This window comes from Streptomyces sp. KM273126 (assembly GCF_004337435.2).
GTDB classification, from domain to species: Bacteria; Actinomycetota; Actinomycetes; order Streptomycetales; family Streptomycetaceae; genus Streptomyces; species Streptomyces acidicola.
In genome coordinates this window covers 285285-515970 of the sequence record NZ_SJXB02000002.1, presented here as the reverse complement: position 1 = coordinate 515970, position 230686 = coordinate 285285, and the positions used below count along the sequence as shown (strand labels likewise).

Genomic DNA, 230686 nt, shown 5'->3' with positions numbered 1-230686 from the left:
ATCATCTTCTCGGTGATCTCGGTCTCGGAGAGACCAGCTCGCTCGGCGGCGTCCTTGGCGGCGAGCACTGCCTTGTACGTGCTGGGGATGATCTTGCTGAAGCGTTCCACGGCCGCGTCCCAGTCCGCGAGCAGCTTCTCGGCGACCGTCGAGCCGGTCTCCTCGGCATGGCGGCGCACCACGTCGTGCAGCCGCTGCTTGTCGGTGTCGTCCAGGGCCTCGATCGCGCCCAGGTTGCCGACGTTGACGTTGTCGCGGTTCAGGTCGATCACATACGCGATGCCGCCGGACATGCCGGCCGCGAAGTTACGGCCCGTCTCGCCGAGGACCACCGCGTGGCCGCCGGTCATGTACTCGCAGCCGTGGTCGCCCACACCCTCGGACACCACCAGGGCGCCGGAGTTGCGGACGCAGAACCGCTCGCCCGTACGGCCGCGCAGGAACAGCTCGCCACCGGTCGCGCCGTACGCGATGGTGTTGCCCGCGATCGTCGAGTACTCGGCGAGGTGCTCGGCGCCCCGGTCGGGACGGACGATCACCCGGCCGCCGGAGAGGCCCTTGCCGACGTAGTCGTTGGCGTCGCCCTCCAGGCGCAGCGTCACACCGCGCGGCAGGAAGGCGCCGAACGACTGGCCCGCCGAGCCCGTGAAGGTGATGTCGATCGTGTCGTCGGGCAGACCGGCCCCGCCGAACTTCTTCGTCACCTCGTGGCCGAGCATGGTGCCGACCGTGCGGTTGATGTTGCGGACCTTGACCTGGGCGCGCACCGGCTGGGCGTCCGTCGCGTCCGAAGCGGACAGCGCGTCCGCCGCGAGCTTGATCAGCTCGTTGTCGAGCGCCTTCTCCAGACCGTGGTCCTGCGGGACGATCCGGTGGCGCACCGCACCCTCGGGCAGGGCGGGCACGTGGAACAGCGGCTCCAGGTCCAGGCCCTGCGCCTTCCAGTGGTCGACCGCGCGGGTCACGTCGAGCGCCTCGGCATGGCCGACGGCCTCCTCGATGGAGCGGAAGCCCAGCTCGGCGAGGACCTCGCGGACCTCCTCGGCGATGAACTGGAAGAAGTTCACGACGTACTCGGCCTTGCCGGTGAACCTCTCCCGCAGGGTCGGGTTCTGGGTGGCGATGCCGACCGGGCAGGTGTCCAGGTGGCAGACGCGCATCATGACGCAGCCGGAGACAACGAGCGGCGCGGTCGCGAAACCGAACTCCTCGGCGCCGAGCAGCGCGGCGATGACCACGTCACGGCCGGTCTTCAGCTGGCCGTCGGTCTGCACGACGATACGGTCGCGCAGGCCGTTGAGCAGCAGCGTCTGCTGGGTCTCGGCGAGGCCGAGCTCCCAGGGACCGCCCGCGTGCTTGAGCGAGGTCAGCGGGGAGGCACCCGTACCACCGTCGTGACCCGAGATCAGTACGACGTCCGCGTGCGCCTTGGAGACACCCGCGGCGACCGTACCGACGCCGACCTCCGAGACCAGCTTCACGTGAATCCGCGCCTGCGGGTTCGCGTTCTTCAGGTCGTGGATCAGCTGGGCCAGGTCCTCGATGGAGTAGATGTCGTGGTGCGGCGGCGGGGAGATGAGCCCCACACCCGGCGTGGAGTGCCGGGTCTTCGCCACCCACGGGTACACCTTGTGGCCGGGCAGCTGGCCGCCCTCTCCGGGCTTGGCTCCCTGGGCCATCTTGATCTGGATGTCGTCCGCGTTGACGAGGTACTCGGACGTCACGCCGAAGCGGCCGGACGCGACCTGCTTGATGCTCGACCGGCGCGCCGGGTCGTACAGGCGCTCCGGGTCCTCGCCGCCCTCACCGGTGTTGGACTTGCCGCCCAGTTGGTTCATGGCGATGGCGAGCGTCTCGTGCGCCTCGCGGGAGATCGAGCCGTACGACATGGCGCCGGTCGAGAAGCGCTTGACGATCTCGGAGACCGGCTCGACCTCATCGATGGAGATCGGCCCGCGGTCCTTCTTGAAGCCGAACAGGCCGCGCAGCGTCATCAGACGCTCGGACTGCTCGTTCACGCGCTCGGTGTACTTCTTGAAGATGTCGTAGCGGCCCGCACGCGTGGAGTGCTGGAGGCGGAAGACCGTCTCCGGGTCGAACAGGTGCGGCTCACCCTCGCGGCGCCACTGGTACTCGCCGCCGATCTCCAGCGCGCGGTGCGCCGGGGCGATGCCGGAGGCCGGGTACGCCTTGGCGTGGCGGGCGGCGACCTCCTTGGCGATGACGTCGATGCCGACGCCGCCGATCTTGGTGGCCGTGCCGTTGAAGTACTTCTCCACGAAGGCGTCGTCGAGACCGACGGCCTCGAAGACCTGGGCACCGCGGTAGGAGGCCACGGTGGAGATGCCCATCTTGGACATGACCTTCAGGACGCCCTTGCCGAGGGCGTAGATGAGGTTGCGGATCGCCTTCTCGGACTCGATGTCCGACAGGAACGTCCCCGCGCGGACGAGGTCCTCGACGGACTCCATCGCGAGGTACGGGTTCACGGCCGCGGCGCCGAAGCCGATGAGCAGCGCGACGTGGTGGACCTCGCGGACGTCACCGGCCTCGACCAGCAGACCGACGTGGGTCCGCTCCTTGGTGCGGATGAGGTGGTGGTGGACGGCCGCGGTGAGCAGCAGCGACGGGATGGGCGCGTGCTCGGCGTCCGAGTGGCGGTCGGAGAGGACGATGAGGCGGGCGCCGTTGTCGATGGCGGCGTCGGCCTCGGCACAGATCTCCTCGATGCGGGCGGCCAGCGCCTCACCGCCGCCGCTCACCCGGTACAGGCCCGAGAGGGTCGCGGCCTTCATGCCGGGCATGTCGCCGTCGGCGTTGATGTGGATGAGCTTGGCCAGCTCGTCGTTGTCGATCACCGGGAAGGGCAGGGTGACCGACCGGCAGGACGCGGCCGTGGGCTCCAGCAGGTTGCCCTGCGGGCCCAGCGAGGAGCGCAGCGAGGTGACGAGCTCCTCGCGGATGGCGTCCAGCGGCGGGTTGGTGACCTGCGCGAACAGCTGGGTGAAGTAGTCGAAGAGCAGCCGGGGGCGCTCGGACAGGGCCGCGATCGGCGAGTCCGTGCCCATGGAGCCGATCGGCTCGGCGCCGGCCTTGGCCATCGGCGCGAGGAGGACGCGCAGCTCCTCCTCGGTGTACCCGAAGGTCTGCTGACGGCGGGTGACCGAGGCGTGGGTGTGCACGATGTGCTCGCGCTCGGGCAGGTCGGACAGCTCGATCTCGCCGGCCTCGAGCCACTCCGCGTACGGGTTCTCCGCGGCGAGCTGGGCCTTGATCTCGTCGTCCTCGATGATGCGGTGCTCGGCGGTGTCGACGAGGAACATACGGCCGGGCTGCAGGCGGCCCTTGCGGACGACCTTGGACGGGTCGATGTCGAGGACGCCGACCTCGGAGCCGAGGACGACGAGCCCCTCGTCGGTGACCCAGTAACGGCCGGGGCGCAGACCGTTGCGGTCCAGCACGGCACCGACCTGGGAGCCGTCGGTGAAGGTGACGCAGGCCGGGCCGTCCCAGGGCTCCATCATCGTGGAGTGGTACTGGTAGAAGGCGCGCCGGGCGGGGTCCATGGAGTCGTGGTTCTCCCACGCCTCCGGGATCATCATCAGCACGGAGTGCGGGAGCGAGCGGCCGCCGAGGTGGAGCAGCTCCAGGACCTCGTCGAAGGAGGCGGAGTCGGACGCCTCGGGCGTACAGATCGGGAAGATCCGCTCCAGCGTCTCCTGCGGTCCGCCGCGTCCGTTGTCGGCAGAGCCGCCGCGTCCGTTGTCGGCAGAGCCGAACAGGCTGGAGACCAGCTGGGACTCGCGGGCGCGCATCCAGTTGCGGTTGCCCTTGACCGTGTTGATCTCGCCGTTGTGCGCGATGAAGCGGTACGGGTGGGCGAGCGGCCAGCTCGGGAAGGTGTTGGTCGAGAAGCGCGAGTGGACCAGCGCGATGGCCGACGCGAACCGGCGGTCGGACAGGTCCGGGAAGAAGGGCTCCAGCTGACCGGTGGTGAGCATGCCCTTGTAGACGATGGTCCGCGCGGACAGCGACGGGAAGTAGACGTCGGCCTCGCGCTCGGCGCGCTTGCGCAGCACGAACGCCTTGCGGTCGAGGTCGATGCCCTTGCTCGCGCCGTCGGTCACGAAGACCTGGCGGAAGGCGGGCATCGTGGAGCGGGCGGTGGCGCCGAGGAGCTCGGGGGCGACCGGCACCTCGCGCCAGCCGAGGACGGTCAGGCCCTCGTCGGCGGCGATCGTCTCGATCCGCGAGACGGCGTCCTCGGTCCCGTTCTCCGGGAGGAAGGCGATGCCGACCGCGTAGGCGCCGGCCTCGGGCAGCTTGAATCCGGCCACCTCGCGGAAGAAGGCGTCGGGTACCTGGGAGAGGATTCCGGCGCCGTCGCCGGAGTCGGGCTCGGAGCCGGTGGCACCCCGGTGCTCCAGGTTGCGCAGAACCGTAAGGGCCTGTTCGACCAGGGTATGGGACGCCTCGCCGGTGAGGGTCGCGACAAAGCCGACGCCGCACGCGTCATGCTCGTTGCGGGGGTCGTACATTCCCTGCGCAGCAGGGCGAGCATCCATGAAGGACCACTTCTGGCCATTCGTGGAGTGCTGGGACGGCTGGCGCGGCGTACGCATCGGCTCTCCCGTCGTCGTCAGTGGCATATAGCAGGTGCCGAGGGACGACGCTGGCCCTCTGCTCAAAATTTCGTGCAGGTTACATGATGGAACGGTTCTCGGGAACCGGGACAGTTCGTTCCAACATGCGGGACGCCGCTGGCGCGCGGCGCGGGTACCGCGCGCGGCGGCGGAATCAGGGGGAGCCGGACGAACAGATCAATGTCCGTCGGCTCGGGATGTGCAGAGGAAGGCGTCGCCCACCACAGAGTGCGGAGCGAGCGTCGTTGCCCGCGGCGCTTACGGCTCATGCCCAGCGGTTAAGCATTCGAAACCGTCTGGTAACGACTACTTATGCGGCCCGTCGCATAAGTAGAGAACCGACCCAGAGCCGCCCCATCATAGGGCCGCACCGAACAAACTGCCCAGAGCGTACGTCACACCCGCCGCGGCACCACCGAGCGCGAGCTGCCGCAGCCCGCTGAACCACCAGCTCCGTGCCGTCACCCTGGCCACGACGGCACCGCATCCGAAGAGCCCGGCGAGCGCCACCAGCACGGCGGGCCACAGGGTCGTCGCACCGAGCAGGTAGGGCAGCACGGGGAGCAGGGCGCCCAGGGCGAAGGAGCCGAAGGACGAGACGGCGGCGACGGTCGGCGAGGGCAGGTCTCCGGGGTCGATGCCCAGTTCCTCACGGGCATGGATCTCCAGAGCCTGCTCGGGATCGTGCGACAACTGCCTGGCGACCTTGCGGGCGAGCTCCGGCTCGACGCCACGGCTGACGTAGAGCGCGGCGAGCTCCTGCTCCTCGTCCTCCGGATGCTTCCTCAGCTCCCGCCGCTCGACGTCGAGTTCGGCCTCGACGAGATCGCGCTGCGAGGCGACCGAGGTGTACTCCCCGGCGGCCATGGAGAAGGCCCCCGCGGCGAGCCCCGCGAGCCCGGTGAGGATGATCGCCTGCTGACCGACGGACCCGCCGGCGACACCGGTCATGAGGGCCAGGTTGGACACGAGCCCGTCCATCGCCCCGAAGACGGCGGGACGCAACCAGCCACCGTTCACATCCCGGTGCGTGTGATTGTCCCGGTGCGCCTCGTGCAGCGTCGCCGCGGTTTCGATGATGGTCACGATTCGGGTCCCCCTCGGATGCTGTCGGCTGCCTTCAGCCCTCTTCAACACCCGAACGTACGCGCGGAAAATCGCTCCTGCCAGCAAGGAAGGCCGTACTTACCTGCCGCATCTCAGCATGCGGGCCGGTGGTTTCAAGGCATCACACGCCGTCTCCCGCTCATTCGTACAGGGTTCCGCACAGATGTCGACCGGGTGATTGGCGGGGATTACGGAAGCCGGTGGGGCGCAGCGTGTGGCAAAGATCCGAAGAGCGGATCAACTACTCGCAGCTAAGCGGTGCCGGGGACGTACGAGTGCGTTCCCGCGTCGTCCGGTGCGTGCTCTCGGCGTCGCCAGGGTGCGTGGCCGGGCGGCACGGGGGCGCACCGGGACTTCCCTGGGGCCGCTCAGTCCCTCAGAGAGGCATCGTATGGCTGCCATCGCCTGCACTCCCTCGGTCCCGGCGCCCGGGGACGCCGCCGACCTGCGCGAGCGGGCGCGCGGCGCGCTGCTCGGGCTCGCCGTCGGGGACGCGCTCGGCGCACCCGCCGAGAACATGAAGCCGTCGGAGATCCGTGCGCGCTGGGGCCGGATCACGGGGTACGTGACCGAGCGCCCCTGCGGCACGGACGACACCGAGTACGCGATCTTCTCCGGGCTCCTGCTGGCCCGGCACGGGTCGGCACTCACGGTCGCCCACGTGGAGTCGGCCTGGCACCAGTGGATCGCGGACCGCGACGAGGGCCCGTTCCGCGGTGCGGGCTTCAGCGAGCGCGGCACGCTGGAGAACCTGCGCCGGGGCCTCGCGGCACCGATCTCGGCCCAGCACCGGCACGCGTGGAGCGACGGGCTGGCCATAAGGGCCGCGCCCTTCGGTGTCTTCGCAGCCGGCCGCCCGGCGGAAGCGGCCCGACTGGTCGCCATCGACGGTTCGGTGAGCCACGACGGCGAGGGCATCTACGGCGGCCAGGCGGTCGCGGCGGGCGTGGCGGCCGCGATGGCCGGCGCCTCGACGATCGCCGTGGTCGCCTCGGCCCTGGCGGTCGTCCCGGACGACTCCTGGACCGCCCGCTCCCTGCGCCGGGCGGTGGCGGCCGCCCATCTCGGCGAGCGCGCGGTCCGCTCCGCCGTGGTGATCGGCGGCTACCCCTGGACGGACCTGGCACCGGAAGCCGTAGCCCTGGCCTTCGGCGCGTACGCGGCGGCCGACGGCGACTTCACGGAGTCGGTCCTCACGGCCGTCAACATGGGGCGCGACGCCGACACGACGGCGGCCGTGGCGGGCGCGCTGGCCGGCGCCACCCGGGGCGTCTCGGCGATCCCGGGGGCCTGGGCGGCGGCGATCGGCCCGGCGCGGGGCAGCTGCCTGCCCTCGATGGAGGGCCACCACGTCCTGGACATCGCGGAGTTGCTGACCCCGGACGAGTCCCCCAAGTGGGCGCCCGGACTGCTGCCGGGCCTCCCGCCGGACGACGGCCCGAGCGCGGAGCGGGACGCCGTGCTCACCACGGACGAGAACGAGGTACGACCGTGAAGGCACTCGCGCCCTGGACCGAGAAAACAGCCGAAGCCCCGCTCGGACCCGCAGCCGCCGACGACGAGAACACCCCACAGGGGCCACTCGCACCCGAAGACGAAAGCGGCACGGGCAGTGCGGGTGGGAAACAAAACCCGGCCGCAGGCGAAGCCGAGGCCGAGGCCGACACCACGGCGCACTCCCCGGAGGGCAGTCGCATCCAGGGCCTCCTCCTCGGGCTCGCCGCCGGCGACGCCGCCGGCTGGCCCGCCGCCCGGCACCGGGCCGCCCGGATGCCGGAGTGGACACGGCGACTCACCCGCGAACTGGACACGTTCGCCGAGCAGAACGCGACGACCACGCTGCCCGTACCCATCGCGCTCAACCAGCCGCCGGAACCGCTCAGACTCGGGCCCTCCGACGACGCGGAGTGGGCGGTGTTCGCGGCGGAGGCCGTGCTGCGGGCCGGGGACTGCGGTGCGCTCGGCGACCTCAGCCGGGCCCGGCGGATGCGCGCCGCGATCGACCTGTCCTGGAACGCCGTCGCCAGCGAGGTCGCGGCCGCCGCCGAGCGGGCACCCGAGGTCGAGTCGGCCGTCCTGCCGCTGCGCGCCCGCATCTCGGTGCGCGCCGGACTCGGCAACCTCGCCGCCGGACTGCGGCCGCCCGCCACGGGCCACGACAATCCGCACTACTTCGACGACGCCGCCTGTGTACGGGCCTGTGTGCTCGCCATCGCCCACACCGGGGACCCCGAACTCGCCGCCGAGCTCGCCGAGTTCGACGCGCGCTACACACAGGACGGCGACGGCGTGCACGGCGCCCGCGCCATGGGCGCCGCGCTCGCGCTCGCGCTCGACGGCGCGGACGTGGACGCCTGTGTGGCGGCGGCGCTCGCGGAGCTTCCGGCGGAGACGGAGATCGGCCGCAACGCCCGGCACGCGGTGCGCCTCGCCCAGGACCACGCAAGCGAAGGAACATTCGCTCTCGTGCCGCTCCTGGAACACCAGATCGTCGACCACGTCTACAGCTACGGCATCGCGGCCGCCGAGACCGTCCCCGTCGCCCTGGCCCTCGCCACCGCCGCCCGCGGCCGGATCGCCGAGGCCGTACCCGCCGCCGCCTGCCTGTCCCGTGTCGCCGACTCCGCCCCCGCCCTCGCCGGCGCCCTGACCGGCGCGCTCGGCGGCGACGCCGCCATCCCGGCCACATGGCGGGACGCCTGCCGCACCCTCTCCGGCTGCGCGCTGCCCCGCCTCACCGGTACGGATCTCGTACACCTCGCCGAACTCCTCGCAGCCACGGAACTGGCCACCCCAGGTGAATGATTCGGACATGAAGCGCCATTCAGATACGACTCGCACACACGAAACTCCGAACACTCCGAAGATTCCGAACAATCCAAACACTCCGAACGAACGGGAAGAGAGCCCGGCCTTGGACGAACGCATCACCCGCGCCCTGGTCGGCGCGGCCGTCGGGGACGCCCTCGGGGGCCCCGTCGAGGGCTACTCCCCCGAGCAGATCACCGAACGCCACGGCGGCCGCGTGCACGGCGTCGTCGGCCCCTGGAACGGCGACAACTGGCGCACGGCCCGCCCCATCGCCCCGTACCACAAGGGCGACGGACACGTCACCGACGACACCCTCATGACCCACGCGCTGGTCCGCGTGTACGCCACGGTCCGCGACCACCTCGACGCGTACGCCGTCGCCGACCACCTGGTCCCCGACCTGATGACGACCCCGCGCTGGATCCCCGAACTCCAGGCGGAGGCACTGCCGTTGCTGCGGATCTTCCTCGCGGAGAAGTGGCTGGTGGCCCGCCTCCACTACGGCCATGTCGACCCGCGCGAGGCCGGCGTCGGCAACATCGTCAACTGCGGTGCCGCGATGTACATGGCGCCGGTCGGCCTGGTCAACGCGGCCAATCCGCGGGGCGCGTACGCCGAGGCGCTCGACGTGGCGGGCGCCCACCAGTCGTCGTACGGCAGGGAGGCGGCCGGGGTGTTCGCGGCGGCCGTGGCGGCCGCGTGCGCGCCGGGCGCGACCCCGGACTCGGTGGTCGCGGCCTGTCTGTCCCTGGCCAAGGACGGAACACGGGCCGCGATCGAGACGGTCTGCGAAGTGGCGTCCCGTTACGCGGACTTCGAGTCGGCGCTCACGCCCCTGCGCAAGGCGGTGACGCCGTACGACACGGTGGGCCCCGACTACCGCTCCCCCTCCCTGGGCGCCCGCCGGCCCTCCCGACTCCACGCCATCGAGGAACTCCCCGTCGCGCTGGGCATGTTGGTGGTGGCGCGCGGCGACTACCGGCACGCCGTGCTCGGCTCGGTGAACTACGGCCGCGACTGCGACTCCATCGCCACGATGTCCGGTGCCCTCGCGGGCGCGCTCGGCTCGGAGGTCCCCGCCGACTGGGCGAAGCAGGTCGCGGAGGCCAGCCGTCTGGACCTGCACGCCCCGGCGGCGGTTCTCGCGGAGGTGGCGCGCGAGGTCTTCGAACGGGACGTACGGCGCCGGAGGGCGCACGAGGATGCCTTCGCGCCCCTGGCGGCCGGGCGGTGACCGCCCTGCGCCTGACCTGGGTACAGCCTGAGGACCTCCTCGGGCACGAACTGCGGCAGGCCGCCCAGGACGGCCGCGAGCCGTCGGCGGTCGCGGCGCGCTGGACCGCGGCCGGGGGCCCGGCGGCCCCGCCCCGCGACGGCGCGTCACCGGAGCCCGTGTCGCCGTACCTGCGGCTGCTCGCCGAGGACCTGCTGGACGAACTGGCCGATCTGCCCAGCGGGTTGCGGGACATGGAGCCGACGGAGCTCGACGGGATCCGCGCCCTGTGCCCCGAGTGGCCGACCACGGGGGACGGGCACGTCCCGGCCGGCCACCTCGCCCGCCTGGAGGCCGCGTGGCTCGGCCGGGCCGCGGGCTGCCTCCTCGGCAAACCCGTGGAGAAGCTCCCCCTGCACGCCATCCGCGGGCTCGCCCGGGCCACCGGCAACTGGCCCCTGAGTACCTGGTTCACCGCACTGGGCCTGCCCGCCGACCTCGCGGCAGCCCACCCCTGGAACCGCCGCTCGGCCGCCACCTCCCTCGCCGAGAACATCGACGGCATGCCCGAGGACGACGACCTCAACTACCCCCTCCTCAACCTGCTGTTGATGCAGCGCCACGGCCCCGGCTTCACCACCGCCGACGTGGCCCGGCTCTGGCTCGACGAACTGCCCGCGGGCCGCACCTTCACCGCCGAACGCGTCGCCTACCGCAACCTCCTCAGCGGCATCGCCCCACCGCGCACGGCCCGCCACCGCAACCCGTTCCGCGAGTGGATCGGCGCCCTCATCCGCGCCGACGTCCACGGCTGGACCCACCCGGGCGACCCCGCGGCCGCGGCCGAACAGGCCCACCGCGACGCGGTCCTCACCCACACGGCGAACGGCGTCTACGCGGCCATGTTCGCCGCCGCCACCATCGCCGAGGCCGCCGCCGGAACCCACGACGTCCACCACTGCCTGCGCACCGGACTGCGGGTCGTACCCCCCGGCTCCCGCCTCGCCCGGGCAATTCACCACGCAATCCAACTGGCCCAGGACCACAGGGACTTCGACACGGTGGTCGACCGACTCCACCTCACCCACGCCGACTACCACTGGGTCCACGCCGTCCCCAACACCGCGCTGCTCGCCGCCGCCCTCACCCACGCGGCCGGCGACTTCACCGGCTCCATCTGCCGTGCGGTGTCGGGTGGCCTGGACACCGACTCGGTCGGCGCGACGGCGGGCAGCGTCGCGGGCCTCCTCACCGGCGACCCCACCGGCCTGCCCCAGCGCTGGACCCAGCCCCTGAAGAACCGTCTGGCCACCTCCGTCGCCGACTTCAACGGCATCGGCTTCGACGCCCTCGCCCAGCTCACCCTCCGGGAGACGACCCCTCGATGCACGAAGTGAACGCGACGCCCGCACCGCTGTCCGGCCTCCGCGTCCTCGACCTCGCGACCCTCTTCGCCGGCCCGCTGGCCGCCACGATGCTCGGCGACTTCGGCGCGGAGGTCATCAAGGTCGAGCATCCGCGCCGACCGGACCCGTCCCGGGGCCACGGCCCGTCGAAGGACGGCGTGGGCCTGTGGTGGAAGCTCCTCGGCCGCAACAAGCGCACGATGGCCCTGGACCTGTCCAAGCCGGGCGGCCGGACGACACTGCTGCGGCTCGCCGCGACCGCCGACGTGATCATCGAGAACTTCCGCCCGGGCACCCTGGAGAAATGGGGCCTCGGCTGGAGCGACCTCTCGGCCGCGAACCCCCGTCTGGTGCTCGCCCGCGTCACCGGCTTCGGCCAGTACGGCCCGTACGCGCGCCGCCCGGGCTTCGGTACCCTCGCGGAGGCGATGAGCGGTTTCGCCGCGATCACCGGCGAACCGGACGCCCCGCCGACGCTCCCGCCGTTCGGCCTGGCCGACTCCATCGCGGGCCTGACGACGGCATACGCGGTGATGACGGCCCTCACCGCCCGCGAGCGCACGGGCGAGGGCCAGGTGGTCGACATGGCGATCATCGAACCGATCCTCACGGTCCTGGGCCCGCAGCCCCTCTGGTACGACCAGTTGGGCCACGTCCAGCCCCGTACGGGCAACCGCACCCAGAACAACGCGCCCCGCAACACCTACCGCACGGCGGACGACCGCTGGGTCGCGATCTCGACCTCGGCCCAGTCGGTGGCCGAGCGGGTGATGCGGCTGGTGGGCCGCCCCGAACTGACCACCGAACCGTGGTTCGCGACGGGCACGGGCCGGGCCCGCCACGCGGACGTCCTCGACGAGGCGGTGGGAACGTGGATCGCCCGCCACACCCAGGAGGAGGTCACCGAGGCCTTCGAGAAGGCGGAGGCGGCGGTGGCCCCCATCCAGGACGTACGGGACGTGATGCGGGACCCCCAGTACGAGGCGCTCGACACCATCACGACCGTCGACGACCCCGAACTGGGCCCTCTCCGCATGCAGAACATCCTCTTCCGCCTGTCCTCCACCCCCGGCGCGATCCGCTGGGCGGGCCGGCCGCACGGCGCGGACACGGAGGCTGTCCTCACTGAGCTCGGCCTGACGGACACGGACCTCGCCGACCTGCGTGCGGAAGGCGCCCTGTGACTCCGACGCCCCCTGTGACTCCTACGCCTCCCACGCCCCCCACGCCGACGGAGGCCTACCCCCTGACCTGGCTGTACGTCCCCGGCGACCGCCCGGAGGTGGTCTCCAAGGCCCTCGCCTCCGGCGCGGACGTGGTCGTCGTCGACCTGGAGGACGCGGTTGCCCCGGACCGCAAGGAGTACGCGCGCAGGGCCACCGCCGACCTGCTCGCCGACCCCCCGCCAGTTCCGGTCCACGTCCGCGTGAACGCCCTGAACACCCCGCCCGCGGCGGCCGACCTCACCGCCCTGGCCCCACTCCCCGGCCTCTCGGGCCTGCGCCTGCCCAAGGTGACGTCCCCCGCGCAGGTCGTCCACGTGGCGGAGGAGTCCGCCCCCGCCGAGGGCGGAGCGATGCCCCTGTACGCCCTCCTGGAAACGGCCCTCGGCGTGGAACAGGCCTACATCGTCGCCACCGCCCACCCGGCGCTCAAGGGCATCGCCCTCGGCGAGACCGACCTCCGGGCCGAACTGGGCGTACGGTCCGACACGGCGCTGGACTGGCCCCGTTCCCGGGTCGTGCTGGCCGCCCGGGCCGCTTCCCTCCCGCCTCCCGCCCAGTCGATCTACCCGGACACCAGGGACCTCGACGGCCTGGCCCATTCCTGCGCCCACGGCCGCGCCCTCGGCTTCCTCGGCCGCACGGCCATCCACCCCCGCCAGCTTCCCGTCATCGAACGGGCGTACCTGCCGACGCGGGAGGAAATCGAGTCGGCCGAGGAGGTCCTCGCGGCCGCCGCCGAGGAGCCCGGCGCCCAGGCTCTCCCGAACGGCTGCTTCGTCGACGCGGCGGTCGTGGCCTCCGCCCACCGCACGCTCTCCCTCGCGCAGAGAGCCACGTAGGCCCCTACCCGTCCCATCCCTTCCCTGGGGACTGCCGCCCCCAGACCCCCGCATCGGCCTGAACGGCCTCGTCCTCAAACGCCGGACGGGCTGGAAATCCAGCCCCGGCCGGCAAATCCAGCCCCTCCGGCGTTTGAGGAGCGGGGTCCGGGGGCCGGCCCCCGAAACAGGGTCCGGGGCGGAGCCCCACAGCCCCGGAGGTCCAGGGGGCACCGCTCCCTCAGTCGGGTTCGAAGGGGCGGAGCCCCTGGGGATGGGACGGGTAGGGGCGGCGGGGGCGAAAACGTGAGGGGCGCCGCATCCACCTGGATGCGGCGCCCCTCAGACGTACGTACCGTCGAGGTCAGCTCTTCTTGGCCGACTCGGTCTCGGGCTCCTTCTCGGGCTCGCTGCCCGTGGGCTCCTCGGCGGCCGCCTTGTCCGGCTTCTCATTGGATTTGGACTCGGACTCGGGCTCGGACTCGTCGGGCTTCGACTCGTCGGACTTGTCCGACGGCTCCGTGACGGCCACCTTCTTCTCGGGCTCCGCCGCCTCACCCTCAGCCCCGTCGGAGGCACCCGGTTCCACGATCTCCTCGCGCCCAGGCCGCATTCGCGCCGAGAGGACGATGTAGACCACCGCGAGCAGGAAGACGAACATCGCGGTCCAGTTGTTGAGCCGCAGACCGAGGATGTGGTGGGCGTCGTCGACGCGCATGTACTCGATCCAGAAGCGGCCTACGCAGTACGCCGCGACGTAGAGCGCGAACGCCCGCCCGTGCCCGAGCTTGAAGCGCCGGCCGGCCCAGATGACCAGGAGCGCGACGCCGATGCACCACAGGGACTCGTAGAGGAAGGTCGGGTGGTACGTGCCCGGGACCCGGCCGTCCGTCGAGGACGTGATCTTCACGGCCCAGGGGAGGTCCGTGGGGCGCCCGTACAGCTCCTGGTTGAACCAGTTGCCCCACCGCCCGATCGCCTGCGCGAAGGCGATGCCGGGCGCGACGGCGTCCGCGTACGCGGGCAGCGGGATGCCGCGGCGGCGGCAGCCGATCCACGCACCCACCGCTCCGAGCGCGATCGCGCCCCAGATGCCGAGACCGCCCTCCCACACCTTGAAGGCGTCCACCCAGTCACGGCCCTCGCTGAAGTACAGCTCGTAGTCCGTGATCACGTGGTACAGCCGTCCGCCGACGAGGCCGAACGGCACGGCCCAGACCGCGATGTCGGCCACTGTGCCGGCCCGCCCGCCGCGGGCGATCCAGCGTTTGTTACCGAGCCAGACGGCCACGAAGACGCCGATGATGATGCAGAACGCGTAGCCGCGCAGCGGCACGGGGCCCAGGTACAGCACCCCGCGCGACGGGCTCGGAATGAAGGCAAGCTCAACAAGGTCCATGGCAAGGTCGACGCTACCCTGCCGGACAGGTACCACGGCAACCCGCCCGGCTACGGCTCCATAACGCCACCCCCGTCAGACCACGGCGGGCGGGCCTCACCCGCCATTCTTCGCCTCCACCATCTGCTTCAGCTTCGCCGGGGTCAGAGACTGGTCCTGGTAGATGTTCTTGCCGTCGAGGAGCACGGTCGGGGTGCCCCCGAAATCGCCCTTCTGGAAGGCCTCGTTCGACTTCACGGCCCAGCCGTTGTGCGTGCCGTCCTCGACGCACCGGCGGAAGGCGGGCGTGTCCAGCCCGTCGACCTTCTTCGCCAGCTCGACCAGCTTGGCGTCCTTGGCGAAGGCGTCCTCCGTCTCGGGGGGCTGGTTCTTGTACAGCACGTCGTGGTACGCGGGGAACTTGCCCGCGTCCTGGGCGCACGCGGCGGCGTTGGCGGCGTTCTTCGAACCGCTGCCGCCCATGTTTCCGTCGATCAGTGTCGCCAGGCGGTACTCGACCTTGAGCTTTCCGGCGTCCGTGAGCCGGTGGATCGTGGAGCGGTAGGTGTCCTCGAAGGACTTGCACGCCGGGCAGCGGAAGTCCTCCCACACCGTGAGGGTCGCCTTGGCTCCGTCCTTGCCGACGGGGATCACCAGGCCGTTCTTGCCCTGCGCTCCCGAGGGCCCCACGACCGGGCCCGAGGCTTCGTCCGCGCCGTCCTTGCCGGCGTTCGCGGCGAGGGCGCCGATCCCCGCGGCCAGGCCCAGGACGCATACCACGGAGGCCCCCACGACCAGTACGCGGCGGCGCCTCTCCGCGGTCTTCTGCTTCTCTCGCTCCGCCGCCAGCCTCTCCCGGGCGGTGCGCTTTCCCTCACGATTCTTCTCGCTCACATCCGGCAGAACGAACCGGGGAGACGCAGAGCGCCTCCCCGGCCCCAGGTCCACTCGTTCGAGTGAGCGGATTGTCCGTCACGTGCGCGAACGGCTGTGTGTCACGGCCGCGTGCGACACCGGCCCCACGCGCTGTCCCTCGCCCTGCCCGTCACGCCGTCCCGCGCACGCCCTGGGCGAGCTCACCCGCCAGGGTCCGTACGGCTTCCAGTCCGGCGGCCTCGTCCGGGGCGTCCAGCATCCGCTTCACGAAGGCGGAGCCGACGATCACCCCGTCGGCGAAGCCGGCGACCTCGGCGGCCTGCCTGGCGTTGGATACACCGAGCCCGACGCAGACGGGCAGCTCGGTGGTGGCCCTGGTGCGCTGGACCAGGTCCTGTGCCTGGGCGCCCACCGACTCGCGGGTTCCCGTGACGCCCATCAGCGAGGCCGCGTAGACGAAGCCGGAGCCCGCCGCGGTGATCTCGGCGAGCCGGGCGTCCTTGCTGCTGGGCGCGACCACGAAGACCGTGGCGAGCCCGTGCTTCTCGGCGTGTTCCTTCCAGAGGGCGGACTCCTGGACGGGGAGGTCGGGCAGGATGCACCCGGCCCCTCCGGCCTCGGCGAGCTCGGCGGTGAAGCGCTCCACCCCGTACCGGTCGATGGGATTCCAGTACGTCATCACGAGCACCGGCTTCCCGGTCGCCTCGTAGGCCTCCCGGACCGTGCGCATCACGTCGGCGATCCTGACGCCGCCCCGCAGGGCGATGTCGTCGGCGGTCTGGATGACGGGCCCGTCGAGGACGGGGTCGCTGTGCGGCAGGCCCACCTCGACGACGTCGGCACCGCCCTCGAAGACGGCCTTGATCGCGGCGATGCCCCCGTCGACGGTCGGGAATCCGGCCGGGAGGTACGCGATGAGAGCGGACCGTCCCTCGGCCCTGGCGGCCGCCAGGGTGTCACTCAGCAGCTGGACGTTGCCGCTCACTTGGCGTCCCCCTCGATCTCGGCGGCGCCGCCGTCGGCGTCCGCGGCAACGGTGGCGTCGGTGTCGTACAGGCCGAAGTACCGGGCGGCCGTGTCCATGTCCTTGTCGCCGCGGCCGGACAGGTTGACGACGATCAGCCCGTCCTTGCCCAGCTCCCGGCCGACCTCCAGGGCACCGGCGAGCGCGTGGGCGCTCTCGATGGCCGGGATGATCCCCTCGGTGCGCGACAGCAGGCGCAGTGCCTGCATCGCGGCGTCGTCGGTGACCGCGCGGTACTCGCCGCGGCCGCTGTCCTTGAGGTAGGAGTGCTCGGGGCCGATGCCGGGGTAGTCCAGCCCGGCCGAGATCGAGTACGGCTCGGTGATCTGCCCTTCCTCGTCCTGCAGGACGTACGACCGCGACCCGTGCAGAATCCCGGGCTCACCCGCGGTCAGGGTCGCGGCGTGCTCCCCGGTCTCGACGCCGTGCCCGGCGGGCTCGCACCCGATGAGGCGTACGGAGGTGTCGGGGATGAAGTCGTGGAAGAGCCCGATGGCGTTGGAACCGCCCCCCACGCAGGCGACGGCGGCATCGGGAAGGCGCCCGGCGCGCTCCAGCAGCTGGCGCCGTGCCTCGACGCCGATGACGCGGTGGAAGTCACGCACCATGGCGGGGAAGGGGTGGGGTCCCGCGACGGTCCCGAACAGGTAGTGGGTGTGATCGACGTTGGCGACCCAGTCGCGGAAGGCCTCGTTGATGGCGTCCTTGAGCGTCCTGCTGCCGGACTTCACGGCGATGACCTCGGCGCCGAGCATGCGCATGCGCGCCACGTTGAGGGCCTGCCGCCGGGTGTCGATCTCGCCCATGTAGATGGTGCATTCGAGCCCGAACAGGGCGCACGCGGTCGCCGTCGCCACGCCGTGCTGTCCGGCACCGGTCTCGGCGATGACGCGCGTCTTGCCCATGCGCCGGGTGAGCAGCGCCTGACCGAGCACGTTGTTGATCTTGTGGGATCCGGTGTGGTTGAGGTCTTCCCTCTTCAGGAACACGCGGGCGCCGCCGGCGTGTTCGGCGAACCTCGGCACCTCGGTGAGTGCGCTCGGCCGCCCGGTGTAGTGCACGAGCAGGTCGTCGAGCTCGCGGGCGAACTCGGGATCGGCCTTCGCCTTGTCGTACTCCACGGCGACCTCGTCCACGGCGGCGACCAGTGCCTCCGGGATGAACTTGCCGCCGTACGCGCCGAAGTACCCCTCGGCGCTGGGAACCCGGCCCTCGGGGTCGGGGATGAAGAACTCGCTGGACATGCGGTTACCTCGCAGGGGCTTGAGCCCCGGTTACAGGTCGGACATGGTCACGGTATCCATGTACGCGCACTCTCCGTCGGGGTCGGTTGCGAGCCGACGACAGCGAGAAACAGCCCTCTCGGCCCACGTGGAGCCGGTCACCCGGTTCCCGATGGTGAGGACGAGCCCGGATGCCCGGGCCGACCGACGTCGGCTCAGCCCATCCGCAGAGTGAACGCGCGTACGGGCCCGGGCCATCGCATTCCGTTGACCTGACCGGGCTCGTCACCGATGACGTAGCGGACGCGGCGACCGTGGACGCGCCGCGCGGGCGCCCGGCAGCCACGCGGCCGGCAGCCGCGGGCCAGGCGGGCGTAGGGGTCGGCCGAGCGTGCGCAGGCCAGGGCGACGGCGCCGGTCGAGCGCGGGCTCGTCCGGGGTCGTCGGGCCGATGCGCGGCGAACGGCCATGGTGGGTGTCAGCCCCTGCCCTGCCGCAGCGCGGGGTGGGCGCCCGCGGCCACGAGGTCCGAGACCGCCGTCTTCGGGTCGCGTCCGGTCACCAGGGACTCGCCCACGAGCACGGCGTCGGCGCCGGCGTTGGCGTACGCGATGAGGTCGTGCGGGCCGCGGACACCGGACTCGGCGATCTTGACGATGCTGTCGGGGATCTCGGGGGCGATCCGCTCGAACGTGGAGCGGTCGACCTCCAGGGTCTTCAGGTTGCGGGCGTTGACGCCGATCACCTTCGCGCCCGCGTCCACCGCCCGCTCGATCTCCTCCTCGTCGTGCACCTCGACGAGCGGTGTGAGCCCGATGGACACGGCACGCTCGACGAGGGACTCCAGGGCGGGCTGGTCGAGGGCCGCGACGATCAGCAGGGCCAGGTCGGCGCCGTACGCCCGGGCCTCCCACAGCTGGTACGAGGTGACGATGAAGTCCTTGCGGAGGACGGGGATGTCGACGCGGGCCCGGACCGCCTCCAGGTCCGCCAGCGAGCCGCCGAAGCGGCGCTGCTCGGTGAGGACGGAGATGACCGCCGCGCCGCCCGCCTCGTAGTCGGCGGCCAGTCCCGCCGGGTCGGCGATCGCGGCCAGCGCGCCCTTGGAGGGGCTGGAGCGCTTGACCTCGCAGATCACCTTCACGCCGTCACCGCGCAGCGCGGCCACGCCGTCCTTGGCCGCCGGGGCCTTCACCACGCGCTCCCTGAGCTCGTCGAGGCTGACGCGCGCCTGCCGCTCCGCGAGGTCGGCACGGACTCCGTCGATGATCTCGTCGAGCACACTCACGCGAGCGGCCCCCTTCCTGACGGTGGGCGGTTGAAGCGGTTCGAGCAGTTCAAGCTGTTCGGGGTCACTGCGATGGTATCCGCAGGAAGGCGTAGGCCTCGCATCCGGTTGACGCCGGTCCCTCTACCTGGACGTTCACCATGTGATCAAGGATGCAGCCAGCCACCGAACGGCAGGTTCCGGACAACCGTGAAGACCAGCGTCAACGCGCCCAGCGACCACAGCGCCACCGACGGCAGTTCGATCCGCGTCGGCCGCCCGCGCACGGTGCGGACCACCCAGACGGTCCATCCCGCCGCGAACGCCAGAAAGCCCAGCACGGCCAGCGCGTTGTCGGTGAGTGCCGTTGCGATGTCCCCGTGCGCGAACGCGTGCGCTGCGCGCAGGCCGCCGCAGCCCGGGCAGTACAGGCCGGTGAGGCGCAGCAGCGGACAGACCGGGTAGTGCCCGGGCTCGTTGGGGTCCACGGCCCCGACGTACGCGAAGGCCCCGGCCACGGCCGCGAGTACCCCGGCCGGCACGGCCAGGCGTCCCAGCACGGAGCGCGCGCCCGTGGGGGTACCGCTCGACGGGGTCACTCTGCGGCTGTCGGCGTTCACACCACGCATTCTGCCCGGTGCGGGCCGCCCGGCGCGCGGGAGGGGCGGATCCGGCGCTTCTGCACGCCGGGTCCGCCCCTCCCGGAGCCGTACGGGTACGAGACCGTCCTGCGGGCTCAGCTCTCGGCGCCGGCCGGCTCGCGCGCCGCCTCGGGCTTCGCGACGTGCTGAACGGGCCGCGCCGGCTTGGACTGGCCCAGGCCCATCGAGCGCATGATGGCGCCGACGACACCGCCGAGGACCGTGATCACCATGCCGGCCCAGAAGCCCAGCGGGTTGGCCATCACCATGAAGGCGCCCGCGACGCAGAAACCGATGATTGCGATGATGACACCGGTCCAGGCGGCCGGGGTGTGACCGTGGCTGCTGCCCGCCATGCTTGCTCCTCGTTGCTGTAAGCGATGCGTGTGTGAGTCGGACGCTCGCCGTCCATTGTCCCGTACCCGCGCGAACACCCTGAGCGGGGGTCTCTCCTCGGGGCGTCAGCGAACGCCGGAGCGCCGAGGGCACCCTATGCGCCCGTCGGGTCCTCGCCCCGGTCGAGGGCCTTCCACAGGTCCTCGGGACGGTCCGGGTCCACGGGCTTCGCCCTGCGCGGCCGGGGCGTCCCGTCGCGCTCGTAACGGCCGGACATCGCGGGCCACAGTTTCCCGTACCGCAGGGCGATCAGCCCGGCGAGCAGGATCAGTACGCCGCCCACGGCCGCGGCGTAGGGCCAGGCGGTGTGGCTGAGCGCGTCGACGGTGGCGGAGGTGTCACCGGAGGCCTGTGCGGCCTTCTCGTCGAGCGCGGAGCTGTCGGAGGCGCCCAGCACGGCCGTGGCGACGGTGCCCGCGCCGGAGAGCGCGAGCAGCGCCGCGACCAGGACGCGCCCGGCCCTGCGTACGGCGAACACGGCGACGAGCGCGGCGAGGCCCACTATGGCGAGGGCCGCGGGGACGCCGGTGACCTCGCTGCCCTTGGCGGTCAGCGGGAAGTCGCCGCCCGCGACCGAGGCGGTGGCCTCCGACCAGCGCTGCCGGGAGGCGAGCAGTGCCACGGCCGCGCCGAGCGCGCCGCACAGCAGCGCGACGCCGAGACTTCGTCGCCCGGCACGGACGCGTGCGGGTTCGGAACGGGGGTGAGGTAGTGCGGTCACGTACTCCACTATCGCCTGACGCCCACGCACCACATCACCCGGGGTTCACGCCCGCCGCTGACCGAGCCGGTTCGCCGTGTGCACCGCGCGCAGCACCGCCGCCGCCTTGTTGCGGCACTCGGTGTCCTCGGCGACGGGGTCCGAGTCGGCGACGATGCCGGCGCCCGCCTGGACGTAGGCGGTGCCGTCGCGGAGGAGGGCCGTGCGGATGGCGATGGCGGTGTCGGAGTCGCCGGCGAAGTCGAGGTAGCCGACGCAGCCGCCGTACAGCCCGCGGCGGGCCGGCTCCAGCTCGTCGATGATCTGCATCGCGCGCGGCTTGGGGGCTCCGGAGAGCGTGCCGGCCGGGAAGCAGGCGGTCAGCACGTCGAAGGCCGTACGGCCTTCCGCGACACGCCCGGTGACGGTCGACACGATGTGCATGACGTGCGAGTACCGCTCGATGGACATGAAGTCGACGACCTCGACCGAGCCGGGCTCGCACACGCGGCCCAGGTCGTTGCGCCCCAGGTCGACGAGCATCAGGTGCTCGGCGCGCTCCTTGGGGTCGGCGAGCAGCTCGTCGGCGAGGGCCTGGTCCTCCTGCGGGGTGGCGCCGCGGTGCCGGGTGCCCGCGATGGGGTGCAGCATCGCCTGCCCGTCCTCGACCTTGACCAGGGCCTCGGGGGACGAGCCGACGACGTCGAAGCCGTCGAAGCGGAACAGGTACATGTACGGGGAGGGATTGGTCGCGCGCAGGACGCGGTAGACGTCCAGCGCGCTTGCCGTGCACGGCGTTTCGAAGCGCTGGGACGGGACCACCTGGAAGGCCTCGCCGGCCCGGATGCGCTCCTTGACGTCCTCGACGGCCTCCTGGAAGTCGGGGCCGCCCCAGCGGGCGGTGTACTCGGGGAGCTCGGAGGGCGGGAGCACGGCCGGGGGCTGTGAGACGGGGCGGGAGAGGTCGGCCTGCATGGTGTCGAGGCGGGCGACCGCGTCCGCGTACGCCTCGTCCACGCCCGTGTCCAGGTCGTTGTGGTTGATGGCGTTGGCGATGAGCAGCACCGTGCCGTCCCAGTGATCGAGGACGGCAAGGTCGCTGGTGAGCAGCATCGTCAGCTCGGGAAGCTGGAGGTCGTCGTGCTCACCGGGGCCGATCTTCTCCAGGCGGCGCACGATGTCGTAGCCGAGGTAGCCGACCATGCCGCCGGTGAAGGGCGGCAGGCCCGAGGCGAGGTCGTGGGGCGTGTTCAGGGCCTGGATCGTGGCGCGCAGGGCGACGAGCGGGTCGCCGTCGACGGGCACGCCGACGGGTGGGGTGCCCAGCCAGTGCGCCTGGCCGTCCCGCTCGGTGAGGGTGCCGGCGGAACGGACGCCCACGAAGGAGTACCGGGACCACGAGCGGCCGTTCTCCGCGGACTCCAGCAGGAAGGTGCCGGGGCGCTCGGCGGCGAGCTTGCGGTAGAGCGCGACCGGGGTGTCGCCGTCGGCGAGGAGCTTGCGGCTGACGGGGATGACACGGCGGTCGGTGGCCAGCTTGCGGAACGTCTCTAGGTCCATGGCGGCCGACCCTACTGATCCAGTGACGGTGCGTCGGAACCGGCGCCGCCTTCGGCGGCCTTGAGGACATCGGCCTCGAAGCAGGTGCGGGCGCCGGTGTGGCAGGCGGCGCCCACCTGGTCGACCTTGACGAGCACGGTGTCGGCGTCGCAGTCCAGGGCCACGGACTTCACCCACTGGAAGTGGCCGGAGGTGTCGCCCTTCACCCAGTACTCCTGGCGGCTGCGCGACCAGTACGTGCAGCGGCCGGTGGTGAGCGTGCGGTGCAGCGCCTCGTCGTCCATCCAGCCCAGCATGAGCACCTCCCCGGTGTCGTACTGCTGGGCGATCGCGGGGACGAGCCCGTCGGCGCTGCGCTTGAGGCGCGCGGCGATCCCGGGATCGAGGCTGCCGGGCCCGTTGGGCCCGCTGGGGGACGGCGTGCTGGTCATGGGTGCCATTGTGCCGCGCGCCGCCGACACTGCCCGTGGTTGTCCACAGGCCGGACCGGTTCGGGGGACGCCCGTCGGCGCACCGGGCCGGTCTCCACTGGGCTCAGGCGCCACCCGGTCGTAGGCTTGCCGCATGTCGACCCATGCCAAGCGTGAACGACTTCTCCTCGCCGACCTGTTGGAGGCCTCGGGTCCGGACGCCCCGACCCTCTGCGAGGGCTGGAACACCCGTGACCTCGCCGCCCACGTGGTGGTGCGCGAGCGCCGCCCCGACGCCGCCGGGGGCATCCTCGTCAAGCAGCTCGCTTCGCGTCTGGAGCGGGTGATGGCCGAGTTCACCGCGAAGCCGTACGACGAGCTGATCCGGCTCATCCGCACCGGCCCGCCGCGTCTCTCGCCCTTCTCCCTGAAGCAGATCGACGAGGCCTCGAACACGATCGAGTTCTACGTCCACACCGAGGACGTGCGCCGCGCCCAGCCCGACTGGACGCCGCGCGAGCTGGACCCGGTCTTCCAGGACGCCCTGTGGTCCCGTATGGAGCGCACCGCCCGGCTGATGGGCCGCAGTGCCCCGACCGGGCTCGTGCTGCGCCGCCCGGACGGCCAGACGGCGGTCGCCCACCGGGGCACGCCGGTGGTCACGGCGACCGGCGAACCGTCGGAGCTGCTGTTGTTCCTGTACGGGCGGCAGCAGGTGGCCGATGTCGAGCTGGACGGCGAGAAGGACGCGATCACGAAGCTGCATGAGACGAAGCAGCTGGGGATCTAGCTGAGCCAGCGGTCAGCGGGGCAGCTCCGCGCGGCGCAGCGGGCCGGAGCAGAGGCCGTACACGCCGGCCAGGCCGCACACGGCCGCGCTGACCGTGAACACCGGGCCGGTGCCCCACAGGCCGATCGCTGCGCCCGTCAGCGGGAAGGTGAGCGGCGCGAGCCCGAGGCTGAAGAAGGTCGACACGGAGGTGACGCGGCCGACGTAGGTCCGGTCGGACCCGGCCTGGAGGAGCGCCCCGCACAGCACGCCGTTCAGCCCGGAGATCAGGCCGATCGAGAGGGCCACGGCGACGGCCGCCGCGACGTGGGGCACGTAGGCCAGCGCGGCGATCGCGACGGCACTGGCGACGCCGGACACCGACAGGACGAGTCCCGCGCGCGGGACTCGTCCGCGGACGCCGATCAGCAGCGAGACCGCCCCGGCGCCGGTACCGAAGCCCGCGAGCACCCAGCCGACGCCCCCGGCTCCCCAGCCGCGTTCGTCGGCGAGGAGGGTCAGGCCGATGTTGAGCGGGCCGACGAAACCGAGGTCGCTGAGCGCGATGACGACGATCAGCGAGCGCAGGACGCGGTGGCCGCGCAGGTAGCGCAGCCCGTCGGCCAGATCGCTCCACGCGGTGCCACGCGCGCGCGTGCCCTCCGCCGGCTCCTCCCCCACGCGTAGGGCGATCAGGAGCGGCAGAGACGCCGCGAACAGCAGCCCGGCCAGGCCGAACGCCGCCGCCGAGCCGCCGAGCGCCACGCCGAGGCCGCCGAGCGGGGCCCCGACGACGCTCGCGAGGCGGACCACGAGTCCGCGCATGCCGTGGACCCGGGCGAGCTGTCCGCGTCCCGTGATCCGGGTCGGCAGGGCACCCAGCGCGGGCATCATGACCGCGTCGACCGCCCCGAAAACGAGGGCCAGCGCGGCCAGCGGCCACAGGCCCGGACGGCCCGCGAACAGCAGCCCGGCGACGGCGAGGACCACCGCGCAGCGCACGCTGTCGCTGCTGATCAGCACCCTGCGAGGGCCGAACCGGTCGGCGATCACTCCGCCGCCCAACATCAACAGGGCCCGCGGCACGGCGCTCAGCGCGGTGACCAGACCGGCCTGCGCGGGCGTCCCGGCCTGGACGGCGGCCCAGGACAGGGCGAGGTAGTAGACGTTGTCACCGGTCGCCGACGAGGCGTACGCGCCGAGCCAGCGCAGGACGTTGGGGTCGCGGTGGGCTGGGCGGTCGGTGACGGGGACGTGCGCGGCGGTCGTGGGGGCCGAGGGCACGGGCGCGGGTCCTCTCAGATCCGGAACGGGAAGGCGTACGTGTGCACCGCGACGTTCTCCCGGCCCTCGGTGTCACCGGTGGCGTCGGCGGCCCGGCCGTGCTCGTCGTACCTGCGGACGAGGGCGAGCATCTCCTGGTTCAGTTCGGCCAGTTCGGCCGCCGTCAGCCGCAATGACGCCTCGGAGGACTCCGCGGCCGCGTTCCACTGCTCGCCCCAGTGGGGGCGTTCGTCGAGGAAGCGCCGGTACATGTCGGCGCGCTGCTCGAAGAAGAGCCGGCTGGCCGCGGTGTGGGCGGCCGCCTTCTCGGGGGCGTCGCGGAAGTCCTCGTCGCGGATGCTCACCCCGTCCGAGGCGGGCTGCCACCAGCGCTCCCGGCCGTCCGTGCTCTGCGGCTCGGCCTCCTCGATGAGCCCGTGCTCGGCGAGCTTGCGCAGGTGGTAGCTGACCAGTGAGACAGCCTCGTCGACCTGCTCGGCCAGCTGGGACGCCGTCGCGACGCGTGCGACGGTCAGCCCGCGCATGAGCTTCATCCGCAGGGGATGGGCGAGCGCCTTGAGCGTGCCCAGATCGGTGATGCGGCGGTCCCGCTCCTTCTCGGTCATGCCCCCACGCTAGGTACGCAAGAAAAGTTGTGCAATATATTTTGCGCAACTTTTCTTGCGTGTCAGCCGAAGAAAAGCCCCGGCCGGACGACCGGGGCTTTCAAGCAGGGCAGGGCTCAGCTCACGGAGCGCGACATCACCTCACCGGGTGACCCGCCTCCCGCAGTGTCTGCTTCACCTCACCGATCCGCAGGTCCCCGAAGTGGAAGACCGACGCGGCCAGCACAGCGTCCGCGCCCGCGGCGATGGCGGGCGGGAAGTCCGTCAACTTGCCCGCGCCGCCCGAAGCGATGACAGGGATCGTGACGTGCTTGCGGACCGCCGAGATCATCTCCAGGTCGTAGCCGTCCTTCGTGCCGTCCGCGTCCATCGAGTTGAGCAGGATCTCGCCCGCGCCCAGCTCGGCTGCGCGGTGGGCCCACTCGACGGCGTCGATGCCGGTGCCCTTGCGGCCGCCGTGGGTGGTGACCTCGAAGGACCCGCTCTCCGTGCGGCGCGCGTCGACCGACAGGACCAGGACCTGACGGCCGAAGCGCTCGGCGATCTCGCGGATCAGCTCCGGGCGGACGATGGCGGCCGTGTTCACGCCCACCTTGTCGGCGCCCGCCCGCAGCAGCTTGTCGACGTCCTCGGCCGTTCGCACGCCGCCGCCCACGGTCAGCGGGATGAAGACCTGCTCGGCGGTGCGGCGCACCACGTCGTACGTGGTCTCGCGGTTGCCGGAGGACGCGGTGATGTCCAGGAACGTCAGCTCGTCGGCACCCTCGGCGTCGTACACCTTGGCCATCTCGACGGGGTCGCCCGCGTCGCGCAGGTTCTGGAAGTTGACACCCTTGACGACCCGGCCGTTGTCCACGTCCAGGCAGGGGATGACTCGGACCGCCAGGGTCATGAATTCACGGCTCCCTTTGCATGCCTCTGGCCTCTGAGGGCTTCTAGCCCCTGAAGGCCTCTATTTCTACTTCGACCAGGATGCGCGGATCGACGAAGCCCTCCACGACCAGCAGGGTCGCGGCCGGGCGCACGGAGTCGAAGAGCTCCTTGTGCGCCCGGCCCACCTCGTCGACATCCCGCTGATGGGACAGGTACATCCGGGTCCGGACCACCGACTCGGGGCCGAGCCCGAACTCGGCGATCGCCTCCAGCGCGCTGGTGAAGGCCGTCTTGGCCTGCTCGTACGGGTCGCCCTCCCCGTACAGCACCTGCCCCTTGAAGGACGTGGTGCCCGCCACCAGAACGCGGTCGCCCGCCGCGACGGCGCGTGCGAACCCGAAGGACTCTTCCCAGGGACTTCCGCTCTGCACGCGCCGCACGGCTCCGGACGTCATGACGACACAGCCTCCAAGGCCTCTTCCAGGGTGAACGCCTTCGCGTACAGGGCCTTCCCGACGATGGCGCCCTCGACACCGAGGGGGACGAGGCCGGAGATCGCCCGGAGGTCGTCCAGCGACGACACGCCGCCCGACGCCACCACCGGGCGGTCCGTCGCCGCACACACGTTCTTCAGGAGCTCCAGGTTGGGGCCCTGGAGGGTGCCGTCCTTGGCGATGTCGGTGACGACGTAGCGGGCGCAGCCCTCCTTGTTGAGGCGCTCCAGCGTCTCGTACAGGTCGCCGCCGTCGCGGGTCCAGCCGCGGCCGCGGAGCGTGGTGCCACGGACGTCCAGGCCCACCGCGATCTTGTCACCGTGCTCGGCGATGATCTTGGCGACCCACTCGGGGGTCTCCAGGGCCGCCGTGCCCAGGTTCACCCGGGTGCAGCCGGTGGCCAGGGCGGCCGCCAGGGAGGCGTCGTCGCGGATACCGCCGGACAGCTCCACCTTGATGTCCATCGCCCCGGTGACCTCGGCGATCAGCTCCCGGTTGTCACCCGTGCCGAACGCGGCGTCCAGGTCGACCAGGTGCAGCCATTCGGCACCCGACCGCTGCCAGGCGAGGGCGGCCTCCAGCGGGGAGCCGTACGAGGTCTCCGTGCCGGACTCGCCGTGCACGAGGCGGACGGCCTGGCCGTCGCGGACGTCGACGGCGGGGAGGAGTTCGAGCTTGGCCATGGTCTACAGGGTTCCGATCCAGTTGGTGAGCAGCTGTGCTCCGGCGTCGCCGGACTTCTCGGGGTGGAACTGCGTGGCCCACAGGGCGCCGTTCTCCACGGCGGCCACGAAGGGCTTGCCGTGCGTGGACCAGGTGACCTTGGGGGCCCGCATGGCGGGGTTGTGGATCTCCAGGTTCCAGTGGTGGACGGCGTAGGAGTGCACGAAGTAGAAGCGCGCGTCGGCGTCCAGGCCGGCGAAGAGCTCGGAGTCGGCCGGGGCCTCGACGGTGTTCCAGCCCATGTGGGGCACGATGTCGGCCTGGAGCGGCTCGACCGAGCCGGGCCACTCGTCGAGGCCGTCGGTCTCCACGCCGTGCTCGATGCCGCGGGCGAACAGGATCTGCATGCCGACGCAGATGCCCATCACCGGGCGGCCGCCGGACAGCCGACGGTCGACGATCCAGTCGCCGCGCGCCTCGGTGAGGCCCTTCATACAGGCGGCGAACGCGCCGACGCCCGGCACCAGCAGGCCGTCCGCGTTCATGGCTCTGTCGTAGTCGCGCGTGATCTCGACGTCGGCTCCCACGCGCGCGAGGGCACGCTCGGCGGAACGGACGTTGCCGAAGCCGTAGTCGAAGACGACCACTTGCTTTGCCGAACTGCTCAATTCCACACCTCCAGCCTCAGGACGCCGGCGACGAGACACATCCCGGCGCCTATCGAGAGCAGCACGATGAGCCCCTTGGGCATCTTCTGCTTGACGAAGGAGTAGACGCCACCGAGCAGGAAGAGCCCGACGACGATCAGGACGGTGGACAGACCGCTCATGGCTTACAGCGCGCCCTTCGTGGAGGGAAGAATTCCGGCGGCGCGCGGGTCGCGCTCGCTCGCGTACCTCAGGGCCCGCGCCAGCGCCTTGAACTGGCACTCGACGATGTGGTGCGCGTTGCGCCCGTACGGCACGTGCACGTGCAGCGCGATCTGGGCCTGGGCGACGAAGGACTCCAGGATGTGCCGGGTCATCGTCGTGTCGTACTCGCCGATCATCGGCGCCATGTTCTCGGGCTCGGTGTGCACGAGGTACGGGCGGCCGGAGAGGTCGACGGTCACCTGGGCGAGGGACTCGTCGAGCGGCACCGTGCAGTTGCCGAAGCGGTAGATCCCCACCTTGTCGCCGAGGGCCTGCTTGAAGGCGGCGCCCAGCGCGAGGGCGGTGTCCTCGATGGTGTGGTGCGAGTCGATGTGCAGGTCACCCTCGGTTTTCACGGTCAGGTCGAACAGACCGTGCCGGCCGAGCTGGTCGAGCATGTGGTCGTAGAAGCCGACCCCGGTGGAGATCTCCGTCCTTCCGGTGCCGTCCAGGTCGATCTCGACGAGGACGGAGGTCTCCTTCGTGGTCCGTTCGATTCTTCCGAGGCGGCCCTCGCGAGTCATGCGCTCTGCTCCTTCGGGGGTGTGGGGGTGTCCCCCACAAAGCTCAGTAGTTCACGTGCCGCGTCGAGGAACGCGTCGTTCTCGGCCGGGGTTCCCGCGGTCACCCGCAGCCATCCCGGTACGCCGTTGTCCCGCACCAGGACGCCCCGGTCGAGGATCCTCTGCCAGGCCGCGTGGGCATCGGGGAACCGCCCGAACTGCACGAAGTTGGCGTCCGACTCGGTCACCTCGTAGCCGAGTCCGCGCAGTTCCCCGACCAGCCGGTCCCGCTCGGACTTCAGCTGGTCCACGTACTTCAGCAGCGTGTCGGTGTGCTCCAGGGCGGCCAGGGCGGTGGCCTGTGTGACGGCCGACAGGTGGTACGGCAGCCGTACGAGCTGGACGGCGTCCACGACCGCGGGGTGCGCGGCGAGGTAGCCGAGGCGCAGGCCGGCCGCGCCGAACGCCTTGGACATCGTCCGGGAGATCACGAGGTGCGGGCGGCCTTCGAGCAGCGGCAGCAGCGAGTCGCCGTGGCTGAACTCGACGTACGCCTCGTCGACCACCACCATCGCCCCGGCGGTCTCCGCCTTCGCCGCCTGCGCGGCCTCGTACAGGGCGAGGACCGTTTCGGGCGGGACCGCGTTGCCCGTCGGGTTGTTGGGGGTGGTGATGAAGACGACGTCCGGCCGGAGCTCGGCGATGACCTTCTCGGCGGCGGCGAGGTCGACGGTGAAGTCGTCGCCCCGGGGGCCGGAGACCCAGCCCGTGCCCGTGCCGCGGGAGATGAGCGCGTGCATGGAGTACGAGGGCTCGAAGCCGATCGCCGTGCGGCCGGGCCCGCCGAAGGTCTGCAGCAGTTGCTGGATGACCTCGTTGGAGCCGTTGGCCGCCCAGACGTTCTCCGGGCCGAGCGGGTACTGGCCCGTCTTCGTGAGGTACCTGGCGAGCTCGGTGCGCAGCTCCACCGCGTCCCGGTCCGGATAGCGGTTGAGGTGCCGGGCCGCCTCGCGCACCCGCTCGGTGATCCGCTCGACGAGCGGCTCGGGCAGCGGGTAGGGGTTCTCGTTGGTGTTCAGCCGTACGGGGACGTCCAGTTGGGGCGCTCCATAGGGGGACTTGCCGCGCAGCTCGTCCCGTACGGGAAGATCGTCGATACGTACGTCGGTCACTTGCTCTCCGGCACCTTCCACCCGAACCTTGCCTTGATCGCCGCGCCGTGCGCGGGCAGGTCCTCCGCCTCCGCCAGCGTCACCACGTGGTGCGCGACCTCTGCCAGCGCGTCCTTCGTGTAGTCGACGACGTGGATGCCGCGCAGGAAGGACTGGACGGACAGGCCGGAGGAGTGGCAGGCGCACCCACCGGTGGGCAGGACGTGGTTGGAGCCTGCCGCGTAGTCGCCGAGCGACACCGGCGCCCAGGGGCCGATGAAGACCGCGCCCGCGTTCACGACCCGTTCGGCGACCGCCGTGGCGTCCGCGGTCTGGATCTCCAGGTGCTCGGCGCCGTACGCGTTGACGACCCTGAGGCCCTCGTCGATGCCGTCGACGAGCACGATCGCGGACTGCCGGCCCGCGAGGGCGGGGCGGATCCGGTCCTCGCTGTGCCTGGCGGCGTCGACCTGCGGCTCGAGCTCCTTCTCGACCGCGTCCGCGAGCTCCACGGAGTCGGTGACGAGGACCGCGGCGGCCAGCGGGTCGTGCTCGGCCTGGCTGATCAGGTCGGCGGCGACGTGCACCGGGTCGGCGGTCCCGTCCGCGAGGACGGCGATCTCGGTCGGACCGGCCTCGGAGTCGATGCCGATGACGCCCGTGAAGTACCGCTTGGCGGCGGCGACCCAGATGTTGCCGGGGCCGGTGACCATGTTGGCGGGCGGGCAGGACTCCGTGCCGTACGCGAACATCGCGACCGCGGTCGCGCCGCCGGCCGCGTACACCTCGTCGACGCCGAGCAGCGCGCAGGCCGCGAGGATCGTCGGGTGCGGGAGCCCTCCGAAGTCGGCCTGGGCCGGGGAGGCGAGGGCCACGGAGCCGACGCCGGCCTCCTGGGCGGGCACCACGTTCATGATCACGGACGACGGGTAGACCGAGCGGCCACCCGGCGCGTACAGCCCGACGCGCTCGACCGGCACCCACCTCTCGGTGACCGTCCCGCCGGGGACGACCTGGGTGGTGTGGCTGCCGCGGCGCTGCTCGCGGTGGACGATGCGGGCGCGGCGGATGGACTCCTCCAGGGCCGCGCGCACGGCCGGGTCGAGCCGCTCCAGGGCGTCGTCAAGGGCCTCGGCCGGGACCCGTACGGACTCCAGGCGTACGCCGTCGAACTTCTCGGCGAAGTCGATGAGTGCCGCGTCGCCGCGATGATGAACGGCCTCGACGATCGGCCGCACCTTCTCCAGTGCGGCCGCGACGTCGAAGTCGGCTCGGGGCAGCAGGTCGCGCAGGGCGGGGCCCTTGGGGAGGGCGTCGCCGCGCAGATCGATTCGGGCCAGCGAGAGATGTTGCAGCACGGGGACAATTCTCTCAGACCCCGGTCGGGCGCCGTCCGCCCGTATCAGTGTCTGATACGCCGTCCGCCCGTATCAGTGCCTGATACACACCGCGTCTGATACACACCTCCGGGGGAACTCGGAAGATCGCCTTCACGTCCTGTGTTCAGGGCGTCACTCAGCGGGCATTGGACGTATGTACGAAACCGATGGGTGGCTGGGAGTTCCTGTGAGAGACGGGGAGGAAGGAAGAGTCGTGACCGAGGGTGCCGGCATCCGGGACGGAGACCTGCCGGACGATCTGACCGCCGCCGAGATCGGAATGTGGCAGGCCTTCCGCAACGGCAGCGTGTACGACCTGCGCGCCGGGGACACCGTGGTGGACGATCCGCACGGGGGCCACCCCTGGGGGCCCGAGCGGACCGTGCGGGCGCGGATCGTGTGCTGGCTGCTGCTGGACGGGCCGCCCGCGCTGGCGGGGCGGGTGTCGGCGCTGAAGCTCGTGGGCGTCCAGATCGAGGACACCCTCGATCTGGCGGGCGGCACGGTCGCGCCGTACGTGGAGATGAAAGGCTGCCGGTTCGAGAAGGAGATACGGCTGCCGGAGGCGCGGTTCACCACACTGCGGCTGCTCGACTGCTCGGTGCCCCGGCTGGAGGCGGCCCGCGTGCACACCGAGGGCGATCTGCATCTGCCGCGCTGCCGGTTCCACAACGGGGTGCGGCTGACCGACGCGCAGATAGGCACGGATCTGCTGCTCAACCAGGCCGTGCTCTACCGCGACCGGCGCGGCCGCACGCTCACCGGGGACGGTATGACCGTCGGGCAGGACCTGCAGGCCGAGATACTCGAATCGCACGGCGAGCTGAGCCTGCGCGGCGCCAGCATCGGCGTGTCGCTGAGCCTGCGCGGCGCGCAACTGACCAACCAGTACACGCGCCTGGCGCTCAACGCACCCCAGCTCACGGTCGGGCGCACCCTCTACATGACCCCTGCGGGCGTCGGCAATCCGCTCCTGACCAGCGGGACCACACCGGCGCGCGGCACCAGGGTGCAGCGGTTCACCTGCGAGGGCGGCATACGCCTCGACGACGGGCGGTTCGGCGACGCGGTCGACCTGGAGGGGGCCCGCTTCACCTTCACCGACGAGCAGGAGATGTCGCTGCGCCGCGTCCAGGTGCCCGAGCTGCGCTTCCTGGGGGAGCGCCCGGAGCGCGGCAAGGTGGTCCTGTCGGGCGCCCGGATCGTCAACCTGATGGACAGAGCGGACAGTTGGCCGAGCCCGGGCAACCTCCAGATGGGCGGCTTCCAGTACGAGAACCTCGTGCCGCGCGGCCCGTTCCCGCTGGCCAGACGGCTGGAGTGGGTGGCAGCCGCGACCGCCGAGTACAACCCGGAGCCGTACGAGCGGCTCGCCACGGTGCTGCGCGCCGGCGGAGAGGACGAGGACGCCCGCGAGGTGCTGCTCGCCAAGCAGCGCCACCGCCGCGAGAACCTGCCGCTCGCGGCCAAGCTGTGGGGGTACGCGCAGGACTGGACGGTCGCCTACGGATACCGGCCGGGCCGGGCCGCCGTGTGGATGGCCGTGCTGTGGGCGGCCACGTCGATCGCCTTCTCGCACGCCGACCACCCGCCGATCAAGGAAGGCGAGCACCCGCCGTGGAACGCCTCCCTGTTCGCGCTGGACCTGCTCCTGCCGGTCGTCGACCTGGGGCAGGTGGGCTACTGGCAGCTGCGCGGCGGCTGGCAGTGGCTGGCCGCGACGGTGATCCTGCTGGGCTGGGTCCTGGCGACTACGGTGGCGGCAGGGGCGACGCGACTCCTGAGCCGGAACTGACACATCCGGGACGGAAGCGGAGCACGGCCTTTTTGCCGGACCTTGACCGCCCGCCGTACAACCAAGAGGTTCTTGCGAAGTCCCTCTGGCGCGCCTGCGACCTGCGGGTTTTCAATGACCTCACCATGGCTTCAGTGCGCGCGTTCCTCCGCACGGCGCGGATGATCCGGAACACCCCGCATCTCGCCGCCGGCCTGCCCGCCGACGACGATGTGCTGCTCGACGCCCCCGACGAGCGGCTCGCGCCCGTCCTCGTGGCGGCCGGCCGCGGCGAGTACGCCCCCGAACTGGCGGTGACCCGCGGCTGGGAGCCCCCCGCCCGCGGTGAACTCCTGCGCGATGCGGTCCCGTTGATCTCCGCGGCCGCGGAGGCCGAGCCACGCGATCCGGTGCCCTGGCGGATCGCGCTGGACCAGGCGCGGGGCGGCCTTCTCCGGCAGGACGCTCTCGCACAGCTCCGCATGATCGGCCCGTACGCCACCTCGTTCCCCTGGGACCGGGTGTCGGACGACCCGCTCGGCCAGTTCCTCGAACTGCGGTACGGCGTAAGGCTGGAGATCGCGTCCGGCATCCCGCTGCGCTCACGGTCCGCTGCCGCCCCATGCCCAAGGAGTGAGCACACAGACCCCACCCGCCCCGACGACCATTAGGCTCTTACGTCGTGACCACCGTCCGGCTCCCGCTCTTTCCGCTGAACTCGGTGCTGTTCCCGGGGCTCGTGCTCCCGTTGAACATCTTCGAGGAGCGCTATCGCGCCATGATGCGCGAGCTGCTGAAGACCCCCGAGTCCGAACCGCGCCGATTCGCCGTCGTCGCCATCCGCGACGGCCACGAGGTCGCGCCGAGCGCGCCGGGCATGCCGGACCCGACGGCTCTGCCCGAGCGCGGCCCGACGGCGGGCTTCGGCGACGATCCGATGCGCGCGTTCCACTCCGTGGGGTGCATCGCGGACGCGGCGACGATCCGGGAGCGCGACAACGGCACGTTCGAGGTGCTGGCGACCGGTACGACCCGCGTGCGGCTGCTCTCGGTGGACGCGTCGGGCCAGTTCCTGACGGCCGAGCTGGAGGAGCTGCCGGAGGAACGGGGGGACGAGGCGGGCGCGCTGGCGGAGGGCGTCCTGCGCGCCTTCCGCCAGTACCAGAAGCGCCTGGCGGGAGCACGCGAACGCTCACTGTCGACGGGCGCGGACCTCCCGGACGAGCCGGCGGTGGTCTCGTACCTGGTCGCCGCGGCCATGATGCTCGACACCCCGTCCAAACAGCGTCTCCTCCAGGCCCCGGACATCGCCTCGCGCCTGCGCGACGAGCTGAAACTCCTGCGCGCGGAGACGGCGATCATCCGTAGTCTGCCGTCGTTGCCGGCGTCGGAACTGACGCGCGGCCCGACGAGCCTGAACTGACAAGCCTGAACTGACGAGCCTCGACCGATGAACGTCGGCTGACGAACGTCGACCGACGAACGTCAACCGACCTGGCCATCAGACCTGGTCAACTGATCTAAGGGCACGGGACCTTGGCGAAGAAGCAGAAGAAGCAACCGCAGCAATCGGGCGGCACCCCCGCAACGGTGGCACTGACGACAGCGGGCGTGGACTTCACCGTCCACTCCTACGAGCACGACCCCTCCCACCCCTCCTACGGCGAGGAGGCGGCGGAGGCGATGGGCGTCTCCCCGGACCGCGTCTTCAAGACCCTGGTGGCGGACGTGGACGGCACGCTGGTCGTCGCCGTGGTGCCGGTGGCCGGCTCCCTGGACCTGAAGGCCCTCGCCACGGCCGCGGGAGGCAAACGCGCGGCCATGGCGGACCCCACCCTCGCGGAACGCACCACGGGCTACGTCCGCGGCGGCATCTCCCCGCTCGGCCAGCGCAGGAGACTCCGCACGGTCCTGGACGCGTCGGCCGCCGCCCACGCCACGATCTGCGTCTCGGCCGGCCGCCGCGGCCTGGAGGTCGAACTGTCCCCCCAGGACCTCCTCCACCTCACGGAAGCGGTGTCGGCGCCCATCGCCCGTGCGTGACCCCTCGACGGCTCCTCCGTCCTCCGGTAACTACGAAGGACATGTCGAAGAGAACCCGCAAACGCAGGTGGCGCACCAAAAAGGGCCGCTCGAACCACGGCCGCCGCCCCGCATGACCAAACCGTCCCCAGGGGCTGCGCCTCTCCAACCCCACGAGCCCGCTGCGGCGGGGCTCGGACCCGTATTCAGCCCGTCCGGCGTTTGAGGACGAGGCCGGTCAGGCCGACAAGAACACCCACCCACCCGCACACACCTCACCCGCCCCCACCCCCACCACGGGGCCTGGGGGCGGAGCCCTCAGGAGATGGGAATGGGTAGGGACGGCGGGGGCAAGAAACCACTACCCCGGACGCACCGCCGCCCACCGGCCCTACGCCGGAGGCGCCCCATACGGATCCTGCACAAATCGCTGCTCAAAGGGATCAGGATCACGAGGCCCGAACAGAGCCGTCAGCCCGAGATGAACCAGAAGCGCGGCAAACGGCCAGGCAAGCAGCGCCCCCTTCGCACCGAGCTTCAACGGCGCCGAAAAAGTCACCCCGTTGCCCACCTCCCGGGCATGCGCCACGACATCCTGCTCGGGCCCCAGCCACACCCCCAGCCGCCACGCCAGCACCGCCCCCAGCAGCCCCCCGACCGCCAGCGCCACCACCAGCGGCACACCCCCACGCCGCCGCACGAGAAACACGACCAGCGCACTCACGGCCCCGAAACCGAGCGCCAGCAGCGTGAACGTCCCGTCCACCCCGACGGCCTGCTCCCCCTCGGTGTCCCGCAGATACACCGCCTGACCGTCGGAGACCAACGGCACCTGCGGCGCCAGCCACCACCACAGCACCCCGAGCAGCGCCCCCGCGAGCGCCACCCCCACCGTGACGATCGCGGCCTCCCGCGCTTCGGTCTTCATCCCGGGACCGTCCTGTTCGTACGCAACGTCATGAGCGGCAGGAGCCGGCATCACGGGAACGGGTGGGGCCTGCCGAGCGCTGTGCGAGGACCTGTCGTACGACGGTTCGTGCGGCGGCGGAGGCGGAGTCAACGGTGCGGTCACCCTGACATCGTGCCAGGCGCACCTGTGCGGCGCCTCATCGGACGGCCGCCCGGCGGTACGCCCAGGTCGCGACCGCCAGCGAGGCCACCCCGACACCGGCGCACACGGCCAGGTCACCGAGCACGAACGCCCAGTCCGGGTCGCCCCGGAAGGTCCGCGCGAACGCCTCCACACCGTACGTCGACGGCAGCAGATCACGCGCGTACCGCACCACATCCGGCAGCCGGTCCGGCGGCAGGACCCCGAGCAGCAACGCCGCCGACATGCCCAACTGCCCCAGCAGCGTCGCCAGTTCGGGCCGCGGCGCCAGCAGCCCCAGCGCCGCACCCAGCCCGGCGAGCGCGGCCCCCGCGAGCGGGATCACCGCGACGAGCACCCACAGGTTCCCCACCGGCAGCCCGAAGAGCACACAGCCGAAGACCGCGGTCACCACCGTCCCCGGCACGGTGAACGACGCGTACGCCCCCGCCGCCCCCAGTACGACAGCGGCAGGCGGCACCGGCAGGGTCGCGTAGTGATCGAGCCCTCCGCCGGCCCTCAGCTGCCCGAAGTACTGGGCGAGCAGGTTCAGCGCGACGAAGGCGACCACGAGCACGGACGACCCGGCGACGACGGCCTGGGCCTCGGCCCCGCCGTCCACGACGCCCCGCATCAGGATCATGATGCCGATCGACTGGAAGGTCGCCACGAACAGCAGCGGGATCCGCGCGACGCGCGCCCGCGAGAGCTGCGCCCGGTACACGGCTCCGAGCGACGGCCACAGCCGCGCCCGCGGCCCGAGCGCGGCCGGGACCCGGGCGCGCTCCTCCTCCGCCAGGGCTCCGCCCGGCAGAACCTCCGCGGGTACGACACTCACGTCGAGCTGCTCCTCTTCGCTCCGGCTGCCGCCCAGTCCCGTACGGCCAGGGCTCTTCTGATGGATCTCCGCGGCGTCGCGACGCCGCGGAGATCCATCAGGAGGGCCCTACAGGCCGCGGTTGCGTTCACGCCTTCACCAGCCCTCGTGCGTTGCCGCCCAGCGCCAGATACACGTCCTCCAGGCTCGGCGTGGCGAGCGTGAAGTCGTCCAGGGCCACGAAGGCCGCGCCACCGGTGACGGTCGCGACCACCGCGCGGGCCTCCTCGGGCGCGAGCCGCAGCGTCCAGCGGCGCCCGGACTCCAGGGCCCGGGACCGCAGCGCGGCGACCTCCGGGACGTCGAGCGGCGCTCGCTCGCGCCACACCAGCTCGACCCGCACCTCGCCCGCCACCTTCTCCTTCAGGCCGGCCGGGGTGTCGCAGGCGATGACCCGCCCCTGGTCGAGGACGGCGACCCGGTCGAGCACGGTCTCCGCCTCGATGACGTTGTGGGTGACGAGCAGGACGGTGGTGCCGTGTTCGGCGCGGCGCCGGTCGACGGCGGCCCACACGGCGCGCCGGGCGACGGGGTCCATACCGGTGGTGGGCTCGTCGAGCACGAGCAGGGGCCGTTCGCCGACGAGCACGGCGGCGAAACAGGCGAGCCGCCGCTGGCCGCCCGAAAGCTTCCTGATCGGCCGCGAGGCGAGCTCCGTGAGCCCCAGCTCCTCCAGCACGGCGTCCCGCTCGTCCCTGGCCCGCCGTACGTCGAGCCCGCGCAGCCGGCCGGTGGTCTCCGCGGCGAGCGACACGGTGAGGTCGTCCAGCGCGGTCGACTCCTGCCCGAGGTACCCGAGGATTCGCGCGGCCCGCTCGGGGTGCCGCACGATGTCGTGCCCGAGGATGTCGACGGTGCCGTCGTCGGGCCGCATCAGCCCGGTGAGCTGCCGTACCAGTGTCGATTTCCCGGCCCCGTTCGGCCCGAGCAGCCCGAAGATCTCCCCGCGCCGCACATCGAGCCCGACCGCGTCATTGGCCCGCACGGCGGGCGTCCCCGGCGTGCCGCGCCGTCCGCGCACCGCCGGATACGTCTTCGTCAGCCCCCGCACCGCGCACACCACATCCCCGCCGTGCTGGCTCCCGGGTTCCGTGCGCGTGCTCACGAGGCACGAGCCTAAGGGGTCCCGCGCCCCGATCGTCGCCCGGGGCGCCCGCTGCACACAGCCGAACGTCCTGAAGCCGACCGCAGGACCCGGCGCGCCCTGTTCACTCCCCGGCAGGAGCGTGTGCCGCCGCCGTCCGTACGTCGATCTCCCGCCAGAACCCGGCCCGGATGGCGTACCGGTCGTGCTCGTCGATCTGGTCGTCCTTGTGGGCGAGCAGCCCGAACCGCGCGGCGTAGCGCAGCAGCTCTCCGTCCACCCGGTGCGGAATCCGGGGATACATCCCGGACAGCTTCTGGAGATGCGCCTGTTCCGTCAGCCGCGCCATCCAGCGCCGCGCGAACACCTGTCCCACCTCGTACGGATCGCCGCCGACCGTGGTGATGTCCTCCTCCCGGTCGGCCCACCGCTGCTCGGCCGTGGTGAGCTGCGCCAGCGTCGGCATGGACGCGGCCTCGGCCGGCTCGGCGACGACCCCCGGCCGGTCCACCCATCCCTTGTCGGAGGACCAGCGCAGCGTGGCGTTCGCGGGATGCTGCACGGTTTGCGCGCCGGCCGCCCGCATGATCGCCAGGTCCTTCGGTGTCGGCACCCCTTTGGAGGCAGCCGCCGGGGCCCGTTCCTGCGTCCCGTTGTGCGAACCGGCGGCCGCGGGTTCGTGCTCCGCCTCCTCGGCGGCCCGCTCGGACCCGGCGAGCGTCGACTCCGGCAAGGGGGCCGACAGGATCGCGGCGATCTCGGGCCGCGGCGCGGGCGGCGGCGCGCACACCCCGCCGAGGTCCTTCGGCCGGACGGCCTGGGTGATCCACGCCCGGTCCAGCACGCGCCGCTCGTCGGCCTCGGCGACCAGGTCCTCTGACTGGTTGTAGTCGCCGTCCGCGGCCTGAACGGCCCACAGGTGTACGGCGACCCCGTGCTCCTTGGCCGCCATCATGCCCGGCAGCAGATCGCCGTCCCCGGTCACGAGCACGATGTCGGAGCAGGCCCGGTTGCGCGCCAGTTCGGTGAGTTCGGCGTGCATGGCGGCGTCCACGCCCTTCTGCGCCCACCGTCCGTCGCTACGGGTCAGGGCACCGAGCCGTACGGTGACCCGGGGCATCACGCGCAGTCTGCGGTGCTCGGGCTGCGGTACGCGGTCGGGGGCGCCGTCGAACCAGTAGATACGCAGCAACGGCCGCTCCGTGTCGGACTCGGCGCGCTCGCGCAGCCCCTGGATGAGGGCGGCGTGGTCGACGGTGATCCGGGAGCGGGAGGGTTCGCCGGCGAGCAGGCTGGCGGCAGCCCCGAGCAGATACCCGGCGTCCACCAGGACGATGCAGCGGTCCACGCGATCCACCCTCTTTCCGGGAGGTTTGCTTCGGGCTTCCTTCGAGTCTGCCCGACCACGCGGAGGTTAACGTTCGGAACTCGATCATCGGCGTGGCGTATCGGCGCGGGCCACTCGGACAGGCCTTGTCACGCACGGTGATTATCCGAAATGCGTAACGTGTCCGATTATGTGAATCTGGTCGCGGCCCTGGCCCCTAGATCCCCCACAGGAGGCAGAGCACCATGGCCAAGAACAAGAACCGCAAGCAGGATGCCCAGCAGAGCCGCCGCCCGCAGGCCGAGGAGCAGGAGCAGCGGAACTCACCGGAGTCGCAGTCGCCGATGTCGCAGCCTCAGGGCAGCCCCGCCGACGTCGCCCGGAAGAAGCAGAAGAGCTTCGGTCACAACTGAGGCCCGGCCCATCGGCTGTTGAGGCCCGGACACACAGCGAGGGGCGCATCCTTTTCCGGATGCGCCCCTCGCGCACGTCAGTACGCGGCGCTCAGCCCGCGAGACAGGACGGCCCCAGCAGCACCTTCAGATCGCCGAAGAGGGCCGGGTCCGGCTTCACCCGGTGGCGGTCGAGCCGCAGCACCGTCGTCTTCCTCGGCCCCTGGAGCTTGATCCGCACCTCGCTGTCGCCCTTGTGGTGGCTGAGGATCTCGCCGAGGCGGCTGACCATGGGCGGGGTGACCCTCGTGGCCGGGATGGTGAGGATCACGGGCGCGTTGGTGCCCGCGTTCGACAGGTCGGGGACCTGGAGTTCCATCGCGACCAGCCGGGGCACGTCCTCGCGCTTGTCGAGCCGGCCCTTGACGAACACCACCGCGTCCTCGACGAGTTGCGTCGACACCAGCTGATACGTCGCGGGGAAGAACATGCACTCGATGGAACCCGCCAGGTCCTCCACCGTGGCGATCGCCCACGCGTTGCCCTGCTTGGTCATCTTGCGCTGCAGCCCCGAGATGATCCCGCCGATGGTCACCACCGCACCGTCCGCGTGCTCACCCCCGGTCAGCTGCGCGATCCCCGCGTCCGCCTTGTCGGACAGCACATGCTCCAGCCCGAACAGCGGATGGTCCGAGACATACAGACCGAGCATCTCCCGCTCCTGGGCGAGCAGATAGGTCTTGTCCCACTCGTCGTCGGTGAACTGCACGTCCATCCCGAAGCCCGGCTCGCTCGACTCCTCCTCGCCCATCCCGCCGAACAGGTCGAACTGGCCCTCGGCCTCCTTGCGCTTGACCGCCACCACATTGTCGATCATCGGGTCGAAGTGCGCGGTGAGGCCCTTGCGGGTGTGCCCCAGGGAGTCGAAGGCGCCCGCCTTGATCAGCGACTCCGTGGTGCGCTTGTTGCACGCGACGGCCTCGACCTTGTCGAGGTAGTCGGGGAAGGAGGCGTACTTGCCCTTGGCCTTGCGGCTCCTGATGATCGACTCCACCACGTTCGTACCGACGTTGCGGACGGCTTCGAGGCCGAAGAGGATCACGTCGTCGCCCTGCGCGGCGAAGTTGTGCACCGACTCGTTGACGTTCGGCGGAAGCACCTTGATGCCCATGCGCCGGCACTCGTTGAGGTAGACGGCCGACTTGTCCTTGTCGTCCTTGACCGAGGTGAGCAGACCGGCCATGTACTCGGCGGGGTGGTTCGCCTTGAGGTAGGCGGTCCAGTACGAGACCAGGCCGTACGCGGCCGAGTGCGCCTTGTTGAACGCGTAGCCGGCGAACGGGACCAGCACGTCCCACAGGGCCTGGATCGCCTCGTCGCTGTAGCCGTTCTTCTGGGCGCCGGCCTGAAAGATGGTGAAGTTCTTGGCCAGTTCCTCGGGCTTCTTCTTGCCCATCACCCGGCGGAGGATGTCGGCCTCACCGAGCGAGTACCCGGCGATGATCTGGGCGGCCTTCTGCACCTGCTCCTGGTAGACGATCAGGCCGTAGGTGACGTCCAGGACCTCCTTGAGGGGCTCCTCCAGCTCCTTGTGGATCGGAGTGATCTCCTGGAGCTTGTTCTTGCGCAGGGCATAGTTGGTGTGCGAGTCCATGCCCATCGGCCCCGGACGGTACAGCGCCGACACGGCGGAGATGTCTTCGAAGTTGTCGGGCTTCATCAGGCGCAGCAGGGAGCGCATCGGGCCGCCGTCGAACTGGAAGACGCCCAGGGTGTCACCGCGCTGGAGCAGTTCGAAGGTCCGCGGGTCGTCGAGCGGCAGGGCCAGCAGGTCGAGGTCGATGCCCTTGTTGGACTTCACCATCTTCACGGCGTCGTCCATGATCGTCAGGTTGCGCAGGCCGAGGAAGTCCATCTTCAGCAGGCCGAGCGACTCGCACTGCGGGTAGTCCCATTGCGTGATCGTCACGCCGTCGGTGTGCCGCACCCAGATCGGGGCGTGGTCGACGATGGGCTCGCTGGACATGATCACGCCGGCGGCATGTACGCCCATCTGCCGGACCAGGCCCTCGACGCCCTTGGCGGTGTCGATGACCTTCTTCACGTCCGGTTCGTTCTCGTACATCCCGCGGATCTCGCCCGCCTCGTTGTAGCGGGGGTGCGAGGGGTTGGTGATGCCGTCGAGGTCGATGCCCTTGCCGAGGACGTCGGCGGGCATCGCCTTGGTGAGGCGGTCGCCCATCGCGTACGGGTAGCCCAGCACGCGCGCGGAGTCCTTGATCGCGTTCTTGGCCTTGATCTTGCCGTAGGTGCCGATCATGGCGACCTTGTCGGCGCCGTACTTCTCCGTGACGTACCTGATCACCTCGACGCGCCGACGCTCGTCGAAGTCGATGTCGACATCGGGCATCGAGATGCGCTCGGGGTTGAGGAACCGCTCGAAGATCAGGCCGTGCGGAATGGGGTCGAGGTCGGTGATGCCCATGGCGTACGCGACGATCGAACCGGCCGCGGAGCCTCGGCCGGGGCCGACCGCGATGCCCTGGCTCTTGGCCCACATGATGAAGTCGGCGACGACGAGGAAGTAGCCGGGGAACCCCATCGAGATGATGGTGTCCATCTCGTACTCGACCTGCTTCATACGGTCGTCCGGGATGCCGCCCGGGAAGCGGCGGTGCATGCCGCGCATGGTCTCCTCACGGAACCAGGAGACCTCGGTGTAGCCCTCGGGGATGTCGAACTTCGGCATGAGGTTCTTGGTCTCGAACATGCCGGCGGTGTCGACCATCTCGGCTACGAGGAGGGTGTTGGCGCAGCCCTCCTGCCAGGCGTCCGAGGAGTCGATGGCGTACATCTCGTCCGTGGACTTCAGGTAGTAGCCGGTGCCGTCGAACTTGAAGCGGTCCGGGTCGGAGAGGTTCTTGCCGGTCTGGATGCACAGCAGGGCGTCGTGGGCGGTCGCCTCGTGCGCGTAGGTGTAGTGCGAGTCGTTGGTGACCAGCGGCGGAATGCCGAGCTTCTTGCCGATGTCGAGGAGGCCGTCGCGGACCCGGTGCTCGATCTCGATGCCGTGGTCCATCAGCTCCAGGAAGTAGCGGTCCTTGCCGAAGATGTCCTGGTAGTCGGCGGCCGCCTTCAGAGCCTCGTCGTACTGCCCGAGGCGCAGCCGGGTCTGGAGCTCGCCGGAGGGGCAGCCGGTGGAGGCGACGATCCCCTCGGACCACTGGGAGATCGTCTCCTTGTCCATCCGGGGCCACTTCTGGAGCCAGCCCTCGGCATACGCGTCCGAGGAGAGCCGGAAGAGGTTGTGCAGTCCCGTGCTGTTCACGGCCCACATCGTCTTGTGGGTGTAACCACCCGAACCGGACACGTCGTCCCGCTTCTGGTGCGGCTGACCCCACTGGATCTTGCGCTTGTTCCGCCGTGACTCGGGCGCGACATACGCCTCGATCCCGATGATCGGGGTGATCCCGGCCTTCTTCGCCGAGTGGAAGAAGTCGTACGCCCCGTGCAGGTTGCCGTGATCGGACATCGCGATGTGCGTCATGCCCATCTCGTTGCACGCGTTGAACATGTCCTTCAGCCGCGCGGCACCGTCCAGCAGCGAGTACTGGGTGTGGACGTGCAGGTGCGTGAACGGCGGCTTTGACACGGCTTCGGCCTCCAAGGCGAACTACGGTCTACGGGGGCCCGACAGGCTGCGGACAGTCTGGGGGGACAGCGTCGAAGTCTATGCCTCGGCACTGACACCCGAAGGGCTCTCCCCCGTACCTTCATCCGAGGAGTCGCGGGCACTCCCGCGTACGGTCGGACGTTGAAGGGGAACGGAGATCCGCTTCCCTCAGACAGCACATCTGTCCCACATGTCACGCTCCATCACCTGCACCAGGAGGCACCCAGCGATGTCGGTTCCGCAGCTCAGCGCCGAGCAACGCGGCGAGCAGATCCTCGCCGTCTTCGACACCGCCTTCGGCGAACTCCTGGCCGCCGACCCGGCCGCCTTCCGTGTGAAGTTCCGGAAGATGGCCGCGTCCGCCTTCGCCTTCTACCGGGGCACGGCGTGCCTCTTTTATCACGATATGGACGAGGACAGCGCCGGGCGCGTCGGCGGGAAGATGCACAGCGGCCCGTTCCTGGACGACCGCACCTCGCGCGTGTGGATCCACGGCGACCTGCACGCGGAGAACTTCGGCACGTACATGGACGCCACGGGCCGCCTCATCTTCAACGTGAACGACTTCGACGAGGCGTACGTCGGCCCCTTCACCTGGGACCTGAAGCGCTTCGCGGCCTCCGTGGCACTGATCGGGTACGCGAAGGCGCTGAGCGACGAGCAGATCACCGAGCTCGTGCGGGTGTACGCGGGCGCGTACCGCGAGCGGATCCACGCCGTCGCGACCGGAGCCAAGAGCGACGAGGTGCCGCCCTTCACGCTGGACACCGCCCAGGGCCCGCTGATGGACGCGCTGCGTGACGCCCGCTCGCTGACCCGCTTCGGGCTGCTGGACTCGATGACGGAGATCCGTGACTTCGAGCGCCGCTTCGCGCCCGGCGGCGGCTCCATCGAGCTGGACGCGGCCACCCGCTACAAGGTCCTGGCGGCCTTCGACGGCTATCTGGAGACGCTCCCGGAGTCGTCGCTGGCCCGCCCCGACTCGTACCGCGTGAAGGACGTCGTCGGCCGCCGCGGCATCGGCATCGGCTCCGCGGGCCTGCCGTCGTACAACATCCTCCTGGAGGGCGCCACCGACGCCCTGGAGAACGATGTGGTGATCTACATCAAGCAGGCCCAGACCCCGGCCGTCTCCCGCCATGTCACGGACCCGGCGATCCGCGACTACTTCCAGCACGAGGGCCACCGCACGGTGATCTCACAGCGCGCCCTCCAGGCGCACGCCGACCCGTGGCTGGGCTGGACCGAGCTGGACGGCGCGGGCCAGCTGGTCGCCGAGGTGTCGCCGTACGCGGTGGACCTGGACTGGGGCGACATCGACGACCCGGAGGAGATCGCGGCGGTCGTCGCCGACCTGGGACGGGCCACGGCCACGATGCACGCGGCGGCGGACGACCTCTCCGGTCAGTCCCTGGTGCCGTTCTCCACGGAGCGGGCCATCGACGCGGCCATCGCGGCCGACGAGGACGGCTTCGCACCGCTCCTGGTGGACTTCGCGCACGAGTACGGGGCACGCGCGCGTGCGGACCACCAGGTCTTCGTCGACCTGTTCCGCAACGGCCGGATCCCCGGCCTGTAGGGACCGCACGCTCACAGGGATCCTTTAGGGGTCTCTTACGTGAGTCCATGGGAGACTCTGTAACGGTATGAACATATCCGGGACCCACCTCAGAGCCGTGCGCGCGGCGCTGTTCACGGCACTCGTCGTGACACTCAGCACCGCGTCGCACGTGCTGCTGTCCCGGGTCCCACTGCCTCTGACCACGGTGGCCGCCCTCGCCGGTGCCGTCTTCGTCCTCGCGTACGCGCTGGCGGGCCGCGAGCGCGGCTTCGGGAGGATCGCGGCGCTGCTGATCCCCCTGGAGCTGGCTGCCGACACGCTGTTCACGGCTGGCCAGCACGCCTGTTACGGCCGGGTCGGCGGCCCGGTCACCGGCCCGCTGCGCCAGGTCGGCCTCGACATGCTGTGCGGCGGCGAGGTCGGCGCCCCGCTGGCCCGGGTCACCGGCGATTCCTCCCGCGCCGCGGCCCTGCTCGACAACGCGGACCCGGCCGCCGCCTGGCTGCTGCTCGCCGCGCACATCGGCGTCGGGCTCCTCGCCACCGCGTGGCTGCGACGGGGCGAGCGGGCGCTGGTCCAGTTGCTCGGGGCCGCGGTCGCGGCGGGCTTCCGGCCGCTGCTGATGGCCGTCGCGGCGGTCACGGTACGGCTCGTACCGGCCGACCGCCGGATGCCGCGCCCGGTGCTCCGTACGACCACCGCGCGCACCCTCCTGTACGCGCACTCCCTGGGACGGCGTGGACCGCCGTGCTCGGTTGCTCTCAGCACCTGAGCACGACCAGTCCCCACACGTATCCCGCGTACGACGTGTGCGCGTCCCACATGGAGATCACCACTATGAGCAAGCGGAACAGCCAGGAGGCGAAGAGGGCGGCCCGTGAGCGCCTGCGCCAGGAGCGCGAGCGCCAGGCCAAGCGCTCCAAGATCAGGCGGCAGCTCGTCGTCGCCGGTTCGATGGTCGCAGTCCTCGCGATAGCGGGCGGCGTCGGGTACGCCGTCGTGCAGAACAACAAGCCCACGAAGTGGGAGGAGGCCGCCGACGCGAAGGTGGTCGCGCCCGCCAACACCTCGGGCACGAACGGCACCACCGTCGTGATCGGCGAGTCCAAGTCCACCAACACGGTCCACCTCTACGAGGACCCGCGCTGCCCGGCCTGCGCCCAGTTCGAGCAGACCGTCGGCGAGACCGTCAACAAGGGCATGAAGGACGGCGACTACAAGCTCTCCTTCACTCTCGGTACGTTCCTCGACGGCAACCTCGGCGGCGACGGCTCCAAGAACGCGCTGAGCGCGCTCGGCGCCGCGCTGAACGTCAGCCCCGACGCGTTCCTGGAGTACAAGACCGCGCTCTACTCGGCCAAGTACCACCCGCAGGAGTCGACCGACGAGTTCGCCAAGGACAGTTATCTGATCAAGGTGGCCGACACGGTCGACGCGCTGAAGAACAACAAGACGTTCCAGACCGCCGTCGAGAAGGGCACCTACGACGCCTGGGCGATGAAGATGAGCAAGACCTTCGACAACGCCAAGGACGTGAACTCGACGCCCACCATCAAGATCAACGACAAGAAGATCGACAACCCCTCCACGGTCGCGGAGTGGGAGACGGCACTCAAGGACGCGGGCGTCACGAAGTGACCCGCGCCTGAGGCGCGTCAGGTGACACACGACCGAAGTGCGGGCGAACTCTTCACGATTCGCCCGCACTTCGTGTCTTCTGCCTTACCTCTTCACTTACCGGCCAGTAATCTGCTCGGCCGTGACCAGTCGCATCAGATCCCACTCCGGCCCCAACTCTCCCAGTCCGCGCCGCCGTACGGTCGTCAAGGCCGCCGCGGCGGGCGCCGCCCTCGCCGCCCCGCTGGCCGCCGCGATCCCCGCCCGTGCCGCCGAGGCGCCCGCGTTCCTGCACGGCGTCGCCTCCGGCGATCCGCTGCCCGACGGCGTCCTGCTGTGGACCCGGGTGACGCCCGTACCGGAGGCGGTACCCGGCTCCGGTCTCGGCCCGGACGTCGAGGTGAGCTGGACCGTCGCCCTGGACAAGGCGTTCACGGCCATCGTCGCCAAGGGCTCGACGACCGCCACCGCCGCCTCCGACCACACGGTGAAGGCCGACATCCGCGGTCTCGCCCCCGCCACCGACTACTGGTTCCGCTTCTCCGCCGGCGGCACCGACTCCCCCGCCGCCCGCACCCGCACCGCCCCGGCCGCCGACGCCGCCGTGACCTCCTTGCGCTTCGGCGTGGTCTCCTGCGCCAACTGGGAGGGCGGCCACTTCGCCGCGTACCGCCACCTGGCCACGCGCGGCGACCTGGACGCATGGCTGCACCTGGGCGACTACATCTACGAGTACGGCACCGGCGAGTACGGCACGCGCGGCACCGTCGTACGGCCGCACGCGCCCGCGCACGAGATCCTCACGCTGGCCGACTACCGCACCCGGCACGGCCGTTACAAGACGGACGCCGACCTCCAGTCCCTGCACGCCGCGGCCCCCGTCATAGCCATCTGGGACGACCACGAGATCGCCAATGACGCCTGGTCGGACGGCGCCGAGAACCACACCGAGGGCGCGGAAGGCACCTGGGCGGCCCGCCGGTCCGCGGCCAAGCAGGCGTACTTCGAGTGGATGCCGGTGCGCCCGGCGATCGCCGGCACCACCTACCGCCGGCTGCGCTTCGGCAAGCTGGCGGACCTCTCGCTGCTCGACCTGCGCTCGTTCCGTTCGCAGCAGGTGTCGGTCGGCGACGGCCAGGTGGACGACCCGGACCGTACGATCACGGGCCGGGCCCAACTCGACTGGCTCAAGGCCGGGTTGAAGTCCTCGGACACGACCTGGCGGCTGGTCGGCAACTCGGTGATGATCGCCCCGTTCGCCATCGGGTCGCTCGCCGCCGACCTCCTGAAGCCGCTCGCCGAGCTCCTCGGACTGCCCCGCGAGGGACTCGCCCTCAACCCCGACCAGTGGGACGGCTACACCGACGACCGCCGTGAACTCCTCGCCCATCTGCGCGACAACGCGATCCGCAACACGGTCTTCCTCACCGGCGACATCCACATGGCGTGGGCCAACGACGTGCCACTGAACGCCGGTACGTACCCGCTGTCCGCCTCGGCCGCCACCGAGTTCGTGGTCACCTCGGTCACCTCCGACAACATCGACGACATCCTCAATGTCCCCGAGGGCACCGGCACCGCGCTGGCCTCCCCGCTGATCCGCGCCGCCAACCGGCACGTCCACTGGGTCGACACCGACCGGCACGGCTACGGCGTCCTGGACATCACGGCCGAGCGGGCACAGATGGACTACTACGTGCTCTCCGACCGTACGAAGGCCGCCGCGACCTCGTCCTGGGCCCGCTCGTACCGCACTCGCAGCGGCACGCAGCAGGTGGAGCGCGCCTACGACCCCGTATGACCCCGTGTGACCGTCACAGGGTGTCGAGGAAGCCGAGTGCCACCTTCCAGGTGGCCTCGGCGGCCTCGGCGTCGTAGTCGGGCAGGCCGGGGTCGGTGTAGAGGTGTCCCGCTCCGCGGTACCGGTAGACCTCGACGTCCGCGCCGATCGCACGCATCCGCAGGTACCAGGCGCTCAGCCAGTCGTCCGGCTCGAAGGGGTCGGGCTCGGCGACGTGCAGTTGGACGGGCAGTTCGTCCACCGAGGCGTTCTCGGCGATGTCCGAAGTGCCGTGCAGGAGCAGCAGCCCGCGGGCCTTCTCGTCGCCGAGCGCCAGCGTCTGCGCGGTGGCGGCGCCGAAGGAGAGGCCCGCGTAGACGAGCCCCCGCCCCGAGTACGGCGCGGCGGCCAGGACGGCACGCTTGAGCAACTCGTCCTTCCCGGTCTCGTCCTTGAAGGCCATGCCCTCCTCGACCGTGTCGAACGTCCGTCCCTCGAAGAGGTCCGGCGTCCACACCTCGTGTCCGGCGGCACGCAGCCGGTCCGCGGCATCGCGCACCGCGGGTCTGAGGCCATGGGTCGAGTGGAAGAGCATGATGTCCATGCGTTCATGGTGCCAGCCGGGTACGACAGTGCGGGGCCGCGGTGGTACGGGGCTGCCGTGGTGCGGGGCCGCGGCGGTACCCGCGATGGGGCGACGCCACGTTTTCATCGCCGGGTGGAGCCGGATACGTTCGGAGGCATGGAGAACGTACTGCGTCCGCTGATCGTCGCCGGCGGCTCCGTCGTGCTCGCCCTGCTCGTCGGGTGGGCCGTGGACCGACTGCTGCGCAAGGCCGACGAGCGGCACAGCGAGACGCCCCTGTGGGACCTGCTCCGGCGCGGCCGCGTCCCCTTCCAGCTCGTGATGTGCGCGGCCGCGCTAAGAGGCTCGTACGGCCAGGTGGACGTCCTCGCGAACCACCAGGTGGCCATCGGCCGGATCCTGACGCTGGTCCTCATCGGGTCGACGGCGTGGCTGGTGATCCGCATCGCGGCCGCGATCGTCGAGACCTCGTACACCCGGTACGCGAGCACCCACCGCGATGCCGCCCGGATACGCCGGGTGCGGACGCAGGTGACGCTGATCATGCGGGTCGTCGCCGCGGTGGTCGGTGTGGTGGCGGCCGCGTCGATGCTGCTGACGTTCCCGGCGATGCGCGCGGCCGGTGCCTCACTGCTGGCCTCGGCCGGGATCCTGGGCATCGTCGCCGGTATCGCCGCGCAGTCCACGCTCAGCAACCTCTTCGCGGGGCTGCAGATCGCCTTCGGCGACATGGTGCGGCTGGGCGACGTGGTCGTGGTGGAGGGCGAGTGGGGCACGGTCGAGGAGATCACGCTGACGTTCCTGACGGTGCGCACCTGGGACGAGCGGCGCATCACGATGCCCGTCTCGTACTTCACGTCGAAGCCGTTCGAGAACTGGTCCCGGGGCGGTGTCCAGATGACCGGGACGGTCTTCTTCCACGTCGACCACTGCGCCCCGCTGCCCGCCATGCGCGAGAAGCTCCGGGACATCCTGCGTGAGTGCCCGGCCTGGGACGGCCGCCACTACGACCTCACCGTCACCGACTCGACCCCCAGCACCATGGAACTGCGCGCGCTGGTGACCGCGAAGGACCCGGACGACCTGTGGAAGGTACGGGTCACGGTCCGCGAACAGCTGATCGACTGGCTCGCCCGGGAGCACACCTACGCCCTCCCCCGCGTCAACACCGCCGACGCGATCCTGCCCCCGAGCCAGCTCGACGGCCGGGCGGACGGCGTGCCGCACCGTGCGACACGGGCCCGCGTCCACGAAGCACCGAGAACGGGACCGGGCCGGGGCTAGGGCCTGTCGTCAAATTCCCCGTCGTCGCCCGAAGGGCGGCCCCGCGGCGTCTGGTGCGTGCTCTCGGCGTGCCGGGCGGAAGACCCCGTTGACGGACCGGAAGTACGTGGGCTTTCGCCCGGTGCGGCGAGTGGGGGCACCTCCCACGCCCTTAAGGCAGTGGGGAAGCGTGCCAGGCGTCGCGGCGCAGACGGGAATGTGACGACAGGCCCTGGGGACGGGGCCGGGTCCCTGGCTCAGTGCCCGCGCTCCGCACCACCGTTGACCTGGATGACCTGCGCGGTGATGTGCCCGGCGGCGTGCGAGGCGAGCCAGTGCAGCGTGCTCGCGACGTCGCCCGGCGTACCCGCCCGCCCGGTCGAGGTCTCCGCGACGAGCCGTGCCCTGCGCTCCTCGTCCATCCCCCCGCCGAAGAACTCGGTGTCCTCGATGTAGCCGGGCGCCACCAGGTTCACGGTGACTCCGCGCGGCCCCAACTGCCGTGCCAGATCGAAGGCGTACGGGTGCAGGGCGGCCTTGGACGCGGCGTACGCCCCGCTCCCCGAGCCGCGGTAGGCGGCGATGGAGCTGAGGAACAGCACACGGCCGCCGGGGTAGGCCAGCCGGTCCTTCAGCGCCTCCGTGAGCAGCACCGCGGTCAGGGTGTTGAGCCCGAAGTTGATGGCCCAGTCGTGCAGGACGACGTCGAGCGGCTCGTCGCTGTCCACCGTGGGCTCCAGGCGCCCTGAGCCTCCGGCGCTGTGGATCAGTACGTCCACGGTGCCGAACTCCGCGGCCACGAACCGCTCCACCCCGCGTACGCCACGGGGCTTGCTGAGGTCGGCCGCGTACGTCAGCGCCCCCGGCACCCCGGCCTTCTCCAGCACCTCGCCCCGCCGGCCGACCAACAGCACCCGGTCCCCGTCCGCGGCGAAGGCCTGCGCGGCCGCGAGGCCGATCCCCGTACCACCACCACTGATCACCACGTTGCGAGCCATGGGGCGATCGTACAAAGCGGGTTCCCGACTTTCGTTCCGCCGCAACGGCGCGCAACCGGGACGGCGGAGCGTGGCGGTGCCGAACCACCCGTCGAGCGGGGGTGTGGGGGCGCAGCCCCCACAAAGGGCGGGCGGGTGGGAAAACCAGCAACCGGGAGGCACCCGAGCTAAAGAGGGCGCCGCATCGCACGATGCGGTATCCCCGCATCGGGGAACTCGGCCCCGTACGCCACATATCCCAACCGCTCGTAGAACCCGAGCGCATGCGTCTGCGCGTGCAGATCCACCGCCGCGAGCCCGCGCTCACGGGCCGCCTCCTCGACGGCCCGCACGACGGCGGCCCCGACGCCCAGCCCGCGTGCCTCGCGCGTCACGGCGAGCCGCCCGAGCGAGCCCACGGTGAGGTCGCCGTCGGTCTTCGCCGCGGCCGCCTCCCCGTACAGCAGCCGCCCCGTGCCGAGCGGCACCCCGTCGTCCCGCACGGCCAGCACGTGCACGGCGTCGCTGTCGTACGCGTCGTACTCCAAGTCCTGCGGGACGCCCTGCTCGACGACGAAGACCTCCTTGCGCACCGCGAAGCACGCCTCACGGTCCATGGGGTTCTCCGCGACCCGTACCGCATACGAGGAGCTCACGTGCGACGGGCTCATGCGTATGTGTCCTCGTGGACCTGGTCCAGGGCCTTCTGCAGGTCCTCGGGGTAGTCGCTCTCGAACTCGGCCCACCGTCCGTCGCCGGGGTGCTCGAAGCCGAGCCGCACCGCGTGCAGCCACTGGCGGGTCAGTCCGAGCCGCTTGGCGAGCGTGGGGTCGGCGCCGTACGTCAGGTCGCCCACGCACGGGTGCCGGTGGGCCGCCATGTGGACACGGATCTGGTGGGTGCGCCCGGTCTCCAGCTTGATGTCGAGCAGGGATGCGGCGCGGAACGCCTCGACGAGGTCGTAGTGCGTGACGGACGGCTTGCCGTCGGCCGTGACCGCCCACTTGTAGTCGTGGTTCGGGTGCCGGCCGATGGGCGCGTCGATCGTGCCGCTCGTCGGGTCGGGGTGGCCCTGGACCAGCGCGTGGTAGCGCTTGTCGACCGTGCGCTCCTTGAACTGGCGCTTCAGGAACGTGTACGCGTACTCCGACTTGGCCACCACCATCAGTCCCGACGTGCCCACATCGAGCCGGTGCACGATGCCCTGGCGTTCGGCGGCGCCCGAGGTCGAGATCCGGTACCCGGCGGCGGCGAGACCGCCGATGACCGTGGGGCCGGTCCAGCCGGGGCTCGGGTGGGCGGCGACTCCGACGGGCTTGACGATCACGACCACGTCATCGTCGTCGTGCACGATCTCCATGCCCTCGACCGGCTCGGCGACGATCTGCACGGGCGCGGGCGCCTGCGGCATCTCGACCTCCAGCCAGGACCCGCCGCGCACCCGTTCGGACTTGCCGACCGCCGCGCCGTCGACCATCACCTTGCCTGCCGCGGCCAGTTCGGCGGCCCTGGTACGGGAGAACCCGAACATGCGGGAGATGGCGGCGTCGACGCGCTCGCCCTCCAGTCCGTCGGGCACGGGCAGGGTACGGATCTCGGGAATCGTGCTCACCCATCGAGTATGCCGGACGGCTCCGACACCTCTGACCGGAGCCTGTGGACAACCTCCGGCCGCCTCTTGCGGGCTCAGTCCTTGTGGACGGTGCCGTCCGGGTCGAGGCCCCGGAAGGACAGGATCACGATGAGGATGCCGCCGCAGACGATCGCGGAGTCGGCGAGGTTGAAGACGGCGAAGCCCTTGGGCGCGATGAAGTCCACCACCGCTCCCTGGAAGACGCCGGGCGAGCGGAAGATCCGGTCGGTGAGATTGCCCAGGGCGCCGCCGAGCAGCAGCCCGAGCGCGACGGCCCAGGGCAGGCTGTAGAGCTTCCGCGCGAGGCGGATGATCACCACGATCACGGCCGCCGCGATCACCGTGAAGACGACGGTGAAGGCCTCACCGAAGCCGAAGGCCGCGCCCGCGTTGCGGATCCCCTCGAACTTCAGCCACTCGCCGATGATCTCGATCGGCTCGTGGTGCTCCAGCTTCGCGACCACGATCATCTTGCTGACCAGGTCGAGGGCGTAAGCGAACGCGGCGACGGCGAACAGCACGGCGATCCGGCGCTTGCCCCTGGGCTGCTGGGCCTCACCCGCCGTCCCGTCCGCCTCGGCCGACGCCCCGTCCGGGGCCCCCGCCTCCCCGGAGCCGGACCGCTCGTCCGAAGCCGCCTTCCCGTCGGACCGCTCCGGCTCGGCTTCCGCCGACTCGGGAATGTCCGGCGTACCGATGATGCGCTCCGCCTCTGCCACGTGAGTCCTTCAACCTAGGTTCCTGACTGAGGACGAGACTACGTCACCGCCCTCGGGACCACGTGCCGAGTCGGCGCTCAGTAGCGGCGTTCCTGCTTCTGCTTGCACTCGACGCACAGGGTGGCCCTGGGAAAGGCCTGCATGCGCGCCTTGCCGATGGGGTTGCCGCAGTTCTCGCAGAGCCCGTAGGTGCCCGCGTCGAGCCGCTCCAGGGCGCGCTCGGTCTGGTCGAGCATCTCGCGCGCGTTGTGGGCCAGCGCCATCTCGTGCTCGCGCGTGATGTTCTTGGTGCCGGTGTCGGCCTGGTCGTCGCCGGCCCCGTCCCCGGAGTCCCGCATCAGGCCCGCGAGGGATCGCTCGGAGTTGTCGAGTTCGGCGTGCAGCCGCATCGCGTCGGACTGCAGCTCCGCACGGGCCTCGGCGACCTCGTCCGGAGTCCAGGGGTCCTCGCCGGGGCGTACCGCGAGCTCGCCGGGTTTCGCCGCCGCGACCCGTGCCTTGGGCACGGCCGTGGGCTTCTTCGCCGCCGTGGCAGTGCCAGGAGTCTTCTTCGCAACCACTGTGGGGGCTCCCGTCGTCTTCGCGGCCTGGGCCGCGCCCGCCTTCTTGGCTGTGCTCTTCTTGGCCGCGCCCGTCGTGGAGGCGCTCTTCCTGGCAGCGGGCCGCTTCGCGGCTGCCTTCTTCGCCGCCGCCTTCCTGCCGACCGCCTTCTCACCCACCGGTGTACCGGTCCCTTCCTCCGTACTCGCCTTCTTCGAAACAGCCGCTCTCGAAGTCGCCACCTTCTTGGCACCCACCTTCTTGGGCGCGGCCTTCTTGGCCGCAGTCTCCTTAGCCGCCGCCCTCTTGACCGCCTCCCTCTTGACCGCCGCCTTCTTGACCGCCTTAGTGCCCACTTCCCCGGCACCGGCCTCGGTGACCCCTGCCTTGACTGTGGCCGCCTTCGCAGTCCCCGGCCCCTCGGTGGACTCCTGAGCGGCCCCTGTCTGCTTGGTCTTCTCGGCGACTGTCTTCTTGTCGACTTTCTTGGCAGCGCTCGCCCTTTTCCCAGCCGCCTTCGCCGCGCCCGACCTGGCCGCGCCCGGCTTGTCCGTGTCCGACTTCGCCGCGCCCGTCTTCTTCGCAACCGCCTTCGCCGTGCGGGACCCCTTCGAGGCCGTTTTCGTTCCGGCCTCCTTGCCGGTGGCCGACGCCCCCTCGGCAGCCCGCTCCGCGGATGCCTTCCCTCCGACGTCCTGTGTCAGGGTCGTCTCCACAGCGGCCGCGTCCACGGTGGCCGACCCCCTGGCCGTATTCCTGGTGGCTGTCCTCCCGGCCACCGTCTTCACCGGCCTGGCCGCGCGCCCGCCGGGAGCCTTCTGCGCACGCTTCCTGCCGCCCGCGCCCTTGGCCGCAGCCCCGCCGGAGGCACCCGCGGCCGTGGTTCTCCCGGACGCCGACTGCTGTACGGCGGTCTTCTTCGCCACCATGGTCGCGGCCCCTTCACAAATTGTGATCTTGCTCGCGAATCGTGCTGGGACGATAAATCGACTTGAGTCCCGCGGCAACGGGGCACACCGCCCGATTCGCCCGCCCCAAGGATGCCTCGCGTCGAGCCTGCATGCGTTGTGCCCAGCTCCCCGCCAGGTAATCCGCCTCGCCGGGAGTCCCAGGATCCGGACACCGGACCGGTGCCATTCGGGTCACCCCGCAGGTCGCACGGCCACCGCCGCGCAGCGGCGCACGGGCTCGGATATCCGGTCGGCCGCTGTCCCCGAGGCGCCGTACACTGGGCGGAGCGAAAAGCGTGGATGGGGACGAGTAGCGCCGCACGCAGCCATGAGCGACCCGGGGACGGTGGAAGCCCGGGGGCGAGCGCGACGCGAAGATCACCCCGGAGCCGCCGGAAGAAAGCCGACGCGCGCCAGGCAGGACAGCTGCCAGGAGCGCACCAGCGGCGAGTAGAACCGGCTTCGCGATCCCAATGAGAGGGCTCGCCGGTGCGTACGGGGCACCGAGGAGCCAAGGAGGGTGGTACCGCGGGAGCGCGCCGCACACGGCGTCCGGAGAAACAAGGCTCTCGTCCCTCCGACGGAAGGCAGAAAGTCCGTTGGAGGAAGCTCGCTGATGACAGCGCCGACGTACCGCCAGGTGCCCGCCCAGGTCGACCTGCCCGCGCTTGAGCACGCGGTTCTCGACTTCTGGCGCGAGCAGAAGATCTTCGCCAAGAGCCTGGAACAGTCCGAGGGCCGCCCCGAGTGGGTGTTCTACGAGGGCCCGCCCACCGCCAACGGCATGCCGGGCGCCCACCACATCGAGGCCCGCGTCTTCAAGGACGTCTTTCCCCGCTTCCGCACCATGCGCGGCTACCACGTGGCCCGCAAGGCCGGCTGGGACTGCCACGGCCTGCCGGTGGAGCTGGCCGTCGAGAAGGAGCTCGGCTTCAGCGGCAAGCAGGACATCGAGGCGTACGGCATCGCGGAGTTCAACGCCAAGTGCCGCGAGTCCGTGACCCGGCACACCGACGCCTTCGAAGAGCTCACGACCCGCATGGGGTACTGGACCGACCTCACCGACCCCTACCGCACGATGGACCCCGAGTACATCGAGTCGGTCTGGTGGTCGCTCAAGGAGATCTTCACCAAGGGCCTGCTGGTCCAGGACCATCGCGTCGCCCCCTGGTGTCCGCGCTGCGGCACGGGCCTGTCGGATCACGAGCTGGCACAGGGCTACGAGACGGTCGTCGACCCCTCGGTGTACGTCCGTTTCCCGCTCACCTCCGGTCCGCTCGCGGGCGAGGCCGCGCTCCTGGTGTGGACGACCACGCCGTGGACGCTGGTGTCGAACACCGCGGTCGCCGTCCACCCCGACGTCACCTACGTCGTGGCCACGAACGGCGAGGAGAAGCTCGTCGTCGCCGAGCCGCTCGTCGCCAAGGCCCTCGGTGAGGGCTGGGAGACCACCGGCCGGACCTTCACGGGCTCCGAGATGGAGCGCTGGTCCTACCAACGCCCGTTCGAGCTCGTCGAGTTCCCGGCGGACACCGAGACGCACTACGTCGTCAACGCCGAGTACGTCACGACCGAGGACGGTACGGGCCTGGTCCACCAGTCCCCCGCATTCGGTGAGGACGACCTCAAGGTCTGCCGCGCGTACGGTCTGCCGGTGGTGAACCCGGTCCGCCCCGACGGCACGTTCGAGGAGGACGTCCCCCTCGTAGGCGGGGTCTTCTTCAAGAAGGCGGACGAAAAGCTCACCGAAGACCTCCAGCAGCGCGGTCTGCTCTTCAAGCACATCCCGTACGAGCACAGCTACCCGCACTGCTGGCGCTGCCACACCGCGCTCCTCTACTACGCGCAGCCGTCCTGGTACATCCGCACCACGGCCGTCAAGGACCGCCTCCTCCAGGAGAACGAGAAGACCAACTGGTTCCCGGACTCGGTCAAGCACGGCCGCTACGGGGACTGGCTGAACAACAACATCGACTGGGCCCTGTCCCGCAACCGCTACTGGGGCACCCCCCTGCCGATCTGGCGCTGCGAGGACGACCACCTCACCTGCGTCGGCTCCCTCACCGAGCTGACCGAGCTGACCGGCACCGACCAGTCGGACCTCGACCCGCACCGCCCGTACATCGACGAGGTCACCTTCGCGTGCCCCCAGGACGGCTGCGGCACCACGGCCACCCGCGTACCGGAGGTGATCGACGCCTGGTACGACTCGGGTTCGATGCCGTTCGCGCAGTGGGGCTATCCGTACAAGAACAAGGAGCTGTTCGAGGCCCGCTACCCGGCGCAGTTCATCTGTGAGGCCATCGACCAGACCCGCGGCTGGTTCTACACGCTGATGGCGGTCGGCACGCTGGTCTTCGACAAGTCCAGCTACGAGAACGTGGTGTGCCTCGGCCACATCCTCGCCGAGGACGGCCGCAAGATGTCCAAGCACCTGGGCAACATCCTGCAGCCGATCCCGCTCATGGACCAGCACGGCGCCGACGCGGTCCGCTGGTTCATGGCGGCCGGCGGCTCCCCGTGGGCGGCCCGCCGCGTGGGCCACGGCACCATCCAGGAGGTCGTCCGCAAGACGCTCCTCACCTACTGGAACACGGTCGCCTTCCAGGCCCTGTACGCGCGCACGTCGAACTGGGCGCCGTCCGAGGCGGACCCGGCCCCGGCCGACCGCCCGGTCCTGGACCGCTGGCTGCTGTCCGAGCTCCACGCGCTCACCGACCAGGTGACCCAGGCCCTCGACACGTACGACACCCAGCGCGCCGGCAAGCTCCTGTCGGCGTTCGTCGACGACCTGTCCAACTGGTACGTACGCCGCTCGCGCCGCCGCTTCTGGCAGGGCGACAAGGCGGCGCTGCGCACGCTCCACGAGGTCGTCGAGACGGTCACGAAGCTGATGGCCCCGCTGACCCCGTTCATCACCGAGCGGGTCTGGCAGGACCTGGTCGTGCCGGTGGCCCCGGGCGCCCCGGAGTCGGTGCACCTGGCCTCCTGGCCGGAGGCGGACCTGTCCGCCATCGACCCGGAGCTGTCGAAGCAGATGGTGCTGGTGCGCCGGCTCGTGGAGCTGGGCCGTGCCACGCGCGCGGAGTCGGGCGTCAAGACGCGTCAGCCGCTGTCGCGTGCGCTGGTGGCGGCGGCCGGCTTCGAGTCGCTGAACCCCGAACTGCACACGCAGATCACGGAGGAGCTCAACGTGAGCTCCCTCGCCTCGCTGAGCGAGGTCGGGGGCTCACTGGTGGACACCACGGCGAAGGCGAACTTCCGTGCGCTGGGCAAGCGCTTCGGCAAGCGGGTCCAGGACGTGGCCAAGGCCATCGCGAACGCCGACGCGGCCGTCCTGTCCCTGGCCCTGCGCGAGGGCACGGCCTCGGTCGAGGTCGACACCGAGACGGTCACCCTGTCCCCGGACGAGGTGATCATCACGGAAACCCCGCGCGAGGGCTGGTCCGTGGCGTCCGACCCGGGTGCCACGGTGGCCCTGGACCTGGAGATCACCGAGGAGTTGCGCCGCGCCGGTCTCGCCCGTGACGCGATCCGTCTGATCCAGGAGGCCCGCAAGAACAGCGGCCTGGACGTGGCCGACCGGATCGCGCTGCGCTGGACGTCCACGGACGCGGAGGTCAACGCGGCCCTGAACGAGCACTCGGGGCTGATCTCCGACGAGGTCCTGGCCACGGACTTCGCGTCCGGCGAGGGTGACGACACGTACGGGGAGCCGTTCACGGACGAGGGTCTCTCGCTGACGTTCCGCCTCCGGAAGATCGGCTAGCGAGGGCGGTTCGTGAGCCACGGGCCATCCGTGGCGAGCCGCGCCCCTGGCGCCCGAAGGCCCCGTTCCTTGATGGGAGCGGGGCCTTCGGCGCACGGAAGGACGAACTGGCACGCCGGGGCGGGCCGGATTCGAACCGGCGTCCTCCTGGATGCCGTCGAGGCGCGACAACCATCTGCGCTACGCGCCCCAGCGCTTGGAGCACCCTAGGGCCTGTTCTGAGTTCTCCGCCTGCCCAGCGGCGGGGAACTCAGAACAGGCCCTAGCCGCGCACAGAAGCGCGCCCCACCGGTTTTCCGCAGAACCCGCAAAGGCAGAACCCGCACAAGGCAGAACCCACAAAGGACGAGGCCCCCGGAATTCCGGGGGCCTCGTCCTGAACGCTGCCGACGCCTAAGGCGTACTAGAGGCCGTCAGTTGTCGTCCTCGTCGATCAGGAAGCCACGCATCGGCGAGGGGGCCTGGCCCATCGGGGACGGGCCCTGGGGGCGGACCGGAGCCATCGGCTGGGTCATGGCCGGGGACATCTGCTGCTGGCCGCCGTAGGAGGGCGCGGACGGGGCGGGAGCACCGCTGCCCATGCCACCACCCATGCCACCGCTCATGCCTCCACCCATCGCCTGGTTGCCGCCGTACGACGGGGCGCCCGCGCCGGCCGGGGCCATGGAAGGCGCCGGGGACGGCGGCAGAGAGGCGGCCGCCGGGGTACGCGGCGGGGCCAGCGAGTCGTCGGCCTGGGTCTCCAGCTGACGCAGCTGCGACTCCAGGTACGACTTCAGTCGGGTGCGGTATTCGCGCTCGAAGCCGCGCAGGTCCTCGACCTTGCGCTCCAGCGTGGCGCGGGCGGACTCCAGGGAGCCCATCGCGACACGGTGCTTCTCCTGCGCGTCCCGCTCCAGGGCGTCGGCCTTGGCACGGGCGTCGCGCTCCAGGCCCTCGGCACGGCTGCGCGCCTCACCGACGATCTTGTTGGCCTCGGAGCGGGCCTCGGCGATCGCCTGGTCGGCGGTCTGCTGGGCCAGCGAGAGCACACGCGCGGCGCTGTCGCCACCGGGACCCTGACCGGGCAGACCGGGGCCGCCCATCGGACCACCAGGGCCACCGGGACCGCCCGGGCCACCCATGGGGCCGCCCATCGGGCCACCCATCTGCTGCTGCATCGGGCCGCCCTGGCCCATCGGGCCCTGGCCCATCGGCCCCTGACCCATCGGCCCCTGACCCATGGGGCCGGGACCCTGCTGACCCTGACCGCCCGGACCCGCGGGCAGCTGCGGGGCACCGCTCGGCAGCTGGGGCGGGCCACCCATGGGGCCACCCATCTGCTGCTGCGGCGGGCCCGATATCCCAGCGGGGACAGGAGCACCCGGACCGCGCATGCCCTGCTGCTGGTCCTGGGGGCCGGGTCCCTCCGGGGGCTTGCGCATGTTCTGCTGGTTCTGCGCGGCGGCACGCGTGGCGGCGGCCAGCTTGGCGCGCAGATCCTCGTTCTCGCGCAGCAGGCGGGTCAGTTCGGCTTCGACCTCGTCGAGGAAGGCATCGACCTCGTCCTCGTCATAGCCTTCTCGGAGGCGGACGGTCGTGAACTGCTTGTTCCGCACGTCCTCGGGGGTCAACGGCATCTCTTCACCTCAACGTAGTCATCGGCAGTCGGCAAGACCGTATCGTCCACAGTCACCTCGCGAGGTTGCTCACGACGGAGATCAGGATGTAGACGATGATCATCAGGACGAAGAAGGACAGGTCAAGTGCCACGCCCCCGAGACGTAGCGGCGGGATGAACCGCCGCAGAAGCTTGAGCGGTGGATCAGTGACAGTGTAGGTGGCCTCCAGAACGACCACCATCGCCTTGCCGGGTTGCCATGAGCGGGCGAACTGGAACACATAGTCCATGACCAACCGGAAGATCAGCACGATGAGAAAACACATCAGCGCGACATAGAGCACCTGCCAAACCACGCTCATGATCCGTGCTTCCCTCTCCCCTGTTTCCGTGCTTCGTTTCCGGTCGTGCGTCTCAGCTCTGGTTGAAGAACCCGCCCTCTGCGATGCGGGCCTTGTCCTCCGCCGTGACATCGACGTTAGCAGGCGACAACAGGAACACCTTCTGCGTCACCCGCTCGATGCTTCCGTGAAGACCGAACACCAGACCAGCCGCAAAGTCGACAAGTCGCTTCGCGTCCGTGTCATCCATCTCAGTCAGATTCATGATCACCGGGGTGCCCTCACGGAAGTGTTCCCCGATGGTACGGGCCTCGTTGTAAGTCCGCGGGTGCAACGTGGTGATCCGGTAAGGCTCTCGTTCGGACACGACCTTGGGCATGATCACCGGCGCGTTCTTCTCCAGGCTCTGGCGTTCTTGTGTGATGGATGCCACGGGCGCGATCCGGGCGGGTCGCTGCGATTCGGCGGACACTGAGGCGGAATGCGCCGCCGGTTCGCGCTGCACGGAGGGCTGCACGACTCTTACCGATTCGTCCCGTTGGGGCTGGTGTGACTGGTGGGACGGTTCATGCCGCCTGCGGTCACGCTCGGGCTCCGGGTCGAGCTCGGGTTCGAAGTCGTCATCGGGGTCGAAACCGCGGCCGTCGTACCCATCGTCCTCCACGAGGCCGAGGTAGACCGCCATCTTGCGCATCGCGCCGGCCATGCTCTGAGTCCTCCGCTCTGTGGTGGATCGACCGACTACTTGCCGAGTGCCCGCGATCCACGAGGTCGTTATGCCCGCTATCAGCGGGAATGACCATATTTTCTGCTGTGGTCCGACTTCTTGGCGACGTTACCCGAGCCTGGGGCGGACTCCGAGTACCGCCGTACCGACGCGCACATGTGTCGCCCCGGCCGCCACGGCCTGTTCGAGGTCCGCACTCATCCCTGCCGAGACCATGTTCGCAGCCGGATGAGCTCGGCGCAGTACAGTCGACAAATCCATCAACCGATCGAACGCCGCCTGTTGGCGATCCGCGTACGGCCCGGCGAGCGGTGCGACGGTCATCAGGCCGTCGAGCCGCAGCCCCGGCGAACCCGCGACGAGGTCGCCCAACTCCTCGATTCCGCCAGGCCCCACACCCCCTCGTTCCCCGCGGCCGCTCTCCTCCGCGTCGAGCGCGACCTGGATGAGACATCCCACCTCACGCCCGGCCCGCACAGCCTCTTTCGACAGAGCTGTGACGAGCCTGGAACGATCGACGGACTGCACGAGATCCGCGTAACGCACCACAGAACGAACTTTGTTGGTCTGCAACTGACCTACGAAGTGCCACGTAAGCGGCAGATCCGAGCATTCCGCCGCCTTGGGTGCCGCGTCCTGGTCCTTGTTCTCGGCGACATGGCGCACACCCAACTCCGACAGGATCCGCACATCACTGGCGGGGTAGGTCTTGGTGACCACGATCAGGGTCACCTCCTCGCGCTTCCGCCCAGCCGCCGCGCACGCCGCCGCGATGCGGTCCTCCACCTTCGCCAGGTTCTCGGCGAGTTGAGCCCTACGGTCCTTCATGCCCATCAGTCCAGCCAGACATATCCCGCGAGTCGCCCCGTGGTGCGGTCGCGGCGGTACGAGAAGTGATCGCTCGACTCCAGCGTGCACACCGGCGACTGCTCCCGGTCGCGCACCCCGTGTCGTTCGAGCTGTGCGTGCACTCCGGCGCTCACATCGACCGCGGGTGTGCCCCAACTCGTTTCGGCGTACGCCGCCGGCTCGACGGCGGACACCTCGGCGCGCATCGCCTCGGGTACCTCGTAGCACCGGCCGCAGACGGCGGGCCCGGTGCGGGCGACGATCCGGGACGGCTCGGCGCCGAGTTCCATCATGGCGCGTACGGCGGCGGGCACGACCCCGGCGATCATGCCGGGCCGTCCCGCGTGGGCGGCGGCAGCGACCCCTGCGACGGGATCGGCGAGCAGCACGGGCGTGCAGTCGGCGGTGAGTACGGCGAGGGCGAGTCCGCGCCGGGTGGTGACGACCGCGTCGACGCGCGGCACCTCCGACGAGCCCCACGGCCCGTCGACCACCGCCACGTCCGCCCCGTGCACCTGGTTCATCCAGACCACCTCGGCGGCGTCCAGGCCCAGCGACTTGGCGGCCCGCTCCCGGTTGGCGCGCACGGCGTCGGGGTCGTCACCGACCGCCCCGCCGAGATTGAGCTCCTCGTACGGAGCGGCGCTCACCCCGCCCCACCGGTCGGTGAAGGCGAAGTGCGCGCCACTTGCCGAGGTCACAGAGCCTGGCTGTCCTATCACTTGAGGAAGTCCGGCACGTCCAGTTCCTCGGCCCCGCTGTCCGTGTAGGACCGGGACGGCGGGACCGGCGGGGAGATCGACAGGTCCTTCGCCGGCTCCGGCTTGGGCTCCGGCTCCTCCTTCGGCTTGACGCTGCCGAGCGAGCCGAAGGACGGGCGGCTCTCGGACGGCCGCACGGGCGCGGGGTCCTCGCGCTTGGAGGAGGCCGAGCCCAGGATGTTCTCCCGCTTGGCCGGGGGCTGGCCGCCGTCGAAGCCGGCCGCGATCACCGTGACCCGCACCTCGTCACCGAGGGCGTCGTCGATGACCGCGCCGAAGATGATGTTGGCCTCGGGGTGCGCTGCCTCGCTCACCAGCTGGGCCGCCTCATTGATCTCGAACAGGCCGAGGTCGGAGCCACCGGAGATGGAGAGCAGCACGCCCCGGGCGCCGTCGATGGACGCCTCCAGGAGCGGCGAGGAGATCGCCATCTCGGCCGCGGCCACCGCGCGGTCGTCGCCGCGGGCCGAGCCGATGCCCATGAGGGCCGAACCGGCCTCGGACATCACGGACTTGACGTCGGCGAAGTCGAGGTTGATCAGGCCGGGCGTGGTGATGAGGTCGGTGATGCCCTGGACACCGGAGAGCAGGACCTGGTCGGCCGACTTGAAGGCGTCGAGGACCGAGACCTGGCGGTCCGAGATCGACAGCAGCCGGTCGTTCGGGATGACGATGAGGGTGTCGACCTCTTCGCGGAGTTCGGCGATTCCGTCCTCGGCCTGGTTGGCACGGCGCCGTCCCTCGAAGGTGAACGGGCGGGTGACCACGCCGATGGTGAGGGCGCCGAGCGAGCGGGCGATGTTGGCCACGACGGGCGCGCCACCGGTGCCGGTGCCGCCGCCCTCGCCGGCCGTCACGAAGACCATGTCGGCCCCCTTGAGGACCTCTTCGATCTCCTCGCGGTGGTCCTCGGCGGCCTTGCGGCCGACGGCCGGGTTGGCTCCGGCGCCGAGTCCGCGGGTGAGTTCACGGCCGACGTCGAGTTTGACGTCGGCGTCGCTCATCAACAGCGCCTGGGCGTCCGTGTTGATCGCGATGAACTCGACACCCTTGAGACCGACCTCGATCATTCGGTTGATGGCATTGACACCACCGCCGCCGACACCGATGACCTTGATGACTGCGAGGTAGTTCTGCGGTGCTGCCACGTCGAAGGCCTCTCGCCTCGATTTACGGGTCGTCACTTCGCGGCTGACCACGAGGCGACGACGGATGCCGATGGGGACGGTCCGTATCGCCGACCCGAACCCTAACCCTGAAGTTTAGGGTTACCAGTGTGCCTGTTCCCAGGACTCTTCCGAACAGGACACTAAGTCGACAAGTGGCGCACGTTCAACGAACACGCCGAACCTCCCGTTTTTCTTTTCACCCTATGTGATCAGCCGTAGCGATGCCCAACCAGGGTGCTGGCCTGCGCGGATGTGCGTCAACTTCCCGATGACGCAGGGGCCGTGGGAACACTCACGTCGAAGTGCCGTGCACCGGTGGCGGCTTTCATCAGAGCGGTGAGCGTACGAGCCTTCGCGCGGCCCTTCTCGCGACTGCCCCACGCGATGGTCCGGCCATCGGCCAACTCCAGCGAGATCGAGTCGTAGGAACGGACCTTGACGAACCGGGTGTCCCGCGCGACGGCGGCCGGAAGGTCACCGGCGACGCCGACCGCGGCCCGCACCAGCCGTTCCGTGCCGAAACGGGAGGGGCCGGCGGATCGCGCGAGCTCCATTTCCAGCACCGGCACGCCCTTCGGGGGTTCCGGAACCGTGGCGAATCGCACGCCCTTGGCGTCCACTTCGGCGTACTTGCCCCCGTTTCCAGAGTTTTCGACAATGAGAACCGGAGTGCGCTCGGTCACTTTCAGGTCGATTCCGTGCGGCCAGTCACGGGCGACCTCGACCGAGTCAATTCGGGGCAGTTTCTGGCGCAATCGAGCCTCAATCGCATCGGTGTCGACGGAAATCAGGGGTGCGTCGAGGGGCACCTCGGCCGTCTCGTCCACCTGCGCCTGGGTCAGGACCCGCGTCCCGGAGACGGACACGCGCTCCACGCGCAGCCACGGGGAGCCGTAGAGCCCCCACACGATGGCCGCACCGAGCAACACCAGGGCGACGATAAGGATGATGAGCGTACGAGAGCCGGGGAGTTTCCCGAGGGGAGACGGGCCGGACCGGAGGTCCTCTTCTGCGCCGCGCTCGGCGGTCGTCGGTCCGGCCACGCTCCCCTGCCTTCTCTCACATGTGCCTAGCGGTGACGCGAGGCGATCGCCTCGTACACCATGCCGACGAGCAGTTCGTCGGCGTCCCGGCGGCCGAACTCGCTGGCGGCGCGGGACATCTCGAACAGCCGGTGCGGGTCGGCGAGCACGGGCAGGACGTTCTGCTGCACCCACTGGGGCGCGAGTTCCGCGTCGTCGACCAGCAGTCCGCCGCCGGCCTTGACCACCGGCTGGGCGTTCAGCCGCTGTTCGCCGTTGCCGATGGGCAGCGGGACGTACGCGGCCGGGAGCCCGACGGCGGAGAGTTCGGCGACGGTCATCGCGCCCGCGCGGCAGAGCATCATGTCGGCCGCGGCGTACGCGAGGTCCATCCGGTCCAGGTACGGTACCGGGATGTAGGGGGGCATTCCCGGCATCTGGTGCACCTGCGGCAGTTCGTTCTTCGGGCCGACCGCGTGCAGGATCTGGATACCGGCCTGCTGGAGGTACGGCGCGACCTGCTGGACCACCTCGTTGAGGCGCCGGGCGCCCTGCGAGCCGCCGGAGACGAGTAGCGTCGGCAGGGAGGGGTCCAGGCCGAAGGCGGCGCGGGCCTCGGGGCGCATCCGGGCGCGGTCCAGGGTGGCGATGGAGCGGCGTAGCGGGATGCCGATGTAGCGGGCGTCCCGCAGCTTGCTGTCCGGGGTGGAGACGGCGACCTGGGCGGCGTACCGCGAACCGATCTTGTTGGCCAGGCCCGGCCGGGCGTTGGCCTCGTGGACGACGATCGGCACGCCGAGGCGCTTGGCGGCGAGGTAGCCGGGCAGGGCGACGTAGCCGCCGAAGCCGACGACGGCGTCCGCCTTGGTGCGCTCCAGGATCTGCTCGGCTGCCTTGATCGTGCCGCGCAGCCGGCCGGGCACGGTGATCAGCTCGGGCGTGGGCTTGCGTGGCAGCGGCACGGCGGGGATCAACGCGAGTTCGTAACCGCGCTCGGGCACCAGTCGGGTCTCAAGGCCGCGCTCCGTGCCCAGGGCCGTGATCCCGACGGTCGGGTCCTGCCTGCGCAGCGCGTCCGCGAGGGCGAGCGCGGGCTCGATGTGACCGGCGGTTCCGCCACCGGCGAGGACGACATGCACCGAAATTCACCGCTCTCCGGACGAGCGCGCCGCGGAGGCGCGTCGTCGCATCGTGTTCCGTCTCCGAGGCCCCGGAGGGCCCCCAGCCCGCTTTCTACCAAAGCGAGGTTGCCGCATCGCAAGCGCCGCCCGCGCAGCGGGGTCTTCACGCGCGAAGGCGATCAGCAGCCCGATGGCGAACATGGTCGGCAGCAGGGCGGATCCCCCGTAGGAGAACAGCGGGAGCGGGACTCCGGCGATCGGCAGCAGACCGAGCACCGCACCGATGTTGATCACTGCCTGCGCGGTGATCCAGGTGGTCACGCCTCCCGCGGCATACCTCACGAAGGGGTCCTCCGTGCGTCCGGCGACGCGGATACCCGCATAGCCTAGAGCCGCGAAGAGGGTGAGCACCGACAGCGTCCCCGCGAGGCCCAGTTCCTCACCGGTGACGGCGAAGATGAAGTCGGTGTGCGCTTCCGGTAGTTGGCCCCATTTCTCCACACTGGCGCCAAGGCCGGAACCGAAGAGTCCGCCGGAGGCCAGCGCGTAGATGCCGTGCACGGCCTGCCAGCACTGTTCGGCGTCGGTGGAGCCGAGACAGGTGAGCCGCGCCATACGGTTGGGGCTGGTCTTGATGAGGATCACACCGATCAGCGCGGCCACGGACAGCACGCCCACGAAGAGCCGGGTGGGCGCCCCCGCCACCCACAGCAGGCCGAACAGGATGGCCGTGAGGATGATCGCGGTCCCCATGTCGCCGCCCAGCATGATCAACCCGAGCAGCATGAACGTCACCGGGACGAGCGGTACCAGCATGTGCTTCCACTGCGTCAACAGCCGCTTGTCCTGCTTGCGCGCGAGCAGGTCGGCGCCCCACAGCACGAGCGCGAGCTTGCCGAACTCGCTGGGCTGGAGCTGGAAGGGGCCGCCGATGGAGATCCAGTTCTGGTTGCCGTTGACCGCCATCCCTATCCCGGGGATCTGGACCAGGATCATCAGGAAGACCGAGCCGGCCAGCATCGGGTACGCCAGCGCCCGGTGCAGCTTCACCGGCATCCGCGAGGCCAGGAACAGCAGCCCGGCCCCGATCGTGGCGGCCAGGAACTGCTTCCGGAAGAAGTACGACCCCGGCAACGACAGCTGCAACGCGGTGATCTGCGAGGCCGAGTACACCATCACCAGCCCCAGGACGGTGATCAGCAGACTGCCGCCCAGGATCAGGTAGTACGCGGTGAGCGGCCGGTCCCAGGCCCGTCGGGCCCGCGTCAGCAGCCGCCGTACGGGGTTGTCGCGCAGGGGGCGGGCGACGGGCGGCCGGCGGGTGACGCGCTGGAGGGGAGGACGGCCGGCACGGCTACTGCCCATCAGGGACCCCCAGCGCCTTACCACCGGCGGACGGCCGCCGACGAAAATCCCGCCACATCCGTGTCACGCGTACCCTCCAGGTTCGCCCGGCTCCGCCGCCGGGCAAGGCGGACCCGGGTCAGCCGTCGGCGGACTGCAGTTCACGGACGGCCTCCGCGAACGCGTCCCCACGCTTGTTGTAGTTGACGAACATGTCCATGGAGGCACAGGCAGGAGCCAGCAGCACCGTGTCGCCCGCTCGCGCGAGCGCGCGCGCCTCCCGGACGGCCGCGAGCATCGCCCCAGTGTCGGTCCGGTCGAGGTCCACGACGGGCACTTCGGGCGCGTGTCGCGCGAGCGCTTCCCGGATCAGGGCCCGGTCGGTACCGATCAGCACGGCACCGCGAAGTCGCTTTGCCGACTTGGCGACCAGTTCGTCGAAGGTCGCGCCCTTGGCCAGGCCGCCTGCGATCCACACGATCGACTCGTACGCGGCCAAGGAGGCTTCCGCGGCATGCGTGTTGGTGGCCTTGGAGTCGTCCACGTACGCGACGCCGTCCACGTCCGCCACGTGCTCGATGCGGTGCGCGTCCGGCCGGAAGGCCCGCAGACCGTCCCGTACGGCCTGGGGGGGCACCCCGAAGGCGCGGGCGAGGGCCGCGGCGGCGAGGGCGTTGGCGATGTTGTGCGGGGCAGGGGGGTTGACGTCCGCGACCTCGGCGAGCTCCTGGGCGTTCTTCTGCCGGTTCTCGACGAAGGCGCGGTCGACGAGGATGCCTTCCACGACGCCGAGTTGGGACGGCCCGGGCGTGCCCAGTGTGAAGCCGACGGCCCGGCAGCCCTCCTCGACGTCCGCCTCGCGCACCAGGTCCTCGGTGGCCTTGTCGGCGACGTTGTACACGCACGCGACGCGATTGCCCTCGTAGATACGGCCCTTGTCGGCGGCGTACGCCTCCATGGAGCCGTGCCAGTCGAGGTGGTCGGGGGCGAGGTTGAGGACGGCGGCGGAGTGGGCACGCAGGGAGGGCGCCCAGTGGAGCTGGTAGCTCGACAGCTCCACCGCCAGTACATCGAGATCGCTGTGCGCCTCTTCGCCCAGCACGATGTCGATGATCGGCGTGCCGATGTTGCCCACCGCGGCCGTGCGCAGGCCGGCGGCGCGCAGGATCGAGGCGAGCATCTGGGTGGTGGTCGTCTTGCCGTTGGTGCCGGTGACGGCCAGCCAGGGGGGCGCGTCGGGGGCGCGGAGCCGCCAGGCGATCTCCACGTCGCCGACGACGTCGACGCCCGCCTCGGCGGCCGCGGCGAAGAGCGGCGAGCTCGGCTTCCAGCCGGGCGAGGTGACGACCAGGTCGGTGCCCTCGGGGAGGGTGTCGCCGTCGCCGAGCCGTACCCGGACGCCTTCGAGGGAGCTTTCCAGGGCTGCGGCCTTCTCGCGGAGCACCTCCGAGTCGCCGCCGTCCACCACGACGACGGACGCGCCGAGGCCGGCCAGGGCGCGGGCGGCGCTGATGCCGCTCACGCCCAGGCCGGCGACGGTGATGTGCATGCCCTGCCAGGACGTCACTTGTCGGCCGCCCATCCCGCATAGAAGATGCCGAGTCCGACAATTACACAGATGCCCTGGATGATCCAGAAGCGGACCACGACAAGGACCTCGGACCACCCCTTGAGTTCGAAGTGGTGCTGGAGCGGGGCCATCCGGAAGACGCGTTTCCCGGTGAGACGGAACGAGCCGACCTGGATGACGACCGACATCGTGATGAGGACGAACAGGCCGCCGAGGAGCGCGAGCAGCAGCTCGGTGCGGGAGCAGATCGCGAGACCCGCGAGCGCGCCACCGAGGGCCAGCGAACCGGTGTCGCCCATGAAGATCTTGGCGGGAGAGGTGTTCCACCACAGGAAGCCGAGGCAGGAGCCCATGAGCGCGGCGGCCACGACGGCGAGGTCGAGGGGATCTCGTACCTCGTAACAGGCTTGCGGGTTGATCAGCGTCGCCGCGTTGGCGCAGGCCTCCTGGAACTGCCAGACGCCGATGAATGTGTAGGCGCCGAAGACCAGCACGGAGGCGCCGGTGGCCAGACCGTCCAGACCGTCGGTCAGGTTCACGCCGTTCGACATGGCGAGGATCATGAACAGCGCCCAGATCACGAACAGCACCGGGCCGATGGACCAGCCGAAGTCCTGCACGAAGGAGAGCTTCGTGGAGGCCGGGGTGTTGCCGCGGCTGTCCGGGAACTGCAGCGCGAGCACGGCGAACGCGATGCCGCCGATCAACTGGCCGGCCATCTTCGCCTTGGCCCTGAGGCCCAGTGACCGGCGCTTGACGATCTTGATGTAGTCGTCGAGGAAGCCGACGAGCCCCATCCCCGCCATCAGGGAGAGCACCAGCACACCCGAGAAGGTCGGGGGCGGTGTCTCCGTGTCGCTCATGCCCGTGAAGACCTTGGACAGGAAGTAGGCGGCGATCGTCGCCAGGATGAAGGCGATGCCACCCATCGTCGGCGTACCACGCTTGCTGTGGTGCTCGCGCGGGCCGTCGTCACGGATGTACTGGCCGTAGCCCTTGCGGGCGAGCAGCTTGATCAGCAGCGGAGTGCCGACCAGCGTCAGGAACAGGCCGATGACTCCTGCGAACAGGATCTGCTTCATCATCGGGCGGCAACCTCACCCTCGACACCGCTGTCCAGCAGCGCCTGCGCCACACTCTCCAGCCCGACCGACCGGGACGCCTTCACGAGTACGACGTCTCCCGGGCGCAACTCGCTGCGCAACAGGTCGACCGCCGCCTGTGCGTCGGACACGTGCACCGACTCCTCACCCCACGAACCCTCGTTATATGCGCCCAGTTGCAGCCAGGACGCTTCCCTGCCCCCGACCGCGACGAGCTTGCTGACGTTGAGCCGGACGGCGAGCCGTCCTACCGCGTCGTGCTCGGCGAGCGCCTCGTCCCCGAGCTCGGCCATCTTGCCGAGCACCGCCCACGTGCGACGCCCGTTTCCCATCGCGGCGAGCGCGCGCAGTGCGGCCCTCATGGACTCGGGGTTCGCGTTGTAGGCGTCGTTGACGACCGTCACGCCGTCCGGGCGCTCGGTGACCTCCATACGCCAGCGGGAGAGGGAGCCCGCCTCGGAGAGCGCGGTGGCGATCTCTTCCGCGGACATGCCCAGCTCATGGGCGACGGCGGCCGCGGCGAGCGCGTTCGACACGTGGTGCTCACCGTACAGGCGCATGGTCACATCGCTTGCACCGGAGGGTGTGTGAAGGCGGAAGGCGGGCTGTCCACTGTCCGTGAGTCGCACGTTCTCGGCGCGTACGTCCGCTTCGCCGGACTCTCCGAAAAGGATCACCTTCGCCTTGGTACGGGACGCCATGGCGCGTACGAGGGGGTCGTCGGCGTTCAGGATCGCGGCACCCTCTTCGGGCAGGACCTCGACCAACTCGCCCTTGGCGCGGGCGATCTGCTCGCGTCCGCCGAACTCGCCGATGTGGGCGCTGCCGACGTTGAGGACGAGCCCGATCTTCGGCGGGGTCAGGTCGGCGAGGTACCGGATGTGGCCGATTCCGCGGGCGCCCATCTCCAGGACGAGGAACCTCGTCTCCTCGGTGGCGCCGAGCGCCGTGAGGGGCAGCCCGATCTCGTTGTTGAGCGAGCCGGGCGTCCACACGGTCGGCGCCTTGCGCTGGAGCACCTGTGCGATGAGGTCCTTGGTGCTGGTCTTGCCCGCGGAGCCGGTGAGGGCCACGAGCGTCGCGCCGAGCTTCTGGACGACATGTCGCGCGAGGGCGCCGAGGGCCGTCTGGACGTCCTCGACGACGATCGCGGGGACACCGACGGGGCGGGACGCCAGCACGGCGGCGGCGCCCGCCTCGACGACCTGCCGGGCGAAGTCGTGGCCGTCCACGCGCTCACCGACGAACGCGACGAACAGGCTGCCGGGCCCCGCCTCGCGGGAGTCCCTGACGACGGGTCCGGTGACCCGGACCGACGGGTCCGGTATGTCGTACGTCTGCCCGCCGACGACTTCTGCGATCTCGGCGAGAGAGAGGGCGATCACAAGTTCATCCCTGGGTCTGCTGGATAGCTTCGCGAAGCACCTGGCGGTCGTCGAAGGGACGCACCACCCCGGCGATGTCCTGGCCCTGCTCGTGGCCCTTGCCCGCGACCAGCACGGTGTCCCCCGGCTGTGCGCGGGCCACGGCGGCGGCGATCGCGGCGGCCCGGTCCTCGAAGACCTGGACCTCACCGCGCTCGTGTGCCGGTACGGACGCCGCGCCCTCGAGCATGGTCGCGAGGATCGCGAGGGGGTCCTCGGAGCGCGGGTTGTCGGAGGTCAGTACGGCGGTGTCGGCGAGCCGGGCAGCGGCGGCACCCATGGGGCCGCGCTTGGTCCTGTCCCGGTCGCCGCCGCAGCCGAGCACGACGTGCACCTTGCCCTCCGTGACCTTGCGGAGCGCCTTGAGGACCGATTCGACCGCGTCCGTCTTGTGCGCGTAGTCGACGACCGCGAGGTACGGCTGCCCGGCGTCCACGCGCTCCAGCCGGCCCGGCACACCCGGCACGGCGGCGATGCCGTCGGCGGCGGTCTGCGGGTCGATGCCGGCGGCGGCGAGGGCGACGATCGCGGCGAGGGTGTTGGCCACGTTGAAGGGGCCCGGCAGCGGCGATTTCGCCGTGATCCGCTCGTCCTTCGGACCGATCACGGTGAACGTCGAGTCCATCGGGCCCACGGTGACGTCCTCGGCGCGCCAGTCGGCGTCGGGGTGCCCCTCGGCGGAGAACGTGACGACGGGGACGGTGGCCTCCTTGACCAGCCGGCGGCCGTACTCGTCGTCGAAGTTGATCACGCCGAGCCTGCTGCGTTTCGGCGTGAACAGCTGCGCCTTGGCCCCGAAGTAGTCCTCCATGCCGGAGTGGAACTCCATGTGCTCGGGACTGAGGTTGGTGAAGACGCCGATGTCGAAGACACAGCCGTCGACCCGGCCGAGGACCAGCGCGTGGCTGGAGACCTCCATGGTCACCGCCTCGACGCCGCGCTCGCGCATGACCGCGAACAGGGCCTGGAGATCGGTGGCCTCCGGGGTGGTCCGCTCGGACTTGATGCGCTCGTCACCGATGCGCATCTCGACGGTGCCGATCAGCCCGGTGCTGCGGACGGACTTCAGGCCGCCCTCCACCAGGTACGCGGTCGTGGTCTTGCCGGAGGTCCCCGTGATGCCGATCTGGAGCAGGTCACTCCCGGGGTGGCCGTAGATCGTGGCCGCCAGCTCGCCCATCCGTCCCCGGGGGTCGTCGACGACGAGCACCGGCAGACCGGTGGCGGCGGCGCGCTCGGCCCCCGTCGGGTCGGTGAGCACGGCGACGGCACCGAGGCCGGCCGCCTGGGTCACGAAGTCGGCGCCGTGCAGACGGGCGCCGGGCAGGGCGGCGTACAGGTCGCCGGGGCGCACGGCGCGCGAGTCATGGGTGATGCCCGTGACCTCCGCGTTCTTCGAGGTCTCCGGCTGCGCGGCACCCAGCCGGCCGGCGAGCTCCGCGAGGGGTGTGGCGGAGACCCGCGTCGGCCGCGGCGGTCCCGGATATGTCACGGGAACACCCTTCTGGGTGGTTTGGGACTGATCAGCGTGTGGCACGGCGGTGAGCGTACCGGGCTCACCGCCGCCAGGGCGAAGCGAGGGACTGGGTGGGGACTGGTTCCCGGAGTCGGGAGTGATCATCGTCACGAGCTGGTTCCTGGTCGGTCTCTGCAGTGGTGCTGATCAGGGCTTGAACGCGACGGGCAGGTTCGCGGCCTTCGCACCGGTGGGCGGGATCTGGAGGGTCTTCAGGGCGAACTCCATGACCTCCTTGTAGATGGGTCCGCAGATCTGGCCGCCGAAGTAGCCGCCCTTGGTGGCGTTCTGGATCGCGCAGTAGACGGTGATCCGCGGGTTGTCGGCGGGCGCGAATCCGGCGAACGACGACGTGTAGCCGCGATACCTCCCGGTGGCCGGATCCACACGGTTGGCCGTACCCGTCTTGCCTGCGACCCGGTAGCCGGGGATGCGTGCCTTGGTACCGGTCCCCTCGGCATCGTCCACGACCGACTCCAGCATCCGGGCGAGGGTCTTCGCCGTCTTCTCGCTCACGACCCGCGTCTCCTTGGGCTTGGGGGCGGGTGTGAACCGTCCGTCGGGTCCCTTGCTGCCCCGTACGAGCGTGGGCTCGATCCGTACGCCGCCGTTGGCGATCGTCGAGTAGACGGACGCCGCCTGCATCGCGTTGATGGACATGCCCTGGCCGAAAGGGATCGTGTACTGCTGTGAGGTCGACCAGGTGTCCGGCGGCGCGAGGATGCCCTTCGTCTCGCCGGGGAAGCCGAGTCCGCTGTAGCTGCCGATGCCGAACTTCCGCAGGTACGAGTAGAGGACCTGGTTGGCCTTCTTCTGTGTCTTTCCGAGCTGGCCGGTGGCCAGGATGGTGCCGATGTTGCTGGACTTGGCGAGCACGCCGTTGAGGGTGAGGTACCAGGTCGGGTGGTCGACGTCGTCCTTGAAGAGGCGGTCGCCGCGGTGCAGCCGGTTGGGCACGGTGACGTGCGTCAGCGGGGTGGCGGCGTTCTCCTCCAGGACGGCGGCCATCGACATGACCTTGGCGGTGGAGCCGGGCTCGTAGGCGTCCTGGAGGGCCGCGTTGCCCAGGGCGTCTCCGTTCGCCTTCGAGAGGTCGTTCGGGTCGAAGCCGGGCGAGTTGGCCATGGCCAGGATCTCGCCGGTCCGGGTGTCCTGCACGATCACGTAGCCGCGGTCCGCCTGGGACTCCTTCACCTGCTCGGTGATGGCGTTCTGGGCGGCCCACTGGATGTCGCGGTCGATGGAGAGTTCGACGTCGGAACCGGGGACGGCGGGTGTCTCGGTGGAACCCGCGGTGGGTACCTGGCGACCGCCGGACTGGGCGTAACGGATCTCGCCGTTCTTGCCGGCCAGGTCCTTCTCCAGCTTCCGCTCGACGCCGCCGCCGCCCTCGCCCTCGGCGTTGACCCAGCCCAGTATCCCGGCGGCGAGGCCACCGTTCGGGTACACGCGCTTGCTGCTGGGGTCCTGGAAGACGCCCGCCAGGACATTGACCGTGCCGGGGTCCGACCCGGCCTTCTTCGCGAGCGCCGTCTTCAGGTCCTTGATCTGTTTCCAGACCTCGGGCATCTGACGGCGTGCGAGCAGCACGTACTGGGTGTTCTTCGTCCTGAGCTTCGCGGCGATCGCCTCCTGGTCCTGGCCGAGGATCGGCGCGAGGAGCGCGGCAGCCTGCTCGGGGGCGTCGGCGATCTTCGTCTGCTCGGGGGTGAACAGCGTCGGGTCGGCCGTGATGTCGTTCGCGTCGACGCTGATCGCCAGGGCGACGCCGTCGCGGTCGGTGATCTCGCCGCGCTCGGCCGCAAGGACGTGTCCCACATACCGGTCGCGCTCGGCCCTGGCCGTGTACTCGCCGGCGTCGACGGCCTGCACCTGGAGCAGCCGTACGACGAAGGCGATCAGCACCAGGGTCAGGGCGAGGCTCACCATGCGCAGGCGCGGCCGGGGGCTGCCGAGCCGGAGGGGCCCCGGGGCGGCGGGCCGGGCCGCGCTCGGGCGGCGGGGGCGGGGCGGCGCTGGCTGCCCGGGCGTACGGGCCTGGCGGGTGAGGGCACGCGGCGGCGCGGCGGTTCCCTGTCGGACACTTCCGTCACCTGCCGGGGTTCGTCGGGGCGTGCTCGGACTGTGCGGCCTGTGCGGACGGGGCGGGGGGTACGGCAGCGGAGTCCGACGCCGAGGCGGGCGTGGGGGTGGGTGACGGGGACGCGGGGGTGGGTGACGGGCTCGCGATCACCTTGGGGCCGAGCATGAGGGAGACCGCCGGGGTCTCCAGGGCGGCTGGGTCCGGGACGCCCCTGACGGTGCCGTCGGGGTTCAGGAAGGCCGGGTCGCCGCCGGGGACCATGCCCAGTTCGCGGGCGCGGCGCTGGAGGGCGTCGGGGGCCGAGTGGCCGTCCACGTCGCGCTGGAGGGCCTGCTCCTCGTCCGTGAGGCTCTTCGTGTCGGCCTTGAGGTCGTCGAGCCTGAACGACCCTTCGCTGAGCGCGGAGTTCAGCACGAGCAGGCCGATGAGGCCGCCGCCCAGGAGGAGCACGACGAGGAGGACGAAGGGGGTGCGGGCCGCCTGGGCCGGTCCCGCGGGGAACAGCCGCGCGAGCCGGGCGGCCCGGCCCCTCAGTTCGGGTTTCCTACTCACGCACCCTCCTCGCGGGTTTGGATTCCCAACGGACGGCGATATGCGGCCGCGCCGCGTGGGCCCGGCCGGCCGGGGACGCCCCTCGGCCGACGGAACGCGCCGGGAAATCCACCGCCCTCCTCCTCATACGACTCACTCACCGTCCTCACGGATGCGCTCCGCGCCCCGCAGCCGCGCGGGAGCGGCTCGGCGGTTCTCCGCGACCTCCTCCTCGGTGGGAAGTTCGGCACCGCGGGTGAGCAGCTTGAGCCGGGGCTGGTAGCGCTCGGGGACGACCGGGAGCCCGGCGGGCGCGGTGGAGGTGGCACCGGCCGCGAACACCTGCTTGACCAGCCGGTCTTCCAGCGAGTGGTACGACAGGACAGCGATACGGCCGCCGACGGCGAGCGCCTTCACTGCCGCGGGGATCGCGCTCTCCAGGACGGTGAGTTCGCCGTTGACCTCGATGCGCAGCGCCTGGAAGGTGCGTTTGGCGGGGTTGCCGCCGGTGCGCTTGGCGGCCTGCGGCAGGGCGTCACGGATCAGCTCGACGAGCCGCGCGCTGTTGCTGAACGGCTCCTTGCCCCGCTCGCGCACGATCGCGGCGACGATCCGCTTGGCCTGCTTCTCCTCGCCGTACGCCCGGAGGATCCGCACCAGCTCGCCGGCCGGGTAGGTGTTGAGCACCTCGGCCGCGCTCATGCCGGTCGTCTGGTCCATGCGCATGTCGAGCGGGGCGTCCTGGGCGTACGCGAACCCGCGGCCGGCCTCGTCGAGCTGCATGGAGGAGACGCCGAGGTCGAACAGGACGCCCTGCACGCGGGGGGTGCCCAGGCGGTCGAGCACGTCGGGGAGTTCGTCGTAGACGGCGTGCACCAGGGTGGCGCGTTCACCGAAGGGCGCGAGCCGCTCCCCGGAGAGTCGCAGCGCCTCCTTGTCGCGGTCGAGGGCAACGAGCCGGGCCTCGGGGAACCGGGCGAGCAGCGCCTCGCTGTGGCCGCCGAGACCGAGGGTGCAGTCGACCACGACGGCGCCGGGCTCCGTGAGGGCCGGGGCCAGCATGTCCAGGCACCGCTGGAGCATGACGGGGACGTGGCGGCTGTTGGTCAAGGGGCCCTCTCAGGTCCGGCGCGGCCGTACGCACCGCCGGGTCCCCGCCCTCCCCCGGCCGACGCTGGGGGTGCCCCCGGTGAAGGGGAGGCCCGCCGGGGCCGGAGGTGTCAGCCGACCGGGAGCGGGAGGAGGCCGAGCCGTACGTGCGCGCCGCGCACGTGGGGAGACGCCGGAAAATCGCCGGATCTCCTGGGATGTCAGTCCAGCAGGGGGAACCTCGCCTCCCGCTCCGCGTCACTTTAGTCCACGGTTTCCCGCGGTCAATCAACCGGCCTGCGCGTCGCGACAGGCCTGTTGTTCGAAGCACCAAACGGAATGTAACCACCTATATGGACGCAACCGTGCCACGCTTGTGGGTTACCCCACAACAAGCCTCGCTCGCGTTCTTTGTCGCGCCTCACAGCGGGCCGGCGGCGGCCGTGACCAGTACCGTCATAGGTATGACGACTTCCGCATCGCTTCCCACAGGGCCCGAAGACGCCATAACCGGCGGCGGCACCGTCACCGACCGCCTCGTCGAGGCGAACGAGCGGTATGCCGGCGCCTTCACCGACCCCGGAATGGACGCCCGTCCCGTCCTCCGCGTCGCCGTCGTGGCCTGCATGGACGCCCGCCTCGACCTGCACGCCGCGCTCGGCCTGGAGCTGGGCGACTGCCACACCATCCGTAACGCGGGCGGAGTCGTCACCGACGACGTGATCCGCTCCCTCACCATCAGCCAGCGCAAGCTCGGCACCCGCAGCATCGTCCTCATCCACCACACCGGCTGCGGTCTGGAGGCCCTCACCGAGGACTTCCGCAACGAGCTGGAGCTGGAGGTCGGCCAGCGCCCGGCGTGGGCGGTGGAGTCCTTCCGGGACGTCGACCAGGACGTACGCCAGTCGATGCAGCGCGTGCGCACCTCGCCCTTCCTGCTGCACACCGACGACGTCCGCGGGTTCGTCTTCGATGTGCGGACGGGTCTGCTGCGCGAGGTCGACCCGGCCTGAACCGCGTCGAACCGGCCCGTGTGATCGCCTCGCTCCGCCCCGGCCACCTGTCGATTTCCTGACAACCTGGCGCTCAAAGGCCTGCAAGCCCCTACATATCGCGGCCAGTTATCCACAGGCGAGTGACACGAATCGGTAACGGCAGCAAGAATGCGGGTGTGGCGTCACGCGGAACTTTTCACGCGTGGTGCCCGTGTTCGGGGTGGGCCGGTCCGCATCGCAGAGCGTCGGCCCGGAGTAAGAACGGGCCGAGGAGGGCCGGGTGACGACCTATGACGATCGAGCGAGCCTTACAGATCTGACCAGCACTGTGGAGCGTGTCCGCAGTTCGGTCGAGGAAGTGATCGAGGGCAAGCCTGAGGTCGTACGGCTTTCGCTGACAGTGCTGCTCGCCGAGGGACATCTTCTGATCGAGGATGTTCCCGGCGTCGGTAAGACCATGCTCGCCAAGGCGCTGGCGCGGTCCATCGACTGCTCCGTGCGGCGAATCCAGTTCACGCCCGACCTGCTGCCGTCGGACATCACGGGCGTGTCCATCTGGGACCAGCAGCGGAAGGACTTCGAGTTCAAACCGGGGGCGATCTTCGCGCAGATCGTGATCGGCGACGAGATCAACCGCGCGTCGCCGAAGACGCAGTCCGCGCTCCTGGAGTCCATGGAGGAGCGCCAGGTCACGATCGACGGCAAGACCTACGACCTGCCGAGCCCCTTCATGGTGGTGGCGACGCAGAACCCGGTCGAGATGGAGGGCACGTACCCGCTGCCGGAGGCGCAGCGCGACCGCTTCATGGCCCGGGTCTCCGTCGGCTATCCCAGCCCGGAGGCCGAGTTGCAGATGCTCGACATCCACGGCGGGGTGTCACCGCTGGAGGACCTGCAGCCGGTGGCGCACGTGCACGAGATCGTGAAGCTGATCGAGGCCGTCCGGGGCGTGCACGTCGCTGAAACGGTCCGGCGGTACGCCGTGGACCTGGTGGGCGCCACCCGCACCCACCCCGACCTCAGACTCGGCGCCTCCCCGCGTGCCACGCTGCACCTGCTGCGCGCGGCGAAGGCCTCCGCGGCGCTGAGCGGCCGGGAGTACGCGCTGCCGGACGACGTGCAGGCCCTCGCCGTCGCCGTCCTGGCCCACCGTCTGCTGCCCACCGCCCAGGCCCAGCTGAACCGGCGTACGGCGGAGCAGGTCGTCCAGGAGATCATCCAGCGCACGCCCGTCCCGTCCGCGCCCCAGCCGCAGAACGGCTTCGGCGTGGGCCGCGGGGCGCCCGTCTATCCCCAGCAGCAGCCGCGGAGGCTTGGATGACCACCCCTGCGCAGGCGCCCGCCCCGGAGCAGGAAAAGGGCGGCCTGCGCACGGCGCTCGCCGGCCTCACCACCCGCGGGCGCTCCTTCCTGGCCGCCGGGGTCGCCGCCGCCATCTGCGCGTACGTCCTGGGGCAGAGCGATCTGCTCCGGGTCGGCCTGCTGCTGACCGTGCTGCCGCTGATCTGCGCGACCGTGCTGTACCGCACGCGCTACCGGGTCGCGGGGAGCCGGCGCCTCGCCCCCTCGCGAGTGCCCGCCGGCTCCGAGGCCCGCGTCCATCTGCGGATGGACAACATCTCGCGGTTGCCCACGGGCCTGCTGATGCTCCAGGACCGGGTGCCGTACGTGCTGGGTCCGCGGCCCCGGTTCGTCCTGGACCGGGTGGAGGCGGGCGGCCGCCGTGAGGTGTCGTACCGCGTGCGATCCGACCTGCGCGGCCGCTATCCGCTGGGGCCGCTGCAGCTGCGTCTCTCCGACCCGTTCGGGATGTGCGAGCTGACCCGCTCCTTCTCCACGTACGACACGCTCACGGTCATCCCGCGCGTGGAGCCGCTGCCGCCGGTGCGGCTCAGCGGTGAGGCGAAGGGGTACGGCGACGGGCGGCAGCGTTCGCTGGCGCTGGCCGGCGAGGACGACGTGATCCCGCGCGGGTACCGGCACGGCGACGACCTGCGCCGGGTCCACTGGCGTTCGACCGCCCGGTACGGCGAGCTGATGGTGCGCCGCGAGGAGCAGCCGCAGCGCGCCCGCTGCTCGGTGCTGCTCGACACCCGGGGACTGGCCTTCGAGGGCGCGGGCCCCGACTCGGCCTTCGAGTGGGCGGTCTCCGGCACGGCGTCGGTGCTGGTGCACTTGCTCGAACGAGGCTTCTCCGTACGGCTGTTGACGGACACGGGCAACTCGATGCCCGGCGAGGGGACCGACGGGTTCGCCGGCGCGAGCCAGGAGTCGGCCGACGCCGCAGGGCTGATGCTGGACACGCTCGCGGTGATCGACCACTCCGACGGCACGGGGCTCTCGTCGGCGTACGACATGCTGCGCGGCGGGAACGAGGGGCTGCTGGTGGCCTTCCTCGGTGACCTCGACGAGGAGCAGGCGGCCGTGGTCGGCAGGATGCGCCAGCGCAGCGGAGGGGCGGTCGCCTTCCTGCTGGACAGTGACACCTGGGGGCGTGAGCCGACCGACGTGCCCGCCCCGGGTGGGACGAACCGGAGCGAGGAGAGCCTGCGGATGCTCCAGGAGGCCGGCTGGACGGCGCTGAGCGTGCCGCGGGGCGCCGGGCTGGCGGACGTGTGGCGCCAGGCGGACCGGCAGCGCACGGGTGTGACCGCGGACAGCGGTTTCGGTACGGAGGGACGGTCATGAGCGGTCGGGCGAGGCTGGCGCTGTGCGCCTGGGCCGCCACCCTGGCGTCGGCGTGCGCGCTGCTGCCGCTGGTCGATCAGATGGCCTGGATCCTGCAGGCGGCGCTCCTGCTCGGCGTGCAGACCGTGGTGGGGGCGCTGACCCGGCGGGTGCCACTGGCGCGGCCGCTGACCGTGGCGGCGCAGGCGCTGGTCACGCTGCTGCTGCTCACGCTGGTCTTCGCCCGGCAGCAGGCCCTGATCGGGCTGATACCCGGACCGGAGGCGTTCCAGCACTTCTGGACGCTGCTGCAAAGGGGCGCGGAGGACGTCGGGAAGTACACGACCCCGGCGCCGCTGACCGACGGCATCAAGCTGATGATGGTCGGCGGTGTCCTGGTGATCGGACTCGCGGTGGACACGCTGGCGGTGACCTTCCGCACCGCCGCGCCTGCCGGTCTGCCACTGCTCGCGCTGTACTCGGTCGCCGCGGGGCTGTCCGACGACCTGGAGTGGCTGTCGTTCGTGGTCGCGGCCGCCGGCTATCTGATGCTGCTCCTCGCCGAGGGCCGTGAGCGGCTGTCGCAGTGGGGCCGGGTCTTCGGCGGGACGCCCCGCGGGCCGGGGGCGGACTCCGCGGCCGGCGCGGTGGCCCCGATCCGGACCGGGCGGCGCATCGGCGTGGTCGCGCTGGGCATCGCCCTGCTGCCGCTGCCCACACTCGACGGCGGACTGCTGGGCGCCACGGGCACGGGAGTCGGTTCGGGCTCCGGGGGCGGCGGCACGATCTCGGCGGTGAACCCGCTGGTGTCGCTGCGCGACAGCCTGAACGTGGACGAGGACCGCCAGGTCATGTCGTACCGCACCAACAGCGAGGACACCCAGGACCTGTACCTGCGGATCGTCTCCCTGGACGAGTTCGACGGCACCGCGTGGAAGCCGTCCCAGCGCCGCATCGAGGACGTCCCGGACACGTTTCCGACGCCGCTGGGTCTCGGCCCCGACATCAAGCGCACCGAGATCGAGACCCGGATTGCGGCGGCGCAGGACTACGGCCAGGACTGGCTGCCGATGCCGTACCCGGCGACCGGCGTGAACATCGAGGGCGACTGGCGGTACGAGCCGACGGGCCGCACGCTCGTCGGCGACCACGGGCAGAACACCCGGGGCGTGCGGTACACGGTCAGGAGCCTGATCGTGCAGCCGACCGCGGATCAGCTGGCCTCGGCGCCGGAGCCGCCGCCGGCTCTGAAGCGCGAGTACACCGCACTGCCGAATTCGCTGCCGCCGGTGGTCGCCCGGACGGCGCGCGACGTGACCGCGGGCTCGGCGAACAACTACGAGCGGGCGGTCAAGCTCCAGGACTGGTTCGCGGTGAGCGGCGGGTTCACGTACGACACGCAGGTGCAGGTGGGCACCGGCTCGAACGCGATAGCGCGGTTCCTCAGGGACAAGGAGGGCTTCTGCGTCCACTTCTCGTTCGCGATGGCGTCGATGGCCCGCTCGCTGGGCATACCGGCGCGGGTCGCGGTGGGCTTCACGCCGGGGTCACCGCAGCCGGACGGTTCGATGACCGTGGGGCTGCGGGACGCGCACGCATGGCCGGAGCTGTACTTCGAGGGCGTGGGCTGGACCCGCTTCGAGCCGACCCCGAACCGCGGCAGCGCGCCGTCGTACACGCAGCCGGAGGTGTCGGGCAGCACCGGTCTCCCGGACGTGGCCCGGCCCACGCAGTCGGCGTCCACGGCGCCGTCCTCCGAGCCCTCGGCCAGCGAGAGCTGCGCGGGGCGGGAGCAGCAGCTTCAGGCGTGCGCGAGCGAGTCCCCGGCGGCAGCGGCGGGGTCGGACCACGATCCCTGGCAGTGGCTCCTGTTCCTGGGTATCGCCCTGGCTGTGCTCGCGGTGCTGGCGGTGCCGCTGCTGCCGATGATGTGGCGGATGCGGGTCCGGGCCGTACGGCTCGGCGCCCACGGCCGTACACCGGAGGGTGTGGCGGCTCACACGCTGGCCGTCTGGGAAGAGGTGACCGACACGGCCTGGGACTTCGGGATCGGACCGGACGACTCCCAGACGCCCCGCAAGGCCGCCGCGCGGATCGTACGGCTCGGGCACCTCGACGAAGCGGCCACGGCGGCGGTGCACCGGCTGGCGGCGGCGGTGGAGCAGGTGCTCTACGCCCCCCGTCCCCGCCCGGCGGCGGGTCTCGCGGAGGACGCCCGCCGGATCGAGGACTCGCTCCGGGCCCATGTCAGCGGCTCCACGCGCCTGCGCGCGCTCCTGGCACCGCGTTCGACCGTCCGGGTCGTCTGGGCGGCCTCGGCCCGCTGGACGGCGCTCAAGGCCGACCTCTCGGCCCGCCGCCCGACCCTACGGCGCCCGTCGGGCCAGAACGGCTGAGTACCGGAGCACCGTACGCGCCGCCCGCCGGGGCCCACCCGGCGGGCGGCGCGCAGTCGTGTTGCGGGTGGACGGGATGCCCCGGCGGAGCTGAGGCCAAGCGGGGCGGGGTGTGGCCGAGCGCGATGAGCGCGATGAGCGCGATGAGATTGGCTGGAACTGCCCGGTGCAGAGCATGTCGCTGAGCGGGCTGGGCTGGGCTGTGCTGAGCCGGGCCGGGCGGGGCAGGCCTGTGGTCAGCGGCCCAGCGGTGTCACCGGAGTTGTCGTACTCCGGTGACGTACAGCGAGGAGGCGGTCACCGCGTCGGGCGCCGAGCCGGACATCGGTCGGGCCGGACATCGGCTGTCGGCCGCCGGAACACCGGCTGGCGTCGCAGACCGGTGTGGCTCGGACCGGTGTTGCTCGGGGAGCACCGACGGGAGCGAGTCGTCCGGCCGTCCGAGGGCCTGGCTCCCGGGCATGCACGAGGGGTGACCGCCGTTTGGGCGGTCACCCCTCGGACACGTCTGTGGTTGTGGGGGGGGGCAGAGCGGCGGAGGCTAATGGCCCTGTTCGTCGCGCCGGCGCTGCCAGCGCTGTTCGATGCGGTCCATCATGGAGCGGCGCTGTCGTGGGTGTCGACGGGCACCGGGAGCGCCGGACGGCTGCTCACCGGGCTTGGGGGCCTTGCGCCAACCGGTGACGGCGAGCACCGCGCAGCCCAGCATGACGAGGAATCCCACCACGCTGACCCAGATCTGCTGTGCGACCATTCCGGCCATGAGGAGCGCGATACCCACCAGGAAGCCCGCGACCGCCTGGTAAACCCGTCGCCGGGTGTACGTACGCAGCCCGCTTCCCTCAAGCGCTGTCGCGAACTTGGGATCTTCGGCGTACAGCGCTCGCTCCATCTGCTCGAGCATTCGCTGCTCGTGCTCCGAGAGCGGCACGGAGTCCTCCTCATCGTGCGGTCGCCGGGGCGACCCGGGGGGTCCTCTTCAGGATAGGCAGGGAATCGCCCCCGTGAAACCCGCCCCTCTACGCCAATTCGCCAACCGAAATCCGCCATGGCACTCCGATTCACTGAGGCGTACATGCCCCAGTGAGCGGCCCGTCATGCCGGACGGTCTCACCCGATCATACGGCTACGAGCGCCGGTTCGGGCGGCCTGTGGCGTACTCCATCCGCCGCCGAGCCCCTGATCAGGAACACGTCCCAGGAGGTGGCTCAGGCCTCGGTGGCTCTCTGCGTCTCACCGAGCACATGAAGCTGGGTGGCCACGGAGTGGAACGCGGGCAGCTCTGCCGCCGCGGCCTCCAGCCTGAGCAGCGCGTCCAGGGCGCCCGGCTCGGTGTCCACGAGCACTCCGGGGACCAGGTCGGCGAAGACCCGCACGCCGTGCACCGAGGCGACCCTGAGGCCCGCGCCCTCGACGAGCTCGGTCAGCTGCCCGGCGGTGAAGCGGTGCGGGACGGGGTCGCCCTCGCCCCAGCGTCCGTTCGGGTCGTCGAGCGCATGCCTGGCCTCCTTGAAGTGCCCGGCGAGGGCGCGCGCGAGCACCGCTCCGCCCAGGCCCGAGGCGAGCAGGCTGAGGACGCCCTCGGAGCGCAGCGCGGCGACCGCGTTGCCGATGCCCTCCGCGGGGTCGTCCACGTACTCCAGGACGCCGTGGCAGAGCACCGCGTCGTAGCCGCCGCGCTCGACGACGTCGAACAGGCCGTGCACGTCGCCCTGGACGCCTCGAACGCGGTCGGCGACCCCGGCCTCCGCGGCGCGGCGCTCCAGCGCGAACAGTGCGTTGGGGCTGGGGTCGACGACGGTGACGCGGTGCCCGAGACGGGCCACGGGCACCGCGAAGTTGCCGCTGCCGCCTCCGGTGTCCAGGACGTCGAGGCCTACGTGCGCGTCGCGCCCCGTGGCCTTGGCCCGGCGGTCGAGGGCGTCCTTCAGGACGTCCCAGACCACGGCGGTTCGGAGGGAAGCGCGGGGCCGGGAGGGGTCGGAGCGCAGCGACGCCGTTTGAGGGTGGTGGTGGGAGACGGGTGGGCGCATCGGGTCCGACACGGCAGTTGACTCCTCGGCGCGGCACCGCCTGCTGTACGGCGGAGCGATGGTCTTGCCTCCGCCGGTGCTCGGGGGTCACGGCGGAGAGTTGCGGGTACTCCCACCCTATTGCCTCCGGAGCCGTACCCGGCCGGGTGTCCCGTGCGGCGGACGAGGCCCCTGGGCACTGGTTCCGTGCCAGGTCACCACACGGGACGCCGAGCCCGCGGCCTGTCCCGCGACGGCTCAGCCGGCGTTCGGCACTTCCGGGCCTCCGTCCTGACCGCCCCGCCCGCCCTGCATGTCCCGCCCGCCCTGCATGTCCTGCATGCGCTGCGTGTGCCGGCTGTCCCGCCTGTCCTGCCGGGGCTGGGGCAGGACGGGCTGGAGGACCAGCAGGCGCTCGACGAGGCGGAGGAACATCGCCACGTCCCGTATCAGGTCGTCCGCGTCGCGCGCGCTCGCCGCGCCCCGGATGCCGGCCTCGGCGCGGGCGCGGCGGGCGGCTCCGGAGGCGAACAGCGCGCTCCACTCGGCGAGTTCGGGCGCGATCTCGGGGAGCACTTCCCAGGCGCTCCGGATCTTGGCGCGGCGCCGCGCGGTGGGCTCCGGGCGGCCCCGGGCGGCGAGCACGGCGGCAGCGGTGCGCAGGGCGGCCAGATGGGCCGTGGCGTACCGCTCGTTGGGGGTCTCCAGCAGGGTCGCCTCGTCGAGGCCGGTTCGTGCCTGGGCGAGCAGGTCGAGGGCGGCGGGCGGGGCGGTCGCCCGGCGGAGCACGGGGTGCACGTCGCTCGCCGGGCCGGTCAGTGAGGGGGCAGGGCCGGTGGCGCGGCGCCGAGGGACGGCGGCTGCGTGGTGGCTGGCCATGACGGACCTCCTGTCGTCTGCGTGACGGCACTGTGGCCGTATGTGCCCATCGTGAGGTATGGCACTGACAATCCGTTCTGACCTGGGATTTTGCTTCGCTCGCAGGTTCGGAGTAGTTTTTGCACTGACCAGTCAGTTCAAAAATCGGGAGGCCGTGACCAGGCCTCCGGTTCAGCGCAGCGAGGGGGACATGGACGAGCCTGATGCGCCTCGGGAAGCAGCGGGAATCGCCGTCGGGGCAGCGGACTTCGGACTCAGGGGGCCGCGCGGCTGGGCGTTCCGGGGGCTCGGCTTCCACGCGGAGCCCGGCTCGCTCGTCGCGATCCAGGGACCGTCCGGGTCCGGCCGCACCTGTCTGTTGCTGGCCCTCACCGGCCGGATGAAGCCCGGCGAGGGGCACGCCACGGTCGGCCCGCACCGGCTGCCCGGGGGCATGTCCGCGGTACGCCGGATCAGCGCGCTCGCCCACGTCCCGGGGATCACCGACCTGGACCCGGCGCTGACCGTCGGCGAGCACCTGCGCGAACGGGCGCTGCTGGAGCGGAGGTTCGGGGGTTCCGTACGTGGTTCCCTACGGGAACTCATGCGGCCGCGCGCCGAGCGTGTCGCTGACGCGAAGGCCCGTATCGACGACGCGTCGGCCGCCGCCGGACTCGACCTGACGGCACTGCCCAAGGGCGTCCGGACCGCCGTACGTGATCTGGAGCGGCTTCAGGCGCTGCGGCTGTCGGTCGCGCTGGCTCTGATCGGACGCCCCCGCCTCCTCGGCGTGGACGACACCGACCTGAAGCTCTCGGATGCCGAACGGGCCGAGGCCTGGGCCCTGTTGGGGTCGGTCACCGAGTCCGGGACCACGGTGGTGGCGGTCTGCAGCGAGGCACCCGAAGGCGCCGTGGTCGTGTCCACGCGGCAGAACGACAGCAACGACAGCAGAGCACAGAACGACGACGAGGAGACGGCCGATGCGCTCGCCGAAGCTGGCCACGCTTGAGCTCAGGCGGTTCGGCAGGGGGAAGCTCCCGCGCGCGGCACTGGTCTCGCTCCTGCTGCTGCCGCTGCTGTACGGCGCGCTGTACCTGTGGTCGTTCTGGGACCCGTACGGCCGCCTCGACCGCGTCCCTGTGGCGCTGGTGAACGACGACAAGGGGACGACCACCGGCGGAGAGAAGCTCACGACGGGCGACGACATCGCCGAGAAGCTGCTCGACAGCGATGTCTTCGACTGGCGCGAGGTGAGCGCCGAGGAGGCCCGTGAGGGCGTCGAGGACGGCACGTACTACCTGTCGCTGACCATGCCGTCGGACTTCAGCGAGCGGATCGCGTCCAGCTCCGGGGACTCCCCCGAGACGGGCGCCCTCCAGGTGCGTACGAACGACGCGAACAACTACGTCGTCGGGCAGATCTCCCGGACGGTGTTCTCGGAGGTGCGCACGGCCGCGTCCACGAAGGCGTCGCGGTCCTTCCTGGACCGGATCTTCATCTCGTTCTCCGGCATCCACGCCGAGACGGAGAAGGCCGCGAAGGGCGCCGACGACCTCAAGGACGGCATCGGGAAGGCCGAGAAGGGCTCCGAGGACCTCGCGGACGGCCTGAAGGACGCCAAGGAGGGCAGCGGCGCGCTGTCGAACGGCCTGAGCAGGCTCGGCCGCGGTGCCGACGCCCTGGAGCAGGGTTCCCGGCAGGTCGCGGACGGCACCCGGGCGCTCGCCGGGACGGTGAGCGGAACCGCGGACCAGGTACGGCCCTTCCTGAAGGACGACGGCCGGACGATCGCCGCCACCGCCACCCTGGTGGCCGACTCGGCCGGCGTCATCCGTGACCACCTCGACGCCTTCGTGAAGACGGCCCCGGCCGCGGAGAGCGGCACCCGTACGGCGTCCGAGACGCTGAACGGTGTCCACGCGAGGCGCTGCGAGCAGCAGCCCGTGCCCGATCCGGCCTGCGGCGACCTGAAGAAGGCACGGGACGCGGCCGCCGAGGCGGCGCGGCTCGCCGCGGACGTCAACACGGTGGTGCAGGACTACGACGGCGACATGAAGGCCCTCGACAAGGACCTGGCGACTCTCCAGCGGCAGGCCAAGGCCCTCGCCAAGGCGGCACCCCACCTCTCCGAGGACCTCGACGACGCCGTCTCCAAGGTGAACGCCCTCCACGAGGGCGCCGCGAAGGTCGCCAGGGGCGCGCGGGCGCTGCACACCGGCCTCGGTACGGCGCAGACGGGCGCGGCCGACCTGGACTCGGGTGTCGGCAAGCTGTCCTCGGGCGCGACCGATCTCACGGGCGGCATGTACAAGCTGTCCGACGGCTCCGGGAAGCTCGCCGGCGGGCTGCGCGACGGGGCGGAGCAGATCCCCGACTACGACCAGCAGGACCGCGACCAGCGAACCGAGGTGATGGCCGACCCGGTGCAGCTGGCCTCCAGGGACCTGCACAAGGCACCCAACTACGGCACCGGTTTCGCCCCGTACTTCATCCCGCTGTCCCTGTGGGTGGGCGCGATGGTGGCGTACATGCTGATCCAGCCGCTCAACCGGCGTGCGCTCGCCGCGGGCGCCTCGGCGTGGCGTATCGCGCTGGCGGGCTGGCTGCCGGTGGCCGCCCTGGGGGTGCTGCAGACGGTCGCCCTCATGGCGGTCCTCCACTGGGCCGTCGGTCTTGAGCCCGCGCGGGCGGCCGGGACGATGGGCTTCCTGTTTATTGTGACGGCGTGCTTCGCGGCGATCGTGCAGTGGCTGAACGCGCGCTTCGGGGCGGCGGGCCGGATCCTCGTCCTGGCCGTGCTGATGCTCCAGTTGACGTCGGCGGGCGGCACGTACCCCGTGCAGACCAGCCCGGACTTCTTCAACGCGATCCACCCCTTCCTGCCGATGAGTTACGTCGTGGAGGCCCTCAGGAGGCTCGTCACCGGCGGTGATCTGTCCCCGGTCCGGCAGGCGTGCGCCGTCCTCGCGGCCTTCACCGCGGGCGCGCTCGCGCTGACCGCCCTGTCGGCCCGCCGCAAACAGGTGTGGACCCTCGACCGGTTGCATCCCGAGCTGAGTCTGTGACGGCGCGGGGCACCCGCTGCTGTGAGAATCAAGGCATGGAAAGCAGCACCGTCACGGGCGGCGGCAGCAGCCGCCGTGAGGCGACCCGGCAGAAGCTCTACGAGGCGGCCGTCACGCTGATCGCGGAACAGGGGTTCTCCGCCACCACGGTGGACGAGATCGCCGAGCGGGCCGGGGTCGCGAAGGGCACGGTCTACTACAACTTCGCCAGCAAATCGGTCCTCTTCGAGGAGTTGCTGCGGCACGGAGTGGGGCTCCTCACCGCCTCCCTACGGGAGGCGGCGGAGAAGACGGCGAAGGACGGCGGGGGGACGGTCGACGCCCTCGACGCGATGATCCGGGCCGGGCTCGTCTTCATCGAACGCTATCCGGCGTTCACGCAGCTGTACGTGGCCGAGCTGTGGCGCACCAACCGGGCCTGGCAGTCCACGCTGATGGTCGTCCGGCAGGAGGCGGTCGCCGTCGTCGAGGGCGTGCTGCGGGAGGGTGTGGAGCGCGGTGAGCTGAGCGACGAGCTCGATGTTCCGCTGACCGCGGCCGCGCTGGTGGGCATGGTCCTGGTGGCGGCGCTGGACTGGCAGTCGTTCCAGCCGGAGCGGTCCCTGGACGACGTCCACGCGGCGCTGTCCAGGCTCCTCCAGGGGCGGGTGAGCGGCACGCGGTAGCCAGTCGCGCGAGTACCGGGTAACGACGAAAGCGCCGGTCCGCTGTGGCCAGCGTCCCCCGCGGGCCACCTCGAACCGGCGCTTCGCCGTACCCCCGTACCCCCGTGGTTTCCCCGTACGGTCGCCCCCGGGTTTCCCCCGTGCCTCGCTCCCGCCGACTCGTGGTGACTCGTCGGCGGAAGGAGCGGTCAAGGGCGGGAGCCGTTCCGCCGCCCCGTGTCGGCGGTGCCGGATCCGCGCCCCTTTCCGTGTCTCCACTCTCTCGTTCGCGCAGGTCGCGACCCATCCGCGCGCGTACTCAACTCATCGGCTAGGTACGGATACTCAGTCCTCCGCGCTCATCCTCAGAACACACCGTTGCCGACTGGTGACGATCGCGTCCGCTTCCGTACTCTGCGGGTGGGGGCTTGGATCTCGCCCCCGCCGCCCCTACCCGTCCCATCCATGGGGGCTGCCGCCCCCAGACCCCCGTTGGCGGGGTGGGGTGGAGCATGTGCAGGTGGGTGGAGCATGTGCGGGTGGGTGGGTGGTTCATCGGGCTGACGGCCTCGTCCTCAAACGCCGGACGGGCTGGTGGCACCTGGCCTCGACTGAAGATCCCCAGCCGGAAGACCTCAGCGCCGGCCGACGAAAACCTGGCCGCGCCCGCACATTTCGGCCCTGGAGGTTTCAGTGGGGCGTAGCCCCTGGCTGGGGCGGAGGGGCCGTGCCCCGGAAGGGGACGGGTAGGGGGCGGCGGGGGCGAGATACCAGGGCGGTCGGGTGGGTGTCGGTGGTGGTCGATAAAGTCGTCGGCATGGGACGGATCGCGGTGATCGGCGCCGGGATGGGCGCGATGGCGGCCGCCGCCCGGCTGGCCATCGCAGGGCACCGGGTAGCGGTCTACGAGCGGGCGGAAACGTACGGCGGGGCCGTGGCCCGGTTCGAGCGGGACGGCTTCGCCTTCGACACCGGCCCCGGCCTGCTGCCACTCCCCGCGGTCTACCGCGACCTGTTCCTCAAGACGGGCAAGCAGCCCCTTGAGGAATGTGTGGACCTGGTCCAGGTGGACCCGGCGTCACGGCACGTGTTCCCGGACGGCACGGACGTCCTGCTGCCCAACGCCTCACGCGCCGGCTCGGTCGGCGCGCTTAACACGGCCCTCGGATCGGGCGCGGGCGACCGTTGGGGCGACTTCCTGGTGCGGGCGCGCGAGGCCTGGGACCGGACGCGCCGCCCCCTCCTGGAGGAGCCCCTCTGGTCGGACTGGCAGGTGCTCGGCGAGCGCGAGCCGTACCCCTCGGTGCCCCACAAGCGTCTGCTACGCACCCGCCGGGCGAGCACCCTGGACGAGATCGCCGCCTGGGAGCTGCGCGACCCCCGCCTCACCGCTCTCCTGGACGGCCACGCGCTGGCGTACGGCCTGGATCCCCGGACCACCCCGGCGAGCGCGACCGTGCTGCCGTACATGGAGCACGCCTTCGGCACCTGGTATGTGCGGGGAGGCATACGGGAGTTGGCGCGTGCTGTGTACGAGCGGTGCCTGGCTCGCCGGGTGGAGTTCGTCTTCGGCGCCGAGGTCACCGGGATCGTCGAGAAGGACGGGCGGGCGGCCGGGCTGGAGCTCGCCGACGGGACGGTCACCGAGGCGGACCACGTGGTCGCGGGCGTGGATCCCGTGCGGCTGAGTGCTCTCACCGAGCGTGTGCTGCAGGAGGGAGGAGACGTACGCCCGGACCGGGTGTCGCCGTCCCTCGGGCGGTTCACCGTGCTGCTGGCCCTGCGCGGGGGTCGCGAGACGGGAGGCGCGCACCGCACGGTCGTGCACACACCGGACCGCACGGCCGAGTTGGACCACGTCAGCCGCCCCGCCGGCACAGCTGGCACCGCCGAGCCGGCGCGTCCCACGGTGACGGTGCTGCGTCCGGACGACCCGGCCCTGCGCCCGGACGACGAGCACGAGTCCGTGGTCCTGTCGGCTGCGGCACCGGCCGGAGACGGCTGGGCGTCGGGCGGCATGGCCGAGCGGTTCGCGGACCTCCTCGTCGCCGCCGCCGAGGCTGCCGTGCCCCGGCTGCGCGAGCGTCTCCTGTGGCGCGAGGTGCGCACACCGGGCCACAACGCCCAGGAGACCGGCGTCGAAAGCGGTGCCGTACCGCCACCCGCGCTCGCCGCGGCCGACGGCCGTTTCCTGCACCCGGCCAACACGACACGCTTCCCCGGGCTGTACCTGGTCGGCGGCTGGGCGCACCCCGGCGGCGGTCTGCCGCACGCGGGCATGTCGGGCGCCCTGGTCTCGGGCCTGATCGTGGAGGGACAGGACTTCCGGGGGTCTCAGTGACGCCCGCCCCGAAGTGCCGCTGGTACCGGTTCCGCTAGTCCGGTACCGCTGGTGCCGGTGCCGGTGCCGGTGCCGGTGCCGGTGCCGGTGCCGGTGCCGGTGCCGGTGCCGGTGCCGGTGCCGGTGCCGGTGCCGGTGCCGGTGCCGCTAGTACCTGTACCGCTGCTCGTCGTACCCGTTCCCGCCCCCGCCGTTCCCCTGGGCGTTGCCGTGGCCGTTGCCCTGGTACGGATACGGCTGCTCCGGCGGGAGTTCGCCGCTCAGCGGGTCGTCGGTGGTGCGCTGCTGCGGGACCCACACGCCGCCCGGCGGGGTCTCGCCGTATCCGCCGGTGGCGTACTGGTCCTGGCCGTAGCCCTGCTGGCCGTACGCCTGCTGGCCGCCATAGGCGTTGTCGTACGTGGTGCCGCCGTAGGACTGTGCGCCGTTGTACGGGTCGGAGTAGGCGGCGTACTGCTGCTGCGCCTGGTCGTAGCCGTACTGCTGCTGGTCGTAATCGGAGTAGCCCTCGTACCCGAAGGCCTGGTCCTGGGACTGGGCCTGAGCGGCGGCCGCGTAGGACGGGTCGGTGGCGGCTGCGTAGGCGGCGTCGTTGTAGACGCCGTAGGTGCCGGTCTCGTCGGGCATGGGCTGCGGCGAGTAGACGGTGGTCTCGGCCGGGGAGGCGGGCCGCTGGGGGCGGGCGAAGACGTCGTCGTCGCCGTCGGGTCCGTCGTCCTGGCGGTACGTTCCGGCAGTTGTCGTCTGGAGGTCGGGGACCTCCAGGTCGGGCACCTCGGGCACATCGGGGTCCGGCTCGCCGCGACCGCGCTTGCCGCTGCCGTCCTCACCCGGGCGCTTGAAGGCCCAGCCGGCCTCGAAGCCGCGGCGGAAGGACAGCGTGACGAACGTCTGCCCGACCGCGAAGGCGGCGGCGCCGAGGCCGATGACCACGACGTTGGCCATCAGGACGCCGAGGACGACACCGAGGAAGCCCGCGAAGGCGAGCAGCCGCCAGCGCAGCCTCGCCTTGTACTGCAGCAGCACCTCGCCGAGCAGCCACAGCGCGACGATGCCGAACGCGATGTAGAGGATCGTCCAGCCCATGTACGCCACTCTCCCTGCGGCCGTGGCCGCTCTGCCCTTTTTAGTCGTACGCGGCTCAGGTCTCAGGCCTGCGGTGGATGGTGCAGACCGAGATTCTCGTAGATTTCCAGCGTCGCGGTCGAGTTGTTGAGCGTGATGAAGTGCAGTCCGGGGACTCCCTCGTCCAGCAGCCTCGCGCAGAACTCCGTTGCGAACTCGATGCCAATGGAGCGTACAGCGGCCGGATCGTCTTTGGCTGTGAGGATCCGCTCTTTCAGGGCGGCCGGGAACGAAGCGTTGCTGAGCTGCGGCAACCGTTCCAGCATCTTCACACTAGTGACCGGCATGACTTCGGGGATCACCGGGGTCGTACAGCCGGCCGCGGCGACACGGTCACGCAGCCGCAGATACGACTCGGGGTGGAAGAACATCTGCGTGATCGCGTAGTCGGCACCGGCCCGGCACTTGTCGACGAAGTGGCTGACGTCGGTGTCCCAGTCCGCGGAGCGCGGGTGCATCTCCGGGAAGGCCGCGACGCCCACGCAGAAGTCGCCCGACTCCTTGATGAGCCCGACGAGTTCCGCCGCGTACGTCAGTCCCTGCGGGTGCGGCACCCAGGCGCCCATGGGGTCGCCCGGCGGGTCGCCGCGGACCGCGAGCATGTTGCGGATACCGGCGTCGGCGTACTGGCCGATGATGTTGCGCAGCTCCGCTTTGGAGTGGTTGACGGCGGTGAGGTGGGCGACCGGGGTGAGCGTGGTGTCGGAGGCGATCTGCTCGGTCGCCTTCACGGTGCCGGAGCGGGTGGAGCCGCCCGCGCCGTACGTCACGGAGACGAAGCTGGGGGCGACCGCCTCGACCCTGCGGAGGGCGTTCCACAGGTTGCGCTCGCCCTTCGCGGTCTTGGGGGCCCAGAACTCGAAGGAGTACGTGGTCCTGCCGTCGGCGAGCATGTCACGCACGGTAGGCGCGCGGTCAGTCCTGGTGGACGCGGTTCCTAGGGCCATACCGGCAGGTTAGCCAGGCCGGGCCGGTCCCCCAACCAGAGCAGGGATTTTCGCCCCGTTTCATCCGCTTGCTGTCCAGCCCTCGGACAGTGGGCCGACAGCCAGGACGGCCGTGCTCGTCGGACTACGCGCCGGACACCGCCGGGCACGGTCCGTCGCGGGCTACGCCGCGCGCAGGCGCTTGGCGAACTCGGACGCCGCCGCTCCGGGGTCGTCGGCCTCGGTGATCGCGCGGACGACCACGACGCGGCGGGCGCCCGCGTCGAGGACCTCGTCGATGTTGCCGAGGTCGATGCCGCCGATGGCGAACCAGGGACGGTCGGTGGCGAGGTCCGCGGTGTACCGGACCAGTCCGAGGCCGGGGGCGCGGCGGCCGGGCTTGGTGGGAGTGGGCCAGCAGGGGCCGGTGCAGAAGTAGTCCACGCCGTCCTGGACGGCGGCAGCGGCGGCCTCCGCCTCGGCGTGGGTGGAGCGGCCGATGAGGACGTCGCCGCCGAGGATGGCGCGGGCTGCCGGGACCGGGAGGTCCCCCTGTCCCAGGTGCAGCACGTCGGAGCGGACGGCGTGAGCGACGTCCGCCCGGTCGTTCACGGCGAGGAGCCTGCCGTGGCGCCGGCAGGCGTCGGCGAACACCTGGAGGTGCTCCAGTTCCTCCGCGGCCTCCATGCCCTTGTCACGAAGCTGCACGATGTCGACGCCGCCGGCGAGGACCGCGTCCAGGAACTCCGGCAGGTCGCCCTGGCGCCTGCGGGCGTCCGTGCAGAGGTAGACGCGGGCGTCGGCGAGCTGTCGGCGGGCGGTGTCGGGCACGGTGGGCTCCCCCGTTGTCGATGGCGTACGGCGTACGGCCACGTGTCGGTGGCGTACGGGCCACGGCCGGGCAGGAGCCCAGCCGTGGCCCGTACGCCGGGCGGCGCATGCGGGTTGTGGGTTCGGGCGACGAGCGTCAGACGGCGAGCGCCTGGGCGCGGCGCTTGACCTCCGTGCCGCGATTCTCACTCAGGGCCTGGGCCGGGGTGCCCGGCAGGCTCGGGTCGGGCGTGAAGAGCCACTCCAGCATTTCTTCATCCGTGAAGCCGTCGTCCCTCAGGAGCGTCAGGGTGCCGGACAGGCCCTTGACGACCTTGTCCCCGTCGATGAAGGCGGCGGGGACGTGCAGCGCGCGGTTCTCACCCCGGCGTACGGCGATGAGCTGGCCCTCCTTGACCAGCTGCCGCACGCGGGTCACCTCGACGTCGAGCATCTCGGCGATGTCGGGGAGGTTCAGCCACGCGGGGACGAGAGCATCGATCTTTGCGTCAATCTCGGTCACGTCATCAAGACTGCCATCCCGGACTGACAGTCGGTAGCCGAGCCGCCTCCGGCGCAGGCCGAGAGTGGGCCGACTGGGGGTGGGCGGGACCGCCCGCCCCCGCCTCGGGCTCGTAGCCGATCGGCTACGCCGTCGCGCCCTTCAGCGGGCGCGAGGGGTCCGCCAGCAGCTCCGGGTCCATGGCCGTGCCCGCCTCGATCAGCCGCCGGCCCTGCGCCAGGTCCCTGGGGCGTCCCACCGCGAGGAGGGCGACCAGGCGCCCCTCGCGCAGCCAGCACACGGACCAGGCGGCACCCGTGGGGTCGCCGCGCCACACGGTCGTGTCGGCCGAGGCGTGGTGACCGGCGTACTGGACGAAGCGGCCGAACTGCTCCGACCAGAAGTACGGGACCGGGTCGTACGGCTCCGGGGACTCACCGATGATGTTGGCGGCCACGGTGCGCGGGCCCTGGAGGGCGTTGTCCCAGTGGTGGACGAGGAGGCGTTCGCCGTACCTTCCCGAAGGGAAGGACGCGCAGTCGCCGACGGCGTGGACATCCGGCGCCGAGGTGCGCAGGTGGTCGTCGGCCACGACCTCGCCGTATGTGCCGAGCTCGATGCCCGAGTCCTCCAGCCACGCCGTCGCCGGGCGTGCCCCGATGCCCACGACCACCGCGCCCGCCGGCACGCGCGAGCCGTCGTCCAGGATCACTGTCCCGTCCTCGACGCGCTCCACGCGCGCGTGGGTGCGCAGGGCCGCCCCGCTGTCCGCGTACCAGGCGGTCATCGGCGCGGCCACCTCGGCCGGCAGTGCCCCCGCGAGCGGGCGGTCGGCGGCCTCGACGACCGTCACCGCGCAGCCCGCCTCGCGGGCGGCGGTGGCGAACTCCGCCCCGATCCAGCCGGCTCCCACGACCACGATGTCGTGCTGCCGGGCCAGGACGGGCCGCAGCCGCTCCGCGTCGTCCAGGGTGCGCAGCAGGTGCACGCCTGGCACGCCCTCGGCGCCCGGCAGCCGGATCGGTTCCGCGCCGGTCGCGAGGACGAGGACGTCGTACGGCACCGGGCCCGTCGCCGTGTCGAGTTCGTGGTCCCCGGGGCGCACGCCCAGCACCTCGCGGCCGAGCTGGAGCTCGATACCGAGCGCCTCGAAGTCGACGTCGAAGGCGGATCCCTCGGCCTTGCCGAGCAGGACGGCCTTGGACAGCGGCGGCCTGTCGTAGGGCTGGTGCGGCTCCGCGCCGATCAGCGTGACGGGGCCCGTGAAGCCCTTCTCCCGCAGGACGACCGCGGTCTGCACCCCTGCCATGCCCGCACCCACGACGACGACCCGTCGCCGGGTCCCTCGTGTCTCGGTCTGCTCGCTCACCTGATCACCATAGACACCTGACAAGTTGTCAGTCAGCGGCCGGGGTCCGTGACCTGTTCCACAACGCTCGTTCCGCTGCCCGGCTGCGACTCCCACTCCCAGGTCTCCTCCAGGCGCACACGCCCGTCGGAAAGCTCGGTCACGAGGGACACGCAGTGCCCCGACGACGTCGTGCCGTCCCGCTTCAGCTGCACGTACCGGAAGTCCAGCCGGTCACCGTCCCGCGTACCCACCAGGTGGCCCCGCACGACATCGCCGCCCGCGTACTCGGCCCAGATCTCACCGTCCTGCTCGTGGTACGTGAACCGGGTGCGGGTGCCCACCTGACCTGGAGCCTGGTCCGCGACGGGGGCGAGGACAAGCCCGTCGAGAGATCTGTGCGAGCTGGCCATGAGCGGAGGCTCCCTTACTGAGGAGAACGGCACGGGCTAGGGTGGCCGACGTGCTGCGTTTCCCGGGGACGGCCCCCGGACCCCCAGCACAGAAGAGTACTCGCGGGAGCCCGGACGCACCGGGCTGAGAGGGAGGCTGGCGGCCTCCGACCGTACGAACCTGATCCGGGTCATGCCGGCGAAGGGAGGGGCTGGACGCCCATGTCGCGTACACATACATCAGACGTCCTCGTCGTGGGGGGCGGCATCATCGGGCTCGTGACGGCTTGGCGGGCCGCACAACGCGGGTTCGGCACGGCGGTCGTGGACCCCGAGCCGGGCGGCGGGGCCGCGCGCGTGGCGGCCGGGATGCTCGCCGCCGTGACCGAGCTGCACTACGGCGAGCAGACGCTGCTGGGCCTCAACCTGGCGTCCGCGCGCCGCTACCCGGACTTCGCGGCCGAGCTGACCGAGGTGACGGGCCTGGACCTCGGCTACCGCCGGTGCGGCACGCTCGCGGTCGCGCTCGACGCCGACGACCGCGCCCACCTGCGTGAACTGCACGCGCTGCAACGGCAGTCGGGCCTTGAGTCGGAGTGGCTGAGCGGACGGGAATGCCGCCGGCTTGAGCCGATGCTCGCGCCGGGCGTACGCGGCGGACTGCGCGTCGACGGCGATCACCAGATCGACCCGAGGCGGCTCGCCAGGGCACTCGTCACGGCCTGTGAGCGCGCCGGGGTGGTCTTCCACCGGATGTGGGCCGAGAGGCTGTCAGTCGTCCGGGAGCGGGCTGCCGGGATCAGGACCGCCGACGGCACCGAACTCGCCGCGGAGCGGGTCGTCCTCGCCGCGGGCAGCCTGAGCGGACGGCTGGCGGGCGTCCCCGACGAGGCCCTGCCGCCCGTACGGCCCGTGAAGGGGCAGGTGCTGCGGCTGACCGTGCCGAAGCGGTACGCGCCCTTCCTGAACCGGACCGTGCGCGCCGTGGTCCGCGGCAGCCACGTCTACCTGGTGCCCCGCGAGAACGGTGAGCTGGTCGTGGGTGCGACCAGCGAGGAACTCGGCTGGGACACCACGGTCACCGCGGGCGGGGTGTACGAACTGCTCCGCGACGCCCACGAGCTGGTCCCCGGGATCACCGAACTGCCGCTCACGGAGACGCGCGCGGGACTGCGCCCCGGCTCCCCCGACAACGCGCCCCTGCTCGGCCCGACCGAGTGCGAGGGGCTGCTCCTGGCGACCGGCCACTACCGCAACGGCGTGCTCCTCACCCCCGTCACCGGTGACGTCATGGCGCATGTGCTCACCACGAGCGAACTCCCCGAGGAGGCGCGCGACTTCACGCCCAGGCGCTTCTGTGCCGCCGCGGTCGAGGAGCAGCCGGCATGAACGACTTCGATTTCGGCTCCGGCTCCGGCTCCGGCGACTCGACCGACGTGACCGACGTGAACGTCTTCGTCAACGGAGAGCGGCGGCGGATCGCCGCGGGCACCGCTCTCGACGCGCTCGTGAGAACCCTCACCGCGGCCCCGTCGGGCGTCGCCGCCGCGCTGAACGAAACCGTCGTCCCGCGCGCGCAGTGGCCGTCCACTCCGCTCTCCGAGGGGGACCGCGTCGAAGTCCTCACCGCCGTCCAAGGAGGCTGACCCATGGCCGACGACCCCTTCGTCCTCGGCGGTACGACGTACTCGTCCCGCCTCATCATGGGCACGGGCGGCGCGCCCAGCCTCGACGTCCTGGAGCGCGCGCTCGTGGCGTCCGGCACGGAGCTGACGACGGTCGCGATGCGCCGTGTGAGCCCCGAGGCGCACGGCTCGGTGCTGTCCGTGCTGCACAAGCTGGGCATCCGCGTCCTGCCCAACACCGCGGGCTGTTTCACCGCGGGCGAGGCCGTGCTGACCGCCCGGCTCGCGCGCGAGGCGCTCGGCACCGACCTGGTGAAGCTGGAGGTCATCGCCGACGAGCGCACCCTGCTGCCCGACCCGATCGAGCTGCTGGACGCCGCCGAGATCCTGGTCGACGACGGTTTCACGGTGCTGCCGTACACCAACGACGATCCCGTGCTGGCGCGGAAGCTCCAGGACGTGGGCTGTGCCGCGATCATGCCGCTGGGCTCGCCGATCGGCTCCGGGCTCGGCATCCGCAATCCGCACAACTTCCAGCTGATCGTGGAGCACGCGCGCGTGCCGGTGATTCTGGACGCGGGAGCGGGCACGGCGTCCGACGCCGCACTCGCCATGGAACTGGGGTGCGCGGGTGTGATGCTCGCCTCAGCCGTGACCCGGGCCCAGGAACCGGTGCTCATGGCCCAGGGGATGCGGCACGCGGTGGAGGCCGGCCGGCTGGCGTACCGGGCGGGACGCATTCCGCGGCGCCATTTCGCGGAGGCGTCGTCGCCGGCGGAGGGGCGCGCACGGCTCGACCCCGAGCGCCCTGCGTTCTGATGTCCAGCGCCTCCGCTGCCGCCGCACAACAGTCACAGGTCTGCTGCATTCCGTCCCCCGGGACACGGGACCGACAGCGCTGACAGTGGCGGCCCCTAGACTCACCTGCGTGGACACGACCCTTCAGGACCCGCTTGTCGGCCAGTTGCTCGACGGCCGCTATCGGATCGACGCGCGGATCGCGGTCGGCGGGATGGCCACGGTCTACCGGGCCATGGACATCCGCCTCGACCGTGTGCTCGCGCTCAAGGTGATGCATCCGACACTGGCCGCCGACGGCACGTTCGTGGAGCGCTTCATCCGCGAGGCCAAGTCCGTGGCGCGGCTCTCCCACCCGAACGTGGTGGGTGTCTTCGACCAGGGGACCGACGGGTCGTACGTCTACCTCGCGATGGAGTACGTCGCCGGGTGCACCCTGCGTGACGTGCTGCGCGAGCGCGGTGCCCTGCAGCCGCGGGCCGCGCTCGACATCCTGGAGCCGGTGCTCGCCGCGCTGGGTGCCGCGCACCGGGCCGGGTTCGTGCACCGCGACATGAAGCCGGAGAACGTCCTGATAGGGGACGACGGCCGGGTCAAGGTGGCGGACTTCGGTCTCGTACGGGCCGTGGACACGGTGACGAGCACCACGGGCCAGGTCCTCGGCACGGTCTCCTACCTCGCCCCGGAGCAGTTGGAGCACGGCACGGCGGACACCCGCGTCGACGTGTACGCGTGCGGGGTCGTCCTCTACGAGATGCTGACCGGCGGCAAGCCGCACGCCGGGGACTCCCCCGCGCGGGTGCTCTACCAGGCGCTGAACGCGGATGTGCCGCCGCCGTCGGCCGCGGTGCCCGGACTGCCGTACGAGCTGGACGAGTTGGTGGCCTCCGCGACCGCCCGCAAGCCCGAGTTGCGCCCGCACGACGCGGTGGCGCTGCTCGCGCAGACCCGGGACGCGCGGGCCACGCTGAGCGCCGAGCAGCTGGACGCGGTGCCGCCGCAGGCGATCGCCGGGGACCATCACAACGGCGAGGACCGGACGAGTGTCATCCCGCGCTCACTGTCCGTGCCCCGGCCGTTGCCGGTCAACGACGACGAGATGAACCGGACGAGCCGGTTCGAGGGTCCTCCGGCCGCGCCCCGGCGGCGTACCGCCACGGCTGTCCGGCGCGGGCCGCTGGCGATCGTCGCGGCCGTCCTGCTCGTGCTCGGTGTCGGCGCGGGTATCTGGTACATCAACTCGGGCCAGTTCACCAAGGTCCCGGCGGTGCTGACGCAGCCCGAGGCGGAGGCGAAGCAGCGGATCGAGGCCGCGGGGCTCGGGGTGAAGACCGAGCGCGCGTTCAGCGACACCGTCAAGCGCGGCCTGGTGATCAGCACCGATCCGGGGCCGAGCGCCCGGATACGGAGCAACGACAAGGTGACACTGACCATCTCCAGGGGCCCCGAGATGGTGACGGTGCCGGACATGAAGGGCCTCCCGCTGAGCGAGGCGAAGTCCCGGCTGCAGAAGCAGGGCCTCGAACCGGGCCTGGTCACACGGGCGTTCAGCGAGGAGGTCCCCAGCGGCGATGTCCTCAGCACGGCCCCGGAGGCCGGCACGGAGCGCCGCTCCGGCTCGGTCATCGCGCTGACCGTCAGCAAGGGCGCGCCGGTGGAGGTGCCGGACGTCACGGGTGAGTCGGTCGAGGACGCGAGGGCGGAGCTGGAGGACGCCGGCCTGAAGGTGAAGATCGCCGAGGAGCGGATCAGTTCCGAGTTCGAGCGGGGCGAGGTCGCCCAGCAGTCGCCGGGCGAGGGCCAGGAGGCCGCCCAGGGCGACACGATCACCCTGACGATCTCCAAGGGCCCCGAGATGGTCGAGGTCCCGGACGTGGTGGGCAACCGGGTGGACGAGGCCAGGCAGAAGCTCGAAGCCGCCGGCTTCCAGGTCGACGAGTCCCGGGGCCTGATCGGACTGTTCGGCGACGAGGTCAAGAAGCAGTCGGTCAAGGGCGGGAAGACGGCCCCCAAGGGCTCCACGATCACGATCGAAATCCGCTGACGAGTCCCTCCGGGGGTCGGGCCGGGGCGTGGAGGAACACTCGACGGGAACCCCGGCCCGACGGCCGGGAACGTCGAGGCGCACCCGAACCCTTGCCGCCGCCTCCGGCCGGGGGACCGGAAGACATGGAGGGACACTCGGCCGGAACGCCGGCCGCACGGCCGGGAACGCCGAGAGCTGCACCCATCACAGTCCCGAACCCAAGAGACCCGTCATCAGCTCGGCGACGGCGCCCAGGCCTGCATCCTGCGGGTCCCAGCCCTCGGATCCCCCGGCGGTCGCCCAAAGCCGCCGTGACACCCTGAGTGGGTGACCAGCAAGTACCTTCGCAATCCCGTTGGCAGCCATGTCCCCGTGGCCGGTGGGCTGCACTCCGTGGGGCTCTCCTACGCTCACGATCTCAGGGCCGAGACCGTGCAGGTGTTCGTGGCGAATCCGCGCGGGTGGGCGACGCCGCAGGGCAATCCGAGGCAGGACGAGGCGTTCCGCGAGACGTGCACCGCCGAGTCGATCCCCGTTTACGTCCACGCGCCCTACCTGATCAACTTCGGTTCGCACACCGAGGCCACGGTCGAGAAGTCGGTGGAGTCGCTGCGCCACTCGTTGCGCAGGGGCCGGGAGATCGGCGCTCTGGGTGTGGTCGTCCACACCGGGAGCGCGACCGGTGGCCGGGAGCGCTCCATCGCCCTCCAGCAGGTGCGCGAGCACATGCTGCCGCTGCTCGACGAACTGACCCACGACGACGACCCCCACCTCCTGCTGGAGTCCACCGCGGGGCAGGGCGCCTCACTCTGCTCGCGCACCTGGGACTTCGCGCCGTACTTCGAGGCCCTCGACTCCCACCCGAAGCTGGGCGTCTGCCTCGACACCTGCCACGTCTTCGCCGCGGGCCACGACCTGACCGGGCCCACCGGCATGCACCAGACCCTCGACCTGCTGGTGGACACCGTCGGGGAGGGCCGGCTCAAGCTGATCCACGCCAATGACTCGAAGGACGTCGTCGGCGCCCACAAGGACCGCCACGAGAACATCGGCTCCGGCCACATCGGCGAAGACCCGTTCCGTGCGCTCATGACCCATCCCGCCACCGAGGGCGTCCCCCTGATCATCGAGACGCCCGGCGGCAAGGTGGGCCACGCGACGGACGTGGAACGGCTCAAGAAGCTGAGGGAGAGCTGGCCAAAGGGATAGCCGGCGTATTGAGGAATACCCTAGGGGGGTATACGGTTCCTGTGCTGCGACAGGAACCGTCACCCGGCACTGGGGGCCACCATGGAGCACGGCACGCACGCGCGCGACACCCACGCACAGCACACCCACGAGGATCACGCACACGAGGGCCACGCTTCCGGCCCCACCACCTGGGGCACCGCCGCCAAGGCCACCCTCCACTGCCTCACCGGCTGTGCCATCGGCGAGATCCTCGGCATGGTGATCGGCACGGCGCTGGCCTGGCACAACGTACCGACGATGATCCTCGCGATCGTTCTGGCCTTCATCTTCGGCTACTCGCTGACGCTGTACGCCGTCACGAAGGCGGGCCTGCCCCTGAGGGCCGCGATCGGCGTCGCGCTCGCCGCGGACACGGTGTCGATCGCCGTGATGGAGCTGGTCGACAACGGAGTGATCCTGCTGGTCCCGGGCGCGATGGACGCCCACCTCATGGACGCCCTCTTCTGGTGGGCGCTCGCCCTTGCCTTCGCGATCGCGTTCCTGGCGACCACACCGGTCAACAAGTGGATGATCGGCCGCGGCAAGGGCCACGCGGTGGTGCACCAGTACCACCACTGACGCGCGGCGACGCGCACGGAGCCGGGATCAGAGCTCGGGGCCGTCCCCGGGCTCTTCCTGGTACGAGTAGCGCTGCTCCCGCCAGGGATCGCCGATGTTGTGGTACCCGCGCTCCTCCCAGAAGCCGCGCCGGTCGGCGGTCATGTACTCCACACCACGGACCCACTTGGGCCCTTTCCAGGCGTAAAGATGGGGCACCACGAGCCGCAGCGGAAAGCCGTGTTCCGCGGTGAGCAGCTCGCCGTCCTTGTGGGTGGCGAAGATCGTACGCTCGGAGGCGAAGTCCGCGAGCCGCAGATTCGAGCTGTAGCCGTACTCGGCCCACACCATGACGTGGGTGACGCCGGGCGCGGGCGGGGCGATCTCCAGGATCGTACGGGCCGGGATGCCGCCCCATTCGGCGCCCAGCATGCTGTACTTCGTGACGCAGTGCAGATCGGCCACGACCGTGGCGTACGGCAGGGCCGTGAACTCCTCGTGCGTCCAGCAGTACTTCTCACCGTCGGCCGTGGCACCGAAGACCCGGAACTCCCAGCGCTCGGAGCGGAACTTGGGGACGGGTCCGTAGTGCGTGACCGGCCAGCCGCGCTGGAGCCGCTGCCCCGGCGGAAGCTGCGGCTGCTCCGCGCCCCCCGATGCGCGCTCCCCAGACGAGCGATCTCCAGATTCACGCTCCACCGGCTGACCCATGCCTCCATCCTGGCAGACCCCTGACGATGGAGATGACCCACCCCACCCCGAGCCGGACAAAACGCACTAAGCGTGCCCTTACTTACTAAGCGTGCACTTACTGGACGGCCCTCGACGGCGGTGGGATCATGCGGCGCAACCTGCCAGTCCCCCGCTTGGAAGGAGCCTCTGCGATGCAGGGCGACCCCGAGGTCATCGAATTCCTCAACGAACAGCTGACCGCCGAGCTCACCGCGATCAACCAGTACTTCCTGCACGCGAAGATGCAGGAGAACTTCGGCTGGACCAAGCTCGCGAAGTACACGCGGGCCGAGTCGTTCGACGAGATGAAGCACGCGGAGGTGCTCACCGACCGCATCCTCTTCCTGGAGGGCCTGCCGAACTACCAGCGGCTGTTCCATGTGCGGGTCGGGCAGACGGTGACCGAGATGTTCCAGGCCGACCGGCAGATCGAGGTCGAGGCGATCGACCGCCTCAAGCGCGGCATCGAGGTGATGCGCAACAAGCGTGACATCACATCCGCGAACATCTTCGAGTCGATCCTCGCCGACGAGGAGCACCACATCGACTACCTCGACACCCAGCTGGAGCTGGTGGACAAGCTCGGCGAGGCACTCTACATCGCCCAGGTGATCGAGCAGCCCGACAGCTAGGGCCTGTCGTCAAATTCCCGTCGTCGCCCGAAGTGCGGCCCCGCGGCGTCCGGTGCGTGCTCTCGGCGTGCCGGGCGGAAGACCCCGTTGATGGACCGGACGTACGTGGGCTTTCGCCCGGTGCGGCGAGTGGGGGTACCTCCCACGCCCTTAAGGCAGTGGGGAAGCGTGCCAGGCGTCGCGGCGCAGACGGGAATGTGACGACAGGCCCTAGGCGGCTTCCTCAAGCCCTTCGAGGTCCGACAGCACCGGCCGGCCCCCATCGACCAGCTCCCGGCGCGGGCACGCGCCCCGGCCGAGGATCGCCTGTATCCGGCGTACGCACGAACCGCAGTCGGTGCCCGCCTTGCAGGCGGACGCTATCTGGCGGGGGGTGCAGGCACCGCTCTCCGCGTGCTGCTTGACCTGCTGCTCGGTGACCCCGAAGCAACTGCAGACGTACACGCGGTTCACCTCCCGCCGGGATTGATGACTGTCGCCGCCCCGCTTAATCGGTGAGGCTAACCTAACCTTAACCGCGCCATCAGGGCCACGAAAGTGGAAGTGGGCGCGGATCGTATGTGATCCGCGCCCCACTGCCCGCGCCTGTACCACGCGGACTCCGTACTGGTCCGCTACCGGCCCCCTACTGGTCCCGGTACATCTCGGCGACGAGGAACGCCAGGTCGAGCGACTGGCTGCGGTTGAGCCGGGGGTCGCAGGCCGTCTCGTAGCGCTGGTGCAGGTCGTCGACGAAGATCTCGTCGCCGCCGCCCACGCACTCGGTGACGTCGTCACCGGTCAGCTCCACGTGGATGCCGCCGGGGTGGGTGCCGAGGCCCTTGTGGACCTCGAAGAAGCCCTTGACCTCGTCGAGCACGTCGTCGAAGCGGCGGGTCTTGTGGCCGGAGGCCGCCTCGAAGGTGTTGCCGTGCATCGGGTCGGTGACCCACACCACCACCGCGCCGGACGCCGTGACCTTCTCGACCAGCTCGGGCAGCTTGTCGCGGATCTTGTCCGCGCCCATGCGGACGACGAAGGTCAGCCGGCCCGGCTCGCGCTCGGGGTCGAGACGCTCGATGTACCGCAGCGCCTCCTCGGCCGTCGTCGTGGGGCCGAGCTTGATCCCGATCGGGTTGCGGATCTTCGACGCGAACTCGATGTGGGCGCCGTCCAGCTGCCGGGTGCGCTCACCGATCCACACCATGTGCCCGGAGACGTCGTACAGCTGACCGGTGCGTGAGTCGATGCGGGTCAGGGCGGACTCGTAGTCGAGCAGCAGCGCCTCGTGCGAGGAGTAGAACTCGACGGTCTTGAACTCCTCCGGGTCGGCCCCGCAGGCGTGCATGAAGTTCAGCGCGTTGTCGATCTCGCGCGCCAGCTGCTCGTAGCGCTGCCCGGAGGGGGACGACTTCACGAAGTCCTGGTTCCAGGCGTGCACCTGGCGCAGGTCGGCGTAGCCGCCGGTGGTGAAGGCGCGCACCAGGTTGAGCGTCGACGCGGACGCGTGGTACATCCGCTTCAGACGCTCGGGGTCCGGAACGCGGGCCGCCTCGGTGAAGTCGAAGCCGTTGACGGAGTCGCCCCGGTAGGTCGGAAGCGTCACGCCGTCGCGGGTCTCGGTCGGCTTGGAGCGCGGCTTGGAGTACTGCCCCGCGATCCGGCCGACCTTCACGACCGGCACGGAGGCCGCGTACGTGAGCACGGCGCCCATCTGGAGCAGCGTCTTGAGCTTGTTGCGGATCTGGTCGGCGGACACCGCGTCGAAGGCCTCGGCGCAGTCGCCGCCCTGGAGCAGGAACGCCTCTCCCCTGGCGACGGCTCCCATCCGGGCGCGCAGCTGATCGCACTCGCCCGCGAAGACGAGCGGCGGATACGACTCCAGCTCCGCAACGACTGCGCGCAGAGCCTCGGTGTCGGGGTACTCGGGCTGCTGCGCCGCGGGCAGGTCTCGCCAGGTGTTGCCAGCGCTCGCGCTGGACTTAGCGTTCACGGTCACGCCACAAGATTACGGGGTCGTCTCATGGCCACCGGCTCATGCCCATCAAGTGAGACGACGGTTACGCTCTGCGGGCATGGAACGTGGCCCGTCGGCGGTGGGCCGATCCGGCCCGGATCTCGCCGAACGGTGCCTTAAGGATCCGCGATAGCCATGGGCACATCAAAGCGCTGCGGCGGCGGCTCGGCCACACCTGTGAATGTGGTGTACGGTGCGGGCATGTTCGCGCTTTCGACCCAGAACTGGTGGTGGACCGCTCATCCGGCGGCCCACTGACTGCGCGTACGCAAGACTTCGCGAAGGCCGCCCGAGGGGCGGCCTTCGGCGTTTCCGGGGCCGTTCCTCACCGACATCGATACCGATAGCGACATCGACATCGACAGAGGACGAACGAGAGAACCCATGGACCTGGCACAGCTCCTGCACGACGACCGCCCCTTCGCCCTGCTCCGCCGCCGCTCCCCCGGCCACGACGAGAACACCGTGGAGGTGCTGCTCGGCCCGGTCTCCACGTACGACGACCTCGCCGACCTCCCCGACGAGGGCCTCGCCCTGGTGCCCTTCCGCCAGATCCGCGAGCGCGGCTTCGACGTACGGGACGACGGGACACCACTGGCGGTGCTCACGCCCGAGGAAACGCACACGCTGACGCTGGAGGACGCGCTGGCCCAACTCCCCGCCCACGACGTCGGCGTCCGCGCCGGCGGATTCGACGTCGACGACGAGGAGTACGCGGAGATCGTCGGGCGGGTGCTGCGCGAGGAGATCGGGCGGGGCGAGGGCGCGAACTTCGTGATCCGGCGGACGTACGAGGGCGAGATCCCGGGATTCGGGCGGGCCGACGCCCTGGCGCTCTTCCGGCGGCTGCTGGAGGGCGAGCGGGGGGCGTACTGGACGTTCGTGGTGCACACCGGAGATCAAAAAGGGCCCGAAGGGCCTTCCTTGGAAGGCCGGGGGTGGGAGACGGGTGGGCGGACGCTGGTGGGGGCGAGCCCGGAAGTGCACGTGCGTATGTCCGGCGGGACCGTCGTCATGAACCCGATCAGCGGGACGTACCGCTACCCCGCCGAGGGCCCGACCCCCGAGCACCTGCTGGACTTCCTCGCCGACGGCAAGGAGATCGAGGAGCTGTCGATGGTCGTCGACGAGGAGCTCAAGATGATGTGCACCGTCGGCGACATGGGCGGGGTCGTGGTCGGTCCGCGGCTGAAGGAGATGACCCATCTCGCGCACACGGAGTACGAGTTGCGGGGACGGTCGTCGCTGGACGTACGGGACGTGCTGCGGGAGACCATGTTCGCGGCGACCGTCACGGGGTCGCCCGTGCAGAACGCGTGCCGGGTGATCGAACGGCATGAGGTGGGCGGGCGCGGGTACTACGCGGGGGCGCTGGCGCTGCTCGGCCGGGATGCGGGCGGGACCCAGACCCTCGACTCGCCCATCCTCATCCGGACCGCCGACATCGACGCGGAGGGGCGCTTGAAGGTGCCCGTGGGGGCCACGCTCGTCCGGGGCTCGGATCCCGTGAGCGAGGTCGCCGAGACGCACGCGAAGGCGGCGGGTGTGCTGGCCGCGCTGGGCGTACGGCCCGGCCGGCCCCGGGAGGAGCGGGTGCGGCCGCGTCTGTCGGACGATCCCCGGGTGCGCGCGGCGCTCGACGGGCGGCGGGCCTCACTGGCCCCGTTCTGGCTGCGGATGCAGGAACGGTCCGACGTTCTTGAGGGCCACGCTCTTGTCGTCGACGGTGAGGACACCTTCACCGCAATGCTCGGGCACGTGCTGCGTTCGTCCGGGCTGGAGGTGACGGTACGGCGGTACGACGAGCCGGGGTTGCGGGAGGCCGTGCTCGCGCACGAGGGGCCGGTCGTGCTGGGGCCCGGTCCGGGGGATCCCTCCGACATGGGGGACCCCAAGATGCGGTTCCTGCGGGGGCTGGCGGCCGATGTCCTGCGGGGGCACCGGCACGGGGTCCTCGGTGTCTGCCTCGGTCATGAGCTGATCGCGGCCGAGTTGGGGCTGGAGATGGTGCGGAAGCGCGTCCCGTACCAGGGTGCCCAGACGGAGATCGATCTGTTCGGGCAGGCGGAGACGGTGGGCTTCTACAACAGCTTCGTGGCGTACTGCGACGACGAGACGGCCGAGGAGTTGAGGGCCCATGCGGTCGAGGTGAGCCGGGCCGCGAACGGTGAGGTGCACGCTCTGCGGGGGCCCGGGTTCGCGGGTGTTCAGTTCCACCCCGAGTCGGTGCTGACGCTGAACGGGGCTGTGGTGGTGCGGGAGTTGATCGGGGGTGCTGCGGGGGCGGCGGGGGTGGGGGTGGTGCGGCCGCGTTTGTAGCCGGGGGGTGATTCGCCCCCGCCGCCCCTACCCGTCCCATCCCCAGGGGCTCCGCCCCTTCGACCCCGACCAGGGGGCTGCGCCCCCTGGAACCCCGCCCGAGGGGGCTCCGCCCCCGTGTCCCCGGCCTTCGGGGCGTTGCCCCGCCCCCGTCCGACTTCGGGGCTCCGCCCCGGACCCTGTTTCGGGGGCCAGCCCCGGACCCCGCTCCTCAAACGCCGGAGGGGCTGGAATGTGCCGGCCGGGGCTCGAACCATCCGGCTGACGCCGAGACCCTCCGGCTGAGGCTGGGAACTTCCCGCTGAGATTGGGAACTTCCTTGCTGAGGCTGGGAACTTCCCGCTGGGGCTGGGTTCCGGCTGGGGCTGGGAACTTCCGGCTGGGGGTTTCCATCTGAGGCCAGGCACCCCAGCCGAGGCCAGGCACCCCCAGCCCGTCCGGCGATTGAGGACGAGGCCGTTCAGGCCGACCAGCGGGGGCCTGGGGCGGCAGCCCCAGTGGAAGGGACGGGAACGGGTAGGGGCGGCGGGGGCGAGGAAAAGCTCGGGGCCGGCCCCGGCCGGGGTCAGCCGAAGAAGACGCCTACCTCCTCGTACAGCTTCGGGTCGACCGTCTTCAGCTTGGCCGTGGCCTCCGCGATGGGGACGCGAACGATGTGCGTACCCCGCAGGGCGACCATCTTGCCGAAGTCCCCGTCACGGACGGCCTCGACGGCGTGCAGCCCGAAGCGGGTGGCGAGCCAGCGGTCGAAGGCGCTGGGAGTGCCGCCCCGCTGGACGTGGCCCAGCACCGTCGTACGGGCCTCCTTGCCCGTGCGCTTCTCGATCTCCTTGGCCAGCCACTCTCCGACGCCGGAGAGGCGGACATGGCCGAAGGAGTCGAGGGACCCGTCCTTCAGGACCATGTCGCCGTCCTTCGGCATGGCCCCCTCCGCCACGACCACGATCGGCGCGTACGACGCCCGGAAGCGCGAGGTCACCCAGGCGCAGACCTGCTCGACGTCGAAGCGCTGCTCCGGGATGAGGATGACGTTCGCGCCGCCCGCGAGGCCCGAGTGCAGGGCGATCCAGCCGGCGTGGCGGCCCATCACCTCCACCACCAGGACCCTCATGTGTGACTCGGCCGTCGTGTGCAGACGGTCGATCGCCTCGGTCGCGATGCCGACCGCGGTGTCGAAACCGAAGGTGTAGTCCGTGGCCGAGAGGTCGTTGTCGATCGTCTTCGGGACGCCGACCACGGGGACGCCGTACTCGTCCGTGAGGCGCGCGGCCACGCCCAGGGTGTCCTCGCCGCCGATCGCGATGAGCGCCTCGACCTCCTGCTTGGCGAGGTTCTCCTTGATCCTTCGGATCCCGTCCTCCTGCTTGAGGGGATTGGTCCGAGAGGAGCCGAGGATGGTGCCGCCGCGCGGCAGGATGCCGCGCACCGTGGGAATGTCGAGCCGCATGGTGTCGTTTTCGAGCGGCCCCCGCCAGCCGTCCCGGAAGCCGACGAAGTCATAGCCGTACTCCTGCACGCCCTTGCGGACGATGCCCCGGATGACGGCGTTGAGCCCGGGGCAGTCGCCGCCTCCGGTCAGTACTCCGACCCGCATGGAAATTGTCCCTTCGCCATACGCTGCCTGATCGCTGTACGCGCGCCGACGCGCGTCGCGGACGCGCCACATCTGACGTCAGCCACGCTAGTAGTGATCCAGGTCACTCCGACATGGGGCAGAAGGTCAATTCCGGTGAATCGCGGATGAGTTGATCAAGTCGGGATCACTCGTCCGGGTGTATCGGAGTGTTTACGCCTCGTCGAGGCCCTGCTCTATGGCATAGCGGACCAGCTCCACGCGGTTGTGCAACTGGAGCTTGCCGAGGGTGTTCTGCACATGGTTCTGGACCGTGCGGTGCGAGATGACCAGGCGTTCCGCGATCTGCTTGTAGCTCAGGCCCTTGGCGACCAGGCGGAGCACCTCGGTCTCGCGCTCGGTGAGCTGCGGCGCCTTGGGCTCGTCGGCGCCCGCGGCAGGGGCGGGCTCGGAGGCGAGGCGGCGGTACTCGCCGAGGACCAGGCCCGCGAGCCCCGGCGTGAACACGGGGTCACCGACGGCCGTGCGGCGCACCGCGTCTATGAGTTCCTCGGTGGAGGCCGACTTGAGGAGGTAGCCGGTCGCCCCGGACTTCACGGCCTCCAGCACGTCCGCGTGCTCACCGCTGGCCGAGAGGACAAGGACGCGCAACGCCGGGTTCGCGCCCACCAGTTCCTTGCACACCTGCACCCCGGGCTTCGCGGGCAGGTTCAGGTCCAGGACGAGGACGTCGGGCGCGGCGGCCTGCGCGCGGCGCACCGCCTGCTCGCCGTCGCCCGCGGTGGCGACCACGTCGAAGCCGGACTCGCTGAGGTCGCGGGCAACGGCGTCGCGCCACATGGGGTGGTCGTCGACCACCATGACCTTGATCGGGTCCTGCCGGTGCTTTCCTCCAGGTGCCCCGGACGTCTGCGTCTGCCTGCTCTCCGTCACCGCTTCTCCGCCTTCCCCCGTGAGTCCATGGAGGGCTTCGGGGCCTTGGGTACCTTCAGTTCGACTTCCGTGCCCTGTCCCGGCACCGAGATCAGGTCGGCCGTGCCGCCGATGTCGCGCAGTCGGCCCCGGATGGACAGGGCCACGCCGAGCCGACCCTCGCCCTCGGCCTGGGCGAGCCGCCCCTCCGGGATGCCGGGACCGTCGTCCCGCACCGTCACGATCACCCCGTCCGGCTCGTCCTCCACCAGGATCCATGCGCGGGCACTTTCTCCGGCGTGCCTGCGGACGTTGTCCAGGGCGGCACCGACGGCCGCCGTCAGCTCGCGCGCGGTGAGCGGAGCGAGCCGCACGGGGGCGCCGGGCTCGGAAAGGGTGACCTTGGAGCCGGCGTAGGGGGCGAGAAGGGCGCGCAGGTCGACCACGTGCGCCGCCCCGTCCGACGTGTCCGACGTGTCCAGGTCATCCGGGTCGTCCGGGTCATCCACGGCCCGTACCACTGCTCCCTGGGCCGCGTCCTCCGAGACGCGTGAGACGGGGACGAGTCCGCCGGACACCAGGGTGCGCAGGGCGACTTCCTGTTCGCCCGCCATCCGGCCCAGTTCTGCGGCCTCGCCGCCGAGCGCCGTGCCGCGCCGCTGCACCATGGCGAGGACCTGGAGCACGCTGTCGTGGATGTCGCGGGCCAGCCGCTCCCGTTCGCGAGTCGCGGCCTCGATCTCCAGGGCTCGGGCGAGGGTGCGCTCGGAGGCGCGGGCGACCTCGACGACGTAGCCGATGGCGATGGAGGCGATACAGACGAGCAGCACGTTGTGGACGGTGTCGCGGGTCGGAGCACCGCGCTCGGCGATGTTGACACCGGCCACGAGTGTGGAGGCGAAGGCCGCCCAGCGCCAGCCGCCCTTGATCGCGAAGGCCAGGACGGCGCCCGCCGTCCATATCGACGGCAGAGTGGGGCCACCGGCATCGATCCGCTCGGGGGCATCGGCGACGCGGGTGAGCAGGATGCCGGCGAGCGCGACGGCGAGGTCGGCGGCGAGGAACCCTTTGGTGCAGTTGGCCGCGTTCGCGACCCTGGGGATGGTGGCCAGCGTCCACACGGCGAGCACGGCGTAGTAGGCGACAGCCACCCAGGGGCGGGCGAACTTGTCGTTCGTGCTGGCGAAAAGGCCGATCGCGTACACCATCGTCAGGATGCGGTAGCCGGTCAGGGCACGCCACAACGGCTGCTCGACCGACATCCTCATGACTCTCTCGCGCTTGGCCATGCCCCCCATGCCCCCCCTTGTTTCCTTATTCGGTTGTTCGCCTCCAGGGCGCTCACGCCGGTGTCGAGAGCCGGACCGCTGCTCCCGCACACGCTCCCGCTCAGCGTTCGTTGTCGCCCTGTGGCTTCTCGGCCCGTTCCTTGTCTGCGCGTTCCTTGTCTGCGCGTTCCTTCTCCGCCTGGTCCTGCTCGGCCTTGGCCAGCGCCGCCTTCGCGGCTCTGTCGGCCTTCTCGGCTTCCTTCCCGGCCTGCTTCTCCGCCTTCGCCGCATCCGCGATCTGCCGCTTGGCGGCCGTCGCGTACATGTCGACGTACTCCTGGCCGGAGAGCTTCATGATTTCGTACATGACCTCGTCGGTCACCGCGCGGAGCACGAAACGGTCGTGCTCCATGCCCTGGTAGCGGGTGAAGTCCAGGGGCTTGCCGATCCGGATGCCGGGCCGCATCAGCTTCGGAATGACCTTCCCGGGCGGCTGGATCTTCTCCGTGTCGATCATGGCGACCGGGATGACGGGCGCGCCCGTGGCGAGCGTCACGCGTGCGAGGCCACCGGGCTTGCCCCGGTAGAGGCGGCCGTCGGGCGAGCGGGTGCCCTCCGGGTAGATACCGAACAGCTCGCCGCGCTCAAGGACCTCGATACCGCTCTTGATCGCCGCCTCACCCGCGCCGCGCGCCCCGGAGCGGTCCACGGGGAGCTGACCGACGCCCTTGAAGAAGGCTGCCGTCAAACGGCCCTTGATGCCGGGCGTCGTGAAGTACTCGGCCTTCGCGATGAACGTGACCTTGCGGTCGAGGACCGCGGGCAGGAAGAACGAGTCCGAGAAGGACAGGTGGTTGCTCGCCAGGATCGCGGGGCCCTCGGCCGGAACGTTCTCCAGGCCCTCCACCCAGGGCCTGAAGGCAAGCTTCAGCGGCCCTCCGACGGAAACCTTCATCGCGCCGTACAACAACCGAGTGCCTCCTGTGTCTCTCGATCAGACCTTAACCCGGAGCACTGTCAAAGGACCCTGCGGGCCCGGGGCCGGACAGTTTCCGGGGACGCCGGGGGCACGGGCCGAGTGGCCGATGGGCCTGGTCGGTGTCAGTGCGGTCGCGTACGGTGAAGTACACCTCGAAGCCCGCCAACCACAGATGTGAGGTCCGTGGGGCCTCGGGGCAGTGTTCCCGGGGTGTTCGACGTTCCGGAGCATGTCCCGTTGTAGTTCCTGCTGTTGAGTCTGTTGTTGTGCCTGCTGTCCTTCCCTGTCCTTACCTCACCGAACAGGAGACCGACGTGCCGGTCCTGCCCGGAGCCGAGCCGTACCGCCACGAGGGCGGGGAGGTCGGCGTCCTTCTCTGCCACGGCTTCACCGGTTCCCCGCAGTCACTGCGCCCCTGGGCGCGGTACCTCGCCGAGCGCGGCCTGACCGTCGCCCTGCCACTGTTGCCCGGTCACGGCACGCGCTGGGAGGACATGCAGCTCACCGGCTGGCAGGACTGGTACGCGGAGGTGGACCGCGAGCTGCATGCCCTGCGCGAGCGCTGTGCTCAGGTGTTCGTCCTCGGCCTCTCCATGGGCGGCACGCTCACCCTGCGCCTGGCCGCGAAGCACGGGGACGGTGTCAGCGGCATCGTGGTCGTCAACCCGTCGAACAAGGTGCACGGCCTGTCGGCGTACGCCCTCCCGGTGCTCCGTCACCTCGTTCCGACGGCGAAGGGCCTCACCAGCGACATCAAGAAGGAGGGCGGCGTCGAGGTCGGCTACGACCGGGTCCCGCTGCACGCGGCGCACTCCCTGCGGAATTTCTGCCGGCTGGTCGACGGCGAGCTCCCCCAGGTGACCCAGCCGATGCTGCTGCTGCGCAGCCCCGAGGACCATGTGGTGCCCCCGGCCGACTCCGCGCGCATCCTCAGCCGGGTGTCGTCCACGGACGTCACGGAGATCCTGCTGGAACAGAGCTATCACGTGGCGACGTTGGACAATGACGCGGAGCGGATCTTCGAGGAGAGCTACGCGTTCATCGCCCGGCTCGCGCCCGGCGTCGGCACGGAGACGACCGGTGCGGGACAGGTGGGCCAACAGGAAGGGACGGCCACTGGTGGCTGAGCACGACTCCGAGCGCGAGCCGGAGGAGAAGGGCGCGCTCCCCGGCGAGCGCCGCGGTGACTCGCGCGACGAGTCGTCGGGCGGGCCGGACGAGCCGGGCGGCGAGCAGCACGTGCCGTTCGACGAGGACGCGGCATGGCAGGCGATCGTCGCCGGGTACGGCGAGGAGCCGCCGGATCCGCCCGGTGCCCGGCCGTTCCGCTCGGTGGAGGACCTGGCGCTGCTGGAGTCCGAGCCGGACGCCACCTCCGACAAGGCCGCCGGAAAACCCCCCGAGAAGCCGTCCGACAAGGCCTCCGAGACGAGCACGGGCGAGGGTTCGGGCAAGAGCCTGGACAAGAAGTCCGACAACAGCTCCGACAAGCCCGCGGACCAGTCCGCCGACGAGGCCGGGCCTTCGGCCACCCAGCCGCTGGGCAGCTCCATCACCTTCGCGCCGGGTGTCGGCAGCGGCCCGCGCGACTACCAGGCGCCGGAGCCGAGCGAGGAGGACTTCGACGAGGACGACGAGGGCCACTTCATACCGCCGGAGCCGCCCCCGCTGCCCGCGGCCGACGCGACGGCCAAGTTCGCCTGGCTCGGGGTGCTCGGCGGGCCCGTCCTGCTCCTGCTCGCGGTCCTGCTCGGCTGGGACATGACCTGGTGGCTGGCCACCCTCGGCATAGGCGGCTTCCTCGGCGGCTTCGCCACGCTGGTGATGCGTATGAAGGGCGACGACGAGGACGACGACGATCCTGGTCGCGGCGCGGTCGTCTGACTCCGACGCGCACGAGGGCCCGTCCGGAAGCGTGCCGGACAGAGCCTAGGGGGCTTCTGACGGATCTCCGTGGGAGAAGGAGCGGCGTTCGGTGCGTGCTCTCGGCGTGCGGCGTGGAGGGTCATGTGGCGGAGCCACCTGTCCCTTCGCGCCGTGCGGCGAGTGGGGGTACCTCCCACGCCCTCAAGGCAGTGGGGAAGTGCCGGGCGTCGCGACGCCGCGGAGATCCGTCAGAAGCCCCCTAGCTCGCGGGCACCCTGAGGGCGGCCAGGACCGGCAGGTGGTCCGTGGCCGCCCTGAGGTCGGTCTCGGTGATTCCCGGGTGGGCATGAGGCACCCCGCAGCCCAGCACCTCGACGCCCCGCGTGGCGAGGATCGCGTCGATGCGCCGGCGGGGGTCGGCGGGAGTGAAGGTGTACTCCGTGCCCCAGGGGGCGGCGACCCGGCAGTCCTGGAGGTCGGCGGCGAGGCGCCTGAAGGTGCGGCCGTCCGGGCGCTCGTTGAGGTCGCCGCCCGCGATCGCGTGCTCCACACCCATCCCGGCGAGCCGGTCGAGGAGCATGCCACCCTGCTCGTACCGCTCGTCCTTCTGCAGACTCAGGTGACAGCTGAGCACCCCCAGCCGGACACCGCCGAACCGTACGACCGCCGTCGCGAAGCCGCGCCGGTGCAGGCCGGGGGTGAGGGGCAGGAGCACGTCCTCCGTCCGCTCTACCGTCGCCCGCAGGGAGCACAGCAGTGCCGGGCCGGAAGCGGTGGCGCCGCCCGAGAGGGTCACCAGCCCCGAGGCCGCCGCCAGCCGCGCCAGCTTCTTGCGCCAGCGGAAGAAGCGGGGGGCCTCCTGGACCAGGACCAGGTCGGGGGCGCAGGCGGTGATCACTCGGGCGAGGGCGGCGGTGTCGTCCCGCAGGGAGCGGATGTTGTAGCTGAGGACACGGATGACGGCCGAACCGTCGGGCTCAGTGCGGGAGTTGGGGAGCGGTGGCGGCGGGGTCGGCATGCGGATCAATGTACGTCGGGCCTGAGGGTGAAGCGCCTACCAACGCGGGAGTTTTGTCCGTTTACGAGTGCCGGTACGGGCCCGGGTACAGGTACGAGTACGGGTTACGGGTGCGGGTTACGGGTGCGTCGTGGACTGTCGCGCGCCCGCGGCGGAGCCGCATATGGATGCAGCCTCGCGCCCCTGAAGGGCGCGAGGAGCCAACGTGCCGCGAAATGCGGCCCTCACATGGTCGGGTCCGGCTCCCGGGCCAGGTCCGCCGCGCCCACCAGGCCCGCCTCGTTGCCGAGTTGGGCGGCGATCACGTCGGCCACCGGGCGCCAGTTGCCGCCCACCAGCCAGCGCTTGTAGGACTTGCGGATCGGGTCGAGGACCAGCTCGCCCTCGTCGGAGAGGCCGCCGCCGACGATGAAGGCGGAGGGGTCGAAGAGGGAGGCCAGGTCCGCGAGGCCCGCGCCGGCCCAGCGGGCCAGCTCGCGGTACGAGTCGACGGCCACGGGGTCGCCCTGCCGGGCCGCCATGGAGATGTGCTTGCCCTCGATGCCCTCGGGGGTGCCGTCGCCGAGGGAGAGCAGCAGCTCGGCGTTCTCGGGGGTCGCCTTGGCGCGCTGCTTGGCGTATCTGACGAGGGCGCGCCCGGAGGCGTACTGCTCCCAGCAGCCCTGCGAGCCGCAGCCGCACAACAGGCCGTCCGGGACCATGCGGATGTGGCCGAACTCGGCGGCCACGCCGAAGTGCCCGCGGCGCAGCTTGTTGCCGATGATGATGCCGCCGCCGAGGCCGGTGCCCAGCGTGATGCAGATGACGTTGCGGTGGCCCTTGCCCGCGCCGAACTTGTACTCGCCCCACGCCGCCGCGTTCGCGTCGTTCTCCACGACGACCGGCAGGTGGACGCGTGCCTCGACCTTCTCCTTCAGTGGCTCCTGGCGCCAGTCGATGTTGGGGGCGAAGTAGACCGTGGACCGCTGGCGGTTGACGTAGCCGGCGGCGCCGATACCCACGCCGACGATCTCGTGTCCGGCGCGGGCGCCTTCGACGGCGGCGGCAATGGCGTCAACGATCGCCTCGGGCGTGCCAGGAGTCGGCACCTTGTGAGTCGAGAGGATGTTGCCTTCCTCGTCGACCACACCGGCCGCGATCTTCGTGCCGCCGATGTCGACGCCGATGGTGAGTCCCATGAATCCCTCAGTTTCGGTCGAGCCCCGCTACGGCCAACCGTACCCGAGGCCCTGCCACCGGGTTCCGGTCGGCAGGGTCTCAACAGGGACGTCAGTCCAAGTCGATGCGCTCCCCGGGGCCCGGGTCGTCGCCCTGGTCCCGGCGGTCGGTGTCGGGGTTGGTCCAGCGCCTCTCCTGGCCCTCGACGGCCGAGCGGTACGCGGCGAGCAGCTCGGAGCCGGCGGCGGCCAGGTGGTCGAAGACGTCGGGGTTGCGTTCGATGACGGGCTCGACGGCGGCCTTCGCCTGCCGGACGGCCTGGTTCAGCATCTGCTGGGCCGTGCCCGAGGCGACCGCGCCGAACAGCGGTGACTGGATGCCGGACAGCTTGTCGGCGACGGCGTCGACCAGCTTGCGCAGTTCCTCGGCGGCCGAACCCGGGGGTGGTCCGTACTGGGCGCGGCGCCGGGCCTTCTCCGCCGCGAGGTCCTCCTCGCACGCCGTCGCCCAGGCATCGGGGTCGGTGACGTGCACCTCTTCGGCCGCCTCGTCCTGAGCCTTCCGTCGAGCGGCGTCGTCGGACGTGGGGCGCTCTTCGCTCATGGCGGACTCCTGCCTAGGGTTCGTACCTTCGACGTTACCCGAACGGCGGTTACTCGTTCACCGCCCCGCGGGCCACAGCTCCGGGTCCGGGGCGAACCGGATCCTGAGCTCGCCCTCGCGCAGGGACGCTCCGTCCACCGTGCAGCGGCGCAGGGCCGACGGGAGCTGGATGATACGGCGGAACTGCCCCGCGGTGACGACGAGTTCGTCGCCGCGGCGGATGAGGTCCAGCTCGTCGCGTATCGCGCCGGGCAGGGGGATGTGCCAGGCGAAGACCCTGCCGCCGCCCTCGTCTGCGGGCTGTTCGGTGACGGGCCACTCGACCGGGGCGGGGTCCGGGTTGACACCGGGCAGGTCGAGCGCGGTGAGGTCGTCGCCGCCGCGGGGGTCGCTGCCGAGGTGGGTGACCTCGTGGACGCCCGGCCCGCCGCCGTACGCGTCCCGCCAGCTCTCCAGGGCCTTGCGCTGCTGGGCCACGAGGCCCGCCAGCCAGGTGTCGTGCGTGGTGTGGGGCAGGACGCGGTTGGCGACGAGCACGTCGACGCGCAGGCGGTGCAGGGCGAGGCCGACGGTGGCGGTGCGGATGTGGTCGGTGCCGCTCGGTCCCGGTTCGGCGACCAGCCTTACGGTCGTGGACCGCTCCTCAAGGACGGCCTGCACGGCGGCCAGTTCGCCGTCCCAGCGGGCGGCCGTGTCGTACAGCCACTCCGAGGGCAGCGGCACGCCCGCGAGGCGGCCGAGCACGGGGCGCAGGGCGCGGGCGGCCTGCCGCTCCGGGGGCAGCAGGCGGCGCAGATAGCGGCGGAGCTCCTCGGGGAGTCCGAGCAGCGCGACTGCCTGCGGGCCCGGGGGCAGGTCGACGACGAGCAGGTCGTACGCCTCGGAGAGCACCGCGTCGCGCAGGGCGCGCAGGAGGGCGAGCTCCTCGGCGCCGGGCAGCGGGGTGAGTTCCTCGGCGTCGAGGCGGGAGGCGCCGAGGAGGTCCAGGACGGAGGTGGCCCGCTCCTGGAAGGCGACCAGGTCCCCGCGGAAACCCTCCGCCGCGTCCGGCCGCCACGCGGTGAGCCCGGTGGCCGCCTCCACGGGGTCGGCGCCCGTGGGTACGCCGAGTATCGCGCCGAGGGTGTCGGTGCGGTCGGCGCTGAGTACGAGGGTGCGGGTGCCCTCGCGGGCGGCCTTGAGGGCGGTGGCCGCGGCGATCGTCGTACGGCCGGCGCCGCCGGGGCCGGTGATCAGGATGGTGCGCATGGGCTCCGCCTCGGGGCCGGGTCGTCTCGTCTGCCTGGTCGGGGTCGGTGGGCGGCTGCGGGTTGTCTTGGGCTTGTCGCGCCCGCGCGGCGGAGCCGCATATCGACACAGCCCCGCGCCCCTTAATGGGGCTCCGCCCCCTACTTCGGGTCCGACTCCACCCGCTTCTTCAGGCCCGCCAGCGCGCGGTCGATGATGACCTTCTCCGCCTTGCGCTTGATCATGCCGAGCATGGGGATCTTGACGTCGACCGTGAGCCGGTACGTCACCTCGGTCGCCCCGGCACCGGCCGGCTTGAGGATGTAGGAGCCGTCGAGGGAGCGCAGCATCTGGGACTTGACCAGGGTCCAGGAGACCTCGTGGTCGCCGGTCCAGGTGTATCCGAGGACCTGGTCGTCCTTGATGGCTCCCGCGTCCATGACGAGACGGACCTGCTCGGCCCGGCCCTGGTCGTCGGCCTGGAGGACCTCCGCCTCCTTCACCTCGCCCGTCCAGTCCGGGTAGCGGGCGAAGTCGGCGATCACGCCCATGACGTCGGCCGGTGCCGCCTCGATCGTGATGCTCGAACTGGTGTGTTCCGCCATCGCCGTGGCTCCTCCAGATGCGGTCCGGTGAGGGAGGGTCGTACGCACGCGTGTGCAGCGTCAGGGCCTGTTCTGAGTTCCCCGTCGTCCGCGCGAAGCGCGGGCGCAGCGGCGGTCGGTGCGTGCGATCGGCGTGCGGCGTCGCAGGTCATGTGGCGGAGCCACCTGTCCTGCGGCGCCGTGCGGCGAGCGTGCGTGCCGGGCGCCGCTGCGCAGGCGGGGAACTCAGAACAGGCCCTTAGGCTACCGCGCGCCCGCCCGAGCCTCGGCACCCCACCTGGGGGTCACCACTCCAGTGCCCAGGGTTTCCCGCTCCCCGCGAAGTGCCCGACGTTCACACACTCGGTCGCCCCGATCCGCATCCGCCGTACCAGCGGCTGGTGGACGTGGCCGAAGAGCGCGTACCGGGGGCGGGTGCGGCGGATCGCGTCCAGCAGGGCCCGGCTGCCCCGCTCGAAGCGGCGCGCCACCGTGTCGTACACCAGCTCCGGCACCTCCGGCGGGATGTGCGTGCACAGCACGTCCACCTCACCGACGGCCTCGATCTTCGCCGCGTACTCCTCGTCGCTGATCTCGTACGGGGTGCGCATGGGGGTGCGCAGGCCGCCGCCCACGAAGCCGAAGGTCCAGCCGCCGATCTCCACGCGCTCGCCGTCCAGCACCGTGATGCCCGGTCCCGCGTACTCCGGCCACAGGGTCGGCATGTCGACATTGCCGTAGGTGGCGTACGTCGGAGCGGGGAACGCGGCGAACAGCTCGGCGTACTGCTTGCGTATCGCCTTCTCGATCACGGTGGCCCGTTCCGAGCCGATCCCGGCCCAGAGCCGGGCGCCGAACGCGCGGGCCTCCTCGAAGCGGCGGGCGGTGCGCAGCTCGACGATCCGGTCGGCGTTCTCGACGCCGAACAGGTCGGGGAAGATGCCGCGCGAGTGGTCGGCGTAGTCGAGGAAGAGCACCAGGTCACCGAGGCAGACCAGGGCGTCGGCACCCTCGCCCGCCCGGGCCAGGTCGCGCGCGTTGCCATGCACGTCGCTGACCACGTGGATGCGCGTCCTGCCGCTGCCGCCTGGTGTGGGTGCCATGGTGATCAAGCGTAGGGGCGTGGCGCAAAAGTGAACAGAGGTGGCCGGACTTGTGGTTACTGGCCAGTTGCGAATTCCGTGGACTACTGTGCGCGAAGGAAAGCCTATTGACGTGTGACGGAGAAAACATCTCGCCCGACCCCCTGTCATAGAAGGGATACCGACGGGTAACGTCCGGGCAGTCCAGTTGTGCTCAGGATTTCAACAACTCAATCCGAGAGCACCTGCCCGAGTCCTGGACCGACCGTCGCAGCACGCAGAGTCGGGTGCCGGCGCCCTATGAGGAGCAGCAGTCTTGCGCGAGTTCAGCCTTCCGGCTTTGTACGAGGTCCCCACGGACGGCAATCTCACCGACATCGTCCGGAGAAACGCCGCGCAGCACCCCGAAGTCGCCGTGATCGCCCGCAAGGCGGGCGATGCCTGGCTGGACGTCACCGCCGCCGCCTTCCTGGCCGAGGTGCGGGCCGCCGCGAAGGGACTCATCGCCTCCGGGGTCCAGCCGGGTGACCGGGTCGCGCTGATGTCCCGTACCCGCTACGAGTGGACGCTGTTCGACTTCGCGATCTGGTCCGCGGGCGCCGTCACCGTGCCGGTGTACGAGACCAGCTCGCCCGAGCAGGTCCAGTGGATCCTCAGCGACTCGGGCGCGACCGCCTGCATCGTGGAGCAGGACAGCCACGCGGCCGCCGTCGAGTCGGTGCGCGACCGGCTGCCCGCGCTCAAGAACGTCTGGCAGATCGAGGCCGGCGCCGTGGAGGAACTGGACCGCCTCGGCCTGGACGTCACCGACGCGACGGTCGAGGAGCGCAGCTCGCTGGCCAAGGCCGACGACCCGGCGACCATCGTCTACACGTCCGGCACGACCGGCCGCCCGAAGGGCTGTGTGCTCACCCACCGCAGCTTCTTCGCCGAGTGCGGGAACATCGTCGAACGGCTGCGTCCGCTGTTCCGTACCGGCGAGTGCTCGGTGCTCCTCTTCCTGCCGCTCGCTCACGTCTTCGGGCGGCTGGTGCAGATCGCGCCGATGATGGCGCCGATCAAGCTGGGCAACGTCCCGGACATCAAGAACCTCACCGACGAGCTGGCCAGCTTCCGGCCCACGCTGATCCTCGGTGTGCCGCGCGTTTTCGAGAAGGTCTACAACGCGGCACGCGCCAAGGCGCAGGCGGACGGCAAGGGCAAGATCTTCGACAAGGCGGCGGACACGGCCATCGCGTACAGCAAGGCCCTGGACACCCCGTCCGGTCCGCCGCTCGCGCTGAAGGTCAAGCACAAGCTGTTCGACACGCTCGTCTACAGCAAGCTGCGGGCGGTTCTCGGCGGCAAGGGTGAGTACGCCATCTCGGGCGGCGCCCCGCTGGGCGAGCGCCTCGGCCACTTCTTCCGCGGTATCGGCTTCACGGTCCTGGAGGGCTACGGACTGACCGAGTCCTGCGCGGCCACCGCCTTCAACCCCTGGGACCGGCAGAAGATCGGCACGGTCGGCCAGCCGCTGCCCGGTTCGGTGATCCGCATCGCCGACGACGGCGAGGTGCTGCTGCACGGCGAGCACCTGTTCAAGGAGTACTGGAACAACCCTGGCGCGACCCAGGAGGCGCTGGCGGACGGCTGGTTCCACACCGGTGACGTCGGCACCCTCGACGAGGACGGCTATCTGAGGATCACCGGCCGCAAGAAGGAGATCATCGTCACCGCGGCCGGCAAGAACGTGGCCCCGGCCGTGATCGAGGACCGTATCCGCGCGCACGCGCTGGTCGCGGAGTGCATGGTGGTGGGCGACGGGCGGCCGTTCGTGGGCGCGCTGGTCACCGTCGACGAGGAGTTCCTGGGCCGCTGGGCCGCCGAGCACGGCAAGCCGGCGGGCTCCACCGCGGCGTCGCTGCACGAGGACGCCGACCTTGTGGCCGCGATCCAGTCGGCGGTCGACGACGGCAACGCCGCGGTGTCGAAGGCGGAATCGGTGCGGAAGTTCCGCATTCTGTCCTCCCAGTTCACCGAGGACTCGGGCCATCTCACGCCGTCGCTGAAGCTCAAGCGCAGCGTGGTGGCGAAGGACTTCGCGGACGAGATCGAGGCGATCTACCGGGGCTGAGCCCCCGCCCGGCCGGCCCTCATCGCGCGATGTCCTCGGCCACGACCCGCGCCATCGTCCGTTCCGCGAGCGCGGTGATCGTCACGAACGGGTTGACCCCTATCGACCCGGGCACCAGCGAGCCGTCCGTGACGTACAGCTTCGAACAGCCCTTCACGCGCCCGTAGCCGTCGGTCGCCTTCCCCAGCACGCAGCCGCCCAGCGGGTGGTACGTGAAGTCGTCGGCGAAGACCTTGCTGGCCGAGCCGAACAGGTCGTAGCGGTAGATCGTGGAGTTGGCCGAGTTGATCCGGTCGAAGAGCTTCTTGGCCATGGAGACGGACACCGCGCTCTGGGCGGCGCTCCAGCCGAGCTTCGCCGAATCGTTCGCCGCGTCGTACGTGAACGAGGCGCGCTCCGGGTTCTTGGTGATCGCCAGGTAGAGGCTGACCCAGTGCTCCAGTCCCGTGGGCAGCGGGGCGATCTCGGCGAAGACCGGGTTGGCGCTGTTCGCCCAGTCGTCGATGCCCATGACGGGCATGGTGGACTGGTTCGCCCCGACGGTGTCCCACAGGTGGTTGGCGCGCCCGAGCATCACGTTGCCGTTCGTGCCCCAGCCGCCGCCGACGCTCGCGTCGAGGGCGGGCAGGGTGCCCTTCGCCCGTGCCCGGACCAGGAGTTCGGTGGTGCCGACGCTGCCCGCGCCGAGGAAGAGGTAGGTGCAGCCGTACTCCTTGGTCTCGACGACGGCGCCGGTGTCGTCGATGCGGTCGACGGTCACGACGTACGTCCCGTCGCTCTCCCTGCGTATCCCCCTGGCCCGCTCCATGGTGTGGATCGTGACGTTGCCGGTGCCCAGCGCCGAGGCGAGGTACGTCTTGTCGAGGCTGCGCTTGCCGTGGTTGTTGCCGTAGATGACCTCGGCCCCGAGCGCCGACTTGGTGGCCGTGCCGGCGGCCTCGCGCTGCATGTAGGCGAAGTCGTACACGCTCGGGACGAACGTGGTCCTCAGACCGGCGTTCTCGGCGTGCTTGCGGGAGATCCGGGTGAAGCGGTACCACTCCGTGGACTCGAACCAGGCGGGGTCGATCGTGTTGACACCGAGCATGGAGCGGGCGCGCGGGAAGTACGTGCCGTACATCTCCGCGGTGTCGACGGTGGGGAACTGCTCGGCGAAGTACGACTGGAGGGGCGTGACGGCCATGCTGCCGTTGACCAGCGAGCCGCCTCCGACACCGCGTCCCACGTACACGGACATGTTGGCGAAGCGGACGCGGTCGAGGACGCCGGGGTAGGGGCTGATGTCCCGGTTGACGACGTCCAGCCAGAGAAACGTGGCGAGCGGCGCCTCGGTGCGCGTGCGGAACCACATTGATCTCTGGTCGGGCGCGTTGGTGGGACAGAACACCTTGCCGTCGGAGCCGGCGGTGTTCCAGAGTCTGCCCATCTCGATGACGAGCGTGCGGATGCCGGCCTGACCGAGGCGCAGGGCGGCCACGGCGGCGCCGTAGCCGGAGCCGATCACGATGGCGGGCGAGTTGTCGACGGCCTCGGGCTCCACGGCGTGCGCGGCCTGGAGGCCCACTCGGGTGAGACCGAGGGCGGCGGCCGACTGCAGTGCGGCGAGACCGAGCAGGCGGCGGCGAGAAAGGTGACGGTGCGTCAGTTTTTCTGTCATGCGCACAGAATGCGCGGGCGCCCTTATCCTTACCAGAGATACTCGATATCCCTTTTGCCCCTTGCGCCTCTACAGCAACTGCTTCAACTTCTCCGCCAGCAGGTCCCACCGCCACTTCTCCTCGACCCACTCCCGGCCCCGCTCCCCCATGCGGCGCCGCAGCTCCGGGTCGTCGAGGACGGTGAGGACGCGGTCGGCCGCCTCTTCCGGGGAGCCGCCGCGGACGACCCAGCCGGTCTCACCGTCGAGGACCGCGTCGGGGGCGCCGCCGGAGTCTCCGGCGACGACGGGCAGCCCCGTCGCGGAGGCCTCCAGGTACACGATGCCGAGCCCCTCCACGTCCAGCCCGCCCCGGCGCGTACGGCACGGCATGGCGAAGACGTCTCCGGCGCCGAAGTGGGCGGGCAGCTCCGCCCAGGGCACGGCTCCGGTGAAGCGGACGGAGTCGGCGACCCCGGTCTCGTACGCGAGCCTGCGCAGATCCTTCTCGTAGGGGCCGCCGCCGACGATCAGCAGCACCGTCTCGGGCTGCCGGGCGAGGATGCGCGGCAGCGCCCGGATGAGCGTGTCCTGCCCCTTGCGCCGGACCAGCCGGGAGACGCAGACCACGACCGGGCGGTCGGTCAGACCGAGGCGGGCACGGACCTCGTCGCCGCCCGAGCCGGGGTGGAAGGTCTTCTCGTCGACCCCGGGCGGGAGCTGCACCATACGTCCGGCCGCGGCCGGGGTCAGCGCGGTCGCGATCCGGGAGCGCGTGTACTCGCCGAGGTACGTGATCGTGTCCGTGGACTCCCCGATGCGGCGCAGCAGCCCGCGGGCGGCGGGCAGCTGTGCCCAGCCCGCCTCGTGCCCGTGCGTCGTGGCCACGAGCCGCTCGGCGCCCGCCCTGCGCAGCGCGGGCGCCATCAGACCGAGCGGCGCGGCCGCCCCGAACCACACCGAGGTGCAGCCGTGCTCCCGCAGCAGCGACACCGCGCGCCGCGTGGCATCCGGAGTCGGCAGCAGCATGGTCGTCCGGTCGCGTACGACGGTGAAGGGCTGTTCGGCGTCGAAGGCGGCCGTCGCCTCGACGCCCTCCCGGCTCCGCCTCCAGGTGGACGCGTAGACGACCAGCCGCTCGGGGTCCAGCCGCAGCGCCATGTTGTGCAGGAAGGCCTGGATGCCGCCGGGCCGGGGCGGGAAGTCGTTGGTCACGATCAGGGTCTTGTGCATCGCCGCCGACCCTACCGGGCGGGTCCCCGCACCGGACCTGACCGGGTTCCCCACGGCCGGGCCCGGCCACGCCGCGAGCTCTCTCCCAGGTGGACAGGACATCATGTCCCCACATACGGGACACACGAGCAAGGGCGGAGGTGGACATGGCGGCGGGCACACAGCGGTTCCCGGTCGGGCTCCTCACGGCCTGGACCGCGACCAGGCTGCTCCTGTTGCTCTTCGTCCTCAGGTTCCTCGTCTTCCCCGGCCCGGACGTGACGACCGACGTCTCGGTGATCTACCAGGGCTGGTACGAGGTCCTGCGCGGCGGCACATACCCCTTGGGCGACGTGACGTGGCAGTACCCGCCCGGCGCCGCGCTCGCGATCCTCTCCCCCGCCCTGCTGCCGTTCCTGGGCTACGCGCCGGCATTCTTCGCCCTGGTCCTCCTGTCCGACCTGGTGGTCCTCGCGCTGCTGTGGTCCGCGGGGACGCGTCCCGGCGGGGTGCGGCGCGGCGCCTGGGTGTGGGTCGTGGGCGTGGCGCTGCTCGGGCCGACCGTGTACGCGCGGTACGACGTGATGGTGACGGCGGTCGCGGTGGCCGCGTTGCTCGCCGGAGCGCGTCACCCGCGCGTGATGGGGGCGCTCGCGGCCTTCGGCGCGCTGCTGAAGGTGTGGCCGGTGCTGCTGCTCGTGGGGGCGAGGAAGCGCGCGGCGTGGCTCTCCGCCGCGGTGACCGGCTCGGTGCTGGCGGCGTTGTTCGCGGCCTGGATGCCGGGCGCCTTCGCCTTCCTGACCTTCCAGCGCGAGAGGGGCACGGAGATCGAGTCCCTGGGCGCGCTCGCCCTCCACGTGGCCCGCCAGTTCGGCTGGGAAGGCCAGGTGCTGCTCAACTACGGCTCGGTCGAGTTCCTCGGCCCGTACGTCGACGTCGTCAGCATGGCGGCCCTGCTGCTGAGCGCGGGGGCCTTCGGCTGGCTGGCGCTGTGGCGGGTGCGCGCCAGGCGGTTCGCGCCGCACACGCTCGCGGAGGCGGCCTTCGTGGCGGTGCTGATGTTCACGACCACGAGCCGGGTCATCAGCCCGCAGTACATGGTGTGGCTGGTCGGGCTCGCCGCGGTCTGCCTGTGCTTCAGGGCCGGCCGGATGGTGGTGCCCGCGTACCTGGTCCTGGCCGCGTGCCTGCTGACCGTGCTGGAGTTCCCCGTCTGGTTCGACCACGTGGTCGCGAGCGACTGGCTGGGCGTCCTTCTGCTCTTCGCCCGCAACGGCCTGCTCGTCCTCGCGACGCTGTTCGCCGCGCTGGAGCTGTGGCAGGACACGGTCGGCATCCGGCGCGAACAGATGGTTCACCGGCCCGAGGAGCGACGTCCTCAATCGCCGGACGGGCTGCTCGATCCGACGGCCCCTGGCCAGTAGGAGTCCTCCACCAGCCTCGGCTGAGGTTCAGACCAGCTGGGCCCGCAGATACGCCCGCCACTGCTCCGTGAACCGTTCCGGCGTCGTGCCGAGCACGTCCCGCAGCGCGCCCTCCACGGCGCCCGCGCGCCTCTCGTGGTCCGCCACGGCCCGGTAGAACTCGTTCAGCCGGACCTCGCCCCAGCGGTCCGCGATCATCCGGCAGGCCAGCCACCCGCTCTCGTACGCCTGCGCCAGCTGCGTCGCGTTGCCGCCGAAGCCGAAGTCCGCGTCCGTGGGCAGCCGGCTCGGTGTGCGGCCCTCCAGCACGGCGCGCTGCAGTTCCGGTGCGACCTGGACCGCCGTGCGCCCGGCCCCCCGGTAGCCGACCCAGTCGGCAAAGCCCTCGGAGAGCCACAGGGGCGTGGCCGCGGTCGTGGCCGCACGGGTGGCGACGTGGGTGGTCTCGTGGGTGAGCACGACCTGCCGGCCGAGGCCGCCGAGGACGCCGTACGCGTCGGGGTTGACGATGATCCGGTCCGCGGGCGCCTTCGGGGAGCCTCCCGTCTCGCCCGTGGTGACCGCCGCGATCCCCCGGTACCCGGACGCGGGGGCGCCGAGCAGCCCGGCCATCCCGTCCAGCGACCGGGGTACGAGGACGACGACCCGCCCCGCCCAGCCGTCGCCCCACGCCTCGGTCACCGCGGGCACGGCCCGGTCCGCCAGCGCCGCGTACCCGCGCAGCGCCGAGGCCGACTGCCCGACGCCGAGGACGAGGCTGCGCTCACCCTTCACGGCCCGGACGGCGCCCTGCTCCCACAGTTGCTCGGCGGCCTTCTCGGCGGGCTCGTCGGAGGCGACGTACCAGGTGCCGTCGTCGCGGGTCAGCGTCAGCGCGCGGGCGGCGGTGACGGGGGCCTTGTCGTACCCGCGTATCCGGTAGCGGAGTTCCGCCTCGGCCGTCGCCCGGTCCCCGGAGCGGTGGAAGCCGGTCAGGCGGTACGACCAGGACGCGAGCGGAAGGCCGCGCAGGTTCGCGAACTCGGCCGCGCCGGCGGCAGGGTGGGCCCGGCCGCCGGACACAGGCGCCTGAGTCCCCCGGTACGCCGACTCGTCCCGCTCCAGGACGGCCTCCGCGCGCCGGTCGAGCACGTGCTGGACGTCGGTCCTCGCCGCATCGGGTGCGGGGCCGCCTCCGCAGCCCACGACAAGGGCCAACGCCAAGGACAGCCCTGCCCGCACCGCATGCCGTCGACCCGCCACCTTCCCGATCGTACGGTGACCCGCCGCATGTGTCGCACGCCGGTTCAGACCCGTGTGACCGCCGAGACCGGCATCATGCCGACCGGGTCGTAGCGGACGGGTGCGCCCGGGTACGGGGCGTGGATGACCTGGCCGTTGCCCGCGTACATGCCGACGTGGCTGGCGTCCTCCCGGTAGAGGACCAGGTCGCCGGGCTGTGCCTCGGACAGCGGCACATGGCGGCCGGCGTACCGCTGGGCCTGCGAGGTGCGCGGCAGTCCGACGCCGGCCTGGGCGTACGACCACTGCATGAGGCCCGAACAGTCGAAGCCGTGGGGCCCGTTGGCGCCCCACACGTACGGCCTGCCGACAGCGGCGCGGGCCGCGGCGATGGCGGCGGCCGCGCGGGCGCTGGGTGCGGCGGCGCCCGCGGGGTCGGACCGGTGGGTGCCGCCGGCGCGGGAGACCCGGTCGTACTCGGCGCGCTCCTCGGCCGGGAGGGAGTTGAGCAGCCGCCGGGCTTTGGCGAGTTTGTGCTCGACGGTGCGCTTGTGCTGGGCGACGGCCCTGCGGCTCTTCTCCAGCCGCTTGAGCCTGCCGGTCGTCTCCTCGCGCTCCTGGGCGAGGTCGCGCAGGGCCCGCTGGAGGTCCTTGAGTTCCCCGGCGTGGTGGGCGCTGATCCGGTCGAGGGCGGCGGCCCTGTCGAGGTAGCCGGCGGGGTCCTCGGAGAGCAGCAGGATGAGCGAGGGGTCGACCCCGCCGGCGCGGTACTGGGCGCCCGCGAGTGAACCGAGCGCGTCCCGCATGGTGTTGACGCGCTCCTGCTGGCGGGCGATCCGGTCCTGGGCGGCACCGACCTGCTCGCGCAGGGTGCCGGCGCGTTCGTCGGCCTTGTTGAAGGCCTCGGTGGCCCGCTCGGCCTCCTCGTAGAGGCGGTCCACCTCGGCTCGGGTGTCGTCGGACGGCGCGGCGGCGGCCGGTAGCGGCTGTACGGCACCGAGAGCCGCGGCGGCGGCGGACAGTACGCAGAGCGCTGCGCTCGCGCCCCGGTTGAACCCGGGCGGTACAAGGCGGCGATGGTGGGACCCCACGGGAGCCGCTCTCCCTTCGCTGGCGGACACGGACCGTCCCCCTGTACAGGGGGAAACGGCCAGACAGTAGCCCCGTGGCCAGGCGCCGACCAAAGACGCCATAGGGTGCACAACGGGCACACAGCGCGACGCCCCGCCTCAGACGCAGGTCATCAGCGGGGCGTGGGGTCAGCGCGGGTCGTGGTAATTCGCCCGTTCGGGCGCTACGGCGCCTTGATCGCGAAGGGACCGCGAACGGCGGGGAGCGGCCGGAGCGCCGGTCAGATACGGACGCCGAACTGGAAGGAACCGATGGTGTTCATCGACTCGTAGCGGACGACGGCACCCGGCTTCGGGGAGTGCAGGACCGTGTTGTTGCCCGCGTAGAGGCCGACGTGCGCCAGGTTGTTGAAGAAGACCAGGTCGCCGGGCTTGAGCTGGCTGCGGCCGATCTTCGGGCCGTCGTTCTGCTGCGTGTACGTGGTCCGGGTGATCGAGACCCCCGCCTGGGCGTATGCCCACTGGGTCAGCCCGGAGCAGTCGTACGAGTTGGGGCCACTGCCACCGGAGACGTACGGCTTGCCGAGCTGGGTGTCCGCGGCGGCGAGCGCGGCGGAGCCGCGCTCGGAGGCCGGCGCCTCGTTGCCGAGTTCGACGCGCTCCCCGGCGGAGCGGCTGGCGCGCTGCTCCTCGTCCGCCAGCGCCGCCTTCTCCTGGGCGGTCAGGGTGTTGAGGAGCTTCTGCGCCTCGGCGAGCTTGTCCTGGACTTCCTTCTTCTTCTCGCCCAGGGACTCGCGGGTGTCGGCGAGGTCCTTGAGCTTCCCGGCGGCTTCCTCGCGCTGCTGGGCGAGCACCCGCTGCTTGTCCTGGACCTTCTTCAGCGCCTCGATCTGCTGAGCGCTCAGCTGGTCCATCGTGGACGCCTTGTCGAGGTAGTCGTCCGGGTCGGCGGAGAGGAAGAGCTGGACGGAGGGGTCGATGCCACCCGTCCGGTACTGGGAGCTCGCCATCAGGCCGAGGCCCTCACGCAGGTCGTTGAGCTCGCCCTGGCCGCGCGCGACCTGGTCCTGGAGAGTGTCGATCTCCTTCTCGAGCTTCTTCTGCTTCTCCTTGGCCCCGTTGTACTTGTCGGTGGCCAGCCCCGCCTCTTCGTAGAGCGCGTCGACCTTGGACTTGACCTCGTCCTTGCTCGGCTTCTCGCTGGGCGCGGCGTTGGCGGCCTGCGAGGACAGAGCCACGGCGGCAGCAGCTGCGGTGGTGAGCACGGTGACACGTGCGCGGTTCGGCTGCTTCGGTCGACGGTGGGACGCCACGGAGGCGAGCTCCTTCTTCCTTCAGCCGCCTACCGACACGCCGGTGGGCGGTGCCCCTCCACCGTCACCCCTAATGAGTGATCAACCGAGCGGAGGTTCGAAGCCAGACCCTAGTGACCTTCTTGTGATCAGTTCAAATCCTCACGTGAAAAAAGTATGTGACGCAGCGCATTCTTTGCCCTCAACTCACATGCAGTGATGCGTCATTGACGCTACGTTGCGTGACGGAACCCCCAATTGGGGCATTCCACTTCACAGGTTGCGCTTGCGACGTACGCGGCCCATGGGATGTACGGACCAGAACGGCCGCGCGTTCAGAGGGAGCGGAATCCCAGTCCCCCTTGACCTGGCCCAGGGACCGTTTTCAGCCGCGTGAGAAGCGCTTCAGCAGGACCGCCGAAGCCACCGGCCGGGCCCCGGCCTTGGCCACCCCGTCGGCCACCTCACGGTCGGTGGAGGCGACGATGACCGGACGCCCGGGCGGCTCGGCGCGCACCAGCTGGCGGATCAGTTCGTCAGCGGTGACGCCCGGCTTGGAGAACAGCACCCGCACCCCGCGCGGCGGCGCGAGCAGCACGGGCGCGGCCAGCTCGGCGCCGTCGAAGACACACGTCACCTCGGCGTTCGTCTGCGCGGCGAGCTGCGAGAGCTGCCCGAGAAGCCGCAGCCGCTGCTTCTCCAGCGGCATCTGCGGATAGCCGGTCTTGGTGACGTTGTAGCCGTCGACGACGAGATGCGCCTGCGGCAGCGCGAGCAACTGGTCGAGGATCGCGGGGTCGTTCTCGGACAGTGCGCGGGCGGCGATGTCCTTCGGGGTCATACGGCCGGGTTCGACGGCGTCCACGGTCTCGGCGGGCCGTACGGACACCGGTGGCAACGCCAGCTCCCGCCGCAGCCCTTGGGCCGCGTCCAGCACGGTGTCCAGAAGCAGCCGTACACGCATGTCCTCGACGCTGCGCCCCTCGCGCGCGGCGCGCCGGGTGGCCTCCAACGCCGCCTCGGCCTCCCCCAGCCGTGCCTTGAGCCGCCGGGTCTCGCTCTCGGCGGCCGACACCTGGGCGTGGCTCTCGGCGCGTACGGCCTCGATCTCGCTGTGCACCTTGCGCATCGCGGCCTCGCCACGCTTGATGTCGCTGAGTGCGGCACGCAGTTTGCGCTGGAGCGACTCCGCTTCCTTCTTGGCCGACTCCAGCTCCGCGCGCAGCCGCTCGGTCTCGGCCCTCGTGTGGTCGCGGGCCTCGACGAGCTCCGCGCGCAGCCGCTCCAGCTCGGCGCGGCTCTCCTCGTCCGCGCGCTCCGCGTCGGCCCGCTGGGCCTCCTCGCCGGCCGCGGTGACCAGCTTCACCCAGCCCGTGGGGCGCAGCACATAGGCCGCGGCCGCCACATCCAGCGGGTCCGCGGCCGGGGGCGGCGCGCCCGAGTCGAGGGCGGCGGCGAGCTCGGGCTGGGCCTCTCTGAACTGCTCCCCGATGCGCTGCCGGAACAGTGTGTCGCCCTCCAGAGCCGCCGCCATGGCGTTGCCCGCGAACTTGGCTCTCCGGTTGGGAGCGAACCGGGCGTACTGTCTGAGCTGCGCGGGCAGTTCCGAGACGGTCAGCCCGCCGAATCCGTCGGACACGATCTGTACGACGCGTCGGCGTACGCCTTCGGGCAGCGGACGGTCGAGCACCTCAGCGGCGCCGTCGCCCGGCCCCCCGCCTGCGGTCTCCACCATCCGTCACCCCAATACCTGTACCGGTACCTCTGCGGGGGCCGCTCCTGTCAGGAGCCTGCCCCCGGCCTGTCCACGAGTTCCACCTGGTCCACGGCGTTGCACCAGCGGCAGCGCACCGACTCGATCGTCTCACTGAGCACCTCGCGCTCCTCCACCTTCGGATCCCCGGCCAGGTCGAGATGCACGTACTCGACGACCTTCGACGAGCGGGTCACGTCGAACCGCGTGAGGTTGCCGCAGAGCGTGCAGCGCCAGCGGGTGGTGTCGGTCGGCAGGGGAACCGTCGTCATCGTGGCTGCTCTTCCTTCCAGTCTCCGTGATGCGCCAGTTTCCCTGGTGCGTGTGGGTCGTAACCCTACGGCCTGGCGGGTACCCGCCGCCCGTCCGGCCATGGCGGCGAGGCGGTCTGTGCGGTTCGGTCCGGTTACGTCATGCTCTGATCATGATCAGGCAGTGGAGCGCGAAGGCAGGCCGGGCGCTGCGGGAACACCCGGCGCCGGTGACATACGGACTGATCGGCGCCTGCTGCGTGATCTTCCTGATCGGCCCGGCGTCCGGGATGAACGCCGGGTACGGCACCGGAGACGAACTGCTCACCGCACAGAAGGCGTACTTCCGGCGCTGGGGCGTCGTGCCCGTCGAACTGATCGGCGCCGACCCGCGGGCCGCGCTCACCCCGGTGACGGCGCTGTTCATCCACGGGAGCTGGCTCCACCTCCTCGGCAACATGCTGTTCCTCTATGTCTTCGGGGCGATGGCCGAGGAGCGGATGGGCCACATCGAGTTCGCTCTCTTCTACACGGGCTGCGGCTGCCTCGCCCTGCTGGGGTACGCGGTCGCCAACGCCGACTCGTCGCAGACGCTGGTCGGGGCGTCGGGGGCGATCTCCGCGGTCCTCGGCGCGTTTCTGTACCTGTTCCCCGGAGCGCGGGTCACCAGCCTCTTTCCGTTCCTTTTCTTCCTTCCCCTGCGCTTTCCTGCGTGGGTGACCCTGCCGTTCTGGGTGGCCCTCCAGTGGATCGCGGCCGGCCAGGCCACGCGGGGGCCCGGGGTGGCCTACCTGGCGCACGTCGTGGGGTTCGGCCTGGGCTTCGCCTACGCGTGGGTGCGGTACATGCGGCCAACTAGAGTGACATCACCAGCGTCCGCCCCCGAGGGAGAGAACCCGCCGTGATCACCGCGATCGTGCTCATCAAGACCAGCGTGGACCGGATCCCCGAGATCGCCGAGTCGATCGCCGCACTGGACTCCGTCAGTGAGGTGTTCTCCGTGACCGGTACCTACGACTTGATCGCGATGGTCCGGGTGAAGGCCCACGATGATCTCGCCGATGTGATTCCGGGGCGGATCAGCAAGATTCCCGGGGTTGAGGCCACGGATACGCATGTGGCGTTCCGTACGTATTCGCAGCATGATCTTGAGGCTGCGTTCGCTATCGGTTTGGACAGCTAAGGGTTCGTTGGCGGGTGCGGGTGCGTCGTGGTTTCTCGCGCCCACGCGGCGGAGCCGCACATCGATACAGCCCCGCGCCCCTGGCTCACATGCAGTTCCCCTCGGATGAAGAGTTCCTCATCTTCGGCTCATCCTTGCTGTCGGGTGCCCGACGCAGGCTGTGCCCATGGTTTTCTCTCGCCGGATGGCGGCTCTTGCCGCCGTGGTCGTGATTCCTCTCGGGATCGCCGCCACCAGTTTTGCCCTCAGTGACCGTCCGGAGTCGCCCAAGGTTCCGCCCAAGGTCGAACTGGACAGCGGCTCGCCCTCCTCGCCGGCGCCCACCCCGTCCGTGCCGACGCCGACGCCCAGTGACGAGGTCGTGTCACGGCCTCCCGTGACGGACAGCTCCGCGGATGATGACGATGACGACGACGGGCCCGGCGACGACGGATGACCGGCCGCGACGGTCGCTCACGGCGCGCGTCCGCATCCTGCTCTGGCTGCTGCTCATGATGGCCGTCGCCCTCGGCTCGGTGGCCGCCACGACGCGCTCGATACTGCTCCGGGACGTCGAGCTCCGGGTGAGCGGGCTGCTCGCCCAGGAGGCCGGTGAGTTCGCCCACTTCGAGGAGCGGGGCGTCGACCCGGAGACCGGTCGGCCGTTCACCGATCCGGGGCGGCTGCTGTACGTCTTCCTGGAGCGGCAGTACGCCGACCCGGACGAGGAGCTGATCGGGCTGGTGGGCCGGGACGGCCGTGGCCCCGCGCAGATCATCCAGCCGCCCCGCGACATCCCGGTCGCCGTACCCCTGCACCAGGACGCCGACGCCCGGCGCCGTATCTACGACTCGCCCGACTCCACCGGCATCCTGCACCGGGCGGCGGGCGAGATCCGCTGGGCCAAGGTCGCCGTCGCCCGGCACGGCAGCGAACCGGACGCCGCGTTCGTCGTCGCCTTCCACCCGGGGCGCGAACAGGCGGGCGTGGACGAGGTGTTCCGCATACTGCTCGCCATCTCGGGGGTGGCGCTGGTGCTGACGACCGGGATCGGGTGGGTGGTCGCCGGGCGGATCCTGCAGCCCGTACGGCTGGTGCGTGCCGCGGCCGCACAGCTCACCGAGCAGGACCTCACCCGCCGTATCCCGGTGCGTGGACGCGACGACGTCGCCGCGCTCGCCGAGACGTTCAACGCCATGCTCGACCGGCTGGAGCGCGCCTTCGCCGCCCAGCGGGAGTTCGTCGACGACGCCGGTCACGAGCTGCGCACCCCGATCACCATCGTGCGCGGCCATCTGGAGCTGATGGGCGACGATCCCGCCGAGCGCGAGGAGACCGTCCGCCTCGTCACCGACGAACTCGACCGGATGAGCCGCATCGTCGAGGACCTGCTCCTGCTCGCCAAGGCCGAGCGCCCCGACTTCGTCACCCCGGAGCCCGTCCAGCTCGCCGAACTGACCGCCGACGTCTACGTCAAGGCCCGAACCCTCGGCGACCGCGACTGGCAGCTCGCCGAAGTCGCCGACCGTGAGGTGGAGTTGGACCCCCAGCGGATCACCCAGGCGATGGTCCAGCTCGCGCAGAACGCCGTGCAGCACACCACGGCGGGCCAGACCATCCGCATCGGCTCCCGCGCCGACGGCTCGTGCGTCGAGCTGTACGTCGTGGACTGCGGGCCCGGTGTCCAACCGCAGGACGCCCGGGTCATCTTCGAGCGGTTCCGGCGCGGAACGGCCCGGCGCGGCGCCCGTGGCTCGGGGGCCGGGCTCGGGCTGTCGATCGTGCGGGCGATCGCGGAGGCCCATGGCGGCCGGGTCCGTCTGCACGGCACGGTGGGCGGCGGCGCCACCTTCGTACTGAGCCTGGAGGAAGCACGCCCGTGAACCGCATTCTCATCGTCGAGGACGAGGAACGCATCGCCGCCTTCGTGGAGAAGGGCCTGCGCGCGGGCGGATTCACGACCACCGTGGTCGGCGACGGCGAGGCCGCGTACGAGTACGCACTGACCGGCGGCTTCGATCTGATCGTCCTCGACATCGGGCTGCCCGGCCGCGACGGCTTCACGGTCCTGCGCGAACTGCGGGAGGCCCGCGTGACCATCCCGGTGATCGTGCTGACCGCGCGGGACTCCGTACGGGACACCGTGGCCGGTCTGGAGGGCGGCGCCGACGACTGGATGACCAAGCCGTTCCGCTTCGAGGAACTCCTCGCGCGGGTGCGACTGCGGTTGCGTACGGCGGCACGCGCGCCCGAGGTGACGGTGCTGCGGTCCGGTTCGCTGAGCCTGGACCTGCGGACGCGGCGGGCCCGGTCCGGGGAGCGGACGGTCGATCTGACGGCCCGCGAGTTCGTGCTCCTGGAGCTGTTCCTGAGGCACCCCGGGCAGGTGCTGTCCCGTGAGCAGATCCTGTCGCACGTGTGGGGGTACGACTTCGATCCCGGCTCCAACATCGTGGACGTCTACGTGCGCGCGCTACGGAAGAAGCTGGGCTCGGAGCGGGTGGAGACGGTTCGCGGGATGGGGTACCGGTTGCCGTCGTAACGGGGCGAACGGCCGCGTGAAGTTTCCTTCATGTGCGGCTCATCGACGGCTCACGGCCCGGCAGGACCCTCGATGACGTGACCCTGAACCTCCGCCTGACCGTGGCCCTGTGTGCGGCGCTGTCCCTGTGCGCGCTGCTCGTGGTGCCCGGCAACTTCCCCGGCCTCGGCGGTGACGCCCGTCTCACGCTCGCGGTCTTCGCCCTGGCCACGTCTGCCTGGATCGCCACGCCGATCGACGACACGTACATCGCGCTGGGCGCCGGGCTCGCGCTCACGGTCACCGGGGTGATCAGCAGCGACACGCTCTTCGGCACCCTGGGCGACTCGACGGTGTGGTTGCTGATCTGCGCGTTCGTGCTGGCGGCGGCGGTGAGCCGGACGGGCCTTGCGGGGCGGGCAGCGGTGTTCCTGGTCGGCGGGGCGCGCACCGTGCGGCAGCTGACGCACCTGACGACGGCCGCGCTGGTGGTCACGGCCTTCGCCGTGCCGGCCACCTCGGGCCGGGCCGCGCTCGCGCTGCCGGTGTTCCTCGCCCTCGCCAAGGCACTCTCCGACCGGAAACGACTGGTCGTGATGCTGGCGTTGCTGTTTCCAACCGTGATCCTTCTGTCGGCGGTGGCGACTCTGATCGGGGCGGGCGCGCATCTGATCACCGTGTCGGTGCTGTGGGAGGCCACCGGTGACCGGATCGGCTTCACGGAGTGGCTGCTGCTTGGCCTGCCGCTGGCCGTGGTGTCCTCCCATCTGGCGGCCGAGGCCGTCCTGCTGACGACCACCCGGCGCGCGGACCGCCGGGGCCCCGTGCACATCACCGCCGAGCAGATCCAGCAGCACAGCGACCGCCCGGTCACGGGCCCCTGGTCGCAGGCCGAGACCCGGTGCGCGCTGCTGCTCGCCACGGTCGTGGTCCTGTGGTGCGCCGAGCCGCTCCACCGGGTGCCGCCCGCGGTCGTGGCACTGATAGGCGCGGTCGTCGCGTCCTCGCCGGCCCTCGGCACCGTACGGCTGAAGGACGCGCTGAAGACGGTTCCCTGGTCGTTGCTGCTGTTCATGGCCGCGACGATGGCGATGGGCGTCGCGCTGGCCGACTCGGGCGCGGCGAAGTGGCTGGTCTCCGGGCTCCCCGGGGGCGTGTCGCCGGCCGTGTTCCTGACCGCGGTGATCGTGGTCAGCACGGCGGCGCACCTCGTCCTGCAGTCCCGTTCGGCGCGCTCGTCGGTGCTGGTCCCGCTGGTGGTGGCGGCGGCAGTGGGCGCCGGGGTCAATCCGGTCGCGGCCGCCCTCGCGTCCACCGCGGCGGCGGGCTTCTGCCACACGCTCCCCGCCTCCGCGAAACCGGTCACGCTCTTCGCCGAGATCCCCGGGACGCCCACGTACACCCCGCGCGACCTGCTGCGTCTGTCCGCCGTCCTGGCGCCGCTGACCGCCGCTCTCGTCCTGCTCTTCGCCGTCGCGGTGTGGCCGCTGCTCGGCGTGCCCCTGACCCGCTAGGAGGTCGTCTCATGCTCAGCCGTATCGCCGTGGCCCCCAGCGGCTTCAAGGAGTCCCTGTCCGCCCAGGCCGCCGCCGACGCCATCGCGGCGGGTGTCCGCCGGGTCGTGCCCGAGGCCCGGATCGACCTCATCCCTCTGGTGGACGGCGGCGAGGGCACGGCCGCCGCGCTGGCCGCCTCGACCGGGGGCCGGCTGGTCGCCCTGCCCGCCACGGGCCCGCTCGGCGAGCCCGTCGGCACCCACTTCGCGCTGCTCGGCTGCCGGGACACTGCGGTCGTCGAGATGGCGGCGGTCGCGGGCCTCTCCCTCGTCCCGAACCGCCTCCGCGACCCGGGCGCCACGACGACGTACGGCGTCGGCGAGCTGATCCGCGCGGCCCTCGACCAGGGCGTACGACGCGTCCTGGTGGGCTGCGGCGACTCCGGTACGTCGGACGGGGGCGCCGGCGCGCTCCAAGCGCTCGGAGCCCGCCTGCTCGACGCGGACGGCTTCGAACTCCCGCCCGGCGGCCGGGAGCTGCCCCGCCTGCACCACATCGACCCGTCGGGCCTGGACCCCCGCCTCAAGGACGTCGAACTGCTGGTCGCCTGCAACCCGTACAACGTGCTGTGCGGCGAGCGCGGGGTGGCCCGCGTCTTCGGCCCGCAGAAGGGCGCGACCCCCGCACAGGTCGAGGAACTGTCGGCGGGCCTGGAGAACTGGGCCTACGTACTGACCCGCGACCTGGGCGCGGGCGGGACCGACCTGTACGGCGGCCCCGGAACCGGAGCCTCCGGCGGCCTGGGGGCGGGCCTCGCCGCCCTGGGCGCCCGGCTGCTGCCCCGCTTCGAGGTGCTCCTTGACCACCTCGACCTGGACGCCCGTCTGGCCCGCGCCGACCTGGTCGTCACCGCCGAGGGCGCGCTGGACCACCAGACGCCGCGCGGCAAGGTCCCGGCCGAGGTGGCCCGCCGTGCCAAGCTGCACGGGCGGCCGGTGCTCGCCCTGGCGGGGACGCTCGGCGAGGGCGCGCACGACGTGCCGGGCGTGGACGCCTGCCACGGCATCCTGCCCGCCCCGATGGCGCTGGCCGAGGCGCTGGTCCGGGCCGCGGAACTCCTCACGGACGCCACGGAGCGCGCCCTGCGGATGATCCGGCTCGGCACCCGGCTGCCAGCGGGTGCGGCGGGTGCGGCGGGTGCCGGGCTACCGGCTCACGCGGAGGTGTCCGGCACGCAACGCCCCTCCTCCGTACGGTAGTTCCACTGGGCGCCGTCCCGGACGAGCTCCTTGACCGCGCCCAGGAACCGCTCGATGTGCTCGTCCGGCGTACCGGCACCGAAGCTCACCCGGATCGCGTTCAGGGACTTCTCGCCGGGCGCGGCCTCGGGGGCGCCGCACTCGCCCTGGGCTTCCGGGTCACTGCCGAGGAGCGTCCGCACCAGCGGGTGGGCGCAGAAGAGCCCGTCCCGTACGCCGATCCCGTATTCGGCGGAGAGGGCGGCCGCGAAGTGCGAACTGTTCCACCCGTCGACGACGAAGGAGAGGACGCCGACACGCGGGGCGTCGTCCCCGAAGAGCGACAGGACGCGCACCTGGGGCACCTCGGCGAGGCCCGCGCGGACGGTGTCGATCAGGTACTGCTCACGGGCGACCAGGGTGTCGAACCCGGCCTCGGTGAGGGCCTTGCAGGCGGAGGCGATGGAGTAGGCGCCGATGACGTTCGGGGACCCGGCTTCGTGGCGGGCCGCGCTGACGTGCCACTCCACGTCCACTCCCCCGTCCGCACGCCGGGAGACCTTCCGGCTCGCGCCGCCGCCCGCGAGGTACGGCTCGGCCTCGGTCAGCCAGTCGGCGCGCCCGGCGAGGACGCCGGCGCCGAAGGGCGCGTACAGCTTGTGCCCGGAGAAGGCCACCCAGTCGACGTCCAACTCCCTTACGGATACGGGGTGGTGGGGCGCGAGCTGGGCGGCGTCGAGGACGATGCGGGCGCCGTGGGCGTGCGCGGCGGCGGCCAGCTCGCGGACGGGCCACAGCTCGCCGGTGACGTTCGAGGCGCCGGTCACGCAGACGAGGGCGGGTCCGTGGGGGTCGCGGCCTGCGAGGGCGCGCTCGACGGTGGCGACGGCCTCTGCCGGGGTGCGGGGGGCGTTCAGATAGGTGACGTGGGCGTCCCGCCAGGGCAGCAGCGAGGCGTGGTGCTCGGTCTCGAACACGAAGACCTGGCAGTCGGTGGGGAGCGCGGCGGCGAGGAGGTTGAGCGAGTCGGTGGTGGAGCGGGTGAAGACGACCTGGTCGTCGCCGCGGCAGTCGAGGAACTCGGCGACGGTGTTGCGGGCGTTCTCGAAGAGGTCCGTGGACAGCTGGGACAGGTACCCGGCACCCCGGTGCACGCTGCCGTAGTACGGCGCGTACGCGGCCACGTCGTCCCAGACACGCTGCAGGGCCGGGGCGCTGGCAGCGTAGTCCAGCGCGGCGTACGTCACTTCGCCACCCGTCACGAGCGGGACGGTGACGTCCCGTCCCAGGACTGGCAGCGGGGCGCGAAGGGACTGGTCGGCGGCGGGAGTGGAGGTCGACGCGGAGGCGGAGGCAAAGCTGGAGAAGGACATGGCTGAACTCCCGTGAAAGCAGGCGGAATTCCGTTCCGTACCGGACAGCGCGACGGGCGGCTGAGGCGAACCACGGCACGGGCGGGATGAAGAAAAGAGAAATGCGGAGGCGGGGCTCTGCGGCCCTATCGCATTCGCTTGTTCACAGAAGGCTCCCTGGTCCGCGCTTGCCGCAGACCTCGCTGCCTACGGCCCGGTCTTCACCCGGGGCACCCCGCCACGGACGGAGGGTTGCCGGACAGCCGGCCGGGGCCTTGTGGCTGTCGCTCATGACCTGCCCAGCATCCTGCCACAGGATCATTCGGGCGCAAGGGGGGTGTCCGGATGGCGGAACGATGCGGGCCGGTACCGCTGGCTTCTTCCGCCCCCGCCACCCCTACCCGTCCCATCCAGCCTGAACGGCCTGAACGGCCTCGTCCTCAAACGCCGGACGGGCTGGATCGTTCAGCCCCTCCGGCGTTTGAGGAGCGGGGGTGCGGGGGCCGGCCCCCGAAACGGGGTCCGGGGCGGAGCCCCGAAGGCGGGGCCGGGGCACAGCCCCGGAACCCTGGGGGTCCAGGGGGCGCAGCCCCCTTGGCCGGGGTCGAAGGGGCGGAGCCCCTGGGGATGGGACGGGTAGGGGCGGCGGGGGCGAGGAGAACCCTGGTTCGCTACGCGTTGCTCGCCGAGACCCACCGCTCCAGCACCAGCCGGGCCGCCCCCGAGTCGATCGACTCCGCGGCCCTGTCCATGGCCGCGCGGATCTGGGCCGCGAGAGAACCGTCCCCGGGCTCCAACGCCACCAGCGCCGCAGCCGAGTTCAGCAGCACAGCGTCCCGCACCGGCCCGGTCTCACCGTTCAGCAGCCGTCGTGCCACATCCGCGTTGTAGGACGCGTCACCGCCCCGCAGTGCCTCCACGGGGACCAGTTCGATACCGACGTCCCGCGGATCGAAGGTCTCCTCCGTCACCTTGCCGTCCCGGACCACCCACACCCGGGACGTCGCCGTCGTCGTCAGCTCGTCCAGCCCGTCGTCGCCGCGGAACACCAGCGAGGAGTTGCCGCGCTCCGCGAAGACACCCGCGACGATGGGCGCCATACGCGGATCGGCGACCCCGACCGCCTGGGCCCGCACCCTGGCGGGGTTGGTCAGCGGCCCGAGGGCGTTGAACACCGTACGGATACCCAACTGCCCACGTGCGGCGCCCACATGGCGTAGCGCCGGGTGGAACTTCACCGCGAAGCAGAAGGTGATCCCGGCCTCCTCGGCGACCTCGGCCACACGCTGCGGGGTCAGTTCGAGATTGACGCCGAGCTTCTCCAGGACGTCCGAGGCGCCGGATGCGGAGGAGGCGGCCCGGTTGCCGTGCTTGACGACCTTCGCGCCCGTACCGGCGATCACGATCGACGACATCGTGGAGATGTTCACCGTCTTCGCGCCGTCGCCGCCCGTACCGACGATGTCGACGGTCGTGCCGGACACCTCGATCAGATTGGCGTGCTCGTACATCGTCCGTACCAGCCCGCCGATCTCCTCGACGGTCTCGCCCTTGGCCCTGAGCGCCACCACGAACCCGGCGATCTGCGCGTCCGTCGCCTCGCCGCGCATGATCAGGTCCATCGCCCAGGCGGTGTCGTCCGCCGTGAGGTCGCGGCCGTCCAGCAGTCCGTTCAGCAGTGCGGGCCATGAGCGGCCCGCCGCGGTGTCGCCTCCAGCGGGGGTCACAGCGCTCATAAGCCGCTCCTGGGTCATGGATCAAAGATCAATGGATCAATGGATCAACACGAGTCTCAACGGGTCCACCCTATCCAGCCCCGCAGCATCGCGAAGGGCCCCGTCCGTACAACGGACGGGGCCCTTCGGCTTGCGCGTGGCGAGCGCAGCGATCAGTGGTGGCCGTGGCCGCTCGTGATCTCCTTGTACTCCTCGACGGTCGGCTTCGGGATCTGGCTGTCCTCGTTGTAGTACGCCTTGCTGAGCTTGGCGCGCAGCTTCTCGGAAGCCTTGATCTTGCGCGTGACGCCGTTCTCGTCGACGGCCGGGCCGATCTGGGCCGGCTCGTACTGGTCGTGCGCGGTGAGCGTGTGCAGCTGCTCCTGGCTGAGCGGCTCGTGGACCTCGATGAACTCACCGTGCGGCAGGCGCTTGATGATGCCCGTCTCGCGGCCGTGCAGCACCTTGTCGCGGTCCCGGCGCTGGAGGCCGAGGCAGATGCGCTTGGTGATGATGAACGCGAGGACCGGGGCCACGAAGAACGCGATCCGCACGAACCAGGTGATGGCGTTGATCGACAGGTGGAAGTGGGTGGCCCAGAGGTCGTTTCCACCACCGATCAGCAGCACCATGTACCAGGTGATCCACGCGACACCGAAGGCCGTGCGGGTCGGCGCGTTGCGCGGGCGGTCCAGGATGTGGTGCTCACGCTTGTCGCCGGTGACCCAGGCCTCGATGAAGGGGTAGACCGCGATCGCGACCAGCACCAGCGGGAAGATGATCAGCGGGATGAACACACCCAGGACGAGCGTGTGGCCGCCGAAGTTGACCTCCCAGCCCGGCATGACACGGATCAGGCCCTCGGAGAAGCCCATGTACCAGTCGGGCTGGGCGCCGGTGGACACCTGGTCCGCACGGTACGGGCCAATACTCCAGATCGGGTTGATCGTGGCGATCGCCGAGATGACCGCGATCACGCCGAAGACCAGGAAGAAGAAGCCTCCGGCCTTGGCCATGTAGACCGGCAGCAGCGGCATGCCGACGACGTTGTTGTTCGTCTTTCCGGGGCCCGCGAACTGCGTGTGCTTGTGGTAGAAGACCAGGATCAGGTGCGCCACCACGAGACCGAGCATGATGCCCGGCAGCAGCAGGATGTGGACCGAGTAGAAGCGGGCCACGAAGTCGCCGCCGGGGAACTCTCCGCCGAACAGGAAGAAGGAGAGGTACGTGCCGACGACCGGCACGGACAGGACCGCGCCCTCCATGAAGCGGACACCGGTGCCGGAGAGCAGGTCGTCCGGGAGCGAGTAACCGGTGAAGCCGGTGAACATGCCCAGGACGAACAGCAGGAAGCCGAACAGCCAGTTGACCTCACGCGGCTTGCGGAACGCGCCGGTGAAGAACACGCGCATCATGTGCACGAACATGCCGGCGAGGAAGATCAGCGCCGCCCAGTGGTGGATCTGCCGGATCAGCAGACCGCCGCGCACGTCGAACGAGATGTGCATCGTCGAGTTGAACGCCTCGGACATCAGCTGCCCCTGCAGCGGGACGTACGAGCCGTGATACGTGACCTCGTTCATCGACGGGTGGAAGAACAGCGTCAGGTAGACACCCGTGATGATGATGATCAGGAAGGTGTAGAGGCAGACCTCGCCCAGCATGAACGACCAGTGGTCGGGGAAGATCTTGCGCATGTTGGCCTTGGCCAGGGAGTAGATCCCCAGGCGGCCGTCGGCCCAGTCGGCGACCCGCTCGCCGGCCGGTGCCTTCCCGCGGGAGCGGGACTCGTTGTTCTCGTTCGTGCTCATCCGCGCTCCCAGAAGGCAGGCCCGACGGGCTCCTCGAAGTCGCCGAGCGCCTCGAGGTAACCCTCGTCGTTCACGCCGATGCGCAGCTGCGGCAGGGCGTGGCCGGCCGGGCCGAAGATCACCCGGCCGCCGTCGGACAGGTCGAAGGTGGACTGGTGGCAGGGGCAGAGGACGTGGTGCGTCTGCTGCTCGTACAGGGAGATCGGGCAACCGACGTGGGTGCAGATCTTCGAGTACGCCACGATGCCCTGGTAGGACCACTCAAGCTCTTGCTTGTCCTTGATGTTGTCCGGCTGGATGCGGACGATCATCGTCGCGGCCTTGGCGATCTCGGTCTGGAAGTCGTGGTCGTGCTCCTCCAGGCCCTCGGGCTTGACGAAGGTCAGCGAGCCGACCTGGATGTCGGAGGGACGCAGCGGCTCGTTCGTGTTCATGTTGACGAGCAGCTTGCCCTTGGACCAGATCGTGTGGCGCAGCTTGGTGCCGGGCAGCGGGCCGAGGTCGCGCAGGAGGATGACGCCGGAGAGCGGGAACAGGGCCAGCGCGCCGAACATCGTGTTGCGGATCAGCTTGCGGCGGCCGAGCGCGGATTCCTTGGCGCCCTGCTTGAAGTCGGCCATGACCTTGGCCTTGACCTCGGGCGTGGCCTCGATCGGGTGGCGCTCGTCGGCGATCTCCTCGTCCGACATCAGCGTGCGGGCCCAGTGGACCGCGCCGGCGCCGATGCAGAACAGGGCGATACCCAGGCAGGTGCCCAGCGCCAGGTTCAGCGCGCTGACGTGCCCGATCGGCCAGACGTAGACCGACGTGTCGATACCGATCGTCACGTACGAGGCGATGAAGCCGACGGTGGCCAGCATCGACACGGTGAACAGCAGGGCGACCGTGCGCTCGGAGCGCTTGGCGGCCCGCTCGTCGATGTCCTGTACGCGGTGCTCGTGGGGCGGCAGGCCGGGGTCGGCGAACGGGTTCTTCTCGTCCGCGACGGTCACCGCACCGGGCGCGTGCTCCTGCTCTGCGGGCAGGTTCTCTTCGGGATTGTCTTGGCTACTCATGACTTCTTGGCCTTTGCGGTCCGAGCGGCGACCCATACGGCGACGGCGATCAGCCCACCGAGACCGAAGACCCAGGCGAACAGGCCCTCGCTGACCGGACCGAGACCGCCGAGGCTGAGACCACCGGGCTCCACGGTGTCGTCGCTGTTGACCGCGTCGAGGTACGCGATGATGTCCTTCTTGTTCTTCTCCGTCAGCGTGGTGTCGGGGAAGGACGGCATGTTCTGCGGGCCGGTCTGCATGGCCTCGTAGATGTGCTTCGGGCTGACACCCTCAAGAGTCGGCGCGTACTTGCCCTTGGACAGCGCACCACCCTTGCCGGTGAAGTTGTGGCACTGCGCGCAGTTGGTGCGGAAGAGTTCGCCGCCCTTGGCAATGTCCGCGCCCTCGGGGCTGTACTCCTCCTTGGTCGGGATGGAGGGACCGGCGCCGAACGAGGCGATGTAGGCCGCGAGCTGGTCGATCTCCGCCTGGGAGTAGATGACCTTCTTCCGCGGGACCTGTGCGCCCGGCTGCTGGGCCGGCATACGGCCGGTGCCGACCTGGAAGTCGACGGCCGCGGCGCCCACACCCACCAGGCTCGGCCCGTCGGAGGTGCCCTGACCGCCGGTGCCGTGGCAGCTGGCGCAGCCCACGGCGTAGAGCTTCTTGCCCTCTTCGATGGCGAGGGACTGCGCGGACTCATCGGCCTGCGCCTTGTCCGCGGGCGCGAAGGCGGTGTACAGCCCCGCGCAGGCCGCCAGCGCGATGAATAGGACGACGACCGCCGCCAGAGGATGGCGTCGTCGTGCGGAGAGCTTTTTCACGGATTACCCCGGTGTCAGGATTTTCTGCGTCGATGCTTCTGGCTGTGATCGGTTGGCCGCGGCCGACGGGTCCGCCGCGGACGGCAGCCCGATTACTTGATCATGTAGATCGTGGCGAAAAGGCCGATCCAGACGACATCGACGAAGTGCCAGTAGTAGGACACGACGATGGCGGCGGTCGCCTGCTCGTGGGTGAACCTCCGGGCCGCGTAGGTGCGGCCGAGGACCAGCAGGAAGGCGATGAGACCGCCCGTCACGTGCAGGCCGTGGAAGCCGGTGGTCAGGTAGAAGACCGAGCCGTAGGGGTCGGAGGAGAGCGAGAGACCCTCTTCCTTGACCAGCTCGGTGTACTCGAAGATCTGACCGCCGATGAAGATCGCACCCATGATGAAGGTCACGATGAACCACATCCGGAGCTTCTTCACGTCCCCGCGCTCGGCGGCGAACACGCCGAGCTGGCAGGTGAGCGAGGAGAGCACCAGGATCGTGGTGTTCGTCGCCGAGAACGGGAAGTTCAGCGCGCTGGCCTTCTCGTGCCAGAAATCGGCTCCGGTCACCGAACGCAGGGTGAAGTACATCGCGAAGAGGGCCGCGAAGAACATCAGCTCGGAGCTCAACCAGATGATGGTTCCGACGCTGGTGAGGTTCGGCCGGTTGACCGACGGGTGCGCGTGCCCGGTATCTACTGTCGTTGCTGTCGCCACGACCGACATTATGTCGGTCGCTTATCCCGCCCTCACTCCCGGGGGTGCTGTTCGGAGTGTCCGGGGTGTACGGACCGCTGTTGACGTGGTGTTCAAGGGAGTAGCATCCGCGCAACGGTGCTTGTCCGTACGACGCTGACGTCTCGGAGGAAGAATGCAGCCGACCGCCACGGTGCTGGTCTACAGCGATGACTCCAACACCCGCGAACAGGTGCGGCTGGCCGCCGGCCGCAGGCCTGCGGCGGACGTTCCCTTGGTCGAGTTCGTGGAGTGTGCCACTCCGGGTGCCGTGATCAAGGAGCTGGACAAGGGCGGGATCGACGTCTGCGTTCTGGACGGGGAGGCCGTCCCCATGGGGGGCATGGGGGTGTGCCGGCAGATCAAGGACGAGATCTTCAACTGTCCTCCGGTGCTTCTGCTGATCGGGCGGCCTCAGGATGCGTGGCTGGCCACGTGGAGCCGGGCCGATGCGGCGGTGACCCTGCCGGTCGAGCCCGTGGAGTTCGCGGACGCGCTGGCTTCCCTGCTGCGGCGGCATGCCCTGAGCGCCTGAGACCGCACGCGGAGTTCCCCGCGCCCCCTGAAAGGGGCGCGGGGAACTCGGGTCAGACCGTCTCGGGGCTCAGGCGGAGAGCCTGGTCAGGGTGGGGCGACGTGCCGGACACCAGGGCGCTGCCCTCGCGCCACTTGTCCCACGGCAGGTTCCAGTCGCCGAAGCCGTTGCCGAAGGGGGCCATCATCTCGCCGTTCGAGTTGACGACCTGGACGAGGTCTCCCTCGCGCACGGTGTCGTAGAACCACTGGGCGTTGGCGCTGCTCATGCCCGTGCAGCCGTGGCTGACGTTGGCGTAGCCCTGGGACCCGGTGGACCAGGGGGCGGCGTGGACGTACTCGCCGCTCTTGGTGACCCTGACGGAGTTGTGGACGGTCAGGTCGTAGAACTCCGCGGCACCTATGCTGGCGCTGGTCATGCGCACGGTGCCTTCCTTGGCCAGGATGACCTTGACGCCGTTGCGGGTGTCCCAGCCGGGCTTACCCGTGGTTATCGGGATCTGCTTGATGGCCGCGCCGTTCCTGTAGACGGTCATCTGGTGTGTCGCGGAGTCCGTGACGGCGACGATGCTGTCGCCCGTGGTGAGCTTCAGGGGCTTGGCGCTGCCGCCCCAGAGGCGGTCACCGACCTTGATGCCGTCCAGGTTGCTGTGCACCTGGATCGTGGCGTTGCTGGGCCAGTACTCCTTGGGGCGGAAGTGGAGCTTCGTGTCGTCCACCCAGTACCAGGTGCCCTCGACTGAGGGCGTCGAGTCGACCTTCAGGGCGCGTTCCACGACGGCCCGTGAGGCGCTGTCCTTGACGGGTGCGCTGAGCTCGGCGGTGACGGGCTGGCCGACGCCGTATGTACCTGTCTTGGGGCCGAAGGTGACGTTCAGCCGCTTCGTGGTGGCGGGCTTGCCGGTGTTGAGGCTGAGGACCTTGCGGCCGACGGCGCTGTCGTCGTCCTCGGTGCTCACCCGGACCGTGTAGTGAGCGTTGGCGGCGAGCGGGGACGTGCTGTGCCAGCGCCTGCCGTCGGCGGAGAGTTCGCCCGCGACGTAGCGTCCCGTGGCGTCCACGGCCGTGACGTCGGTGATCCGTCCGTCGTCGTCGGCGGTGATCTCCAGGGGCTTGTCGGGGTCGGCCTTCTTGCCGTCGCCGGTGGGGGTGTTGAACGAGATCTGGTCCGCCGCGTCGTACGGATCGGCGGAGAGCGGGTGGCCACCAGAGGTGCAGGCAGCCATGGCTATGCCGAGGGTGAGTGCCGGCACTATGCGGCCGGCGACCGTGCGGGTTCGCGGTGAGTGGCTCATGCCCTCACGCTAGGAAGGGACCACCGGAGTGGCACGGCGGGTGGGCCGTACGGGGGAATCCGGTGCGGCAAACGAGGGGGCCCGGACCCTCCTGGCGGAGTGTCCGGGCCCCCTCGGCGCTCAGCGCGTGTTACTGGTTCTGGTTCTCACCGCGGTAGTACTCGAAGACCCAGCCCCACAGGCCGATCAGGATGATCGGGGCCGAGAAGTACAGCAGCCACCAGCCGAAGACGACGCCCATGAAGGCGAGCGCGCCACCGATGCCGAGCGCGAGCGGCTGCCAGCTGTGCGGGCTGAAGAAGCCCACCTCGCCCGCGTCGTCCGCGACGTCGGCCTCCTTGTTGTCCTGCGCGCCGACGTCGACCCGCCGGGCCGTGAAGGCCAGGTAGTAGCCGACCATGATGCACAGGCCGAAGGCGAGGAAGAGCGCCGTGGTGCCGGCCGGCTCCTTCGACCACACGCCATAGACGATCGCCATGGCGAGGACGAAGACGCTCAGCCAGATGAACATCTTGCCCTGGATCTTCACTTGCCGGCCTCCTTGCCGCTGCCCGCGAGCTCACCGGAAGCCGGGCCGCCCTGGCCGAGCTGCTCCAGCGCGGCGATCTCGGGGTGGTGCAGGTCGAACGCCGGGGATTCGCTGCGGATCCGCGGCAGGGTGAGGAAGTTGTGCCGCGGCGGCGGGCAGGAGGTCGCCCATTCCAGCGAACGGCCGTAACCCCACGGGTCGTCGACCTCGACCTTCTTGCCGTACTTGGCGGTCTTCCACACGTTGTAGAAGAACGGCAGGATCGACAGGCCGAGCACGAAGGAACTGATCGTCGAGATCGTGTTCAGGGCGGTGAAGCCGTCGGCCGCCAGGTAGTCGGCGTAACGGCGCGGCATGCCCTCGGCGCCCAGCCAGTGCTGGACGAGGAACGTGCCGTGGAATCCGACGAACAGCGTCCAGAACGTGATCTTGCCGAGGCGCTCGTCGAGCATCTTGCCGGTGAACTTCGGCCACCAGAAGTGGAAGCCGGAGAACATCGCGAAGACGACGGTGCCGAAGACGACGTAGTGGAAGTGGGCCACCACGAAGTACGAGTCGGAGACGTGGAAGTCCATCGGGGGCGAGGCGAGGATGACACCGGTCAGACCACCGAAGGTGAAGGTGATCAGGAATCCGGTCGCCCAGAGCATCGGTGTCTCGAAGGACAGCGAGCCCTTCCACATGGTGCCGATCCAGTTGAAGAACTTCACGCCGGTCGGGACGGCGATGAGGAACGTCATGAAGGAGAAGAACGGCAGCAGCACACCGCCGGTGACGTACATGTGGTGCGCCCACACCGTCACGGAGAGACCCGCGATGGCGATGGTGGCGCCGATCAGGCCCATGTAGCCGAACATCGGCTTGCGGGAGAAGACCGGGATGACCTCACTGATGATGCCGAAGAACGGCAGCGCGATGATGTACACCTCTGGATGGCCGAAGAACCAGAAGAGGTGTTGCCACAGCAGCGCTCCGCCGTTGGACGCGTCGAAGACATGGGCGCCGAACTTGCGGTCCGCCTCCAGCGCGAACAGTGCCGCCGCGAGGACGGGGAAGGCCAGCAGGACCAGGACCGCGGTCAGCAGCACGTTCCACGTGAAGATCGGCATGCGGAACATCGTCATGCCGGGTGCGCGCATGCAGATGATGGTGGTGATGAAGTTGACCGCGCCGAGGATGGTACCGAAGCCGGAGAAGGCCAGACCCATGATCCACATGTCGGCGCCGATGCCCGGCGAGCGGACCGCGTCCGACAGCGGCGAGTAGGCGAACCAGCCGAAGTCGGCCGCGCCCTGCGGGGTGAGGAAGCCACCCACCGCGATGAGCGAGCCGAACAGGTACAGCCAGTAGGCGAACATGTTCAGCCGCGGGAAGGCCACGTCGGGCGCGCCGATCTGCAGCGGCATGATCCAGTTCGTGAAGCCCGCGAACAGCGGCGTCGCGAACATCAGCAGCATGATCGTGCCGTGCATCGTGAACGCCTGGTTGAACTGCTCGTTCGACATGATCTGCGTGCCCGGACGGGCCAGCTCGGCGCGCATGAAGAGCGCCATCACGCCACCGATGCAGAAGAACGCGAACGACGTCACCAGATACAGGGTGCCGATCGTCTTGTGGTCCGTCGTGGTCAGCCACTTCACCACGACGTTGCCGGGCTGCCTGCGCCGTACCGGCAGCTCGTTCTCGTACGAGCCTTCGGCGGTGGCGGCACCCTGAGGTTCGTTGAGGATGCTCACAGTTGGGTCGTCTCCCGGTTCTTCTCGTTGCTCGTCTGCTCGATACCGGAGGGGACGTAACCGGTCTGACCGTTCTCCGCGAGCTTCTTGAGGTGTGCCTCGTAGCGCTCGGGAGAGACGACCTTCACGTTGAAGAGCATCCGAGAGTGGTCGACGCCGCAGAGTTCGGCGCACTTGCCCAGGAAGGTGCCCTCGTCGTTGGGCGTGACCTGGAAGACATTGGTGTGGCCCGGGATGACGTCCTGCTTGAACAGGAACGGCACCACCCAGAAGGAGTGGATGACGTCCCGCGAGGTGAGGATGAAGCGGACCGTCTTGCCCTCGGGGAGCCAGAGGGTCGGGCCGGGGTTGTTGGTCTGCGGGTTCCGCTCACCGGGGGTACCGCAGGTGTAGACGCCGCCCGCGTTGTCCGGGAACTGCTTCTTCCACTTGTCCGGGATCGCGTCCAGGTTCTTGTCGGTCTTCGCGTTGCCGGTGGAGCCTTCGACGTTCGCGACGTAGTTGAAGCACCAGCTCCACTGGAAGCCGACCACGTTGACCGTGACGTCCGGCTTCTTCGAGGTGTCGAGGAGCTTCGTCTCGTCGCGGGCTGTGAAGTAGAACAGCACCGAGACGATGATCAGCGGAACGACCGTGTACAGCGCCTCGATGGGCATGTTGTACCGGGTCTGCGGGGGAACCTCGACCTTGGTACGGCTACGCCGGTGGAACATGGCGCTCCACAGGATCAGCCCCCACACCAGCACGCCGGTGGCGAGCGCGGCCGCCCACGAACCCTGCCACAGGGAGAGGATCCGCGGAGCCTCTTCCGTGACCGGGGTGGGCATACCAAGGCGGGGGAAGTCCTTGTATGTGCAACCGGTGGCGGTCGCCAGGACCAGGCCCGCGGTCAGTGCCTGCAGCAGCTTCCGCCGCATCGGGCGCCGCGGCATGGGGGTACCGCCCACGCCCTTCAGGCGGTGGGGGAGGTCGGAGCCGTTGGGACTCACGTAGCGCCTTCCCGAGAGTCTCGCCCGCGCTGTTGGCTGCGGCCTTCTCGCTGGTCGGTCGCCGCCCTGCGTCGGGCAGGGGTTTGATGTTTATGCGGACCAAACCCTACTGGACGCCGTCCGGCGGCTTGCGGGAGGGGTGGGCAACGCGTGGCGGGTCGCTCGGCGGGTCGCTCCGCGGGTTGGGCGGGGGTTGGGTTGCCCGGCCCTTGGGGGGTTCTGGTGGGGGTTTGGGGGCGCCTAGTAGCTCGGAAGGGTCGGTTTGTATGGCGACTGCGGGTTTGTGGCGGGCTGGTCGCGCAGTTCCCCGCGCCCCTCGTGACTGCCCCGGAGGTTTAGCGTTGCTGTGTGGGCTACTTCGACGCTGCTTCCGCTGCTCCTCTTCATCCTGTTGCCCGGCAGGCGCTTCAGGTCTCTCTCGATGAAGGGTGGGCCGATCCCTCGCGGCTGTACCGGGAGGGGCGGCGGGCCCGGATGTTGCTCGACGCGGCGCGGGAGGCGGCGGCCGAGGCCGTGGGGTGCCGGCCGGACGAGTTGGTGTTCACCCCCTCCGGTACGCGGGCCGTGCACTCCGGGATCGCGGGGGCCCTGGCGGGGCGTCGCCGGATCGGGACTCACCTGATCGTGTCAACTGTCGAACATTCTTCGGTGTTGCATTCCGCGGAGATGCATGAGGCGGGAGGCGGCACGGTGACGCGGGTCGGTGTCGACCGCGCGGGTGCGGTCACCGCCGAGGCGTACGCCGCCGCGCTCCGCCCCGACACCGCCCTGGCCTGTCTGCAGTCGGCCAACCACGAGGTGGGTACGGAGCAGCCGGTGGCCGAGGTGGCGTCGGCATGCCGTGCCGCCGGGGTGCCGTTGCTGGTGGACGCGGCGCAGTCGCTGGCGTGGGGGCCGGTGGAGGGTGACTGGTCCCTGCTGGCGGCGAGTGCGCACAAATGGGGCGGGCCGTCGGGTGTCGGGCTGCTCGTCGTCCGCAAGGGGGTGCGGTTCGCGCCCCAGGGCCCCGTGGACGAGCGGGAGTCGGGGCGGGCGGCCGGGTTCGAGAACATCCCGGCGATCGTGGCGGCGGCGGCCTCCCTGCGGGCCGTACAGGCCGAGGCGGCCCAGGAGGCCGTACGGCTGCGGGAGTTGACGGAGCGGATCCGGGCGCGGGTGCCGGCGTCGGTGCCGGACGTGGAGGTGGTGGGGGATCCGGTGCGGCGGCTGCCGGGCGTGGTCACCTTCTCCTGTCTCTATGTCGACGGGGAGACATTGCTGCACGAGCTGGACCGGGCCGGCTTCTCCGTCTCGTCCGGTTCGTCCTGCACGAGCAGCACGCTGACGCCGAGCCATGTGCTGAAGGCGATGGGGGTGCTGAGCGAGGGCAACGTCCGGGTCTCGCTGCCGCCGGGCACAGCGGAGGAGGACGTCGAACGGTTCCTCGACGTCCTGCCGACCGCGGTGTCGGCGGTCCGCGAGAAGCTGGGCGCCCCGGTCACGGCTCCCGCGGCGACCGCGCGGGAGGACTCCCTCGTCGTGGACTCGCTCGGCAAGCGCTGCCCGATCCCCGTCATCGAGCTGGCGAAGGTCATCGGGGACGTCCCGGTCGGCGGCACGGTCCGCGTCCTGTCGGACGACGAGGCCGCGCGTCTGGACATCCCGGCGTGGTGCGAGATGCGGGGGCAGGAGTACCTGGGTGAGGAGCCGGCGGAGCGGGGCTCGGCCTACGTGGTCCGCCGGCTGTCGTAGCTGAGTCGAAGCAATCGGCTCCGGGCCGGAGCCGATACGCCTCAGGTCAGGTGGACCCGCACGTCGGAGGCCGCCTCGTCGCCGTACGCCTTGGCGAAGCGCTCCATGAAGTGGGCGCGGCGCAGCCGGTACTCCTGGGTGCCGACCGTCTCGATGACGAGCGTGGCGAGCATGCAGCCGACCTGGGCCGCGCGCTCCAGGGAGACGCCCCAGGCAAGACCGGAGAGGAAGCCCGCGCGGAAGGCGTCGCCGACACCCGTCGGGTCGGCCTTGCGCTCCTCGTCGGGGCAGCCGACCTCGATCGGCGCCTCACCGGCCCGCTCGACGCGCACGCCCTGCGCGCCGAGGGTGGTGACGCGATGGCCGACCTTGGAGAGGATCTCGGCGTCCGTCCAGCCCGTCTTGGACTCGATGAGCCCCTTCTCGTACTCGTTGGAGAAGAGGTACGTCGCGCCGTCCAGCAGTATGCGGATCTCGTCGCCGTCCATGCGCGCGATCTGCTGGGAGAAGTCCGCGGCGAAGGGGATGCCCCGGGAGCGGCACTCCTCGGTGTGGCGCAGCATCGCCTCGGGGTCGTCCGCGCCGATGGAGACGAGGTCGAGGCCGCCGACCCGGTCGGCGACGGTCTTCAGCTCGATGAGGCGGGCCTCGCTCATGGCGCCGGTGTAGAAGGAGCCGATCTGGTTGTGGTCGGCGTCCGTGGTGCACACGAAGCGGGCCGTGTGCAGCGTCTCGGAGATACGCACCGAGGCCGTGTCGACGCCGTGCCGGTCCAGCCATGCCCGGTACTCGTCGAAGTCCTGGCCCGCCGCGCCGACGAGGATCGGCTTCGTGCCCAGCTGACCCATGCCGAAGGCGATGTTCGCACCTACTCCTCCCCTGCGGACGTCGAGTTTGTCGACCAGGAAGGAGAGGGAGACCGTGTGCAGCTGATCCGCGACGAACTGGTCCGCGAATCGGCCGGGGAAGGTCATGAGGTGGTCATTGGCGATGGAGCCGGTGACTGCGATACGCACGGCTAGGACACGCTCCTGCGAGGGGAGGGGATTGACAGTTCACGCTATCGGGTCGACCTCCCACACTGAAGCGGGAGAAACTACCCGATAGTAGGTCTTTTTACGCGGCTCCGGCGGTGCATACGGTTCCGGTATGACGAACCTCAGGAACGTAGAGGTCCACAGGTCCGCCTCACGCGACCCGGAAGGCGGTCTCGCGGCACTGCGCGGCGACTGTGCCCGGATGGCGCCGCACTGGGCGGCCCCCGACCGGATCATTGCCCTCCCGGTGTCCCCGTCACTCATCCACGGTGTGACGGTGCCCCGGGAGTCGGCCCGCCTCCTGGACGCGATGTCCGACTACGGGGACTGAGCCGGCCGCGGCGGCCAAGCCCGTCCGGCACTCGACGGCCAAGAGGCGCCCGGACAGGGAACCGTGCGCTCCCCCGCCGCGTCCCATCGCTGTCCCCCTTAAAGGGGACCCGGTATACGACCCTTCCGTGCCCCTCCTTCCTGGCAGGACCGGGTCACCAGGGACAGCTGTGGAGCTGAAGGAGCGATGCGGTGAGCACCGAGCGACCCGACAACGACGCGAAACCCGACACCACCGAGGGTGCCGAGTGCGCCGAGGCCGCTGAGGACGCTGAGGACAGCGCTGCGAAGGCCGAGAGTGGCGTCGGCGGTAAGGGCGACAACAACAGCGACGGCACCAAAGGCACCGAAGGCACCGAAGGCACCGAAGGCACCGAAGAGCCTGCAAGCTCCGAGCGGTCTGAGCGCCCCGAGGAGCCAGCACGTCCGGAAGCCCCCTCACTCGCCGGGAACGACGTGAGCGCCGGCGCTGTCGAAGGCGTCAAGGGTGTCAAGGACGTCGAGGAGGTCAAGGAAGTCACGGAGGTCAAGGAGGTCAAGGAGGTCACGGGCATCGAGTGCGTCGAGGAGCCCAAGGCCCGGCGTGGGCGTTCCTCCGTGCTCATCGCCTCGGTGGCGGCCGCGGTGCTGCTCGTCGGAGGCGGCGGGGCCTACCTCGCCGCGGGCACCACCGGCGGTTCCGGCGGCGGCAGCGACTCCGGCGCCCCGGCCGGCGACGGCACTCCCCCGCCGCTGACCCTCGACGGCTACACCGAGGGCGGTACGAGCGGGATCGCCCCCGGCGAGCCCAACCCCAACGGCGTGACCTACCGCGCCGACGGCGACCTCCCCGACGGCCCGGCCTCCGCGCCCATCTACCGGTCGACCGGTGACGTGACCACCGCCGAAGTGGCCCGCCTCGCGCAGGCCCTCGGTGTCGAGGGAACCCCCAAGATCGAGGGCGACACCTGGAAGGTGGGCGCTTCGAAGGACGGTTCCGGCCCGAGCCTCCAGGTGAACAAGGACGCACCGGGCACATGGACGTTCAGCCGGTACGCACCCGGCACCGACAACTGTCAGAAGGCCGACGTCTGCGCCTCGGCCTCGGACACCGCGGCCGGGGGTGACCCGGTCAGCGAGGCCGCGGCGAAGAAGGCGGCCGCCCCGGTGCTGAAGGCCGTCGGCCAGGACGCGGCCAAGCTGGACACCACCCAGGTCGCGGGCGCCATCAGGACGGTGAACGCCGATCCCGAGGTCGGCGGGTTGCCCACGTACGGCTGGACGACCGGCATCCAGATCGGCGCCGACGGTCAGGTGACCAGCGGTAGCGGCAACGTGAAGACGCCGGTCAAGGGGGACACGTACCCCGTCATCGGCGCGCAGAAGGCGCTGGACCTGATGAACGGACCGGGCCGGGCCACCGGCGACGGCGGGCGCAAGGGCATCGGCGGTTGCGCCGGCCCTGTACCGCTGAGGGGCGAGGACGGGGCCTCGTGCGAGCCGGCGACCGCGGCTCCGGCGCCGGACCCGGTCACCGTCGTCGACGACGCCGTCTTCGGGCTGGCCGCGCGCTTCACGGAGGGCCGGCAGGTGCTCGTGCCGTCCTGGCTGTTCCAGGTACGGCCGGAGGGGGTCGGCGCGGGCTTCATGGTGACCCACCCGGCGGTCGACCCGGCGTACCTGACCGCGCCCGAGCCGCCGTCGTCGGTCACGCCGTCGCCGCTCAACCCGGGCGAGCCCTCGGGCTCGGCGCCGAAGACGCGCAATGTCCCGGTCGAGGGCTACACGACGCAGGGCAACGACCTGACCGTGAGCTTCTGGGGCGGGGTGTGCAGCGAGTACTCGGCCTCGGCGGACGAGGCGAACGGCAAGGTGACGGTCACCGTGACCGAGGAGCCGTCCGACACCAAGGTCTGCATCCTGATCGCGAAGGCCCTGGAGCGCACGGTGCGGCTGGAAAAGCCGCTCGGTGACCGCGAGGTCGTGGGCACGAACGGGAAGGAGATCCCGAAGGGGAGCCTCACCGACCGGGCCCCGAGCGCCAGGTAGTTCACCAGCAGGCAGTTCACCGGTACGCACACGAAGGCGGCGTCCCCGTCGGAGGGGGACGCCGCCTTCGTACGCGCTTGGTACGTGCGCGGTACGCGCTGCGTGCGCCGAAAGGGCGGGCGGCTCAGTTGAAGGAGTCGCCGCAGGCGCAGGAACCCGTCGCGTTCGGGTTGTCGATCGTGAAGCCCTGCTTCTCGATGGTGTCGACGAAGTCGACGGTGGCGCCGCCCAGGTACGGGGCGCTCATGCGGTCGGTGACGACCTTGACTCCGCCGAAGTCCTTCTCGACGTCGCCGTCGAGGGAACGCTCGTCGAAGAAGAGCTGGTAGCGCAGGCCGGAGCAGCCGCCGGGCTGGACGGCGACGCGCAGCGCCAGGTCGTCACGGCCTTCCTGGTCGAGCAGGGCCTTGACCTTGGCCGCGGCGGCGTCGGTCAGGATGATGCCGTCGGTGACGGTGGTGGTCTCGTCCGATACGGACATCTACATCTCTCCCGGGTTGTACGGAGACTGCTTGCCGACGTGTCCAACCGGCCGGGCCGCGGATTCATTCCGGGCCGGACGGTTTCCTTCGCGTCTCTCTTCATGCTCGCACATGGGCCGTGGAGCGGGGAGCGCCCTGTGGAGCACCGGTCACCGGGTCGGCTGACGGGCCGTCGGGATTCACGTCACATCGACGCTATGGCCATCGTCAAACTGACGTGAAGCGGTTATGATAGATAACGTCAATTCGACGAAAAGCCGTAACGGTGTCCCGCATGTCCCGCCGGTCCGCATTCCCGGACCGGCGAGCCGCAGAACAGAAAGGGTGCGTGCCGTGACCACCGCCCAGACCCAGGAGCTCGACGTACAGCCGACGCCCCTCGCCCTGCTGCTGCTCGGCCGCGAGGCCGACCCGAGGAGCGAGCGCGGTGTCGAGTGCCCCGGCGACCTGCCCTCTCCCTCCGACCCCGACCTGGTGGAGCGCGCCCGCGCGGCCAAGGCGAAGCTCGGGGACAAGGTCTTCGTGCTCGGCCACCACTACCAGCGCGACGAGGTCATCCAGTTCGCGGACGTCACGGGTGACTCCTTCAAGCTGGCCCGGGACGCGGCGGCGCGCCCGGAGGCGGAGTACATCGTGTTCTGCGGTGTGCACTTCATGGCCGAGTCCGCGGACATCCTGACGGGCGACGACCAGAAGGTCGTCCTGCCGGACCTGGCCGCCGGCTGCTCCATGGCCGACATGGCGACGGCCGAGCAGGTCGCCGAGTGCTGGGACGTGCTGACGGAGGCGGGGATCGCCCAGCAGGTGGTCCCCGTCTCGTACATGAACTCCTCGGCGGACATCAAGGCCTTCACGGGCAAGCACGGCGGCACGATCTGCACGTCCTCGAACGCGAAGCGGGCCCTGGAGTGGGCCTTCCAGCAGGGTGAGAAGGTGCTCTTCCTGCCGGACCAGCACCTGGGCCGCAACACGGCGGTGCGGGACATGGGGATGTCGCTGGACGACTGCGTGGTCTACAACCCGCACAAGCCGGGCGGAGGCGTGACCGTCGACGAACTCCGTGCCGCGAAGATGATCCTCTGGCGGGGTCACTGCTCCGTACACGGCCGCTTCAGCCTCGACTCGGTGAACGACGTGCGCGAGCGCATCCCGGGCGTCAACGTCCTCGTCCACCCCGAGTGCAAGCACGAGGTCGTGGCGGCGGCGGACCACGTGGGTTCCACGGAGTACATCATCAAGGCCCTGGAGGCGGCTCCGGCGGGCTCCAAGTGGGCGATCGGCACGGAGCTGAACCTTGTCCGGCGGCTGGCGAATCGTTTCGCGCCAGAGGGCAAGGAGATCGTGTTCCTCGACAAGACGGTCTGCTTCTGCTCCACCATGAACCGCATCGACCTCCCCCACCTGGTCTGGGCCCTGGAGTCCCTGGCCGAGGGCAACCTCGTCAACCGAATCGAGGTCGACAAGGAGACGGAGAGGTTCGCGAAGCTGGCGCTGGAGCGGATGCTGGCGCTGCCGTAAGCGGCACCGGGCTCAACCGGGCTCATATGGGCGGGGCGGGTTCTGACCACCGGTCGGCCTCGCCCCGTCGGTCTGCTGCCCGCCCGTGTACTGCCTGCCCGTGTCCACTCAGATGCGCTCTCGTTCTTAGGGATGCACTTCTTAGAAGTACGCCACTAAAAATGAGGTGCACGTGTCGCAGTCCTCCCACCGCAGCCTCTCCAAGCCATCGCGGATCTTCGACCGTGACCGGGAGTGGAGCGAGCTGACCGCGTTCATCAGCGACGAAGGGGCTGGTCCGCGCCTCGGGGTCGTCTCCGGGCGTCGTCGACAGGGAAAGAGTTTCCTGCTCGAAGCGCTGACGGAAGCGACAGGCGGCTTCTACTTCACCGCCGTCGAGGCGACGGCCACGGAGTCGCTGCGTCTGTTCGGGGAGGCGATCGGACGCTTCGCCGACGTGCCTGTGCCACCGCGCCCCAGGGACTGGAGCGAGGCCCTGGAGCTCCTCTTCGACCTGGCCGCGCAGCGCCCCGTGCCCATGGTCATCGACGAATTCCCCTATCTGGTCCGGGGTGACGCGTCTCTCCCCTCCCGCCTCCAGGCCACGCTGGGTGTCCGCGGCGGTCGTCATCTGCGTCGGCATCCGCGCCTGCTGCTGTGCGGGAGCGCGATGTCGTTCATGGGCGGGCTGCTGTCGGGCACCTCACCGCTGTACGGCCGCGCGGGACTCGACCTCGTCGTCCACTCCCTGGGCTACCGGGAGGCGGCGACGTTCTGGGGCATCGCCGATCCGCGGCTCGCCGTGCTCACGCATGCCGTGGTCGGCGGAACCCCGGCCTACCGGCGGGAGTTCGTGGGCGACGACGTACCGACGGGACTCGACGACTTCGACGACTGGGTGTGCCGCACGGTACTCAACCCCGCACGCCCCCTGCACGGCGAGGCGGAGTTCCTGCTCACCGCCGAACCGGACGTACGCGACCGCGCCCTGTACCACTCACTCCTGGCGGCGGTCGCGGGCGGCAACCACACCAACGGCGGCATCGCGAGCGCGATCGGCCGCAAGGCCACCGACATCTCTCAGCCGCTCACCGTCCTCAAGCGGTGCGGACTGCTGACCGTGGAACCCGACGCCTTCCGTGGCAATCGAAGCGCGTACCGCATCGCCGAACCCCTGATCACGTTCCACCACGCGGTCGTACGCCCGAACCAGGGACTGCTCACACAGCGGCGCAACCCGGCGAAGGCCTGGGCCATGTCCCGGGACACGTTCCTGAGCAAAGTGGCCGGTCCACATTTCGAGCACCTGTGCCGCGAGTGGGCCTCCTGGCACGCCGAACCCGACACCTTCGGCGCCCTGCCCATCGAGGTCACCTCCGGGACCGTCGCCGATCCATCCGCGCGCACCTCCCACGAGGTCGACGTCGTCGTCCGCGGTGCGGTCGGCCAGGACCACGGCATCCTGCTGTCGGTCGGCGAAGCGAAATGGAACAAGGTCATGGACGTACGCCACCTCGACCGGCTCCGCCACGTCCTGGGACTCCTCGCATCCCGAGGCATCGACACGAGCCACGCCCGCCCCGCCTGTTACAGCGGTACCGGCTTCACCCCAGCCCTACAAGCAGCGGCCGAACGTGGCGAAGTGGTTCTCGTGGATCTGGAGCGGCTGTACGGCGGGGCGTAGCCGTCCCGGCGGGCAAACGGCCCGCCCCATGCCTGGCTGCACCTGGACACCGCGCGTCCCGCGCTCCGCAGCGCCTCCGCGCCGCCGAGCTGTCCAACCGCGAGGGCCGCCCGCGCAGCGGGAGTTCGGCCCGCGGCGGGAGTACCGGCGGCCGGGCCTTGGCTAATCTGCACGGGTGACCACCGACCTGACTCTGCTGCCGCGTGTCGCCTATCGCGGGCAGGAGGTCACCGCGCCCCGGCTCCGCGGCCTCCTCGCGCTGCTCGCAGGCGACTTGCGCACGGGCTGCAGCACCGGGCGGCTCGTGGCAGGGCTGTGGCCGGACGAGTTGCCGGAGCGGCCGGGAAAGGCGCTGCAGGTCCTCGTGTCCAGGGCGCGGGCGCAGCTCGGCGCCGACGTCGTCGCAAGCACGCCGACCGGATACCGGCTCACCCTCGCCGAGGATCAGGTCGACAGCTCCGCCCTGCTGCTGCACGCCGCCGCGAGCGCGGACCGGGCCAGGGCCGGGGACCACGCGGGATCGCTAGCGACGGCCGAGGCCGGGCTCGCGCTGTGGGAGGGCACCCCTGACGGGGCCGGCGACACTGACGACCCCTTAGCCGCGTTGCGCACCGAGCGCGCCCCCGTCCGCGGCACGCTCGTACGCGCGCAGGCGCTCGCGCTCGCCCGGCTGGGACGGCACGCGGAGGCGGCCGGGCCGCTGGCCGTGGCCGCCGCGGAGCATCCGCGCGACGAGGAAGTGCTCGCCGAGCTGCTGCGCAGCGAGGCGGCGACGGCTGGCCCGTCCGCCGCGCTGACTCGTTACGAGGCGTACCGCCGTGAGCTGCGCGACGAGCTCGGCGCTGATCCGGGCGCCGGGCTCAGGGCGGTACAGCGGGAGCTGCTGTGCGGCGAGGCGCCTGTGGTCAGGCACGGCGTGCCGCACGAGCCGAACCAGCTGCTGGGACGGGAGGAGGACATCGCGGCGGTGGAGCGGCTGCTGCGCGCCTCCCGCGCCGTCACCGTCGTCGGCCCCGGCGGCCTCGGCAAGACCCGGCTCGCGCACGCAGTCAGCCGCCGGGCCGAGCAGCGCGTGGTGTACTTCGTGCCGCTCGCCGGCGTCACCGCGGACGAGGACGTGGCCGCGGAGGTGGCCTCCGCTCTCGGCGCGGGCGAGGGGCGGCACAGCGCCATGAGCGGCCATGCCGCGGCCGACCCGGTGTCCGGCATCCTCGGCGTGCTCGGCTCCGGGCCCACACTGCTGGTGCTGGACAACTGCGAGCACGTCGTCCGGGGCGCCGCCGACCTCGTACAGGCCCTGGTCTCGTCCTCGAAGGACCTGCGGGCGCTCGCCACCAGCCGGGCCCCCCTCGGCCTGACATCGGAGGCCGTGTATGCGCTGCCGGAGCTCGAACTCGACACCTCCGTCGAGCTGTTCACGCAACGGGCCCGGGCCGCGCGACCCGGCGTCGAGCTGCCGCCGCCGGACGCGGTGGCCGAACTCTGCGGCCACCTCGACGGGCTGCCACTCGCCGTGGAGCTGGCCGCGGCGCGGGTGCGGGTGCTGTCGGTGCCGGAGATCGCCCGCCGCCTCGGCGACCGTTTCGCGCTGCTGCGCGGCGGGGTGCGGGGCGTGCCGGAGCGCCACCGCACGCTGCACGCGGTCGTGGAGTGGAGCTGGAACCTGCTCGCGGACGACGCCCGGGCGGCGCTGCGCACGCTGTCCGTCTTCCCCGGCGGCTTCTTGGGCGAAGCGGCGGAGCAGGTGCTGGGCGAGGATGCGTTGTTCCTGCTGGAAGAGTTGGCCGGTCAGTCGCTGCTCACCGTCGCCGACACCCCGGCCGGCGTGCGGTTCCGGATGCTGGAGACCGTACGGGAGTTCAGCGCGGCCCGGCGCGCGGAGGCGGGCGAGGACGAGGAGGCCGTCGGCCGGTTCCTCACCTGGGCGCGGGAGTTCGGGGTCGCGAACCACGACTGGTTCTTCGGCTCGGAACCGCTGGCCGGCTGGGAGCGGATCAGGGCCGAGCAGGACAACCTCGTGCTGGCCCTGCGGCACGCCCTGGCCCGTACGGACGGCCCCACCATCGCCGCCCTCGCCGCCGTCCTCGCCGCCCTGTGGTCGACCGACTCCAACTTCCCCCGCCTCGCGGCCCTCGCGGCCGACACCGGCCCGCCGCTGTCGCACTACTACCCCGGGCCCGAATACGTCGAAGTCACCCGCGCCGCCACGGTGTTGTGCACGGCGGGTCTGTTCATGGGCTACGGCCCGCACGTCGTACGCCAGCTCGTCACGCTTCGGCGGCTGCCCCCGGCCCCGCCGGACACGCTGCTGCGCGCCATCGCAGTGGTGCTGCGCGCGGTCCCTGAGATGCTGCCTCCCGACTACGAAGTGCTGCGGAAGCTCTGCGACAGCGAGCAGCCGCGGGTCGCCGGCATCGCCGAGTGCGTCGCCACCTACGTCTGGGAGTACGAGCACGACATCGACCGCTCGCTCGCCTCGGCCCGCCGGATGATCGCCGCTTTTGAGCCGGTCGACAATCCGTCCCTGCTGCTCATGGGCCACGCCCGGCTGAGCGAGCTGTGCCTGCGGATGGGGCAGGGCGAGGCCGCGTACGGACACCTCAAGGCGCTGCTCAAGGTGCTGCCGCGGCTCAACGACGGGCATGACTACATCTTCATCCGCTTGTCCCTCGTCCTCGCCTGCCTGCACCGCGGCGACCCCGACGAGGCCGAGTACTGGCTGCGGCAGGCGGAGAGCGACAACACCCCGCAGCGGGACGCCTTCTACAGCCCCGACCTCGGCGGGCGCGCGGAGATCGCGCTCGCCCGCGGACTGACGGAGGTCGGGCTCGGCCTGTGGCGCAGCGCCATGGAGCGGCTGCCCGAGACCGACTCCATGTACAGCAGCGATCCCTTGCTCGACCCGTGGGCGCTGCAGATCCAGTCGGCGGCGGTGACGGCGCACGCGCACGCCGGCCGTCTCGAGCTGGTCGCGGAGCCGGTCGACCGACTGCGGCAGGGGCTGCGGACCCTGCTCTCCGGTCCGTCCGGCTCGCCCATGGAGCTCCCTGTGTTCGGGACAGTGCTGCACGCCCTCGGCATGGCGGGGCTCGCGTCCGGCGACGCCTGTGCCGTACGGATGATCGCGCTGGCCGAACGGCTGCGGGTGCTGCGCGAGTTCCAGCCGACGATGTCGGCGGCCCGCGCCCGGCAGGCGGCCGAGGACGCCGACAGGGCGGCGTACGCCGACGCGGTGTCGGAGTACGCCACCTTGGAGCGGGACGAGCTGCGGGAGGCAGCTCGCGCGCTCATTTCGGGTCGCGGTTGAACAACGCCATCGACCAGCGGTAGCCGAGGACGGTCAGGCCGACGCACCAGACGATCGCGATCCACCAGTTGTTGCCGATCTCGGTGCCGAGCAGCAGGCCGCGCAGGGTCTCGATGGCCGGCGTGAACGGCTGGTACTCGGCGATCGGCTGGAACCAGCCCGGCATCGTGTCGGCCGGGATGAAGGCGCTCGAGATGAGCGGCAGGAGGAACAGCGGCGTTGCACTGTTGCTGGCCGCCTCGGCGTTGGGGCTGGCCAGTCCCATGCCGACCGCGATCCAGGTGAGCGCCAGGGCGAACAGCGCGACAAGCCCGAACGCCGCCAGCCACTCCAGGGCCGTGGCGTCCGTGGACCGGAAGCCGATGGCCACGGCGACGGCGCCGACGAGGACCAGGCTGGCGAGCACCTGCAGCACGCTGCCGACGACGTGCCCGATGATCACAGAGCCGCGGTAGACCGCCATCGTACGGAAGCGGGCGATGATGCCCTCGGTCATGTCCATGGAGACGGACACCGCGGCCCCGACCACGGTACATCCGATGGTCATCATCAGGATGCCCGGGACGATATAGGCGATGTACTCGGAGCGGTCGGCAGCGCCGCCGATGCCCGCGCTCATCACGTCTCCGAAGATGTAGACGAAGAGCAGCAGCAGCATGATCGGCGTGAGCAGCAGGTTCAGGGTCATGGACGGGTAGCGCCGCGCGTGCAGGAGGTTGCGGCGCAGCATCGTGTTCGAGTCGCGTACGGCGAGGGAGAGGGCGCTCATCGGACAGTCTCCTTGGGCTGGTTGGGGACGTTGGTGCCGCTGGTCAGGGCGAAGAACACGTCGTCGAGGTCGGGGGTGTGCACGGTCAGCTCGTCCGCCTCGATGCCGGCCGAGTCCAGCCAGTCGAGGATGGAGCGCAACTCGCGCTGGCTGCCGTCGCTCGGGATCTGCAGCGCGAGCGCCTCGTCGTCCCGGGTGACCTCGCGCAGGGCGACGGCGGCGGACTGGTACGCGGCCGGGTCGGCGAACGTCAGCCGCACATGCCCGCCCGGGATGAGCCGCTTCAGCTCGTCGGCGCTCCCCTCGGCGGCGATCTTGCCGTCGCTCAGTACCGCGATGCGGTCGGCGAGTTCGTCGGCCTCCTCCAGGTACTGGGTGGTGAGGAAGACGGTGACGCCGTCGGAGACCAGCTCGCGGATGATCCCCCACATGTTGTGGCGGCTGCGTGGGTCGAGGCCGGTGGTCGGCTCGTCGAGGAAGATGATCCGCGGGTTGCCGACCAGCGTCATGGCGATGTCGAGGCGGCGCTTCATGCCGCCGGAGTAGGTGGAGGCGGGCTTCTTCGCGGCCTCGGTGAGGTCGAAGCGCTCCAGCAGCTCGGCGGTGACCTGCCGTCCCTCGCGCTTGGAGAGGTGGTGCAGGTCCGCCATGAGGAGCATGTTCTCCTCGCCGGTGATCAGGCCGTCGACGGCGGAGAACTGTCCGGTGACACCGATCGCGGCGCGCACGGCCTGCGGTTCGGCGGCCAGGTCGTGGCCGCCGACGTGCAGGTCTCCGGCGTCGGCGGTGATGAGGGTGGAGAGGATCTTGACGGCGGTGGTCTTGCCGGCGCCGTTCGGGCCGAGCAGGGAGAAGACGGTGCCTGCCGGCACCGCCAGGTCGATGCCGTCGAGGACCGTCTTGTCCCCGTAGGCCTTGCGCAGCCCCTTGGCCGCGATGGCGAGTGAGTGCGAGGTCGTTGACGTCATGCCGCAGAGGTTGCGGCAGGGCGCATTCAGCGCGGTTTCACGATGGTTTCAGCGCCCTGGAACCGGGCGGCGGAGGGTACGCCCCGAACCCGCCCTTCCCGAAGCCGGGGGGGGCTCCAGGCGCCCGCCCTGACCCTCACCACATTCCCCGAGGTCCCGTGGAACGCCCCCTACTACGCGCGCTGCGGGTTTCGGCTCCTGGACAACAGCGGGCTCGCCCCTGGCCTGCGGAAGATCCGCGAACGCGAGGCGGCACACGGCATGGACCGGTGGCCTCGGGCCCGTATGCGCCGGGCCCTGTGACACCGCGGTGCACCCTCGGCGGAAGGTGACCCCGCCCTGGCGTCCGCCCGACCTCACTCACTCATCCGACAGCCGCGCGCCCCTGCTCTCCGCGATCCGCAACACATCCCCCAGCGCCTCGGCCAGCCGTACGCCCGCGAAGCGCAACTCCCGCTTTTCCGCGCGCGGTTCGTCCAGGAGCGGCTTGGCGGCGGCCAGGACGTACGTGGCCGAGCCGAGCAGTTCCGCCTCCAACTCGTCGGCCATACGGGACAGTCGGCTCCCAGGGTCCTCCGCGCTCAGGTAACACGGACGACCGTCTGCTGTGGTCCACGGCAGCAGCCTCAAGGGGGTGCCCGTTCCGTCCCGCATCACCATGTGTCGCTCCCTTCAAGTCGAACCAGCCCCTATGCGGACCTGGACGTCGTTACTGTTTGTGTTGCCATCGTCGCTGTATGACACGTGCCTCAACAGCAGCGCCTCGTCCCTACGTTGAGAACGGGACGGCAACAACAGGAAGGCGAGACCAATGGCGTTCAAGCCGCAGACCCTGACCCCCTACCTCTCTGCCCGTCACTACTTCGGCGCCGAGCAGCGTCGCCATCGCGAGAGCGCGGGCCTGTCGCTCGTACAGCTAGCGGGCATCGTGAACTCCAGCAAGAGCACGCTCGCGCGTGTGGAGACGGCGGAGTTGATGCCGCCGCCGGATCTGCCGGACCGGCTGGACGCGGCGTTCGGCGCGGACCAGCACTTCCACGGGCTGTACGAACTGGCCAAGCGGGAGGCGCATCCGGACCAATACCGGCGGTTCATGGACTTCGAGGCGCAGGCGGAGGTCATCGAGAACTTCGGAGCACAGGCTCTCCCAGGGCTGTTGCAGACCAGGGAATACGCGGACGCACAACTCAGCCTCCGGGAAGAGCTGACCCCGGAGCAGGTGGAGGAGCGCGTCACCGCACGGATCTCCCGGCAGGCCAGGCTGCTCTCTGCTCAGCCTCCGCTCCGCTGGGCGATCATCGACGAGGCCGTACTCCGCAGGCCCTTTGGCAGCCAGGAGTCCATGTACAAACAACTGGCCTCGCTGCTCAGGCAGGTGGATACTCCGGACAGCAAGGTCCAGGTGATGCCCTTCAGTGCCGGTGCGCACTACCTGATGGGCGGCGCTCTGACCCTGCTGACCCTTCCCAACGGCTCAACCGTGGCCTACGAAGAGGGCATCGAGGTCGGCCACCTCTACGAGGACCGGGACTCGGTGAAGAAGTGGCGGCGGCACTACGAAGTGCTCCGCGCCAACGCCCTCCCGCCGGCCGCCTCGGCGGAGCTGATCCGACAGGCGATGGAGGACTACAAGCCATGCGACACACCCCCGAGCTGAGCACCGCCCACTGGCGCCGGAGCAGCTACAGCAATGCCAACGGGGGCGAATGCGTCGAGATCACCGACGACTTCCCCGGCGTCGTCCCCGTACGCGACAGCAAGAATCCCCACGGCCCCGTGCTCGTCGTCCCGGCCACCGCCTGGGACGAGTTCGTCAACTCACTGAAGATGTAAACGACGGTGGCCCCGTACAAGGATGTACGGGGCCACCATCAACCCATCAGACGCCCGCAGGCTCCGGCTCTCCCGGCTGCGACTCCGTCGGCTGGGACGGGGCCTCGGCCCCGTTCTTCTTCGCCCGCTTGTCCGCCTTCTTCTTCGCCCGGCGCTCCTTGCGGAGCTCGACCATCGCGTAGAGCGTGGGCACCAGCAGAAGCGTCAGCAGCGTCGACGTGATCAGACCGCCGATCACCACCACCGCCAGCGGCTGTGCGATGAAGCCGCCCTCGCCCGTGATGCCCAGCGCCATCGGCAGGAGCGCGAAGATGGTCGCCAGGGCGGTCATCAGGATGGGACGCAGGCGGTGGCGGCCGCCCTCCAGCACTGCCTCCACCACGCCGTAACCCTGGCGCCGGTACTGGTTGATGAGGTCGATCAGGACGATCGCGTTCGTCACCACGATGCCGATCAGCATCAGCATGCCGATCATCGCGGGGACGCCCATCGGGGTACCAGTGACGACCAGCAGTCCGAGCGCACCCGTCGCCGCGAAGGGGATCGAGACGAGGAGGATCAGCGGCTGGATCAGGGAGCGGAAGGTGGCGACCAGGAGCATGAACACGATCGCGATCGCCGCCAGCATGGCCAGGCCCAGGTTCGCGAACGCCTCGTCCTGGTCCTGCGACACGCCGCCGATCTCGGCCGTGGCACCCGCCGGGAGCTTCAGCGCGTTCAGCTTGGCCGTGAGGTCCGCGCTCACCGCGCCCGTGTTGTCACCCGTCGGCTTCGCCGTGATGGTGGCCGCCCGCTGACCGTCGATACGGGTCATCGAGACCGGGCCGTCGACCAGTTTCACGTCCGCGATGTCGCCCAGCTTCACCGCACCCAGACGCAGGGCCTTCAGCTCGTCCATCGTCTCCGCCGGCTTCGCCGACTTGATGACGATGTCGCGCTCCGTGTCGTCCAGGGTCGCCTTGCCGCTCGTCGTGCCGCGTACCGCCTGGGCGACGGCCCCACCGAGGGTGGTGTTGTCGAAGCCGGCCGCGGCCGCCTTCTCGTTGGCCTGTACGGAGATGCGCGGCACGCTCGTCGCCAGGTCGCTCGTGACGTCGGTGACGTCGTCGAGCTTCGCGACCTCGTCGCGGACCTCGTCGGCGGCCTTGCGCAGCACGTCGGCGTCGGCCGCCTTCACGACCACACTGAGGTCCTGGCTGCCGAAGCCGTCCCCGGCCGCGAGCGTCGTCGTACCGATCCCGGAGAGCTTCCCGAGCCCCTCCTCGATACGGTTCTGGACGGTCTCGGCCGAGGCCGAGTCCTCCAGCATGACCGTGTAGGACGCCTGGTTGGTGTCCGTACCGCCGCCGAAGGCCGCCATGAAGCCGGACGAGCCGATCGTGACCTGGTAGTCCTTGACGCCGTCGATGCCCGCGAGCATCTTCTCGACCTTCTGCGCCGCCTGGTCCGTCTCCGCCAGACTCGTGCCCGGCTTCAACTCCTGCTTGACGTTGAGGACTTCCTGCTCGCCCTGGTCGAAGAAGTTCGTCTTCAGCAACGGCGCCATGCCGAAGGTACCGATGAGGACCACGACCGCGATCGCCACGCTCGTCAGGCGGCGGCGCGTCGCGAAGCGCAGGACCGGGACGTAGACGCGCTGGAGCCAGCTCTTCGCCTCCTTCTCCTCCGCCTTGCGGCGTGCTTCCTCGGCGTCCTCGGGCGTGCCCTTCGGGGCGCGCAGGAACCAGTACGACAGCACCGGGACGACCGTCAGCGACACCAGGAGGGAGGCGAGGAGCGCCGCCGTCACCGTCAGGGAGAACGAGCCGAACAGCTCGCCCACCATGCCGCCGGTCAGACCGATGGGGAGGAAGACGGCGACCGTGGTCAGCGTCGAGGACGTGACCGCGCCCGCGACCTCCCGTACCGCCTTGATGATCGCTTCCTGGCGCTCCTCGCCGTACCCGAGGTGGCGCTTGATGTTCTCCAGGACCACGATCGAGTCGTCCACGACCCGGCCGATGGCGATGGTGAGCGCGCCCAGCGTGAGCATGTTCAGGGAGAGGTCGCGGGTCCACAGGACGATCAGCGCCAGGACCACGGAGAGCGGGATGCTCACCGCCGTGACCAGCGTCGAGCGGATCGACGCCAGGAACACCAGGATGACGAGGACCGCGAAGACGAGACCCAGCGTGCCCTCGGTCGTGAGGCCGCTGATGGACTTGGCGACCGCCGGGCCCTGGTCGCTGACGACGGTGATGTCCGTGCCCGAACCCAGGTCCTTGCGCATACCGGGCAGCGCGTCCTTGACCGCGTCCGAGATGGCGACGGCGCTGCCGTCACGGTCCATGGTGACGCTCACGGCGAGGCTCGGCTTGCCGTCGGTGCGCGTGATGGAGTCGGCGCGGGCCTCCTGCTCCTTGACGGTGGCGACATCACCGAGGCGCACGGGCTTCGCGGCGCCCGGGCCGCCCTGACCGCCCTGGCCGCCCTGACCGGTGACCATCAGGTCCTCGATCTGCTTCAGCGAGGTGTAGCCGCCGCCGACCTGGACGGTGCGGTTGGAGCCGCCCTCGTCGAACGAGCCGGCCGGCATGGTCGCACCGCCGGTCTGCAGGGCCTGACCGATCGCGGCCGGCGTGAGGCCCGCCTTGGCGAGCTTCTTGTCGTCGGGCGTAACGGCGACCTGGAGGTCCCTTACGCCGTCGACCGTCACCTGGCCGACGCCGTCGATGGCCTTCAGGTCGGGTACGACGGTCCGGTCCAGCTTGTCGGCAAGGGCCTGCTGGTCCTGGCCTGAACCGGAGCTGACGGCGAGGACGACGGTCGGGATGTCGTCCGTCGAACCGGCGACGACCTGCGGGTCGACGTCGTCCGGGAGCTGGACGCGAACCCGGTTGACGGCCTGCTGGACGTCGGCGACGAGCTGGTCGGTGCCGGGGCCGTAGTCGAAGGAGGCCATGATCAGGGCGTTGCCCTCGCTGGCCGTGGAGGTGACGCCCGTGATGCCGTCGACGGCTTCGAGGCTCCTCTCGATGGGCTCGACGACCTGCTTCTCGACGACGTCGGGCGACGCGCCCTGGTACGGCGCCAGGACGGACACCATGGGCAGTTCGATGGTGGGCAGCAGCTGTTGTTTGAGCTGGGGTATCGCGATCGCCCCGAAGGCGATGGCGATGATCGACATCAGGCCGATCAGGGCCCGTTGTGCGAGGCTGAACCGGGACAGCCAGGACATGGGTGAGGGTCTTTCTTCTGGGAGCGGCAGAAGCAGGCACGCGCGAAGCGCACGACGCGGGTGGAGCACACCGGCACGTATGAAGCAGCGCAAGTGAGCGCCCGCCTCTACACCATGAGCCATCCCCGGACGCCGATTCGTAGCCCCCAGGTCCATTTCCTTGATCGGCCAGTACTCCGGCCGCAGTACGCCCGGGTTGAGCTCAGTCCACCCTTGGGCGTACGAGTCCGGACTCGTACGCGATGACCACGAGCTGGGCCCGGTCGCGGGCGCCGAGCTTGGCCATGGCCCGGTTGACGTGCGTCTTCACGGTCAGCGGGCTCACTTCGAGGCGTTCGGCGATCTCGTCGTTGGAGTGCCCGCCCGCGACCTGGACGAGGACCTCGCGCTCCCGGCCGGTCAGGGACCCTAGGCGCTCGGAGCGGGCGGGGTCGCGCCCCTCGTCCTGTGCGCCGTTCCCCTGGGCGAGGAACCTGGCGATGAGCCCCTTGGTGGCGGCGGGCGACAGCAGCGCCTCGCCGCCCGCCGCGACCCGGATCGCGTTCAGCAGTTCCTCGGGTTCCGAGCCCTTGCCGAGGAAGCCGGAGGCGCCGGCGCGCAGCGACTGCACCACGTACTCGTCGACCTCGAACGTCGTCAGCATGACCACGCGGACATGGGCGAGCGCGGGGTCGGCGGTGATGAGCCGGGTGGCGGCGAGCCCGTCCGTGCCCGGCATGCGGATGTCCATCAGCACCACGTCCGCCCGCTCCGCACGCGCGAGTTCCACGGCCTCCGCCCCGTCCGAGGCCTCCCCCACGACCTCCATGTCCGGCTCGGAGTCGACGAGCACGCGGAAGGCGCTGCGCAGGAGTGCCTGGTCGTCGGCGAGCAGGACGCGGATGGTCATGTGGTGTTCCCCCGGTGATTCAGGGCAAGGGCTGGGTCGGGTGGGTCGGGTTGGGTCGGGTCGGGTCGGGTCGGGTCGGGTCGGGTCGGATCGTACGGTCCTGCCTGCCCGCAGCGGTCACGCTGTGTCGTCGGCCCGGGCGGTAGGAGTCTTGACGGGCAGGATCGCATGGACGCGGAAGCCGCCTCCGTAGCGGGGGCCCGCGGTGCAACTGCCACCGAGTGCGGTGACGCGTTCCCGCATGCCGATCAGCCCGTGGCCGCCACCGCCGCCGTCCTCCTCGGGGCCGGTGTGGCCTTCGTTGCCCTTGTGCCCTTCGGGGCCGTTGTCGAGCACGGTGACCTCGATGTTCGGACCCGCCCGTACGACGCTGACCTCGGCCTTCGCTTCGGGGCCCGCGTGTTTCTGGACGTTGGTGAGGGCTTCCTGGATGACGCGGTACGCGGCGAGATCGACGGCGGCCGGAAGGGCGATGCCCAGGTCGGAACGGGCGACCTCCACGGGCAGACCGGCGTTGCGGAAGGTGTCGGCGAGTTCGTCGAGCCGGTTCAGGCCGGGGGCGGGTTCGGTCGGGGCCTCCGGATCGCCGGACTGTCTCAGCAGGCCGACCGTGGCACGGAGTTCTCCCAGCGCGGAGCGGCTGGCGTCGCGGACATGAGCAAGGGCCTCTTTCGCCTGGTCGGGCCGCTTGTCCATGACATGGGCGGCGACTCCGGCCTGGACGTTGACCAGGGCGATGTGGTGGGCGACGACGTCGTGCAGGTCGCGGGCGATGCGCAGGCGTTCCTCGGCGACTCGGCGGCGGGCCTCCTCCTCGCGGGTTCGTTCGGCGCGCTCGGCGCGCTCCCTGATGGCGTGGATGAAGGCGCGGCGGCTGCGTACGGCGTCTCCGGCCGCGGCGGCCATACCGGTCCAGGCGAAGATGCCGAGGTTCTCCTGCTCGTACCAGGGCAGGGGGCCGGCGAGCATGGCGGTGCCGGTCAGGGTGGTCATGGTGAGCAGGCCGACGCGCCAAGTGGTGGGGCGGTCGGTGGTGGAGGCGACCGTGTACAGGGCGATCACGGCGGACATCGCGACCGGGGCGCGGGGCTCGCCACTCGCGAGCGCGACGACGGAGAAGGCGACGGTGACCGCCAGTACGGTCCTGGGGGCACGGCGGCGCAGGACGAGGGCGACCGCGCTCAGCGTCATCAGGGTGACGCCGAGGGCGTCCGGGGTGCGGGCACCCCATTTCGCGCCGCGCTCGGCGTTCGGGTCGACGAACGAACCGGCCAGCATGCAGGCCAGCACGGCGATCGCCAGCGCCGCGTCCAGCGCCAGGGGGTGCGCCTTCAGCCAGTGGCGGGCGCGGAGGAGGGTGCTCACGCCTTCAAACGGTACGGGGGCCCTGCCGGGGGCGGTACGGGTGTCGGCGGTACCTGTTGCTTCGGGGCTCCCTCGTGGGGGCTGCGCCCCCAGACCCCCTTGGGGGGTGGTTAGTGGCTGAGGTTGGTGAGTCATCTGCGGTCGACCGGCACGATGATCGGCCTGAACGGCCTCGTCCTCAATCGCCGGACGGGCTGAGATCCAGCTCCTCCGGCGTAAATCCAGCTCCTCCGGCGTAAATCCAGCCCCTCCGGCGTTTGAGGAGCGGGGGTCCGGGGGCTGGCCCCCGAAACCGGGGCCGGGGCGCGGCCCCGAAACAAAGGCCGGGGCGGAACCGCGAAGAGGGGCCCGGGGCGAAGCCCCGAGGCGGGTCGGGCGGAGCCCGAAGTACGGGCCGGGGCCGACCCCGCGGCCCTGGGGGGTTCCAGGGGCGCAGCCCCTGGTCGGAGTCGAAGGGGCGGAGCCCCTGGGGATGGGACGGGTAGGGGCGGCGGGGGCGAAGGAGCAACCCGTCACGCGCGAGGCACCGGCGTCAGCCCGGAATCAGCCCCTCCTCGTGCAGGAACTCACGGACCTGCTCAAGGGTCGCGTCCGGAGACGGGAGGATCAGTTCGGAGGGCTCCAGCGCGTCGTCCGGCAGGGGCGTGCCCAGTTCGCGGACCTTGTCCAGCAGGGAGTGGAGAGTGCGCCGGAATCCCGGACCGTCGCCGCCCTCCACCTCCACCAGCAGTTCGTCGTCGAGCTTGTTCAGTTCGGTGAGGTGGCTGTCGTCCAGCCTCACCTGTCCCTCCCCCATGATCCGTACGATCATGTCGCCCTCCTCAGGCGTGGGACGCGGACCGTCAGGCGGTCACTGCTTGTCGAAGCGCGGGGTGTCCTGCTGGGACTTCGTACGGGAGGCGTCACCCGCGCCCGTACCCTCCTCGATCGCCTGCTGCTGCGAGGACGAACCGCCCGCCAGCTCCGCCTTCATGCGCTGCAGTTCCAGCTCCACATCCGTACCACCGGAGAGCCGGTCCAGCTCGGCCTGAATGTCGTCCTTGGCCATGCCGGAGGGGTCGTCCAGGGCACCCGAGGCGAGCAGTTCGTCGATGGCGCCCGCCCGCGCCTGGAGCTGGGCCGTCTTGTCCTCGGCCCGCTGGATGGCCAGCCCGACGTCGCCCATCTCCTCGGAGATGCCGGAAAAGGCCTCGCCGATCCGGGTCTGCGCCTGGGCCGCCGTGTACGTCGCCTTGATGGTTTCCTTCTTGGTGCGGAAGGCGTCCACCTTCGCCTGGAGGCGCTGGGCCGCCAGGGTGAGCTTCTCCTCCTCGCCCTGCAACGTCTGGTGCTGCGTCTCCAGATCCGTCACCTGCTGCTGGAGCGCGGCACGGCGCGACAGCGCCTCACGGGCCAGGTCCTCGCGGCCCAGCGCGAGCGCCTTGCGGCCCTGGTCCTCCAGCTTGGACGACTGGGACTGGAGCTGGTTCAGCTGCAGTTCCAGGCGCTTGCGCGAGGTCGCCACGTCGGCGACTCCGCGACGCACCTTCTGTAGCAGCTCCAGCTGCTTCTGGTACGAGTAATCGAGGGTCTCGCGCGGGTCCTCGGCCCTGTCAAGGGCCTTGTTCGCCTTCGCGCGGAAGATCATCCCCATACGCTTCATGACACCGCTCATGGGCTTCGCGCGCCCCCTTCTGACGGACTCCAGCTCCAGCGACTACAACAGATCCCACGGTACGGGGTCTGCATCCATTACCGCACTGTTCGGGGACGGATGCGCTCATCCCCAAGGACGACTGCGTACGGCACTGCTCCGGCGTAGGGAGTAGGTGTCTCCCGGGGTTGTGTACGGGACAGGTCCCGGAATTCCTCAGGTTCCCTCGGAGCGGGCCGTCGCCGGCCTCCCTTTTCAGGCCACTCTGTCCCCTTTAGTTGACGAGCGGTGTTGCCGGATCGTTCCCCGCCCGGCTGGGGTCCATGCCAGGAAACCCCGTACCCTTGGGTTTTGTGTTCCGTAGCCGTTCCAAGAGCGAGAAGGACCGGGCGGCCGACAAGGCGCCGGTGACCGACTCCACGCAGACCCGTGACCCGCAGGCCCCCAAGGGCAGGCCCACTCCCAAGCGTAGTGAGGCCCAGGCCCAGCGCCGCAGCGTCGCCAATACGCCGACGACGCGCAAGGAGGCTTCCAAGCGCGCCCGGGACGAACGCCGGGCCGCGCTGGAGAAGCAGCGCCAGGCGCTGGCGGGCGGTGACGAGCGCTACCTGCCGGTCCGTGACAAGGGCCCGGTGCGGAAGTTCGCGCGTGACTTCGTGGACTCGCGGTTCTCCATCGCGGAGTTCTTCCTGCCGCTGGCCGTGATCATCCTCGTGCTGAGCATGGTGCGGGTGGCGTCGCTGCAGAACATCGCGCTGCTGCTGTGGCTCTTCGTGATCGTGCTGATCGTGGTCGACTCGATCTGGATCGGCTTCCGCCTGAAGAAGCAGCTGACCGAGCGCTTCCCCGACCAGAACAGGCGCGGGGCCGTCGCCTACGCGCTGATGCGTACCCTCCAGATGCGTCGCCTCCGGCTGCCGAAGCCGCAGGTGAAGCGCGGAGAGCGGCCCTGAGCACGACGTCTTTCTCCGGGGACGAGGCGCAGGCCCGGCCGAACAGGCTGGGCGGGCTGCGTGAGGTCGTACGGCAGGAACTGGTGGCCCGGCAGCTCGACGAGCAGATGGCCGGGCAGTTCCCCGTCGGGCAGCGGCTGCGGGTGCTGGACGTCGGCATGGGCCAGGGCACGCAGGCGCTGCGGCTGGCCCGGGCCGGCCACAAGGTGACCGGTGTCGAGCAGGACGCGACGATGCTCGCCCTGGCCCGGGAGGCCCTCGCCGCCGAGCCCGAGGGGATACGCAGCCGGGTCCGGCTGGTCGAGAGCGACGGCCGGGACACGGGCGTCCACTTCCTGCCGGGCAGCTTCGACGTGGTGCTGTGCCACGGGGTGCTGATGTACGTCGAGAACCCGGACGCGCTGCTGGCGGGCCTGGCCCGGATGCTGGCGCCCGGGGGGCTCCTCTCGCTCCTCGTACGGAACGGGGACGCGCTCGCCATGCGGCCGGGACTGGCCGGGGACTGGGCGACGGCGCTGACCTCGTTCGACACCACCGCCTACACGAATCACCTGGGGCGCGACGTCCGCGCCGACCGCCTCGACGCCCTCACGTCGGCACTCGCGGGCATCGGCGCCCCGCTCCACACCTGGTACGGCGTCCGGATCTTCACGGACCTCGCGTCGGACGACGCCCCTGTCCCCGAGAACCCCGGGGAATTGGACGCGCTGCTGGCGGCGGAGGAACGGGCCGGGCGGACGGATCCGTACCGCGGGGTCGCGGCTCTGCTGCACCTGTGCGGGGTGCGGGGCTGAGGCAGGCCCCACAGCCCCACAGCCCCACAGCCCCGCACTCCGCAGCCCCGCACTCCGCAGCCCCGCACTCCGCACTCCGCACTCCGCACTCCGCACAGGCGAAACGGCCCGCGGCGGAGCTACTCCGCGTGCAGGTTCATGGGCCCGTAGACCTGCGCCGCGTCCTCGAAGAGCCGGACCTGGTCGGCGCCCCCCTCGCGCAGGGCCTTCCAGTGCTCACCGATCCAGGACTCGGCATCCCCCTGCGTGGTGAAGTCGTCGGGCTGCACCGCGGGCTGGACCTCCGCCCCGTCGGCCTTCTCGAACCGCCACGTCCATGCCGCCATGTGAGCCTCCATAGGAATCCACCGGGTACCGATACACAGTACCGAGCAAGATCCGGTTCCTGCCCGGAGTGTCTCCGACTGGTATGGCGGCGCTGAGCCTGGTCGGACGCACAAGATCTGCGGGCACTCCGGCCGATACGGGAAAATCAGGGCCGTGGAACTGACACTGCTCGGCACCGGCGCCCCTGAGGGCCTCCCCCGCCCCGACTGCCCCTGCGCGGCCTGCGCGCACTCGCTGGGGGCCGACGCGCGCGCGGCGACCGCGCTGCTGGTCGACGGCACGCTGCTGCTCGACCTGACACCCGGCGCCGCCCTCGCCGCCGCCCGCTCCGGGCACACGCTGGCCGGCGTACGGCAGGTACTGCTCTCGCATCCGCACGGCGGGCCCGCGGTCGAGGTCCCGGCGGGACTGCCACAGCCCGGACGGGTGCCGGACGGAAGGGAGTTGGCGCTGCTGACCGGGCATCGGGTGCGGGCGCTGGCGATGGACGCGCCGGGTACGGGGTACGCGGTGACGGGACCGGGCGGGCAGCGGCTGCTGTACCTGCCGCCGGGCGCCGCGCCCGCGGGGTTCGAGCAGCAGTCCGCCGAGTCGTACGACATGGTCCTCGCCGATGTCGTGGGGCGGCCGGACGCGCTGGCGCGGCTGCGGGCGGCGGGGGCCGTGGGGCCGGCGACCGACGTGGTCGCCGTGCACCTCGACCACGACGTGCCGCCCGGCGCCGAACTCGGCCGGCGGCTGGCGGCCGCCGGGGCGCGGGCCGTGCCGGACGGTACGACGCTGACCGTGGGCGTCTACGAGGACGTACCGGAGGTGCCCCGGCGCACCCTCGTGCTGGGCGGGGCACGGTCCGGGAAGTCGGTGGAGGCCGAGCGGCGGCTGGAGTCGTTCCCGGACGTGCTGTACGTGGCGACGGGCGGGACGCGGAACGAGGACAGCGAGTGGGAGGCCCGGGTCGCCGCCCACCGTGAGCGGCGGCCCGGCTCGTGGCGCACCGTCGAGACCTGCGACCTGGTGCCCCTGCTGAAGGACGACGGCGCGCCCCTGCTGATCGACTGTCTGTCGCTGTGGCTGACCGACGCGATGGACTCCGTCGACGCCTGGGACGACGCCGAGTGGGCCGACGGGGGTGAGCGGGCGCTGCGGGCGCGGGTGCGGGAACTGACCGAGGCCCTCCGCGAGACCCGCCGTACGGTCGTCGCGGTGTCGAACGAGGTGGGCTCGGGGATCGTCCCCGCGACGGCTTCGGGTCGCCGCTACCGGGACGAACTCGGGCGCCTGAACGCGGCGTTCGGATACGAGTGCGAGCACGTGCTGCTCGTGGTGGCGGGGCAGGCGCTGCCGCTACGTGGTTGAGGCCCTGGGGTTGTCCGCCGGCCGGCGCGCGATGATCCGGTACGCGTTGGAGAAGCGGGTGCGGCTCAGCAGCGGGGCGAGGCCGGTGTCCAGGGCCGCGGCCCCGGCCAGGAGGGGCGCGCAGGCCCGGGTCAGCGCCGCCCGGGCACGCAGGCGGGCCAGCACGAGGCAGAGGGCGCCGGTCAGGTCGTACGGGATGTGCGGGGCGCGCCGGTCCGTGGCGACGACCTCGCAGCCCTGCGCCCGAAGTTCCCGCACCAGGTTCCGCCGTGGCATCAGGTGCAGGTGGCGCGGCTGGTCGTACGCCACCCACCAGGTGCCGAGCAGGGTGCCGAACGCGCAGGCGGGGTCGGGGACTTCGACGAGGAGATGGCCGCCGGGGCGCAGCACGTCGAGGGCGGCGCGGAGTTCCGCGCGCGGGTCGGGCGTGTGCTCCAGGTGGTGGACCATGCTGACCACGTCGTAGCGGCCGCGCAGCCGGCCGGTGATCTCCGGGTCGGCGAGCAGGCCCTGGTGGGCCTCCTCGATCCGCCCGGCGGCACGGGCCCGCTGGACGCGCGGTGTGGCGTCGAGCCCGTCGAAGGAGGTGTACGCGTGCACCTCCTTCGCGATCTCCGGGAACTGCCCGTGGCCGGTGCCGACGTCGAGCCAGCTCTCGGGCTCGGAGTACGGGAGCATCGCGAGGGCGGCGGCCCGGTGTCGCCGCCGGATGCCGCGGGCGCCGAGGGCGCGTTCGACGGAGGCGTCGGGGCGTCCGCGGGTGTCCCTGGCGGCCAGTGCCTGTGCCGTGAGCCGCGGGTTCTGGAAGGTGTGGCCGCAGGCCCGGCACTCGTCGACCACGAACGTGCCCGGGGTGCGCCGCGCCGGATCGGGCGTACGGACGCGGGTGCGCAGCCGTCGCGCACCGCACCAGGGGCAGTCGTCGCGGCGCGGTTCGTGGAACGGCTCGTGGAACGACATCGCGGCTCCTGCCTCGTCAAGCGGAGTTAAACAGCAGAGTTCGCAGCAGACGTCTCAGCGGACGCCTCAGTAGGCCTCAGTGGACGCCTCAGTAGACGCCTCAGTGGACATCTCAGCAGCCATATCAGCTGTGTGACATTCCAGAACAAAAGGAACGTATGGGATCGCCATCCCGGGTGCAATGACGTGGCTCTGATGTGGCGCCGCCGTGTTCGACCGCTGCCGGTACTGTTCAGCGAATGAGCTCGCTTAATCTCGACGACTTCACCGACCTGATCGAGCGCCCCGACGGCGGGGTGCGCCGCGACGCCGAGGCGCGGCGGGAGCGGCAGATCGTGCCACCCGGGGCGCTGGGGCGCCTCGACGACCTGGGCGAGTGGCTGGCGGCGGCGCAGGCCTCCGTGCCGGTGCGGCCGGTCACCCGGCCGCGTGTGGTGCTGTTCGCGGGTGACCACGGGGTAGCCGAACTCGGCGTCTCCACGCGGCCCGCGGGCTCGGCGCGCGAACTGGTGCGGGCGGTGCTCGACGGGGGCAGCCCCGTATCGGTGCTGGCCCGGCGGCTCGACGTGCCCGTACGGGTGGTGGACATGGCGCTGGACTGCGCGCCGGAGGAGCTGCCGGACGAGGTCGTACGGCACCGGGTGCGGCGCGGGTCCGGGCGGATCGACATCGAGGACGCGCTGACCCTCCAGGAGGCTGAGGCGGCGTTCCTGGCGGGGGTCGCGGTCGCGGACGAGGAGGCCGACTCCGGTACGGATCTGGTCGTGCTCGGGGATGTGAGCGTCGGGGGGACCACGGCGGCGGCGGTACTGGTCGCGGCGCTGTGCGGCACGGACGCGTCCGTCGTCACCGGGCGGGGCGGGGTGGCGATCGACGACCTGGCGTGGATGCGGAAGTGCGCGGCCGTGCGGGACGCCCTGCGGCGGGCCCGGCCGGTGCTCGGGGACCAGTTGCAGTTGCTGGCGACGGTGGGCGGCGCCGACCTGGCCGCGATGACGGGCTTCCTGCTCCAGAGCGCCGTACGCAAGACCCCCGTGATCCTGGACGGGGTCGTGTCGGCCGCGTGCGCCCTCGTCGGCCAGCGGGTCGCCTTCCGGGCGCCGGACTGGTGGCTGGCCGGACACAACAGCGGCGAGCCGGCCCAGGCGAAGGCCCTCGACCGGATGGCCATCGAGCCGCTCCTCGACCACGGCGTGGGCGTCGGCGAGGGCATGGGCGCGCTCCTGGCCCTGCCGCTGGTCCAGGCGGCGGCCGCCCTGGCGGCGGAGCTGCCGGAGGAACAGCCGGAACCGAAGGAACCGCAGGCGCTGGACAAGCCGGAGGAGCCGGAGGAGCCGGAGAATTCGGCCGCGGCCGGCTGATCCGACGGGCGGGCCCCTGTCGGCGGCACCCTTCCGCCGCGGCCACCGGGCTCTTCTCCCCCGACCGCCGGCCTCTTCCACGCGGCCACCGGACTCGTCCACCGCGCACACCGGACTCGTCTACCTCGACCGCGAATCTCGGCCGCCACAAACCGGCCGCGGCCGACCTACCATCGCACGAGCGGACCGGGTACGAGGTCCGTCACCGCCCGCGAGAGCGGGATCATCCCGGTCCCGCTCAACTTCCCCGCGTGCCCTTCGGTCTTCGAACACGGCACGTCGGCAAGGGCGGGCCGGACGGCGACGGAGGACGGGCGCATGCGGGTCGGCGGGAGGATCGGCGGATGAGTACGCGGCCGAGCGTCCTCGGCGGCGTCCTCGTGCGGCTGGTCCGGGCCGAGTGGGGGCGGCTGTACGACACCGTGCGCCCGGTGGTGGTGCGCGAGCGCTTCAGGGCCGTGCCGCTGGCCCTGGCCGCGGTGGGCCTCACCGCGCTCCTGCACTTCGTGCACGGACGGTCGTGGGGTTACGGGTTCGTCCAGGACATCGGTGTCGTACGCGCCGACGACCCTCTCTGGCTCGCCCTGCTGCGCACGCCGCTCTCCCTCTTCGTACCGGCCCTGGACCTGCCGGTGTGGGGCGGACTCCTGCAGATCCTGGTCGTGTTCGGGATCGCGGAGATCTCCCTGGGCCGTCGGCGGACGCTCGCCGTCGCGTACGTCGCCACGCTGGCGGGCACACTGTACGCGCGTGTGGGCGTCGCGCTCGGTCCGGACGTGCTCTTCGGGCTGCCCGCCTCGGACGGGCGGGTCGTGGACACCGGGCCGTCGGCCGCCGTGGTCGGGCTCGCCGTGTTCGTGGGCTGGCGCTACCGGGCGTACGTCACGATGGCGGCGGTGGTCGCGGCGATGGTCGTCGAGTTGCTGCTGAAGGAGAACCTCGCGGGCAAGGAGCACGTGGCGGCGATCGCGGCGGTGCTGGTGGTGTGCGGGGTGTCCCAGTGGCGTCAGCGGCGGTCCGCGGTGTGGGCGGACGCTCCGGTCGGGCCGTCGGGTGCGCCTCCGATCCAGTCCTGAACCTTGCGGCTCAGCCCCGCCCAGCGGCGGTCGTGGTGGAAGGCTCGCAGCTGGGATCTGGCGCGGGCGCGCGGGCGGCGGCGGTAGAAGCGCTTGGCCCACGGCGAGTGGGGGCGGGCCAGCCGGAGCGCCCCGATCACGGCGATGAAGGGCACGATCACGCCGAAGAGCGCGATGCGGACCTTGCCCTTGCTGAGGGCGAGCAGCGCGAAGAGGAAGTTCAGGCCGACGCTGAGGATCACCGAACCGCGGTCCGCCAACTCCTGCCGGCCCACGTCGTTGACCCCGAACGGCAGGAAGCCGCAGAGCACCAGACTGACGAGAGCCGCCGTCATGACCACCATCTCGACGCTCTTGCGGCCCTGTTCGGTCCAGTACACGTCGTGGAGGTGCAGGATCAGCGCGAACTCGTCCAGCACCAGGCCCACGCCCACCCCGAACAGCACGGCGCACAGGGCGGGGCCGACCCCTTCCCGTCCGCTCGCCACCGCGCCGAAGCCGCCGGCCACCATCAGCAGGACCCCGGGGACCACGTGGTGGATGTGCACGCCGCCGGAGTCGATGTTGCGGAACGGCCCCTTGCCCGCGCGGATCATGCGGGTGATGACCCGGGTGATCACGAACGTCAGCACGAAGGCGGTGAGGGCGAGCAGGAGGGGAAGTTTGCCCGGTTCGATGATGTTCCGATGCAACCAGTAACCCATATGCGCACTTTAGTCACGATTTAAGCCACCTCCCGGCCGTCGGCCCGCCGACGGTGGCCCCGAAGCCGCCGGATACCCTGCGCCGGTGTCCAAGCCGGTGTCCGAGTCCTCCCTCCCCGACGGCCTGCGCTTCGCCTTCGGCACCCTGACCGTGCTGCCCGTCACCGTGACCCGCTGGGACCGTGACGCCGCACGCGCCGGGATGCTGTGCGCGCCGGTCGCCGGCCTGGTCGTCGGGCTTCTCTCCGCCGCACTCGGACTGCTGCTGCTCCTGCTCGGCGCGGGCCCCCTGCTCGCGGCCGTGGCCACCGCCGCCGTGCCCGCCGTCCTGACCCGGGGCCTGCACCTCGACGGCCTCGCCGACACGGCCGACGGGCTCGGCAGCGGCAAACCCGCCGAGGACGCGTTGCGGATCATGAAGCAGTCGGACATCGGTCCGTTCGGCGTCCTCACTCTGGTCTTCGTACTGCTCGCCCAGGTCGCCGCGCTCGCCGAGGCGTACGGGCAGTCCTGGGCCCTGGGCGCCCTCGCCGCCGCCGTCTCGGCGACCGCGGCCCGGCTCACCCTGACCCTGGCCGCACGCAGGGGCGTGCCGCCGGCCCGGCCCGAGGGCCTGGGCGCGGCGGTCGCGGGCACGGTCCCCGTGCGGAACGCGGCTCTCGTGGCGGGCCTGGTCGTGTGCGTCGCGGGCGGGGTGAGCACGCTTGTCGGGCCGTACGACGCGGTCCTGCGTACGGTCCTCGCGGTCGTCCTCGCCTGTGCCGCCGCCGAGGTGCTGCTGCGGCACTGCACGCGCCGCTTCGGCGGGGTGACGGGTGATGTGTTCGGTGCCCTGGCGGAGACGGCGGCGACGGCGGCGCTGGTCGTGCTCTCGTTCGGATGACCTGGGATGACTTCGGACTTCGGACTTCGGACTTCGGATGGCTTCGGATGTCGGATGACTTCGGATGACGGGGACGGCGCCTCTCAGCAGGCCCGCCGCCACACCCCCAGCTCGTACTTCTTGAGCATCGAGCTCAGCCGCAGCCGCCGGGCCTCGGGGCAGAAGCTGCCGGTGCCGAGTTCGTACTCGACGTGGAAGACCGCCTTGTCCGCCTCGATGAAGGGCGTCATCTCGTCGCACTCCCGGTACTGGGCGCATTGTTCGTTGACCGCGAAGTCGAAGTCGTCGACCAGCTGCGGGATCTGGGCGAGGTCGTTCTTCAGGCCGACGGCCAGGCCGCGTTCATGGGCGAGGCGGGCGATGAGCCGGTTGTAGCGGAGCTGGTCGGCGGCCGTCAGGCGGAAGCCCGTGCGGTTCTGGTAACCGTCCATGTTGTCCGGCTCCACCGCGTCGAAGCCCTTCTCCTCGCACATGTCGAGGCGGGCGGCCATGAGGGGTTCCAGGACGTCCGTGCGGCGGATGTCGAGCCAGCGCTCGCCCTCCCAGCCGTTGCCGCGGCCGAGGACGGACTCGGGGAAGTCGTCCGCGTCCGGCCGGAACTCCTCCCAGGCTCCGGTCGACAGGTAGCAGATGACCTTGCGGCCGTCGCGGTGGAGTCCGTCGACCGTGTCGGCCGAGTGGTCGAAGCCGTCGATGTCGTACACGGGCACGTCGACGGAGGTGTCCAGGCGCCCGCTGAGCTGCCACTGCCAGGTGCTGCCGGGACGGGGCCGCCAGCGTTCGTCACCGGCCTCCGGCTTGTCGTCGGGGGCGGTCGTGCAGGCAGTGAGCAGCAGAAGCAGGGCGCACAGAACGAGCGGGCGTTTCACCGGTCGGGCTCCAAGGGGTACGTATGTGCGGCAGTGTGCCCCAAAGATGATCTCCTGGGGTGCCTGTGCCGGGCACGGCGGGAGTCCGGGCCATGGGGATCCCCCTATGCGGAAGCCATGGGGATGTCCCTGTGCGGGCGGAGCCGCGAGCTCGTGGAGGCTGGAGCCACGAGCCCGAACAGCCGGACCGAAGGCTCGGGGAAGCGGCCTGGAATGTCCGGGGAGTACGGGACCGGCCCCCGCGTCCCAGGTCCGATGGGCCGCACAGGGCTAGGCTCGTTCCCGGCACTCCCGGTCCGGCCGTGGGCGCCGCGCGCCACGGATCCCCGGCCGCCCGGGGCTGCCGCGCACCGCGGTTCCCCCGGCCGGACGGGGCTGCCGCACACGCGGATCCAGGGTCCTCCACAGGGCCGGTCGACCCATCCGTTCGGCCACTGACACTTAACCGGAAGCGAGATTTCACCACCGTGACTGCTCTCACTCTCAGCACCGCCGCCGCGCCCGGCGTCCGCGCCGACGCGATCGTGGTCGGTGTCGCGAAGGGCTCTGCATCTGGGTCCGGGGACCTGGTCGTCGCGCCGGGCGCCGAGGCCGTGGACAAGGCGTACGACGGCAAGCTTGCGGGCGTCCTCCAGACCCTGGGCGCCTCGGGTACCGAGGGCGAGGTGACGAAGCTGCCCGCGCCGGCCGGCTTCAAGGCGCCGCTCGTGGTGGCGGTGGGCCTGGGAGCCGAGCCGGGGAAGGACGCGTCGTTCGAGGCCGAGGCGCTGCGCCGCGCGGCCGGGGCCGCGGCCCGGGCCCTGGCCGGTTCGAAGAAGGCCGCGTTCGCGCTGCCGATCACGGACGCCGGTGATGTCGCCGCGGTCAGCGAGGGCGCGCTGCTCGGCGCGTACTCCTTCGACACGTACAAGGGCAACTCCGACAAGGGCAACCCCGGCAAGGCGAAGAACAACAAGGCTCCGCTGGCCGAGGTCGCCCTGCTCGGCGCCAAGACCCGCGACCGCGCCCACAAGGCCGCCGCGGAGCGGGCCACCGCCGTGACCGAGGAGCTGAACCGCGCCCGCGACCTGATCAACACCCCGCCGAACGACCTCAACCCGGAGGCGTTCGCCGCCGTCGCGCAGGCCGCGGCCAAGGAGCACGGCATCAAGGTGCAGGTGCTCGACGAGAAGGCGCTGGAGAAGGGCGGCTACGGCGGCATCCTCGGTGTGGGCGTCGGGTCGGCGTCGGCGCCCCGTCTGGTGAAGCTGTCGTACACCTCCGCCAAGGCGAAGAAGCACCTCGCGTTCATCGGCAAGGGCATCACGTACGACTCGGGCGGCATCTCGCTGAAGCCGGCCGGGCACAACGAGACGATGAAGTGCGACATGAGCGGCGCCGCCGCCGTGTTCGCCGCGGTCGTCGCCGCCGCGCGCCTCGGCCTCGAGGTGAACGTCACCGGCTGGCTCGCCCTCGCCGAGAACATGCCGTCCGGCTCCGCGACCCGTCCGGGTGACGTGCTGCGCATGTACAGCGGCAAGACCGTCGAGGTCCTCAACACCGACGCCGAGGGCCGCCTCGTCCTGGCCGACGCGCTCGCCAAGGCCTCCGAGGACAAGCCGGACGCGATCATCGACGTGGCCACGCTGACGGGCGCGATGATGCTGGCACTCGGCAACCGCACGTTCGGGATCATGGCGAACGACGACGCGTTCCGCTCCTCGGTGTACGAGGCCGCCGTGGAGGTCGGTGAGGGTGCCTGGCCCATGCCGCTGCCGGACCATCTGCGCAAGGGGATGGACTCCCCCACCGCCGACATCGCGAACATGGGCGAGCGGTACGGGGGCGGTCTGGTCGCCGGACTCTTCCTGAAGGAGTTCGTGGGCGAGGGGATCACCTGGGCCCACCTGGACATCGCGGGGCCGGCCTTCAACGAGTCCGCGCCGTTCGGTTACACGCCGAAGGGTGGCACGGGCAGCGCGGTGCGCACGCTGGTGCGGGTTGCCGAGCTGGCGGCTTCGGGGGATCTGGGCTGAGGTTTCTTTGGGCGGCGGGGCTTTCGTGCATGTGGGCTCCGTCGCCCACGAGCTCGGTTCTTTCTGTCGCTGGGCGGCTGCGGGCTGTATGTGCTTGATCGCGCAGTTCCCCGCGCCCCTTACGGGGCGCCCCCGTACGTGTGGCGTCTCACACCGCAGCCCCGCGTCCCGGACGCCTCCGACAAGTGCGAAGATGGGGCACGGCAGGACAGGGCCCCACCGAAGGGCCGAAGCAAAAGAGCGGCCGGACACCAGTCGACCGCCCGGTCACCCCCCGAATGGGACGAGGGGGCCCGGCGCACGGCGCACATGCATGGAGGACGTGACGTGGCGAACGACGCCAGCACCGTTTTCGACCTAGTGATCCTCGGCGGTGGTAGCGGTGGTTACGCCGCGGCCCTGCGCGGGGCGCAGCTGGGCCTGGACGTCGCCCTGATCGAGAAGGACAAGGTCGGCGGTACCTGCCTGCACCGGGGTTGCATCCCCACCAAGGCCCTGCTCCACGCGGGCGAGATCGCCGACCAGGCCCGCGAGAGCGCGCAGTTCGGCGTGAAGGCCACGTTCGAGGGCATCGACGTCCCGGCCGTCCACAAGTACAAGGACGAGGTCATCTCGGGCCTGTACAAGGGTCTGCAGGGGCTCGTCGCCTCGCGCAAGGTGACCTACATCGAGGGTGAGGGGCGTCTGTCCTCCCCGACCTCGGTGGACGTCAACGGTCAGCGGATCCAGGGCCGTCACATCCTGCTCGCGACCGGCTCGGTGCCGAAGTCCCTGCCGGGCCTGGAGATCGACGGCAACCGCATCATCTCCTCGGACCACGCCCTCGTCCTGGACCGTGTGCCGAAGTCCGCGATCGTCCTCGGCGGCGGTGTCATCGGTGTCGAGTTCGCCTCCGCGTGGAAGTCCTTCGGCTCGGACATCACGATCATCGAGGGCATGAAGCACCTCGTCCCGGTCGAGGACGAGAACAGCTCGAAGCTTCTTGAGCGCGCGTTCCGCAAGCGCGGCATCAAGTTCAACCTCGGCACCTTCTTCCAGAAGGCCGAGTACACGGCGGACGGTGTCAAGGTCACGCTCGCCGACGGCAAGGAGTTCGAGGCGGAGATCCTCCTCGTCGCCGTCGGACGCGGCCCGGTCTCGGGGGGCCTCGGCTACGAGGAGGCCGGGGTCGCCATGGACCGCGGCTACGTCCTCGTCGACGAGTACATGCAGACGAACGTCCCGACCATCTCCGCCGTCGGTGACCTGGTCCCGACCCTCCAGCTCGCCCACGTCGGCTTCGCCGAGGGCATCCTGGTGGCGGAGCGTCTGGCCGGTCTGAAGACCGTCCCGATCGACTACGACGGCGTGCCGCGGGTGACGTACTGCCACCCGGAGGTCGCCTCCGTGGGCATCACCGAGGCCAAGGCCAAGGAGGTCTACGGCGCGGACAAGGTCGTCGCTCTGAAGTACAACCTCGCGGGCAACGGCAAGAGCAAGATCCTCAAGACCGCGGGCGAGATCAAGCTCGTCCAGGTCAAGGACGGTGCCGTGGTCGGCGTCCACATGGTCGGCGACCGCATGGGCGAGCAGGTCGGCGAGGCCCAGCTGGTCTACAACTGGGAGGCGCTGCCGGCCGAGGTGGCCCAGCTCATCCACGCCCACCCGACGCAGAACGAGGCGCTCGGCGAGGCCCACCTGGCCCTCGCGGGCAAGCCCCTCCACTCCCACGACTGACACCTTCAGTCCCCGGGCGCGACAACATGCGACGACACTGACTTCCGCAATTCCTAAGGAGCAACCGAAACCATGGCGGTTTCCGTAACCCTTCCGGCGCTCGGTGAGAGCGTCACCGAGGGCACTGTCACCCGCTGGCTGAAGGCCGAGGGCGAGCGCGTCGAGGCCGACGAGCCGCTGCTGGAGGTGTCCACCGACAAGGTCGACACCGAGATCCCCTCGCCCGCCGCCGGTGTACTGGCGTCCATCAAGGTCGCCGAGGACGAGACGGTCGAGGTCGGCGCCGAGCTGGCCGTCATCGACGACGGCACGGGCGCGCCCGCTGCCGCCCCCGCTCCGGCCGCTGCCGAGGCTCCGGCCCCGGCCGCCCCCGCGGCTCCGGCTCCGGTCGCCGAGGCCCCCGCGGCCCCGGCTCCCGCCGCCGCGCCCGCCGCCGCTCCGGCCGCTGGTGCCGCCGAGGGCACCGACGTGGTCCTGCCGGCGCTGGGCGAGTCGGTCACCGAGGGCACCGTCACCCGCTGGCTCAAGGAAGTCGGCGAGACGGTGGAGGCCGACGAGCCGCTGCTGGAGGTGTCCACCGACAAGGTCGACACCGAGATCCCGGCGCCCACCTCCGGCGTGTTGCTGGAGATCGTGGTCGCCGAGGACGAGACGGCCGAGGTCGGCGCCAAGCTGGCCGTCATCGGCGCCCCGGGTGCCGCTCCGGCCGCCGCCGCCCCGCGGCCCCGGCCGCTCCGGCTCCGGCCCCCGCCGCCCCGGCTCCGGCTCCGGCTCCGGCTGCCCCCGCGGCTCCGGTGCCCGCCCCGGTTCCGGCCCAGGCCGCGGCTCCGGCCGCTCCGGCTCCCGCGCCGGCCGCGCCCGCTCCCGTCACCCCGGCTCCGGCTGCTCCGGCCGCCGCCGAGGCCACCGACGAGGGCGCCTACGTGACCCCGCTGGTGCGCAAGCTCGCCGCCGAGAACGGCGTCGACCTGTCCACCGTCAAGGGCACCGGCGTCGGCGGGCGCATCCGCAAGCAGGACGTCATCGCCGCCGCCGAAGCCGCGAAGGCCGCCGCTGCCGCCCCGGCTCCGGCCGCCGCACCGGCCGCCGTCACGGCGAAGAAGACCCCCGTCCTGGAGGTCTCCCCGCTGCGTGGCCAGACCGTCAAGATGCCGCGGATCCGCAAGGTCATCGGCGACAACATGGTCAAGGCCCTGCACGAGCAGGCCCAGCTGTCCTCGGTGGTCGAGGTCGACGTGACGCGTCTGATGCGCCTGCGCAACCAGGCGAAGAACTCGTTCGCGGCCCGCGAGGGCGTGAAGCTCTCCCCGATGCCGTTCTTCGTGAAGGCGGCGGCCCAGGCGCTGAAGGCCCACCCGGCCATCAACGCCCGGATCAACGTGGCCGAGGGCACCATCACGTACTTCGACACGGAGAACGTCGGCATCGCCGTGGACTCCGAGAAGGGCCTGATGACCCCGGTCATCAAGAACGCGGGCGACCTGAACATCGCCGGCATCGCCAAGGCCACCGCCGACCTGGCGGGCAAGGTCCGGGCCAGCAAGATCACCCCGGACGAGCTCTCCGGCGCGACCTTCACCATCAGCAACACCGGCTCGCGCGGCGCGCTCTTCGACACGATCATCGTGCCGCCGAACCAGGTCGCGATCCTCGGCATCGGCGCCACGGTCAAGCGCCCCGCCGTCATCGAGACGGAGGAGGGCACGGTCATCGGCGTCCGCGACATGACGTACCTGACCCTTTCCTACGACCACCGCCTGGTGGACGGCGCCGACGCGGCCCGCTACCTGACGGCGGTCAAGGCGATCCTGGAGGCGGGCGAGTTCGAGGTGGAGCTCGGCCTGTAGTCAGTACGGCTGTCAGCACGGCTGTCAGTGCATCGACAGTGCATCTGTCAGTGCGTCTGTCAGTGCGTCTTTCAGTACGGTGCCCCGTCCGGGCCTCCCCGGGCGGGGCACCGTCGTATGCCCGGTGGCGCCCCGTGTAAGTCTCGTCTCACCTGCGCGAAAGCGTCCCTCTGCGCCTCTCCCGCAGGGACGCACGGCCGTATTGTCTAAACCGTCAAACGCCCCCGGGGCCGATGGGCGGCCCCTCGTTAAGGAGCCCTCATGACCGCGCCCGTCGTCCACTCGCTGCGCGAACAGATCCGCGAGCACATCGTGGAGGGGATCGTGAGCGGGCGATGGAAGCCGGGTGAGCGGATCGTCGAGCGGCGGATCGCGACGGAGCTGGAGGTCAGCCAGACCCCCGTGCGCGAGGCCCTGCGGGAACTGGAGTCGCTCCGGCTGATCGAGTCGGCGCCGAACAAGGGCGTACGCGTACGGAACCTGACGGCGGCCGACCTGGAGGAGAGCTACCCCGTACGGGCCGGTCTCGAGGCCATCGCGGCGGAGCTCGCGGCGGAGAAGCTGGCCGAGGACTGCTCGGCGCTGGAGCCGCACGTCACCGCGCTGTACGAGGCGGACCGCAGGTCGGACGGCACCGGCCAGGTGCGCCACACGGTCGCCTTCCACCGGGAACTGGTGAGAGCCGCCGGCAACTCGGTCCTCCTGCACACCTGGGAGGGCCTCGGCATCGAGGTGTTCACGGCGCTGTCCATCCGCTGGCTGGGCACGGTCCAGCAGTCGTACGCCGAGGAGCACGAGGAACTGGTGGCGGCGTTCCGCAGGCGTGACCCGAGGATCGCCGACATCGTGAAGGCCCATGTCCTGGGCTGCGCACCGCGCGCCTAGGACATAGCACCCACGCGCATGAGGTGTCGCTCCGCGCGCATGAGGCGTCGTACCGCGATCAGAGCACAGGACCGCTCATACGCGCCCTCACCTGCGAAAACTCCGGGCAGACCACGACACCCGGTGCCGCCGCCGAAGGCACCCCGTGCCGACTTTCTCGTGATCAAGAGGTTTTGCCTCTCAACCCTTTGATCGATCATCGATCAGGGAGTTAGAGTCGCCGACGGGCTCCCACCAGAGCCTCCGCCCTGTCCTGCCAAGACGAAGGGCACCCCCAAACCCCTTACCGACGAGGGAACCCCCCTCCGCATCCGGAAGGCGGCGCAATGACCGACCCCACCGCAATCCAGCCGAGCGAGCTCGACCAGCTCCCGGACCGCGACCCCGAGGAGACCGCCGAGTGGCGGGCCTCGCTGGACGCCGTCACCAAGGCGGCCGGGCCGCACCGCGCCGCATACCTGATGCGGCGCACGCTGGAGCGCGCCGAGGCGGGCGGACTCGCGCTGCCCAAGCTCCTTGAGACCGACTACGTCAACACCATCCCCACCCCCGCCGAGCCCGCCGTGCCCGGTGACGAGGAGATGGAGCGCCGTATCACCGCGTGGAACCGCTGGAACGCGGCCGCGATGGTGACCCGGGCCTCGAAACTCGGCGTCGGCGGCCACATCGCCACCTTCGCCTCGGCGGCCTGGCTCTACGAGACCGGCTTCAACCACTTCTTCCGGGGCAAGGACTCCCAGGACGCTCCCGGCTCCGGCGACCAGCTGTACATCCAGGGCCACGCCTCCCCCGGCATCTACGCCCGCGCGTTCCTCGACGGCCGCCTGACCGAGACCCAGCTGGACAACTTCCGCCAGGAGGCGGGGGGCAACGGCCTGCCGTCCTACCCGCACCCGCGCCGTCTCCCCTGGCTGTGGGAGTTCCCGACGGTGTCGATGGGTCTCGGCCCGCTGTCGGCGATCTACCAGGCGCGCTTCAACCGCTACCTCACCAGTCGCGGGATCAAGGACGTCTCGAACTCCCACGTCTGGGCGTTCCTCGGCGACGGCGAGATGGACGAGCCCGAGTCGACGGCCGCGCTCGGCCTGGCGTCACGCGAGGGCCTGGACAACCTGACCTTCGTCATCAACTGCAACCTGCAGCGCCTCGACGGCCCGGTCCGCGCCAACTTCAAGATCGTGCAGGAGCTGGAGGCCCAGTTCCGCGGCGCCGGCTGGAACGTCGTCAAGACCCTGTGGGGCACCGCCTGGGACGAGCTGTTCCAGCTCGACACCACGGGCGCGCTGGTACGCCGTCTGCGTGAGGTGCCGGACGCGCAGGTGCAGACGTACCAGACCCGCGACGCCGCCTACATCCGCCAGGACTTCTTCGGGGCCGACCCCGCGCTCGTCGAGATGGCCAAGCTGCTGTCCGACGACAAGATCCTCGAATGCTTCCACCTCTCCCGCGGTGGTCACGAGGCGCGCAAGGTGTACGCCGCGTACAAGGCGGCCGTGGAGCACAAGGGTGCCCCGACCGTCATCCTCGCCCAGACCGTCAAGGGCTTCACGCTCGGCGAGGGCTTCGCGTCGAAGAACGCCAACCACCAGATGAAGAAGCTGACGGTGGACGAGTTCAAGTCGATGCGTGACCTGCTGGAGCTGCCGATCTCCGACGCGCAATTCACCGACGGCGTCGTGCCGTACGGCCACCCGGGCGCGGACTCCCCCGAGGTCCGCTACCTGCAGGAGCGCCGCGCGGCCCTGGGCGGTCCCGCCCCGGCGCGTCGTACGCACGCGCTCGCCCCGCTGCCGGCGCCCGCCGAGAAGGCGTTCGCGTCCTTCGACAAGGGCTCGGGCTCGCAGAACGTGGCGACGACCATGGCCTTCGTCCGCCTCGTCAAGGACCTGGTCCGCGACAAGCAGTCCGGCAGGCGCTGGGTGCCGATCGTCCCCGACGAGGCGCGCACCTTCGGCATGGAGAGCCTCTTCCCGTCCCTCGGCATCTACTCGCCCAAGGGCCAGACGTACGAGCCGGTCGACCGCGACCAGCTGATGTACTACAAGGAGGCCAAGGACGGTCAGATCCTCAACGAGGGGATCACCGAGGCCGGTTCCATGGCCGACTTCATCGCCGCCTCCACGTCGTACGCGACGCACAGCGAGGCGATGATCCCCTTCTACATCTTCTACTCGATGTTCGGCTGGCAGCGCACGGCCGACCAGATGTGGCAGCTCGGCGACCAGCTGGGCCGCGGCTTCCTCATCGGTGCGACGGCCGGCCGCACGACGCTGACGGGCGAGGGCCTGCAGCACGCCGACGGCCACTCGCCGGTGATCGCCGCGACCAACCCGGCGGCCCTGTCGTACGACCCGGCGTTCGCGTACGAGATCGCGGTGATCGTGAAGGACGGTCTGCGCCGGATGTACGGGGAGGCGGCGCCGGGCGAGGACCCGAACGTCTTCTACTACCTCACCGTCTACAACGAGCCGGTGCCGCAGCCCGCGAAGCCGGCCGTGGCAGCGATCGACGAGGGCATCGTCAAGGGCCTGTACCGCTTCAACACGGCGGAGTCGGCGGGGCTGTCGCTCGTGGCCAACGCCCCGCGCATCCAGCTGCTGGGTTCCGGCACGGCGATCCACTGGGCCCTCGACGCCCAGAAGCTGCTCGCCGAGGAGTGGGGCGTGGCGGCGGACGTCTGGTCGGCGACGTCGTGGACGGAGCTGCGGCGCGACGCGCTGGACGCGGACGCCGCGCTGCTGCGGGGCGAGGACCGCGTGCCGTACGTACGCCAGGCGCTCCAGGGCGCCGAGGGTCCCGTCCTCGCGGTCTCCGACTACATGCGCCAGGTTCCCGACCAGATCGCGCAGTGGGTGGAGCAGGACTACTCCTCGCTCGGCGCGGACGGTTTCGGTCTCTCGGACACCCGCGACGCGGCGCGCCGCCACTTCGGTGTCGACGCCCAGTCGATCGTCGTCGCCGCTCTCGCCCAGCTCGCCCGGCGTGGCGAGGTCAAGGCGACGGCGGTGAAGGAGGCACGGGAGCGGTACGGGCTGTGAGGTCGTAGGGGCGCCGCCCCTACGACCCCGTCCAGGGGGCCAGGGGGTTCCGCCCCCCCTGGCCCCCCGTTCCTGAACGCCGGAGGGGCTGGTTTTCCAGCCCCTCCGGCATCATGAGCCCATGCGTGCTGCCCGGCTCATCAAGATGGTGCTGTTGCTCCAGTCACGACCATCCATGACCGCGGCCGAACTGGCCCGCGAGCTGGAGGTGTCCGAACGGACGGTGACGCGGGACGCGCAGGCGCTGTCGGAGGCCGGCGTCCCGGTGTACGCGGACCGGGGGCGAGCCGGTGGGTACCGACTCATCGGCGGGTACCGCACCCGGCTGACCGGCCTGGCCCGCAGCGAGGCCGAGGCACTGTTCCTCAGCGGCGTGCCGGCCGCGCTCCGCGAGATGGGACTGGAGGACGCCGCCTCGGCCGCCCGGCTCAAGGTGTCCGCCGCCCTCCTCCCCTCCCTCAGGGACGCCTCTCGCACAGCCGCGCAACGGTTCCACCTGGACGCCCCCGCCTGGTTCAAGGAGCCCGAGACACCCGGGCTGCTGCCGACGGTCGCGGACGCGGTGTGGGGCGACCGGCGGATCACGGCCCGCTACCGGCGCGGGGACAAGGAGTCTCAGCGGGAAGTGGTGCGGGAGCTGGAGCCGTACGCGCTCGTCCTGAAGGCGGGCGCCTGGTACCTGTGCGCACACGTGGCGGACGAAGCCTCCTTCCGGGTGTACCGCATCGACCGGTTCACCGCGGTGGCCGTCCGCGAGGACCGCTTCACGCGGGACGAGGAGTTCGACCTGCCGGCTTTCTGGGAGGAGCGGGCCGCGCAGTTCGCGCGGTCGATCCTGCACGCCGAGGTCGTGGTGCGGTTGACCGGGGAGGGCGTACGGCAGCTGGCGTACACCGTGGATCCCCAGTCCGCCCGGGAGGCCCTGGCGGCCGCGGGTGACCCGGACGAGCGGGGGCGGGTGACCGTGACGCTGCCGGTCGAGTCCGAGGAGGTCGCCCACGCCCAGCTCACGGCCCTGGGCCCGGAGGTGGAGGTGCTGTCCCCGGCGACCCTGCGCAAACGGTTCACGGACGACGCGGCTCGCCTGACGGAGCTGTACCGTTCGTGACGCCGCGGGGCGATCGGGCTGCTGGGCTGTTGGACTGCTGCTGGGCTATTGGACTGCTGCTGGGCTGTTGGACTATTGGGCTATGGGCCCCGTCCAGGTGCGTCCCTCCGCCAGAGGGCCGATGCTGGTCCCTGTGATGGACGAGACGGAGTTCTGGGAGCTGGTGGACACGACCCGGGAGGCCGCCGAGGGCGACCCCGAGGATCAGGCCGACCTGCTCGTCGAGCGGCTCGTCCAGCTGGACCCGGACGCGGTGCTGGACTTCGCCCGGCACTTCGAGTCCCGCTACAACCGCGCCTACCAGTGGGATGTGTGGGGCGCCGCGTGGGTGCTGCTCGACGGGGCCGGTGACGACGCGTTCGACTTCTTCCGGTGCTGGCTGATCGGCCAGGGCCGGGAGGTCTTCGAGGGCGCGGTGCACGATCCGGACGCGCTCGCCGATCTCCTGGACGACTTCGACGACGAGGTCGACGGGGACGGCGAGGAACTGGGGTACGCGGCGGACGAGGCGTACGAACAGCTCACCGGTACCGTCGCCCCGGACCTCGGCCTCGCACCCGCACCGCCCGAACCCGAGGGCACGCCAGTGGACTTCGAGAACGAGGCCGTGCTCGCGCAGCGCTATCCCAGGCTCTGGGAGCGGTTCAGGGCCTGAGCTCGGTAGGTGGAGCGCGGCAGGTACGCGTACTGCGGGGCGGTGTGGGGCGCGGCACGGTGCGGCTCCCGGTCCGGGACCGCCGGACGGTGCAGGGGCGCCGAGTTCGCCCGCTCCAGCGCGGACGCGGTGACGGCGGACGGGCCGAGCACGACGGCGACGGCCGCGCAGGCCACAACCCAGGGGCTCCGCAGGGACCGGGACCAGGACCTCTTCGCGCCCGTGCCCGTGTTCGTCTCCCTGGTCTTCTTCGTGTTCGTGGTCATGTTCGTGGTCATGTTCGTCGTCTTCGGGCGGCTGCTGATCATCTTTCCCCCACCTCCGGTCGGCGTGACACGAACAAGCTAGGCCGCGGATCTTGGAGGGCTCTGTGAGACGTCCGCGCTCGGCCTGTGAACGGAGCGCCAGGACCGGCCCTGGAGCCCGGCCGCGGTCTCCCTGAGCGCGGGGAGCCGCTGGCCGAGGGCCGCGCCCGGGCAGCTGGTCAGGTAGCCGTCGCTGTGGCCCGCGAGGGCGGGCAGGAGGACGGCGGTGCCGGCGGGGTACCGGCTGCCGTCGTTGCTGGACACCAGGCGGACTCCGCCGCGCGGGTCGACGTCCGCGAGGCCCAGCTTCCAGGCGGTGAGGGCGGCGATCGCGTCGGTCATCGCCCGGGGCACCGGCAGGCCCGCCGTGAACGTGCCGATGGCCGCGATGCCCGCCGTACGGTGGTTGAAGCCCTGGGTGTGGGCGCCGGTGACGGGCCGGTCGACGCCGCCCGCGCGGCCCTCGTAGATCGTGCCGCAGCGGTCGACGAGGAAGTTGTAGCCGATGTCGTTCCAGTCCCGGCGGCCGGTCTGCTCCGCGTACATGCGGCGGAGGGTGCGGGGCGTATCCACGCAGTCGTAGTCGTTCGGCGAGTTGGTGTGGTGCACGAAGACCGCGAGGACCCGGTCGTCGTACCGCGCGGGCGACTGACTGCGCTCGGCGTCGCCCAGCCACTGGGCCCTCGGCACGATCGGCGGCCGGGCCGTTCGGTGGGCGCGGCCCTGGGTCCCGTCCTCGTCGGCCGTCGCCCACAGCACCGCCCCCACCACGACGGCGAGCACGGGCAGACAGGCGAGCGGGAGAAGGGCGGCACGTGGCAGCCGGGCTGCTGGGCGGGCGGCACGCGGCAGCCGGGCTACCGGGCCGACGACGCGCGGCGGCCGTACGGGCGTCGTACCCGCCTCTCCCAGCGCAGCCCGTGTCCGCCGCCGTATCCGCCCCCATATCCGCGCCCGTATCCGCGCCCCTATCCGCCCCCGTCGCCGTCGCCGTGTTCGCGCCGTCCGGAAGACATGCATGGCCTCAGCCTGACGTCGGCCCGCCCCCGCCGCGACGTGGGGTGCGCCACCCGGTGGAACCATCGTCCAGGTCCGGGGCGTTTCTACAGGTCCAGGCGCGTGGCCGATTCCGCTGGGCCGCGTGAGCCTGCCTGATCACCGGGCCCGCCCCACGCGTACTAGGGGGCCCAAGAGAAAGGCGCGTGGAGTGGACGTGCTCGACATCCTGCTGTTGCTGGTGATCCTGGCCTACGCGGCATCCGGTTACCGCCGTGGTCTGGTCGCCGGCTGCATCTCGCTGGCCGGGTTCGTGGGCGGCGCGGTCGTCGGCGTGTGGGTGTTGCCCTGGGTGATGGGCCTGGTGACGGCGGGGACCCCGGCGGCGACACTCACGGCCGTGCTGACGGTGCTGGCGCCGGCCGTGGTCGGGCACGAGCTGGCGGGGCGCCTGGGACTGCTGCTGCGCCGGGAGTTGGAGCGCGGCCCGCTCCGGGTGGCCGACGGAGTCGGCGGGGCCGCGGCCAACACGGTCGCCGTCCTCATCGTCGCCTGGGTGGCCGCCAGCGTGCTGGGCGCGTCCTCGTCCCCGCTGGTGACCCAGGCCATTCGCGACTCGGCACTGCTCGGCGCCGTGCAGAACACCATGCCGGAGACGACCCCCACCTGGTTCTCGCGCGCCACCTCCGCCCTCACCGAGGCGGGCTTCCCGCAGGTCTTCAACCCGTTCGAGAACGAGGCGACGGCGCAGGTCGCCAAGCCCTCCGGGGACAGCGTCACGGCGAGCGCGACGAACGCGGCCAAGCGCAGCACGGTGAAGGTGGAGGGCTCCGCCGGCGGCCAGGGGCGCGAGGGCAGCGGCTTCGTCTACTCCGAGCAGCACGTGATGACGAACGCCCATGTGGTGGCGGGCATCGACGACCCGACCGTCCGCGTGGGCGGCGTGGGCCGCACGTACGAGGCGCGGGTCGTGCTGTTCGACCCGCAGAAGGACGTGGCGGTCCTCTACGTGCCGGACCTCGACGCGCCCGTGCTCCGCTTCGACGACTCCGCCGGGCGCGGCGACTCCGCGGTCGTCGCCGGTTACCCGCAGGACGGCGGCCTCGACCTCCAGGCGGCCACGGTCGCCAGCCGTATCGACGCGACCGGCCAGAACATCTACAACACGGACACGGTCACCCGGGAGATCTACTCCATCCGCTCCACGGTCCGCCCCGGCAACTCCGGCGGCCCCCTCCTCACACCCGACGGCAGCGTGTACGGCGTGGTCTTCGCCCGCTCCACCTCCGACGACGAGACGGGCTACGTCCTGACGGTGGACGAGATCGCAGGGGACGCCCAGCGGGCGAGGAACGCGACGACGCCGGTGGACACGGGCGAGTTGATCGCCTCGTAGCGCACGGGCACCGCTGCGGGCGGCTGCCGCCGGGCCGCCGCGCGCAGAGTCAGAGGTGGCACCCCATCAGGACATCGTCCACGTACGCCCCGTCGAGCAGGAACTCCTCGGGCAGGATCCCCTCCACCACGAACCCCTCGGACTCGTACAGCTTCCTGGCCGCGGTGTTGTGCCCGAGGACGCGCAGGGTGAGCCGTCGTGCGCCCTGCCGTCGGGCCTCCTCCCGCACGGCCCGCAGCAGCGCCCGGCCGACCCCGGCACCGCGCGCCGTCTCGGCGACGACGAGGCCCTGGATCTGCCGCACATGGGAGTTGCAGGCGAGGAGGCTCGGGTAACCCAGCCGGATGTAGCCGGCGAGCCGCTCGCCGAGTTCGGCGACGAGGTGGTCACGCGGCCCGAACCGCTCGTTGAAGAAGGGGTCGTACGGCGGCTGGGGGCGCGGCTGGACGGAGTGCAGCGTGGACCAGGAGACGCGGTCGAGGCGGGCGAGCGCGTCCTCGTCGTCGTGGGTGGCGAAACGTATGTACGGAACCGGCATGGGGGCCACAGTACGGCGACCGGCGCAGTCCGACCGTGTGGTGCGGCCGCGCACCCGGCAGGATGTTCCCATGAACGCTGACGCACCACTGGACGGCGACGAACCGCTCGACACCGCTGCGTCCCTGGGCGGCGAGACCGAGGGGGCCCCGGCTCCCGGTTCCCGGATCGCGATCGCCGGGGCTTCCGGGCTGATCGGTTCTGCACTGGTGCGCTCGCTGCGGGCGGACGGGTACGAGGTGGTCCGGCTCGTACGACGGGCCCCGCGGGGCAAGGACGAGGTGCGGTGGGACCCGGAGGCCCAGCAGGTGGACACGGCGGGGCTGGCCGGGTGTGCGGCGGTGGTGAACCTCGCCGGGGCCGGGGTGGCGTCGCACCGCTGGACGGCGGCGTACAAGGTGAAGCTCCGGGCGGGGCGGGTGCTGGGTACGGCGGCGCTCGCCGAGGCGGTGGCCTCGCTCGACGTGCCGCCGCGTGTCTTCGTGAACGGCAGTGCGATCGGGTTCTACGGGGACACGGGGGACCGGACGGTCGACGAGTCGTCGCCGCCGGGTGAGGGGTTCCTCCCCTCGCTCTGTGTGGAGTGGGAGGAGGCGACGGCCGCGGCACGGGAGGCGGGCGTCCGGACGGTGCTCGCCCGTACGGGCCTGGTGGTGGCCCGTGGTGGTGGGGCGTGGGGTCCGCTGTTCCCGCTGTTCCAGGCGGGCCTGGGTGGCCGCCTCGGGAACGGCCGCCAGTACTGGAGCTTCATCTCCCTGCACGACGAGGTGGCCGCCCTCCGGCACCTCATCGACACGCCGTCGCTGTCGGGGCCGGTGAACCTGACGGCTCCCGAGCCGGTGACCAACCGCGAGGTGACGGCCGTGATGGGGCGCGTCCTGCGTCGCCCGACGCTCCTCTCCGTCCCCTCCCCCGCGCTCCGGCTCGTCCTCGGTGAGGTCGCCGGTGACATCCTCTGCAGCACGCGGGCCGTCCCGGCGCGACTCCTGGACTCCGGCTTCGCGTTCGCGTTTCCGACGGTGGAGTCAGCGGTACGGGCAGCGCTGCGCTGACCCGAACGGGGTTCGTTCCGCCCCCGCCGCCCCTACCCGTCCCATCCCCAGGGGCTCCGCCCCTTCACCCCCGCCAAGGGGGCTCCGCCCCCTGGACCTCCGATTCCGGGCTGCGCCCCGGCCCCCGGTTCGGGGCTCCGCCCCCGGCCCTCGCTTCAGGGCTCCGCCCCGCGCCCCGTTTCCAGGGGCCGGCCCCCGCACCCCCGCTCCTCAAACGCCGGAGGGGCTGACTATTCAGCCCGTCCGGCGCTTGAGGACGAGGCCGTTCAGGCCGATGAACCACCCACCCACCCGCACACAACCCACCCACCCCAGCCCGCCAACGGGGGTCCGGGGCGGCAGCCCCAGGGATGGGACGGGTAGGGGCGGCGGGGGCGAAACCTCCCGAGCCGCACCGGTGGAAGCACCGAACGCGCCCCCCATGCGTCCGTGCGAGGGCGACGCGCGACTCCTCCCTGCCGCCCGGCCACCTACCCTCATCGCGGAACTCGGGTATTCCAGAAGCCGGTTGGGGGCATGACGTCTCCAGCAGCCGCGCGACCTCGGGAGGGGCACGTGCTTGAGTCGGCGCACCAAGCGGAAACCGTGGACGTCATCGTCGTGGGAGCCGGGGTCGCCGGCCTCGCGGCCGCCCACCATCTGACCAGCGCAGGACTGAGCGTCACCGTACTGGAGGCCGCCCCCGCCGTGGGCGGCCGCATGGCCACCGAGAAGGTCGACGGCTTCCGCCTCGACCGCACGGCCCCGCTGCTGTCGACGTCGTACCCGGAACTCGCCCGCATCCCGGCCCTGGACGCCCTGGCCCTGCACCCCTTCTCGCCGGCCCTCCTGCTGCACGCGGGCGGACACCTGCACCGCGTCGACACAACTCCGACCACCACCCGAAGCCCAAGGGGCGCACTCACCGCCGTACGCGCCCTTGCGAGCGCCCCCGCATGCCTCGCGCCCAGGGCGCCCCCCGCACGCCCCGTCCAGGCCCCCTCGGCACACTGGCGGACCAGTCCCGTCTGTCCACCGCCCTCGCCAGGCTCGCCGCCACACCGCCCGAGCAGCTCCTCACGCGCACGGAACTCCCCACCGCCCGGGCACTGGTGAGCCGAGGCTTCCCGGCACGCGCCATCGACGGTTTTCTGCGCCCCCTGCTCACCGCCCTGCTGGCCGACCCCGCGCTCCTCACCTCCAGCCGGTGTGCCGACCTCGCCCTGCACTCCTTCGCGACGGGCCGACTGTGCCTCCCGGAGGGCGGCGCCGACACGCTCCCGGAGCTCCTGGCGGCCACGCTCCCGCCGGGCAGCGTGCAGACGGGCGTACGGGTGACATCCATCAGCACCACGTCCGTGACCACCGTCGACCACGGCGAACTTCCCTGCCGTGGCGTCCTGTTGGCCACGGGCGCACGCGCCGCCGCCGAGTTCCTCCCCGGTCTGCGCGTCCCCGCCTTCCACCCGGTGACGGTCCTGCACCACACCACGGACGAACCCCCGCTCACCGAACCGGCGTTGCTCCTGGACGCCGACCGCGGCGGCCCGGTCTCCCACACGGCGGTGATCAGCCAGGTCGACCCGTCCCGGGCCCCGGCCGGCCGGGCGCTGATCTCCTCGACCGTGCTGGGCCCACTCCCGGACCCGGCCCACCTGGATGCGACGGTCCGTTCCCAACTCGCCCGCCTCTACGGCACGTCGACGACCCGCTGGGAACTCCTCGCGGTCCACCACGACGCCGAGGCCGTCCCCGCGATGCCCCCGCCGCACGACCTCCGGCGCCCGGTACGGCTGCTCGCGGGCCTGTACGTCTGCGGGGACCACCGCGACACGAGCACCGTCCAGGGCGCCCTCCACTCGGCCCGCCGGGCCGCCCACGCCGTCCTCAGGGACCTGGACACCCAGCCGACCTCACAGGTGGAGCCCCTCGAAACGGCAGCGTGAGGACGAGGGCTTGGGGGGCCGAGAGGCAGGGGCGCCCGGTCGGTCCGGGCGCCCCTGCCGCCGTACTCCCACGCCCTACCCGAGCGCCGCCACCCGGTCCCGGTATCCCCGTACCGGTGCCGCGTCCCGGTACGGCTCCAGCCGGCGCTCGAAGTCGCGTACGTACTCGACCGCCCGGACCGACCGCATCTCGGCCGCCTGCCCGGCGGCCTCCGCGCCCAGCTGGCAGGCCTGGTCGAGTTCGCCGAGCCCGAGCCGGGCGGAGGCGAGGACGACGCGGCAGAAGAGACGGCTGCGGGCGTAGCCGGGCGCGCGCAGTTGCAGGGAGCGCTCGGCGTGCTGGGCCGCGGCCCGGTACTGCTGGAGGTCGCGGTGGCAGTGCCCGAACTCGTCGGCGAGCTGGGCCTGGTCGAAGAACCGCGCCCAGTACGGCACCTCGTCTCCGGGCTGGGCCGCCTCCAGTGCGCGCTCGGCCCGGACGAGCGCGGCCGTGCAGGCCCGCACCTCGCCGAGCACGCCGTGCCCGCGCGCCTCCACGGAGTGCAGCAGCGCCTGGACGACGGGCGGCGCCGACGATCCGACACCCTGCTGGGCCACACGTGCCAGCTGGACGGCCTCGCGCCCGTGGCCGAGGTAGACGGCCTGGCGGCTCATCGTCACGAGCACGTACGACCCGTACATCCGGTCCCCGGCCGCCTGTGCGAGCCGCAGCGCCTGGACGAAGTACCGCTGGGCGAGTCCGTGGGCGGCGATGTCGTACGAGGTCCAGCCGGCGAGCCGGGTGAGGTCCGCGGCGGCCGCGAAGAGACGGCGGCCGGTCTGCTCGCCGTACGTGCCCCGCAGCATCGGCTCGGCCTCGTGCTCCAGGTAGCGCACGAGGGCCTGGCGGGCGTGGCCGCCGCCGTAGGCGTTGTCGAGGGCGCGGAAGAGCTCCCCCACCGAGCGGAGGGCGGCGATGTCGCCCGCGGTGACCCGCTGGCCGGGGCTGCGCTCGGTCTGGCTGCGCTGCCGGGACGGGGGTGCTCCCGGTTCGAGCGGAGCCGGGAGCCTGGGGGCGGGGCGGCCCTGCGCGGGGAGGCGTCCGGCGGCCGGGTCACCCCGTCCGACCCGGTCGTCGGCCCGGCCGATCAGCCAGTCCCGGCTGGGGACGACGAGCCCCGCCGGGGTGAACGCGATCTTCCGGAGCTCGGCGTGGCTGCCGGAGTCCTTGCGCCACAGCCCGCTGACGATGTCGATGGCCTCCTCGGGGGTCGCGGCGAACTCCAGGCCCGCGTAGACGGGTGCGCACGCGTCGAGGCCGAGGTCCTGGGCGGAGAGCCGGCGGCCGAGGCGGCGCGTGAACACCTCGGCGATCAGTGCGGGGGTCGTACCCCGGGGCTGCTGGCCGCGCAGCCACCGGGTGACCGATGTCTTGTCGTATCTCAGGTCGAGTCCGTGTTCGAGGCCGAGCTGGTCCACACGGCGCGCCAGCCCCGCGTTGGAGAACCCCGCTTCTGCGATGAGGGCGGCGAGCTGGCGGTTGGGGGTGCGCTGCGGGGGTCGTTCCGTCATCTGCGGTGCGGTCTGCCTTCCCGATCTTCGGCGAGGTGCCCGGATTGCCTGTGAGCAGCCCTTATGGCCTCATGAACGGCGTGAATGTAGCGGAGAGTGAGCGGTCGATCACATTCTTCGCCTTCCATTCATCCGATCGTGTGAAGATTGGCCGCTCGGCTGACGGGAATCGGCCGGGCGTACAGTGGCGTAGGCGCGTACATGCATGACGAACGCATCGCGCGCCCGACGAATACACGAATGAGTGCGTGATGCGTCCAGTGCTGTGCATGCGTCCACTGCCTGCATCCAGTGCTTCAGTGCGTCCAGGGAGGCGCTTGCCGTGAGTGAGCTGCGGTTCGTCCGCATGGGGTTCGGTGCCGAGGCGGTCGAGTACCAGGTGGCGTGGGACGAACAGCGCCGGGTGCACGCGGCGCGGTTCGCGGACGAGGTACCCGACACCGTGCTGCTGCTGGAGCATCCGCCGGTCTACACGGCGGGCCGGCGTACGGCCGACAGCGAGCGGCCCCTCGACGGCACACCCGTCGTCGACGTGGACCGCGGCGGCAAGATCACCTGGCACGGTCCGGGTCAGATCGTGGGCTACCCGATCCAGAAGCTGCCGCGTCCGGTGGACGTGGTGGCCCATGTGCGGCGCCTTGAGGACGCCCTGATCCGTACGTGCGCGGAGTTCGGCCTGGAGACCACCCGGGTCGAGGGCCGCAGCGGTGTGTGGGTGCTCGGCGACCCGGTGGACCAGCGGCCGGCCCTCGGCGGACTCTCCCTGGACTTCGACCCGCGGCTGCACGACGAGGAGTTCGACCCGCGCCTCAACGGGCCCGAGTACGCGCCCTCCAACGCCGGGCAGCGGCGCGAGGACCGCAAGATCGCCGCGATCGGCATCCGGGTGGCCAAGGGCGTCACGATGCACGGCTTCTCGTTCAACGTGAACCCCGACAACTCCTGGTTCGACCGGATCATCCCCTGCGGGATCCGCGACGCGGGCGTCACGTCCCTGGCCGCCGAGCTGGACCGTGACCTGACGATCCCGGGTGTGCTGCCGGTCGTGGAGCGGCACCTGCGGGAGGTGCTGGAGAACGCGGAACCGAAACCGCGCGAGGTGGAGCGGGCGGCGGTGTAGCCCGTCCGGGGGCGGACAAACCCAGCACCCCCGGACGCGCCGGACGGGAATGCCACCCGAAAGCCGAAGGTTGCCCACCCCGGAGGCCGACAACCGTACGGGCGTACCCTGGTGTACGCCGAAGAATCAAAGCTACAGGGAGCCGATGTGTCCGCAGTCTCACCCGACGGACGCAAGATGCTGCGCCTGGAGGTCCGGAACAGCCAGACCCCCATCGAGCGCAAGCCCGAGTGGATCAAGACCCGGGCGAAAATGGGTCCCGAGTACACGAAGATGCAGAACCTCGTGAAGAGCGAGGGCCTGCACACGGTCTGCCAGGAAGCCGGCTGCCCCAACATCTACGAGTGCTGGGAGGACCGCGAGGCGACCTTCCTCATCGGCGGCGACCAGTGCACCCGTCGCTGCGACTTCTGCCAGATCGACACGGGCAAGCCCGAGGCGCTCGACCGTGACGAGCCGCGCCGCGTCGGCGAGTCCGTGGTCACCATGGACCTCAACTACGCCACGATCACCGGCGTCGCCCGCGACGACCTCCCCGACGGCGGCGCCTGGCTGTACGCCGAGACCGTCCGGCAGATTCACCAGCAGACCGCCGGCCGGGCGGACGGACACACCAAGGTCGAACTCCTCGCCCCGGACTTCAACGCCGTCCCGGAGCTGCTGGAGGAGGTCTTCGCCTCCCGCCCCGAGGTCTTCGCGCACAACGTCGAGACCGTGCCGCGGATCTTCAAGCGGATCCGCCCCGGCTTCCGGTACGAGCGCTCGCTCAAGGTCATCACCGCGGCCCGCGACTACGGCCTGGTCACCAAGTCGAACCTGATCCTCGGCATGGGCGAGACCCGCGAGGAGGTCAGCGACGCACTCCGGCAGCTGCACGACGCCGGCTGCGAGCTCGTCACCATCACGCAGTACCTGCGCCCGAGCGTCCGCCACCACCCCGTGGAGCGCTGGGTCAAGCCGCACGAGTTCGTGGAGCTGAAGGAGGAGGCCGAGCAGATCGGTTTCTCCGGCGTGATGTCCGGCCCGCTGGTGCGTTCCTCGTACCGGGCCGGCCGGCTGTACCGGATGGCGGTCGAGCGGCGGGGGACGTACGTGGCGTCCCAGGCCGTCTGACCCGACGTACGGGCGCACGGCGCCAGTGATGGCACCGCGTGCCACTTCCCGGGTGTGAATCTGCGCACAAGCGGCTACTGTCGAGTAGTGGCCAATACGACGCGGTCCTGACCGTCCCCGCAGACAGGGGGCGTCATCAGGGCCGCGTCAAGGTTTAAGGGCCGCAGAACAAGGCTTCATTGGCGTTTGACCGGCCGGTCACGCACTGGTAACACCATTCAGTGACCCTGGTTTCACACCACGTAGAGCCCTGACCAGAGCCGCCATCCCTGAGAGGGGACCTCCAGCATGCAGGCCGCACCCGTCCGCGCCATCGCGATCCCGTCGTTCACCAATGCACTCCGTGCCGTCGAGGCGCTGCTCATGAGCGGCGGCCAGCGCACCGCCCGCCGTAACGCCTGGACCTCCGTCCTGGAGGACCGCCGTCGCGCCAAGGACCGGGTCGAGGCCCAGCGGGTCCTGGAAGAGGCCGTCACCGCCCAGCGGCTCTGACCTCCACCGCACCACGTCCCGCTCCCCGTCGGCACCGCCGTCGTCCTCGCCTGGCGGGCCACGTAGACTTCGTGGCATGGCGAGGAAGGAAACCGCAGCGGACGCTGCGAACCCCGGGCGGCTCAAGCAGATCGCCCTGACTTACAAGATGACCCGCAAGGCCGACAAGAAGATCGGTCTTGTACTCGCGGCTGTCGGAATCGTCACCTTCGGTGTCTTCCTCGCGATCGGTTTCTTGATCGGTCACCCCATCTATCTCGGTATTCTCGGCTTCCTGCTCGCCTTCCTCGCGACGGCGATCGTCTTCGGGCGGCGGGCCGAGCGGGCCGCGTTCGGTCAGATGGAGGGGCAGCCGGGTGCCGCGGCCGCGGTGCTCGACAACGTCGGTAGGGGGTGGACGACCACTCCGGCGGTGGCGATGAACCGCAGCCAGGACGTGGTGCACCGTTCCGTCGGCAAGGCCGGCATCGTGCTGGTCGCCGAGGGCAACCCGAACCGGGTGAAGAGCCTGCTGGCCGCCGAGAAGAAGAAGATGACCCGGATCGTGGCGGACGTGCCCGTGCACGATCTGATCGTGGGCACCGGCGATGACCAGATCCCGCTGAAGAAGCTCCGGACGACGATGCTGAAGCTGCCGCGTGTTCTGAGCGGGCCCCAGGTGACCGCCACGAATGACCGTCTGCGGGCGATGGGGGACCTGATGAGCAACATGCCGTTGCCGAAGGGGCCCATGCCGAAGGGGATGAAGATGCCGCGGGGTGGTCCGAAGCTTCGGTAAAAGCTCCGGTGACGTTGTCGGCCGCCGGGCTTGTGCCGGCTTGAGCGGGCTTGAGTGACTTCGGGGCCCGGGGACCGAAAGGTTTCCCGGGCCCCTTGCGTTTGTCCGCGCCCCTTGCGTTTGTCTGCGTTTGTCGGGGCGCCGGGCACGCGCCCGGCGCGCTCAGATGCGGAGCTCCACCGTGCGCGCCAGGCGGTCGTGCAGGCCCCGGCCGTCGCGGTCCCAGACGAGGGGCGGGATGGCGAGGCAGAGAAGGAGCGAGCGGAGAACGGCCCGGAGGGGGTTCACCGTGCCGGTGTCCTGGGTCACCACGCGGATGCCGAAGAGACGCTTGCCTGGGGTGAAGCCGACCGTGCCGACCGTCAGGACATGGAGCAGGAAGAAGATCAGCAGCGCCCAGTTGCTGGTCGCCTGGCCGTAGCCGTCGGTGATCAAGCTGTATGCGATCAGGACGCACAGAGCCCAGTCGACGGCGAGGGCTCCGAGCCGTCGGCCGGGACGTGCGATCGAGCCGGAGCCGGACTCCGGCAGGCCCAGCTGCTCGCCGGGGTATCCGAAGTCGACGCCCGCGTCCTCAGCGGCCGCGCGGGGGCCGGAGAGCCACGATCCGAGTGCTTGCCTCTTGTCCACCCGACCACCGTACTTCCCCCGTACGAGGATCCTCACAGGTGGGGTGGGCGGGGGCCGGTCCGGTTAACTTGAACGAAACAAATGGGTCACACCCGAGTAATCACCCGTCCCTAGTGTCGAGGTCAGCGTGTGCCACCGCACTGGCCGCACGAACGAACTACCACCCCGGCACGGACGGTCGGGAGTAGGAGGAGCTGGATGTTCCAGAACGCCGACGAGGCCAAGAAGTTCATCGCGGACGAGGACGTCAAGTTCATCGACGTCCGTTTCTGCGACCTGCCTGGTGTGATGCAGCACTTCACGGTGCCGGCAGAGGCCTTCGACCCGGCCGAGGAGCTCGCGTTCGACGGCTCCTCGATCCGTGGCTTCCAGGCCATCCACGAGTCCGACATGGCGCTCCGCGCCGACCTGTCCACCGCGCGCGTCGACCCGTTCCGCCGCGACAAGACGGTCAACATCAACTTCTTCATCCACGACCCGATCACGGGCGAGCAGTACTCCCGTGACCCCCGCAACGTGGCGAAGAAGGCCGAGGCGTACCTCGCGTCGACCGGTATCGCCGACACCGCGTACTTCGGCCCCGAGGCCGAGTTCTACGTCTTCGACTCGGCCCGCTTCGAGACGAAGGCCAACGGTGCCTTCTACGAGATCGACTCCGAGGCCGGTGCCTGGAACACGGGTGCCGTGGAGAACAACCGCGGTTACAAGGTCCGCTACAAGGGCGGTTACTTCCCGGTCCCGCCGGTCGACCACTTCGCCGACCTGCGCGCCGAGATCTCCCTGGCGCTGAACGAGGCCGGTCTGCAGGTCGAGCGCCAGCACCACGAGGTGGGCACCGCCGGCCAGGCCGAGATCAACTACAAGTTCAACACGCTGCTCGCCGCCGCCGACGACCTCCAGCTCTTCAAGTACATCGTGAAGAACGTGGCGTGGAAGAACGGCAAGACGGCGACCTTCATGCCGAAGCCGATCTTCGGCGACAACGGCTCGGGCATGCACGTCCACCAGTCCCTGTGGACGGGCGGCTCCCCGCTGTTCTACGACGAGGCCGGTTACGCGGGTCTGTCGGACACCGCCCGCTACTACATCGGCGGCATCCTCAAGCACGCCCCGTCGCTGCTGGCCTTCACCAACCCGACGGTGAACTCGTACCACCGTCTGGTGCCGGGCTTCGAGGCGCCGGTCAACCTGGTGTACTCGCAGCGCAACCGCTCCGCCGCCATGCGTATCCCGATCACGGGGTCGAACCCGAAGGCCAAGCGCGTCGAGTTCCGCGCGCCCGACTCCTCCGGCAACCCGTACCTGGCCTTCTCGGCGCTGCTCCTCGCGGGTCTGGACGGCATCAAGAACAAGATCGAGCCGGCCGAGCCGATCGACAAGGACCTGTACGAGCTGGCTCCCGAGGAGCACGCGGGCGTTCCGCAGGTCCCGACCTCGCTTCCGGCCGTCCTCGACTCCCTTGAGGCCGACCACGAGTTCCTTCTCCAGGGCGACGTCTTCACCTCCGACCTGATCGAGACGTGGATCGACTACAAGCGCACGAACGAGATCGCTCCGCTGCAGCTTCGGCCGCACCCGCACGAGTTCGAGCTGTACTTCGACGTGTGACATAGCCCAGGTCAGAGCGGGTATCCGCTCCCCTGGGCCGTCTGTGGGCCGTCGGCCGTACTCTTCCCCCACTGGAAGGGCACGGCCGACGGCCTGTTTCGGGCCCGGCACCGCGGGCCGGTGTCGAGAGCTTCCGGCCGCGCCGCCGCTCAGGTCAGTGCAACGGCTTCGCCGGGGCCGTGCCCGCACCCGGTACGCCAAATGCAGCGTCGATGGCCTTGCGGGCACGGTCCTGGCTGTTCGGCATGAGGTGCGTGTACGTCCGGAGCGTGAATCCCGGGTCGGAGTGACCGAGGTACTCGGCCAGGGCCTTGATGTTCTCCCCCGAGTCCAGCAAGACCGACGCGTAGTAGTGCCGCAACGCGTGCGTACCGTGTTCACGCGACTGTGAGAACCGCTCCCCCGGGGCCCGTTCCGGAATGACGCCGGCGGCGATCAGGGCGGGCTTCCACAGGTACATGTTGAAGTAGTTCCTGTTCAGCGCCTTCCGTTCCCGCGAGTAGAACAGCAATTTCGCTGTCACAGGCGGGCCGTCCGGGGTCTTCCACGGCAGGGTGACGTCAATAGGGGGCCGACTGGTGATATGCGAGGCAAGCGCATCCGACACCACATCGGGCAGCGGCACGTCTCTCAGCTTGCCGCCCTTGGGCGGGGCGAACACCATCTGCGGTCCGATCGAGCTTAACCTGTCGCACGACGTGCACCACTCCCCCGACGAAGTCGACTTCATCGACGGCAAGTCCGAAGATCTCGCCCTGTCGTAGACCGCACCCGGCAGCGACGTCGACGGCCGTCGCGTACTGCCTCGGGAGTCCATCCCGGACGGCGACCACCCGGTCACGCGTCCACGGCTTGATCTTCCGCCGATCCAATTTGGGAGCCCGCACGGAGCCTGCACGGCAGGGGTTCCGAGCCAGAATGCCGTCGTCCACGGCGGCCCCGAACACGGCGGAGACGTTCGCGAAGACCGTCCGCTGATACGACGCTGCCATCCCGGAGTCTGCGAGGGCCCGTGCCCACGTGCGGATATGGGCCGGTTGGAACGCGCTCAGGGAGCGAGAACCGATGTAGGGGAAGGCATGCAGCCGGAACCTCGGCTCCATGTTCACGATGGTGGGAAGGGTCCGTGGTCTGGGATGCCAGCCACTGAGTGGCGAACTCCCTGAACGTCTCCTTGCCGGCGGACGGGTCGACGTACTGGCCACGGGTCATGTCAGCCGCGATCTGCGTCAGCCACGCTTCCGCGAGTCGCTTCTGTTTGTCCGGGAAGGACTTGCTGCGTTCGCTCCCGTCCGGGGCGACGTAGCGGGCCCGGTAGCGCAAGCCCGTCCCATATCGGTCGGTCTTCGCCCTGATCGTCTTGCCGTTGGATGCCGTCTCGGTCTTGTACCAACGGTCTTGGATATGGCCAGCCATACGGCGGCGGTCCTCTCGACATGCAGCAGGGAGAGCCGCCCGCGGCGGCTCTCCCTGCTGTCTTCTGGGTGGTCGGCTACGCGGCGCTCTGGCAAGCGCTCTTGCGCTGGCTGACGTAGGCGCGCACGTCGGCCGGGTCGTAGCGGAGGTGCTTGCCTATACGGAAGCCGGGCGGTCCGGTGCGCTTCCGGCGCCACTGGTAGACGGTTTCGAGCGGCACGCCGAACATGTCGGCGATGTCGTCGGGGGTGAGGTACCGGTCTGGGAGACCGCCGCGGAGGATCACGCGGGGGTCGCTCGCGACAACGGTCGGCACGTTGAGGCCTCCAGAGAAAGCGGAGCCTAATGGAGTTGGTTTCAGGGGGCTTTGCAGCCCGCGTCTGTCCGAGGCGCGGATTTCTGCGTCATCGCGTCACGCACGTCATTAGTGGTCCTGACCTGCGTCTATGTGGTGACGCAGGCGGTGCGGGGGGTGTCACAGGCCGGGGCGGGGCTCTGTCACGCGTGACACGGGTGACGCGTGATGACGCAGGTTTTGGCCGTCTGCGTCATCGCTGTAGCCGCTGGTCAGGGATCGGTTTCGTGTGGCTGGTGAGGTGACGCAGCGTCTCTCCTCTTAGGAAAAAGAAGGGGGTGGTTGCTGTAGTGGTGCGGCGCGGCTCAGGACGTGAAGAAGGAGCCGCTGCGCGGCACGACTTGCGCAACGGCGGCACGCCGCCGGAACAGCAAGAGGAGCACGCCCCGCGGCGGGGGTGCTCCTCTTGCTTGTTCGGTGCGCCGTCGGGTGGCGCGGTCAGAACGCCGCTTCCTGCTGGTTCTGGGGCGGGAGCGGGGGTCGGGTCATCTCGATGTAACGGGCGGAGCTGGTGCGGCCCCAGTCGATGAGGACAACGCGGGCGGCGAGGGTGGGCTGGAGACGCTTGAGCCGGTCGGAGAGGACTTTGCCGGTGGCGGGCCAGCCCTTGGGCAGGGGACGGCACTCCTCGCCGCCGTAGAGGCTGGTGCGACAGTGCAGCCACTCCGATGACGTCATGCGGACTTCCGCGCCCTCATCGAGGCCGGCGACGTGCTGGAGAACCGTCTGGGCGAGCAGGTCTCCTTCGATGACGTCGTCGTTGAGGTCGTCGAGGCTGGCCCGGTACGCGGCGAGCGCGCCGAAGCCGGTGGCCGTGTCGAGCTGCGCGCACAGGTGGGCGAAGTCGGCCATCCGCAGGTCGGTGGGGGTGTCCGCCTGGGCGGCCCGCACCTTCACGGTCAGGTCCAGCAGGGAGCCGAGAATGACCGGCAGGATCTCCGCGTACTCCGTCCACAGTTCCGCCTCGGTGCGCCGCACCCGGGGCCGCACGAGACGCAGCGGCAGGAGGCGTTCGGCGAGGTCGGGGCGGATGACGCCGACGTCGATTCCGGTCAGGAGCATGGGGCGCCGGTAGCGGGAGCGGACAACGTCGCCGTCGGTGAAGAGCGCGCGCTTGATGCTCTCGGCGCCGGTGACGATGCAGCACATGAGGTCGGACAGGTCCGGGGGCAGGTGGGAGAGGTTGTGCACTGGCGGCCCCGGAACCTCCCCGAAGCGCAAGGGCGGGATGAACCTGCGCACCGCCGTGACCAGGCTGCCGGCGCCCCCGGAGGACGGACGCCGTCCGCAGCCTGCTGCCCACCCCTGCCGCCCGTGACACGGCGCCGCGCGACCGGTGACGTGCTCCCACCGGCGGATGGCGGGCCCGTAGTCGGTGCCGTCGCTGGCCACCCATCGGTCATCGAGCCGCACGGCCTGGCCGGGCAGGTAGTACCACCCCCAAGGCGTCGGACGGACCGCACGGCGGCCCGAACCAACGCGAGCGGCCGGATGCTCGTGCGGATCATCGAAGGGATGAGCGGCACGGCGGTGATGTCCCCGAGGTTGGGCACCTGGCGGTGGTGCGCGGCGAACACGTCCGCCGCGTACGGGTCGTTCTCCGCGAACGCGGCGACCTGGCCGCCGATGCCCGCACGGATCGCGGTTTCGAGTCCGCCGTAGCCGGCGCGCAGGGCAACGATGGTCGACGGCCCGCCAAGGGCTCGCCGAATGTCAGTCGGATCGGACATGCTGAATGTCTCCAGTCCTGTTGAGGGTGCTGGTGGACAAAGAGCGGCCCCGGATTCATTGGCGTGAGGTCGGGGCCGCTCTTGGCGTGCTAGAGGGGGGGCGTTCGGCATACACCGGGATGTTCCGGCAGCCATCAGGAGGTTTTCGTGATCCCGCGCATCGACGTGAAGGTCGGCCCGTCGTTCCCGGAGGGCGTGCCCATGCGCATGCCTGAGGAGGACGAGATCAGCGAGGAGGGATACGGCTTCTTCCGAGGCGTGTGGGACATCAGCGGTGTCACCCACGAAGAGGCCCGCGCGATCGTGGAAGAAGAGCGGGACTTGGCTCACCTGGTGGACCAAGTCAGCACGACACCCGCGGAGTTCGAAGCCGTCGCCAGGGCGGTGGAGAGAGGCGATCCCGACTCCCTGCCGGACGGCTTCGCGGACCGCCACCCCGACAGCGAGATCCTGGAAATCGTCGGAGACGGCGACCGTGAGGAAGGCGTCCTGGACGGCCTGGAAATCGGGGTGGCGGGGCTGTCCTTCGCCCTCTCCTCCATCGGGTGCTTTCCAGCGGCAAGCTGCCGAAGCCATACCTCGGGGCATGCGTGGTCCGATCGGCCGGTCGTCTACTTCGCGGCCGAACGCCTCACCGTCCACTGGCTGACACCCATGGTCCGCGACAGCGGCTGCGGCTTCGGGAACGGCAGCAACCGCGGCGCCCTGCTGTTCGTGGAAGCGCCGTCCATCAGCAGTCTCATGGAACTGGCCACCCAGATCCTCAACACGGTCGAAAGGCAGTCGTACAACCGCTGATCGAGGTTCGAATTCGGCAACCGAACGTTGTGGAGCCGCCCTTGGCGTAGCTAGAAAGGGGCTTCTTCGCTGTATCCGGCGGGGCCCCACGAGCGGGCGATGCGGTGGGGCAGCCAGCGTGGGCGGTGCGGCAGGGGCAGGAGCAGCCAGCGGCGCTGCTCGTTCCAGCAGGGGCAGGGCTCCCAGTCGGTACCGGCGTACTCGCCGTTGCAGTCGCCGTAGTCGTGCCCGATGCCGCCGTCTCCCCAACACGTGAGGCAGTCGGGGTCGGGGGTGTCGGTCAGGACCAGCGCGTAGCGCGGCCACCGGGTGAACTGGATACGCAGGCGGGGCAGCGTCATGCGGATTCCTTCCGGTCGGCTGCGAGAGTGGTCTGCGTCGTGCCGTCGGGGTGGTGGTCGGCGGTGAGGTAGAGGCGGGTGCGCATGCCGTCGCGGGTCGGGTACGTCCGGGGCGTACCGGTCCGAAAGGCGGCGGTAAGGGTCTGGCTGACACGGTCGGCGTCGTCGTCACCGCAGATGACGCGGATCTCGAACACGGCTGTCCTGCCTACGGGTTGGGGAGGGCTTGGACGATGGCGGCGGCCATGTCGTTGATGGGTCCGGCGGCGCCGGTGGAGGCGAGGAAGAACCCGAACATGACGGCGATGAACGCGGCGCCGGCGCTGAGGCTGTTGCTCCGCAGCAGGAAGAACAGGACGAGTCCGAAGAGCAGGACGAGGGAGACGGTCACGGCCATTGGGAGAACCCCCGGTCGTTGAGGCGGCGAGGGTGGGGGCGGCGGGTGCCGGCGTGGTGGACGGCACGGCCGGTGTTGAGCAGCCGCCGTCCGGCGCGCAGCCGGTAGCGGCGGCCGTGGCAGCGGCGGCAGAGCTTGACCGTGCGGCGGCCGGTCTGCCGGATACCGGTCCCGGAGCACTTCCGGCACGGCGCGAACGGCCGGACGAAGCACAACACTGCGTAACCGGCGAGGGCGAGTAGGAGGGCACAGCTAGCGAGAGCCACGGGGGCTCACATCCCTTCCAAGGGCGGTTTCGGGGTGTTTTCGCAGATGGGCCGCTAGACGCTAGTTAGCTGATCAGCGGAGGTGCGGGCTGCTAGTACGGGTGCTAGACCTAGCGGCCGGGGCTGCTAGGTCTAGCACCGGTGCTGGGGTCAGGCGGCGGCCCGATCGGCGTTACGGCGCGTAATCGCGGCGGTGATGTCAGCGCGCTTGATGCCGCGCCGGTTGGCGCCCTCGCCGTCGTCGGTAGTGCCCCAGACCTGCCCCGGCTTGATGCCCCAGGGCTTGAGGGCGGCGGTGACGTTCTCGCCCTGCCATCCCGCGTAGGTCTCGGGGCGGGCGGCGGCGAGGCGGGCGGCGATCCGCTCGCACCACACGGCTTTCTCGTCGTCGGCGATGACGTCGAGGGTATCGGAGCCCGTGCCGGTGCTCTCCGGGCCCTTGCCGATGGCGTGGCCGGTGACGTTGCCGTACTGCTCGCGCACGGTGCGGGCGCGGGCGACGATGTGTTCGGCGGCGACGGCGTCCACGAACGCGGATGCGACGATGCGGGGGTCGTCGCCCTCGCCGGCCATCCAGCAGATGCCCCGGTCGGAGCGGGAGAACATGGTGGCCCGGTAGCCGGACTTGTACATCGAGGTTCCCAGCACCATGTCGTTGGCGGGCTGGCCCATGACCTTCAGGCAGAACCGCAGGACGGCGTTGGCGCTGATGCCGGTGGGCAGGGACTTCGCGTCGGGGCGCTGGGTGCCGAACATGGCCACGATGCCCAGGGCGGGGCCGCGTTTGACCAGGTCGGTGCAGATGGCTTCGATCTCCTTGCCGTGCTCCTCGTGCTCGAAGGGCACCTGGCACTCGTCGAAGCCGACCACGATCGGGTGCAGCCCGAGGCTCTTGTCCCCGGCGAGTTCGGGGGTGACCTTGGACTCCGGGCAGCGCGAGCGGGGCAGGGACTTGATGACCTTCGCCCGCCGGCGCAGTTCTTCCTTCAGTTCCCGCAGGGCCTGGACGACGTAGAGGATGTCGTCGTCCTCCTCGCCGGCGCGGTAGCGGTGGCACACCGGCTCCAGCGCGCCGAAGTCACCGGTGCACTTGAAGTCGAACGCGTGCAGTTCGGCCCGCGGGTCCAGGGCAGCGATGAGCAGAAGCAGCCGCATCAGGAACGTCTTGCCCATGCGCGGGATCGAGCCGACCACGACCGACGCGAACACGAGCGTCACCGAGACGTCGCGCATGCGCTGGTCGTTGCCGAACACCACCGGCCGGAACAAGTCGACCGTGCCCGACTTCGCGAGCGGCCACGCGGGCTTGGTCGTCTCATTCATAGGCTTGTCGCCCACCCACAGCACCAGCCGTCCTTCGTGCTGCTCGGGGTCGGGGGCGGGCCAGACGCAGCCGGTCTTGCGGCGCAGCCCCGAGGCGAGCTGCTTGCGGGCCTTCAAGTTCCTGAGCGGTCTGCAAGAGCGCCGGGAGAGCCGCGATGACGCTGCCGAGCCGCCCGCCCTGGTAGTCGTTCCATGCTTGCTCCACGCGCATGGACACGGGGGCCGGCGTCGGAAGCTGCGCATCGGCCTCGGGGCCGAAGAGCAATCGCGACAGCCGCCGCGGGCTCATGAGCGCGTCACGAACGGCCGGGACGTCGTCCTGCTGCCGCTCATCCTCCATGAGCACGGTCTGACCGAGCAGGTCCCCGAGAGGCACCCGCAGAATGCGCGACAGCTCGGCGAGCATGTCGATACGCGGCGGCTTCCGGCGCCCCGTTTCGATCTTCGCCAACCAATCGGTACTTCGGCCGACCAGGCCAGCCAAGACCTCTTGCGTGTAGCCGCGACGCTTGCGGTAGAACGCGATCCGCTCGCCGATGCTGAGGTGATCTCCGAGACCACGCATTGCGTGCTGCCTCCTACTGTTCGTGAGGGGCCGGTTTCACGGTACAGAGCCGGTGGTGGGGCGGGTAGTCGGCGTCGGTACCCACCACTCCCCGTCTGAGGATGAGCGAGCGGACATGCAGAGACCCGGACGAAGTGTCCGGGTCTCTGTCCCCCCACACCCCCTGTGCGTCATAGCGGCATGGCCAATATCCGCCACGGCGTAGGCGGGCGCGGCCGGCATAGCCCTCGTTGCGGCCGACATGCGGCTCGCCCCGCACCATCAGACGTCGCGCAGCAGAGGCAGTTGCTTCAACCGGTCCTGGAGGTGAGTGACGAGGAAGTCCGGTGCACCCGCCGTCTCGGCCACGGCCGGAAGGGTGTCACGCAGGTTAGCTACGGCTTCATCAACCACGTTCAGCACGCGGGGGGTATCAAGATCGAGGCTTTCGGCGAACCGCCGGAAGTGATCTCGGCTGATGTAGCGCATATCCCCTTGTTCGGCGATTGGCAGGGTAAGCCCCTTGCGCTGGAAGGAACGATAGGCAGTTGCGGAGAGCAGGTCATAGGCTGGCGACAAGCGTGGGGTGTGCGAGTCTGCGTAGCGCAGCGACCAGTTCTTAAGATGTTCGTCGTTGTTTCCTGCGGCAATGCACAAGACTATGCGACGAAGGTACTCAGTGAAGTCTTGAGGACAGTTGTCGAGTAGAACTCGGGCGATATCCTCCTGACGCCCACGGTCCTTATCCGCGGGCACCAGGTCGAAGACCTGCGCGAAGTCTTCCTGGTGGACGCGGCCGACTGGAGTTCTATCGAAGCGGCGGACCACGAAAGCCGTGGTACCGCCTTCCAGGTAATCCTCTTCGATTCCACTGACCGCGGTAAGTGGGATCAGGTGATGTTCGGGGACGTCGATTCCGATGGCCTTCGCCCAGCTCATGACCATGTGCTCGTTGGCGGGGAGTTCTGGAAGTACGGTGCTGGGCAATTTAACGATCCACTCGCCGAGCGTTCCGGGCTCCGGAAGGTGAAATTCCTTGCTATTTTCTTGCATAGAGAACTTCAACTGCATGCCAGACAGGGAGAACCCAAGCGATTGCTTTGGGGGAATTTCCTGCGCTTCCTCCAAAGCTTCCATCATCGCACCGGGAAGTTCACCTTCCGCTTCCACGAGAACCGCGCCCGGGAGGTCCTGGCCGAGATAGACAAGCAGCAGGAAATCGGATGCCCTGCCACCAAGAACCCGGTTGTAGATCCTGCGCAACGCAGACTCGCGTTCGGGCAGGAGATTAGCGAACCAGTTGGGCACTCCGGTGACTTCGCGAACCGCCAGGTCTGGGTTGTACTCGAAAGCAAGTCCGAGCACAGGATGCTCGGGATCCAGGTCCTCATATTCGAAAGCAGAGCGCCCCTGGGTGTAGCGAATAGTGCCGATTCTGCGATCACCCAGCAGGACGCGGGCTCTAGTGGTCTGCCGGGTCATGGGGTTCCTCTGTGGTGTCGCTCAGGGTGGGCATATGTCCTCGGTCGCGGAAGCCCCAGCGGGCCATAGACTGGATTCGTCGGCTGATTACGCGTTGCAATAGCTCTTCACGGTGTGCTACTAGTTCGTCGAATCGGCCCTGTTGAAGGAGAGCGACGCCCCGGTCGTCAAAGACATGGTGTCCTAGAGCAGCCTTGTCCGTGTGCGCGAGAGACAGCAGGCCCTCTCGTAGCGCGTTGGCGGGGGCCGACGGATGGAGGATGAAGCATCCCAGCGTGCGGTGCTCGATAGCCTTGTCAGGGACGAAGGAACTGAACATGTCTGCGCCGCCGTCGAGCCATGGTGTCAGGAGTTGTGGTGCTTCAAGGGGGGAGCCAACGGGGGCTTGGAACTCCGGAATCCTAGTCACGACAACGGGCCATGCCTGAAGCATTCCAAGAGCGTTCAGCCTGCCAGCGACCGAGTAAAGAGACGTAGCAGACATGTCGGCTTGATAGCTCTTAGGCTTTTGAGGTTGCGCGCCACCTAGGAGCCGTTGGGATTCATCCAGAGCCGTCTCAGCGGCAGGCTTTCGAGCTCCTTCCAAGGCCTGGATGCTGTCGTCCGCACGCCACACCCATCGCCGGAGGAGTTCTTGCGCTCTCGAATCAATCTTCGGACCGAACTTACTGAAGAATCGGACTGCCACAGGAAGCGCAGTTAGAACGGGCAACAGCCGAACGTGCGGAACGCGGGCTTCTTCACGGAGAAAGCTCACCGCTGCCCCAAGCGCTTTGCCGGCACGCTGCTCGGCGCGTGCGCGTTCCTCGGAGGACATGTCTTGATACACAGCCAGTACCTCCGAATCAGACACTGGCAACAGAGCCCGCGGTCCGGAAGTTGCAATGACGCAGTGCGCAGCTGTTGCATCACTGATGCGGCCGAAACCCTGTGCTTCCACGCGCCGCACAATGCTCTGCAGGCCGGCCGGAGGCCGTCGGGGGCGTGCGGCAAGACGCTCCAGGTCTGTTCTGGAGAGCGCTGAGCCTCCTTGATTGAGACGTCTGAAAATCTCAGTGCTCTGTTCAGGCAGGTTCGTCATGATAAATACCGGAAGGGTGTAGTCCTTCAGGCTGCTGGACAGAGCGATGACTTCACTTATTTCGGCTTCGGAGAGGAAGCGCTCCGCGATCCATGCGTACAGCCGTTTCGGGTGTACCAACACAGAAACGGGAAGCATCATTGAATGCCTGGCAGGGCCTGGTACGAACTGATGCTGCTCTAGGTCGTAGCAAACCGCGTAACGTGAGTCATCACTCGCATTCCATGCTCCAATAAGCGCAGAAAGCCGCTGCACACCGTCAATGACTGTCCATGCAGCAGGTTCCTCCGGCGCATGAATCGCCTTTCCGCCCAAATCGACTTCTTGGGAGGGCGCCGGCCCCTCGTAAACCACCAACGCACCGACCGGGAAGCCGCGGGAAATTGAGTCGAAAAACTCGACAATCTGACGCCGACCCCACACGGCAGGCCGTTGGAATTCAGAATTCCGGAACCGCCCGACTTCCGCTAGGTGAACGAGATGTTGCAGCGAAAAGACCGTGACGTGCTGTTGCATTCCCTGCGCCACCAAGACCACCTCACTGCCGCATCTGAGCTAACGCCGATAGTAGAGCACTGCGGGTGAGCACCTCTTTGTGAGACTCGCTGGTCAGGCCCCACCTAGCAGCCAGATACTGCACGCGACTCGAAGCACGTCGGAACTTCATCAGTCTCGAAGTCCGCGGCTCATCCACTCATCGACCGATTGAATCAACTATGCCCGATTAGTAACACTTTAGGTGTAGCGGTGCGGACGGTCGCAGACTTGTTGCAAGCAGCGGTTTGAGAGCCAGCAGTCCCGATCGAGCGAGCTGAACTAGGTCGGGTTGCCGAACGATCAACGGCCCGGTCCACTCCCCGGCAAGGGCACATCGTCATACTTCACCATGTCCACCCGCCACCAATTGGCCCGCTGTAAATCAGCCAGCCCCGCCTTACCAGCCTGAAAACTGAGGCCAGCCCCTGCCCAGCTCCCGCCACTTCGGGGCCGTCTGTGGGCCGCCGTAGGGCGGCCAATGACGACCAATGAAGACCGACAACAACGGCGTCCTTGCTGGCAAGGACGGCAGTAGCTGTAATCCACCGAGGTAGCCAAGCCAGGTCATCACTTCTTCGACGTGTGACATAGCCCAGGTCTGGGCGGTCGCCGGGTCGCCTGCCCGTCTGCTCGTCTGCGGCGCCCCGCACTGGCTGCTGGAACGACGGCGCCGGGCCGAGCAAGCCCTGATCTCGGTGGTCGCCACCGCCTACCTGCTGGGCGTGAGCACGCGCCGGGTCGAGAAGCTCGCCGAGTCCCTCGGGGTGACCCAGCTGTCGAAGTCCCAGGTCAGCGCGATGACCAAGCACCTGGACGAACAGGTTGCCGCGTTCCGCAGCCGGCCTCTGGATGCCAGGCCCCTACGCGTTTGTCTGGGTGGACGCGCTCACGCAGAAGGTCCGCGAGGGCGGCCGCATCATCAACGTCCACGCGCTGATCGCGGTCGGCGTCAACGCCGACGGCCACCGCGAGATCCTCGGCCTCGACGTCGCCACAGCCGAGGACGGCGCCGGCTGGCTCGCCTTCCTGCGCTCGCTCATCGCCCGCGGCCTGTCCGGCGTCCAGCTCGTCATCTCCGACGCTCACGCCGGCCTGGTGGACGCGATCGGCGCCGTTCTGCCCGGCGCCTCGTGGCAGAGATGCCGCACCCACTACGCCCGCAACCTGCTCTGCCAGGTCCCCAGGTCCGCCCAGCCCTGGGTCGCCACGCTGCTGCGGACCGTCTTCGAACAACCCGACTCCGAGGCGGTCCAGGCCCAGATGAGGCACGTCCTCGACGCCCTGGAGGCCAAGTTCCCCAAAGCCGCCGAACACCTCGACGCCGCCCAGCACGACCTGCTCGCGTTCACTGCCTTCCCCCGCGAGATCTGGCGGCAGATCTGGTCGAACAACCCGCAAGAGCGGCTCAACAAGGAGATCCGCCGCCGCACCGACGTGGTCGGCATCTTCCCCGACCGGACCGCCGTGATCCGCCTGGTCGGCGCCGTTTTGGCCGAGCAGAACGACGAGTGGACCGAGGCCCGCCGCTACATGGGACGCGAGCTCCTCGCCAAGGCTCGCCTCCACCCGATCGAGTCAGAAACCGACGAGACCGTCCTGCCCACCGAACTCACCGCATAGCCTCAAAACGAGATCACCGAGTGGCCGTTGATACACCACTCCAGCGGACGTGACCTGGACCGCTGGGTCACCTTGTAAGCCGTCGGCCGTGCCCTCCCCTCACCGGGGGGGCACGGCCGACGGTTTTCGCTTGTCCCGAGCCCCGCCGGCTCTTCCTCGCCCCCGCCGCCCCTACCCGTCCCATCCCCAGGGGCTCCGCCCGCTTCACCCCCGCCAGGGGGCTCCGCCCCCTGGACCCCCAGGGTTCTGCGCCCCGGCCCCCGGTTCGGGGCTCCGCCCCGGCCCTCGCTTCAGGGCTCCGCCCCGCGCCCCGTTTCCAGGGGCCAGCCCCCGCACCCCCGCTCCTCAAACGCCGGAGGGGCTGAACGATCCAGCCCGTCCGGCGCTTGAGGACGAGGCCGTTCAGGCCGATGAACCACCCACCCACCCACCCGCACACAACCCACCCACCCCAGCCCGCCCACGGGGTCCGGGGAGGCGGGGGACGACAGCAGGCGGTCGTCACGCAGCGGGCCTTTGCCCCACCTGGGGTCGGCTGCGGCCGCTTTATGGTGGTTTTCGGGTGCACACTGGCATAGGGACGAGTGCCTGAGTGCGGGGTGATACAGATGGTGAACCGTTTCCGGAGCGACCGCGGACTGGTCGCGCGGATGGTACTCACGGTGTTCCTGCTCGGATTGCTGTACGTGGCGTTCATAGGCGTCCTGATCGTGCTGCTGAAGAGCGTGGTGGTGGTCATCGTGCTGGCCGCCGCGCTGCTGGGCGCGCAGTACTGGTTCTCGGACCGGATCGCGCTCTACGCGATGCACGGGCAGATCGTGGAGCGGGACGAGTATCCGCAGCTCCACGGCGTCGTCGACCGGCTGTGCGCCGTGGCGGACATGCCGAAGCCGCAGGTCGCCGTGGCAAACATGGACATGCCCAACGCGTTCGCCACGGGGCGGAACCAGGATCACGCCGTGGTGTGCGTGACGACCGGGCTGCTCAGGCGGCTGGAGCCGGACGAGCTGGAGGGCGTGCTCTCGCACGAGCTGTCCCACGTGGCGCACAAGGACGTCGCCGTGATCACCGTGGCGTCCTTCCTGGGCGTGATCGCCGGGCTGATCGTACGGTTCGCCTTCTACTCGCAGCTGTTCGCGCGCGGGCGCAAGGACCAGAACACCCTCGCCGTGTTCGCGACAATCATCGGGGTGTCCATCGCCGTGTACGCGATCAGCTTCGTGCTCATCCGGGCCCTGTCCCGGTATCGGGAGCTGGCCGCCGACCGGGCGGGCGCGCTGCTCACCGGGCGGCCCTCGGCGCTGGCGTCCGCGCTCACGAAGGTGGACGGGGCGATCGCCCGGATCCCGACCCGCGACCTGCGGACCGCGCAGGCCTTCAACGCCTTCTACTTCACCCCGGCACTCGGTGACTCGCCCGTCTTCCAGCGCGTCTTCTCCACCCACCCGAGCCTGGAGCAGCGGCTCGACCAGCTGGGGCGGATCTCGGCCGAGCTGGGTGAAGCGGCGGCGCCCAGGAAGGCAGGCTGAGATCGCATGGGGTTCCTGGACGTCCTTCTCGGCCGTACGAAGCCGGTCGCGCCCGATCTCGACCAGTTGTTCGCGCTGCCGTCGGCCGCGGTGACGCTTGAGGCGGCGGCCTCCTTCACGCCCACGGGAACGGGCTCGGTGTGCTTCGCCACCGTGGAGGGCGCGGCGTTCACCGAGGTCCGCGAGGAGGTGCAGGAACTCCTCGACGCGGACTCGGAACGCCAGGGGCCGCCCGTCGAGGCCGTCCGGGACGAGTACGGGTATTCGTGGCTGGTCTCCCGGCGCGGACCGGACGACCTGCCCGCCCTCGTGGGTGATCTGCACGCGGTCAACAGCGCCCTGGAGAGCAGCGGGTTCGGGCCGCAGTTGCTGTGCTCCGTGGTGAGCTTCCAGAGCGGCGGGGACAGGCGGCTGGAGATCGTCTACCTGTACAAGCGTGGCACCTTCTACCCCATGTGCAGACTCGGCGGGCAACAGAGACGCGACAACGCACTGGAGCTGCAGATGTCCGCCCTGCTCAAGGACGACCTGCGGATCGAGCCCGACCTGAGCCGCTGGTTCCCGATCTGGGGCGTGCCGGGGTCGTAGAGCAGCACGAAACGACCGCGGTGAGCCGGAGGGGGTCACTCCGTGAGTGAATGCGGGGATGAGCCGACGACCCTCATCTTTCACACACGACCACGACGGTGAACAACTCAGCGGGGTGGACAGCGGCGGCGACAGTGGTCTGGAACCAGCTGCCGCCGTCGTCCTGTTGCACGGCGCCGGCAACGGCAGCAAGGAACGCCTGCTCCCCATGCTCGACGAGTTCGTGACGCGTGGCTGCCGGGGCCTCGCCCTCGACTTCTCGGGGCACGGTGAGAGCACGGGTGAGCTGCGGGAGCTGAGTCTGCGGCGGCGTTTCGAGCAGGCCGCCGCCGTCATCGACGCACGGGTGCCCGCGGACGCGCCGCTGGTCCTCGTCGGGTTCAGCATGAGCGGGCAGACGGTGGCCGATCTCGCCCGCCACTACGGGGAGCGGGTGGCGGCGATCGGGCTGTGTGCGCCCGCGGTGTACGCGGCCGAGGCATGGCCGGTGCCGTTCGGGGAGGGCGACGGGGAGTTCAGCACCATCATCCGGGCGCCCGAGAGCTGGCGTGCGGCCCCGGCGCTGGATGTGTTCCGGGGGTACCGCGGCCGGGCGGTGCTCGCCGTGCCCGCGACGGACCATGTCATCCCTCCGGCCGTGACCGAGGCCGTGACTGACGCCCTCTCCACCCGCGCCCAGTTCACCCGGCTCGAACTCCCGGACGCGGAGCACTGGCTGGGCCTGTGGTTCCGTGATCACGCCGAGGACCGGCGGGAGTTCGTGGATGCCGTGCTGACGGGCCTGGGGGACGAGGGATGGACGGCAACGCGAGCGTGGGTGGCCAAGCAGTTGCCGCAGGGGCGCGGTGTGCGTGACACGACGGTCCTGCACGGAGGCTGGAGCTCCCAGATGCGCCGGCTCACCCTCGACGACGGCTCCGGTCTGGTGCTGCGCTCCTTCGTGCGGCCCTTCTTCCGGCGCCACGCGCCGGGGCTGCTGGCCCGCGAGGCGTCCGTGCTCACGCTGCTCGCGCCGTACGACGGCATCCCGGTCCCGGAGCTGCGCGCCGTCGACGCCACCGCCGAACACACCGACCATCCCTCGCTGTTGATGTCCCTGCTGCCGGGCACGGTGCGGGTCGACGACGTGGATCTCGAACGGCGCCTGGACCTGCTCGCCGGTCAGCTGGCCCGGGTCCACGCGGTCGTACCGGACGAACGGCCTCGCACGTATCAGGCCTGGACGTCTCCCGGACGGGTCGGCTCGCCCGGCGGTGAGCCGTGGGACCGGGCGGTGGACGTGATCCGGCGCGCGGCGCCCGCGTACGAGGGCTGCTTCCTGCACCGGGACTTCCACCCCGGGAACGTCCTGTTCACCGGCGCCGGCGAGACCCTGCGGATCACTGGCGTCGTCGACTGGGTGGAGACCTCGTGGGGACCCGCTGACCTCGACGTCGCCCACTGCTCGACGACGCTCGCGCTGCTGCACGGGCCAGAGCACGGGCTCGGCTTCCGCGCACGGTACGAGGCCCGCGGCGGCCGTCGCCTCGCCGAGGTCCGGGATCACCTGTACTGGAGGCTGCTGGACGCACTGGGCTACGCACCGGACGCCACGAAGCTCGCGGGACCCTGGCGCGAGCTCGGCCGCACCGACCTGACCCCGCAGGTGCTGGGGGCACGGCTGGAGGCGTACGTGGCGGGGCTGCTGGACCAGTACGCGTAACGTGCTGTCCGGCTCGGTGACGGAGTTGGGGATGGCCAGGGGGACGGGGTTGATACGGCATGGGTGAGCGACTGCGGCAGGTCACGACGGCGGAACGTCGGACCCGGCTCGCGCTGCGGCACCGGCTGGCGCCGGGCGCGCGGGCGGCCACTCCGGAAGAGGTGGCCGGGTCCCTGGTGGCCTTGCACGGGACGGACCCGGCGACGGTGTACCTGGCGGTCGGGGCGCGTCTGGTGGACGCGGCCGGGACGGTGACGGGGCTCGACCGGGCGTTGTACGAGGAGCGGTCGCTGGTGCGGATGCACGGGATGCGGCACACCGTGTTCGTGTTCCCGACGGAGCTGGCCGCGGTGGTGCACGCCTCCACGGGGCTCACGGTCGCCGCACGCGCGCGGGCCGGCCTGATCAAGGACATGACCACGGGCAGCGACGGACGGCTGACCCCCGAGTGGCTCGCGGAGGTCGAGGCGGCCACGCTCGCCGCGCTCGCCCGGCGCGGACAGGCCACGGTGAACGAACTCGTGCACGACGAGCCGCGGTTGCGGGAGCAGTTCGCGTACGGGGCGGGCGGGAAGTACCAGCACACCGTGTCGTCCCGGCTCATGCGGGTGCTGGGAGTGGAGGGCAGAGTGGTGCGCGGCCGGCCGCTCGGCTCGTGGACGTCGACCCAGTTCCGCTGGGCGGTGGCGCCCCCGCACCCCGAGTTGCCGCCTGCCGGGGCACAGTCGGAGCTGCTGCGGCAGTGGCTCACGGCGTGCGGTCCCGCCACGGAGGCGGACCTGAAGTGGTGGACCGGCTGGAAGGTGACCGAGGTCCGCAAGGCGCTCGCCGCGATCGGGGCGCGGGCCGTGTCCCTGGACGACGGGGGCACGGGCTACGTGACGGACGGGGTGGCGGACGGGGACGCGGAGCCGGTCACCGAGCCCGTCGAGCCGTGGGCCGCGCTGCTTCCGGGCCTGGACCCGACGGCGATGGGCTGGCAGGACCGTGACTGGTACCTCGCGCCCGCCCTCCGCCCCGCCCTGTTCGACAGGAGTGGCAACGTCGGGCCGACGGTGTGGTGGAACGGCCGGGTGATCGGCGGCTGGGCCCAGCATCCGGACGGCGAGATCGTGTGGCGGCTGCTGGACACGGAGGGCGTGGGAAGCGAGGCGCACACCGCGATCGAGGCGGAGGCGGCACGGCTGTCCGCCTGGGTGGCCGAGACCCGGATCACGCCACGGTTCCGGACGCCGCTGGAACGGGAGCTGGCCTCCGGCTGAGGGAGGCACGAGGTCGTCCCCGGCCCCGGCGCGGTGTCACTCCGCGACCGGGGACGACCTGCGGTCACTTCTCCGGGCACTCCTTCCAGGCCAGGTGGTAGACCGTGCTGATGTCACCGTCCGTGGAGTCCATGGTCATGAAGCTGGTGCTGTTGGCCGGTGACGTGCCCTTGCTGACCCGCAGCTCGGTGTTGATGTTGAAGTTCCGCAACTCACCGCAGGGCGCCCAGACGAGCTGGGCCCAGTCGGTTTCGTCGGTGGCCTGCCAGTTGTCCTCGTACGGGCCGCTGAACGGGTGGGTCCTGGAGGCCGTGTCCGGGGAGCCCTGGAAGTAGTACGAGGCCTTCTGGGTGCCGCTCGCGCCGAGCTGGAGTGAGGCGAAGCCCCGGTAGTCGGCGCTGGCGATGGCGTAGGTGAAGCCGCCGGGAACGTGGACGTTCAGGTTGAGCTGGCAGTTCTTGCGGAACGCGGTGGGGTCGGCGCCGCCGCCGACCTGGGCGAGGTAGTCGCTGTAGGTCACGGTGAAGGCGGTGTTGTCCGGGGAGACGGCGACCGCCGTGGTGCCCTGGGGACAGCCGGAGCCGTTCACCGTGGCGACCTTGATGACGATCTTGTCCGGGGGAGGATCGGTGAAGATCGGCGACGACGAGGACGAGGCCTGCGCCGGGAACGCGGTGGCGAGCAGAGCGGCGATCGCGCCGCCCAGGAGGAGCCCACGAGCCATGGTTCTCCCATCCATTGGGGGGTGCGGCCCAGCGCATGCGCGGTGGGCCGTCACGGACCGAAGAGGTATGGAACGGTCGATGATCATGCGCATGCCAAGCAGCATGCGCATCGCCCCCAGCCTGTGAAGGAGCTGTGAAGGCCGGGAGCGACCGAATCGTATGGACCCCGGGGCGGTGCGGCTAGGGCGATCTCCGGCCAACTCTGCAACTCAGGAACTCTGGGACTCTGGGACTCTGGCCGGCCCCGGACACACCAGTGCCGCCCACCCCCGCGGAGCGGACGGCACCGGAGACTCGCGTGCCTCAGCGGCTGTAGCGCATCAGCGCCCGCACCATGTGGCACGTCGTGTCGGACGGCGGATGGACACCGATGAGCTCGGCCGCGCCGCGGATCGTCTCGTTGCGGGCCTGGTTCGGGACGTAGACGCCGGAGTCGAGCAGGGCGATGGCGAGGCGCATCGCCTTCAGCCGGCGGTTGTGCGTGACGTACCACTCGCGGGGGCGGCCGGGCGGCAGCGGGCGCTTCTCGACGGGTGCGTACGGAAGGTCGAGCAGGACCGGCCTCCGGGCCGTGGACTGGGTGGGCAGCGGCTTCGACGTCAGTGCGGCAGCGGGCACGGGCATCCTCCTGTCGCGGTCAGGGCGTCGTCCGGGATCTCCGGAAACACCCTCGAACACTGCTTCTATTTTACTGGCCCCCACTGACAATCAGGAGCCCTGGAGCCCACCAAAAGCCCAGGTGGGAAAGGGAATTGGCACCGTGTCACCCAAGCTTCGCAAGAGGCACGTGAGACAGCGGACCGGCGGCCGGGGCGGCGACACCGCGGACCCGGGACCCTCACCCTGCCCCCACCCGGCCCCCGCCGCGCCGCGCGTACCGTGTCCCCATGGAGATCTGGATCAATCCGGCCTGTTCGAAGTGCCGCAGCGCGCTCACCCTGCTGGACGCGGAGGGCGCCGAGTACACCGTGCGGCGGTATCTGGAGGACGTACCGACCGAGGACGAGATCCGGGACGTGCTCGCTCGGCTCGGGCTGGAGCCGTGGGACATCACGCGGACCCAGGAGGCCGCCGCCAAGGAGCTGGACATGAAGACATGGGACCGGGACGCGGCGTCGCGGGACCGGTGGGTGCGGGCGCTCGCCGAGCACCCGGGGCTCATCCAGCGGCCCATCATCACCGCCGACGACGGCAGCGCGGTGGTGGCGCGCACGGCGGAGGCGGTTCGTGACGCTTTGGAGCGGTGAGCCCGGCTTCACGCCAAGTCGCGTGTGACGCAGGTTACTTGAGAGACCCGCGTAACCGTTGAGTAACTTCGTTCGAGATCTCGTACCTAGCGGCGTACCCACCCGATCCGGCCGCCGAGACGGCCGGGGACAGGAGGCGCGCATGTCGCGTAGGAGAACGATCAGCACGAAGAAGAAGGTCGCGCTGCTGGTGACCGCGGTGGCCGTGGCGGGAGGCGGGGCCTTCGCGATGGCGGCCACGTCGAACGCCGCGCAGACCGCCGCGGACTCGACCGTCTGCCAGGGACTGGCCACCGCGCTCGGCAACAACCAGCAGTTCATCGAGGGGCAACGAGCCAACCCCGACGCCCAGTCGGAGGCCCGGATCGCCAACCGCGAGGCGGTCATCGCCGAGATCGAGCTCAAGCAGGAGGCGTCCGGCTGCGTGGTCGGGGAGTCGGCTCAGGACCCCCAGGCCGGGCAGACCGGCGGGGCCGCGGGCACCGGGGGGTCGGCTCAGGACCCCCAGGGCTCCGAGGGTTCCGGGGCCGCGGAACCGGAGGCCGCCCCGCCCGCGAACGGCGACGCCGCCGCGGGCTCCGGGGAGCAGGTCTGCAACGGCTCCACCGTCACCCTCTCCGGCGAGGCCGGCGCCCCGGCCGCGTCCAGCAACCAGTTCCCGGCCGGTACGAAGCTGAAGGTCACCAACCTGGACAACAACAAGTCCACGACGGTGGAGGTCACCTCGGTCTCCGGCAGCTGCGTCCTGCTGAACGACGCCGCGTTCGAGCAGGTCAGGGAACCCGGCAAGTTCCTGATCCGGCGGGCCGTCATCGAGCGGGTGGGGTGACTCGGCCGCAGGTCAACGGCCGTTCAGGAAGTCCGTGAGGCGGCTGTTGAGCTCCGCCGGGTCCCGGTGCGGCAGCGCGTGGTGGGTGGCGTCCGGGAGAACGGTCACCCGCGCACGCGGCAGCCACTCGACGGAGCGGGCCGCCACCTTGCGCGTGTCGTGGGCCCTGCTGCGCCCGGCGAGGAGCAGCAGAGCTGGCACGTCCAGGGCGGACGAGGCCGCGCGATCCGGAGCCGGGCCGGTGACCGGCCGTACGAAGGGGAAGTCGGCGGCCGCCTCCTGGAGCCGGAGCCACTCCGGGTCCACGGGGCCACCGCCGGTCTCCCACTCCAGGAAGGCCCGGGTGCCGCGGGCGGAGCGGCGGGCCATCATCCAGGCGGCCCGCACGAGGTACCCGGCCGCGAATCCGGTGAAGCACCCGGTCGGATCGAGCAGCGCCAGACGGCGCACCCGGTCGGGCGCGTGCAGGGTGCAGTGGAGGGCGATCCAGGCGCCGTACGAGTGACCGCACAACGCGGTCGCGCCGACGCCCAGACCGTCCAGGAGCAGGTCCATCCAGGCTGTGAGGTCGGCCACCGTACGGAGGGGGTGGTCGGCCTCACGTGTGCTGCGGCCCGGTTCGCCGATCAGGTCGACGGCGTACACGCGGTGGGAGCGCGAGAACGCCTCGGCGTTCGCGAACCAGGAGGCCGATGTCGCCCCGCCGCCACCCGGCAGGAGGACGAGCGGGGGCGCGTCGCGCGGGCCGCACGCGTTCACATGGGTGGTGCCGTACCGGGTGGCGACGTCGAACGCCTCCCGGTCCGCGGGCCACTTGGCCATGACCTCGTCGTACGCTGTTCGGAAGCCCTGGATGTCGTATGTGCCGCGGCCGTTCATGCGCCCAGCCTCCCCTGCCGTATTATCTCGCTCAGCGAGATACTTGGTGGGCGAGATGATAGCCGGAGGGTGGTATGCCGGACCACGAGCGCGAGATGGAGATCGTGCACCTGCTGCGCGCGGCGACCGTCGAACTCGGCCTGCACAGCGCCCGGTTCGCGAGCCGCAACGGGATGCATCCGACGGACGTGCGCGCCCTGATCGCCCTCATGGACGCGTCCCGGTCCGGCTCGGAGATGACGGCGGGTCGCCTCGGCACCCTCCTCGGGCTGAACTCCGCGGGCACGACCGCCGTCGTCGACCGGCTGGAACGGCTCGGGCACGTACGGCGCGTGCGGGACGAACGGGACCGGCGCCGGGTCCTCGTGGAGATCGACGAGCGGGCGGTGGAGCTGGGGCAGGCCTTCTTCGGCCCGCTGATCGGCCGCGCGGTCGAGTTGCTGGAGGGCTACGACGAGCGGGAACTGACGGCGATCCGCGGGTTCCTCACGGGCGTACGGGACGCGGCGGCCGAAGCGAGCGGGTAGGGCGACGGACAGGGCATTCCCGCCCCGCACCGCCGAAACCCCGTACATCCCCATCGCATACGAGCCGCGCGGGACGACCCGCGCGAGCCGCCGCGAACCGCCCTGCGGTGCCCCCGCGTGCCCGCCGGCCACCGCCGCGAACTCCTTCGCCCGCCCCTTCGCCCGCCCGTCACACACCCCCGGAGACCCACCCGGCATCGCAGTGCGGCGCCTCACGGCGTGATCCCGCCCACAGAAGCCCCGGGTAACACGGGGTTCACACATGAGCAA

Annotated in this window: 200 protein-coding genes, 1 tRNA gene, 9 pseudogenes and 2 riboswitches (1 of these 212 running past the window's edge); of the genes and pseudogenes, 87 read left to right on the top strand and 123 right to left on the bottom strand. The window is 70.7% G+C overall.

Annotation, left to right across the window (positions count from 1 at the left end):
• Positions 1-4622, bottom strand: partial view of a glutamate synthase large subunit gene (gene gltB, locus E0500_RS32875; protein ID WP_131563426.1) — the 5' portion only. The gene continues 22 nt to the left of window position 1, outside the view; the window shows 4622 of its 4644 coding nt (coding positions 1-4622); the start codon lies at positions 4620-4622; the stop codon falls past the left edge of the window.
• A 378-nt stretch (positions 4623-5000) separates the two neighbouring features.
• Entirely contained in the window at positions 5001-5729 is a 729-nt protein-coding gene (locus E0500_RS32870; protein ID WP_131563425.1) for a VIT1/CCC1 transporter family protein, read from the bottom strand.
• A 412-nt stretch (positions 5730-6141) separates the two neighbouring features.
• Here E0500_RS32870 and E0500_RS32865 point away from each other — a divergent pair, with 412 nt between their 5' ends.
• The 6 genes from E0500_RS32865 to E0500_RS32840 are packed head-to-tail and all read left to right on the top strand — an operon-like array spanning position 6142 to position 13245.
• The gene (locus tag E0500_RS32865; protein WP_131563424.1) at positions 6142-7245 is read left to right on the top strand and encodes an ADP-ribosylglycohydrolase family protein; all 1104 of its coding nucleotides are present in this window, start codon (positions 6142-6144) and stop codon (positions 7243-7245) included.
• Positions 7242-8555, top strand: coding sequence for an ADP-ribosylglycohydrolase family protein (locus E0500_RS32860; protein WP_131563423.1), 1314 nt, complete (start codon positions 7242-7244; stop codon positions 8553-8555). The genes E0500_RS32865 and E0500_RS32860 overlap by 4 nt, the downstream gene beginning before the upstream one ends.
• Before the next feature lie 7 nt (positions 8556-8562).
• Complete coding sequence (locus E0500_RS32855) at positions 8563-9795, top strand: ADP-ribosylglycohydrolase family protein (protein ID WP_131563422.1); 1233 nt, start codon at positions 8563-8565, stop codon at positions 9793-9795.
• A complete protein-coding gene (locus E0500_RS32850; RefSeq protein WP_131563421.1) occupies positions 9792-11171 on the top strand; it encodes an ADP-ribosylglycohydrolase family protein in 1380 nt (459 codons plus the stop codon). Before E0500_RS32855 ends, E0500_RS32850 begins: the two co-directional genes overlap by 4 nt.
• Positions 11159-12364, top strand: coding sequence for a CaiB/BaiF CoA-transferase family protein (locus E0500_RS32845; RefSeq protein WP_131563420.1), 1206 nt, complete (start codon positions 11159-11161; stop codon positions 12362-12364). Before E0500_RS32850 ends, E0500_RS32845 begins: the two co-directional genes overlap by 13 nt.
• Positions 12365-12378: 14 nt before the next feature.
• On the top strand, positions 12379-13245 hold the full coding sequence (locus tag E0500_RS32840; protein ID WP_131563419.1) for a CoA ester lyase: 867 nt from the start codon (positions 12379-12381) through the stop codon (positions 13243-13245).
• A gap of 343 nt (positions 13246-13588) precedes the next feature.
• On the opposite strand, the gene lgt is transcribed toward E0500_RS32840, so the two are convergent.
• The 11 genes from lgt to hisI form a co-directional block, all read right to left on the bottom strand.
• Positions 13589-14623, bottom strand: a complete 1035-nt coding sequence (gene lgt, locus E0500_RS32835; RefSeq protein WP_165935105.1) for a prolipoprotein diacylglyceryl transferase — start codon at positions 14621-14623, stop codon at positions 13589-13591.
• 96 nt (positions 14624-14719) lie between these two features.
• Entirely contained in the window at positions 14720-15496 is a 777-nt protein-coding gene (locus tag E0500_RS32830) for a thioredoxin domain-containing protein (protein ID WP_165935106.1), read from the bottom strand.
• Between the two features lie 151 nt (positions 15497-15647).
• The gene (trpA, locus tag E0500_RS32825; protein ID WP_131567386.1) at positions 15648-16463 is read right to left on the bottom strand and encodes a tryptophan synthase subunit alpha; all 816 of its coding nucleotides are present in this window, start codon (positions 16461-16463) and stop codon (positions 15648-15650) included.
• The gene (gene trpB / locus E0500_RS32820; RefSeq protein ID WP_131567388.1) at positions 16460-17746 is read right to left on the bottom strand and encodes a tryptophan synthase subunit beta; all 1287 of its coding nucleotides are present in this window, start codon (positions 17744-17746) and stop codon (positions 16460-16462) included. The genes trpA and trpB overlap by 4 nt, the downstream gene beginning before the upstream one ends.
• A gap of 194 nt (positions 17747-17940) precedes the next feature.
• Positions 17941-18195, bottom strand: a complete 255-nt coding sequence (gene trpM / locus E0500_RS32815; protein ID WP_258573697.1) for a tryptophan biosynthesis modulator TrpM — start codon at positions 18193-18195, stop codon at positions 17941-17943.
• 8 nt (positions 18196-18203) lie between these two features.
• Positions 18204-19013 carry an indole-3-glycerol phosphate synthase TrpC gene (gene trpC, locus E0500_RS32810; protein ID WP_131567391.1) on the bottom strand — a complete coding sequence of 270 codons (810 nt, stop codon included), beginning with the start codon at positions 19011-19013 and terminating at the stop codon, positions 18204-18206.
• 146 nt (positions 19014-19159) lie between these two features.
• Complete coding sequence (locus tag E0500_RS32805) at positions 19160-19621, bottom strand: DUF2752 domain-containing protein (RefSeq protein WP_131567393.1); 462 nt, start codon at positions 19619-19621, stop codon at positions 19160-19162.
• A gap of 107 nt (positions 19622-19728) precedes the next feature.
• Positions 19729-19989: an HGxxPAAW family protein gene (locus E0500_RS32800; RefSeq protein WP_131567395.1), complete on the bottom strand. Its 261-nt coding sequence runs from the start codon at positions 19987-19989 to the stop codon at positions 19729-19731.
• 134 nt (positions 19990-20123) lie between these two features.
• Positions 20124-20759 (bottom strand): TIGR02234 family membrane protein, encoded by a 636-nt coding sequence (locus E0500_RS32795; RefSeq protein WP_131567432.1) that lies wholly within the window; start codon positions 20757-20759, stop codon positions 20124-20126.
• A gap of 36 nt (positions 20760-20795) precedes the next feature.
• Positions 20796-22289, bottom strand: a complete 1494-nt coding sequence (locus tag E0500_RS32790) for an anthranilate synthase component I (protein WP_131567397.1) — start codon at positions 22287-22289, stop codon at positions 20796-20798.
• An 11-nt stretch (positions 22290-22300) separates the two neighbouring features.
• Positions 22301-22720: a phosphoribosyl-AMP cyclohydrolase gene (hisI, locus tag E0500_RS32785; RefSeq protein WP_131567400.1), complete on the bottom strand. Its 420-nt coding sequence runs from the start codon at positions 22718-22720 to the stop codon at positions 22301-22303.
• Positions 22721-22853: 133 nt separating this feature from the next.
• Here hisI and E0500_RS32780 point away from each other — a divergent pair, with 133 nt between their 5' ends.
• Positions 22854-23489: a TIGR03085 family metal-binding protein gene (locus E0500_RS32780; RefSeq protein ID WP_131567402.1), complete on the top strand. Its 636-nt coding sequence runs from the start codon at positions 22854-22856 to the stop codon at positions 23487-23489.
• 12 nt (positions 23490-23501) lie between these two features.
• Here the strand turns inward: E0500_RS32780 and E0500_RS32775 are convergent, their stop codons facing one another.
• The 10 genes from E0500_RS32775 to hisD form a co-directional block, all read right to left on the bottom strand.
• Positions 23502-24752, bottom strand: a complete 1251-nt coding sequence (locus tag E0500_RS32775) for an MFS transporter (RefSeq protein WP_131567404.1) — start codon at positions 24750-24752, stop codon at positions 23502-23504.
• 14 nt (positions 24753-24766) lie between these two features.
• Positions 24767-25357, bottom strand: a complete 591-nt coding sequence (locus E0500_RS32770) for a transcriptional regulator (RefSeq protein ID WP_131567406.1) — start codon at positions 25355-25357, stop codon at positions 24767-24769.
• Between the two features lie 136 nt (positions 25358-25493).
• Positions 25494-26249: an imidazole glycerol phosphate synthase subunit HisF gene (hisF, locus tag E0500_RS32765; protein ID WP_131567408.1), complete on the bottom strand. Its 756-nt coding sequence runs from the start codon at positions 26247-26249 to the stop codon at positions 25494-25496.
• Between the two features lie 43 nt (positions 26250-26292).
• Complete coding sequence (locus E0500_RS32760; RefSeq protein ID WP_131567410.1) at positions 26293-26685, bottom strand: RidA family protein; 393 nt, start codon at positions 26683-26685, stop codon at positions 26293-26295.
• Positions 26682-27407 (bottom strand): bifunctional 1-(5-phosphoribosyl)-5-((5-phosphoribosylamino)methylideneamino)imidazole-4-carboxamide isomerase/phosphoribosylanthranilate isomerase PriA, encoded by a 726-nt coding sequence (gene priA, locus E0500_RS32755; protein ID WP_131567413.1) that lies wholly within the window; start codon positions 27405-27407, stop codon positions 26682-26684. Before priA ends, E0500_RS32760 begins: the two co-directional genes overlap by 4 nt.
• Before the next feature lie 3 nt (positions 27408-27410).
• Positions 27411-28061 carry an imidazole glycerol phosphate synthase subunit HisH gene (gene hisH, locus E0500_RS32750; RefSeq protein ID WP_131567415.1) on the bottom strand — a complete coding sequence of 217 codons (651 nt, stop codon included), beginning with the start codon at positions 28059-28061 and terminating at the stop codon, positions 27411-27413.
• Positions 28052-28216, bottom strand: a complete 165-nt coding sequence (locus tag E0500_RS32745; RefSeq protein WP_165935107.1) for a hypothetical protein — start codon at positions 28214-28216, stop codon at positions 28052-28054. The genes hisH and E0500_RS32745 overlap by 10 nt, the downstream gene beginning before the upstream one ends.
• Positions 28217-28219: 3 nt before the next feature.
• The gene (hisB, locus tag E0500_RS32740; protein ID WP_131567417.1) at positions 28220-28822 is read right to left on the bottom strand and encodes an imidazoleglycerol-phosphate dehydratase HisB; all 603 of its coding nucleotides are present in this window, start codon (positions 28820-28822) and stop codon (positions 28220-28222) included.
• A complete protein-coding gene (locus tag E0500_RS32735; protein ID WP_131567419.1) occupies positions 28819-29973 on the bottom strand; it encodes a histidinol-phosphate transaminase in 1155 nt (384 codons plus the stop codon). The genes hisB and E0500_RS32735 overlap by 4 nt, the downstream gene beginning before the upstream one ends.
• Positions 29970-31310: a histidinol dehydrogenase gene (gene hisD, locus E0500_RS32730; RefSeq protein ID WP_309505266.1), complete on the bottom strand. Its 1341-nt coding sequence runs from the start codon at positions 31308-31310 to the stop codon at positions 29970-29972. The genes E0500_RS32735 and hisD overlap by 4 nt, the downstream gene beginning before the upstream one ends.
• Positions 31311-31545: 235 nt before the next feature.
• Between hisD and E0500_RS32725 the strand changes: the two genes are divergently transcribed.
• The 4 genes from E0500_RS32725 (at position 31546) to ybaK (ending at position 35148) form a co-directional block, all read left to right on the top strand.
• Positions 31546-33126: an oxidoreductase gene (locus E0500_RS32725; protein WP_131567421.1), complete on the top strand. Its 1581-nt coding sequence runs from the start codon at positions 31546-31548 to the stop codon at positions 33124-33126.
• A gap of 125 nt (positions 33127-33251) precedes the next feature.
• The gene (locus E0500_RS32720; protein ID WP_131567424.1) at positions 33252-33776 is read left to right on the top strand and encodes a hypothetical protein; all 525 of its coding nucleotides are present in this window, start codon (positions 33252-33254) and stop codon (positions 33774-33776) included.
• Between the two features lie 11 nt (positions 33777-33787).
• Complete coding sequence (locus E0500_RS32715; protein WP_131567426.1) at positions 33788-34528, top strand: LON peptidase substrate-binding domain-containing protein; 741 nt, start codon at positions 33788-33790, stop codon at positions 34526-34528.
• Positions 34529-34641: 113 nt separating this feature from the next.
• Positions 34642-35148 (top strand): Cys-tRNA(Pro) deacylase, encoded by a 507-nt coding sequence (gene ybaK, locus E0500_RS32710; protein ID WP_131567428.1) that lies wholly within the window; start codon positions 34642-34644, stop codon positions 35146-35148.
• A gap of 370 nt (positions 35149-35518) precedes the next feature.
• On the opposite strand, the gene E0500_RS32705 is transcribed toward ybaK, so the two are convergent.
• The 4 genes from E0500_RS32705 to E0500_RS32690 all read right to left on the bottom strand — a co-directional run bounded on the left by E0500_RS32705 (position 35519) and on the right by E0500_RS32690 (position 39526).
• Positions 35519-36199, bottom strand: coding sequence for an AAA family ATPase (locus tag E0500_RS32705; RefSeq protein ID WP_131571498.1), 681 nt, complete (start codon positions 36197-36199; stop codon positions 35519-35521).
• Positions 36200-36233: 34 nt separating this feature from the next.
• Complete coding sequence (locus E0500_RS32700; protein WP_131571501.1) at positions 36234-37055, bottom strand: ABC transporter permease; 822 nt, start codon at positions 37053-37055, stop codon at positions 36234-36236.
• A gap of 127 nt (positions 37056-37182) precedes the next feature.
• Positions 37183-38199 carry an ABC transporter ATP-binding protein gene (locus tag E0500_RS32695; protein WP_309505265.1) on the bottom strand — a complete coding sequence of 339 codons (1017 nt, stop codon included), beginning with the start codon at positions 38197-38199 and terminating at the stop codon, positions 37183-37185.
• Positions 38200-38302: 103 nt separating this feature from the next.
• Positions 38303-39526, bottom strand: coding sequence for an NYN domain-containing protein (locus E0500_RS32690; protein ID WP_131571504.1), 1224 nt, complete (start codon positions 39524-39526; stop codon positions 38303-38305).
• Positions 39527-39750: 224 nt separating this feature from the next.
• Here E0500_RS32690 and E0500_RS32685 point away from each other — a divergent pair, with 224 nt between their 5' ends.
• On the top strand, positions 39751-39918 hold the full coding sequence (locus E0500_RS32685) for a hypothetical protein (RefSeq protein WP_165935238.1): 168 nt from the start codon (positions 39751-39753) through the stop codon (positions 39916-39918).
• A gap of 91 nt (positions 39919-40009) precedes the next feature.
• Here the strand turns inward: E0500_RS32685 and dnaE are convergent, their stop codons facing one another.
• A complete protein-coding gene (gene dnaE / locus E0500_RS32680; RefSeq protein WP_181587312.1) occupies positions 40010-43549 on the bottom strand; it encodes a DNA polymerase III subunit alpha in 3540 nt (1179 codons plus the stop codon).
• Between the two features lie 250 nt (positions 43550-43799).
• Here dnaE and E0500_RS32675 point away from each other — a divergent pair, with 250 nt between their 5' ends.
• From E0500_RS32675 to E0500_RS32660, 4 genes are all read left to right on the top strand, one after another.
• Positions 43800-45149: a DUF2252 domain-containing protein gene (locus E0500_RS32675; protein WP_131571565.1), complete on the top strand. Its 1350-nt coding sequence runs from the start codon at positions 43800-43802 to the stop codon at positions 45147-45149.
• A 67-nt stretch (positions 45150-45216) separates the two neighbouring features.
• Positions 45217-45903, top strand: coding sequence for a hypothetical protein (locus tag E0500_RS32670; RefSeq protein ID WP_131571562.1), 687 nt, complete (start codon positions 45217-45219; stop codon positions 45901-45903).
• Positions 45904-45968: 65 nt separating this feature from the next.
• On the top strand, positions 45969-46769 hold the full coding sequence (locus E0500_RS32665) for a DsbA family protein (protein ID WP_131571559.1): 801 nt from the start codon (positions 45969-45971) through the stop codon (positions 46767-46769).
• Positions 46770-46890: 121 nt separating this feature from the next.
• Complete coding sequence (locus tag E0500_RS32660) at positions 46891-48549, top strand: alkaline phosphatase (RefSeq protein ID WP_131571556.1); 1659 nt, start codon at positions 46891-46893, stop codon at positions 48547-48549.
• Between the two features lie 13 nt (positions 48550-48562).
• Here E0500_RS32660 and E0500_RS32655 read toward each other — a convergent pair whose 3' ends face one another.
• Positions 48563-49132 carry a dienelactone hydrolase family protein gene (locus E0500_RS32655; RefSeq protein ID WP_131571553.1) on the bottom strand — a complete coding sequence of 190 codons (570 nt, stop codon included), beginning with the start codon at positions 49130-49132 and terminating at the stop codon, positions 48563-48565.
• Between the two features lie 138 nt (positions 49133-49270).
• Between E0500_RS32655 and E0500_RS32650 the strand changes: the two genes are divergently transcribed.
• Positions 49271-50398, top strand: coding sequence for a mechanosensitive ion channel family protein (locus E0500_RS32650; protein ID WP_131571551.1), 1128 nt, complete (start codon positions 49271-49273; stop codon positions 50396-50398).
• A gap of 236 nt (positions 50399-50634) precedes the next feature.
• Here the strand turns inward: E0500_RS32650 and E0500_RS32645 are convergent, their stop codons facing one another.
• From E0500_RS32645 to E0500_RS32625, 5 genes are all read right to left on the bottom strand, one after another.
• Positions 50635-51375 carry an SDR family NAD(P)-dependent oxidoreductase gene (locus E0500_RS32645; RefSeq protein ID WP_131571548.1) on the bottom strand — a complete coding sequence of 247 codons (741 nt, stop codon included), beginning with the start codon at positions 51373-51375 and terminating at the stop codon, positions 50635-50637.
• 167 nt (positions 51376-51542) lie between these two features.
• The gene (locus E0500_RS32640; RefSeq protein ID WP_131566329.1) at positions 51543-52025 is read right to left on the bottom strand and encodes a GNAT family N-acetyltransferase; all 483 of its coding nucleotides are present in this window, start codon (positions 52023-52025) and stop codon (positions 51543-51545) included.
• Positions 52022-52966: an RluA family pseudouridine synthase gene (locus E0500_RS32635; protein WP_131566326.1), complete on the bottom strand. Its 945-nt coding sequence runs from the start codon at positions 52964-52966 to the stop codon at positions 52022-52024. The genes E0500_RS32640 and E0500_RS32635 overlap by 4 nt, the downstream gene beginning before the upstream one ends.
• A gap of 74 nt (positions 52967-53040) precedes the next feature.
• On the bottom strand, positions 53041-53706 hold the full coding sequence (gene lspA, locus E0500_RS32630) for a signal peptidase II (RefSeq protein ID WP_131566322.1): 666 nt from the start codon (positions 53704-53706) through the stop codon (positions 53041-53043).
• A 77-nt stretch (positions 53707-53783) separates the two neighbouring features.
• Positions 53784-55175 (bottom strand): TraR/DksA family transcriptional regulator, encoded by a 1392-nt coding sequence (locus E0500_RS32625; protein WP_131566318.1) that lies wholly within the window; start codon positions 55173-55175, stop codon positions 53784-53786.
• A 637-nt stretch (positions 55176-55812) separates the two neighbouring features.
• On the opposite strand from E0500_RS32625, the gene ileS reads away from it, so the two are divergent.
• The gene (gene ileS / locus E0500_RS32620) at positions 55813-58965 is read left to right on the top strand and encodes an isoleucine--tRNA ligase (RefSeq protein WP_131566310.1); all 3153 of its coding nucleotides are present in this window, start codon (positions 55813-55815) and stop codon (positions 58963-58965) included.
• A 116-nt stretch (positions 58966-59081) separates the two neighbouring features.
• Here ileS and E0500_RS32615 read toward each other — a convergent pair.
• From E0500_RS32615 to rsmH, 17 genes and pseudogenes are all read right to left on the bottom strand, one after another.
• Positions 59082-59156 (bottom strand) — tRNA-Ala (locus tag E0500_RS32615).
• 222 nt (positions 59157-59378) lie between these two features.
• A complete protein-coding gene (locus E0500_RS32610; protein WP_131566307.1) occupies positions 59379-60584 on the bottom strand; it encodes a DivIVA domain-containing protein in 1206 nt (401 codons plus the stop codon).
• Between the two features lie 52 nt (positions 60585-60636).
• Positions 60637-60927 (bottom strand): YggT family protein, encoded by a 291-nt coding sequence (locus tag E0500_RS32605; RefSeq protein WP_131566303.1) that lies wholly within the window; start codon positions 60925-60927, stop codon positions 60637-60639.
• A 52-nt stretch (positions 60928-60979) separates the two neighbouring features.
• Positions 60980-61612: a cell division protein SepF gene (locus tag E0500_RS32600; protein WP_131566300.1), complete on the bottom strand. Its 633-nt coding sequence runs from the start codon at positions 61610-61612 to the stop codon at positions 60980-60982.
• Between the two features lie 129 nt (positions 61613-61741).
• A complete protein-coding gene (locus E0500_RS32595) occupies positions 61742-62467 on the bottom strand; it encodes a YggS family pyridoxal phosphate-dependent enzyme (protein WP_165935087.1) in 726 nt (241 codons plus the stop codon).
• Complete coding sequence (pgeF, locus tag E0500_RS32590) at positions 62467-63204, bottom strand: peptidoglycan editing factor PgeF (RefSeq protein ID WP_131566294.1); 738 nt, start codon at positions 63202-63204, stop codon at positions 62467-62469. Before pgeF ends, E0500_RS32595 begins: the two co-directional genes overlap by 1 nt.
• The gene (ftsZ, locus tag E0500_RS32585) at positions 63201-64391 is read right to left on the bottom strand and encodes a cell division protein FtsZ (protein WP_131566291.1); all 1191 of its coding nucleotides are present in this window, start codon (positions 64389-64391) and stop codon (positions 63201-63203) included. The genes pgeF and ftsZ overlap by 4 nt, the downstream gene beginning before the upstream one ends.
• Before the next feature lie 278 nt (positions 64392-64669).
• Entirely contained in the window at positions 64670-65455 is a 786-nt protein-coding gene (locus tag E0500_RS32580) for an FtsQ-type POTRA domain-containing protein (RefSeq protein ID WP_131566288.1), read from the bottom strand.
• 26 nt (positions 65456-65481) lie between these two features.
• Positions 65482-66573, bottom strand: a complete 1092-nt coding sequence (gene murG, locus E0500_RS32575; protein WP_131566286.1) for an undecaprenyldiphospho-muramoylpentapeptide beta-N-acetylglucosaminyltransferase — start codon at positions 66571-66573, stop codon at positions 65482-65484.
• 6 nt (positions 66574-66579) lie between these two features.
• Positions 66580-67920: a putative lipid II flippase FtsW gene (gene ftsW / locus E0500_RS32570; RefSeq protein ID WP_131566284.1), complete on the bottom strand. Its 1341-nt coding sequence runs from the start codon at positions 67918-67920 to the stop codon at positions 66580-66582.
• Between the two features lie 118 nt (positions 67921-68038).
• Positions 68039-69481, bottom strand: coding sequence for a UDP-N-acetylmuramoyl-L-alanine--D-glutamate ligase (gene murD / locus E0500_RS32565; protein WP_181587311.1), 1443 nt, complete (start codon positions 69479-69481; stop codon positions 68039-68041).
• Entirely contained in the window at positions 69463-70554 is a 1092-nt protein-coding gene (mraY, locus tag E0500_RS32560; protein ID WP_131566282.1) for a phospho-N-acetylmuramoyl-pentapeptide-transferase, read from the bottom strand. Before mraY ends, murD begins: the two co-directional genes overlap by 19 nt.
• Positions 70551-71957, bottom strand: coding sequence for a UDP-N-acetylmuramoyl-tripeptide--D-alanyl-D-alanine ligase (murF, locus tag E0500_RS32555; protein ID WP_131566280.1), 1407 nt, complete (start codon positions 71955-71957; stop codon positions 70551-70553). The genes mraY and murF overlap by 4 nt, the downstream gene beginning before the upstream one ends.
• A 4-nt stretch (positions 71958-71961) precedes the next feature.
• Positions 71962-73623 (bottom strand): UDP-N-acetylmuramoyl-L-alanyl-D-glutamate--2,6-diaminopimelate ligase, encoded by a 1662-nt coding sequence (locus E0500_RS32550; RefSeq protein WP_165935086.1) that lies wholly within the window; start codon positions 73621-73623, stop codon positions 71962-71964.
• Positions 73624-73659: 36 nt separating this feature from the next.
• Positions 73660-75596: pseudogene (locus E0500_RS32545) on the bottom strand (peptidoglycan D,D-transpeptidase FtsI family protein).
• Positions 75597-75601: 5 nt separating this feature from the next.
• On the bottom strand, positions 75602-76147 hold the full coding sequence (locus E0500_RS32540; RefSeq protein ID WP_181587310.1) for a septum formation initiator family protein: 546 nt from the start codon (positions 76145-76147) through the stop codon (positions 75602-75604).
• A 132-nt stretch (positions 76148-76279) separates the two neighbouring features.
• On the bottom strand, positions 76280-77236 hold the full coding sequence (gene rsmH, locus E0500_RS32535; protein ID WP_131569614.1) for a 16S rRNA (cytosine(1402)-N(4))-methyltransferase RsmH: 957 nt from the start codon (positions 77234-77236) through the stop codon (positions 76280-76282).
• 443 nt (positions 77237-77679) lie between these two features.
• Between rsmH and E0500_RS32530 the strand changes: the two genes are divergently transcribed.
• The 4 genes from E0500_RS32530 (at position 77680) to E0500_RS32515 (ending at position 83273) form a co-directional block, all read left to right on the top strand.
• Entirely contained in the window at positions 77680-78228 is a 549-nt protein-coding gene (locus tag E0500_RS32530; RefSeq protein ID WP_131569615.1) for a carbonic anhydrase, read from the top strand.
• 262 nt (positions 78229-78490) lie between these two features.
• Positions 78491-79531, top strand: a complete 1041-nt coding sequence (locus E0500_RS32525) for a MoxR family ATPase (RefSeq protein WP_131569617.1) — start codon at positions 78491-78493, stop codon at positions 79529-79531.
• Entirely contained in the window at positions 79528-80898 is a 1371-nt protein-coding gene (locus tag E0500_RS32520; RefSeq protein ID WP_131569619.1) for a DUF58 domain-containing protein, read from the top strand. Before E0500_RS32525 ends, E0500_RS32520 begins: the two co-directional genes overlap by 4 nt.
• Positions 80895-83273 carry a DUF3488 and transglutaminase-like domain-containing protein gene (locus E0500_RS32515; protein WP_131569621.1) on the top strand — a complete coding sequence of 793 codons (2379 nt, stop codon included), beginning with the start codon at positions 80895-80897 and terminating at the stop codon, positions 83271-83273. Before E0500_RS32520 ends, E0500_RS32515 begins: the two co-directional genes overlap by 4 nt.
• 541 nt (positions 83274-83814) lie before the next feature.
• Here the strand turns inward: E0500_RS32515 and E0500_RS32510 are convergent.
• The 3 genes from E0500_RS32510 to E0500_RS32500 form a co-directional block, all read right to left on the bottom strand.
• On the bottom strand, positions 83815-84204 hold the full coding sequence (locus E0500_RS32510) for a DUF3040 domain-containing protein (protein WP_131569623.1): 390 nt from the start codon (positions 84202-84204) through the stop codon (positions 83815-83817).
• Between the two features lie 277 nt (positions 84205-84481).
• Positions 84482-85318: a bifunctional 2-polyprenyl-6-hydroxyphenol methylase/3-demethylubiquinol 3-O-methyltransferase UbiG gene (locus E0500_RS32505; protein ID WP_131569625.1), complete on the bottom strand. Its 837-nt coding sequence runs from the start codon at positions 85316-85318 to the stop codon at positions 84482-84484.
• Between the two features lie 225 nt (positions 85319-85543).
• Positions 85544-86164: an SAV_6107 family HEPN domain-containing protein gene (locus E0500_RS32500; RefSeq protein ID WP_131569627.1), complete on the bottom strand. Its 621-nt coding sequence runs from the start codon at positions 86162-86164 to the stop codon at positions 85544-85546.
• A 190-nt stretch (positions 86165-86354) separates the two neighbouring features.
• On the opposite strand from E0500_RS32500, the gene E0500_RS32495 reads away from it, so the two are divergent.
• The 4 genes from E0500_RS32495 to E0500_RS32480 all read left to right on the top strand — a co-directional run bounded on the left by E0500_RS32495 (position 86355) and on the right by E0500_RS32480 (position 92196).
• Positions 86355-87155, top strand: coding sequence for an ATP-binding cassette domain-containing protein (locus tag E0500_RS32495; protein ID WP_131569629.1), 801 nt, complete (start codon positions 86355-86357; stop codon positions 87153-87155).
• Positions 87127-89211 (top strand): YhgE/Pip family protein, encoded by a 2085-nt coding sequence (locus tag E0500_RS32490; protein ID WP_131569631.1) that lies wholly within the window; start codon positions 87127-87129, stop codon positions 89209-89211. The genes E0500_RS32495 and E0500_RS32490 overlap by 29 nt, the downstream gene beginning before the upstream one ends.
• Positions 89212-89246: 35 nt before the next feature.
• Positions 89247-89876, top strand: coding sequence for a TetR/AcrR family transcriptional regulator (locus E0500_RS32485; RefSeq protein WP_131569633.1), 630 nt, complete (start codon positions 89247-89249; stop codon positions 89874-89876).
• 796 nt (positions 89877-90672) lie between these two features.
• A complete protein-coding gene (locus E0500_RS32480) occupies positions 90673-92196 on the top strand; it encodes an NAD(P)/FAD-dependent oxidoreductase (RefSeq protein ID WP_181587309.1) in 1524 nt (507 codons plus the stop codon).
• 147 nt (positions 92197-92343) lie between these two features.
• Here the strand turns inward: E0500_RS32480 and E0500_RS32475 are convergent, their stop codons facing one another.
• The 6 genes from E0500_RS32475 to E0500_RS32450 all read right to left on the bottom strand — a co-directional run bounded on the left by E0500_RS32475 (position 92344) and on the right by E0500_RS32450 (position 97320).
• Positions 92344-93282, bottom strand: coding sequence for a hypothetical protein (locus E0500_RS32475; RefSeq protein ID WP_131568885.1), 939 nt, complete (start codon positions 93280-93282; stop codon positions 92344-92346).
• Positions 93283-93344: 62 nt separating this feature from the next.
• Complete coding sequence (metF, locus tag E0500_RS32470) at positions 93345-94268, bottom strand: methylenetetrahydrofolate reductase [NAD(P)H] (protein ID WP_131568887.1); 924 nt, start codon at positions 94266-94268, stop codon at positions 93345-93347.
• Positions 94269-94430: 162 nt separating this feature from the next.
• Entirely contained in the window at positions 94431-95078 is a 648-nt protein-coding gene (gene thiE / locus E0500_RS32465; protein WP_131568889.1) for a thiamine phosphate synthase, read from the bottom strand.
• A 136-nt stretch (positions 95079-95214) separates the two neighbouring features.
• A complete protein-coding gene (locus tag E0500_RS32460; protein WP_131568891.1) occupies positions 95215-95580 on the bottom strand; it encodes an Rv2175c family DNA-binding protein in 366 nt (121 codons plus the stop codon).
• A gap of 124 nt (positions 95581-95704) precedes the next feature.
• Complete coding sequence (locus tag E0500_RS32455; protein ID WP_131568893.1) at positions 95705-96928, bottom strand: NAD(P)/FAD-dependent oxidoreductase; 1224 nt, start codon at positions 96926-96928, stop codon at positions 95705-95707.
• Positions 96929-96960: 32 nt separating this feature from the next.
• The gene (locus E0500_RS32450) at positions 96961-97320 is read right to left on the bottom strand and encodes a hypothetical protein (protein ID WP_131568895.1); all 360 of its coding nucleotides are present in this window, start codon (positions 97318-97320) and stop codon (positions 96961-96963) included.
• A gap of 92 nt (positions 97321-97412) precedes the next feature.
• Positions 97413-97524: riboswitch (TPP riboswitch) on the top strand.
• Here E0500_RS32450 and thiO point away from each other — a divergent pair.
• The 6 genes from thiO to E0500_RS32420 all read left to right on the top strand — a co-directional run bounded on the left by thiO (position 97522) and on the right by E0500_RS32420 (position 103557).
• Positions 97522-98688: a glycine oxidase ThiO gene (thiO, locus tag E0500_RS32445; RefSeq protein ID WP_131568897.1), complete on the top strand. Its 1167-nt coding sequence runs from the start codon at positions 97522-97524 to the stop codon at positions 98686-98688. Its footprint overlaps the riboswitch before it by 3 nt.
• A 56-nt stretch (positions 98689-98744) precedes the next feature.
• Positions 98745-98945, top strand: coding sequence for a sulfur carrier protein ThiS (gene thiS / locus E0500_RS32440; protein ID WP_131568918.1), 201 nt, complete (start codon positions 98745-98747; stop codon positions 98943-98945).
• A gap of 3 nt (positions 98946-98948) precedes the next feature.
• On the top strand, positions 98949-99743 hold the full coding sequence (locus tag E0500_RS32435) for a thiazole synthase (RefSeq protein WP_131568899.1): 795 nt from the start codon (positions 98949-98951) through the stop codon (positions 99741-99743).
• Positions 99744-99852: 109 nt separating this feature from the next.
• The gene (gene pknB, locus E0500_RS32430; protein ID WP_131568901.1) at positions 99853-101766 is read left to right on the top strand and encodes a Stk1 family PASTA domain-containing Ser/Thr kinase; all 1914 of its coding nucleotides are present in this window, start codon (positions 99853-99855) and stop codon (positions 101764-101766) included.
• A 309-nt stretch (positions 101767-102075) separates the two neighbouring features.
• Positions 102076-102957 carry a deoxyribonuclease IV gene (locus tag E0500_RS32425; protein WP_131568903.1) on the top strand — a complete coding sequence of 294 codons (882 nt, stop codon included), beginning with the start codon at positions 102076-102078 and terminating at the stop codon, positions 102955-102957.
• A gap of 81 nt (positions 102958-103038) precedes the next feature.
• Entirely contained in the window at positions 103039-103557 is a 519-nt protein-coding gene (locus E0500_RS32420) for a DUF4396 domain-containing protein (protein WP_131568905.1), read from the top strand.
• 27 nt (positions 103558-103584) lie between these two features.
• Here E0500_RS32420 and E0500_RS32415 read toward each other — a convergent pair whose 3' ends face one another.
• Entirely contained in the window at positions 103585-104247 is a 663-nt protein-coding gene (locus E0500_RS32415) for a sulfite oxidase-like oxidoreductase (protein WP_131568907.1), read from the bottom strand.
• 173 nt (positions 104248-104420) lie between these two features.
• Here E0500_RS32415 and bfr point away from each other — a divergent pair, with 173 nt between their 5' ends.
• The gene (bfr, locus tag E0500_RS32410; protein ID WP_131568909.1) at positions 104421-104900 is read left to right on the top strand and encodes a bacterioferritin; all 480 of its coding nucleotides are present in this window, start codon (positions 104421-104423) and stop codon (positions 104898-104900) included.
• 210 nt (positions 104901-105110) lie between these two features.
• Here bfr and E0500_RS32405 read toward each other — a convergent pair whose 3' ends face one another.
• Positions 105111-105353, bottom strand: a complete 243-nt coding sequence (locus E0500_RS32405) for a bacterioferritin-associated ferredoxin (RefSeq protein ID WP_131568911.1) — start codon at positions 105351-105353, stop codon at positions 105111-105113.
• A gap of 172 nt (positions 105354-105525) precedes the next feature.
• Positions 105526-106878 carry a class II 3-deoxy-7-phosphoheptulonate synthase gene (locus tag E0500_RS32400; RefSeq protein WP_131568912.1) on the bottom strand — a complete coding sequence of 451 codons (1353 nt, stop codon included), beginning with the start codon at positions 106876-106878 and terminating at the stop codon, positions 105526-105528.
• A gap of 153 nt (positions 106879-107031) precedes the next feature.
• Between E0500_RS32400 and E0500_RS45600 the strand changes: the two genes are divergently transcribed.
• Both E0500_RS45600 and E0500_RS32390 read left to right on the top strand, forming a co-directional pair.
• Positions 107032-107154, top strand: coding sequence for a trp operon leader peptide (locus E0500_RS45600; protein WP_131568914.1), 123 nt, complete (start codon positions 107032-107034; stop codon positions 107152-107154).
• Between the two features lie 126 nt (positions 107155-107280).
• On the top strand, positions 107281-109215 hold the full coding sequence (locus E0500_RS32390; protein WP_181587308.1) for an anthranilate synthase family protein: 1935 nt from the start codon (positions 107281-107283) through the stop codon (positions 109213-109215).
• A 565-nt stretch (positions 109216-109780) separates the two neighbouring features.
• Here E0500_RS32390 and E0500_RS32385 read toward each other — a convergent pair.
• The 4 genes from E0500_RS32385 to E0500_RS32370 form a co-directional block, all read right to left on the bottom strand.
• Entirely contained in the window at positions 109781-110809 is a 1029-nt protein-coding gene (locus E0500_RS32385) for a 6-phosphofructokinase (protein ID WP_131565835.1), read from the bottom strand.
• Between the two features lie 192 nt (positions 110810-111001).
• Positions 111002-111649 carry a response regulator transcription factor gene (locus E0500_RS32380; RefSeq protein ID WP_131565843.1) on the bottom strand — a complete coding sequence of 216 codons (648 nt, stop codon included), beginning with the start codon at positions 111647-111649 and terminating at the stop codon, positions 111002-111004.
• Positions 111650-111717: 68 nt separating this feature from the next.
• Positions 111718-112989: a MacS family sensor histidine kinase gene (macS, locus tag E0500_RS32375; protein WP_131565833.1), complete on the bottom strand. Its 1272-nt coding sequence runs from the start codon at positions 112987-112989 to the stop codon at positions 111718-111720.
• Between the two features lie 100 nt (positions 112990-113089).
• Positions 113090-113923 (bottom strand): 1-acyl-sn-glycerol-3-phosphate acyltransferase, encoded by an 834-nt coding sequence (locus tag E0500_RS32370; protein WP_131565831.1) that lies wholly within the window; start codon positions 113921-113923, stop codon positions 113090-113092.
• Positions 113924-114261: 338 nt separating this feature from the next.
• Between E0500_RS32370 and E0500_RS32365 the strand changes: the two genes are divergently transcribed.
• Together E0500_RS32365 and E0500_RS32360 are read left to right on the top strand one after the other, a co-directional pair.
• Positions 114262-115074: a carboxylesterase gene (locus E0500_RS32365; RefSeq protein WP_131565829.1), complete on the top strand. Its 813-nt coding sequence runs from the start codon at positions 114262-114264 to the stop codon at positions 115072-115074.
• Positions 115067-115831 carry a hypothetical protein gene (locus E0500_RS32360; RefSeq protein WP_181587307.1) on the top strand — a complete coding sequence of 255 codons (765 nt, stop codon included), beginning with the start codon at positions 115067-115069 and terminating at the stop codon, positions 115829-115831. Before E0500_RS32365 ends, E0500_RS32360 begins: the two co-directional genes overlap by 8 nt.
• 241 nt (positions 115832-116072) lie before the next feature.
• On the opposite strand, the gene E0500_RS32355 is transcribed toward E0500_RS32360, so the two are convergent.
• The 6 genes from E0500_RS32355 to E0500_RS32330 form a co-directional block, all read right to left on the bottom strand.
• Positions 116073-116831 carry an endonuclease/exonuclease/phosphatase family protein gene (locus E0500_RS32355; protein ID WP_131565827.1) on the bottom strand — a complete coding sequence of 253 codons (759 nt, stop codon included), beginning with the start codon at positions 116829-116831 and terminating at the stop codon, positions 116073-116075.
• Positions 116832-117055: 224 nt separating this feature from the next.
• Entirely contained in the window at positions 117056-118009 is a 954-nt protein-coding gene (locus E0500_RS32350; RefSeq protein WP_131565825.1) for an ROK family glucokinase, read from the bottom strand.
• Positions 118010-118100: 91 nt separating this feature from the next.
• Entirely contained in the window at positions 118101-118592 is a 492-nt protein-coding gene (locus E0500_RS32345) for a DUF5304 domain-containing protein (RefSeq protein WP_131565823.1), read from the bottom strand.
• A 57-nt stretch (positions 118593-118649) separates the two neighbouring features.
• Positions 118650-119840, bottom strand: coding sequence for an ArsA family ATPase (locus E0500_RS32340; protein WP_131565821.1), 1191 nt, complete (start codon positions 119838-119840; stop codon positions 118650-118652).
• Positions 119841-119980: 140 nt separating this feature from the next.
• Positions 119981-120424 carry an SRPBCC family protein gene (locus E0500_RS32335; protein WP_131565819.1) on the bottom strand — a complete coding sequence of 148 codons (444 nt, stop codon included), beginning with the start codon at positions 120422-120424 and terminating at the stop codon, positions 119981-119983.
• Between the two features lie 284 nt (positions 120425-120708).
• The gene (locus E0500_RS32330; protein ID WP_131565816.1) at positions 120709-121506 is read right to left on the bottom strand and encodes a metallophosphoesterase; all 798 of its coding nucleotides are present in this window, start codon (positions 121504-121506) and stop codon (positions 120709-120711) included.
• 295 nt (positions 121507-121801) lie between these two features.
• Between E0500_RS32330 and E0500_RS32325 the strand changes: the two genes are divergently transcribed.
• Complete coding sequence (locus E0500_RS32325) at positions 121802-123598, top strand: long-chain fatty acid--CoA ligase (protein WP_131565814.1); 1797 nt, start codon at positions 121802-121804, stop codon at positions 123596-123598.
• Positions 123599-123617: 19 nt separating this feature from the next.
• On the opposite strand, the gene E0500_RS32320 is transcribed toward E0500_RS32325, so the two are convergent.
• On the bottom strand, positions 123618-125255 hold the full coding sequence (locus E0500_RS32320) for a GMC oxidoreductase (protein WP_131565812.1): 1638 nt from the start codon (positions 125253-125255) through the stop codon (positions 123618-123620).
• 69 nt (positions 125256-125324) lie between these two features.
• On the bottom strand, positions 125325-126467 hold the full coding sequence (locus E0500_RS32315) for a glycosyltransferase family 4 protein (protein ID WP_131565809.1): 1143 nt from the start codon (positions 126465-126467) through the stop codon (positions 125325-125327).
• Between the two features lie 146 nt (positions 126468-126613).
• Between E0500_RS32315 and E0500_RS32310 the strand changes: the two genes are divergently transcribed.
• Positions 126614-127870, top strand: coding sequence for a glycosyltransferase 87 family protein (locus E0500_RS32310; RefSeq protein WP_131565807.1), 1257 nt, complete (start codon positions 126614-126616; stop codon positions 127868-127870).
• Positions 127871-127897: 27 nt separating this feature from the next.
• On the opposite strand, the gene E0500_RS32305 is transcribed toward E0500_RS32310, so the two are convergent.
• The 5 genes from E0500_RS32305 to E0500_RS32285 form a co-directional block, all read right to left on the bottom strand.
• The gene (locus tag E0500_RS32305; protein WP_165935073.1) at positions 127898-129112 is read right to left on the bottom strand and encodes a hypothetical protein; all 1215 of its coding nucleotides are present in this window, start codon (positions 129110-129112) and stop codon (positions 127898-127900) included.
• Positions 129113-129156: 44 nt separating this feature from the next.
• Positions 129157-130182 carry an NlpC/P60 family protein gene (locus tag E0500_RS32300; RefSeq protein WP_131565805.1) on the bottom strand — a complete coding sequence of 342 codons (1026 nt, stop codon included), beginning with the start codon at positions 130180-130182 and terminating at the stop codon, positions 129157-129159.
• A gap of 260 nt (positions 130183-130442) precedes the next feature.
• Entirely contained in the window at positions 130443-131474 is a 1032-nt protein-coding gene (locus E0500_RS32295) for a C40 family peptidase (RefSeq protein ID WP_131565803.1), read from the bottom strand.
• Positions 131475-131838: 364 nt separating this feature from the next.
• On the bottom strand, positions 131839-133188 hold the full coding sequence (locus E0500_RS32290) for an NYN domain-containing protein (RefSeq protein ID WP_131565802.1): 1350 nt from the start codon (positions 133186-133188) through the stop codon (positions 131839-131841).
• 47 nt (positions 133189-133235) lie between these two features.
• Positions 133236-133478 carry a hypothetical protein gene (locus E0500_RS32285; RefSeq protein ID WP_131565800.1) on the bottom strand — a complete coding sequence of 81 codons (243 nt, stop codon included), beginning with the start codon at positions 133476-133478 and terminating at the stop codon, positions 133236-133238.
• Between the two features lie 152 nt (positions 133479-133630).
• On the opposite strand from E0500_RS32285, the gene E0500_RS32280 reads away from it, so the two are divergent.
• The 7 genes from E0500_RS32280 (at position 133631) to E0500_RS32250 (ending at position 139895) form a co-directional block, all read left to right on the top strand.
• Positions 133631-134362, top strand: a complete 732-nt coding sequence (locus E0500_RS32280; protein WP_131565798.1) for a rhomboid family intramembrane serine protease — start codon at positions 133631-133633, stop codon at positions 134360-134362.
• Positions 134359-134640, top strand: coding sequence for an Lrp/AsnC family transcriptional regulator (locus tag E0500_RS32275; RefSeq protein WP_131565796.1), 282 nt, complete (start codon positions 134359-134361; stop codon positions 134638-134640). Before E0500_RS32280 ends, E0500_RS32275 begins: the two co-directional genes overlap by 4 nt.
• Positions 134641-134806: 166 nt before the next feature.
• Positions 134807-135076 (top strand): small secreted hydrophilic protein, encoded by a 270-nt coding sequence (locus E0500_RS32270; protein WP_131565794.1) that lies wholly within the window; start codon positions 134807-134809, stop codon positions 135074-135076.
• Positions 135045-136502: an ATP-binding protein gene (locus E0500_RS32265; protein ID WP_165935072.1), complete on the top strand. Its 1458-nt coding sequence runs from the start codon at positions 135045-135047 to the stop codon at positions 136500-136502. The genes E0500_RS32270 and E0500_RS32265 overlap by 32 nt, the downstream gene beginning before the upstream one ends.
• On the top strand, positions 136499-137161 hold the full coding sequence (locus E0500_RS32260) for a response regulator transcription factor (protein WP_131565792.1): 663 nt from the start codon (positions 136499-136501) through the stop codon (positions 137159-137161). The genes E0500_RS32265 and E0500_RS32260 overlap by 4 nt, the downstream gene beginning before the upstream one ends.
• A gap of 77 nt (positions 137162-137238) precedes the next feature.
• Entirely contained in the window at positions 137239-138654 is a 1416-nt protein-coding gene (locus tag E0500_RS32255; RefSeq protein WP_165935071.1) for an SLC13 family permease, read from the top strand.
• Between the two features lie 11 nt (positions 138655-138665).
• On the top strand, positions 138666-139895 hold the full coding sequence (locus E0500_RS32250; RefSeq protein WP_131565790.1) for a glycerate kinase: 1230 nt from the start codon (positions 138666-138668) through the stop codon (positions 139893-139895).
• Here the strand turns inward: E0500_RS32250 and E0500_RS32245 are convergent.
• The 6 genes from E0500_RS32245 to E0500_RS32220 all read right to left on the bottom strand — a co-directional run bounded on the left by E0500_RS32245 (position 139850) and on the right by E0500_RS32220 (position 147326).
• On the bottom strand, positions 139850-141247 hold the full coding sequence (locus E0500_RS32245; RefSeq protein WP_131565788.1) for an aminotransferase class V-fold PLP-dependent enzyme: 1398 nt from the start codon (positions 141245-141247) through the stop codon (positions 139850-139852). The genes E0500_RS32250 and E0500_RS32245 overlap by 46 nt on opposite strands.
• Positions 141248-141405: 158 nt before the next feature.
• A riboswitch (SAM riboswitch) is annotated at positions 141406-141522 on the bottom strand.
• Between the two features lie 375 nt (positions 141523-141897).
• Positions 141898-142962 (bottom strand): anthranilate phosphoribosyltransferase, encoded by a 1065-nt coding sequence (gene trpD / locus E0500_RS32240; RefSeq protein WP_131571348.1) that lies wholly within the window; start codon positions 142960-142962, stop codon positions 141898-141900.
• A gap of 152 nt (positions 142963-143114) precedes the next feature.
• Positions 143115-144752 (bottom strand): cytochrome bc complex cytochrome b subunit, encoded by a 1638-nt coding sequence (locus tag E0500_RS32235; protein WP_131571351.1) that lies wholly within the window; start codon positions 144750-144752, stop codon positions 143115-143117.
• The gene (locus E0500_RS32230) at positions 144749-145807 is read right to left on the bottom strand and encodes a ubiquinol-cytochrome c reductase iron-sulfur subunit (protein WP_131571354.1); all 1059 of its coding nucleotides are present in this window, start codon (positions 145805-145807) and stop codon (positions 144749-144751) included. The genes E0500_RS32235 and E0500_RS32230 overlap by 4 nt, the downstream gene beginning before the upstream one ends.
• Positions 145804-146613, bottom strand: a complete 810-nt coding sequence (locus E0500_RS32225; protein ID WP_131571357.1) for a c-type cytochrome — start codon at positions 146611-146613, stop codon at positions 145804-145806. The genes E0500_RS32230 and E0500_RS32225 overlap by 4 nt, the downstream gene beginning before the upstream one ends.
• A 92-nt stretch (positions 146614-146705) precedes the next feature.
• Positions 146706-147326 (bottom strand): heme-copper oxidase subunit III, encoded by a 621-nt coding sequence (locus tag E0500_RS32220; protein ID WP_131571360.1) that lies wholly within the window; start codon positions 147324-147326, stop codon positions 146706-146708.
• Between the two features lie 145 nt (positions 147327-147471).
• Between E0500_RS32220 and E0500_RS32215 the strand changes: the two genes are divergently transcribed.
• Entirely contained in the window at positions 147472-147870 is a 399-nt protein-coding gene (locus E0500_RS32215; protein ID WP_131571363.1) for a response regulator transcription factor, read from the top strand.
• Between the two features lie 52 nt (positions 147871-147922).
• Here the strand turns inward: E0500_RS32215 and E0500_RS32210 are convergent, their stop codons facing one another.
• From E0500_RS32210 to coxB, 4 genes are all read right to left on the bottom strand, one after another.
• Positions 147923-149164 carry an Ig-like domain-containing protein gene (locus E0500_RS32210; protein ID WP_131571366.1) on the bottom strand — a complete coding sequence of 414 codons (1242 nt, stop codon included), beginning with the start codon at positions 149162-149164 and terminating at the stop codon, positions 147923-147925.
• Positions 149165-149294: 130 nt separating this feature from the next.
• The gene (locus E0500_RS32205; protein ID WP_131571368.1) at positions 149295-149693 is read right to left on the bottom strand and encodes a cytochrome c oxidase subunit 4; all 399 of its coding nucleotides are present in this window, start codon (positions 149691-149693) and stop codon (positions 149295-149297) included.
• Positions 149690-151429, bottom strand: a complete 1740-nt coding sequence (gene ctaD / locus E0500_RS32200; RefSeq protein WP_181587305.1) for a cytochrome c oxidase subunit I — start codon at positions 151427-151429, stop codon at positions 149690-149692. The genes E0500_RS32205 and ctaD overlap by 4 nt, the downstream gene beginning before the upstream one ends.
• Entirely contained in the window at positions 151426-152418 is a 993-nt protein-coding gene (gene coxB, locus E0500_RS32195; protein ID WP_399120406.1) for a cytochrome c oxidase subunit II, read from the bottom strand. Before coxB ends, ctaD begins: the two co-directional genes overlap by 4 nt.
• A gap of 348 nt (positions 152419-152766) precedes the next feature.
• Here coxB and E0500_RS32190 point away from each other — a divergent pair, with 348 nt between their 5' ends.
• Positions 152767-154149 (top strand): cysteine desulfurase/sulfurtransferase TusA family protein, encoded by a 1383-nt coding sequence (locus E0500_RS32190; RefSeq protein ID WP_131568139.1) that lies wholly within the window; start codon positions 152767-152769, stop codon positions 154147-154149.
• Positions 154150-154190: 41 nt separating this feature from the next.
• Here the strand turns inward: E0500_RS32190 and E0500_RS32185 are convergent, their stop codons facing one another.
• Positions 154191-155165, bottom strand: coding sequence for a carbohydrate kinase family protein (locus E0500_RS32185; protein ID WP_131568141.1), 975 nt, complete (start codon positions 155163-155165; stop codon positions 154191-154193).
• A gap of 133 nt (positions 155166-155298) precedes the next feature.
• On the opposite strand from E0500_RS32185, the gene E0500_RS32180 reads away from it, so the two are divergent.
• The gene (locus E0500_RS32180; RefSeq protein WP_131568143.1) at positions 155299-155517 is read left to right on the top strand and encodes a hypothetical protein; all 219 of its coding nucleotides are present in this window, start codon (positions 155299-155301) and stop codon (positions 155515-155517) included.
• Between the two features lie 191 nt (positions 155518-155708).
• Entirely contained in the window at positions 155709-157544 is a 1836-nt protein-coding gene (locus E0500_RS32175) for a hypothetical protein (protein ID WP_309505264.1), read from the top strand.
• A gap of 124 nt (positions 157545-157668) precedes the next feature.
• Here E0500_RS32175 and E0500_RS32170 read toward each other — a convergent pair whose 3' ends face one another.
• Positions 157669-158025, bottom strand: a complete 357-nt coding sequence (locus E0500_RS32170; protein ID WP_131568145.1) for an iron-sulfur cluster assembly accessory protein — start codon at positions 158023-158025, stop codon at positions 157669-157671.
• A gap of 334 nt (positions 158026-158359) precedes the next feature.
• On the opposite strand from E0500_RS32170, the gene nadA reads away from it, so the two are divergent.
• From nadA to E0500_RS32155, 3 genes are all read left to right on the top strand, one after another.
• The gene (nadA, locus tag E0500_RS32165; RefSeq protein WP_131568148.1) at positions 158360-159544 is read left to right on the top strand and encodes a quinolinate synthase NadA; all 1185 of its coding nucleotides are present in this window, start codon (positions 158360-158362) and stop codon (positions 159542-159544) included.
• 172 nt (positions 159545-159716) lie between these two features.
• On the top strand, positions 159717-161207 hold the full coding sequence (locus E0500_RS32160; RefSeq protein WP_165935135.1) for an ATP-binding protein: 1491 nt from the start codon (positions 159717-159719) through the stop codon (positions 161205-161207).
• 175 nt (positions 161208-161382) lie between these two features.
• Positions 161383-164514 (top strand): BTAD domain-containing putative transcriptional regulator, encoded by a 3132-nt coding sequence (locus E0500_RS32155; protein ID WP_131568150.1) that lies wholly within the window; start codon positions 161383-161385, stop codon positions 164512-164514.
• Here the strand turns inward: E0500_RS32155 and E0500_RS32150 are convergent.
• Positions 164495-165283, bottom strand: coding sequence for an ABC transporter permease (locus tag E0500_RS32150; RefSeq protein WP_131568152.1), 789 nt, complete (start codon positions 165281-165283; stop codon positions 164495-164497). The genes E0500_RS32155 and E0500_RS32150 overlap by 20 nt on opposite strands.
• Positions 165280-166251, bottom strand: a complete 972-nt coding sequence (locus E0500_RS32145; protein WP_131568154.1) for an ATP-binding cassette domain-containing protein — start codon at positions 166249-166251, stop codon at positions 165280-165282. Before E0500_RS32145 ends, E0500_RS32150 begins: the two co-directional genes overlap by 4 nt.
• A 120-nt stretch (positions 166252-166371) precedes the next feature.
• Here E0500_RS32145 and E0500_RS44490 point away from each other — a divergent pair.
• Positions 166372-166554: pseudogene (locus E0500_RS44490) on the top strand (GNAT family N-acetyltransferase); the annotation flags it as partial.
• Positions 166555-166611: 57 nt separating this feature from the next.
• Here the strand turns inward: E0500_RS44490 and E0500_RS45185 are convergent.
• Positions 166612-166800, bottom strand: a complete 189-nt coding sequence (locus E0500_RS45185; RefSeq protein ID WP_309505263.1) for a hypothetical protein — start codon at positions 166798-166800, stop codon at positions 166612-166614.
• A gap of 262 nt (positions 166801-167062) precedes the next feature.
• Here E0500_RS45185 and E0500_RS32135 point away from each other — a divergent pair, with 262 nt between their 5' ends.
• Both E0500_RS32135 and E0500_RS32130 read left to right on the top strand, forming a co-directional pair.
• Positions 167063-167908 carry a helix-turn-helix transcriptional regulator gene (locus tag E0500_RS32135; protein ID WP_131568156.1) on the top strand — a complete coding sequence of 282 codons (846 nt, stop codon included), beginning with the start codon at positions 167063-167065 and terminating at the stop codon, positions 167906-167908.
• Positions 167887-168084, top strand: a complete 198-nt coding sequence (locus tag E0500_RS32130) for a DUF397 domain-containing protein (protein WP_131568158.1) — start codon at positions 167887-167889, stop codon at positions 168082-168084. The genes E0500_RS32135 and E0500_RS32130 overlap by 22 nt, the downstream gene beginning before the upstream one ends.
• A 46-nt stretch (positions 168085-168130) precedes the next feature.
• On the opposite strand, the gene E0500_RS32125 is transcribed toward E0500_RS32130, so the two are convergent.
• The 5 genes from E0500_RS32125 to E0500_RS32105 all read right to left on the bottom strand — a co-directional run bounded on the left by E0500_RS32125 (position 168131) and on the right by E0500_RS32105 (position 175209).
• Complete coding sequence (locus E0500_RS32125) at positions 168131-171301, bottom strand: efflux RND transporter permease subunit (protein ID WP_131568160.1); 3171 nt, start codon at positions 171299-171301, stop codon at positions 168131-168133.
• 202 nt (positions 171302-171503) lie between these two features.
• Positions 171504-172190, bottom strand: coding sequence for a response regulator transcription factor (locus tag E0500_RS32120; RefSeq protein WP_131568162.1), 687 nt, complete (start codon positions 172188-172190; stop codon positions 171504-171506).
• Between the two features lie 117 nt (positions 172191-172307).
• On the bottom strand, positions 172308-173555 hold the full coding sequence (locus E0500_RS32115; protein WP_181587304.1) for a histidine kinase: 1248 nt from the start codon (positions 173553-173555) through the stop codon (positions 172308-172310).
• Positions 173556-174087: 532 nt separating this feature from the next.
• Positions 174088-174366 (bottom strand): PspA-associated protein PspAA, encoded by a 279-nt coding sequence (locus tag E0500_RS32110; protein ID WP_131572102.1) that lies wholly within the window; start codon positions 174364-174366, stop codon positions 174088-174090.
• Positions 174367-174405: 39 nt separating this feature from the next.
• Positions 174406-175209 (bottom strand): PspA/IM30 family protein, encoded by an 804-nt coding sequence (locus E0500_RS32105; protein WP_131572103.1) that lies wholly within the window; start codon positions 175207-175209, stop codon positions 174406-174408.
• A 302-nt stretch (positions 175210-175511) separates the two neighbouring features.
• Between E0500_RS32105 and E0500_RS32100 the strand changes: the two genes are divergently transcribed.
• Together E0500_RS32100 and E0500_RS32095 are read left to right on the top strand one after the other, a co-directional pair.
• Positions 175512-176141, top strand: a complete 630-nt coding sequence (locus tag E0500_RS32100) for a DUF3043 domain-containing protein (RefSeq protein WP_131572104.1) — start codon at positions 175512-175514, stop codon at positions 176139-176141.
• 83 nt (positions 176142-176224) lie between these two features.
• Positions 176225-176935: a bifunctional 2-polyprenyl-6-hydroxyphenol methylase/3-demethylubiquinol 3-O-methyltransferase UbiG gene (locus E0500_RS32095; RefSeq protein ID WP_131572105.1), complete on the top strand. Its 711-nt coding sequence runs from the start codon at positions 176225-176227 to the stop codon at positions 176933-176935.
• A 119-nt stretch (positions 176936-177054) separates the two neighbouring features.
• Here the strand turns inward: E0500_RS32095 and E0500_RS32090 are convergent, their stop codons facing one another.
• Positions 177055-177261, bottom strand: coding sequence for a hypothetical protein (locus tag E0500_RS32090; protein ID WP_131570280.1), 207 nt, complete (start codon positions 177259-177261; stop codon positions 177055-177057).
• 154 nt (positions 177262-177415) lie between these two features.
• On the opposite strand from E0500_RS32090, the gene E0500_RS32085 reads away from it, so the two are divergent.
• Positions 177416-178618: a bifunctional adenosylcobinamide kinase/adenosylcobinamide-phosphate guanylyltransferase gene (locus E0500_RS32085; RefSeq protein ID WP_131570278.1), complete on the top strand. Its 1203-nt coding sequence runs from the start codon at positions 177416-177418 to the stop codon at positions 178616-178618.
• On the opposite strand, the gene E0500_RS32080 is transcribed toward E0500_RS32085, so the two are convergent.
• Positions 178607-179578 carry a class I SAM-dependent methyltransferase gene (locus E0500_RS32080; RefSeq protein ID WP_131570276.1) on the bottom strand — a complete coding sequence of 324 codons (972 nt, stop codon included), beginning with the start codon at positions 179576-179578 and terminating at the stop codon, positions 178607-178609. The two genes, E0500_RS32085 and E0500_RS32080, sit on opposite strands and share 12 nt — an antisense overlap.
• Positions 179579-179817: 239 nt before the next feature.
• Here E0500_RS32080 and cobT point away from each other — a divergent pair, with 239 nt between their 5' ends.
• The gene (cobT, locus tag E0500_RS32075; RefSeq protein ID WP_131570274.1) at positions 179818-180939 is read left to right on the top strand and encodes a nicotinate-nucleotide--dimethylbenzimidazole phosphoribosyltransferase; all 1122 of its coding nucleotides are present in this window, start codon (positions 179818-179820) and stop codon (positions 180937-180939) included.
• Between the two features lie 344 nt (positions 180940-181283).
• Positions 181284-182015 (top strand): hypothetical protein, encoded by a 732-nt coding sequence (locus E0500_RS32070; RefSeq protein WP_181587303.1) that lies wholly within the window; start codon positions 181284-181286, stop codon positions 182013-182015.
• Here the strand turns inward: E0500_RS32070 and E0500_RS32065 are convergent.
• Positions 181946-182719: a hypothetical protein gene (locus tag E0500_RS32065; protein ID WP_131570270.1), complete on the bottom strand. Its 774-nt coding sequence runs from the start codon at positions 182717-182719 to the stop codon at positions 181946-181948. The two genes, E0500_RS32070 and E0500_RS32065, sit on opposite strands and share 70 nt — an antisense overlap.
• Before the next feature lie 85 nt (positions 182720-182804).
• On the opposite strand from E0500_RS32065, the gene E0500_RS32060 reads away from it, so the two are divergent.
• Entirely contained in the window at positions 182805-183602 is a 798-nt protein-coding gene (locus tag E0500_RS32060; protein ID WP_165935198.1) for an adenosylcobinamide-GDP ribazoletransferase, read from the top strand.
• Between the two features lie 83 nt (positions 183603-183685).
• On the opposite strand, the gene E0500_RS32055 is transcribed toward E0500_RS32060, so the two are convergent.
• The gene (locus tag E0500_RS32055) at positions 183686-184471 is read right to left on the bottom strand and encodes an endo alpha-1,4 polygalactosaminidase (RefSeq protein WP_131570268.1); all 786 of its coding nucleotides are present in this window, start codon (positions 184469-184471) and stop codon (positions 183686-183688) included.
• A 467-nt stretch (positions 184472-184938) separates the two neighbouring features.
• Between E0500_RS32055 and E0500_RS32050 the strand changes: the two genes are divergently transcribed.
• From E0500_RS32050 to E0500_RS32020, 7 genes and pseudogenes are all read left to right on the top strand, one after another.
• Entirely contained in the window at positions 184939-186486 is a 1548-nt protein-coding gene (locus tag E0500_RS32050) for a leucyl aminopeptidase (protein WP_131570266.1), read from the top strand.
• 327 nt (positions 186487-186813) lie between these two features.
• The gene (gene lpdA, locus E0500_RS32045) at positions 186814-188202 is read left to right on the top strand and encodes a dihydrolipoyl dehydrogenase (protein ID WP_131570264.1); all 1389 of its coding nucleotides are present in this window, start codon (positions 186814-186816) and stop codon (positions 188200-188202) included.
• A gap of 72 nt (positions 188203-188274) precedes the next feature.
• A pseudogene (gene sucB, locus E0500_RS32040) lies at positions 188275-190049 on the top strand (2-oxoglutarate dehydrogenase, E2 component, dihydrolipoamide succinyltransferase).
• A 261-nt stretch (positions 190050-190310) separates the two neighbouring features.
• A complete protein-coding gene (locus E0500_RS32035) occupies positions 190311-190934 on the top strand; it encodes a GntR family transcriptional regulator (protein WP_131570532.1) in 624 nt (207 codons plus the stop codon).
• Positions 190935-191260: 326 nt separating this feature from the next.
• Positions 191261-193972 (top strand): pyruvate dehydrogenase (acetyl-transferring), homodimeric type, encoded by a 2712-nt coding sequence (gene aceE, locus E0500_RS32030; protein ID WP_131570530.1) that lies wholly within the window; start codon positions 191261-191263, stop codon positions 193970-193972.
• Between the two features lie 121 nt (positions 193973-194093).
• A complete protein-coding gene (locus tag E0500_RS32025; RefSeq protein ID WP_131570528.1) occupies positions 194094-195080 on the top strand; it encodes a YafY family protein in 987 nt (328 codons plus the stop codon).
• Positions 195081-195216: 136 nt separating this feature from the next.
• A complete protein-coding gene (locus tag E0500_RS32020; protein WP_131570537.1) occupies positions 195217-195735 on the top strand; it encodes a DUF4240 domain-containing protein in 519 nt (172 codons plus the stop codon).
• Here the strand turns inward: E0500_RS32020 and E0500_RS32015 are convergent.
• Together E0500_RS32015 and E0500_RS32010 are read right to left on the bottom strand one after the other, a co-directional pair.
• Positions 195702-196043 (bottom strand): hypothetical protein, encoded by a 342-nt coding sequence (locus tag E0500_RS32015; RefSeq protein WP_399120396.1) that lies wholly within the window; start codon positions 196041-196043, stop codon positions 195702-195704. The two genes, E0500_RS32020 and E0500_RS32015, sit on opposite strands and share 34 nt — an antisense overlap.
• A 36-nt stretch (positions 196044-196079) precedes the next feature.
• Positions 196080-197060 carry a peptidoglycan recognition protein gene (locus E0500_RS32010; RefSeq protein WP_399120394.1) on the bottom strand — a complete coding sequence of 327 codons (981 nt, stop codon included), beginning with the start codon at positions 197058-197060 and terminating at the stop codon, positions 196080-196082.
• A gap of 187 nt (positions 197061-197247) precedes the next feature.
• Here E0500_RS32010 and E0500_RS32005 point away from each other — a divergent pair, with 187 nt between their 5' ends.
• Positions 197248-198432, top strand: a complete 1185-nt coding sequence (locus tag E0500_RS32005) for a MarP family serine protease (protein WP_131570524.1) — start codon at positions 197248-197250, stop codon at positions 198430-198432.
• A 49-nt stretch (positions 198433-198481) separates the two neighbouring features.
• Here E0500_RS32005 and E0500_RS32000 read toward each other — a convergent pair whose 3' ends face one another.
• On the bottom strand, positions 198482-198970 hold the full coding sequence (locus E0500_RS32000; protein WP_181587302.1) for a GNAT family N-acetyltransferase: 489 nt from the start codon (positions 198968-198970) through the stop codon (positions 198482-198484).
• Between the two features lie 70 nt (positions 198971-199040).
• Between E0500_RS32000 and E0500_RS31995 the strand changes: the two genes are divergently transcribed.
• Positions 199041-200021: a TIGR01777 family oxidoreductase gene (locus E0500_RS31995; protein ID WP_131570522.1), complete on the top strand. Its 981-nt coding sequence runs from the start codon at positions 199041-199043 to the stop codon at positions 200019-200021.
• 555 nt (positions 200022-200576) lie between these two features.
• Positions 200577-201946, top strand: a pseudogene (locus tag E0500_RS31990) (NAD(P)/FAD-dependent oxidoreductase).
• A gap of 75 nt (positions 201947-202021) precedes the next feature.
• Here the strand turns inward: E0500_RS31990 and E0500_RS31985 are convergent.
• Positions 202022-203497, bottom strand: coding sequence for a regulator (locus E0500_RS31985; protein ID WP_131567926.1), 1476 nt, complete (start codon positions 203495-203497; stop codon positions 202022-202024).
• Positions 203498-203819: 322 nt separating this feature from the next.
• On the opposite strand from E0500_RS31985, the gene lipB reads away from it, so the two are divergent.
• The 4 genes from lipB (at position 203820) to E0500_RS31965 (ending at position 207000) form a co-directional block, all read left to right on the top strand.
• On the top strand, positions 203820-204617 hold the full coding sequence (gene lipB, locus E0500_RS31980) for a lipoyl(octanoyl) transferase LipB (protein WP_131567928.1): 798 nt from the start codon (positions 203820-203822) through the stop codon (positions 204615-204617).
• 147 nt (positions 204618-204764) lie between these two features.
• Entirely contained in the window at positions 204765-205730 is a 966-nt protein-coding gene (gene lipA, locus E0500_RS31975) for a lipoyl synthase (RefSeq protein ID WP_131567930.1), read from the top strand.
• A 288-nt stretch (positions 205731-206018) separates the two neighbouring features.
• The gene (locus E0500_RS31970; RefSeq protein ID WP_131567932.1) at positions 206019-206222 is read left to right on the top strand and encodes a hypothetical protein; all 204 of its coding nucleotides are present in this window, start codon (positions 206019-206021) and stop codon (positions 206220-206222) included.
• Positions 206223-206298: 76 nt separating this feature from the next.
• Entirely contained in the window at positions 206299-207000 is a 702-nt protein-coding gene (locus E0500_RS31965) for a DUF4191 domain-containing protein (RefSeq protein ID WP_131567934.1), read from the top strand.
• Positions 207001-207162: 162 nt separating this feature from the next.
• On the opposite strand, the gene E0500_RS31960 is transcribed toward E0500_RS31965, so the two are convergent.
• Positions 207163-207630: an RDD family protein gene (locus tag E0500_RS31960; RefSeq protein WP_131567937.1), complete on the bottom strand. Its 468-nt coding sequence runs from the start codon at positions 207628-207630 to the stop codon at positions 207163-207165.
• A gap of 198 nt (positions 207631-207828) precedes the next feature.
• Here E0500_RS31960 and glnA point away from each other — a divergent pair, with 198 nt between their 5' ends.
• Positions 207829-209238, top strand: coding sequence for a type I glutamate--ammonia ligase (glnA, locus tag E0500_RS31955; protein WP_131567939.1), 1410 nt, complete (start codon positions 207829-207831; stop codon positions 209236-209238).
• Positions 209239-209392: 154 nt separating this feature from the next.
• Here the strand turns inward: glnA and E0500_RS31950 are convergent.
• The 3 genes and pseudogenes from E0500_RS31950 to E0500_RS31940 form a co-directional block, all read right to left on the bottom strand.
• Positions 209393-210654, bottom strand: a pseudogene (locus E0500_RS31950) (tyrosine-type recombinase/integrase).
• Between the two features lie 76 nt (positions 210655-210730).
• The gene (locus tag E0500_RS31945; protein ID WP_131567942.1) at positions 210731-210970 is read right to left on the bottom strand and encodes a helix-turn-helix domain-containing protein; all 240 of its coding nucleotides are present in this window, start codon (positions 210968-210970) and stop codon (positions 210731-210733) included.
• Positions 210971-211447: 477 nt separating this feature from the next.
• Positions 211448-212197: pseudogene (locus tag E0500_RS31940) on the bottom strand (ATP-binding protein); the annotation flags it as partial.
• 327 nt (positions 212198-212524) lie between these two features.
• On the opposite strand from E0500_RS31940, the gene E0500_RS44480 reads away from it, so the two are divergent.
• Both E0500_RS44480 and E0500_RS31930 read left to right on the top strand, forming a co-directional pair.
• A complete protein-coding gene (locus tag E0500_RS44480) occupies positions 212525-212671 on the top strand; it encodes a hypothetical protein (protein WP_258573693.1) in 147 nt (48 codons plus the stop codon).
• Positions 212672-212886: 215 nt separating this feature from the next.
• Complete coding sequence (locus tag E0500_RS31930) at positions 212887-213537, top strand: hypothetical protein (protein WP_131567944.1); 651 nt, start codon at positions 212887-212889, stop codon at positions 213535-213537.
• A gap of 50 nt (positions 213538-213587) precedes the next feature.
• On the opposite strand, the gene E0500_RS31925 is transcribed toward E0500_RS31930, so the two are convergent.
• The 8 genes and pseudogenes from E0500_RS31925 to E0500_RS31890 form a co-directional block, all read right to left on the bottom strand.
• Complete coding sequence (locus E0500_RS31925) at positions 213588-213878, bottom strand: hypothetical protein (RefSeq protein WP_399120389.1); 291 nt, start codon at positions 213876-213878, stop codon at positions 213588-213590.
• Entirely contained in the window at positions 213875-214075 is a 201-nt protein-coding gene (locus tag E0500_RS31920) for a hypothetical protein (protein WP_131567946.1), read from the bottom strand. The genes E0500_RS31925 and E0500_RS31920 overlap by 4 nt, the downstream gene beginning before the upstream one ends.
• 11 nt (positions 214076-214086) lie before the next feature.
• A complete protein-coding gene (locus E0500_RS31915; RefSeq protein WP_131567948.1) occupies positions 214087-214275 on the bottom strand; it encodes a hypothetical protein in 189 nt (62 codons plus the stop codon).
• Positions 214266-214541: a hypothetical protein gene (locus E0500_RS31910; RefSeq protein ID WP_131567950.1), complete on the bottom strand. Its 276-nt coding sequence runs from the start codon at positions 214539-214541 to the stop codon at positions 214266-214268. Before E0500_RS31910 ends, E0500_RS31915 begins: the two co-directional genes overlap by 10 nt.
• Positions 214542-214691: 150 nt before the next feature.
• Positions 214692-215981, bottom strand: a pseudogene (locus E0500_RS31905) (cell division protein FtsK); the annotation flags it as partial.
• Positions 215982-216282: 301 nt separating this feature from the next.
• Positions 216283-216429, bottom strand: a pseudogene (locus tag E0500_RS44475) (helix-turn-helix domain-containing protein); the annotation flags it as partial.
• A 261-nt stretch (positions 216430-216690) separates the two neighbouring features.
• The gene (locus E0500_RS31895; RefSeq protein WP_131567952.1) at positions 216691-217890 is read right to left on the bottom strand and encodes a type II toxin-antitoxin system HipA family toxin; all 1200 of its coding nucleotides are present in this window, start codon (positions 217888-217890) and stop codon (positions 216691-216693) included.
• A complete protein-coding gene (locus E0500_RS31890; RefSeq protein WP_131567954.1) occupies positions 217871-219499 on the bottom strand; it encodes a DUF262 domain-containing protein in 1629 nt (542 codons plus the stop codon). Before E0500_RS31890 ends, E0500_RS31895 begins: the two co-directional genes overlap by 20 nt.
• A gap of 653 nt (positions 219500-220152) precedes the next feature.
• Here E0500_RS31890 and E0500_RS31885 point away from each other — a divergent pair.
• The 5 genes and pseudogenes from E0500_RS31885 to E0500_RS31865 form a co-directional block, all read left to right on the top strand.
• Positions 220153-221128: pseudogene (locus tag E0500_RS31885) on the top strand (IS256 family transposase); the annotation flags it as partial.
• Between the two features lie 608 nt (positions 221129-221736).
• Entirely contained in the window at positions 221737-222657 is a 921-nt protein-coding gene (htpX, locus tag E0500_RS31880; protein ID WP_131571189.1) for a zinc metalloprotease HtpX, read from the top strand.
• Positions 222658-222663: 6 nt separating this feature from the next.
• On the top strand, positions 222664-223245 hold the full coding sequence (locus E0500_RS31875; RefSeq protein ID WP_131571192.1) for a PspA-associated protein PspAB: 582 nt from the start codon (positions 222664-222666) through the stop codon (positions 223243-223245).
• 58 nt (positions 223246-223303) lie between these two features.
• A complete protein-coding gene (locus E0500_RS31870) occupies positions 223304-224947 on the top strand; it encodes an alpha/beta fold hydrolase (protein WP_131571195.1) in 1644 nt (547 codons plus the stop codon).
• A gap of 59 nt (positions 224948-225006) precedes the next feature.
• The gene (locus tag E0500_RS31865) at positions 225007-226209 is read left to right on the top strand and encodes a winged helix DNA-binding domain-containing protein (protein WP_131571197.1); all 1203 of its coding nucleotides are present in this window, start codon (positions 225007-225009) and stop codon (positions 226207-226209) included.
• 64 nt (positions 226210-226273) lie between these two features.
• Here E0500_RS31865 and E0500_RS31860 read toward each other — a convergent pair whose 3' ends face one another.
• Both E0500_RS31860 and E0500_RS31855 read right to left on the bottom strand, forming a co-directional pair.
• A complete protein-coding gene (locus E0500_RS31860) occupies positions 226274-226933 on the bottom strand; it encodes a DUF4360 domain-containing protein (RefSeq protein ID WP_131571199.1) in 660 nt (219 codons plus the stop codon).
• A gap of 304 nt (positions 226934-227237) precedes the next feature.
• Complete coding sequence (locus E0500_RS31855) at positions 227238-227552, bottom strand: hypothetical protein (RefSeq protein WP_131571202.1); 315 nt, start codon at positions 227550-227552, stop codon at positions 227238-227240.
• Positions 227553-227821: 269 nt separating this feature from the next.
• Between E0500_RS31855 and E0500_RS31850 the strand changes: the two genes are divergently transcribed.
• Both E0500_RS31850 and E0500_RS31845 read left to right on the top strand, forming a co-directional pair.
• Positions 227822-228181 (top strand): arsenate reductase family protein, encoded by a 360-nt coding sequence (locus tag E0500_RS31850; protein WP_131571205.1) that lies wholly within the window; start codon positions 227822-227824, stop codon positions 228179-228181.
• A gap of 142 nt (positions 228182-228323) precedes the next feature.
• Entirely contained in the window at positions 228324-229010 is a 687-nt protein-coding gene (locus E0500_RS31845; protein WP_131571207.1) for a hypothetical protein, read from the top strand.
• A 12-nt stretch (positions 229011-229022) separates the two neighbouring features.
• Here the strand turns inward: E0500_RS31845 and E0500_RS31840 are convergent, their stop codons facing one another.
• The gene (locus E0500_RS31840) at positions 229023-229889 is read right to left on the bottom strand and encodes an alpha/beta fold hydrolase (protein WP_131571210.1); all 867 of its coding nucleotides are present in this window, start codon (positions 229887-229889) and stop codon (positions 229023-229025) included.
• Between the two features lie 74 nt (positions 229890-229963).
• Between E0500_RS31840 and E0500_RS31835 the strand changes: the two genes are divergently transcribed.
• Positions 229964-230416 (top strand): MarR family transcriptional regulator, encoded by a 453-nt coding sequence (locus E0500_RS31835; RefSeq protein WP_131571212.1) that lies wholly within the window; start codon positions 229964-229966, stop codon positions 230414-230416.
• Positions 230417-230686: the final 270 nt, after the last annotated feature.

Excerpts from the sequence above, each read along its gene's own strand:
- E0500_RS32865 (WP_131563424.1), top strand. The coding sequence starts at position 6,142 with ATGGCTGCCATCGCCTGCACTCCCTCGGTCCCGGCGCCCGGGGACGCC.
- E0500_RS32855 (WP_131563422.1), top strand. The coding sequence starts at position 8,563 with ATGAAGCGCCATTCAGATACGACTCGCACACACGAAACTCCGAACACT.
- E0500_RS32845 (WP_131563420.1), top strand. The coding sequence starts at position 11,159 with ATGCACGAAGTGAACGCGACGCCCGCACCGCTGTCCGGCCTCCGCGTC.
- lgt (WP_165935105.1), bottom strand. The coding sequence starts at position 14,623 with ATGGACCTTGTTGAGCTTGCCTTCATTCCGAGCCCGTCGCGCGGGGTG.
- trpB (WP_131567388.1), bottom strand. The coding sequence starts at position 17,746 with ATGTCCAGCGAGTTCTTCATCCCCGACCCCGAGGGCCGGGTTCCCAGC.
- trpM (WP_258573697.1), bottom strand. The coding sequence starts at position 18,195 with ATGGCCGTTCGCCGCGCATCGGCCCGACGACCCCGGACGAGCCCGCGC.
- E0500_RS32805 (WP_131567393.1), bottom strand. The coding sequence starts at position 19,621 with ATGCGTGGTGTGAACGCCGACAGCCGCAGAGTGACCCCGTCGAGCGGT.
- E0500_RS32800 (WP_131567395.1), bottom strand. The coding sequence starts at position 19,989 with ATGGCGGGCAGCAGCCACGGTCACACCCCGGCCGCCTGGACCGGTGTC.
- E0500_RS32790 (WP_131567397.1), bottom strand. The coding sequence starts at position 22,289 with ATGGACCTAGAGACGTTCCGCAAGCTGGCCACCGACCGCCGTGTCATC.
- hisI (WP_131567400.1), bottom strand. The coding sequence starts at position 22,720 with ATGACCAGCACGCCGTCCCCCAGCGGGCCCAACGGGCCCGGCAGCCTC.
- E0500_RS32780 (WP_131567402.1), top strand. The coding sequence starts at position 22,854 with ATGTCGACCCATGCCAAGCGTGAACGACTTCTCCTCGCCGACCTGTTG.
- E0500_RS32770 (WP_131567406.1), bottom strand. The coding sequence starts at position 25,357 with ATGACCGAGAAGGAGCGGGACCGCCGCATCACCGATCTGGGCACGCTC.
- hisF (WP_131567408.1), bottom strand. The coding sequence starts at position 26,249 with ATGACCCTGGCGGTCCGAGTCATCCCCTGCCTGGACGTGGACAACGGC.
- E0500_RS32760 (WP_131567410.1), bottom strand. The coding sequence starts at position 26,685 with ATGACGTCCGGAGCCGTGCGGCGCGTGCAGAGCGGAAGTCCCTGGGAA.
- priA (WP_131567413.1), bottom strand. The coding sequence starts at position 27,407 with ATGGCCAAGCTCGAACTCCTCCCCGCCGTCGACGTCCGCGACGGCCAG.
- E0500_RS32745 (WP_165935107.1), bottom strand. The coding sequence starts at position 28,216 with ATGAGCGGTCTGTCCACCGTCCTGATCGTCGTCGGGCTCTTCCTGCTC.
- hisB (WP_131567417.1), bottom strand. The coding sequence starts at position 28,822 with ATGACTCGCGAGGGCCGCCTCGGAAGAATCGAACGGACCACGAAGGAG.
- E0500_RS32720 (WP_131567424.1), top strand. The coding sequence starts at position 33,252 with ATGGCTTCAGTGCGCGCGTTCCTCCGCACGGCGCGGATGATCCGGAAC.
- E0500_RS32685 (WP_165935238.1), top strand. The coding sequence starts at position 39,751 with ATGGCCAAGAACAAGAACCGCAAGCAGGATGCCCAGCAGAGCCGCCGC.
- E0500_RS32675 (WP_131571565.1), top strand. The coding sequence starts at position 43,800 with ATGTCGGTTCCGCAGCTCAGCGCCGAGCAACGCGGCGAGCAGATCCTC.
- E0500_RS32670 (WP_131571562.1), top strand. The coding sequence starts at position 45,217 with ATGAACATATCCGGGACCCACCTCAGAGCCGTGCGCGCGGCGCTGTTC.
- E0500_RS32665 (WP_131571559.1), top strand. The coding sequence starts at position 45,969 with ATGAGCAAGCGGAACAGCCAGGAGGCGAAGAGGGCGGCCCGTGAGCGC.
- E0500_RS32655 (WP_131571553.1), bottom strand. The coding sequence starts at position 49,132 with ATGGACATCATGCTCTTCCACTCGACCCATGGCCTCAGACCCGCGGTG.
- E0500_RS32650 (WP_131571551.1), top strand. The coding sequence starts at position 49,271 with ATGGAGAACGTACTGCGTCCGCTGATCGTCGCCGGCGGCTCCGTCGTG.
- E0500_RS32645 (WP_131571548.1), bottom strand. The coding sequence starts at position 51,375 with ATGGCTCGCAACGTGGTGATCAGTGGTGGTGGTACGGGGATCGGCCTC.
- E0500_RS32640 (WP_131566329.1), bottom strand. The coding sequence starts at position 52,025 with ATGAGCCCGTCGCACGTGAGCTCCTCGTATGCGGTACGGGTCGCGGAG.
- E0500_RS32625 (WP_131566318.1), bottom strand. The coding sequence starts at position 55,175 with ATGGTGGCGAAGAAGACCGCCGTACAGCAGTCGGCGTCCGGGAGAACC.
- ileS (WP_131566310.1), top strand. The coding sequence starts at position 55,813 with ATGACAGCGCCGACGTACCGCCAGGTGCCCGCCCAGGTCGACCTGCCC.
- E0500_RS32610 (WP_131566307.1), bottom strand. The coding sequence starts at position 60,584 with ATGCCGTTGACCCCCGAGGACGTGCGGAACAAGCAGTTCACGACCGTC.
- E0500_RS32605 (WP_131566303.1), bottom strand. The coding sequence starts at position 60,927 with ATGAGCGTGGTTTGGCAGGTGCTCTATGTCGCGCTGATGTGTTTTCTC.
- E0500_RS32600 (WP_131566300.1), bottom strand. The coding sequence starts at position 61,612 with ATGGCCGGCGCGATGCGCAAGATGGCGGTCTACCTCGGCCTCGTGGAG.
- E0500_RS32595 (WP_165935087.1), bottom strand. The coding sequence starts at position 62,467 with ATGGGCATGAAGGACCGTAGGGCTCAACTCGCCGAGAACCTGGCGAAG.
- ftsW (WP_131566284.1), bottom strand. The coding sequence starts at position 67,920 with ATGGGCAGTAGCCGTGCCGGCCGTCCTCCCCTCCAGCGCGTCACCCGC.
- murD (WP_181587311.1), bottom strand. The coding sequence starts at position 69,481 with ATGGGCGGCCGACAAGTGACGTCCTGGCAGGGCATGCACATCACCGTC.
- mraY (WP_131566282.1), bottom strand. The coding sequence starts at position 70,554 with ATGATGAAGCAGATCCTGTTCGCAGGAGTCATCGGCCTGTTCCTGACG.
- E0500_RS32530 (WP_131569615.1), top strand. The coding sequence starts at position 77,680 with ATGACGACTTCCGCATCGCTTCCCACAGGGCCCGAAGACGCCATAACC.
- E0500_RS32520 (WP_131569619.1), top strand. The coding sequence starts at position 79,528 with ATGACCACCCCTGCGCAGGCGCCCGCCCCGGAGCAGGAAAAGGGCGGC.
- E0500_RS32515 (WP_131569621.1), top strand. The coding sequence starts at position 80,895 with ATGAGCGGTCGGGCGAGGCTGGCGCTGTGCGCCTGGGCCGCCACCCTG.
- E0500_RS32500 (WP_131569627.1), bottom strand. The coding sequence starts at position 86,164 with ATGGCCAGCCACCACGCAGCCGCCGTCCCTCGGCGCCGCGCCACCGGC.
- E0500_RS32495 (WP_131569629.1), top strand. The coding sequence starts at position 86,355 with ATGGACGAGCCTGATGCGCCTCGGGAAGCAGCGGGAATCGCCGTCGGG.
- E0500_RS32490 (WP_131569631.1), top strand. The coding sequence starts at position 87,127 with ATGCGCTCGCCGAAGCTGGCCACGCTTGAGCTCAGGCGGTTCGGCAGG.
- E0500_RS32485 (WP_131569633.1), top strand. The coding sequence starts at position 89,247 with ATGGAAAGCAGCACCGTCACGGGCGGCGGCAGCAGCCGCCGTGAGGCG.
- E0500_RS32480 (WP_181587309.1), top strand. The coding sequence starts at position 90,673 with ATGGGACGGATCGCGGTGATCGGCGCCGGGATGGGCGCGATGGCGGCC.
- E0500_RS32475 (WP_131568885.1), bottom strand. The coding sequence starts at position 93,282 with ATGGGCTGGACGATCCTCTACATCGCGTTCGGCATCGTCGCGCTGTGG.
- metF (WP_131568887.1), bottom strand. The coding sequence starts at position 94,268 with ATGGCCCTAGGAACCGCGTCCACCAGGACTGACCGCGCGCCTACCGTG.
- E0500_RS32450 (WP_131568895.1), bottom strand. The coding sequence starts at position 97,320 with ATGGCCAGCTCGCACAGATCTCTCGACGGGCTTGTCCTCGCCCCCGTC.
- thiO (WP_131568897.1), top strand. The coding sequence starts at position 97,522 with ATGTCGCGTACACATACATCAGACGTCCTCGTCGTGGGGGGCGGCATC.
- E0500_RS32435 (WP_131568899.1), top strand. The coding sequence starts at position 98,949 with ATGGCCGACGACCCCTTCGTCCTCGGCGGTACGACGTACTCGTCCCGC.
- E0500_RS32420 (WP_131568905.1), top strand. The coding sequence starts at position 103,039 with ATGGAGCACGGCACGCACGCGCGCGACACCCACGCACAGCACACCCAC.
- E0500_RS32415 (WP_131568907.1), bottom strand. The coding sequence starts at position 104,247 with ATGGGTCAGCCGGTGGAGCGTGAATCTGGAGATCGCTCGTCTGGGGAG.
- bfr (WP_131568909.1), top strand. The coding sequence starts at position 104,421 with ATGCAGGGCGACCCCGAGGTCATCGAATTCCTCAACGAACAGCTGACC.
- E0500_RS45600 (WP_131568914.1), top strand. The coding sequence starts at position 107,032 with ATGGGCACATCAAAGCGCTGCGGCGGCGGCTCGGCCACACCTGTGAAT.
- E0500_RS32390 (WP_181587308.1), top strand. The coding sequence starts at position 107,281 with ATGGACCTGGCACAGCTCCTGCACGACGACCGCCCCTTCGCCCTGCTC.
- E0500_RS32385 (WP_131565835.1), bottom strand. The coding sequence starts at position 110,809 with ATGCGGGTCGGAGTACTGACCGGAGGCGGCGACTGCCCCGGGCTCAAC.
- E0500_RS32380 (WP_131565843.1), bottom strand. The coding sequence starts at position 111,649 with ATGGTGGTCGACGACCACCCCATGTGGCGCGACGCCGTTGCCCGCGAC.
- macS (WP_131565833.1), bottom strand. The coding sequence starts at position 112,989 with ATGGCCAAGCGCGAGAGAGTCATGAGGATGTCGGTCGAGCAGCCGTTG.
- E0500_RS32370 (WP_131565831.1), bottom strand. The coding sequence starts at position 113,923 with ATGAAGGTTTCCGTCGGAGGGCCGCTGAAGCTTGCCTTCAGGCCCTGG.
- E0500_RS32355 (WP_131565827.1), bottom strand. The coding sequence starts at position 116,831 with ATGCCGACCCCGCCGCCACCGCTCCCCAACTCCCGCACTGAGCCCGAC.
- E0500_RS32350 (WP_131565825.1), bottom strand. The coding sequence starts at position 118,009 with ATGGGACTCACCATCGGCGTCGACATCGGCGGCACGAAGATCGCGGCC.
- E0500_RS32345 (WP_131565823.1), bottom strand. The coding sequence starts at position 118,592 with ATGAGCGAAGAGCGCCCCACGTCCGACGACGCCGCTCGACGGAAGGCT.
- E0500_RS32340 (WP_131565821.1), bottom strand. The coding sequence starts at position 119,840 with ATGCGCACCATCCTGATCACCGGCCCCGGCGGCGCCGGCCGTACGACG.
- E0500_RS32335 (WP_131565819.1), bottom strand. The coding sequence starts at position 120,424 with ATGGCGGAACACACCAGTTCGAGCATCACGATCGAGGCGGCACCGGCC.
- E0500_RS32330 (WP_131565816.1), bottom strand. The coding sequence starts at position 121,506 with ATGGCACCCACACCAGGCGGCAGCGGCAGGACGCGCATCCACGTGGTC.
- E0500_RS32320 (WP_131565812.1), bottom strand. The coding sequence starts at position 125,255 with ATGACAGAAAAACTGACGCACCGTCACCTTTCTCGCCGCCGCCTGCTC.
- E0500_RS32315 (WP_131565809.1), bottom strand. The coding sequence starts at position 126,467 with ATGCACAAGACCCTGATCGTGACCAACGACTTCCCGCCCCGGCCCGGC.
- E0500_RS32310 (WP_131565807.1), top strand. The coding sequence starts at position 126,614 with ATGGCGGCGGGCACACAGCGGTTCCCGGTCGGGCTCCTCACGGCCTGG.
- E0500_RS32290 (WP_131565802.1), bottom strand. The coding sequence starts at position 133,188 with ATGGTGGAGACCGCAGGCGGGGGGCCGGGCGACGGCGCCGCTGAGGTG.
- E0500_RS32285 (WP_131565800.1), bottom strand. The coding sequence starts at position 133,478 with ATGACGACGGTTCCCCTGCCGACCGACACCACCCGCTGGCGCTGCACG.
- E0500_RS32280 (WP_131565798.1), top strand. The coding sequence starts at position 133,631 with ATGATCAGGCAGTGGAGCGCGAAGGCAGGCCGGGCGCTGCGGGAACAC.
- E0500_RS32270 (WP_131565794.1), top strand. The coding sequence starts at position 134,807 with ATGGTTTTCTCTCGCCGGATGGCGGCTCTTGCCGCCGTGGTCGTGATT.
- E0500_RS32265 (WP_165935072.1), top strand. The coding sequence starts at position 135,045 with ATGACGACGACGGGCCCGGCGACGACGGATGACCGGCCGCGACGGTCG.
- E0500_RS32250 (WP_131565790.1), top strand. The coding sequence starts at position 138,666 with ATGCTCAGCCGTATCGCCGTGGCCCCCAGCGGCTTCAAGGAGTCCCTG.
- E0500_RS32245 (WP_131565788.1), bottom strand. The coding sequence starts at position 141,247 with ATGTCCTTCTCCAGCTTTGCCTCCGCCTCCGCGTCGACCTCCACTCCC.
- trpD (WP_131571348.1), bottom strand. The coding sequence starts at position 142,962 with ATGAGCGCTGTGACCCCCGCTGGAGGCGACACCGCGGCGGGCCGCTCA.
- E0500_RS32235 (WP_131571351.1), bottom strand. The coding sequence starts at position 144,752 with ATGAGCACGAACGAGAACAACGAGTCCCGCTCCCGCGGGAAGGCACCG.
- E0500_RS32230 (WP_131571354.1), bottom strand. The coding sequence starts at position 145,807 with ATGAGTAGCCAAGACAATCCCGAAGAGAACCTGCCCGCAGAGCAGGAG.
- E0500_RS32220 (WP_131571360.1), bottom strand. The coding sequence starts at position 147,326 with ATGTCGGTCGTGGCGACAGCAACGACAGTAGATACCGGGCACGCGCAC.
- E0500_RS32215 (WP_131571363.1), top strand. The coding sequence starts at position 147,472 with ATGCAGCCGACCGCCACGGTGCTGGTCTACAGCGATGACTCCAACACC.
- E0500_RS32210 (WP_131571366.1), bottom strand. The coding sequence starts at position 149,164 with ATGAGCCACTCACCGCGAACCCGCACGGTCGCCGGCCGCATAGTGCCG.
- E0500_RS32180 (WP_131568143.1), top strand. The coding sequence starts at position 155,299 with ATGACGAACCTCAGGAACGTAGAGGTCCACAGGTCCGCCTCACGCGAC.
- E0500_RS32170 (WP_131568145.1), bottom strand. The coding sequence starts at position 158,025 with ATGTCCGTATCGGACGAGACCACCACCGTCACCGACGGCATCATCCTG.
- E0500_RS32150 (WP_131568152.1), bottom strand. The coding sequence starts at position 165,283 with ATGAGCGCCCTCTCCCTCGCCGTACGCGACTCGAACACGATGCTGCGC.
- E0500_RS32145 (WP_131568154.1), bottom strand. The coding sequence starts at position 166,251 with ATGACGTCAACGACCTCGCACTCACTCGCCATCGCGGCCAAGGGGCTG.
- E0500_RS45185 (WP_309505263.1), bottom strand. The coding sequence starts at position 166,800 with ATGGCCGACGAGTTGGAGGCGGAACTGCTCGGCTCGGCCACGTACGTC.
- E0500_RS32135 (WP_131568156.1), top strand. The coding sequence starts at position 167,063 with ATGGCGTTCAAGCCGCAGACCCTGACCCCCTACCTCTCTGCCCGTCAC.
- E0500_RS32130 (WP_131568158.1), top strand. The coding sequence starts at position 167,887 with ATGCGACACACCCCCGAGCTGAGCACCGCCCACTGGCGCCGGAGCAGC.
- E0500_RS32125 (WP_131568160.1), bottom strand. The coding sequence starts at position 171,301 with ATGTCCTGGCTGTCCCGGTTCAGCCTCGCACAACGGGCCCTGATCGGC.
- E0500_RS32120 (WP_131568162.1), bottom strand. The coding sequence starts at position 172,190 with ATGACCATCCGCGTCCTGCTCGCCGACGACCAGGCACTCCTGCGCAGC.
- E0500_RS32110 (WP_131572102.1), bottom strand. The coding sequence starts at position 174,366 with ATGATCGTACGGATCATGGGGGAGGGACAGGTGAGGCTGGACGACAGC.
- E0500_RS32105 (WP_131572103.1), bottom strand. The coding sequence starts at position 175,209 with ATGAGCGGTGTCATGAAGCGTATGGGGATGATCTTCCGCGCGAAGGCG.
- E0500_RS32100 (WP_131572104.1), top strand. The coding sequence starts at position 175,512 with ATGCCAGGAAACCCCGTACCCTTGGGTTTTGTGTTCCGTAGCCGTTCC.
- E0500_RS32090 (WP_131570280.1), bottom strand. The coding sequence starts at position 177,261 with ATGGCGGCATGGACGTGGCGGTTCGAGAAGGCCGACGGGGCGGAGGTC.
- E0500_RS32080 (WP_131570276.1), bottom strand. The coding sequence starts at position 179,578 with ATGTCGTTCCACGAGCCGTTCCACGAACCGCGCCGCGACGACTGCCCC.
- cobT (WP_131570274.1), top strand. The coding sequence starts at position 179,818 with ATGAGCTCGCTTAATCTCGACGACTTCACCGACCTGATCGAGCGCCCC.
- E0500_RS32070 (WP_181587303.1), top strand. The coding sequence starts at position 181,284 with ATGAGTACGCGGCCGAGCGTCCTCGGCGGCGTCCTCGTGCGGCTGGTC.
- E0500_RS32065 (WP_131570270.1), bottom strand. The coding sequence starts at position 182,719 with ATGGGTTACTGGTTGCATCGGAACATCATCGAACCGGGCAAACTTCCC.
- E0500_RS32035 (WP_131570532.1), top strand. The coding sequence starts at position 190,311 with ATGACCGCGCCCGTCGTCCACTCGCTGCGCGAACAGATCCGCGAGCAC.
- aceE (WP_131570530.1), top strand. The coding sequence starts at position 191,261 with ATGACCGACCCCACCGCAATCCAGCCGAGCGAGCTCGACCAGCTCCCG.
- E0500_RS32025 (WP_131570528.1), top strand. The coding sequence starts at position 194,094 with ATGCGTGCTGCCCGGCTCATCAAGATGGTGCTGTTGCTCCAGTCACGA.
- E0500_RS32020 (WP_131570537.1), top strand. The coding sequence starts at position 195,217 with ATGGACGAGACGGAGTTCTGGGAGCTGGTGGACACGACCCGGGAGGCC.
- E0500_RS32015 (WP_399120396.1), bottom strand. The coding sequence starts at position 196,043 with ATGATCAGCAGCCGCCCGAAGACGACGAACATGACCACGAACATGACC.
- E0500_RS32010 (WP_399120394.1), bottom strand. The coding sequence starts at position 197,060 with ATGCATGTCTTCCGGACGGCGCGAACACGGCGACGGCGACGGGGGCGG.
- E0500_RS32000 (WP_181587302.1), bottom strand. The coding sequence starts at position 198,970 with ATGCCGGTTCCGTACATACGTTTCGCCACCCACGACGACGAGGACGCG.
- E0500_RS31995 (WP_131570522.1), top strand. The coding sequence starts at position 199,041 with ATGAACGCTGACGCACCACTGGACGGCGACGAACCGCTCGACACCGCT.
- E0500_RS31985 (WP_131567926.1), bottom strand. The coding sequence starts at position 203,497 with ATGACGGAACGACCCCCGCAGCGCACCCCCAACCGCCAGCTCGCCGCC.
- E0500_RS31970 (WP_131567932.1), top strand. The coding sequence starts at position 206,019 with ATGCAGGCCGCACCCGTCCGCGCCATCGCGATCCCGTCGTTCACCAAT.
- E0500_RS31965 (WP_131567934.1), top strand. The coding sequence starts at position 206,299 with ATGGCGAGGAAGGAAACCGCAGCGGACGCTGCGAACCCCGGGCGGCTC.
- glnA (WP_131567939.1), top strand. The coding sequence starts at position 207,829 with ATGTTCCAGAACGCCGACGAGGCCAAGAAGTTCATCGCGGACGAGGAC.
- E0500_RS44480 (WP_258573693.1), top strand. The coding sequence starts at position 212,525 with ATGAGCGGCACGGCGGTGATGTCCCCGAGGTTGGGCACCTGGCGGTGG.
- E0500_RS31925 (WP_399120389.1), bottom strand. The coding sequence starts at position 213,878 with ATGACGCTGCCCCGCCTGCGTATCCAGTTCACCCGGTGGCCGCGCTAC.
- E0500_RS31915 (WP_131567948.1), bottom strand. The coding sequence starts at position 214,275 with ATGGCCGTGACCGTCTCCCTCGTCCTGCTCTTCGGACTCGTCCTGTTC.
- E0500_RS31895 (WP_131567952.1), bottom strand. The coding sequence starts at position 217,890 with ATGACCCGGCAGACCACTAGAGCCCGCGTCCTGCTGGGTGATCGCAGA.
- htpX (WP_131571189.1), top strand. The coding sequence starts at position 221,737 with ATGGTGAACCGTTTCCGGAGCGACCGCGGACTGGTCGCGCGGATGGTA.
- E0500_RS31875 (WP_131571192.1), top strand. The coding sequence starts at position 222,664 with ATGGGGTTCCTGGACGTCCTTCTCGGCCGTACGAAGCCGGTCGCGCCC.
- E0500_RS31870 (WP_131571195.1), top strand. The coding sequence starts at position 223,304 with ATGAGCCGACGACCCTCATCTTTCACACACGACCACGACGGTGAACAA.
- E0500_RS31865 (WP_131571197.1), top strand. The coding sequence starts at position 225,007 with ATGGGTGAGCGACTGCGGCAGGTCACGACGGCGGAACGTCGGACCCGG.
- E0500_RS31860 (WP_131571199.1), bottom strand. The coding sequence starts at position 226,933 with ATGGCTCGTGGGCTCCTCCTGGGCGGCGCGATCGCCGCTCTGCTCGCC.
- E0500_RS31850 (WP_131571205.1), top strand. The coding sequence starts at position 227,822 with ATGGAGATCTGGATCAATCCGGCCTGTTCGAAGTGCCGCAGCGCGCTC.
- E0500_RS31845 (WP_131571207.1), top strand. The coding sequence starts at position 228,324 with ATGTCGCGTAGGAGAACGATCAGCACGAAGAAGAAGGTCGCGCTGCTG.
- E0500_RS31840 (WP_131571210.1), bottom strand. The coding sequence starts at position 229,889 with ATGAACGGCCGCGGCACATACGACATCCAGGGCTTCCGAACAGCGTAC.
- E0500_RS31835 (WP_131571212.1), top strand. The coding sequence starts at position 229,964 with ATGCCGGACCACGAGCGCGAGATGGAGATCGTGCACCTGCTGCGCGCG.